At 70.6% G+C, this 207213-nt stretch carries 201 protein-coding genes and 1 riboswitch (1 of these 202 cut by a window edge); of the genes, 132 read left to right on the top strand and 69 right to left on the bottom strand.

What is annotated here, in order from left to right; genetic code table 11:
• Together DY262_RS04800 and DY262_RS04805 are read right to left on the bottom strand one after the other, a co-directional pair.
• Window positions 1–420: the 5' portion of a MotA/TolQ/ExbB proton channel family protein gene (locus tag DY262_RS04800; protein WP_116957827.1), read on the bottom strand. The gene continues 327 nt to the left of window position 1, outside the view; the window shows 420 of its 747 coding nt (coding positions 1–420); the start codon lies at window positions 418–420; the stop codon falls past the left edge of the window.
• Between the two features lie 33 nt (window positions 421–453).
• A complete protein-coding gene (locus DY262_RS04805; protein ID WP_116957828.1) occupies window positions 454–1176 on the bottom strand; it encodes an energy transducer TonB in 723 nt (240 codons plus the stop codon).
• Between the two features lie 327 nt (window positions 1177–1503).
• On the opposite strand from DY262_RS04805, the gene DY262_RS04810 reads away from it, so the two are divergent.
• The 6 genes from DY262_RS04810 to DY262_RS04835 are packed head-to-tail and all read left to right on the top strand — an operon-like array spanning window position 1504 to window position 6096.
• Window positions 1504–1842 carry a hypothetical protein gene (locus DY262_RS04810; RefSeq protein ID WP_116957829.1) on the top strand — a complete coding sequence of 113 codons (339 nt, stop codon included), beginning with the start codon at window positions 1504–1506 and terminating at the stop codon, window positions 1840–1842.
• 31 nt (window positions 1843–1873) lie between these two features.
• On the top strand, window positions 1874–2479 hold the full coding sequence (locus DY262_RS04815; RefSeq protein WP_116957830.1) for a DUF6162 family protein: 606 nt from the start codon (window positions 1874–1876) through the stop codon (window positions 2477–2479).
• Window positions 2480–2511: 32 nt separating this feature from the next.
• Complete coding sequence (locus DY262_RS04820; protein WP_220377552.1) at window positions 2512–3447, top strand: metal ABC transporter solute-binding protein, Zn/Mn family; 936 nt, start codon at window positions 2512–2514, stop codon at window positions 3445–3447.
• Entirely contained in the window at window positions 3444–4256 is an 813-nt protein-coding gene (locus DY262_RS04825; RefSeq protein WP_245980818.1) for a metal ABC transporter ATP-binding protein, read from the top strand. The genes DY262_RS04820 and DY262_RS04825 overlap by 4 nt, the downstream gene beginning before the upstream one ends.
• Window positions 4253–5158 (top strand): metal ABC transporter permease, encoded by a 906-nt coding sequence (locus DY262_RS04830; protein ID WP_116957831.1) that lies wholly within the window; start codon window positions 4253–4255, stop codon window positions 5156–5158. The genes DY262_RS04825 and DY262_RS04830 overlap by 4 nt, the downstream gene beginning before the upstream one ends.
• Window positions 5155–6096, top strand: a complete 942-nt coding sequence (locus tag DY262_RS04835; RefSeq protein WP_116957832.1) for a metal ABC transporter solute-binding protein, Zn/Mn family — start codon at window positions 5155–5157, stop codon at window positions 6094–6096. The genes DY262_RS04830 and DY262_RS04835 overlap by 4 nt, the downstream gene beginning before the upstream one ends.
• A gap of 4 nt (window positions 6097–6100) precedes the next feature.
• On the opposite strand, the gene DY262_RS04840 is transcribed toward DY262_RS04835, so the two are convergent.
• Both DY262_RS04840 and DY262_RS04845 read right to left on the bottom strand, forming a co-directional pair.
• Window positions 6101–6790 (bottom strand): response regulator, encoded by a 690-nt coding sequence (locus DY262_RS04840; RefSeq protein ID WP_116957833.1) that lies wholly within the window; start codon window positions 6788–6790, stop codon window positions 6101–6103.
• The gene (locus DY262_RS04845; RefSeq protein ID WP_116957834.1) at window positions 6783–8309 is read right to left on the bottom strand and encodes an ATP-binding protein; all 1527 of its coding nucleotides are present in this window, start codon (window positions 8307–8309) and stop codon (window positions 6783–6785) included. The genes DY262_RS04840 and DY262_RS04845 overlap by 8 nt, the downstream gene beginning before the upstream one ends.
• A 162-nt stretch (window positions 8310–8471) precedes the next feature.
• On the opposite strand from DY262_RS04845, the gene DY262_RS04850 reads away from it, so the two are divergent.
• The 9 genes from DY262_RS04850 (at window position 8472) to DY262_RS04890 (ending at window position 19045) form a co-directional block, all read left to right on the top strand.
• Window positions 8472–10016, top strand: a complete 1545-nt coding sequence (locus DY262_RS04850) for an efflux RND transporter periplasmic adaptor subunit (RefSeq protein WP_116957835.1) — start codon at window positions 8472–8474, stop codon at window positions 10014–10016.
• Window positions 10013–12019, top strand: a complete 2007-nt coding sequence (locus DY262_RS04855; RefSeq protein WP_116957836.1) for a MacB family efflux pump subunit — start codon at window positions 10013–10015, stop codon at window positions 12017–12019. The genes DY262_RS04850 and DY262_RS04855 overlap by 4 nt, the downstream gene beginning before the upstream one ends.
• Window positions 12020–12050: 31 nt before the next feature.
• On the top strand, window positions 12051–13454 hold the full coding sequence (locus DY262_RS04860; protein ID WP_116957837.1) for an efflux transporter outer membrane subunit: 1404 nt from the start codon (window positions 12051–12053) through the stop codon (window positions 13452–13454).
• A 124-nt stretch (window positions 13455–13578) separates the two neighbouring features.
• The gene (locus DY262_RS04865; RefSeq protein ID WP_116957838.1) at window positions 13579–14241 is read left to right on the top strand and encodes a PepSY-associated TM helix domain-containing protein; all 663 of its coding nucleotides are present in this window, start codon (window positions 13579–13581) and stop codon (window positions 14239–14241) included.
• Between the two features lie 22 nt (window positions 14242–14263).
• The gene (locus DY262_RS04870; RefSeq protein WP_116957839.1) at window positions 14264–14776 is read left to right on the top strand and encodes a DUF2271 domain-containing protein; all 513 of its coding nucleotides are present in this window, start codon (window positions 14264–14266) and stop codon (window positions 14774–14776) included.
• Window positions 14777–14804: 28 nt separating this feature from the next.
• Window positions 14805–15668 (top strand): DUF4198 domain-containing protein, encoded by an 864-nt coding sequence (locus tag DY262_RS04875; RefSeq protein WP_116957840.1) that lies wholly within the window; start codon window positions 14805–14807, stop codon window positions 15666–15668.
• Between the two features lie 130 nt (window positions 15669–15798).
• Window positions 15799–16818, top strand: coding sequence for an FAD:protein FMN transferase (locus DY262_RS04880; protein ID WP_116957841.1), 1020 nt, complete (start codon window positions 15799–15801; stop codon window positions 16816–16818).
• A gap of 35 nt (window positions 16819–16853) precedes the next feature.
• Window positions 16854–18266 (top strand): sulfite reductase subunit alpha, encoded by a 1413-nt coding sequence (locus DY262_RS04885; RefSeq protein WP_116957842.1) that lies wholly within the window; start codon window positions 16854–16856, stop codon window positions 18264–18266.
• 74 nt (window positions 18267–18340) lie between these two features.
• Window positions 18341–19045, top strand: a complete 705-nt coding sequence (locus DY262_RS04890) for an SDR family oxidoreductase (protein WP_116957843.1) — start codon at window positions 18341–18343, stop codon at window positions 19043–19045.
• Window positions 19046–19096: 51 nt separating this feature from the next.
• Here the strand turns inward: DY262_RS04890 and DY262_RS04895 are convergent, their stop codons facing one another.
• Window positions 19097–20146 (bottom strand): extracellular solute-binding protein, encoded by a 1050-nt coding sequence (locus tag DY262_RS04895; protein WP_116957844.1) that lies wholly within the window; start codon window positions 20144–20146, stop codon window positions 19097–19099.
• Between the two features lie 95 nt (window positions 20147–20241).
• On the opposite strand from DY262_RS04895, the gene DY262_RS04900 reads away from it, so the two are divergent.
• A complete protein-coding gene (locus DY262_RS04900) occupies window positions 20242–21198 on the top strand; it encodes a patatin-like phospholipase family protein (RefSeq protein ID WP_116957845.1) in 957 nt (318 codons plus the stop codon).
• On the opposite strand, the gene DY262_RS04905 is transcribed toward DY262_RS04900, so the two are convergent.
• Window positions 21164–21868 carry a phosphatase PAP2 family protein gene (locus DY262_RS04905; protein ID WP_245980820.1) on the bottom strand — a complete coding sequence of 235 codons (705 nt, stop codon included), beginning with the start codon at window positions 21866–21868 and terminating at the stop codon, window positions 21164–21166. The genes DY262_RS04900 and DY262_RS04905 overlap by 35 nt on opposite strands.
• A gap of 138 nt (window positions 21869–22006) precedes the next feature.
• On the opposite strand from DY262_RS04905, the gene DY262_RS04910 reads away from it, so the two are divergent.
• The 16 genes from DY262_RS04910 to fabG all read left to right on the top strand — a co-directional run bounded on the left by DY262_RS04910 (window position 22007) and on the right by fabG (window position 35690).
• Complete coding sequence (locus DY262_RS04910) at window positions 22007–22246, top strand: acyl carrier protein (RefSeq protein ID WP_116957846.1); 240 nt, start codon at window positions 22007–22009, stop codon at window positions 22244–22246.
• Between the two features lie 2 nt (window positions 22247–22248).
• The gene (locus DY262_RS04915; protein WP_116957847.1) at window positions 22249–23508 is read left to right on the top strand and encodes a beta-ketoacyl-[acyl-carrier-protein] synthase family protein; all 1260 of its coding nucleotides are present in this window, start codon (window positions 22249–22251) and stop codon (window positions 23506–23508) included.
• A gap of 27 nt (window positions 23509–23535) precedes the next feature.
• Entirely contained in the window at window positions 23536–23823 is a 288-nt protein-coding gene (locus DY262_RS04920; RefSeq protein ID WP_116957848.1) for a phosphopantetheine-binding protein, read from the top strand.
• Between the two features lie 67 nt (window positions 23824–23890).
• Complete coding sequence (locus DY262_RS21750; protein ID WP_181936418.1) at window positions 23891–24553, top strand: COG4648 family protein; 663 nt, start codon at window positions 23891–23893, stop codon at window positions 24551–24553.
• Entirely contained in the window at window positions 24550–25911 is a 1362-nt protein-coding gene (locus DY262_RS04930; protein WP_116957849.1) for an AMP-binding protein, read from the top strand. The genes DY262_RS21750 and DY262_RS04930 overlap by 4 nt, the downstream gene beginning before the upstream one ends.
• Entirely contained in the window at window positions 25898–26200 is a 303-nt protein-coding gene (locus tag DY262_RS04935; protein ID WP_116957850.1) for a 3-hydroxyacyl-ACP dehydratase FabZ family protein, read from the top strand. The genes DY262_RS04930 and DY262_RS04935 overlap by 14 nt, the downstream gene beginning before the upstream one ends.
• A gap of 46 nt (window positions 26201–26246) precedes the next feature.
• Window positions 26247–27164, top strand: coding sequence for a lysophospholipid acyltransferase family protein (locus DY262_RS04940; RefSeq protein ID WP_116957851.1), 918 nt, complete (start codon window positions 26247–26249; stop codon window positions 27162–27164).
• Between the two features lie 29 nt (window positions 27165–27193).
• Window positions 27194–27736 carry a LolA-related protein gene (locus DY262_RS04945; protein WP_116957852.1) on the top strand — a complete coding sequence of 181 codons (543 nt, stop codon included), beginning with the start codon at window positions 27194–27196 and terminating at the stop codon, window positions 27734–27736.
• Between the two features lie 181 nt (window positions 27737–27917).
• Window positions 27918–30254: an MMPL family transporter gene (locus DY262_RS04950; protein ID WP_116957853.1), complete on the top strand. Its 2337-nt coding sequence runs from the start codon at window positions 27918–27920 to the stop codon at window positions 30252–30254.
• A complete protein-coding gene (locus DY262_RS04955; RefSeq protein WP_116957854.1) occupies window positions 30251–30910 on the top strand; it encodes an alpha/beta hydrolase in 660 nt (219 codons plus the stop codon). The genes DY262_RS04950 and DY262_RS04955 overlap by 4 nt, the downstream gene beginning before the upstream one ends.
• Complete coding sequence (locus tag DY262_RS04960; protein WP_116957855.1) at window positions 30907–31725, top strand: polysaccharide deacetylase family protein; 819 nt, start codon at window positions 30907–30909, stop codon at window positions 31723–31725. The genes DY262_RS04955 and DY262_RS04960 overlap by 4 nt, the downstream gene beginning before the upstream one ends.
• 13 nt (window positions 31726–31738) lie before the next feature.
• The gene (locus DY262_RS04965) at window positions 31739–32458 is read left to right on the top strand and encodes a class I SAM-dependent methyltransferase (protein ID WP_116957856.1); all 720 of its coding nucleotides are present in this window, start codon (window positions 31739–31741) and stop codon (window positions 32456–32458) included.
• Between the two features lie 22 nt (window positions 32459–32480).
• Window positions 32481–33671: a beta-ketoacyl-[acyl-carrier-protein] synthase family protein gene (locus DY262_RS04970; protein ID WP_116957857.1), complete on the top strand. Its 1191-nt coding sequence runs from the start codon at window positions 32481–32483 to the stop codon at window positions 33669–33671.
• Window positions 33668–34486, top strand: coding sequence for a beta-ketoacyl synthase chain length factor (locus tag DY262_RS04975; RefSeq protein WP_116957858.1), 819 nt, complete (start codon window positions 33668–33670; stop codon window positions 34484–34486). Before DY262_RS04970 ends, DY262_RS04975 begins: the two co-directional genes overlap by 4 nt.
• On the top strand, window positions 34483–34965 hold the full coding sequence (locus DY262_RS04980) for a hotdog family protein (protein WP_116957859.1): 483 nt from the start codon (window positions 34483–34485) through the stop codon (window positions 34963–34965). The genes DY262_RS04975 and DY262_RS04980 overlap by 4 nt, the downstream gene beginning before the upstream one ends.
• On the top strand, window positions 34962–35690 hold the full coding sequence (gene fabG, locus DY262_RS04985; RefSeq protein ID WP_116957860.1) for a 3-oxoacyl-ACP reductase FabG: 729 nt from the start codon (window positions 34962–34964) through the stop codon (window positions 35688–35690). The genes DY262_RS04980 and fabG overlap by 4 nt, the downstream gene beginning before the upstream one ends.
• Here the strand turns inward: fabG and DY262_RS04990 are convergent.
• From DY262_RS04990 to DY262_RS05010, 5 genes are all read right to left on the bottom strand, one after another.
• Window positions 35671–36438 carry a glycosyltransferase family 2 protein gene (locus DY262_RS04990; RefSeq protein ID WP_116957861.1) on the bottom strand — a complete coding sequence of 256 codons (768 nt, stop codon included), beginning with the start codon at window positions 36436–36438 and terminating at the stop codon, window positions 35671–35673. The two genes, fabG and DY262_RS04990, sit on opposite strands and share 20 nt — an antisense overlap.
• Entirely contained in the window at window positions 36405–37214 is an 810-nt protein-coding gene (locus DY262_RS04995; protein ID WP_116957862.1) for a lysophospholipid acyltransferase family protein, read from the bottom strand. The genes DY262_RS04990 and DY262_RS04995 overlap by 34 nt, the downstream gene beginning before the upstream one ends.
• Complete coding sequence (locus DY262_RS05000; protein ID WP_220377553.1) at window positions 37214–38215, bottom strand: chorismate transformation FkbO/Hyg5 family protein; 1002 nt, start codon at window positions 38213–38215, stop codon at window positions 37214–37216. The genes DY262_RS04995 and DY262_RS05000 overlap by 1 nt, the downstream gene beginning before the upstream one ends.
• The gene (locus DY262_RS05005) at window positions 38212–39549 is read right to left on the bottom strand and encodes an NAD(P)/FAD-dependent oxidoreductase (RefSeq protein ID WP_116957863.1); all 1338 of its coding nucleotides are present in this window, start codon (window positions 39547–39549) and stop codon (window positions 38212–38214) included. Before DY262_RS05005 ends, DY262_RS05000 begins: the two co-directional genes overlap by 4 nt.
• A gap of 302 nt (window positions 39550–39851) precedes the next feature.
• Window positions 39852–40394, bottom strand: a complete 543-nt coding sequence (locus DY262_RS05010; RefSeq protein WP_116957864.1) for a phasin family protein — start codon at window positions 40392–40394, stop codon at window positions 39852–39854.
• A gap of 251 nt (window positions 40395–40645) precedes the next feature.
• Between DY262_RS05010 and DY262_RS05015 the strand changes: the two genes are divergently transcribed.
• The 8 genes from DY262_RS05015 to DY262_RS05050 are packed head-to-tail and all read left to right on the top strand — an operon-like array spanning window position 40646 to window position 48218.
• Complete coding sequence (locus DY262_RS05015) at window positions 40646–41632, top strand: histone deacetylase family protein (protein ID WP_116957865.1); 987 nt, start codon at window positions 40646–40648, stop codon at window positions 41630–41632.
• Window positions 41629–42072 (top strand): acyl-CoA thioesterase, encoded by a 444-nt coding sequence (locus DY262_RS05020; RefSeq protein WP_116957866.1) that lies wholly within the window; start codon window positions 41629–41631, stop codon window positions 42070–42072. The genes DY262_RS05015 and DY262_RS05020 overlap by 4 nt, the downstream gene beginning before the upstream one ends.
• Window positions 42069–42788 (top strand): nitroreductase, encoded by a 720-nt coding sequence (locus DY262_RS05025; protein WP_116957867.1) that lies wholly within the window; start codon window positions 42069–42071, stop codon window positions 42786–42788. The genes DY262_RS05020 and DY262_RS05025 overlap by 4 nt, the downstream gene beginning before the upstream one ends.
• Before the next feature lie 47 nt (window positions 42789–42835).
• Window positions 42836–43183, top strand: coding sequence for an FKBP-type peptidyl-prolyl cis-trans isomerase (locus DY262_RS05030; RefSeq protein WP_070397898.1), 348 nt, complete (start codon window positions 42836–42838; stop codon window positions 43181–43183).
• Between the two features lie 13 nt (window positions 43184–43196).
• A complete protein-coding gene (locus DY262_RS05035) occupies window positions 43197–44609 on the top strand; it encodes a sodium:proton antiporter (protein WP_116957868.1) in 1413 nt (470 codons plus the stop codon).
• A gap of 44 nt (window positions 44610–44653) precedes the next feature.
• The gene (locus tag DY262_RS05040) at window positions 44654–45652 is read left to right on the top strand and encodes a 2-hydroxyacid dehydrogenase (RefSeq protein WP_116957869.1); all 999 of its coding nucleotides are present in this window, start codon (window positions 44654–44656) and stop codon (window positions 45650–45652) included.
• Between the two features lie 2 nt (window positions 45653–45654).
• Window positions 45655–47043, top strand: a complete 1389-nt coding sequence (locus DY262_RS05045; RefSeq protein ID WP_116957870.1) for a DNA recombination protein RmuC — start codon at window positions 45655–45657, stop codon at window positions 47041–47043.
• Window positions 47040–48218 (top strand): MFS transporter, encoded by a 1179-nt coding sequence (locus DY262_RS05050; protein WP_425459284.1) that lies wholly within the window; start codon window positions 47040–47042, stop codon window positions 48216–48218. The genes DY262_RS05045 and DY262_RS05050 overlap by 4 nt, the downstream gene beginning before the upstream one ends.
• Here DY262_RS05050 and DY262_RS05055 read toward each other — a convergent pair.
• Complete coding sequence (locus DY262_RS05055; protein WP_116957872.1) at window positions 48119–48859, bottom strand: TetR family transcriptional regulator; 741 nt, start codon at window positions 48857–48859, stop codon at window positions 48119–48121. The genes DY262_RS05050 and DY262_RS05055 overlap by 100 nt on opposite strands.
• A 111-nt stretch (window positions 48860–48970) precedes the next feature.
• Between DY262_RS05055 and DY262_RS05060 the strand changes: the two genes are divergently transcribed.
• Genes DY262_RS05060 through DY262_RS05070 form a run of 3 tightly spaced genes read left to right on the top strand, consistent with a single transcriptional unit; the run spans window position 48971 to window position 54721 of the window.
• Complete coding sequence (locus tag DY262_RS05060) at window positions 48971–50179, top strand: efflux RND transporter periplasmic adaptor subunit (protein WP_116957873.1); 1209 nt, start codon at window positions 48971–48973, stop codon at window positions 50177–50179.
• Between the two features lie 11 nt (window positions 50180–50190).
• Window positions 50191–53349, top strand: coding sequence for an efflux RND transporter permease subunit (locus DY262_RS05065; protein WP_116957874.1), 3159 nt, complete (start codon window positions 50191–50193; stop codon window positions 53347–53349).
• Window positions 53339–54721, top strand: coding sequence for an efflux transporter outer membrane subunit (locus tag DY262_RS05070; protein ID WP_181936419.1), 1383 nt, complete (start codon window positions 53339–53341; stop codon window positions 54719–54721). The genes DY262_RS05065 and DY262_RS05070 overlap by 11 nt, the downstream gene beginning before the upstream one ends.
• Before the next feature lie 16 nt (window positions 54722–54737).
• On the opposite strand, the gene DY262_RS05075 is transcribed toward DY262_RS05070, so the two are convergent.
• The 4 genes from DY262_RS05075 to earP all read right to left on the bottom strand — a co-directional run bounded on the left by DY262_RS05075 (window position 54738) and on the right by earP (window position 58294).
• Window positions 54738–55631 (bottom strand): LOG family protein, encoded by an 894-nt coding sequence (locus DY262_RS05075; RefSeq protein WP_116957875.1) that lies wholly within the window; start codon window positions 55629–55631, stop codon window positions 54738–54740.
• 16 nt (window positions 55632–55647) lie between these two features.
• Window positions 55648–56526: an AEC family transporter gene (locus DY262_RS05080; RefSeq protein ID WP_116957876.1), complete on the bottom strand. Its 879-nt coding sequence runs from the start codon at window positions 56524–56526 to the stop codon at window positions 55648–55650.
• Between the two features lie 70 nt (window positions 56527–56596).
• Entirely contained in the window at window positions 56597–57151 is a 555-nt protein-coding gene (gene efp / locus DY262_RS05085) for an elongation factor P (protein WP_070397887.1), read from the bottom strand.
• Window positions 57152–57256: 105 nt separating this feature from the next.
• Window positions 57257–58294 (bottom strand): elongation factor P maturation arginine rhamnosyltransferase EarP, encoded by a 1038-nt coding sequence (gene earP, locus DY262_RS05090; protein ID WP_116958014.1) that lies wholly within the window; start codon window positions 58292–58294, stop codon window positions 57257–57259.
• 220 nt (window positions 58295–58514) lie between these two features.
• Here earP and DY262_RS05095 point away from each other — a divergent pair, with 220 nt between their 5' ends.
• From DY262_RS05095 to DY262_RS05105, 3 genes are read left to right on the top strand one after another with little or no spacing between them, the layout of a single operon-like run.
• Window positions 58515–59879, top strand: a complete 1365-nt coding sequence (locus tag DY262_RS05095) for an amidohydrolase family protein (RefSeq protein ID WP_116957877.1) — start codon at window positions 58515–58517, stop codon at window positions 59877–59879.
• Entirely contained in the window at window positions 59876–60736 is an 861-nt protein-coding gene (locus DY262_RS05100) for an NAD(P)-dependent oxidoreductase (RefSeq protein WP_116957878.1), read from the top strand. The genes DY262_RS05095 and DY262_RS05100 overlap by 4 nt, the downstream gene beginning before the upstream one ends.
• Window positions 60737–60759: 23 nt before the next feature.
• The gene (locus DY262_RS05105) at window positions 60760–61824 is read left to right on the top strand and encodes a maleylacetate reductase (protein ID WP_116957879.1); all 1065 of its coding nucleotides are present in this window, start codon (window positions 60760–60762) and stop codon (window positions 61822–61824) included.
• A 27-nt stretch (window positions 61825–61851) separates the two neighbouring features.
• Here DY262_RS05105 and DY262_RS05110 read toward each other — a convergent pair whose 3' ends face one another.
• The 4 genes from DY262_RS05110 to DY262_RS05125 all read right to left on the bottom strand — a co-directional run bounded on the left by DY262_RS05110 (window position 61852) and on the right by DY262_RS05125 (window position 66348).
• Window positions 61852–63174 carry a hemolysin family protein gene (locus tag DY262_RS05110; RefSeq protein WP_116957880.1) on the bottom strand — a complete coding sequence of 441 codons (1323 nt, stop codon included), beginning with the start codon at window positions 63172–63174 and terminating at the stop codon, window positions 61852–61854.
• Window positions 63175–63262: 88 nt separating this feature from the next.
• The gene (locus DY262_RS05115; protein WP_116957881.1) at window positions 63263–63592 is read right to left on the bottom strand and encodes a hypothetical protein; all 330 of its coding nucleotides are present in this window, start codon (window positions 63590–63592) and stop codon (window positions 63263–63265) included.
• A gap of 49 nt (window positions 63593–63641) precedes the next feature.
• Window positions 63642–65345 carry a cation:proton antiporter domain-containing protein gene (locus DY262_RS05120; protein WP_116957882.1) on the bottom strand — a complete coding sequence of 568 codons (1704 nt, stop codon included), beginning with the start codon at window positions 65343–65345 and terminating at the stop codon, window positions 63642–63644.
• Between the two features lie 85 nt (window positions 65346–65430).
• A complete protein-coding gene (locus tag DY262_RS05125; RefSeq protein ID WP_116957883.1) occupies window positions 65431–66348 on the bottom strand; it encodes a LysR family transcriptional regulator in 918 nt (305 codons plus the stop codon).
• A 97-nt stretch (window positions 66349–66445) separates the two neighbouring features.
• On the opposite strand from DY262_RS05125, the gene DY262_RS05130 reads away from it, so the two are divergent.
• Both DY262_RS05130 and ppk2 read left to right on the top strand, forming a co-directional pair.
• Complete coding sequence (locus tag DY262_RS05130) at window positions 66446–67627, top strand: MFS transporter (RefSeq protein ID WP_425459285.1); 1182 nt, start codon at window positions 66446–66448, stop codon at window positions 67625–67627.
• A 91-nt stretch (window positions 67628–67718) separates the two neighbouring features.
• Entirely contained in the window at window positions 67719–68630 is a 912-nt protein-coding gene (gene ppk2, locus DY262_RS05135) for a polyphosphate kinase 2 (protein WP_116957885.1), read from the top strand.
• Between the two features lie 78 nt (window positions 68631–68708).
• On the opposite strand, the gene DY262_RS05140 is transcribed toward ppk2, so the two are convergent.
• A complete protein-coding gene (locus tag DY262_RS05140; RefSeq protein WP_116957886.1) occupies window positions 68709–70889 on the bottom strand; it encodes a catecholate siderophore receptor Fiu in 2181 nt (726 codons plus the stop codon).
• Between the two features lie 386 nt (window positions 70890–71275).
• Here DY262_RS05140 and ahpC point away from each other — a divergent pair, with 386 nt between their 5' ends.
• Together ahpC and ahpF are read left to right on the top strand one after the other, a co-directional pair.
• Window positions 71276–71839, top strand: a complete 564-nt coding sequence (gene ahpC, locus DY262_RS05145) for an alkyl hydroperoxide reductase subunit C (RefSeq protein ID WP_116957887.1) — start codon at window positions 71276–71278, stop codon at window positions 71837–71839.
• 101 nt (window positions 71840–71940) lie between these two features.
• Window positions 71941–73521 (top strand): alkyl hydroperoxide reductase subunit F, encoded by a 1581-nt coding sequence (ahpF, locus tag DY262_RS05150; RefSeq protein ID WP_116957888.1) that lies wholly within the window; start codon window positions 71941–71943, stop codon window positions 73519–73521.
• A gap of 98 nt (window positions 73522–73619) precedes the next feature.
• On the opposite strand, the gene ppsR is transcribed toward ahpF, so the two are convergent.
• A complete protein-coding gene (gene ppsR, locus DY262_RS05155; RefSeq protein WP_070397875.1) occupies window positions 73620–74441 on the bottom strand; it encodes a posphoenolpyruvate synthetase regulatory kinase/phosphorylase PpsR in 822 nt (273 codons plus the stop codon).
• A 163-nt stretch (window positions 74442–74604) separates the two neighbouring features.
• On the opposite strand from ppsR, the gene ppsA reads away from it, so the two are divergent.
• From ppsA to DY262_RS05230, 15 genes are all read left to right on the top strand, one after another.
• Entirely contained in the window at window positions 74605–77010 is a 2406-nt protein-coding gene (gene ppsA / locus DY262_RS05160) for a phosphoenolpyruvate synthase (protein ID WP_116957889.1), read from the top strand.
• A gap of 63 nt (window positions 77011–77073) precedes the next feature.
• Window positions 77074–77358, top strand: a complete 285-nt coding sequence (locus DY262_RS05165) for a DUF4212 domain-containing protein (protein ID WP_116957890.1) — start codon at window positions 77074–77076, stop codon at window positions 77356–77358.
• Complete coding sequence (locus DY262_RS05170; protein ID WP_425459286.1) at window positions 77351–79414, top strand: VC_2705 family sodium/solute symporter; 2064 nt, start codon at window positions 77351–77353, stop codon at window positions 79412–79414. The genes DY262_RS05165 and DY262_RS05170 overlap by 8 nt, the downstream gene beginning before the upstream one ends.
• Before the next feature lie 237 nt (window positions 79415–79651).
• Window positions 79652–81322, top strand: a complete 1671-nt coding sequence (locus tag DY262_RS05175) for an MFS transporter (protein WP_116957891.1) — start codon at window positions 79652–79654, stop codon at window positions 81320–81322.
• 180 nt (window positions 81323–81502) lie between these two features.
• The gene (locus tag DY262_RS05180; protein ID WP_070397870.1) at window positions 81503–81802 is read left to right on the top strand and encodes a hypothetical protein; all 300 of its coding nucleotides are present in this window, start codon (window positions 81503–81505) and stop codon (window positions 81800–81802) included.
• Window positions 81799–82374, top strand: coding sequence for a tetratricopeptide repeat protein (locus tag DY262_RS05185; RefSeq protein ID WP_116957892.1), 576 nt, complete (start codon window positions 81799–81801; stop codon window positions 82372–82374). The genes DY262_RS05180 and DY262_RS05185 overlap by 4 nt, the downstream gene beginning before the upstream one ends.
• Before the next feature lie 146 nt (window positions 82375–82520).
• A complete protein-coding gene (locus tag DY262_RS05190; RefSeq protein ID WP_116958016.1) occupies window positions 82521–82781 on the top strand; it encodes a DUF4212 domain-containing protein in 261 nt (86 codons plus the stop codon).
• 3 nt (window positions 82782–82784) lie between these two features.
• A complete protein-coding gene (locus tag DY262_RS05195; protein WP_116957893.1) occupies window positions 82785–84899 on the top strand; it encodes a sodium:solute symporter family protein in 2115 nt (704 codons plus the stop codon).
• A 195-nt stretch (window positions 84900–85094) separates the two neighbouring features.
• On the top strand, window positions 85095–85466 hold the full coding sequence (gene rpsF, locus DY262_RS05200) for a 30S ribosomal protein S6 (RefSeq protein ID WP_070397866.1): 372 nt from the start codon (window positions 85095–85097) through the stop codon (window positions 85464–85466).
• 30 nt (window positions 85467–85496) lie between these two features.
• The gene (priB, locus tag DY262_RS05205) at window positions 85497–85784 is read left to right on the top strand and encodes a primosomal replication protein N (protein WP_116957894.1); all 288 of its coding nucleotides are present in this window, start codon (window positions 85497–85499) and stop codon (window positions 85782–85784) included.
• A gap of 12 nt (window positions 85785–85796) precedes the next feature.
• Window positions 85797–86078, top strand: a complete 282-nt coding sequence (gene rpsR, locus DY262_RS05210) for a 30S ribosomal protein S18 (protein WP_009520643.1) — start codon at window positions 85797–85799, stop codon at window positions 86076–86078.
• A gap of 14 nt (window positions 86079–86092) precedes the next feature.
• A complete protein-coding gene (gene rplI, locus DY262_RS05215) occupies window positions 86093–86548 on the top strand; it encodes a 50S ribosomal protein L9 (RefSeq protein ID WP_070397864.1) in 456 nt (151 codons plus the stop codon).
• A gap of 157 nt (window positions 86549–86705) precedes the next feature.
• On the top strand, window positions 86706–88127 hold the full coding sequence (gene dnaB / locus DY262_RS05220) for a replicative DNA helicase (RefSeq protein ID WP_116957895.1): 1422 nt from the start codon (window positions 86706–86708) through the stop codon (window positions 88125–88127).
• Between the two features lie 139 nt (window positions 88128–88266).
• Window positions 88267–89244 (top strand): hypothetical protein, encoded by a 978-nt coding sequence (locus tag DY262_RS05225; protein ID WP_147326179.1) that lies wholly within the window; start codon window positions 88267–88269, stop codon window positions 89242–89244.
• A gap of 80 nt (window positions 89245–89324) precedes the next feature.
• Complete coding sequence (locus DY262_RS05230) at window positions 89325–89699, top strand: hypothetical protein (RefSeq protein WP_116957897.1); 375 nt, start codon at window positions 89325–89327, stop codon at window positions 89697–89699.
• A 9-nt stretch (window positions 89700–89708) separates the two neighbouring features.
• Here DY262_RS05230 and DY262_RS05235 read toward each other — a convergent pair whose 3' ends face one another.
• From DY262_RS05235 to DY262_RS05245, 3 genes are all read right to left on the bottom strand, one after another.
• A complete protein-coding gene (locus DY262_RS05235; RefSeq protein ID WP_116957898.1) occupies window positions 89709–91448 on the bottom strand; it encodes a PhoH family protein in 1740 nt (579 codons plus the stop codon).
• 209 nt (window positions 91449–91657) lie between these two features.
• Window positions 91658–92134: a peroxiredoxin gene (locus DY262_RS05240; RefSeq protein ID WP_070397859.1), complete on the bottom strand. Its 477-nt coding sequence runs from the start codon at window positions 92132–92134 to the stop codon at window positions 91658–91660.
• A gap of 129 nt (window positions 92135–92263) precedes the next feature.
• A complete protein-coding gene (locus DY262_RS05245; RefSeq protein WP_116957899.1) occupies window positions 92264–92665 on the bottom strand; it encodes an Mth938-like domain-containing protein in 402 nt (133 codons plus the stop codon).
• A 116-nt stretch (window positions 92666–92781) separates the two neighbouring features.
• On the opposite strand from DY262_RS05245, the gene DY262_RS05250 reads away from it, so the two are divergent.
• The 9 genes from DY262_RS05250 (at window position 92782) to clpB (ending at window position 102890) form a co-directional block, all read left to right on the top strand.
• Window positions 92782–94008, top strand: coding sequence for a pyridoxal phosphate-dependent aminotransferase (locus DY262_RS05250; RefSeq protein ID WP_070397857.1), 1227 nt, complete (start codon window positions 92782–92784; stop codon window positions 94006–94008).
• A gap of 22 nt (window positions 94009–94030) precedes the next feature.
• On the top strand, window positions 94031–95353 hold the full coding sequence (locus tag DY262_RS05255; protein WP_116957900.1) for a homoserine dehydrogenase: 1323 nt from the start codon (window positions 94031–94033) through the stop codon (window positions 95351–95353).
• The gene (gene thrC, locus DY262_RS05260) at window positions 95353–96795 is read left to right on the top strand and encodes a threonine synthase (RefSeq protein ID WP_116957901.1); all 1443 of its coding nucleotides are present in this window, start codon (window positions 95353–95355) and stop codon (window positions 96793–96795) included. The genes DY262_RS05255 and thrC overlap by 1 nt, the downstream gene beginning before the upstream one ends.
• 61 nt (window positions 96796–96856) lie before the next feature.
• A complete protein-coding gene (mobB, locus tag DY262_RS05265) occupies window positions 96857–97390 on the top strand; it encodes a molybdopterin-guanine dinucleotide biosynthesis protein B (RefSeq protein WP_070398232.1) in 534 nt (177 codons plus the stop codon).
• Complete coding sequence (locus tag DY262_RS05270) at window positions 97387–98670, top strand: molybdopterin molybdotransferase MoeA (RefSeq protein WP_116957902.1); 1284 nt, start codon at window positions 97387–97389, stop codon at window positions 98668–98670. Before mobB ends, DY262_RS05270 begins: the two co-directional genes overlap by 4 nt.
• A complete protein-coding gene (locus DY262_RS05275) occupies window positions 98667–98921 on the top strand; it encodes a MoaD/ThiS family protein (RefSeq protein WP_070397853.1) in 255 nt (84 codons plus the stop codon). Before DY262_RS05270 ends, DY262_RS05275 begins: the two co-directional genes overlap by 4 nt.
• A gap of 2 nt (window positions 98922–98923) precedes the next feature.
• Complete coding sequence (locus DY262_RS05280) at window positions 98924–99397, top strand: molybdenum cofactor biosynthesis protein MoaE (RefSeq protein WP_116957903.1); 474 nt, start codon at window positions 98924–98926, stop codon at window positions 99395–99397.
• Between the two features lie 11 nt (window positions 99398–99408).
• The gene (locus DY262_RS05285; RefSeq protein ID WP_116957904.1) at window positions 99409–100161 is read left to right on the top strand and encodes a GNAT family N-acetyltransferase; all 753 of its coding nucleotides are present in this window, start codon (window positions 99409–99411) and stop codon (window positions 100159–100161) included.
• Between the two features lie 122 nt (window positions 100162–100283).
• Window positions 100284–102890: an ATP-dependent chaperone ClpB gene (gene clpB, locus DY262_RS05290; RefSeq protein WP_116957905.1), complete on the top strand. Its 2607-nt coding sequence runs from the start codon at window positions 100284–100286 to the stop codon at window positions 102888–102890.
• A gap of 29 nt (window positions 102891–102919) precedes the next feature.
• On the opposite strand, the gene DY262_RS05295 is transcribed toward clpB, so the two are convergent.
• The gene (locus tag DY262_RS05295; protein ID WP_116957906.1) at window positions 102920–103159 is read right to left on the bottom strand and encodes a hypothetical protein; all 240 of its coding nucleotides are present in this window, start codon (window positions 103157–103159) and stop codon (window positions 102920–102922) included.
• A 265-nt stretch (window positions 103160–103424) separates the two neighbouring features.
• Between DY262_RS05295 and DY262_RS05300 the strand changes: the two genes are divergently transcribed.
• The 5 genes from DY262_RS05300 (at window position 103425) to DY262_RS05320 (ending at window position 110348) form a co-directional block, all read left to right on the top strand.
• Window positions 103425–105839, top strand: a complete 2415-nt coding sequence (locus tag DY262_RS05300; protein WP_181936420.1) for a DUF1631 family protein — start codon at window positions 103425–103427, stop codon at window positions 105837–105839.
• A 93-nt stretch (window positions 105840–105932) separates the two neighbouring features.
• A complete protein-coding gene (locus DY262_RS05305; RefSeq protein ID WP_116957908.1) occupies window positions 105933–107180 on the top strand; it encodes an MFS transporter in 1248 nt (415 codons plus the stop codon).
• A complete protein-coding gene (locus tag DY262_RS05310; RefSeq protein WP_116957909.1) occupies window positions 107177–108883 on the top strand; it encodes a thiamine pyrophosphate-binding protein in 1707 nt (568 codons plus the stop codon). Before DY262_RS05305 ends, DY262_RS05310 begins: the two co-directional genes overlap by 4 nt.
• Window positions 108884–108997: 114 nt before the next feature.
• Window positions 108998–109687 (top strand): helix-turn-helix transcriptional regulator, encoded by a 690-nt coding sequence (locus DY262_RS05315; RefSeq protein ID WP_181936421.1) that lies wholly within the window; start codon window positions 108998–109000, stop codon window positions 109685–109687.
• Window positions 109688–109697: 10 nt separating this feature from the next.
• Window positions 109698–110348 carry a Crp/Fnr family transcriptional regulator gene (locus DY262_RS05320; RefSeq protein WP_070397844.1) on the top strand — a complete coding sequence of 217 codons (651 nt, stop codon included), beginning with the start codon at window positions 109698–109700 and terminating at the stop codon, window positions 110346–110348.
• Window positions 110349–110427: 79 nt separating this feature from the next.
• Here DY262_RS05320 and DY262_RS05325 read toward each other — a convergent pair whose 3' ends face one another.
• The 4 genes from DY262_RS05325 to DY262_RS05340 all read right to left on the bottom strand — a co-directional run bounded on the left by DY262_RS05325 (window position 110428) and on the right by DY262_RS05340 (window position 115941).
• On the bottom strand, window positions 110428–112368 hold the full coding sequence (locus DY262_RS05325; protein ID WP_116957911.1) for a S8/S53 family peptidase: 1941 nt from the start codon (window positions 112366–112368) through the stop codon (window positions 110428–110430).
• Window positions 112369–112429: 61 nt separating this feature from the next.
• The gene (locus DY262_RS05330; RefSeq protein ID WP_116957912.1) at window positions 112430–113503 is read right to left on the bottom strand and encodes a phosphatase PAP2 family protein; all 1074 of its coding nucleotides are present in this window, start codon (window positions 113501–113503) and stop codon (window positions 112430–112432) included.
• A 21-nt stretch (window positions 113504–113524) separates the two neighbouring features.
• Complete coding sequence (locus DY262_RS05335) at window positions 113525–115345, bottom strand: adenylate/guanylate cyclase domain-containing protein (protein ID WP_116957913.1); 1821 nt, start codon at window positions 115343–115345, stop codon at window positions 113525–113527.
• 143 nt (window positions 115346–115488) lie between these two features.
• Window positions 115489–115941 (bottom strand): SWIB/MDM2 domain-containing protein, encoded by a 453-nt coding sequence (locus DY262_RS05340; RefSeq protein ID WP_070397840.1) that lies wholly within the window; start codon window positions 115939–115941, stop codon window positions 115489–115491.
• Window positions 115942–116216: 275 nt separating this feature from the next.
• On the opposite strand from DY262_RS05340, the gene rraA reads away from it, so the two are divergent.
• Window positions 116217–116714 (top strand): ribonuclease E activity regulator RraA, encoded by a 498-nt coding sequence (gene rraA, locus DY262_RS05345; RefSeq protein ID WP_116957914.1) that lies wholly within the window; start codon window positions 116217–116219, stop codon window positions 116712–116714.
• On the opposite strand, the gene DY262_RS05350 is transcribed toward rraA, so the two are convergent.
• From DY262_RS05350 to DY262_RS05360, 3 genes are all read right to left on the bottom strand, one after another.
• Window positions 116711–117526, bottom strand: a complete 816-nt coding sequence (locus DY262_RS05350) for a sulfite exporter TauE/SafE family protein (protein WP_116957915.1) — start codon at window positions 117524–117526, stop codon at window positions 116711–116713. The two genes, rraA and DY262_RS05350, sit on opposite strands and share 4 nt — an antisense overlap.
• A 274-nt stretch (window positions 117527–117800) precedes the next feature.
• Window positions 117801–118211: a cell division protein ZapA gene (locus tag DY262_RS05355; protein WP_070397837.1), complete on the bottom strand. Its 411-nt coding sequence runs from the start codon at window positions 118209–118211 to the stop codon at window positions 117801–117803.
• On the bottom strand, window positions 118208–118435 hold the full coding sequence (locus tag DY262_RS05360) for a DUF904 domain-containing protein (RefSeq protein WP_070397836.1): 228 nt from the start codon (window positions 118433–118435) through the stop codon (window positions 118208–118210). The genes DY262_RS05355 and DY262_RS05360 overlap by 4 nt, the downstream gene beginning before the upstream one ends.
• Window positions 118436–118488: 53 nt before the next feature.
• Window positions 118489–118748: riboswitch (cobalamin riboswitch) on the top strand.
• Window positions 118749–118822: 74 nt separating this feature from the next.
• Here DY262_RS05360 and DY262_RS05365 point away from each other — a divergent pair.
• The 17 genes from DY262_RS05365 to DY262_RS05445 all read left to right on the top strand — a co-directional run bounded on the left by DY262_RS05365 (window position 118823) and on the right by DY262_RS05445 (window position 135139).
• Window positions 118823–120664 carry a TonB-dependent receptor domain-containing protein gene (locus DY262_RS05365; protein ID WP_116957916.1) on the top strand — a complete coding sequence of 614 codons (1842 nt, stop codon included), beginning with the start codon at window positions 118823–118825 and terminating at the stop codon, window positions 120662–120664.
• A complete protein-coding gene (locus DY262_RS05370; protein WP_116957917.1) occupies window positions 120661–121983 on the top strand; it encodes a cobyrinic acid a,c-diamide synthase CobB in 1323 nt (440 codons plus the stop codon). The genes DY262_RS05365 and DY262_RS05370 overlap by 4 nt, the downstream gene beginning before the upstream one ends.
• On the top strand, window positions 121980–122789 hold the full coding sequence (locus tag DY262_RS05375; protein ID WP_116957918.1) for an ABC transporter substrate-binding protein: 810 nt from the start codon (window positions 121980–121982) through the stop codon (window positions 122787–122789). Before DY262_RS05370 ends, DY262_RS05375 begins: the two co-directional genes overlap by 4 nt.
• Window positions 122782–123348: a bifunctional adenosylcobinamide kinase/adenosylcobinamide-phosphate guanylyltransferase gene (gene cobU / locus DY262_RS05380; protein ID WP_116957919.1), complete on the top strand. Its 567-nt coding sequence runs from the start codon at window positions 122782–122784 to the stop codon at window positions 123346–123348. The genes DY262_RS05375 and cobU overlap by 8 nt, the downstream gene beginning before the upstream one ends.
• The gene (locus tag DY262_RS05385) at window positions 123345–124226 is read left to right on the top strand and encodes an ABC transporter substrate-binding protein (RefSeq protein ID WP_116957920.1); all 882 of its coding nucleotides are present in this window, start codon (window positions 123345–123347) and stop codon (window positions 124224–124226) included. The genes cobU and DY262_RS05385 overlap by 4 nt, the downstream gene beginning before the upstream one ends.
• Entirely contained in the window at window positions 124223–125287 is a 1065-nt protein-coding gene (locus tag DY262_RS05390; RefSeq protein ID WP_245980823.1) for a FecCD family ABC transporter permease, read from the top strand. The genes DY262_RS05385 and DY262_RS05390 overlap by 4 nt, the downstream gene beginning before the upstream one ends.
• A gap of 80 nt (window positions 125288–125367) precedes the next feature.
• On the top strand, window positions 125368–126129 hold the full coding sequence (locus DY262_RS05395; RefSeq protein ID WP_116957921.1) for an ABC transporter ATP-binding protein: 762 nt from the start codon (window positions 125368–125370) through the stop codon (window positions 126127–126129).
• A gap of 15 nt (window positions 126130–126144) precedes the next feature.
• Window positions 126145–126714, top strand: a complete 570-nt coding sequence (gene cobO, locus DY262_RS05400; RefSeq protein ID WP_116957922.1) for a cob(I)yrinic acid a,c-diamide adenosyltransferase — start codon at window positions 126145–126147, stop codon at window positions 126712–126714.
• 13 nt (window positions 126715–126727) lie between these two features.
• Window positions 126728–127123 (top strand): DUF1636 family protein, encoded by a 396-nt coding sequence (locus tag DY262_RS05405; RefSeq protein ID WP_116957923.1) that lies wholly within the window; start codon window positions 126728–126730, stop codon window positions 127121–127123.
• Between the two features lie 25 nt (window positions 127124–127148).
• Window positions 127149–128108 carry an adenosylcobinamide-phosphate synthase CbiB gene (gene cbiB / locus DY262_RS05410; RefSeq protein WP_116957924.1) on the top strand — a complete coding sequence of 320 codons (960 nt, stop codon included), beginning with the start codon at window positions 127149–127151 and terminating at the stop codon, window positions 128106–128108.
• The gene (locus DY262_RS05415; protein WP_116958018.1) at window positions 128105–129124 is read left to right on the top strand and encodes an aminotransferase class I/II-fold pyridoxal phosphate-dependent enzyme; all 1020 of its coding nucleotides are present in this window, start codon (window positions 128105–128107) and stop codon (window positions 129122–129124) included. The genes cbiB and DY262_RS05415 overlap by 4 nt, the downstream gene beginning before the upstream one ends.
• Before the next feature lie 70 nt (window positions 129125–129194).
• Window positions 129195–130172, top strand: a complete 978-nt coding sequence (bioB, locus tag DY262_RS05420) for a biotin synthase BioB (RefSeq protein WP_116958019.1) — start codon at window positions 129195–129197, stop codon at window positions 130170–130172.
• Window positions 130173–130176: 4 nt separating this feature from the next.
• A complete protein-coding gene (locus tag DY262_RS05425) occupies window positions 130177–131640 on the top strand; it encodes a cobyric acid synthase (protein ID WP_116957925.1) in 1464 nt (487 codons plus the stop codon).
• Window positions 131641–131648: 8 nt separating this feature from the next.
• Complete coding sequence (gene cobT / locus DY262_RS05430; RefSeq protein ID WP_116958020.1) at window positions 131649–132776, top strand: nicotinate-nucleotide--dimethylbenzimidazole phosphoribosyltransferase; 1128 nt, start codon at window positions 131649–131651, stop codon at window positions 132774–132776.
• On the top strand, window positions 132773–133594 hold the full coding sequence (locus DY262_RS05435; protein ID WP_116957926.1) for an adenosylcobinamide-GDP ribazoletransferase: 822 nt from the start codon (window positions 132773–132775) through the stop codon (window positions 133592–133594). The genes cobT and DY262_RS05435 overlap by 4 nt, the downstream gene beginning before the upstream one ends.
• Window positions 133591–134145: a histidine phosphatase family protein gene (locus DY262_RS05440; RefSeq protein ID WP_116957927.1), complete on the top strand. Its 555-nt coding sequence runs from the start codon at window positions 133591–133593 to the stop codon at window positions 134143–134145. The genes DY262_RS05435 and DY262_RS05440 overlap by 4 nt, the downstream gene beginning before the upstream one ends.
• 649 nt (window positions 134146–134794) lie before the next feature.
• Complete coding sequence (locus tag DY262_RS05445; protein ID WP_116957928.1) at window positions 134795–135139, top strand: YbjQ family protein; 345 nt, start codon at window positions 134795–134797, stop codon at window positions 135137–135139.
• 10 nt (window positions 135140–135149) lie between these two features.
• Here the strand turns inward: DY262_RS05445 and DY262_RS05450 are convergent, their stop codons facing one another.
• The gene (locus DY262_RS05450; RefSeq protein WP_116957929.1) at window positions 135150–135752 is read right to left on the bottom strand and encodes a glutathione S-transferase family protein; all 603 of its coding nucleotides are present in this window, start codon (window positions 135750–135752) and stop codon (window positions 135150–135152) included.
• A gap of 119 nt (window positions 135753–135871) precedes the next feature.
• Between DY262_RS05450 and DY262_RS05455 the strand changes: the two genes are divergently transcribed.
• Entirely contained in the window at window positions 135872–136867 is a 996-nt protein-coding gene (locus tag DY262_RS05455; protein WP_116957930.1) for a helix-turn-helix transcriptional regulator, read from the top strand.
• Between the two features lie 39 nt (window positions 136868–136906).
• Here DY262_RS05455 and DY262_RS05460 read toward each other — a convergent pair whose 3' ends face one another.
• From DY262_RS05460 to grpE, 6 genes are all read right to left on the bottom strand, one after another.
• Entirely contained in the window at window positions 136907–138088 is a 1182-nt protein-coding gene (locus DY262_RS05460; protein ID WP_116958021.1) for a lytic murein transglycosylase, read from the bottom strand.
• A gap of 60 nt (window positions 138089–138148) precedes the next feature.
• Window positions 138149–139513 (bottom strand): MBL fold metallo-hydrolase, encoded by a 1365-nt coding sequence (locus DY262_RS05465; protein WP_116958022.1) that lies wholly within the window; start codon window positions 139511–139513, stop codon window positions 138149–138151.
• 35 nt (window positions 139514–139548) lie between these two features.
• Window positions 139549–140547: a ZIP family metal transporter gene (locus DY262_RS05470; protein WP_116957931.1), complete on the bottom strand. Its 999-nt coding sequence runs from the start codon at window positions 140545–140547 to the stop codon at window positions 139549–139551.
• A gap of 182 nt (window positions 140548–140729) precedes the next feature.
• Entirely contained in the window at window positions 140730–141866 is a 1137-nt protein-coding gene (gene dnaJ / locus DY262_RS05475) for a molecular chaperone DnaJ (protein WP_116957932.1), read from the bottom strand.
• Window positions 141867–141946: 80 nt separating this feature from the next.
• Window positions 141947–143884: a molecular chaperone DnaK gene (dnaK, locus tag DY262_RS05480; protein ID WP_116957933.1), complete on the bottom strand. Its 1938-nt coding sequence runs from the start codon at window positions 143882–143884 to the stop codon at window positions 141947–141949.
• 98 nt (window positions 143885–143982) lie between these two features.
• On the bottom strand, window positions 143983–144555 hold the full coding sequence (grpE, locus tag DY262_RS05485; protein WP_116957934.1) for a nucleotide exchange factor GrpE: 573 nt from the start codon (window positions 144553–144555) through the stop codon (window positions 143983–143985).
• Window positions 144556–144717: 162 nt separating this feature from the next.
• Between grpE and DY262_RS05490 the strand changes: the two genes are divergently transcribed.
• Window positions 144718–145569, top strand: a complete 852-nt coding sequence (locus DY262_RS05490; RefSeq protein ID WP_116957935.1) for a fumarylacetoacetate hydrolase family protein — start codon at window positions 144718–144720, stop codon at window positions 145567–145569.
• Between the two features lie 17 nt (window positions 145570–145586).
• Here DY262_RS05490 and otnI read toward each other — a convergent pair whose 3' ends face one another.
• The 11 genes from otnI to DY262_RS05545 form a co-directional block, all read right to left on the bottom strand.
• Window positions 145587–146408 carry a 2-oxo-tetronate isomerase gene (gene otnI, locus DY262_RS05495; RefSeq protein WP_116957936.1) on the bottom strand — a complete coding sequence of 274 codons (822 nt, stop codon included), beginning with the start codon at window positions 146406–146408 and terminating at the stop codon, window positions 145587–145589.
• Window positions 146409–146424: 16 nt separating this feature from the next.
• Window positions 146425–147732 (bottom strand): 3-oxo-tetronate kinase, encoded by a 1308-nt coding sequence (gene otnK, locus DY262_RS05500; protein WP_116957937.1) that lies wholly within the window; start codon window positions 147730–147732, stop codon window positions 146425–146427.
• Window positions 147729–148634, bottom strand: coding sequence for an L-threonate dehydrogenase (gene ltnD / locus DY262_RS05505; protein WP_342768992.1), 906 nt, complete (start codon window positions 148632–148634; stop codon window positions 147729–147731). Before ltnD ends, otnK begins: the two co-directional genes overlap by 4 nt.
• A gap of 5 nt (window positions 148635–148639) precedes the next feature.
• Window positions 148640–149353 carry an alpha/beta fold hydrolase gene (locus DY262_RS05510; RefSeq protein ID WP_116957938.1) on the bottom strand — a complete coding sequence of 238 codons (714 nt, stop codon included), beginning with the start codon at window positions 149351–149353 and terminating at the stop codon, window positions 148640–148642.
• A gap of 18 nt (window positions 149354–149371) precedes the next feature.
• On the bottom strand, window positions 149372–149965 hold the full coding sequence (locus DY262_RS05515; protein ID WP_116957939.1) for a cupin domain-containing protein: 594 nt from the start codon (window positions 149963–149965) through the stop codon (window positions 149372–149374).
• 24 nt (window positions 149966–149989) lie between these two features.
• Window positions 149990–150823: a carbohydrate ABC transporter permease gene (locus DY262_RS05520; protein WP_070397795.1), complete on the bottom strand. Its 834-nt coding sequence runs from the start codon at window positions 150821–150823 to the stop codon at window positions 149990–149992.
• Entirely contained in the window at window positions 150820–151710 is an 891-nt protein-coding gene (locus DY262_RS05525; RefSeq protein ID WP_116957940.1) for a carbohydrate ABC transporter permease, read from the bottom strand. Before DY262_RS05525 ends, DY262_RS05520 begins: the two co-directional genes overlap by 4 nt.
• Window positions 151711–151723: 13 nt before the next feature.
• Window positions 151724–153058, bottom strand: a complete 1335-nt coding sequence (locus tag DY262_RS05530) for an extracellular solute-binding protein (protein WP_116957941.1) — start codon at window positions 153056–153058, stop codon at window positions 151724–151726.
• A 34-nt stretch (window positions 153059–153092) separates the two neighbouring features.
• A complete protein-coding gene (locus DY262_RS05535) occupies window positions 153093–154193 on the bottom strand; it encodes an ABC transporter ATP-binding protein (RefSeq protein ID WP_116957942.1) in 1101 nt (366 codons plus the stop codon).
• Window positions 154193–154651, bottom strand: a complete 459-nt coding sequence (locus DY262_RS05540; protein ID WP_181936422.1) for a VOC family protein — start codon at window positions 154649–154651, stop codon at window positions 154193–154195. Before DY262_RS05540 ends, DY262_RS05535 begins: the two co-directional genes overlap by 1 nt.
• Window positions 154652–154715: 64 nt before the next feature.
• Window positions 154716–155504, bottom strand: a complete 789-nt coding sequence (locus DY262_RS05545) for a FadR/GntR family transcriptional regulator (protein WP_116957944.1) — start codon at window positions 155502–155504, stop codon at window positions 154716–154718.
• 37 nt (window positions 155505–155541) lie between these two features.
• Here DY262_RS05545 and DY262_RS05550 point away from each other — a divergent pair, with 37 nt between their 5' ends.
• The gene (locus tag DY262_RS05550) at window positions 155542–156498 is read left to right on the top strand and encodes an alpha/beta hydrolase (RefSeq protein WP_181936423.1); all 957 of its coding nucleotides are present in this window, start codon (window positions 155542–155544) and stop codon (window positions 156496–156498) included.
• Here the strand turns inward: DY262_RS05550 and DY262_RS05555 are convergent.
• Window positions 156488–157498 (bottom strand): bile acid:sodium symporter family protein, encoded by a 1011-nt coding sequence (locus DY262_RS05555; protein ID WP_116957945.1) that lies wholly within the window; start codon window positions 157496–157498, stop codon window positions 156488–156490. The genes DY262_RS05550 and DY262_RS05555 overlap by 11 nt on opposite strands.
• 102 nt (window positions 157499–157600) lie before the next feature.
• Between DY262_RS05555 and DY262_RS05560 the strand changes: the two genes are divergently transcribed.
• Complete coding sequence (locus DY262_RS05560) at window positions 157601–158500, top strand: LysR family transcriptional regulator (RefSeq protein ID WP_116957946.1); 900 nt, start codon at window positions 157601–157603, stop codon at window positions 158498–158500.
• Window positions 158501–158510: 10 nt separating this feature from the next.
• Here DY262_RS05560 and DY262_RS05565 read toward each other — a convergent pair whose 3' ends face one another.
• From DY262_RS05565 to DY262_RS05590, 6 genes are all read right to left on the bottom strand, one after another.
• Window positions 158511–158825: a winged helix-turn-helix transcriptional regulator gene (locus DY262_RS05565; protein WP_116957947.1), complete on the bottom strand. Its 315-nt coding sequence runs from the start codon at window positions 158823–158825 to the stop codon at window positions 158511–158513.
• Between the two features lie 160 nt (window positions 158826–158985).
• On the bottom strand, window positions 158986–159540 hold the full coding sequence (locus DY262_RS05570; protein ID WP_116957948.1) for a MarR family winged helix-turn-helix transcriptional regulator: 555 nt from the start codon (window positions 159538–159540) through the stop codon (window positions 158986–158988).
• An 18-nt stretch (window positions 159541–159558) separates the two neighbouring features.
• Window positions 159559–159978: an acyl-CoA thioesterase gene (locus DY262_RS05575; protein ID WP_070398706.1), complete on the bottom strand. Its 420-nt coding sequence runs from the start codon at window positions 159976–159978 to the stop codon at window positions 159559–159561.
• Complete coding sequence (locus DY262_RS05580; protein WP_116957949.1) at window positions 159975–160739, bottom strand: SDR family NAD(P)-dependent oxidoreductase; 765 nt, start codon at window positions 160737–160739, stop codon at window positions 159975–159977. Before DY262_RS05580 ends, DY262_RS05575 begins: the two co-directional genes overlap by 4 nt.
• On the bottom strand, window positions 160736–162679 hold the full coding sequence (locus DY262_RS05585; protein WP_116957950.1) for a feruloyl-CoA synthase: 1944 nt from the start codon (window positions 162677–162679) through the stop codon (window positions 160736–160738). The genes DY262_RS05580 and DY262_RS05585 overlap by 4 nt, the downstream gene beginning before the upstream one ends.
• Window positions 162676–163464, bottom strand: a complete 789-nt coding sequence (locus DY262_RS05590) for a crotonase/enoyl-CoA hydratase family protein (protein WP_181936424.1) — start codon at window positions 163462–163464, stop codon at window positions 162676–162678. The genes DY262_RS05585 and DY262_RS05590 overlap by 4 nt, the downstream gene beginning before the upstream one ends.
• Before the next feature lie 427 nt (window positions 163465–163891).
• Here DY262_RS05590 and DY262_RS05595 point away from each other — a divergent pair, with 427 nt between their 5' ends.
• Together DY262_RS05595 and DY262_RS05600 are read left to right on the top strand one after the other, a co-directional pair.
• A complete protein-coding gene (locus DY262_RS05595; RefSeq protein WP_116957951.1) occupies window positions 163892–164755 on the top strand; it encodes an amidohydrolase family protein in 864 nt (287 codons plus the stop codon).
• Complete coding sequence (locus DY262_RS05600) at window positions 164752–166596, top strand: AMP-binding protein (protein ID WP_116957952.1); 1845 nt, start codon at window positions 164752–164754, stop codon at window positions 166594–166596. The genes DY262_RS05595 and DY262_RS05600 overlap by 4 nt, the downstream gene beginning before the upstream one ends.
• A gap of 6 nt (window positions 166597–166602) precedes the next feature.
• Here the strand turns inward: DY262_RS05600 and DY262_RS05605 are convergent, their stop codons facing one another.
• On the bottom strand, window positions 166603–167193 hold the full coding sequence (locus DY262_RS05605; RefSeq protein ID WP_181936425.1) for a 2-hydroxychromene-2-carboxylate isomerase: 591 nt from the start codon (window positions 167191–167193) through the stop codon (window positions 166603–166605).
• Window positions 167194–167381: 188 nt separating this feature from the next.
• Here DY262_RS05605 and DY262_RS05610 point away from each other — a divergent pair, with 188 nt between their 5' ends.
• Window positions 167382–168422 (top strand): TRAP transporter substrate-binding protein, encoded by a 1041-nt coding sequence (locus DY262_RS05610; protein WP_116957954.1) that lies wholly within the window; start codon window positions 167382–167384, stop codon window positions 168420–168422.
• Between the two features lie 51 nt (window positions 168423–168473).
• On the opposite strand, the gene DY262_RS05615 is transcribed toward DY262_RS05610, so the two are convergent.
• Complete coding sequence (locus tag DY262_RS05615) at window positions 168474–169595, bottom strand: 5-methyltetrahydropteroyltriglutamate--homocysteine S-methyltransferase (protein ID WP_116957955.1); 1122 nt, start codon at window positions 169593–169595, stop codon at window positions 168474–168476.
• A gap of 161 nt (window positions 169596–169756) precedes the next feature.
• Between DY262_RS05615 and DY262_RS05620 the strand changes: the two genes are divergently transcribed.
• From DY262_RS05620 to DY262_RS05650, 7 genes are all read left to right on the top strand, one after another.
• Window positions 169757–170848 (top strand): aromatic ring-hydroxylating dioxygenase subunit alpha, encoded by a 1092-nt coding sequence (locus DY262_RS05620; protein ID WP_116957956.1) that lies wholly within the window; start codon window positions 169757–169759, stop codon window positions 170846–170848.
• A 4-nt stretch (window positions 170849–170852) separates the two neighbouring features.
• On the top strand, window positions 170853–171617 hold the full coding sequence (locus DY262_RS05625; protein ID WP_116957957.1) for a GntR family transcriptional regulator: 765 nt from the start codon (window positions 170853–170855) through the stop codon (window positions 171615–171617).
• A 4-nt stretch (window positions 171618–171621) separates the two neighbouring features.
• Complete coding sequence (locus DY262_RS05630) at window positions 171622–172614, top strand: PDR/VanB family oxidoreductase (protein ID WP_116957958.1); 993 nt, start codon at window positions 171622–171624, stop codon at window positions 172612–172614.
• 177 nt (window positions 172615–172791) lie between these two features.
• The gene (locus tag DY262_RS05635; protein ID WP_116957959.1) at window positions 172792–173826 is read left to right on the top strand and encodes a TRAP transporter substrate-binding protein; all 1035 of its coding nucleotides are present in this window, start codon (window positions 172792–172794) and stop codon (window positions 173824–173826) included.
• Between the two features lie 115 nt (window positions 173827–173941).
• Window positions 173942–174460 carry a TRAP transporter small permease gene (locus DY262_RS05640; RefSeq protein WP_116957960.1) on the top strand — a complete coding sequence of 173 codons (519 nt, stop codon included), beginning with the start codon at window positions 173942–173944 and terminating at the stop codon, window positions 174458–174460.
• Complete coding sequence (locus DY262_RS05645) at window positions 174460–175770, top strand: TRAP transporter large permease (protein ID WP_116957961.1); 1311 nt, start codon at window positions 174460–174462, stop codon at window positions 175768–175770. Before DY262_RS05640 ends, DY262_RS05645 begins: the two co-directional genes overlap by 1 nt.
• Window positions 175771–175781: 11 nt before the next feature.
• Window positions 175782–176744, top strand: a complete 963-nt coding sequence (locus DY262_RS05650) for a Bug family tripartite tricarboxylate transporter substrate binding protein (RefSeq protein ID WP_116958025.1) — start codon at window positions 175782–175784, stop codon at window positions 176742–176744.
• 49 nt (window positions 176745–176793) lie between these two features.
• Here the strand turns inward: DY262_RS05650 and DY262_RS05655 are convergent, their stop codons facing one another.
• From DY262_RS05655 to DY262_RS05670, 4 genes are all read right to left on the bottom strand, one after another.
• Window positions 176794–178686: a hypothetical protein gene (locus tag DY262_RS05655; RefSeq protein ID WP_116957962.1), complete on the bottom strand. Its 1893-nt coding sequence runs from the start codon at window positions 178684–178686 to the stop codon at window positions 176794–176796.
• A gap of 11 nt (window positions 178687–178697) precedes the next feature.
• Window positions 178698–179171 carry a CesT family type III secretion system chaperone gene (locus DY262_RS05660; protein WP_181936426.1) on the bottom strand — a complete coding sequence of 158 codons (474 nt, stop codon included), beginning with the start codon at window positions 179169–179171 and terminating at the stop codon, window positions 178698–178700.
• A gap of 164 nt (window positions 179172–179335) precedes the next feature.
• Window positions 179336–181570, bottom strand: a complete 2235-nt coding sequence (locus DY262_RS05665) for a PAS domain-containing hybrid sensor histidine kinase/response regulator (RefSeq protein ID WP_181936427.1) — start codon at window positions 181568–181570, stop codon at window positions 179336–179338.
• A 61-nt stretch (window positions 181571–181631) separates the two neighbouring features.
• Window positions 181632–183866 carry a hybrid sensor histidine kinase/response regulator gene (locus DY262_RS05670; protein WP_116957965.1) on the bottom strand — a complete coding sequence of 745 codons (2235 nt, stop codon included), beginning with the start codon at window positions 183864–183866 and terminating at the stop codon, window positions 181632–181634.
• Window positions 183867–184072: 206 nt separating this feature from the next.
• On the opposite strand from DY262_RS05670, the gene DY262_RS05675 reads away from it, so the two are divergent.
• The 4 genes from DY262_RS05675 to DY262_RS05690 are packed head-to-tail and all read left to right on the top strand — an operon-like array spanning window position 184073 to window position 186806.
• Complete coding sequence (locus tag DY262_RS05675; RefSeq protein WP_116957966.1) at window positions 184073–184705, top strand: response regulator; 633 nt, start codon at window positions 184073–184075, stop codon at window positions 184703–184705.
• Window positions 184706–184713: 8 nt separating this feature from the next.
• Window positions 184714–185328 (top strand): hypothetical protein, encoded by a 615-nt coding sequence (locus tag DY262_RS05680; protein WP_147326180.1) that lies wholly within the window; start codon window positions 184714–184716, stop codon window positions 185326–185328.
• Window positions 185325–186137: a hypothetical protein gene (locus DY262_RS05685; RefSeq protein WP_116957968.1), complete on the top strand. Its 813-nt coding sequence runs from the start codon at window positions 185325–185327 to the stop codon at window positions 186135–186137. Before DY262_RS05680 ends, DY262_RS05685 begins: the two co-directional genes overlap by 4 nt.
• A gap of 57 nt (window positions 186138–186194) precedes the next feature.
• Entirely contained in the window at window positions 186195–186806 is a 612-nt protein-coding gene (locus DY262_RS05690; RefSeq protein WP_116957969.1) for a LysE family translocator, read from the top strand.
• Between the two features lie 37 nt (window positions 186807–186843).
• On the opposite strand, the gene DY262_RS05695 is transcribed toward DY262_RS05690, so the two are convergent.
• Together DY262_RS05695 and DY262_RS05700 are read right to left on the bottom strand one after the other, a co-directional pair.
• The gene (locus tag DY262_RS05695) at window positions 186844–187596 is read right to left on the bottom strand and encodes a GntR family transcriptional regulator (RefSeq protein WP_116957970.1); all 753 of its coding nucleotides are present in this window, start codon (window positions 187594–187596) and stop codon (window positions 186844–186846) included.
• Complete coding sequence (locus DY262_RS05700) at window positions 187593–188849, bottom strand: iron-containing alcohol dehydrogenase (protein WP_116957971.1); 1257 nt, start codon at window positions 188847–188849, stop codon at window positions 187593–187595. Before DY262_RS05700 ends, DY262_RS05695 begins: the two co-directional genes overlap by 4 nt.
• A gap of 70 nt (window positions 188850–188919) precedes the next feature.
• On the opposite strand from DY262_RS05700, the gene DY262_RS05705 reads away from it, so the two are divergent.
• The 8 genes from DY262_RS05705 to DY262_RS05740 all read left to right on the top strand — a co-directional run bounded on the left by DY262_RS05705 (window position 188920) and on the right by DY262_RS05740 (window position 197447).
• Window positions 188920–189675: an alpha/beta fold hydrolase gene (locus DY262_RS05705; protein ID WP_116957972.1), complete on the top strand. Its 756-nt coding sequence runs from the start codon at window positions 188920–188922 to the stop codon at window positions 189673–189675.
• A gap of 65 nt (window positions 189676–189740) precedes the next feature.
• Complete coding sequence (locus DY262_RS05710) at window positions 189741–190553, top strand: sterol desaturase family protein (protein WP_116957973.1); 813 nt, start codon at window positions 189741–189743, stop codon at window positions 190551–190553.
• A 48-nt stretch (window positions 190554–190601) separates the two neighbouring features.
• Window positions 190602–191669, top strand: coding sequence for a TRAP transporter substrate-binding protein DctP (gene dctP / locus DY262_RS05715; RefSeq protein ID WP_070398680.1), 1068 nt, complete (start codon window positions 190602–190604; stop codon window positions 191667–191669).
• A gap of 83 nt (window positions 191670–191752) precedes the next feature.
• Entirely contained in the window at window positions 191753–192259 is a 507-nt protein-coding gene (locus tag DY262_RS05720) for a TRAP transporter small permease subunit (RefSeq protein WP_116957974.1), read from the top strand.
• On the top strand, window positions 192256–193578 hold the full coding sequence (locus tag DY262_RS05725) for a TRAP transporter large permease (RefSeq protein WP_116957975.1): 1323 nt from the start codon (window positions 192256–192258) through the stop codon (window positions 193576–193578). Before DY262_RS05720 ends, DY262_RS05725 begins: the two co-directional genes overlap by 4 nt.
• A gap of 13 nt (window positions 193579–193591) precedes the next feature.
• Window positions 193592–194914, top strand: a complete 1323-nt coding sequence (locus DY262_RS05730; RefSeq protein WP_116957976.1) for an FAD-dependent oxidoreductase — start codon at window positions 193592–193594, stop codon at window positions 194912–194914.
• Between the two features lie 18 nt (window positions 194915–194932).
• Window positions 194933–196612: a dihydroxy-acid dehydratase gene (gene ilvD / locus DY262_RS05735; RefSeq protein WP_116957977.1), complete on the top strand. Its 1680-nt coding sequence runs from the start codon at window positions 194933–194935 to the stop codon at window positions 196610–196612.
• A 16-nt stretch (window positions 196613–196628) separates the two neighbouring features.
• Window positions 196629–197447, top strand: a complete 819-nt coding sequence (locus DY262_RS05740) for an isocitrate lyase/PEP mutase family protein (RefSeq protein ID WP_116957978.1) — start codon at window positions 196629–196631, stop codon at window positions 197445–197447.
• A 59-nt stretch (window positions 197448–197506) separates the two neighbouring features.
• Here the strand turns inward: DY262_RS05740 and DY262_RS05745 are convergent, their stop codons facing one another.
• Entirely contained in the window at window positions 197507–197926 is a 420-nt protein-coding gene (locus DY262_RS05745) for a hypothetical protein (protein ID WP_070398675.1), read from the bottom strand.
• A 151-nt stretch (window positions 197927–198077) separates the two neighbouring features.
• A complete protein-coding gene (locus DY262_RS05750) occupies window positions 198078–199232 on the bottom strand; it encodes a helix-turn-helix transcriptional regulator (RefSeq protein ID WP_116957979.1) in 1155 nt (384 codons plus the stop codon).
• 124 nt (window positions 199233–199356) lie between these two features.
• Here DY262_RS05750 and DY262_RS05755 point away from each other — a divergent pair, with 124 nt between their 5' ends.
• The 6 genes from DY262_RS05755 to DY262_RS05780 are packed head-to-tail and all read left to right on the top strand — an operon-like array spanning window position 199357 to window position 205059.
• Window positions 199357–200997, top strand: coding sequence for an acyl-CoA synthetase (locus tag DY262_RS05755; RefSeq protein WP_116957980.1), 1641 nt, complete (start codon window positions 199357–199359; stop codon window positions 200995–200997).
• A 16-nt stretch (window positions 200998–201013) separates the two neighbouring features.
• Window positions 201014–201811 (top strand): enoyl-CoA hydratase, encoded by a 798-nt coding sequence (locus DY262_RS05760; protein ID WP_116957981.1) that lies wholly within the window; start codon window positions 201014–201016, stop codon window positions 201809–201811.
• 7 nt (window positions 201812–201818) lie between these two features.
• Window positions 201819–202823 carry an NADPH:quinone reductase gene (locus tag DY262_RS05765; RefSeq protein ID WP_116957982.1) on the top strand — a complete coding sequence of 335 codons (1005 nt, stop codon included), beginning with the start codon at window positions 201819–201821 and terminating at the stop codon, window positions 202821–202823.
• The gene (locus DY262_RS05770) at window positions 202820–203299 is read left to right on the top strand and encodes an SAM-dependent methyltransferase (protein WP_116957983.1); all 480 of its coding nucleotides are present in this window, start codon (window positions 202820–202822) and stop codon (window positions 203297–203299) included. The genes DY262_RS05765 and DY262_RS05770 overlap by 4 nt, the downstream gene beginning before the upstream one ends.
• A 13-nt stretch (window positions 203300–203312) precedes the next feature.
• Window positions 203313–203774, top strand: a complete 462-nt coding sequence (locus tag DY262_RS05775) for a CoA-binding protein (protein WP_116957984.1) — start codon at window positions 203313–203315, stop codon at window positions 203772–203774.
• 1 nt (window position 203775) lies between these two features.
• Window positions 203776–205059 carry an O-acetylhomoserine aminocarboxypropyltransferase/cysteine synthase family protein gene (locus DY262_RS05780; RefSeq protein ID WP_116957985.1) on the top strand — a complete coding sequence of 428 codons (1284 nt, stop codon included), beginning with the start codon at window positions 203776–203778 and terminating at the stop codon, window positions 205057–205059.
• A gap of 215 nt (window positions 205060–205274) precedes the next feature.
• Here DY262_RS05780 and DY262_RS05785 read toward each other — a convergent pair whose 3' ends face one another.
• Entirely contained in the window at window positions 205275–205898 is a 624-nt protein-coding gene (locus DY262_RS05785; RefSeq protein ID WP_116957986.1) for a tyrosine-type recombinase/integrase, read from the bottom strand.
• Window positions 205899–206098: 200 nt separating this feature from the next.
• Here DY262_RS05785 and DY262_RS05790 point away from each other — a divergent pair, with 200 nt between their 5' ends.
• The 3 genes from DY262_RS05790 to DY262_RS21565 all read left to right on the top strand — a co-directional run bounded on the left by DY262_RS05790 (window position 206099) and on the right by DY262_RS21565 (window position 207106).
• Complete coding sequence (locus tag DY262_RS05790) at window positions 206099–206446, top strand: KTSC domain-containing protein (protein WP_116958026.1); 348 nt, start codon at window positions 206099–206101, stop codon at window positions 206444–206446.
• A 40-nt stretch (window positions 206447–206486) separates the two neighbouring features.
• Window positions 206487–206735, top strand: coding sequence for a hypothetical protein (locus tag DY262_RS21560; RefSeq protein WP_147326181.1), 249 nt, complete (start codon window positions 206487–206489; stop codon window positions 206733–206735).
• 77 nt (window positions 206736–206812) lie between these two features.
• Window positions 206813–207106: a hypothetical protein gene (locus tag DY262_RS21565; RefSeq protein ID WP_147326182.1), complete on the top strand. Its 294-nt coding sequence runs from the start codon at window positions 206813–206815 to the stop codon at window positions 207104–207106.
• Window positions 207107–207213: the final 107 nt, after the last annotated feature.

Here is a 207213-nt window from a genome sequence, read left to right on the forward strand (position 1 = left end):
CACCGAGGCCAGCACCGACAGGCCACCCTGGGCGCGGATGGTGAAGTCGTCCACGCTCTTGCGCAGGGCGCGCTCGATCCAGTCGCTCACGTCCAGGTTGTCGTGCAGCTGCGGTCGGCTGGCGCCGTCCTGGTGGGTGATGTGGCGTGCGGCCTCGCGGCCCTCGATGGCGGCGGTGCGGAAGGGGTTGCCGTCGGCGTCGCCGAGTTTTTCCAGGCCTTCGGCGAAGTCGCTGCTGTGCCAGAAGCCTTCGACGCCGCGCGCCTGCGCGCGCTGGGCGCGCAGGTCCAGCGCCTTCCACAGGATGATGATCCACGAGGCCAGCGACATGGTCAGCAGCACCAGGGCGACGCTGCGGGTGACCCAGTCACCCTGGGTCCAAACGTGGGCGAGGCCGGATGAGACGAACGGCGAATCCATGAAAAGCGGGCTCCTGAGAAAAAGCGGTTGACTTCAGTTCGAAAAGTTCAGTTCGAAAACGATCGGCACCTCGACCCACATGGCCACGGGTTCGCCACCGCGCTTGCCGGGCACGAAGCGCCAGCGCAGCACGGTGTCGACGGCGGTCTTGTCCAGCCGCTCGAAGCCGCTGGAGCGGGCCACCTCGACCCGGCTGGGCATGCCCTTGGTGTCGACGAAGGCGCGCACCAGCACCCGTCCCTGTTCGCCCATGCGCTTGGACAGCGAGGGATAGGCGGGCTTGGGGTTGCTGAGGTAGTCCGCATCGCTGGAGGGGGGGATCACCACGGGCGCTGGCGCTGGCGGTGCAGGCGGTGCCGGCGCGGGCGCCGGCGCGGCCACCACGGGTGCCGGCGGCGCCGGCACCACGGGCTCGGGCGGCGCGGCCTGGATCGGCGCGGGGGCGGGCGAGGGCGTGGCCACCGGCAGCGGGCGCGGCGGCGGCGGGGCCGGGCGCGGCTTGGGCGGCGGCGGCCTGGGCGCGGGCGGCGCAGGCGCCGGGGCCGGCGGTTCGGGCGTCACCTGGGGCTGCGGCAGCTCGATGAGCTCGGCCATCACCTCCACGGGAATCACCAACTCCACCGCGCGGCGCAGCAAGCCGCTCTGCAGGGCCCAGACCGCCAGCACGTGAAAACCCACCACCGAGCCGACCACGGCGAGGCGGCGGTTCAGGCGCCGCGACGGGGCCGGTGCGGGGACGGTCGTGTCAAAGCTCATTCGCGTCGAAAGATCCAGTACAGCGCGATCAGCGTCAGCATGAGACTGGCAACGTGAACGACGAGGCCTGTGATCATGGAGGACATCCTTTCGCGACAGCGGCGCACACGGGGTGTGACAGGAAAGTGGAGGCATTCTAAACGAGAATGTTTCGCATTCTCATGGTTGGCGCAAAAAAATTCCGCCGACACACCGCCGAGTCCGATTGTGCGCTTCGGCGAGGGCTTGCCCGATCGATCCCGGCAGGCGAGTGAGGGTCTGTTTTGAGAGTAAAAACAATTCTCATTTATGATCCAAACCCATCGACGAACCCGCCTGATCACTCCCATGCCCCCTTTCCTGTCCCGTCCCGCCGCCCGGTGGGCCCCCGTCCTGCTCACGGGCGCGCTGGCCTGGCCCGGCCTGTCCAGCGCGCACAGCCTGCTGCTGGTCTGCCAGCCCGCCGCCGACAACATGGTGCAGTGCAAGGGCGAGTTCTCCGACGGCAGCGATGCGGCCGGCATGGCCGTGTCGGTGAAAGCCTACGACGAGCGCGTGCTGGCCAAAGGCACGCTGGGTGGCGACTCCACCTGGCGCTTCCACCCGCCCGAGGGCGAGTATTTCGTGCGCCTGGAAGACGGCGGCGAACACTCGGTAGAGGTGGACCACACCGACGTCAAGCCATGAGCGCCGCTGCGCGCCGCGGGGAGGTGTCCGCATGACCACCCAAGTGGTGCGGCCGGCCGGCGCCGGCCACGAAACCCTGTGGGTGCTGCTCGCCGCGGCGGGTGTGCTCGCCTTGGCGGCGCTGGTCGTCGGCGTGCGCTCACAGGCCCCGGCCGCCGCCGCCCTGGCCGCGCACCAGGTGGACGCGCGCACGCAGCTGAACGCGGCCGAGCAGGGCGTGCACGCCGACCTGCTGGTTGCCGCCGATGAGATCGCCGCGCTGCGCGACGAAGACCAGGCCATGCCCACGCTGGACCGCCTGCGCGAACTGGGCCTGCCGCCCTTCGCCCCCGGCCCCGAGGCGCGTGCCCGCGGTGCGCACGAGTGGCGCTCGAGCCCGCAGGGGCAGGACCTGGCCTTCGTCGGCCGCAGCGCCGAGCCGCAGGTGGCCGCGTCCCTGCTGCTGCGCGTGCCGGCCACGGCCGTCGCCGCCGCCGATGGGCACGCGCACCACCACGCGGTCGAGATCTGGATCCAGCGCGAAGGCCCCGTGGTCTGGCCCGAGGGCATCGACGGCCCGGCGCTGATGCGCCAGGGCTGGCGCCAGGTGGTCACGCGCTACGACGCCGGCGTGACGCGCAAGGACATCGCGCACTGAGCCCGGCGCCCACTTTCACCGAAGACATCACCATGCAAGACCTTCAGATGCCCTTGGCGCGCCGCCGCCTGCTCGCGGCCCTGGCCAGCACGCCCCTGGCGCTGGCCGCCACCGGCCTGCCCGCCTTCGCCCAGGCCAGGCGCCTGCGCGTGGGCGTGACCCTGCACCCCTACTACAGCTACGTTGCCAACATCGTGGGCGAGCGCGCCGAGGTGGTGCCCGTGATTCCCGCCGGCTTCAACCCGCACGCCTACGAGCCGCGCACCGAAGACATCAAGCGCATCGCTTCGCTCGACGCGATCGTGCTCAACGGCGTCGGCCACGACGACTTTGCGGGCCGCATGATCAAGGCCAGCGAGAAGCCCGACCTCAAGGTGATCGAGGCCAACGCCCAGGTGCCGCTGCTGGCGGCGGTGGGCGCGGGGCGCGGCACCTCGGGCAAGGTGGTGAACCCGCACACCTTCCTGTCGGTCACGGCCTCCATCTCGCAGGTCAACACCATCGCGCGCGCGCTCGGCCAGCTCGATCCCGCCAACGCCGCCGCCTACACCGCCAATGCCCGCGCCTACGCGCAAAAGCTGCGCAAGCTGCGCGCCGACGCGCTTGGCCAGCTGGTGAAAACGCCGGGTGCCGATTTCCGCATCGCCACCATCCACGGCGCCTACGACTACCTGTTGCGCGAGTTCGGCCTGGAGGTGGCGGCGGTGGTGGAGCCGGCGCACGGCATCGAGCCCAGCCCGGCGCAGCTCAAGGGCACCATCGATCAGATCCGTGCGCTCGACGTGAAGGTGATCTTCTCGGAGATGGACTTTCCCTCGGCCTACGTCGACACCATCCGCCGCGAGACCGGCGTGCGCCTGTACGCGCTCACGCACATCTCGCACGGGCCCTACACGGCCGAGAAGTTCGAGCAGGACATCGCGAAGAACCTCGCCACCGTGGTGCGCGCGATCCAGGAGGCGGCGTGAGCGCGGGGCGCCCCGGCGCGCCGCCGCGCGGGTCGTCGCCTCCCGGCGCCGACGGCCCGGCGGGCCGTGGCGGGCCCGCCCTGGCGTTCGACGGGGTCTCCCTCACCCTTGGCCAGACCGGGATCCTGCAAGGCGTGGACCTGCGCGTGGCCGCCGGTGGCGTGCATGCCCTGGTGGGGCCCAACGGCGGCGGCAAGAGTTCGCTGTTCAAGGCGCTCCTGGGCCAGGTCCCGCACCGCGGCCGCATCGCCCTGGAGTGGCCGGGCGAGCGGCCCGGCGTGGTGGGCTACGTGCCGCAGGCCCTGGCCTTCGACGCCGGCTTGCCGATGACGGTGCTGGACTTCATGGGGGCCATGTGCCAGCGCCGCCCGGTGCTGCTGGGCCTGTCGCGGCGCTGGCAGGCGCCGGTGGAGCAGGCCTTGCGTCGGGTGGGCATGTGGGACAAGGCGCGGCGCCGCATGGGGGCGCTGTCGGGTGGCGAGCGCCAGCGGGTGCTGCTGGCGCAGGCGCTGATCCCCGCGCCCGACCTGATCCTGCTCGACGAACCCATGTCCGCGCTCGACGAGGCCGGCATGCGCGTGTTCGAGGACCTGCTGGCGCACTGGCGCGAGCGGCGCACCACGGTGCTGTGGATCGAGCACGACCTGGACGCCGTCACGCGCCTGGCCGACCGGGTGACCGGCCTGAACCGCCAGGTGCTGTTCGACGGCGCGCCCACCGAGGCGCTGACGCCGCAGCGCGTGCTGGCGCTGTTCTCGCACCGCCCGCGGCACGAGGGCGCATCCGCCGCCGAGGAGGTGGCCGCATGACCGGTCTGATCGAGGCCTTGCGCCACGCCATCCAGCGCCTGGCCGAGCACGGCGCGCTGCCGAACTCGCTGAGCTATGGCTTCGTGGTCAACGCCGTGCTCGCGGGCTTGTGCATCGGCCCCGTGCTCGGTGGCCTGGGCACGCTGGTGGTGGTCAAGCGCCTGGCCTTTTTCTCCGAGGCCGTGGGCCACGCGGCGCTCACCGGCGTGGCCATCGGCATCCTGCTGGGCGAGCCCTACACCGGGCCCTACGGCAGCCTGTTCGCCTACTGCACGCTGTTCGGGCTGCTGCTGATGTACCTGCGCAACCGCACCGGCCTGTCGCCGGACACGCTGATCGGCGTCTTCCTAGCGGTCTCGCTCTCGCTGGGCGCCAGCCTGCTGCTGGTGCTGTCGGGCCGCGTGAACATCCACATCCTGGAGAACGTGCTGTTCGGCTCGGTGCTCACGGTGGACACCAGCGACCTGCTGGTGCTGCTGGTGGTGGCCACGCTGGTGGTGGCGCTCACGCTGCCGCTCTACAACCACTTCATGCTGGCCAGCTTCAACCCGCAACTGGCCAGCGTGCGCGGCGTGCGCGTGAAGCTGCTCGACTACCTGTTCGTGGTGCTGGTCACCCTGGTCACCGTGGCCTCGGTCAAGGTCATCGGTGCCATCCTGGTGGGCGCGCTGCTGATCATTCCGGCCGCGGCCGCGCGCCTGCTGAGCCTGTCGCTGCGCGGCTTCTTCTGGCTCAGCGTGCTCATGGCCACCCTCAGCACGCAGGTCGGCATCCTGGTGCCGATCGAACTCGAGCTGCCGGTGCCTTCGGGCGCGGCCATCATCCTCACCGCTGGCGCGCTGTTCGGGCTCGCCGCCATCGTTCGCGGCTTCACGCCCGCCCTCAAAGGACACGCCGGATGAACCCACGCTCCGTTTCCCGCCGCCTGGGCGGCGCCTGTCTGGCGGCGCTGCTGATCGCCACCGCGCCGCTGGCGGCGCACGCTCAGACCGCCGCCCCCGCCGCTCCGTCTGCCGCGACCCCTGCCGCGCCCGCGCGCCTGCTGGTGGCGCACCCGGTGGTGGCCTCGCTCACACAAGCGGTGGTGCAGGGCACCGGCATCGCGGTGCTGCGGCCCGTGCCCGAGACACTGCCGGCGAACCGCCAGCTCGCCTTCTTCGGCAGCCGCGGCGCGGCCGGCCTGGCCCAGGCCGCGCGCCAGGCCGACGCGGTGATCGCGCTGCGCTCCATCTGGCCCGACGACCCGCTGTTTCCGCTGGCGCGGCGCCAGAACATCCGCCTGATCGAGATCGACGCCGCGCGCCCGCTCGACGCCTCGCTGCCCGGCATCGCGCTGCGCGAGGGCGCGGACCCGGCAGCCGCGCTGCCCTGGCTCGACGCCGTGAACCTGGGCCGCATGGCCGACGTGATCGCGGCCGACGTGTCGCGCCTGGTGCCGCACGCCAGGCCGCGCCTGCAGGACAACGCGGCCGCGCTGCGCCAGCGCCTGCTGGCCGTCACCGCGCGGAGCGAGGCCCGCCTGGCGCGCGCGGCCAATCTCTCGGTGTTCAGCCTGTCCGACCGGCTGGACTACCTGGTGAGCGGATTCAACCTGGACCTGGTGGGTACCGATTCGCGTGAGGACGATGCGGCCTGGACACCCGAAGCCCTGGCGGCGCTGACACAGCGCCTGCGCGACGGCTCGGTGGCCGCCGCGCTGCACCACCGCGAGCCGCCGATCGCCGTGGCGCAGGCCGTGCAAGCCGCCGGCGCGCGGCTGATCGTGCTGCAGACCGAGGGCCGCGACCCGCTGGCCGATCTGCAGGCCAACGCCGAGCGCCTGGGCGCGCTGGCGCCGTGAGCCCTCAGGGCTCGTACTTGTAGCCCAGGCCGTACACCGAGTGGATGAGATCGCGGCCCGGCGCGGCGTCCTCGATCTTGCGCCGCAGCTTCTTGATGTGGCTGTCCACCGTGCGGTCGGAGACGATGCGCTCGTCGCGGTACATCGCGTCCATCAGCTGCTCGCGCGAAAAGATGCGGCCCGGCCGCGCGCTCAGCACCTTGAGCAGCTGGAACTCCACCACGGTCAGGCCCAGGTCATGGCCGTCGAGTGTGGCGCGCCAGGCGGCTTCGTCCAGTCGCAGGCCGCCCGGTGCGCTGGCGGGCGCGTGCCTGCCCCGGCGCAGCACCGCCTTCACGCGCGCCACCACCTCGCGCGGGCTAAAGGGCTTGCAGATGTAGTCATCGGCGCCCAGCTCCAGGCCCAGCAGGCGGTCGATTTCCTCCACGCGCGCCGTGACCATGACGATGGCCGGCGCCGGCCGGCCGGGCTGGCCGCTGCGCAGGGCCTTGCACACGTCCAGCCCGCTCTTGCCGGGCAGCATCAGGTCCAGCAGCACCAGGTCCACGGGGTGCTCGGCCAGCCAGCCCTCCACCTCGTCGCCGCGCGTGAGGTGGTGCGTCTCGAAGCCCGACTGCGCGAGGTAGTCGAGCAGCACGCCCGCGATCTTGTTCTCGTCCTCGACGATGAGGATGCGGCCCGCCGGTTCAACCATGCGCGACCTCCGTGTGCAGCGGCAGCCAGATGTCCCAGCGCAGGCCGCCCAGCGCGCTCGCCGCGGCGATCATGCGGCCGCCATGGCCTTCGATGATGGCGCGCGCGATGGCCAGGCCCAGGCCCGAGCCGCCGCTGGCGCTGGCACGCGATTCGTCCACGCGGTAGAGCCGGTCCGTCAGGCGTGGCAGGGCCTCGGCTGGCACGCCGGGCGCGGAGTCTTCCCAGCTCAGGCGCGCTTCCTGGCCCTCGCGCGTCAGGCACACGCGCAGCGTGGCCGGGTCCTTGGTGTAGCGCCGCGTGTTCTGCAGCAGGTTGGCCAGCACTTGGTCGAGCCGGTCGCCATCGGCGCGCACGCGCAGGCCGGCGGGCAGGTCGGTGTGCAGCTGCAGGCGCGGGCCCGGCCGCGCGGTGGCGTCGTGCAGGTAGTCGGCCACGAAGGGGCCCAGGTCCAGCGGCGCGAAGCGGTAGTCCAGCGCGCCCAGGTCGGACAGGGAGAGCAGGCGCAGGTCATCCACCAGGCGCGTGAGGCGGTTCACTTCCTGCGCAAGCGAGTCGAGGTTGGCTGCGTCGGGCCGGCGGATGCCGTCCTGCAGCGCTTCGATCTCGGCGCGCAGCGTGGCCAGTGGCGTGCGCAGCTCGTGGGCGATGTCGGCGATCCACTGCTGGCGCGCCTGGCGCGCGGCCTGCAGCGACTCGGCCATGCGGTTGAAGCCGTCGGCGAGCTGGGCCAGCTCGTCGTGGCCCTGGGCGTTCAGGCGCACCCCGTAGTCGCCCTGCGCGATGGCGGTGGTGCCAGCGCCCAGGGCGCGCAGGCGGCGCGACAGCCACTGCGCGATCAGCGCCGCGTTCAGCAGCACGGCCGCGAACAGGCCGAGCGCGATGGCCGCGTAGGTGCGCGCCTGCTGCGCCTGGAATACGCGCTCCAGCGAAGCCACCATCTGCAGGCGCGGCACATAGCCCAGGTAGCCGACCAGGCGCTCGTCCACCGTGATGGGCTTGAACACGGCCTGCTCGGCGCGCCACTCGGGGCCGATGAGCACGCGGCGCTCGGCGTCCAGCAGCAGCAGGCGCGGGTCGATGGTGAGCGCGGGCGGGTTGCCGGGCGGCGGCGCGTCGGTCGGTGGGCGCGAGGCCGATGGCGCGGGTGCGTTCGCGGGCGGCGGAGCGCCGGGCGGCTGGCCCTGTTCACCCGCGCGGCGCGGCACGCGCCCGGAGCCCAGCACCTCGCGCGAGAGTTCGAACCAGCGCTCGCGGTCGTTCACGATCCAGTCCCAGTGGCCCTGCTCGCGGTAGCCATTGGCCAGGCGCACCACCAGGGGCTGCAGACGCGTCTCGTCGGCCTTGTTCAGGTACTCGACCAGGCCCTTGTCGAAACTCCAGCTGTAGATGAGGTAAGCGGCCATCACCAGCACCACGTTGGCGCCTGCGATGGCCAGGAAGAGCTTCACGCGCAGCGAGTCGAAGCGCGAGAGCCAGGCGCGGGAGCGTGCGCGGGAAGGGGACGGGCCGGCGGACATGGGGCGAGCCTAAACCGGAATCGCGCAAACACTGTGCAAGGCCGGCGCCTGGCCGGGTCCCTTGTGTGAACCGGTCTTCGCATGCCGTGCGTTTTCTTTCCATATTTGCCCCGCACCATGCGCCCTCAAAGAACCGCCGAACGCGGCCGCGCGTACCCGACCATGAACCCGACCCAGAAGACTTCCTCTGTCCGCCGCCACCCCTGGCGCACCGCGCTCCTGATCCTGGCCGCCCTGGCCCTGCTGGGCGGTGGCGCGGCCTGGTGGTTCAAGTGGGGGCCCGGCGCCAAGACCGAGAGCACCTACATCACCGCCACCATCCAGCGCGGCGATATCGAGGACCAGGTGGCGGCCACGGGCTCGCTGCAGCCGCGCGACTACGTGGACGTGGGCGCCCAGGTTTCGGGCCAGTTGCGCAAGCTGCACGTGGAGGTGGGCACCGAGGTGAAGGAGGGCGACCTGCTCGCCGAGATCGACGCCGAGACCTCGCAGGCGCGGGTGGACGCCAGCCGCGCGCAGCTGCGTTCGCAGCAGGCCCAGATGGCCGAACGCGAACTCGCCCTGGTGAAGGCCGAGCGCGACCTGCAGCGCCAGAAGAACCTGATGGCCGAGGAGGCCACCACCGCCGAGACCCTGCAGAACGCCGAGACGGCGGCGCGCACCGCGCGCGCGCAGATCAACTCGCTGAAGGCGCAGATGGAGCAGGTGCAGGCCAGCATGCGCGTGGAAGAGGCCAACCTCAAATACACCAAGATCTACGCGCCCATGGCGGGCACCGTGGTCAGCATCACCGCTCGCCAGGGCCAGACGCTCAACACCAACCAGCAGGCGCCCACGCTGCTGCGCATCGCCGATCTGTCGGTGATGACGGTGCAGACCCAGGTCTCGGAGGCCGACGTGAGCAAGCTGCGCCAGGACATGCCGGTGTACTTCACCACCCTGGGTGGCCAGGGGCGGCGCTGGTACGGCGAGCTCAAGAAGATCGAGCCCACGCCCACGGTGACCAACAACGTGGTGCTCTACAACGCCTTGTTCGAGGTGCCGAACAGCAACCGCAGCCTGATGACGCAGATGACCGCGCAGGTGTTCTTCGTGGTGGCGGAGGCGCGCGACGTGCTGATGGTGCCGATGTCGGCGCTGACGATCCAGCGCGGCGCGCCGGGGGGGCGCGAGCGCGGAGCCGGGGCCGGTGGGCAGGGCGGTGTCGCGCCTGGACGCCAGTCCGGCACCGCACCGGTCGCGCCGCAGGCGCCGAGCACCGAGCGCCCGCGCGTCGACCGCGAGGCCTTCGAGAAGATGACGCCCGAGGAGCGCGAGCGCCTGCGCGAGCGGCGCCGCCAGGCGCGCGAACAAGGGCAGGGCGGTGCCGGCGCGCCCGCAACCTCACCCTCAGCGACGCCCAACGCAAGTCCCCAGGCCGCGGCCGGCCCTGGCGCCGCGCCGCGCGCCACGCGTGGCCCCCGCCAGGCCAAGGTCAAGGTCCTGCTCGCGGACGGCACGGTCGAGGAGCGCGAGGTCACCATCGGCATCGGCAACCGCGTGCATGCCGAGGTGCTGTCGGGCCTGAAGGAGGGCGATCGGGTCATCGCCGGCACGCGCGAGGCCGAACCGCGCAACAGCAGCCCGCAGGGTTCGGCCCTGGGTCAGCGGGGGCCGGGCGGTCCGGGCGGCATGCCGGCAGCCGCACCGGCCGGAGCGCGCCGATGAGCCAGTCGCCCGCCGCCCCCGGCGCCACCGTGCGGCCAGCGGCCGCGCCGGCCGAAGCGGACCTGCCGCTGATCGACCTGCGCGGCATCACCAAGACCTACCGCAATGGCGAGCTCGCGGTCGAGGTGCTGCACGGCATCGACCTGCAGATCTACCCCGGTGAACTGGTGGCCATCATGGGCGCCTCGGGCTCGGGCAAGTCCACGCTCATGAACATCCTGGGCTGCCTGGACAAGCCCACCACCGGCAGCTACCGCTTCATGGGTCGCGACGTCTCCGAGCTGGAGCGCGACGAGCTGGCCGAGCTGCGCCGCGACGCCTTCGGCTTCGTGTTCCAGAGCTACAACCTCATCGCCACCGGCACCGCCGCCGACAACGTGGAGGTGCCCGCCATCTACGCCGGCGTGCCGCCGGCCGAACGCCACGCGCGCGCGGCCGAGCTGCTCGCTTCCCTCGGCCTGGGCGAGCGCTCGCACCACCGGCCCAACCAGCTCTCGGGCGGCCAGCAGCAGCGCGTGTCGATCGCGCGCGCGCTCATGAACGGCGGGCGCGTGATCCTGGCGGACGAGCCCACCGGCGCACTGGACAGCAAGAGCGGCGCCGACGTGATGGCGCTGCTCAAGGACCTGTCGGCGCAGGGCCACACGGTGATCCTCATCACCCACGCGGCCGAGGTGGCCGCGCACGCGCAGCGCGTGATCGAGATCAAGGACGGCCACGTGGTGGCCGACCCCGGCCCGCAACCGCCGCAGGGCGAGGCCGCGCAGCTGGCGCGCGGCTGGGTGCCGCGGCGCGGCCGCATCTCCCACCTGGGCGACATGGCCGAGGCCGCCAAAACAGCCCTGCGCGCGCTGCGCGCCAACGTGTTTCGCGCCATCCTCACGCTGCTGGGCATCGTCATCGGCGTGGCCTCGGTGATCGCCATGCTGGCCATCGGCGACGGCGCCAAGCAGTCCGTCATCGACCGCATCAGCGCCATGGGCTCCAACCTGCTGCTGGTGCGCCCGGGTGCGCCCAACCAGCGTGGTTTCCAGAACATCGCCACCCTGGTGCTGGCCGATGTGCAGGCCATCGACAAGGAGGTGCCCAACGTGCTGGCCGCCGTGCCCGAGCAGACCAGCAGCGTCACGCTGCGCTTCGGCGAGTCGGACTACGCCAGCAGCGTGCGCGGCACCTCGTCCAAGTTCCCGCTGGCGCGGCAGTGGAAGGTCGAGCGCGGCACCTTCTTCTCCGAAGAAGACGAACAGGAGTACGCCACCGTGGCCGTGCTGGGCAAGACCGTGGCCAAGGCCTTGTTCCCCGGCGGGCAGGAGCCGCTGGGCCAGTACATCCTGGTGAACAACCTGATCTTCCAGGTGATCGGCGTGATGAGCACGCGCGGCGCCTCGCCCAACGGCGACGACCAGGACGACATCGTCATGGTGCCGTACGCGACCAGCCAGCTGCGCCTGTCGGGCCAGCGCTTCCTGCGCAACGTCACCGTGGCGGTGGACGACGTGACCCGCATCGACGAGACGCAGTCGGCGGTGGAGTCTCTGCTGGCCGAACGCCACGGCGTGATCGACTTCCAGATCCGCAACATGGCCTCCATCATCGACACCGCCACCGAGACGCAGAACACCATGACGGTGCTGCTCGGCTCCATCGCGGCGATCTCGCTGCTGGTGGGCGGCATCGGGGTGATGAACATCATGCTGGTGAGCGTGACCGAGCGCACCCGCGAGATCGGCATCCGCATGGCCACCGGGGCGCGCACGCGCAACATCCTGCAGCAGTTCCTGATCGAGGCCCTGGTGGTCTCGGCCCTGGGCGGTGTCATCGGCGTGGTCGTCGGCCTGGGCGTGGCCGCCGTGGTGGGCGCCTCGGGCACGGCCGTGCAGTTTTCCGTCGCCCCGGTGGTGCTGGCCTTCGGCTGTGCGTTCGCCACCGGCCTCATCTTCGGCTTCCTGCCAGCGCGCAAGGCCGCGCGGCTCGACCCTGTCGTGGCCTTGGCGTCCGAATGAACCCCCCCCCCGCCGCGCCTGGAGCAGTGGAATGAACCGTGGTCTTGTCTTGAAGTTGTCCCTGCTGAGCAGTGCATTGGCCTTGCAGGCCTGCGCGATCACGCAGGACCCGGCGCGCGACCCTGTGGTGGACATGCCCGCGCGGTGGGACGCCCCGGCCGCTGCGGCCGGCTCGCCCGCGCTCACCACCGACTGGTGGCAGGGCTTCGGTTCGCCCGCGCTGGTGCAGCTGCTGGACGAAGCCCAGGCCGGCAGCGCCGACCTGCGCATCGCCGTGGAGCGCATGCGCCAGGCCGACATCGCCCTGCAGCAGGCCGGCATCTCGCGCTTGCCCTCGGTGGGCGCCAGCCTGGGCACCAACGCCGGCCGCAACGACGCGCCCGACACACCGTCCACGTCGCGCGAATCCACCAGCGCCGGCCTGGCCGTCAGCTACGAGCTGGATCTGTGGGGCCGCATCGCCGCCGGCGTGCGCGCGGGCGAGGCCTCGTTCGAGTCCAGCCAGCACGACTGGCGCGCCGTCCGCCTGGGCCTGCTCGCGGACGTGGCTGGCAATTACTTCCTCTGGCTCAGCGCCGGCGAGCGCCTGGCGATCGCGCGCCAGAACCTGGAGACCGCCGAGCGCGTGCTGCGCATCGTCGAGGCGCGTCAGCGCAACGGCGTGGCCACGGCACTGGAGGTGTCTCAGCAGCGCGCCACGGTGCTCTCGGCGCGCACCGCGCTGATCCCGCTGGAGCTGCAGCAGCGCCAGACCGCCTCGGCCCTGGCCCTGCTGCTGGGCCGCGTGCCGCAGGGCTACACGCCGGCCGGCGGCGCGTTCTCGCAGCTGCGCGTGCCCGAACTCGCCCCCGGGCTGCCCACCGCGCTGCTCACGCGGCGGCCCGACCTGGCCTCCGCCGAGTCGCAGCTGGCCGCCGCCGACGCCAACGTCGCCGCCGCGCGCGCGGCGCTGCTGCCCAGCGTATCGCTCTCGGGCTCGCTGGGCCTGGGCACCTCGGCCCTGCTGAGCCTGGCCGACCCCACGCGCAGCGTCTCGCTGGGCCTGTCGCTGGCGCAATCCATCTTCGACGGTGGCCGCCAGCGCCTGCAGGTGCGCACCACCGAGTCACAGCGCGTGGTGCTGATCGAAAACTACGGCAAGGCCATCCGCACCGCCTTGAAGGAAGTCGACGACGGCCTGGGCAATCTCTCCCGCAGCGAGCGGCAGGAATCGCTGCAGCGCGAGCTGGTGGCGCAGGCGCAGCGTTCGCTGCAACTGGCCGAACTGCGCTACCGCGAGGGCAGCGGCGACCTGCTCTCGGTGCTGGACGCGCAGCGCACGCTGTTCTCGACGCAGGACGCGCTGGCCACGCAGAAGCTCTCGCGCTTGACGGCCGCGGTGGATCTTTACAAGGCCCTGGGCGGCGACTGGGTCGAGTCCCCGCCGCTGTCTTGAGCCCACCCCCGCCCGCGCTTCGCGCGATCCCCTTCACGCGTGCGCCACCTGCGGCCTGGCCAAGCCGGCCCTTCGGTACCTCTTGGCTTTTTTTGCAAATGAGAATAGTTATAATTTGCAAACTGTGAACACCCGGTCAATCACCTCCGCACAACCCCCTTCGGCCGCCCCGGCGGCGTCCAGCCGGGCCTATTGGCTCAAGACCCTGCACCAGTGGCACTGGATCAGCTCCGCGCTGTGCCTGATCGGCATGCTGCTGTTCGCCTTCACGGGCATCACGCTCAACCACGCCGCCGATATCCCCTCGACGCCCGTGGTGCAGAACAAGGTGCTGGAGCTGCCCGAGGACCTGCGCGCCGCGCTGGCGGTGAAGGACGACGAGCCCGGCAACGCCGCGCTGCCGCCCGCCGTGCATGCCTGGCTGTCGGCGGCGCTGGACCTGAGCCTGCCCGCCAGCGAGGCCGAGTGGTCGCCCGAGGACATCTACCTCTCGCTGCCGCGACCGGGTGGCGATGCCTGGCTGCGCATCGAGCGCGAGACCGGTGGCGTGGAATACGAGCGCACCGATCGCGGCTGGATCTCTTACCTCAACGACCTGCACAAAGGCCGCCACACCGGCCTGGCCTGGAAGTGGTTCCTCGACATCTTCTCGCTGGCCTGTCTGGTGTTCGCCATCACCGGCCTGTTCATCCTCAAGTTCCACGCCGCCGCGCGGCCCACCACCTGGCCCATGGTGGGCGCGGGGCTGGTGATCCCGCTGCTGCTCGTGATCCTGTTCATCCATTGACCCTCGAAGGAGCCGTTTTCCCATGACGACCATCCGTTACGCCGCCGCGCTCACCGCGGCCGGCCTCGCCTGGCCCGCCGTGGCCGCCGACATGGCGCTCAAGGTCGAGATCCCGCGCCTGTCGGTGGCGGAGTACCACCGCCCCTACGTGGCGATCTGGATCGAGAAGCCCGACCAGTCCTTCGTGGGCAACCTCGCGGTCTGGTACGACATCAAGCTGCGCAACAACGAGGGCACCAAGTGGCTCAAGGACATGCGGGCCTGGTGGCGCAAGAGCGGGCGCGAGCTGAGCATGCCCGTGGATGGCCTGAGCGGCGCCACGCGCGCGCCCGGCGAGCACAGCCTGCAGTTCGGCGACGCCGCCCTGGGCCAGCTGGCCCCCGGGGAATACGCCGTGGTGCTGGAGGCCGCGCGCGAGGTGGGCGGCCGCGAGCTTGTGAAGGTGCCGTTCGTGTGGCCGCCCAAGGGCGCCACCACCACGCAGGCCAGCGGCCAGCACGAACTCGGCGCGATCCGCGTCACCGTCAAACCCTGAAGCCCCGAAACCGACCGGAGACCTCTCGATGAAGAACATCCCGCTTCGCGCCCACGCGCTCGTTCTGGCCGCTGCCGCCACCCTGGCCCTGCCGCTGGCCGCACACGCGCACCGCGCCTGGCTGCTGCCCTCGGGCACCGTCTACTCGGGCCAACAGCCCTGGGTGAGCGTGGACGCCGCCATCTCCAACGACATCTTCTATTACGAGCACAACGCCGCCGGCCTGGACAACTTGGTTGTCATCGGCCCCAACGGACAGCCGGTGCAGCCCGAGAACCAGGCCAAGGGCCGCTACCGCAGCATGTTCGACGTGAAGCTCGAGCAGCAGGGCACCTACCGCATCGCGCTCGTCAACGACGGCCTGATCGCCAGCTTCAAGGTCGGCGGCGAGACCAAGCGCCTGCGCGGCTCGGCCGAGTCCCTGGCCAAGGACATCCCGGCCAACGCCACCGAGTTGCGCGTGAGCCAGAACAACAGCCGCGTGGAGACCTTCGTGACGCGCGGCAAGCCCAGCACCGACGCGCTCAAGCCCACGGGCGCGGGCATCGAACTGGTGGCGGTGACGCACCCGAACGATCTGGTCGAGGGCGACACGGCCACCTTCCGTTTCCTCGACAACGGCAAGCCCGCCGCGGGCTACTCGGCCACCGTCATCCTGGACGGCCTGCGCTACCGCAGCGAGCTTGGCGAGATCCGCCTTGACACCGACCAGAACGGCGAGATCCAGGTGAAGTGGCCGGCGGCCGGCATGTACTGGGTGAACGTGGCCCCGCCGAGGGCGCCGCGCGTGGAAGGCGCGCCGCCCGCGCCGCCCAGCGGCCCCGCCGGAACCCTGGCCGAGCCGGTGCGCCGCTCCAACTACAGCCTGACGCTGGAAGTGCTGCCGAAATAGGTTCACCCCCGCCGCGTGTCGCGCGACCCCTCAAGGGCGCGGCAGCGGCCCGGCGAAGCCGGTTCCGCGCAGCCCCCGGTGGCGCGGCCTCGGCCGCGGCGGATCGTGTGATGAGTGAGATCGCCCTGTCATGACGCGCGTGCTGGTGCCCGAGCACATCGCTGGCGCCGCGCCCCTGCTGGGCGCGCGCCTGCAGCGCTTGCATGGCGAGAGCATGGGCACCACCTGGCAGGTGCTCTGGGCCGAGCGCGACGCGGCGCGCCAGGGGCCGCTGCGCGCGGCCATCGAGGCCGAGCTGGACCTGGTGGTGGAGCAGATGAGCACATGGCGGCCCACGTCCGAGCTGTCGCGGTTCAACGCCGCGCCCGCCGGCGCGCGCCAGGTCCTGTCGGAGGCCTTCGCCGAGGTGCTGGCGGCGGCGCTCTGGCTGGCCGACAGCTCCTCGGGCGCCTTCAACCCGGCCTCGGGTGCGCTGGTCAACCTCTGGGGCTTTGGTCCCGCGCCGCGCTACACCGACCCCGGCTTCGCACCGCCTTCGGCCGAAGCCGTGCGGGCCGCGATGCCCGCCACCGACTGGCGCGCGCTGCGCTTCGACGCCGCCGCGCGCGAGGCCACGCAGCCCGGTGGCCTGCGGCTCGATCTTTCGGCCATCGCCAAGGGCCACGCGGTGGACCGTGTGGCGCGGCGGCTGCGGGCGATGGGCGTCTCGCACGCACTGGTGGAGCTGGGCGGCGAGCTGCGCGGCCAGGGCCTGCGGCCCGACGGCATGCCCTGGTGGGTCGACCTGGAAACGCCGCCCGTGCGCGCCGGCCAGGTCGCGCCGCGTGCCACGCGCGTGGCGCTGCACGGCCTGTCGGTCGCCACCTCGGGCGACTACCGCCGCGCCTACCTCGTGGACGGCCAGCGCCTGCCGCACAGCATCGACCCGCGCAGCGGCCGGCCCGTGGCGCATGGCCTGGCCTCGGTGAGCGTGCTGCACGCCGACTGCCTCTGGGCCGACGCCTGGTCCACCGCGCTCACCGTGGCCGGCCGCGAGCAGGGCCTGGCCCTGGCCGAGGCCCACGGCATCGCGGCCCTGTTCCTGCAGCGCGAGGCCGACGGCCGCCTCAGCGAAACCCTCACCAGCGCGATGGCGCGTCTTGCGGGCTGAACCGCGTCCGCCGTCCGCCGCGCCCACACCACCCGATGCCCCTCCCGGAAAAGATCACCTACGCCCTGGCCGTGCTGGTCCTGTACGCCCTGATGTGCGGCGCCTTCGCCTGGCAGCACCGGCGCCGCCAGGCCGAGGCGCGGCGCCGCGTGGCCGCGCTGCTGCCCGCCACGCCCGGCATGCCCGCCTGGTGGGTGGCCTACGCCAGCCAGACCGGGCAGGCCGAGGCACTGGCCCTGCAGACCGCGCAGGCCCTGCACACCGCCGGCGTGCCGGTGCGGCTGGCGTCCTTGGACGAGCTGGGCCTGGCCGAACTGCGGCAGGCCGATCGCCTGCTGTGCGTGGCCAGCACCTATGGTGAGGGCGATCCGCCCGACAGCGCCGCCCGGTTCGCGCGCCAGGTCATGGCTTCGGCCGACGTGAGCCTGTCGCACCTGCACGTGGGCCTGCTGGCCCTGGGCGACACCGCCTACGCCCACTACTGCGGCTTCGGCCGCGCGCTCGATGCCTGGCTGCGGGCGCGCGGCGCCTTGCCGCTGTTCGAACGCATCGACGTGGACAAGGGCGATCCCGAGGCGCTGCGCCAGTGGCGCCAGCACCTGGCCCACCTGGCCGGCACCAGCGACCTGCCCGATTGGGAGGCCCCGGCGCTGCAGCCCTGGCGGCTGCGCGCGCGCCGCCACCTCAACCCGGGCAGCGCGGGCGAACCGGTGCACCACCTGGAGCTGGTGCCCAGCACTGGCGCACTGCCCGACTGGCAGGCCGGCGACCTGGCGCAGGTCGAGGTGCCCGGGGCACCGGGTGCGCCGCGCGACTATTCCATTGCCTCGGTGCCGGCCGATGGCGCGCTGCACCTGCTGGTGCGCCGTTCGCGCCGCGCCGGCGGCCAGCCGGGTGTCGCCTCGGGCTGGCTCACCGAGGGCCTGGCGCTCGATGGCACCGTGATGCTGCGCGTGCGCGCGCACGCGGGCTTTCGCATCGCTGGCAATGCCGATCGCCCGCTGATCCTGATCGGCAACGGCACCGGCCTGGCCGGCCTGCGCGGGCACCTGCGCGGGCGCCTCGCCGCCGCGGGCCGTCTGCACGGTGCCGCGAACGCGCCGCGCCCGCCCGATGTGGCGCCGATGTGGCTGCTGTTCGGCGAACGCCAGTCGGCCCACGACGCGCACCACCGCGAGGAGATCGATGCCTGGGCGCGCCAGGGCTGGCTCAGCCGCGTGGACTGGGTGTTCTCGCGCGACCAGGCACAGCGCCGCTACGTGCAGCACGCGCTGGCCGACGCGGCCGGGGCCGTGCGCGACTGGGTGGGGCAGGGCGCCGCCCTCTATGTGTGCGGCAGCCTCGACGGCATGGCAGGCGAGGTCGACCGCACGCTGCGCGGGATCCTGGGCGACCGGGCCTTGGAAGACCTGGCCGCGCAAGGCCGCTACCGGCGCGACGTGTATTGAGGCCCCCGGCCCGCGCGCTTCGCGGTCCCCGGGTAGCATCCGCCGCTTCCCTCACTCATACGGAAGGCAAGGACATGGCGGCAGTCAAGGTGGCGATGGTCACGGCGGGTGGCAGCGGCATGGGCGCGGCCGTGGCGCGGCGGCTCGCGGCCGATGGGTACGGCGTGGGCGTGCTCTCGTCCTCGGGCAAGGGCGAGGCCCTGGCCAAGGAACTGGGCGGCGTGGGCGTGACGGGCTCGAACCAGTCCACCGACGACCTCAGGCGCCTGCTGGACGCGCTGCTGGAACGCTGGGGCCGCATCGACGTGCTGGTGAACAGCGCGGGCCACGGGCCGCGCGGCCCCATCCTCGACATCAGCGACGAGGACTGGCATCGCGGCATGGACACCTACCTGATGAACGTGATCCGCCCGACGCGGCTGGTGACGCCGCACATGCAACAGCAGAAGGGCGGGGCCATCATCAACATCTCCACCGCCTGGGCCTTCGAGCCGAGCGCCATGTTCCCCACCTCGGCGGTGTTTCGCGCGGGGCTGGCGTCCTTCACCAAGGTCTTCGCCGACACCTACGCGGCGGACAAGCTGCGCATGAACAACGTGCTGCCGGGCTGGATCGACAGCCTGCCGCCCACCGAGGCGCGCCGCGAGAGCGTGCCCATGAAGCGCTACGGCACGAGCGAGGAGATCGCGGCCACCGTCGCTTTCCTTGCCTCGGACGGCGCGGGCTACATCACGGGGCAGAACCTGCGGGTGGACGGCGGGCTGACGCGTTCGGTCTGAAAAGAAAAAGGCCGCGCGGTGGCGCGGCCTTTTTCACGGCGGCAACAAGCCTTACTTGTAGCCCACCCGGTCGAGCATCTGCTGCACCTTGGTCAGGTTCTTGGCCACGGCCGCCAGCGGCACGGTCTCGAGCTTGAAGTGCTCGCCGCCCATGGCCTGCAGCGCCGGGTTGTCCAGCTTCACGCCCTTGGCGGCGGCGAACTCGTTGTTGCCGTCGGCGAAGTACTTTTGCGCCGCCGGGCTGGCCAGGTACTCCATGAAGGCGATCGCGCTGTCGCGGTTCTTGGCGTGTTTGGCCACCGCCGCGCCGGCGATGTTCACGTGCGTGCCCGTGGTGCCCTGGTTCGGGAACACCACTTTCACCTTGGCGGCCACCGCCTTGTCCTCGGGCTTGTCCGACTTCAGGATGCGGGCCATGTAGTAGCTGTTGGCGATCGCCACGCCGCACTCGCCCGAGGCCACGCCGCGGATCTGGTCCGTGTCGCCGCCCTTGGGCGCGCGCGCCTGGTTGTCCACCAGGCCCTTGAGCCAGGCCTCGCCCTTCTGGTCGCCCAGCCGCTCCACCACCGTGGCGAACAGCGACATGTTGTACGGGTGCGAGCCCGAGCGCGTGCACAGCAGGCCCTTGAGCTTGGGGTCGGCGAGCTGCTCGTAGGTGGCCACGTCCTCGGCTTTCACGCGCGCCGGGTCGTAGATGACGATGCGCGCGCGGGTGGAGAAGCCGGTCCAGGTCACGCCATCGGCGGTGGGCGCGGCGCGCAGCGTGGCGGGGATGGTGTCGTCCAGCTTCTTCGACTTGATCGGCTGGAACAGGCCCTGCGCGTCGGCGGCGGCCATGCGGGCGGCGTCCACCATGAGCACGATGTCCGCCGGCGAAGCCGCGCCCTCGGCGCGCAGGCGCGAGACGATGCCCGCGTCGTCGGCTTCCACCCGGTTGATCTTGATGCCCGTGGCCTGGGTGAAGCCGCTGTACAGCGCCTCGTCCGTTTGGTAATGGCGGGCAGAGTAGATATTGAGCACCTTCTCCTGCGCCTGGGCGGCACCGAGGCTCAGCGTGGCGGCGGCCGCCAGGGCCGAGACGATGGTACGGGTGGTTTTCATGGTGGTCTCTTGGTTGCGAAAGAGGGTGCCGCCCGGCGCTTTGGGACAATCCCGCACCCGCCGGACAGCGGTGATAGATGCTAGCAGAGACGAGAATGATTCTTAAGCGCTTTCAATGGTTCCCCGGTGGCCGCGCGTGGGCGTGCGCGCTGGCCTTGCTGATCACGGGCTGTGCCCTCGTGCCCCCGCAGGCGCCCGACAGGCCGGTGCCCCCGGTGGTGGTCGAGCCCGTGGTGCCGCCCGTGACGCCACCCGTGACGCTCACGCGCCCGCCGCGCCTGGGCCTCGCGCTGGGCGGCGGCGCGGCGCGCGGCTTCGCGCACATCGGCGTCATCCAGGAGCTGGAGCGCGTGGGCATCCGGCCCGACCTGCTCGCCGGCACCTCGGCCGGCAGCCTGGTCGCCACCTTCTACGCCAGCGGCATGCCCGGCAAGGAACTGGAGCGCCTGGCGCTGCGCATGCAGGAGGCCGAGATCGCCGACTGGTCGCTGCCCATCCTGGGCCGGGGGCTGCTGCGCGGCGAGGCGCTCGCGCGTTACGTGCGCCGCACCATCGACGGCAAGCTGCTGGAGGACATGGCCTTGCCCGTGGGCGTGCTCGCCACCGACCTGCACACCGGCCGTGGCGTGCTGTTTCGCCGCGGCGACGCGGCGCTCGCGGTGCGGGCCTCCAGCGCCGTGCCGGGCGTGTTCGCGCCGGTGAAGATCGGCGGCACCGAGTACGTGGACGGCGGCCTCACCGCGCCGGTGCCGGTGCGCCAGGCGCGCGAGATGGGCGCCGAGATCGTGCTCGCGGTGGACATCTCCGCCACGCCCGAGACCAACGCCGCCACCGGCAACCTGGACGTGCTGCTGCAGACCTTCGCCATCATGGGGCAGAGCATCAACCGCCACGAACTCGCCACGGCCGACCTGGTGGTGCGTCCGGTGCTCAACGGCATGGGGGGCGCGGATTTTTCCTCGCGCGAGCGCGCCATCGAGGCCGGGCGCGAGGCCATGCGCGCGGCCTTGCCTCGGCTCAACGCGCTGCTGGCGCAGCGGCGGCCGCTGTAGCGGGGGGCCTGGCCTGGGCCGCGCGTTCCGAGCGGATCGACAGCCAGGCGAACAGCAGGCCCACGGCCGCGCCGGCCAGCACGTCGATGAACACATGCTGGCGGATCGCCATGGTGGACCACACGATGGCCACGCACTGCAAGGCGCTGACCCAGCGCGTCCAGGCCGGCGCGCCCAGCTCGCGCAGGTGCCAATGCAGCCAGCAGGCCGCGTGCAGCGCCGCTGCCACGTGCAGCGACGGGCAGGCGTTGCTGGACGCGTCGATGCCCTTGAGGAAGGCCAGGCGCGGGTAGGCCGACCAGTCGACGTCGAACACCGGTGTGCGCGTGGGCCAGAGCCAGAAGATCGCCAGGCACAGCGCGCACATGAGCGCCACCCAGGCGCCATAGCGCACCAGCGGACGCCAGCGGTCCAGCAGGCCCGGTGCCACCGACACGTAGACCCAGAGCCAACCGTAGGCATAGATGGCCCAGGGTTCGAACGTCACCCAGCGGTCCGGCGCCAGCAGGGGCAGCTCCAGCGATTCGCCTGAGGGGTTTTTCAGTACCCAGAAGTAGGCGTGGAAGAACAGCACCATGAAGGCGGTGGTGCCCACGGCCTTGAGCGGCCACAGGGCGAAGAAGCGGCGCGCGAGGGCGCGGGTCCAGGCCGGTGCGGGGGTGGCGGTCAAGGCGGCGGGCGCGGGTGCTGTGGTGGGGTAGAGCGGGGGCCACTGTACCCGAGGCGTGTGACATCCCCCGTCGGGGTGGTACACCCCAGGGCGGCCTGAGGGGCGCTCACTATAATTCCGCACTTTTTTCGGGCCCACATGAACGCCATCGAACTGATCCGCCAGTTTCTCGTCGATCGCCTGGGCGTGGCCGAGTCCGCCGTGGTGCCCGGGGCGGCCCTGGCCGAGCTGGGCGTCGATTCGCTGATGCTGGCCGAGCTCATGTTCGAGGCCGAAGACCGCCTGGGCATCGAGATCCCCTCCGATCAGACCCCGCCCAAAAGCGTGGCGGACATGGTGGCGGTCATCGAATCGCTCGTGCCCAGCAAGACGGAGTGAGCATGGCGCGGCACCGCGTCGCGATCACCGGCCTGGGCCTTGTGAGTCCCTACGGCGGCGATCTCGAAGATTTCTTTCAGCGCGTGTGGGCCGGCGAATCGGCCGTGCGGTGGATGGTCACCGAGGACGAGCCGCGCCCCCTGTGCCTGCCCTACGTGCGCTGCGAGGGCTTCGACGCCGAGCGCGAGCTGGGCAAGCCGCTGGCGTCCATGATGGAGCGCTTCTCGCAGCTGGGCATGGCCGCCGTCTTCAAGGCCTGGCGCCACGCGGGCCTGGCCCGGTCGGCCGCCGAGGACGGCAGCGACCGCGGCCAATGGGGGTGCCTGTGGGGCACCGCGCTGGGCGGCCTGGCGGCGCACGAGCGGGGCGCGCGCGAGCTCTGGCTCAAGGGCCGCGAACGGGTGTCGCCGTTGTCGGTGGTCATGGGCATGAACAACGCGGCCAACGCGCACATCTCCATCCAGCTGGGCCTGGGCGGCGTGAGCAGCAGCCACACCGCCGCCTGCGCCTCGGCCTCCATGGCCATCGGCGAGGCGTTTCGCCGCGTGCGCTCGGGCGAGGCCGAGCTGATGGTGACCGGCGGCTCCGACGTCTGCCAGTCCGTGAGCGTGGTGAAGGCCTGGGAGGCCATGCGCGTGCTCGCGCGTGGCGACGAGCACACCGCGCCCAGCGCCTGCCGGCCCTTCTCGAACGATCGCAATGGCCTGGTGCTGGGCGAGGGCGGGGCGGCGCTGGTGCTCGAGAACTGGGACCGCGCCGTGGCGCGCGGCGCGCGCATCCACGGCGAACTCATCGGCTTCGCCACCAACTGCGACCACACGCACCTGGTGCGGCCCGACCGCGCCGGCCAGGTGCGCGCCCTGCGCGCCGTGCTGGACGATGCCGGCCTGACCCCGCGCGAGGTGCACTACGTCAACGCCCACGGAACCGCCACGCCCGAAGGCGATCCGATCGAGGTGCAGGCCTTGCGCGAGGTGTTCGGCGAACAGGCCGAGCGCCTGCCCGTGAGTTCCACCAAATCGATGCACGGTCACTTGCTGGGCGCGGCCGGGGCCATCGAGGCCGTCGTCACGGCCATGGCCCTGCGCGAGCAAGCCATCCCCCCCACCGCCCATCTGGCGGGCCGCCTCGACCCGGCCTGCGAGGGCGTGGACCATGTGCCACAGGGCCGGCACGCGAACGGCCTGCGCGTGGCGCTGTCCAACTCCTTCGCCTTCGGCGGCAGCAACGTCGTGCTGGCGTTCGCGGCCCCCGCCCACTGATCACCTCACGCTCCCCAGGAGTTCGCCATGCAGGAAGACACCGTCAACGCCGAAGCCGTGGAGCAGCTGATTCCCGAACTCGTGCAGCTCATCATCGAGGCGCTCAACCTGGAGCTGAGCCCGGGTGAGGTCGACCCCGACGCGCCCCTGTACGGCGAGGGCATGGGCCTGGACTCGATCGACATGCTCGAGATCGCGCTCGTCATCTCCAAGCGCTACGGTTTCCCGATGCGCTCGGACAGCGAGAACAACCAGAAGATCTTCGCCAGCCCACGCGCGCTGGCGGCCCACATCACGCGCCAGCGCACCACATGAAAACCCGCACGCTCCACCGCGGCGCGGGTCGCAAGGCCTGGCCGGGGGCGGCCCGGCGCCGGATCGCATGAGCCCATCGGCCCCGCTGCGCGCCGCCGCGTCCGGCCTGCTGCTGCTGGGCTGGGTCGTGGCCTCGCACCTCGGCAGCACGGGCCGCGGGCCGGTGGACCTGCACGTGGCGGTGGCGGTGGCGCCCTTCGCCGCGGCGTTGGCCGTCGCCTTCGCGCGCCTGGCGCGGCCGGCGCTGCGCCGGCTTGCCTGGCTGGCGGTGGCGGCGCTGCTGTGGGGGCTGTGGCCCTGGCTGCGCGGCGAGGTGGCGCTGCTGTATTACCTGCAGCACCTGGGCATCCACCTCGCGCTGGCGGCGCTGTTCGGCGCCAGCCTGCTGGGGCCGGGCGACGCGCTGGTCACGCGGCTGGCGCGCCTGGTGCATGGCGCCGAACTCTCGCCGGGCCACCTGCGCTACACGCGCCAGGTCACGGCCGCCTGGGCCGCCTTCTTCGTGCTGAACGCGCTGGTATCCACCGCGCTGTTCCTGTTCGCGCCGCGCGAGCTCTGGTCGCTGCACGCCAACGTGCTCACGGGTCCCCTGGTGGGCCTGATGTTCCTGCTGGAAACCCTGTGGCGGCGGCTGGCGCTGCCGCCGCACGAGCGGCCCAGCCTGTCGGCCGTGCTGCGCGCCTGGCGGGCCGACAGCGAACGCCGCCAGTCGGCGCGGGGGCAGCCATGAGCCTTTCCCCGCTGATCAGCGCGCACGCCATCGACGGCGTGTTCGCCTGGTGCCCCGACGGCCCGGTGCGCGTGGGCGAATTCCTGGCCGACGCCGTGGCCTTCGCGCAAGCGCTGCCGCCCGAGGGCGATCTCATCAACCTCTGCGAGGACCGCTACCGCTTCGCCGTGGGCTTTGCCGCCGGCCTGCTGCGCGGGCGCGTGAGCCTGCAGCCGTCCTCGCTGGCGCCGCAGAGCCTGCGCCAGCTTGCGCAGGACTTCCCGGGCGCGCTGTGCCTGGTCGACGGCGCCGAGATGTCGCTCGCGGCCGAGGCCGCCGGGCTGCCCCGGCGCGAGGTGGCCGCGCGCCCCGGCGCCGGCCGCCCGCCGGTCGCCGAGATGCCCTGGATCGACGACGCCCGGCGGGCCGCCGTGCTGTTCACCTCGGGCTCCACCGGCCGGCCGCAGCCGCACCCCAAGCACTGGGGCCGCCTGGTGCGCAACGGCCAGGCCGAGGCCGCCGCGTTGGGGCTGGACCGCACGCCGCACGTGCTGGTGGGCACCGTGCCCATCCAGCACAGCTATGGTTTCGAATCCACCTTTCTGCTGGCGCTGCACGGCGGCTGCAGCTTCTGGTCGGGCAAGCCCTTCTTCCCGCAGGACATCAACGACGCCCTGGCCGCCGTGCCGGCGCCGCGCCTGCTGGTCACCACGCCCTTTCACCTGGCCAACTGGCTGGCCAGCGCCGCGTCGGGCGCCCTGCCACAGCGCCTGCTGTCGGCCACCGCGCCGCTGGCCGAGGGCCTGGCGCAGCAGGCCGAGGCCGCCTGCGGCGCCGAACTGCACGAGATCTACGGCTCCACCGAGTCCTCCGCGCTGGCCAGCCGGCGCACCGTGGCGGGCCCGGCCTGGACGCTGCTGCCCGGCGCGCGCCTGCGGTTTGCGGGCGACGTGGCCAGCGCCGAGGGCGGGCATGTCGAGGGGACCGTGCCGCTGGCCGACCTGATCGAGCCGCTGGCCGACGGCCGCTTCGTGCTGCACGGCCGGCACGCCGACCTCATCAACATCGCGGGCAAGCGCACGTCGCTGGCCTACCTGAACCGCCAGCTCGCGGGGCTCGAGGGCGTGCTCGACGCCGCCTTCTTCCTGCCCGAGGCGCCGGGCGGTGACGCCGCCGTCACGCGGCTGGTGGCCTTCGCGGTGGCGCCCGGCCGCCAGCCGGCGCCGCTGCTGGCCGAGCTGCGCGAGCGCGTCGACGCCATCTTCCTGCCGCGCCCGCTGGTGCTGCTGCCGGCGCTGCCGCGCAACGCCACCGGCAAGCTCACGCGCGAGGCGCTGGCTGCGCTGTACCGCCGCGAGGTGCTGCGTGAGCCTTCTTGAGCGCGTCTGGCGCGTGCCCCCGGACCACCCGGCCTTCGCGGGGCATTTCCCGGGTCAGCCCATCCTGCCGGGCGTGGTGCTGCTGGACGAGGCCCTGCGCGCGGCGCGCGAACTGGCGCCCGGCGCGCGCGGCTGGGGCCTGCCGCAAGCCAAGTTCCTGCAAGCCGTGCGGCCCGGCGACGAACTGCGGCTGAGCCTGAGTGCCTTGCCCCGCACGGGCTTCGCCTTCGTTTTCACGCGCGGTGGCGAGCCGGTGGCCACCGGCCAGCTGCGGCCGGTGGACGCATGAGCGCTGCCCGGCCGTTCCCCAGGCACCCAGCCCCGCGGTGCGCGGCATGGGGGGGCACCCGGTGAATGGGCGCGCGCTGCCCGAGTGGCGCCAGCGGCCCGAGCGTGGCCACCTGGGCTTGCTGCGCTTCATGGTGCGCCTGTCGCTGTGGGGGGGCCGACGGCTCAGCCGCGCGGTGCTGCACGGCGCCACGCTGTACTTCCTGCTGTTCGCGCCGCGCCCGCGCGCGGCCAGCCGCGACTACCTGCGCCGCGCCCTGGGCCGCCCGCCCACCTGGCGCGAGCGCTACCGCCACCTGCTGAGCTTCGCCACCACGGTGCACGACCGTGTCTACCTGCTCAACGGACGTGTCGACCTGTTCGACGTGGAGGTGCAGGGCGCCGAGGCGCTGCTGCGCGCCATGGACAGCGGTGGCGTGCTGCTGATGGGCGCGCACCTGGGCAGCTTCGAGGCCCTGCGCTGCGTGGGCCGCCAGCGGCCCGGCCTTCAGGTGAGCATGCTGATGTACGAGGACAACGCGCGCCAGATGCGCGCCGCGCTCGCCGCCATCAACCCTGAGGCCCGGCAGGACGTGGTGCCGCTGGGCCGGCCCGACTCCATGGTCGAGGCCGCGCAGCGGCTGGAGCAGGGCCACCTGGTGGGCATGCTGGTCGACCGCTCGCTGGACGCGGACGACCGCGCCCTGCACGATTTCCTGGGCGACCCCGCGGCCTTTCCGGTCGCGCCCTGGCGCGTGGCCGCCGTGCTGCGCCGGCCGGTCTTCTTCATGGCAGGCCTGTACCTGGGTGCGAACCGTTACCGGCTGGTGTTCGAACCGCTGGCCGACTTTGGTACGGTTGGCCGTGGCGCGGCCCGCGATGCCGCGATCCAGGCGGCCCGCGCCGCCTACGTGGAGCGCCTGCAGGCCGCTTGCCGGCAGGCGCCGTTCAACTGGTTCAACTTCTTCGACTTCTGGCAACGATGATCTCCCGCAGGCTCTGGCTACTGGCGCTGATGCTGCTGCCCCTGACGGCCGCGCGCGCGGCCGACGAACTCGAGCGCCTGATGGCCCTGCTCGCCGCGCACCCCGGCGGCACGGTGCGCTTCGTCGAGCGGCGCCACATGGCCATGCTCGACGCGCCCCTGGTCTCGCGCGGCGAGATGAGCTACCGCGCGCCCGACTGGCTGGAGCGGCGCACGCTCTCGCCCCGGCCCGAGCGCCTGCTGCTCGACAAGGACACGCTCACGCTGGAGCGCGACCAGCGTCGCATGAGCATGCCCGTGAGCCAGCGCCCCGAGGTCGAGGCCTTCGTGGCCAGCATCCGCAGCACCCTGCAGGGCGACCGCGCGGCGCTGGAGCGCCACTACCGCGTGGCCCTGCAGGGCCAGCCCGAGAAGCGCTGGACGCTCACGCTGGAGCCGCTGCAGGCGCGGCTGCGCGGCATCGTCACGCAGATCGTCATCTCGGGCGTGGGCGTCGCGGTGGACCGCATCGACTACAGCCAGTCCGACGGCGACCGCACCGAGATGCGACTGGAACCGGTGGGCAAGCCGTGAGCGCCGCCCGGCCGTCCGAAGGCGCTCGCACCGCAGCGCGCCGCGCGGAGGTGCTCCGGATGAGCGCCGCCCGGCCGTCCGAAGGCGCTCGCACCGCAGCGCGCCGCGCGGAGGTGTTCCGGATGCGCGCCGCCCGGCCGTCCGAAGGCGCTCGCACCGCAGCGCGCCCGGGGGGGCTCCGATGACCCGCCGTGCCGCGTGGATCGTGCTCGCCTGGGCCCTGGCCATGGCCCTGGGCGGCTGGCTGGCCTCGCGCACGCGCTTCACCACCGACCTGTCCTTCTTCCTGCCCTCCCACCCCAGCGCCGAGCAGCAGGTGCTGGTGGAGCAGTTGCGCGAGGGCGTGGTCTCGCGCCTGCTCATGGTGGCCATCGACGGCGGCGACAGCGCGGCGCGCGCCGAGGCTTCGCGCGCGCTGCGCCAGCGGCTCTCGGCCGACGGCGCCTTCGTCTCGGTGCAGAACGGCGAGCTGGAGGCCTTCGACCGCGAGTTCGCGCTGCTGCAGAAGCACCGCTACACGCTGAGCCCGGCCGTGGGACCGCAGCGCTTCACGCCCGAGGGCCTGCGCGAGGCCATCCTCAACGCCATCGACATCGTGTCCTCGCCGGCGGGGCTGCCGTTCAAGGCGCGGTTCCCGTCCGACCCCACGGGCGAGGCCTTCGAGGTGCTGATGGGCTGGCAGTCGCAGGGCCAGCCCAACATGGCCGAGGGCGTCTGGGTGTCGCGCGACGGCGCGCGCGCGATGTTGCTGCTGCAGACGCGCGCGGCGGGCGCGGACACCGACGGCCAGGCCGAGGCCGTGGCGCGCGTGCAGGCCGCCTTCGACGCGCTGCCGCCGGGCGCGCTGCGGTTGGAGGTGTCGGGGCCCGGCGTGTTCGCGGTGAAGACGCGCGCAGCCATCCAGGCCGACGTCGCGCGGCTGACCCTGTTCAGCGCCATCGGCATCAGTCTGCTGCTGTGGTGCATGTTCCGGCGCTGGCGCCCGCTGCTGCTGACCCTGGTGCCGGCGGTGAGCGGCTCGCTCGCGGGCCTGGTGGCGGTGGGGCAGGTGCACGGCTCGGTGTTCGCCATCACGGCCGGCTTCGGCGCCGCGCTGGTGGGCGAGGCGGTGGACTACGGCATCTACTACTTCGTGCAGACCGGGCGCGAGGACAGCGGCGAGGGCCGGCGCTGGCACGAGAACTTCTGGCCCACCATCCGCCTGGGCGTGGCCACCTCGGTGCTGGGCTTCGGCGCGCTGCTGTTCGCGGGTTTCCCGGGGCTCGCGCAGCTCGGCCTGTACGCCATGACGGGTGTGTTCGTCGCCGCCCTGACCACGCGGCTGGTGCTGCCCGCCATGGCCGGCGGCCAGGTGGCGCGCACGCCCGAGCTGCCGGCCTGGGTGACGCCGCGCGTGCTGGCGCTGCGGGCCTGGCGCTGGCCCGTGCTGGGCGCGGCGCTGCTGGCGCTGGCCTGGCTGGTGGTGCAGCGCGACACGCTGTGGGAGCCGAACCTGTCCGCCCTGTCCAGCGTGAGCCCGCAGGACGCCGAGCGCGACGCCCGCCTGCGCGGCGACCTGGGCGCGCCCGACGCGCGCTACATGGTGGTGGTGCGCGCCAGCGACCGCGAGGCCGCGCTGCGCGGCGCCGAGGCGGCCGCCGCGCGCCTGCAGCCGCTGGTGGCGCAGGGCCTGATCGGCGGCTACGACAGCCCCGCGCGCTTCCTGCCCAGCGAGGCCCTGCAACGTGAGCGTCAGCGCGCCTTGCCCGCGCCCGAGGCGCTGTCGCGCGACCTGAACCTGGCGTTGCAGGGGCAGCCCCTGTCGGCCGCGCGGCTCAAGCCCTTCGTGGACGCCGTGGCGCAGGCGCGCGCGGCCGCGCCGCTGCGGCGCGAGGACCTCGACGGCTCGGCCCTGGCCATCGCCGTGGACTCGCTGCTGCAGCCGCACGCCGATGGCTGGACCGCCCTGCTGCCGCTGCGCCCCGCGCCCGGCGCGGTCGGCGCCGACCTGCCGGCCGAGGTCTTGCGCGCGGCGCTGCAGGGCAGCGGTGCGCGCTTCGTCGACCTGAAGCAGGAATTCGAATCGCTCTACGGCAGCTACCTGCGCGAGGCCATCGCGCTGTCGCTGGCCGGGCTGGCGGGCATCGTGCTGGTGCTGGGCGCCTCGCTGCGCGGGCCGGGCCGCCTGTTGGGCGTGCTGCTGCCCATCGTGGCGGCGGTGCTGATCGTGATCGCCAGCCTGCACGCGCTGGGCGTGCGCCTGCACCTGCTGCACCTCATCGGCATGCTGCTCATCGTGGCCGTGGGTTCCAACTACTCGCTGTTCATCGAGCGCTGGCGGCGCGACCCGCACGCCGATCCGCGGGCCCTGCTGTCGGTGCTGGTGGCCTGCGCCACCACGGCCATCGGCTTCGGCGTGCTCTCGCTGTCCTCGGTGCCGGTGCTGCAGGCGGTGGGTGTGACGGTGGCGCCGGGCGCGGTGCTGGCGCTGCTGCTGTCGGCGGTGCTCACGCCGGCGCACAAGGACCCCGTCCCATGAAGGCCCAGCGCTTCGCGGGTTGGACCGGCGAGGCCCCCTGCCGCCTGGTCTGGCTGCCCGGCGCGGCCATGGGCGCCGCCGACGTGGCCGCGCAAGGCTGGGACGCCGAGGCCGCCGCCGCGGGCCAGGCCATCGACATGGTGGCGCTCGACCTGCAGGCACAGCGCTACGACGGCGCCGACGCCATCGAGGCCCTGGTCACCGAGTGGCTGCGGCCCGCACGCGAGGCGGGGCGCCGCGTCTGGCTGGGCGGTCTTTCGCTGGGCGGCTGGCAGGCCGTGCTGTGCGCGCGGCGCCACCCGGACCTGGTCGATGGCCTGTGCCTGCTGGCGCCCTACCCGGGCGATCGGCTGGCCTGGAACGCCATTCAACGCGCGGGCGGGCTGGACGCCTGGCCCGGCCCTGCGCCCGACGACAGCGACCCGGCCTTTGAGGTCTGGGCCTGGTGGAAGCAAGCACCACCGCGCCCCGTGGCCTGGATGGGCTATGGCCGCCAGGACCGCTTCGCCGACGGCATGGACCGCATGGCCGCGCGCCTGCCCGCCGAGCGCGTGCTGCGCATCGACGGCGGTCACGACTGGGCCTGCTGGCAGGCCCTGTGGTCCGCCCTGGTGGCGCGGCGGCCCTGGGCGGCGGACGGGGAGGGCGCGCCATGACGCCGGCCCGGCTGAACGGCCCGCGCTGGCGGCCCGCGCCGCTGCTGCAGGCCAGCGTGCTGCTGCACGGCGCTGCGCTGGGCGCGGGGCTGTGGCAGCCCGGCTGGTGGCCCTGGCTGGCGAGCGGTGTGGTGGCCAACCATGCGGCCGTGGTGGCCGCGGGCCTGTGGCCGCGCTCGCAATGGCTGGGCGAGAACTGGGTGCACCTGCCCGCGGCCGCGGCCGCGCGCGGCGCCTTTGCGATCACCATCGACGACGGTCCCGACCCCGAGATCACGCCGCGCGTGCTGGACCTGCTCGACGAACTCGGGGCCAAGGCCAGCTTCTTCTGCATCGGCCGCCGCGCGCAGGCGCAGCCGGCGCTGTGCCGCGCCATCGTGGCGCGTGGACACCGCGTGGAGAACCACGGCCAGTCGCATTCCAATGCCTTCTCGCTGTTCGGGCCCGGCCGCATGCGGCGCGACATCGCCGCCGCGCAGGCCGCGCTGAGCGACATCACCGGCCAGGCGCCGCGCTTCTTCCGGCCCACGGCCGGCCTGCGCAATCCCTTCCTCGACCCGGTGCTGCACGGTCTGGGCCTGCGGCACGCCAGCTGGACGCGCCGCGGCTTCGACACCCGCACCGGCGATCCGGCCACCGTGCAGCGCCGGCTGCTGCGCGGCTTCGCCGCCGGCGACATCCTGCTGCTGCACGACGGCCACGCCGCGCGCGCGCCCGACGGCCAGCCGGTGCTGCTGCACGCGCTGCCCGCCGTCATGGCCGAGGCGCGCCGCCTGGGGCTGCGGCCCGAGACCCTGTTCCAATCCCTTGAATGAGCCCGTCCCCCGCATGAGCCACGCCTTCGTCCACGAACTGGTCGACCACGCCAGCGAACGCTTCCGCGCCGGCGGCCGCTTCGCGTACCACTACGCGCGCGGCAAGCTCGGTTACGACACCATCTTTCACGACATCCTGCGCCGCGGCCTGCTGAGCGGCGCGCCGCGCGTGCTGGACCTGGGCAGCGGGCAGGGCAGCCTGTTTTCCTGGCTGCTGGCCGCGCAGCAGCTGGCGGCGCGGGGCCGCTGGCCCGCCGACTGGGCGCCGCCGCCCACCCCCCGCGCGCTGCGCGGCATCGAGCTGATGGACAAGGACGTGGACCGCGCGGCCCAGGCCTTCGGCGCCACGCACCCGGTGGTGCGCATCGAGCGCGGCGACATGACACGCACCGAGCTCGGCCGGCCCGACGCCATCACCATCCTGGACGCGCTGCACTACGTGGACCACCAGCGCCAGAGCGAGCTGCTGGCGCGCATCCGCGCCGCGCTGCCGGCGGGCGGCGTGTTCCTCACCCGCATCGGCGACGCCTCGGCCGGCTGGCGCTACCAGATGGGCCTGAACATCGACCGCGTGGTGACCTTCGCGCGCGGGCACCGGCTCTCGCGCCTGTACGCGCGGCCGCTGGCCGAGTGGCGCGCCGAGCTCGAATCGCTGGGCTTCGAGGTGGACAGCCGCGACATGAGCGGCAACAAGCCCCTGGCCAACGTCATGCTGTACTGCCGCGTGCGCTGAGCGCCGCGTCCCGGGTTTCCCCATGCAAGCCGTTTCCCTCACCGCCTACACCGCCACCTCCTGCCTGGGGCAGGGCCTGGCCGAGCACACGCGGGCGCTGCGCGAATCGCGCAGTGGCTTGACGCCCTGCCGCTTCGAAACCGTGGACCTGCCCACCTGGATCGGCGAGGTGCCTGGCGTCGACGCCGTGGCATTGCCGGCCGCGCTGAGCGCCTTCGACTGCCGCAACCACCGCCTGGCCTGGATGGGCCTGCAGCAGGATGGCTTCGCCGAGCGCGTGCGCGAGGCCGTGGCCCGCCACGGCACGGACCGCGTGGGCGTGTTCGTCGGCACCAGCACCTCGGGCATCCTGCAGACCGAACTGGCCTACCGCGAGCGCGACCCCGCCACGGGCGCGCTGCCCGATTGGTTCCACTACGACACCACGCACAACACCGGCTCGGTGAGCGCCTTCGTGCGCGCCGCCTTCGGGCTGCAGGGCGTGGCCATGGCGCTGTCCAGCGCCTGCTCGTCCAGCGCCAAGGTGTTCGCCGCCGCCGCGCGCCAGCTCGCGGCGGGGACCATCGACGCCGCCGTGGTGGGTGGCGTCGATTCGCTCTGCCTCACCACGCTGTACGGCTTCGCCTCGCTGCAACTCACCTCGGCCGAGCCCTGCCGGCCCAGCGATGCGCAGCGCGACGGCATCTCCATCGGCGAGGCGGCGGCTTTCGCGCTGCTGGAGCGCGACGGCGCACCGGCCGCCGTGCGGCTGCTGGGTGTGGGCGAGTCCAGCGACGCGCACCACATGTCGGCCCCGCACCCGCAGGGCCTGGGCGCGCGCCTGGCCATGCAGGCCGCGCTGCGCTCGGCTGGCCTGCGGGCGGACCAGATCGGCTACATCAACCTGCACGGCACCGCCACGCCGGCCAACGACGCGGCCGAGGGCCTGGCCGTGGCCGCGCTGTTCGGGCGCGGTGCGCCGTGCTCGTCCATCAAGGGCGCCACCGGCCACACGCTGGGCGCGGCCGGCGCGCTGGAGGCGGTGGCCTGCGCCATCGCGCTGCGCGAGGGCTGGATCCCCGGCAGCCCCGGCACGCGCGAACTCGATCCGGCGCTCGAACTGGACTACCGCCTCGACGGCGCGCCCGCGCCCGGGCTGCGGTACGCGCTCTCCAACTCCTTCGGCTTTGGCGGCAGCAATTGCAGCCTCGTGTTCGGTGGGGGCCAAGCATGAACCAGCGCCCCCACGCCGCACCGCACACCGCCGTCTGGCTGCACGGCGTCTCCATCATCGCCCCCGGCCTGGCCGACTGGCCCCAGGCCGCGGCCGTGCTGCGCGGCGAGCAGGCCTGGGCGCACGCGCCTTCGGTGCTGCCGCCGGCCCAGGCACTGCCGGCCGCCGAGCGCCGCCGCGCCAGCCGCGTGGTGCGCCTGGCGCTGGCGCTGGGCCAGCGCGCGCTGGACGGACAGGACCCGGCCGACATCGCCACGGTCTTCACCTCGTCCGGCGCCGACGGCCACAACTGCCACGCCCTGTGCGAACAGCTGGCGGGCGAGGACCGCGCCATCTCGCCCACGCGATTCCACAACTCGGTGCACAACGCGGCGGCCGGCTACTGGGGCATCGCCACGCGCTCCATGGCGCCGAGCCAGGTGCTGTGCGCCCACGACGCCAGCCTGGGTGCGGGCTGGATCGACGCCGTGGGCCAGTTGCTCGACGGCGCGCCCGAGGTGCTGCTGGTGGCCTACGACAGCGAGTACCCCGAGCCGCTGCACGCCTGCCGGCCCGTGCCCGATGCGGCGGGCATCGCGCTCTGGCTGGGCACCGCGCCGCGCGAGCGAAGCCTGGGCACGCTGCACGGCGCGCTCACGCGCGATCCGGTGAACACGCTGGCGGCGGCGCCGCTGGACGGCCTGCGCAGGGCCTTTCCCGCGCTGCGCGGTCTGCCCTTGCTCGAGCGCATCGCGCGCGGCGATGATCGCCCCGTGGTGCTGGACTACCTGGCGCCCCAGCACCTGCGGCTGCGCTTCACGCCCCGCCAACCATGACCGACCCGACCCCCCACGCCCCGCTCGACCGCGACGCGATCGCGCGCCGCATCCCCCACCAGCTCGACATGTGCCTGCTCGACGCCGTGCGGCACTGGTCGCCCGAGGCCATCCACTGCGAGGCGCGGCTCGACAGCCTGGCCACACACCCGCTGCGCGGCGCCGATGGCGCCCTGGGCGCGGTGCACGCCATCGAATACGCGGCCCAGGCCATGGCCGTGCACGGCGCCCTGGTCGCCGGCCTGCACGAGGCGCCGCGCGCGGGCTACCTGGCCAGCGTGCGGGGGGTGAACCTGCACACGCTGAGCATCGAAGCCGCCGACGCGCCGCTGCGCGTGCGCGCCGAGCGCCTGTCGGGTGATGCGCGAAACGTGCTCTACGGCTTCAGCGTCGAGGGCGCCCGCGGCGCCCTGGCCGATGGCCGCGCGGCGGTGGTGCTCGATGCCGCGGGCCTCGCCAGCGACGGGGGGGCGGCATGACGGCCCCGAAACGGGCCCTGGTCACGGGCGGCAGCGGCGGCCTGGGCGCGGCCATCGCGCAGCGCCTGGCGCAGGACGGCCTGGAGGTGCTGGTGCACGCCAACCAGGGCATGGAACGCGCGCAGGCCGTGGTCGACCGCATCCTGGCCGCCGGTGGCCGGGCGAGCGCCTGCCGATTCGACGTGACCGACCGCGCGGCCTGCGCGGCGGCCCTGGCTGGCCTGCTTGAGCAGGGCCCGGTGCAGGTGCTCGTGAACAACGCCGGCGTGCACGACGACGCCGTCTTTCCCGGCATGACGGGCGAGCAATGGGACCGCGTGCTCGACGTGTCGCTCAACGGCTTCTTCAACATCACGCAGCCGCTCATGCTGCCCATGATCCGCACGCGCTGGGGCCGGGTCATCAACATCACCTCGGTGTCCGGCGTGGTGGGCAACCGCGGGCAGGTGAACTACTCGGCGGCCAAGGCCGCGCTGCACGCGGCGGGGCGCTCGTTGGCGCTGGAGGTGGCCGCGCGCGGCATCACCGTCAATGCCGTGGCGCCCGGCATCATCGACAGCGGCATGGCCGACGGCGTGTTCGACGCCGCCACGGTGAAGCAGCTGGTGCCCATGCAGCGCGCGGGCCGCGCCGAGGAGGTGGCCGATCTCGTGGCCTTCCTGGCCTCCGAGCGGGCCGGCTACATCAGCGGGCAGGTGATCGGCATCAACGGGGCGATGGCCTGAGCCGCTGCCACAACAGCCGGGGCAGCCGCAGCACGAAACCCGCGAACAGCCGGCTGTGCATCCAGGAGAGCAGCAGGTTGTCGCGCAGGTACTTGAAGTGCGACACGCCGCCTTCCTCGGGGGCGAGGTAGCGCACCGGCGCGTCCACGTTGATCGGGCGCACGCCGGCCCAGCACAGGCGCACCACGGCCTCGGGGTCGAAGTCGAAGCGGCGCATGAAGCGCGTGGAACGCATCACGTCGATGAGCGCGCGCACCGGGTAGACCCGAAAGCCGTAGAGCGAATCGCCGACGCCCATGCCCAGGGTTTCCATGTTGGCCCAGGCGTTGGAAATGCGCCGCCCCTGCACGCGCAGCGCGGGCGCCTCGGGACCGAAGACCGGCTTGCCCAGCACCATGGCCTCGGGCTGGGACAGCGAGGTGGCCATGAAGCGGGGGATCAGTTCGCCCGGGTGCTGGCCGTCGGCGTCCATGGTCAGCGCGTGCGTGAAGCCCGCCCGCGCGGCGCCCTGCAGGCCCGCCAGCACCGCCGCCCCCTTGCCTTGGTTGCGGGGCAGCACGATCACGCGCAGCTGGGGGTCCTGCGCGGCCAAGGCCTGCACCTCGGCGGTGGAGCCGTCGGTGCTGCCGTCGACCACCACCCACACCGGTGCCCACTGCGCGCGCGCCGCGCGCACCGTGCGCGCGAGCAACTCGCCCGGGTTGTAGGCGGGGATCAGGACGAGGTGGGTGGTGGACGGCTGGGGCATGGGTTCGCGGACGCGACCTGGGCGTTCTTGAGCGCCTGGTCGAAGTGGCTTTGCAGTTCGTCGGTGAAGGCGCGGGCGTCGCTGGGCGGCTCGAAGCGCCGCCCCAGGCGCGCGCTCACCCGCAGCGGCAGCTCGGGGCGGCGCCACAACGGCCAGGCCTTGCCCAGGTAAGGGCTGGAGAAATCGAGCAGCACCGTCTGCACCGGCACCTGCGAGCGCACCGCCAGCAGGCCGATGGAGGCGGGCACGCGGTTCATGGGCCAGTCGGTGGTGCGCGTGCCTTCGGGAAAGACGATGACCTGGGTGCCTTTGCGCAGTTCGCTGCGGCATTGCAGGATCACGTGCAGCAGGTTGTCGTTGCGCACATAGCCCGCGAGCTGGGCACCCGCGCCGAACAGCGGGTTGTCCATCAGGCCGGCCTTCATGATGCAGACCGCGTTGGGCAGGCGCGAGACCAACAGCAGGGCGTCGAGCAGGCTGGGGTGGTTGGCCACCACGATCATCGGGCCTTGCCCGGCCAGGCCATCGAGCGCGTCCAGATCGAAGCGGCAGCCGCAGGCCGCGCGCAGCGCGCCCAGGTAGAAGCGGAAGCAGGCCGTGGCCACACGCCGGCCCACGGCCTGCCCCCAGCGCCGCGGCAGCGCGTGGTGCAGCACCAGGGCGATCGGCGACCAGCTCAGGCACAGCGTGGCGAGCAGGCCCAGGCCCAGCACCATGGCCAGGTGCTCGCGCAGCGCCTGCAGCCACTGGGTGGGGCGGGACAGGGTGAGCCGCATCAGCGCAGGACGGCACCGTGGGCCAGGGACTCCACCTCGACCAGCAGGTCCTGGCGGCAGATGTCGGCCTGCATCAGCGTGAGGCCGGCGCCGCCCAGGCAGCGCTCGAGCGTGCGGCGCACGACGGGGAAATCGGCCGCGTGGCGCACGTACACGCGGTGGCTGAGTGCCTCGGCGCGATGCCCGCTGGTGCGCGTGGCGCGGTTGGCCTCGTCCAGCACGGCCCGCAGGTTGCGCGCGGTTTCCTCGCATTGCGCGACCACGTCGCCCGGGTGCACGGTCTGGTGGCCGACGATGCTCGCGGTGCCGGAGACCAGAAGCCACTCGCCGGCGCCCGAGTCGGCCAGCACCGCGCGCGCGAACAGCGGCGGGCGCGGGCCGTAGTCGCCCGGGTAGTGAAAGGCGCTCACCTGGCGCGGGTTCTCGATCGGGCGCGGGGCCCGGCGCCCGGCGAGGAAGGCGATCGACAGCGGCCCGTGGCCCGCCCAGCCCAGGGCGCTGGCCGCCGGCATCTGGGCGGCGGCGGTGGCGCCCAGGGCCTGGTAGGCGTCGTGGCGGCCCAGGTTGAACCAGCGGTAGCGCTCCAGGCCCTGCTCATCGCTGTTGATGCCGGCCATGTAGTTCCACACGCGCCACAGGTGCGGCGTGCCGCGCGCCCCGAGCAGGGCGAACAGGCGCAGGTAGGCCTCGCGGGTGCGTTCGCGCAGGCACGCGCCGCGCTCGGGCGCGTCGGGCGTGGGCTCGTCGAGTTCGATCAGGCCGTACAGCCAGTCGCCGTCGCCGCGCCAGCGCAGGCCGCCGTCCTGGCCCTGCTGCAGCGGGCCGTCGCTGGCCCAGGCCTCGCGCCAGGCGGCCGCGGCGCCGCGCTCGCCCGGCATGCGCAGGCGCTGCTCGGGCCAGGCGGGCGTGCCGCACGCGCCGTCCAGGGCGGCCCCGCCCAACACGCCGGACGGGGCAAGAGCGTCGACGACGCGCGGCGTGAGCAATCGCAGGCCGCTCATGCGCTGGAGGAGGCACTGGCCGAAGCGGCGGGCCGGATGTTGCGCCGGCGCTGCCGCCAGGCCCGCCAACTGCGCAGCGGGTTGCCCAGATTGACCGCCAGGTACAGGCCTTTGAAGGCCCACAGCGACGGCCAGATCGGCGTGCGGCCGAACAGATCGCCCGCCAGCACCGACAGCAGCGCCTCCTTCATGCGCAGGGGGTTGTGCGGCTCCATGAAGAAGCCGCGCATGGTCGGGTTGGTCATGCGGTAGATGAACCAGGAAAACTCGCGCGGGCCATGGCGCATGTGGCGGTCGAAGCGGCGCAGGGCCTGGGCCGCGCGCGCCGGCTCGCGCAGGCAGGTGTCCACGGTGCGCGCGCCGATTTCCGCGCTGCTCATGGCCAGCCACACGCCCGAGGAGAACACCGGGTCGACGAAGGCATAGGCATCGCCCAGCAGCAGGAAGCCGGCGCCGTGGCTGAGGGTGGAGCGGTAGGAGTAGTTGCCGGTGGCCTCGGCGGGCGTTGAGGGCTGCGCGCCGGCCAGGCGCTCGGCCAGTGCCGGGCAATGGCGGATGTTGTCCAGCAGGAAGTCCATCAGCTCGCGCCCGCCGCGGGTCTTCATGTGGTACGGCCAGGTGACCATGCCGACGCTGGTGGCGCCGTCGCTCAGCGGGATGAACCAGAACCAGCCGTGCTCGAACCAGAAGATGGTGATGTTGCCGGCGTCCTGGCCCTCGTGGCGACGCGCGCCGCGGAAGTGGGCGTAGACGGCGGCGCTGTTGTGGTCGGGGTTCTTCTGTTTGGTCTTGAGCCGGCCCGCGAGGAAGGTGTCGCGGCCCGAGGCGTCGACCAGGAAGCGCGGTCGCCATTCGGTGCTGCGCCCCTGTGCGTCGGTGGAGACGACCGATGCCACACGCTGGCCGTCGGCGGCCCAGCGCAGTTCGCGGGCCAGCGTGCCCTCGTGCACCTCCACACCCTGTTCGGCGGCGTTGCGCAGCAACAGGTGGTCGAAGTCGGCCCGCTTGACCTGGTAGGCCGTCGGCATGGACTTGTCCCAGGCGTCGGCGAAGTAATAGGTCTGCGTGTGGCTGTGCTGCGGCGAGACGAATTCGGCGCCGGGCTTGAGCATGCCGATGGCCCGCACGGCTTCGCCCACGCCCAGCCGATCGAGCAGGGGCAGGTTAGCCGGCAGCAGCGACTCGCCGATGTGAAAGCGCGGGTGGTGGTCCTTGTCGAGCAGCACCACGCGGTGGCCCTGGCGCGCCAGCAAGGTGGAGACCGTGGAGCCCGCCGGCCCGCCGCCGATCACCAGAACGTCGCAGTCGCGCGGCGCGGTGTCTGTCGCTTGCATGAAACCTCGCTGATCACTGGGCGCTGCCTTGGGAGGCGGCGCGGAAATCCAGGGATTCTAGGAGGCCCACTCGGCACCAGAGTGGGGGGGCATGTAACCAAAAAAAGAAGCCCTCACCGAAGGGTGAGGGCTGTGAAGGGTCCGATGAAACCGAATTTCGAAAAGGACCCGAGGAGACAACCAGAAAAAACCGATGACAGCAAACCTTGGGTGTTCAGACTAAGGCCTGCGATACGCTGTCAATTGTGGGCGGGCGACGGAAAGTCAAGTCCCGCGATCAACGGCAGCGTTCTTGTGCTATTTCAGCGCTTCTTGGCGGCGGTCTTGGAGGCGTTCACGGCGGTGGCGGCCACGGTATTGAAGTTGGATTCGGCCATTTCGGTGGCCTGCTTGACGGCCTTCTGCACCGACTCGATGGCGTTGTTGGCGGCGGACACGGCGCTCTTCATCACGGCGACGGCGGTTTCGGAACCGGCCGGGGCGTTCTTGGCGGCGTTGTCCACGACGGCCATGAACTTCTTCTGGGCGTCGGCGGCGGTGGCTTCGGCGGCCTTGCCGAACTCGGCGCCGGTGCCGGAGGCGATGTCGTACAGGTGGCGGCTGTAGGCCACGGACTTCTCGGCCAGGGGCTGCATCAGGCTGGCTTGCAGGTTCAGCAGTTCCTGGGCGTCCTTGACGCTGAGCAGGGCCTGGGCGTTGTTGGCGGACTCGGACAGTGCGGCCTTGGTGGCTTGCAGGTTGAGCTCAACCAGCTTCTCGACGCCTTCGAAAGCCTTCTGGGTCAGGCCAAAGAGGGTGTCCATCTGGGACTTCTGGGCGGCGATGATTTGTTCGGCGGTCAGCATGAAGATTCTCCTGAGGGGTGGATGGGGGACAACAGAGGCTGCGGCGTGGAGGCGGGTGGCCTCGGCTCGAACGGTGGTCTCGTTCGTTATGCTGCGCTGCAACATGGATCGAATTATTCAGGAGCTGTGCCAGGGATGCAAGCCCTTTTTGCTGCATTGCAACAATTTAGGGGGCGCTTTCTAAACCCGGGGCCCGCGCTGCGGCTTCGCGCCGCGCCCACAATGCGCCGCCGCCGTTTCGCCCGCGCCCCGTGCACGCCTACTACGCCGACCACTTCGTGCTGCCCCTGCCCAGCGGGCACCGCTTTCCCATGGCCAAGTACGGCCGTCTGCGCGAACGCCTGGCGCGCGAACTGCCCGAGGTGGATCTGCACGAGGCGCTGCCCGCCAGCGACGGGGAGTTGGCCCTGGTGCACGCGCCGGCCTACATCGCCGCGGTGGCGGACGGCTCCTTGAGCCCTGCGATGCAGCGTGAGATCGGGTTCCCCTGGAGCCCGGCGATGGCCGAGCGCGCGCGCCGTTCGGTGGGCGCGACGCTGCAGGCCGCGCGCCGCGTGATGGGGCAGGGCGGCGGCCTGGCGGCCAATCTGGCGGGCGGCACGCACCACGCCTACGCCGACAAGGGGGGTGGCTTTTGCGTCTTCAACGACTTCGCGGTCGCCGCGCGGCTGATGCAGGCCGAACACGCCCGCCGCCACCGCCAGCCGCTGCGCGTGGCCATCGTCGACCTTGACGTGCACCAGGGCAATGGCACGGCACGCCTCTTCGCGGCCGACCCCAGCGTGTTCACGCTCTCGCTGCACGGCGCCAAGAATTTTCCCTTCCGCAAGGAGCCGAGTGACCTGGACGTGGAGCTGCCCGACGGCTGCGGCGACGACGACTACCTGCACGCCCTGGACCTGGCGCTCGACGAGCTGGCGCGCCGCTTCGAGCCCGGACTGGTGCTCTACCTGGCGGGCGCCGACCCGCACGAGGGCGATCGCCTGGGACGCCTCAAGCTCAGCTTCGACGGCCTCGAAGCGCGCGACCGCCGCGTGATGGACTGGGCCTGGTCGCGCCGGCTGCCGCTGGTTTTCGCCATGGGCGGCGGCTACGGCCACGACCTGGAGGCCACGGTGCAGGTGCAGATCAACACCTACCGCACGGCGCTGGCCTTCGAGCGCCGCTGGCTGGCAAGGCCGCCGGCGCTGGCGGCTGGAACCCCCTCCGGTACGCACTGGCACAATCCTGCGCCATGACCGCACCGGCTTCCCGTCCCCAGGCCCGGCCCCGCAGCGACTTCCGCGTCTTTCGCGCCATCGGCACCCGCTGGGCCGACAACGACGTCTACGGCCACGTCAACAATGTCGTCTACTACAGCTGGTTCGACACCGCGGTCAACGCGCACCTGATCGAATCCGGCGCGCTCGACATCCACGCGGGCGGCGTCATCGGCCTGGTGGTGGAGACGCAGTGCCACTATTTCGAGCCGCTGAGCTTTCCCCAGACCGTGTGGGCCGGCCTGCGCGTGGCGCACCTGGGCACGTCCAGCGTGCGCTACGAGGTGGGCCTGTTCGCCGACGGCGCGGACCGCACGGCGGCGCACGGCCATTTCGTGCACGTCTACGTGGACCGGACCAGCCGCCGACCCGTGTCCTTGCCCGACGCCTTGAAGAAGACCCTGGAGACCCTGAGATGAACCTCGCCGAGCCCGTCGCGATCGACCCCGCGAGCGTCGACGCCGCCATCACCAGCCGCATGTCGGTGCGCGCCTTCCTGCCCACGCCGGTGCCGCGCGAGACCATCGAACACATCCTGGACGTGGCCAGCCGCGCCCCGTCGGGCACCAACACCCAGCCCTGGCGCGTGTACGTGCTGCAGCATGCGGCGCGCGACGAACTCGTGGCCAAGGTCTGCGCCGCCCACGACGCCATCTACGCCAACCCCGCGCTGGCCGCCGAGTACCGTGAGGAGTACGACTACTACCCCGAGAAATGGGTCAGCCCCTACATCGACCGCCGGCGCGAGAACGGCTGGGGTCTGTACGGTCTGCTGGGCATCAACAAGGGCGAGAAGGACAAGATGCATGCGCAGCACCACCGCAACTTCCGCTTCTTCGACGCGCCCGTGGGCCTGATGTTCACGCTCGATCGCGTGATGGGCCGCGGCTCGCTGGTGGACTACGGCATGTTCCTGCAGAACATCATGGTGGCCGCGCGCGGCCAGGGCCTGCACACCTGCCCGCAGGCGGCCTGGAACGGTTTCGCGAAAATCATCCTCCCGCACATCGGCGCCGGCCCCGACGAAATGGTGGTCTGCGGCATGGCGCTGGGCTACGCGAACCCCGACGAGCCCGTCAACGGTTTTCACACGCCGCGCGAACCGGTCCGGTCGTTCACCCACTGGTTGGGTTGAGGCCACCTGCTCTTTCCGTTTTCCCTTTTCTTCTTCAGGAGACAGACATGATCACCACCCCCAGCGGCCTGCAATACGAAGACACCGTGGTCGGGCAGGGCGAGGAAGCCCAGGCAGGCCGACCGGTGCAGGTGCACTACACAGGCTGGCTGTACGTCAACGGCGCCGCCGGCAGCAAGTTCGATTCGAGCAAGGACCGCGGCCAACCCTTCGAATTCCCGCTGGGCATGGGCCACGTCATCCGCGGTTGGGACGAGGGCGTTCAGGGCATGAAGGTCGGTGGCACGCGCCGCCTGGTGATCCCGGCCGAGCTGGGCTACGGCGCGCGCGGCGCGGGCGGTGTGATCCCGCCCAACGCCACGCTGCTGTTTGAAGTCGACCTGCTGGCCGTCTGAACGGGAGCGCGTCGTGAGCTCCCTTTCGCTCAGGGCCCTGGCCCTGTCGTGCCTGTTGTTGCCCGGCCTGGCCGGCGCCGCCGAGCTCGACGGCAGCCAGCTGTCCGCCTGGTGGGGCCTGCCCTTCGCCGGCGTGCTGCTGTCCATTGCCGTCATGCCGCTGCTGGCGCCCATGTTCTGGCACCACCATTTCGGCAAGGTGTCGGCAGCCTGGGCACTGGTCTTCCTGGTGCCCTTCGCCCTCACGTTCGGCGCTGGCGCCACGGGCGCCGCGGTGGTGCACGCGGCGCTGGCCGAGTACATCCCCTTCATCATCCTGCTCACGGCGCTGTTCACCGTGGCCGGCGGGATCTTCGTGCGCGGCAACCTGCACGGCAGCCCGGGGCTGAACACGGGCATTCTGGCCATCGGCGCGGTGCTCGCCAGTTTCATGGGTACCACCGGCGCCTCCATGCTGCTGATCCGCCCGCTGATCCGCGCCAACGACAACCGCCGGCACCAGGTGCATGTGGTGGTCTTCTTCATCTTCATCGTGTCCAACGCCGGTGGTGCCCTCACGCCGCTGGGCGATCCGCCGCTGTTCCTGGGCTTCCTCAAGGGCGTGGGCTTCTTCTGGACGCTCGAGCATCTGTGGGCCAAGACCGGTTTCATCATCGGCGTGCTGCTGGTGCTGTTCTATCTGATCGACTCGTACTACTACCGCCGCCGCGAGGAGGTCCGCGCGCCCGATCCCACGCCCGACACGCCGCGCCTGGGCTTCGACGGCGCCATCAATTTCGCGCTGTTGGGCGTGGTGGTGGTGCTGGTGTTGATGAGCGGCCTGTGGAAGTCCGCTGTGGTGTTCAACGTGGCCGGCACCGAGGTCGGCCTGCCCGGCATCGTGCGCGACGTCGGTCTGATCATCGTTACGCTGGTCTCGCTGCGCATCACGCCGGAGAGCGCGCATGAGGGCAACCAGTTCAACTGGGCTCCCATGCAGGAAGTGGCCAAGCTGTTCGCGGCGATCTTCCTGACCATCATCCCGGTCATCGCCATGCTCAAGGCGGGCGTGGACGGACCCTTCGCGGCCGTGATCCGCGCGGTCACGCACGCCGACGGTTCGCCGAACAACGCCATGTACTTCTGGGCCACGGGCGCGCTGAGCTCCTTCCTGGACAACGCGCCCACCTACCTGGTGTTTTTCAACACGGCTGGTGGCGATCCGCAGGTGCTGATGACCACGCTGGCGCCCACGCTGATCGCCATCTCGGCCGGCGCGGTGTTCATGGGCGCCAACACCTACATCGGCAATGCGCCCAACCTCATGGTCAAGGCCATCGCCGAGGACCGTGGCGTGAAGATGCCCAGCTTCTTCGGCTACATGGCCTGGTCGGTGGTCATTCTGGTGCCGCTGTTCCTGGTCGTCACCTGGATCTGGTTCCTCTGACCTGCCCCGTTTCCCGACAACACCACCCCAAGGAGACCCGCCGCATGGCCGCCAAGCCCGCCATCCTCATCAGCCGCAAGATCTTCCCCGAGGTCGTCGAGCACCTGCGCCAGCACTTCGAGGTCGATCACAACGACGCCGATGGCGTGCTCGCGCCGGCCCAGCTCATCGCGCGCCTGCAGGGCAAGGTGGGCGCCCTGACGACCGGCAGCGAGCGCATCGACGGCGCCATCGTCCAGGCCGTGCCCTCGCTGCGCATCGTGGCCAACATCGCGGTGGGCTACAACAACTTCGACGTGCCCGCGCTCAGCGCGGCCGGCGTGCTGGCCACCAACACGCCCGACGTGCTCACCGAAACCACGGCCGACTTCGGCTTCGCGCTGCTCATGGCCACCGCGCGCCGACTCACCGAGAGCGAGCATTTCCTGCGCGCCGGCCAGTGGAACCGATGGGCGCTCGACATGTTCGCCGGTGCCGAGGTGCATGGCAGTACCCTGGGCATCCTGGGCATGGGCCGCATCGGCCAGGCCATCGCGCGCCGCGGCGCCCTGGGCTTCGGCATGAAGGTGATTTACCACAACCGCTCGCGCCTGGATCCGTCCACCGAAGCCGAATGCCAGGCCCGCTACGTGGACAAGGCCACGCTGCTGCGCGAGGCCGACCACCTGATCCTGGTGCTGCCCTACAGCAAGGAAAGCCACCACGCCATCGGCGCGGCCGAGATCGCTCAGATGAAGCCCAGCGCCACGCTGGTCAACATCGCGCGCGGTGGCATCGTGGACGACGCGGCGCTGGCGAAGGCGCTGAAGGAGCGGCGCATCGCCGCCGCCGGCCTGGACGTGTTCGAAGGCGAACCCCAGGTGCACCCCGATCTGCTCACCGTGCCCAACGTGGTGCTCACGCCGCACATCGCCAGCGCCACCATCCAGACGCGGCGCGCCATGGCCATGCTGGCGGCCGACAACGTGATCGACTACCTCACCACCGGCCAGCCGCGCACGCCGCTCAACGCCGAGATCATCGGGAAAGGCGCGCGCGCCTGACCATGGACACCTGGTTGCTGATCGCGCTGCTGGCGCTGGCCTTCGTGGGCGTGGCGCTGCAGCTCCTGCTGTGGCGCCGCCGGCCCGAACCTCCCCCGGTGTCGCCGGAGGACATCGCCCACCGCCAGGCGGTGCTGGCGCAGCTCCAACAGATCGCCCAGCGCGTGGAGCATGTGGAAGGCGAGCTGCGGCGCGAGGTGAGCGACAACGCCCGCAACGCACGACAGGAGCAGCAGGAGAGCCTGAGCCGCTTCCAGGAATCCATCACCGCGCAGTCGGCTGAAACCACGCGCACGCAGAACGCGCAGCTCGACGGCTTCGCCCAGCAGCTGGTGCAGCTGCGCGGCGCGCTGGGCGACGCGCTGACGCGCCAGCTGCAGGACATGAGCGAGGCCAACGCGCGCCGCCTGGCCGAGATCCGCACCACGCTGGACGCTCAGCTCACGCAGCTGCAGCAAGGCAACGCCGCGAAGCTCGACGAGATGCGTGCCGTGGTCGACGAGAAGCTGCAGAGCACGCTGCAGGCGCGCCTGGGCGAGAGCTTCAAGCAGGTGGCCGACCGCCTGGAGCAGGTGCACAAGGGCCTGGGCGAGATGCAGACGCTGGCGCAAGGCGTGGGCGATCTCAAGCACCTGCTCACCAACGTGAAGACGCGTGGCATGTTTGGTGAGGCCCAGCTGGCGGCGCTGCTGGAGCAGGTGTTCGCGCCCGACCAGTACGCGGCCCAGGTGGTCACGCGCCCCGGCACGCGCAACCCGGTCGATTTCGCGGTGCGCCTGCCGGGCCGTGGCGACGACGGCGCGCCCTGCTGGCTGCCGATCGACGCCAAGTTCCCGAACGAAGACTACGAGCGCCTGCTCGACGCCCAGCAGCGCGCCGACGGGGACGGCGCCGAGGCCGCGGGCCGTGCACTGGAGCAGCGCATCCGCCTGGAGGCCAAGTCCATGGCGGACAAGTACCTCGAGCCGCCGCACACCACCGACTTCGCCATCCTGTTCCTGCCCACCGAGGGCCTGTACGCCGAGGTGCTGCGCCGCCCCGGCCTGATGGAGTTGCTGCAGCGCGAGCACCGCGTCACCCTGGCCGGCCCGACCACGCTGATGGCCATGCTCAACTCGTTGCAGATGGGCTTTCGCACGCTGGCGCTGGAAAAGCGCAGCAGCGAGGTCTGGCAGGTGCTGGGCGCGGTCAAGACCGAGTTCGGCAAGTTCGGCGACGTGCTGGCGCGCGTGAAGAGCCAGACCCAGACGGTGCTCAACACCCTGGACCAGGCCGAGGTGCGCAGCCGCGCCATGGGCCGTGCGCTCAAGACCGTGGAAGCGCTGCCGCAGGACCGCAGCAGCGCGCTGCTGCCGCTGGACAGCGACCCCTCCGACCCCGAGGCCCCTTGAACCCCCGCTTGCGCGTGGATCTCGCGCGGCTGATCGCTTCGCAGATCAGCGTGCACGCCTGCATGACCGGCTTTCGCATGGCGGCGCCCCTGATGGCGCTGCGCGAAGGCCACAGCGCCTGGTCGGTGGGCGTGCTGCTGGCGCTGTTTGCGCTGGCGCCGGTGTTCCTGGCGCTGCCGGCCGGCCGCTTCGCCGACCGGCACGGCCTGCAGCGCCCGGTGCGCCTGGCCGTGACCGTGGCCAGCCTGGGCGGGTTGGCGGCCGTGGCCTGGCCCACGTTCTGGGTGCTGTGCCTGTCGGCCACCACCTGTGGCGCCGCCAGTGGCCTGGCCATGATCGCGCTGCAGCGCCACGTGGGCCGGCTCGCGCACGACGCGACCGAGCTGCGCCAGGTGTTCAGCTGGATGGCGGTGGGGCCGTCGATCTCCAACTTCCTGGGACCGGTGCTGGCCGGCTTCGTCATCGACCACGCGGGGTTCCGCTGGGCCTACCTGGTGCTCGCGCTGCTGCCCTGGCTGGCCTGGTGGTGGGTGCGGCGCACGCAGGAACTGCCGCGCGAGTCCGCGCCCGAAGGCGCCCGCAAACGTTCGTCCTGGGACCTGCTGCGCCAGCCCGATTTCCGCCGCTTGATGGCCCTGAACTGGATGCTGTCGTCCTGCTGGGACGTGCACACCTTCCTGGTGCCCGTGCTGGGCTACGAGCGCGGCCTGAGCGCCACCGCCATCGGCGCCATCCTGGGCGGCTTCGCGCTCGCGGCCACGGCCATCCGCGTGCTCATGCCCTGGATCGCCGCGCGCCTGCGCGAATCGGCGGTGATCGCCGCGGCCATGTTCGCCACCGCCACGCTGTTCGCCCTCTACCCCTTCGCGCACGCGGCCTGGGCCATGGCCACGCTGTCGGTGCTGCTGGGTTTCGCGCTGGGCTCGGTGCAGCCCATGATCATGAGCATGCTGCACCAGATGACCCCGCCGCACCGCCACGGCGAGGCCCTGGGCCTGCGCGCCATGGCCATCAACGGATCGAGCGTCGCGATGCCCCTGCTGTTCGGCTCGGCCGGCGCGGCGGTGGGCGTGGCCTACGTGTTCTGGGCCGTGGGGGGCGTGGTGGGCATGGCCTCGCCCATGGCCTGGCGCTTGCGGCCGGCGGTCGCGCCGCCGGAACGCTCTCGGCCCTGAGGACCGTCGGCCGCTGGCTCCCGAAAGCCCAGGCCGGTGAGGTAGATGTCCATGGTCTGGCGTCCGCGCGTGACCAGGTCGAAGGCCTTGGGGTCGAGCAGCCAGTTCTGAATCAGGCCGTCGATCATCACGTGCAGGCCCAGCGCCGCCGCCGACAGGGGAATGGGCAGGCTCAGGCCCTGGCGCTGCGCGGCCAGCTGCAGGGTATCGCGGGTCACCGCCATGCACTCGTTGCGCACCCGCAGGTGGCGATCGCGCACGGCCTGCATCTCGTCGGTGTATTCCACTTTGTGCGTGGCCACCTCGAACACGCGCCGCGTGCGCTCGTCGCGTGCCGTCTGGCGCAAGGCGCTGCCCATGGTGTCGCGCAGGGAGCGCAGGGGATCGTCCTCGGCGGCGGCCGCACGGCCCGCCTCGGCGAGTGAGGTCTCCAGCGGCAGGGTCACGCGCTCCATCATGGCGTTGAACAGGTCGGCCTTGTCCTTGAAGTGGTGGTAGACCGCGCCGCGCGTGGCGCCCGCGGCGGTGGCGATGTCGTTCAGCGTGGTGCCCGACACGCCCTTGGTCTGGAACAGGCGCTCGGCGGCGTCGAGCAGCCGGTTGCGCGTTTCCTGTGCTTCGGCTTTGGTGCGGCGGGCCATGAATGGACTTTGGTAAAAGAGGGGCTTTGCGGAAAAAAGCCGAATATACATACATTCACGTATGTATACTCGCGCGTTTCCCGAGCCCACCCGCGCGCCGAGGTCTATTCCATGCCCAGTTCCTTCCCGCTGCCGCGCTCCCGCGCGGCCAAAACCGTTGTTGCCATCGCCCTGGTCACCCTGGTGGCCGCCTGCGGCAAGCAGGGCGCCCCGGCCCAGGCCGGCGGCGGCGCGCCGCCGCCGCCCGAGGTGGGCGTGATCACCGTGGCCCTGGGCGACGTGGGCCTGGTCAACGAACTCCCGGGTCGCCTGGAGGCTTCGCGCGTGTCCGAGGTGCGGGCGCGCGCCGCCGGGATCCTCCAGCAGCGCCTGTTCCGCGAGGGCAGCGAGGTCAAGGCCGGCCAACGCCTGTTCCAGATCGACTCCGCGCCGTACCAAGCCACGCTGCAGAGCGCGCGCGCCACGCTGGCCCGCGCCGAGGCCAACCTGAGCCAGGCCAAGGCCCTGGCCGACCGCTATGGACCGCTGGTGAAGGAAAACGCCATCAGCCAGCAGGAATACGCCAACGCCCAGGCCGCGCAGAAGCAGGCCGAGGCCGACGTGGCCGCCGGCCGCGCCGCGGTGCAGACCGCCAGCATCAACCTCGGCTACGCCAACGTCACCGCGCCCATCAGCGGGCGCATCGGCCGCGCGCTGGTGACCGAGGGCGCGCTGGTGGGGCAGGGCGAGCCCACGCCGCTGGCCGTGATCCAGCAGATCAACCCCATGTACGTGAACTTCACGCAGTCGGCCTCCGAGGTCTACCGCCTGCGGCGCGCCTTGCAGAGCGGATCGCTCAAGGGCGCGGGCGATCAGGTCGCTCGCGTGAAGATCGTGCTGGAGGACGGCTCGGTCTATGGCCGCGACGGCCGCCTGCTGTTCTCCGATCTCACCGTGGACAGCGCCACCGGCCAGGTGACGCTGCGCGCCGAGGTGCCCAACCCCGACGGGGTTCTGCTGCCCGGCCTGTACGTGCGCGTGCGCATCGAGCAGGCCACGGCGGGCAATGCGTTGCTGCTGCCCCAGCAGGCCGTCACGCGCACGGCGCAGGGTGATTCGGTGATGGTGGTCGACGGCGAAGGCAAGGTCGCGCCGCGCAACATCACCGTGCGGGGCCAGCAAGAGGGCCAGTGGGTCGTGACCGAGGGCCTCAAGTCCGGCGACCAGGTCATGGTCGACGGCTTTCAGAAACTGCATCCGGGCGGCACCGTCAAGCCCGTGCCCTGGAAGAAGCCGGGTGAGCAGAATCCCAATGGGGCCGCGCCTTCCAAGGCCAGCTGAGGCAAGCACACATGGCGAAGTTCTTCATCGACCGGCCCATCTTCGCGTGGGTGATCGCGTTGTTCGTGATCGTGATGGGCGCGGTCTCCATCACGCAGCTCCCCATCGCGCAGTACCCGCCGGTGGCGCCGCCCTCCATCACGATCAACGCCACCTACCCCGGCGCGTCCGCCAAGACGCTCGAGGATTCGGTGCTGTCCATCATCGAGCAGGAAATGAACGGCTCGCCCGGCCTGATCTATATGGAGTCGGTGGCGCAGGCCAACGGCACCGGCTCGATCACGCTGAGCTTCCAGCCCGGCACCAACCCGGCGCTGGCGCAGGTGGACGTGCAAAACCGGCTGTCGCGCGCGTCGCCGCGCCTGCCGGCGGCCGTGACGCAGCAGGGGGTGCGCGTGGACCAGGCGCGCAGCAACTTCCTGCTCTTCACCATCCTCACCAGCGACGACCCCAAATGGGATCCGGTGGCGCTGGGCGACTACGCCGCGCGCAGCGTGCTGCCCGAAATCCAGCGCGTGCCCGGCGTGGGCCAGGCCCAGCTGTTCGGCACCGAGCGCGCCATGCGTATCTGGATCGACCCGGCCAAGCTGCTCGGCTTCAACCTGAGCGCGGCCGACGTGAACGCGGCCATCCGCGCGCAGAACGCACAGGTCTCGGCGGGTGAAATCGGCGCGCTGCCCAACGTGGCGGGGCAGGGCATCTCGGCCACCGTGGTGGTCAACGGCCAGCTCGGCACGGTCGAGCAATTCGGCAACATCGTGCTGCGCGCCTCCCCCGGCGGTGCCACCGTGCGCCTGAAGGACGTGGCGCGCATCGAACTTGGCGCACAGGCCTACGCCACCTCCGCCCGGCTGAACGGCAAGCCCTCCACCGGCATCGGCGTGCAGCTGTCGGCCAGCGGCAATGCGCTGGCCACGGCCGACGCGGTGCGCGCCAAGCTCACCGAGCTGGAGCGCTTCTTCCCCGAAGGCATGAGCTGGACCATTCCCTACGACAGCTCGCGCTTCGTGAAGATCTCCATCCAGCAGGTGGCGCAGACGCTGCTGGAGGCGGTGGCGCTGGTGTTCCTGGTGATGTTCCTGTTCCTGCAGAACTTCCGCTACACCATCATCCCGACCATCGTGGTGCCGGTGGCGCTGTTGGGCACCTTCGCCGTGCTGCTGGCCATGGGCTTCTCGATCAACGTGCTCACCATGTTCGGCATGGTGCTGGTGATCGGCATCGTGGTGGACGACGCCATCGTGGTGGTGGAAAACGTCGAGCGCATCATGAGCGAGGAAGGCTTGCCACCCTTGCAGGCCACGCGCAAGGCCATGGGTCAGATCTCGGGCGCCATCATCGGCGTGACCGTGGTGCTGATCTCGGTGTTCGTGCCGCTGGCCTTCTTCAGCGGTTCGGTGGGCAACATCTACCGCCAGTTCGCGGCGGTGATGGGCGTGTCCATCGCCTTCTCGGCCTTCATGGCGCTGTCGCTCACGCCCGCGCTGTGCGCCACGCTGCTCAAGCCCGTGCCCAAGGGGCACCACGTCGAGAAGAAGGGCTTCTTCGGCTGGTTCAACCGCGGCTTCGCGCGCACCACCGGCGGCTACTCGCGCACGGTGAGCGCGCTGCTGCCGCGGGCTGGCCGCATGCTCATCGTCTACCTGGCCATCGGCGCGGCGGCGGCCTGGGTGTACGTGAACCTGCCCACCTCCTTCCTGCCCAACGAAGACCAGGGCACCATGCTCGTGAACGTGCAGCTGCCCCCGGGCGCCACGCAGGAGCGCACCCTGGAGGTGATGGAGCAGGTCGAGGGCTACATGCTCAAGCAGCCCGAGGTGCAGAGCATGGTCAGCGTGCTGGGCTTCAGCTTCTCGGGGCAGGGCCAGAACGCCGCCTTGGCCTTCATCACGCTCAAGGACTGGGCCGAGCGCCACGCGCCCGGCAGCTCGGCCGAGGCCGTGGCGGGCCGCGCCTTTGGCGCGCTCATGGGCATCCGCGACGCCTTCATCTACCCGCTGAGCCCGCCGCCGATTCCGGAGCTGGGCGCGTCTTCGGGCTTCAGCTTCCGCCTGCAGGACCGGGGCGGCCTTGGCCGCGAGGCCTTGACCCAGGCGCGCGGGCAACTGCTGCAGCTGGCCGCGCAAAGCCCGGTGCTCACCCAGGTCCGTCCCGACGGCCTGGAGGACGCGCCGCAGCTGCAGCTCGACATCGACCGCGACCGCGCGCAGGCGCTGGGCGTGGGCTTCGACGCCATCAACGCCGCCATCGGCACCGCGCTGGGCTCCAGCTACGTGAACGACTTCCCGAACAGCGGGCGGCTGCAGCGCGTGGTGGTGCAGGCCGAGGCCGCGGCGCGCATGCAGCCCGATGACCTGCTGCGGCTGAACGTGGTGAACAACCGCGGCCAGGCCGTGCCGCTGTCGGCCTTCGCGTCCACGAAATGGATCACCGGACCCATGCAGACGGTGCGCTACAACGGCTACCCCACCATGCGCATCAGCGGCATGGCGGCGCCGGGCTACAGCACGGGCGCGGCGCTCAACGAGATGGAGCGCCTGGCCACGCAGCTGCCCCAGGGCATCGGCTACGAATGGACCGGCACCTCGCGCGAGGAGAAGCTCGCCGGCGCGCAGGCCATGGTGCTCTATGGCTTCGCCATCCTCGCGGTGTTCCTGTGCCTGGCCGCGCTGTACGAAAGCTGGACCATCCCGCTGTCGGTGATCCTGGTGGTGCCGCTGGGGGTGGTCGGGGTGCTGCTGGCCACGCTCTTGCGCGGCTACCAGAACGACGTGTACTTCCAGGTCGGCCTGATCACCATCATCGGCCTGTCGGCGAAGAACGCCATCCTGATCATCGAATTCGCGAAGGACGTGCAGGCCCAGGGCAAGAGCGCCATGGAGGCGGCACTGGCCGCGGCCCGCCTGCGTTTCCGGCCCATCATCATGACCTCGATGGCCTTCACGCTGGGTGTGGTGCCGCTGTTCATCGCGTCGGGCGCAGGCTCGGCCAGCCAGCGCGCCATCGGCACCGGCGTGATCGGCGGCATGATCTCCGGCACCTTGCTGGCCGTGTTCTTCGTGCCGCTGTTCTTCGTGGTGGTGCGCCGCTTCTTCAAGGGCAGCGAGCGCCAACACCAGCGCGACCGCGAGAGCGCGCGCGCACATGGAGTCGACAACGATGAATCCTGATTTCACTACCCGCCTTGGCCCGCTGGCGGCGGCGCTGCTGCTGGCCGGCTGCTCGATGATCCCCACCTACGAGCGCCCCGCCGCGCCCGTGCCGCAGACCTATCCGCAAGCGGCCGACACCGCGGGCGTGCGCAGCGCGGCGGACACCGCTTGGCGCGACTTCGTGCAGGACGCGCGCCTGCGCGAGCTCGTGCAGCGCGCGCTCGACAACAACCGCGACCTGCGGGTCGCCACGCTCAACATCGAACGCGTGCGCGCGCAGTACCAGATCCAGCGCGCCAACCAGTTCCCCACCATCGGCGTGGCCGCCAGCGGCAACCGCCAGCCGAACGGCAGCGGCGGCATCCAGAGCACCTACAGCGTGGGCCTGGCCCTGAGCACCTGGGAGATCGACTTCTTCGGCCGCCTGGGCGCGCTCAAGGAGGCCGCGCTGGCCGACTACCTGGCCAGCGAACAGGCGCGCAACGCCGCGCAGACCAGCCTGGTCTCGGCGGTGATCAGCAGCTGGCTGAGCCTGCAGACCAACGAGGCGCTGCTGGCCATCACGCGCCAGACTCAGGCCACGCGCGAGGACTCGCTGCGCCTGACCAAGCTGCGCTTCGACAACGGCGCCGCCTCGGCGCTGGACCTGCGCCAGGCCGAGTCGCTCGCGGCCACGGCCCGCGCGGCGCTGGCGCAGCAGCAGCGGGCGCGTGCGCTCGACGTGAACGCGTTGAACCTGCTGGTGGGCGAGCCGGTGCCGGCCGAGCTGCTGCAAGTGGCCGAGGGCGACGCCGCCTTGCTGGCGGACGTGCCGGCCGGCCTGCCCTCGGACCTGCTCACGCGGCGCGCGGACATCCGCCAGGCCGAACAGACCCTGATCGCGGCCAACGCCAACATCGGTGCGGCGCGCGCGGCTTTCTTTCCACGCATCACCTTGACCGCCAGCGCGGGCACGGCGAGCAGCGACCTGTCGGGCCTGTTCAAGGACGGCAGCTGGGGCTTCACGCTGAACCCGGTGGCGCTGCTGCCGATCTTTGACGCGGGCCGCAACCGCGCGGGCCTGCAATCGGCCGAGGTCTCGCGCGACATCGCCGTGGCGCAGTACGAAAAAGCGATCCAGACGGCGTTCCGCGAGGTGGCCGACGCGCTGGCCGGGCGCGCGACGCTGGCCGACCAGCTGCAGGCGCAGCGCGACCAGGTGACGGCGGAGGAGGACCGCTTCCGCCTGGCCGACCTGCGCTACCGCAACGGTGTGGCGAGCTTCCTCGACGTACTGGACGCGCAGCGCGCGCTGTTCGCGGCGCAGCAGGCCGAGGCGCAGACGCGCCTGGCCCTGCAGCAGAACCGCGTGGCGCTGTACGCGGCGCTGGGCGGGGGCTGGCTGGAGTGAGCCCGGGCCGGTGGGCTCAGCCCGCCGGCAACTGGTAGAACTTCACGATCGCCTCCCAGGCCACCTGGGGGTCGTCCACGTACTGGAAGAGCTGCAGATCTTCGGGCGAGATCGTGCCTTCCTCCACGAGCAGCTCCAGGTCCAGCAGGCGCTTCCAGTAGTCGCTGCCGTACAGCAGGATGGGCACCGGCTTGGACTTCTTGCACTGCACGAGCGTGATCACCTCGAACAGCTCGTCCAGCGTGCCGAAGCCGCCCGGGAAGGCCAGCAGTGCCTTCGCGCGCATCATGAAGTGCATCTTGCGCAGCGCGAAGTAGTGGAACTTGAAGCTCAGCCGCGGTGAGATGTAGGGGTTGGCCGACTGCTCGTGCGGCAGCGCGATGTTCAGTCCCACGTTGAGCGCGCCCTCGTCGTGCGCGCCCCGGCTGGCCGCTTCCATGATGCCCGGCCCGCCGCCGGTGCAGATGAAGAGCTTCTCGTGCGGCAGGCAGTGCGCGCTGTACTGGGCCACGATGCGACCGAACTCGCGCGCCCGGTCGTAGTAATGCGCGTTGCGCACCATGGCGCGGGCCTTGGCGATGGCGCGCGGTTCGCCCGAGGCCTCGGCCGCGCGCAGGCTGGCCTCGGCCTCGCTCTGTTCGCGAAAGCGCGCGCTGCCGAACACCACGATGGTGCTCTCGATGCCCAGCTGTTGCTGCGCCAGGTCGGGCTTGAGCAACTCCAGCTGCATGCGGATGCCGCGCGTCTCGCGCCGCAGCAGGAACTCGGGGTCGGCGAAAGCCAGGCGGTAGGCGTCGGCCGCCAGCGGGTTGCCGCTGTCCGAATGGGCCTGCAGTTCGGCCCAGGCGTCGGCCAGGCGGCGTTCGGTGATGTCGTGCGTGGCAGGGGGGGCGGTGTGGGGGTCGGTCATGTTCTTCACTCCGGGGTCACAGCCCGAGGGCCAGCGCCAGCGGCACGAAGACCACCGCCAGCGCATTGCCCACCATGATGGAGGCGGCCACTTTCTCGGGCTCCTGATGGTATCGGTCGGCCAGCATGAACTGGATGACGGCGGGCGGCAAGGCGGCGAACAGCAGCAGCTGGCCGCGCGCCGCGCCCTCCAGGCCCATGGCCCAGGCCAGCGGGATGCCGATGGCCAGGCCGATCAGGGGGCGCGCCAGCGCGCCCAGCAGGCCCAGGGCCAGGCCCTGGCGCGTCAGGCCGGTCAGCCGCACGCCCAGGGCGAACAGCATCAGGGGCAGCGCGGCGTCGCCCAGCAGCTTCAGGCCCGACAGCAGCACCGGCGGTGGGCGCAGTTCGGTGAAGGCGCTGAAGAAGCCCAGCATGGTGGCGACCATCAATGGGCTGAGCAGCAGGTCGCGCGTGCGCGCGGCGGCGCTGGTGACGCGCGCGCCCAGCGAGAAGTGCAGCAGGTTGCTGACCGAGAACAGCGCCACCGCGGCGCCGAAGTTCGCGGGTCCGAAGGCCAGCAGGGCCAGTGGCAGGCCCATGTTGCCGCAGTTGTTGAACATGACCACCGGCACCAGGGTGCGGGGCTGCGCGCCGAAGGCCTTGGCCAGCGGCCAGGCCAGCAGGCCGCTGCCCAGGATCAGCGCCGTGCCGCCGATGAGCAGTGGCACGTGCTCGCCGATGGCGAAGTCGCGCGAGGCCAGGGCCGAGTACACCAGCAAGGGCGCCAGCACGTCGAGCGAGATGCGGTTGAAGCTGCTGAGGTCCGGCGGGCGGCGGCGCGCGTAGCCATAGCCAATGGCCACGATCAGGAAGACCGGGATGATGATGTCGGCGATGCGGGTGATCAGGTCCATGGCGCTCGGGCGTGGCGTTCCAAACAGAAGGGCTCCCTGTGGAGCCCTTCGTATCACGCAATGGAAGCGGTCAGACGCGCTTGCGGTATTCGCCCGTGCGCGTGTCGATCTCGATGCGATCGCCCTGGCTCACGAACAGCGGCACGGGGATCTCGAAGCCGGTGGCGATCTTGGCCGGCTTGAGTACCTTGCCCGAGGTGTCGCCCTTGACGGCGGGTTCGGTCCAGGTGATCTCGCGCTCCACGCTGGTGGGCAGTTCCACCGAGATGGCCTTGCCTTCGTAGAACACCACCTCGACGGCCATGCCGTCTTCCAGGTAGTTGAGGGCGTCGCCCATGTTCTCGGCCTCCACCTCGTACTGGTTGTAGTCGGTGTCCATGAACACGTACATGGGGTCGGCGAAGTAGGAGTAGGTGCACTCCTTGTGGTCCAGGATGATCTGGTCCATCTTGTCGTCGGCCTTGAAGACGACTTCGGTGCCGATGTTGCCGAGCAGGCCCTTGAGTTTCATGCGCACGGTGGCGGCGCCGCGGCCGCCGCGGGCGTATTCGGTGCGCAGGACGATCATCGGGTCCTTGCCGTGCATGATCACGTTGCCGGCGCGGATTTCTTGGGCGATTTTCATGAGGGAGTTCCGTTGAAGGGATCGCCCGGCGGTTCGGGCGAGGGGCCGGCATCGGCGGTGGATGGACCGGGCCCGGGTTGCGGGTTTGTCGCGAAACCCACTATTTTACCGTTTTCGCCCCACCGCCTCGGCCAACTGAGTGGCGAGGTCGGGCTGGGCGAGCAGGCGCTGGCGCGCGGCCTGCACCACCTCGCGCCAACCGTCTACCTCGGCCCAGCCGGGCCAGGCCGCTTCGGCGGGCGCGCCCGGCAGGCCGTTCCAGTGGTGGTGGAAGGCGCGCAGGCTGGCCGGCGCGTCCAGCCAGTCCAGGAAGGCCTGCAGCTTGGCGTGGTGCGCGCCGTCGTGCTGCGGGTAGATCTGCCAGACGAAGGGTTGGCCGGCCCAGAGCGCGCGCACCAGGGAGTCCTCGCCGCGCACGAGGTTGAGGTCGGCGCTCCAGAGCAACTCGTCGAAGCCACGCTGGCTCAGCCAGGGCAGGGCATGGCGCGTGGCGCCCGGCGCCAGCGGCAGGTCCATCGCGGCGGCGGCGGCGCGGCCCCGCGTGACCAGCCAGTGCGCCTCGGCCTGCGCCATCATGGCCGGCAGGCTCGGCGGTTCGTAGCAAAAGAGCGCGATGCGCCGACCCTGGGCGGGCAGGCCCTGCGCCGTGAGCCAGGCCCCGCGGTCGAATGCCGCCTGGCGGCTGGCCAGGTCGTCTTCGCGCAGCAGCCCGCCGGTGCGCGCCGTGAAGCCGGGGTAGAAGAAGCGCTTGGTGAGGCCCCGGCCCGGGCCGCTCATCACGGGGGAGGGCAGGCCGTGGCAGCGCTCGACCCAGGCCTCGGCGCTCAGGTACTCCAGGTTGATCCAGACCGGCTCGCCGGTGCGCGCGGCGACGAAGGACTCGGGCAGCTCGCAGCCGAAGGCCTCGATCCAGACCTCGCCGGGCACCAGGCCCTGCGCGTCGAAGGGCTCGCGCCAGGGACGCACGCTCACGCCGGACGCGCCCTCGGGCGCCATCCAGGCCAGCGGCGCGGGGTCGTCGATCCACAGCCGCACGGCCTGGCCGCGCGCGCCCAGCTGCGCGGCCAGGCGCCAGCAGACGCCGGCGTCGCCGTGGTTGTCGATCACGCGGCAGAAGATGTCCCAGGTGCGCGGGGTGCTCATGCGGGCGATCATGCCCGCATCCGACGCGGGGCCGGCCGGCCCTGGAAAACTGATTTCCGCGCGCCGGGTTGTCGCGGGGGGGTGTGCGTGGACACACTCGCCGCCCTGAACCGCCGATAAAGAGGAGACACGCACGTGAGCCAAGCAGCCGAGTGGACGGAAGCGGGCATGGCGCCGCCGAACGCGGGCGCGATCGGCGGCCCGCGGGGCTGAGCCGGACATGGCGCAGCGCACCCTCATCCGCGGCGCGTCCATCGTCACCATGGACGCGCAGGGCGACCTGCCCGCCGGCGATCTGCTGGTGGTGGACGACACCATCGAGGCCATCGCGCCGCGGCTGTCGGTGGACGGCGCGCGGGTGGTCGACGCCACCGGCTGCATCCTGGTGCCGGGCTTCGTCAACGCGCACATGCACACCTGGCAGACCGCGCTGCGCGGCGTCGCCGCCAACTGGACGCTGCTGCAGTACTTCAGGCACATGCACGCCGGCCTGGCCACGGTGTTCGGTCCCGAGGACCTGCGCATCGCCACGCTGGCGGGGGCGCTCAACCAGCTCAACTGCGGCACCACCACGTTGGTGGACTGGTGCCACAACAACCCCACGCCGGCGCACAGCGACGCGGCCGTCGACGCGTTGCTGGCCTCGGGCATTCGCGCGGCCTTCTTCCATGGCACGCCCAAGCCCGACCCCCAGCCGGGCCAGGTGCCGTTCTGGGAGGTGCCCCACCCGCGCGCCGAGGTCGAGCGCCTGCTCAAGGCCCACCAGGGCCGGCCGCTGCTCAGCGTGCACGCCGCCGTGCTGGGCCCGCACTACAGCACGCTGGAGGTGGCGGTGCACGACTTCCGCATGGCCCGCGACCTCGGCCTCATCGCCTCGCTTCACCAGGGCGGCGGTGCGCCGCGCACGCCCGAGGGTTGGGCGCACCTGGAAGCGCTGGGCTTGCTGGGCGAGCAGATCAACATCGTGCACGGCCACGCGCTGAGCGACGAGCAGCTCAAGCGCTTCTGTGGCCTGGGCATGAGCTTTTCGGCCGCGGCCGAGAACGAGATGACCCAGGGCCACGGCCACCCGCTCACGGGCCGGCTGCGCGCGCTGGGCCACGCGCCCTCGTTGGGCGTGGACCTGGAAAGCGTGCTGGGCGGCGACATGATCGGCCAGGCGCGCATCGCGCTGGGCATGCAGCGCAGCCTGGACAACGAGGCCCACCGCGCCGCTCACGGCGGCATCCCGGACACCACCAGCATCACCACGCGAGAGGCGCTGGCCTGGATCACGGTCGAGGGCGCGCGCATGCTGCGCCAGCTGCACCGCATCGGCACCCTGGCCCCGGGCAAGCAGGCCGACCTGGTGCTGATCCGCGCGGACGGCTTGAACATGCAGCCCGTGCACGACCCGGTGAGCGCGGTGGTGTTCCAGGCCACGCTGGCCAACATCGATTCGGTCATGGTCGCGGGGCAATGGCGCAAGCGCGCCGGCCAGCTCGTCGGCGTGGACCTGCCCCCCCTGCTCGCTGCGCTGCGCGCGTCGGGCGAGAAGATCATCCGCGCCATGGGCATGGGCGCATCGAATGGAGTTTTTGCATGAAGGTTCACTTCATTGGCGTCGGCAAGATGGGCTTGCCCATGGCGCGCCACCTGCTCGCCGCCGGCCACGGTGTCACGGTGGAGGACCCGGCGTCGGACCGACTGGCGCTGGCGCGCGAGGCCGGCCTGGCGGTCGCCGATGGCCTGGCCCAGGCCGAGCTCATCGTTTCGTCGTTGCCGCACGACGGGGCGCTGCTCGCCGTGGGCGAGCGCGTGGCCGCGCACGCGTCGAAAGGCGCGGCCTGGGTGGACACCAGCACGGTGTCGCCCGAGGCCTCGGCCCGCGCGGCCGAGGCCTGCGCGCGCGCCGGGGTGCAGGTGCTGCGTTGCACCGTCTCGGGCAACAACCACATGGCCGAGGCCGCGCAGCTCACGGTGATGGCGTCGGGCCCGAAGGCGCTGCATGAGCGCCTGCTGCCCCTGCTGAGCCGCTGGGGGCCGACGCAGTTCTGGCTTGGCGAGGCCGAACAGGCGCGCCTGATGAAGCTGGTGGTGAACCTCATGATCGCGCAGACCAGCGCCATGCTGGCCGAGGCGCTGAGCCTGGGGCAGAAGGGCGGCCTGGCCTGGCAGGACATGTGGCGGGTCATCGGCGCCAGCGCCGTCGCCTCGCCCATCGTGAAGGCCAAGGGCGTGCAGCTGAGCCAGCGCGACTACACACCCACTTTCACCGTGGGACAGATGAACAAGGACATCGACCTCATCCTGGGCGAGGGCGCCCGCCTGCGGGTGCCCTTGACGCAGACGGCGGCCACGCGCCAGCTCATGTCGGCCGCGCAGGCCCAGGGCGACGAAGCCTTGGACTATGCGGCCATCATCCGCGTGGCGCAGCGGGCCGCCGGCCTGGACACCGATTGACGCGACAGACAGAAAGGCAGCGCATGCGATCGTTCGTTTATCAAGGCTTGCCCAGCCGCGTGGTGTTTGGCGCGGGTGCGCTGGCCCAGCTGCCGCAGGCCATCGAGGCCATGGGCGCGCGGCGCGCGCTGGTGCTGTGCACGCCGGAGCAGCGCGCCAGCGCCGAGCGCGTGGCGCAGTTGCTGGGCGACAGGGCCGCCGGCATCTTCGACCGCGCGGTGATGCATGTGCCGATCGAGACCGCGCGCGAGGCGCGCGAGGTGGCGCAGCGGCTCGGCGCGGACTGTGCCGTGGCCATCGGCGGTGGTTCCACCACCGGCCTGGGCAAGGCCATCGCGCTCGACTCGGGCCTGCCCATCCTGGCCATTCCCACCACCTACGCGGGCTCGGAGATGACGCCGATCTACGGCATCACCGAGGCCGGCCTGAAGAAGACCGGCAAGGACCTGAAGGTGCTGCCGCGCAGCGTGATCTACGACCCCGAGCTCACGCTGACGCTGCCCGTGGGCCTGAGCGTGACCAGCGGCCTCAACGCCATCGCGCACGCGGCCGAGGGGCTGTACTCGGCGGAGGGCAATCCGGTGATCGACCTGATGGCGGAGGAGGGGATCGCCGCCATCGGTCGCGCGCTGCCGCGCATCCGCGCGAGCGCCGGCGACGTGGAGGCGCGCGGCGACGCGCTGTACGGCGCCTGGCTGTGCGGCATCGTGCTGGGCTCGGTGGGCATGGCGCTGCACCACAAGCTGTGCCACACCCTCGGCGGCAGCTTCAACCTGCCGCACGCCGAGACGCACACCGTGGTGCTACCGCACGCGCTGGCCTACAACGCGGCCGCGGCGCCGCAGGCCATGCGGCGCATCGCGCGGGCCCTGGGGCGCGACGACGGGCAGGCCGCGCGGGCGGTGTTCGACCTGGCGAAGGACAACGGCGCGCCGGTGGCGCTGCGCGACCTCGGCATGAAGGCCGAGGACCTGGACCGCGCGGGCGAGATCGCCTTGCAGAACCAGTACCCGAACCCGCGCCCCCTGGAGGGGCGGGCCATCCGAGCGCTCTTGCAGGCGGCCTGGGAGGGCGCGCCGCCGGCCTGAATGGCCGGGGCCGCCCCCGTGCGGCCGTCAGCTGTCCGAGCGCTCGCCCTCGGGCGCGGGCGGATCGATGGGCAGCTGGGTGGCCAGCACCTTGTCGATGGTTCGCCCGTCCATGTCCACGATCTCCAGGCGCCAGCCTTCCCAGGTGGCGCAGTCGCCGACGCGCGGCAGGCGGCCCGTCAGCAGCATCAGCATGCCGCTGAGGGTGTGGTAGCGGCCGCGCTCTTCGTCGGGCACGCTGAGCAGCCCCAGCCGGTCTTTCAGCTCGGGCACGGGGATGTGGCCGTCGAGCAGCCAGGAGCCGTCCTCGCGCTGCATGGCCCAGGCGGTTTCCGGGTCGCGCGGTTGGAACTCGCCCGTGATCGCTTCGATGAGGTCCTGCAGCGTGACGATGCCCTGCAGCTCGCCGTACTCGTCGATCACGAAGGCCATCTGCACGTCGGAGAGGCGGAAGTTGTCCAGCAGCTCCATGCCCGTGATGGTCTCGGGCACGTACAGGGGCGTTTGCAGCGGCTGCTCGGCCAGTTCGCGCGCCGTGCCGCGGATGGCCTGCGCCAGCCATTGGCGCGCGTTGAGCACGCCCTGCAGCTGGCCCAGGTTGCCCTTGACCACCGGAAAGCGCGAATGGTTGCTGCTTTCCACGCGCGCCATGTTGACCTCGAAGGGCTCCTCCAGGTCGAGCACCACCACATCGCTGCGCGGCACCATCAGCGAGCCGATCTGGCGATCGTCGAGCCGGAACACGTTGCGCACCATGGCGTGCTCGTGCGATTCGATCACGCCCGCGCTGGTGCCCTCGGCCAGCATGGCGTGGATTTCCTCCTCGGTGACGGCGTTGGCGTTGCCTTCTTTGACGCCCAGCAGGCGCAGCAGCGCGCGCGTGGACACCGACAGCAGGATCACGAACGGCTTGGTGGCCTTGGACAGCCAGTCGATGGGCCGCGCCACCAGACGCGCCAGCGATTCGGGGTAGGTCTGACCCAAGCGCTTGGGCACCAGCTCGCCCACCACGATGGAGAAGTAGGTGATGACCACCACCACCAGCGCGGTGGCTCCGAACTGGCTGGCCTGTTCGGGCGCGCCCAGGCTTTGCAGCCAGATGGCCAGCGGCCCGGCCAGGGCGGCCTCGCCGACGATGCCGTTGAGCACGCCGATGGAGGTGATGCCGATCTGGATGGTGGAGAGGAAGCGGTTCGGGTCTTCCCCGAGCTTGACGGCCGCGGCGGCCGCGCCGTCGCCTTCGTCGATGAGTTTCTGCAGTCGCGCCTTGCGCGCGGTGACGAGCGCCAGCTCCGACATGGCGAAGACGCCGTTGAGGAGGATGAGCGCGATCAGTAAGGCAATTTCCATGGGGGTGTGTCAAGCAAGTGCCGGGCCGTCCGCGGTGGCGCGCGGGTGGCGCCACGTCGGGGCGGACGGAGCAGGAAAGGGGCGTGGCTCAGGCGCGCCGGGGCGGGCGGAACGGTCCGTCCAGCAGGGGCGCCGGCGGCGGACCCAGGTCGGCCGGCGCCTGGGCCGGGGTCATCACGTGGGACAGCGGTGGCGCGGCGCGCCGCTGCAGCGTGTCGGGCAGGTCGGGGAGCTCGTCGCCCAGCGCGTGTTCCAGGTCGGCCAGGCCTTTCTGGCTTTTGGCGAGCGGGTGGTTCGCGTTGGCGTCGATCAGCGCGTCGGCCGCGCGCGGCACGTCGACGATGTGGTCGGGGATGCCGAAGCCCACCACCCCGAGCAGGAAATGGCAGGCGAACAGCGCAATGAGCCAGCGGCGCATAAGAGCGGCGATTTTACGAAACCGTCCCGCGGGACCTTGGCAGGCCCCGTCAATGCGCCTTTTCCAGCGGCGGTGGCGCCAGCACGTGGCGCGCCATGGCGTGCGCCAGTTCGGCCTCGCCCAGGAACACCGTGCCCACGCCCGCGGCCTTCATGCGCTCGGCCTCGTCCTCGTTGTGCGAGCGCACCACGATCTGTATCTCGGGGTTGAGCGTGCGCGCGGTCTCGATCATCTGGTGCAGCGACAGCGTGTCCTGGGTGGCGATGACCAGCATGCGGGCCTGCGCAATGTGGGCCTGGATCAGCACCTCGGGATCGCCCGCGTTGCCCACCACGGCGGCCATCCCCTTGGCGCGCAGGGCTTCCACCCGCTCGCGGTTCTGGTCGGCCACCACGAAGGGCTGCCCCGCCGCCTTGAGCGCCTGCGCGATGCGCCGGCCCACGCGGCCGTAGCCCACCAGCACCACCTGGCGCGACAGGTACTTGGCCTCGGTGCTGCGCGGCAGCTCGGCCAGCGGGTCGTCGCGCGCCTCCAGGCGGCGGACCAGCAAGGAGTGCTCGCGCAGCAGCTGGCGCAGCGGCTCGATGGCCTTGAACAGCAGGGGGTTGAGGGCGATGGAGATCAACGCGCCTGCCAGCACCAGGCTGTGGCCCTCGTCGGGCATGAGCCCCAGCTGGGCGCCCAGTCCCACCAGGATGAAGGAGAACTCGCCGATCTGCGCCAGGCTGGCCGAGATGGTGAGCGCGGTGTGCAGCGGGTAGCGCATCAGCAGCACCAGGGCCACCGCCGCCAGCGACTTGCCCACCACGATGATGGCCACCACGCCGAGCACGTGGACCGGCTCCTCGATCAGCACGTAGGGATCGAACAGCATGCCCACCGAAACGAAGAACAGCACCGCGAAGGCGTCGCGCAGCGGCAGCGATTCTTCGGCTGCGCGGTGGCTGAACTCGGATTCGCGCAGCACCATGCCGGCGAAGAAGGCGCCCAGAGCGAAGGACACGCCGAACAGCTCGGCCGAGGCGAAGGCGATGCCCAGGGCCGCGGCCACCACGCACAGCGTGAACAGCTCGCGCGAGCCGGTGCGCGTGACCTGCCACAGCAGCCAGGGGAAGAGCTTGCGCCCCACCAGCAGCATGAGGGCGACGAAGCCGCCCACGCGCAGCAGCGTCAAGCCCAGGGCGGTGCCCACGGACTCGGCGCCGCTGCTGTCGGGCGGGTGGCCGCCCAGGAAGCCGGCCAGCGGCGGCAGCAGCACCAGCACGAGAACCATGGCCAGGTCTTCCACCACCAGCCAGCCGACCGCGATGCGTCCCGTGATGGAGCCCAGGATGCCCAGGCTTTCCAGCGCGCGCAGCAGCACCACCGTGCTGGCCACCGACAGCGAGATGCCCAGCACCAGCGCGGGGCCGATGGCCCAGCCCCACCAGCTCGCCATGGCCATGCCCATCAGCGTGGCCACCACCATCTGCACCACGGCACCGGGCAGGGCGATCTTGCGCACCGAGAGCAGGTCGTCGAGCGAGAAGTGCAGGCCCACGCCGAACATCAGCAGCATCACGCCGATCTCGGCGAGTTGCGAGGCGATCTCGGTGTCGGCCACGAAACCGGGTGTGTAGGGGCCGATGATCACGCCCGCCAGCAGGTAGCCCACCAGGGCCGGCAGCTTCACGCGCGCACAGATGAACCCCAGGATCAGCGCCAGCCCGAGTCCGGCGGCGATCGTGTTGATCAACGTGAGGTTGGTGTGCATGCGGCGGCTGGGGCGGTGGGTGGCGCGGGGACAGAGGCACCCGAGTGTCGCGCAATTTCGCGCCTGGCCCGGGCGCTGGCATTTCTCATTGGGCGAGCGACTGGCCGTGAGCCTTCACGATCTCCAGGAAGCGCCGCAACCGCGCGGTCTGGAAGCGCGCCGGCGGGTACACGAGCTGCACCGGCAGTGGCTCGGCGCGCCAGTCGGGCACCAGATGCACCAGCCGACCCTCGCGCAGGTCCTCCGCCACCAGCCAGGCCGACACCACGGCCACGCCCAGTCCGGCCAGCACCGCGCTGCGCAGCGCATACAGGCTGTCGGTGCGCAGGCGAGGGCGGATGTCGAAGCGCAGCGCGGCGCCACCGCCCACGGGGTTGAGCACCACGCGGTCGCGGTAGTAGGTCTGCAGCGCCAGCCAGGGCAGTTCGCGCAGTTGCTCGGGCGCGCGCGGCGCCTTGTGCAGGTCCAGCAGCGCGGGCGCGCCGATCACGATGCGCGGCAGCTCGAACAGCGGCACGGCCACCAGGTTGGGGTCGCGCACCTTGCCGACCTGGATCGCGCAGTCGATGCCCTCGGCGACGAAATCGGCCTCGCGGTCGGCGAGCAGCCACTCCACGCGCACCTCGGGGTGGGCGCGCAGGTACTGCGCCAGCGGGGCCACCAGTTGCTCCTGCCCCAGCGCATGCGGCACCAGCACCTTCAGGGTGCCACTGGCCGAGCGCCGCGAGCCGCGCAGCTCCTCCTGCATGGCGTCCCATTCGTCGATCAGCGAGCGCGCCATGGCCAGGCAGCGCTCGCCGTCGGGCGTGAGCGTGGCCGCATGGGTGGAGCGGCGCAGCAGGCGCACGCCGAAGTGGCGCTCCAGCGCCTGCAGGCGGCGGCTCACGGTGGGCTGCGTGGTGTCCAGGCGCTGGGCCGCCGCCGAGAGGCTGCCGCTCTCCACGATGCGCACGAAGGTCTGCAGCAGTTCGATGCGGTCGAGGGCGAGAGGGGCTTCTTTCATGCGTTGAGCGTATGAAGTTAGTTCACGGGACAGTCTATCCCGGGCGCTGATATAAGGGAAAAATCCGCGCTATTCCGTTTTTTGCTCAGGAGTTCTCGTGTCTTCCATTCATATGACGCATGACCAGAAGGAGGGCCGTGCCGCGCCCGCCGGCCTGCCCGCGCTGCTCGCGGCTGGCGCCGGCTTCAGCGTCGCCTCGATCTACTACAGCCAGCCCATGCTGCCCGAGCTGGCGCGAGGCCTGCAGGCCGGCGAGGGCGCCATCGGGGCAGTGCCCATGCTCACGCAGCTCGGCTACGCCGCCGGCATCCTGCTGCTGGCGCCGCTGGGCGACCGCTACGACCGCCGCCGCGTGATGCTGGTGAAGGCGGGTCTGCTCGCGCTGGCACTGCTGGCCAGCGCATTCGCGCCGGGTGTCGCCGTGTTGCTGGCTGCGAGCCTGTTCGTGGGCGTCACCGCTTCGCTCGCGCAGGACTTCGTGCCCGCGGCCGTCTCGATCGCGCCAGAACACAGCCGCGGCCGGGCCGTGGGTGCGGTGATGACGGGGCTGCTGTCGCGCGTGGTCAGTGGCCTGGTCACGCAGGCGCTGGGTTGGCGCGCGATGTTCGGCCTGGCCGCCGCGAGCGTGGTGCTGCTGGCGCTGGTGGTGTTCTGGCGTGTTCCCGCTTTCCCCCCGGCCACGCGGCTGGGCTATGGCGAGCTGTTGGCCTCCCTCGCCAGCCTGTGGCGCCGGCACCCGCCGCTGCGCCGCGCCGCGTGGGCGCAGGCCTTGCTGGGCGTGGGCTTCAGCGCCTTCTGGTCCACGCTGGCCGTGATGCTGCACGCACGATTCGGCCTGGGCAGCGGCGCGGCGGGGGCCTTCGGGCTCGCCGGCGCGGCGGGGGCGCTGGCCGCGCCGCTCGCCGGCCGCCTGGCCGATCGGCACGGCCCGCGCCGCGTGGCCTTGTTGGGCGCCGGCGTGGCGGCGCTGGCCTACGCGCTGATGCTGGGCATGGAGGTGCTGCCGGCGCCGGCACAGTTGCTGCTGCTGGTGCTCGGCGCCATCGGCCTCGACTTCGGCTTCCAGGCCGCGCTCATCGCGCACCAGAGCACGGTCTACGGCCTGGACGCGGCCGCGCGCAGCCGGCTCAACGCCATGCTCATCACGGCCATGTTCGTGGGCATGGCCAGCGGCTCGGTGGTGGGGGCACTGGCGTTCGCGCATGGCGGCTGGCCGGCCGTCGCCGCCATCGGCGTGGCGAGCGCGGCCCTGGCCCTGCTGTGGCGCTGGCGGGCATAGCGCAGCCCGGTGCACGGGCTTCGTGTGACTGTCATGTGAATGTCACGCATCGAGGCAATACTGGGTGGTTCAGTAGGGAAAGGACCGCCCCATGCTTCTGAACGGCAACGACGACCTGATGCGCCGCCTGAGTGACGACCTCATGGATGGCTACGACGAAGAACTCGAGATGGAGATCGAGGACCGCGGCCTGGACGACGGCGCGGACCCGCAGGCCGCCGCTCAGCGCAAGGAGGCGCGCCGGGTCTACTTTCGCGAGCTGTTCCGCCTGCAGGCGGAGCTGGTGAAGCTGCAGGACTGGGTGGTGAGCACCGGCCACAAGCTGGTGGTGGTGTTCGAGGGCCGCGACGCGGCCGGCAAGGGCGGGGTGATCAAGCGCATCACGCAGCGCCTGAACCCGCGCGTGTGCCGCGTGGTGGCGCTGCCGGCCCCCAACGACCGCGAGCGCACGCAGTGGTACTTCCAGCGCTACGTGACGCACCTGCCTGCGGGCGGCGAGATCGTTCTGTTCGATCGCAGCTGGTACAACCGCGCGGGCGTCGAACGCGTCATGGGTTTCTGTGACGACGAGCAGCTGGAGTCGTTCTTCCGCACCGTGCCCGAGTTCGAGAAGATGCTGGTGCATTCGGGCATCCAGCTGGTGAAGTACTGGTTCTCCATCTCCGACGAGGAGCAGGAGGCGCGCTTCCTCGGCCGCATCCACGACCCGCTCAAGCAGTGGAAGCTCAGCCCCATGGACCTGGAGAGCCGCCGCCGCTGGGAGCTCTACACCAAGGCCAAGGAAGAGATGCTGGCGCGCACGAACATCCCCGAATCGCCATGGTGGGTGGTGCCGGCCGACGACAAGAAAACGGCTCGGCTGAACTGCATCCACCACCTGCTCTCGCTGATCCCATACCACGAGGTCGAGCGCCCCGGCATCACGCTGCCCGAGCGCATTCGCCACGAGGGCTATCGCCGCCACCAGGTGCCGGGTGAAATCTACGTGCCGCAGATCTACTGATTCCGCCCCGCCGCCAGGGCAAAAAAGGAAAAACGCCAGGCCGAAGCCTGGCGTTTTTCTTGGGTTCTGCGGGGCCGTTCAGAACTTGTAGTTGGCGGTGAACGTCGCCGAGCGGGGCGCGCCCAGGGCCAGTCGGCCGCCGCCGTTGTTCAAGGTCATCAGGTACTCCTCGTCGAACAGGTTGTAGATGTTCAGTTGCAGGCTGAGCTTGGGGTTCACCTGGTACTTGGCCATGGCGTCGGCCACCCAGTAGGAGGGCACGTTGGGCATGTTGCCCTGGGCGCCGCTGGTGTTGACGAAGCGCTTGGCCTCCGACACGTAGCGCGCGCCCAGGCCCATCGTCAGCTTGTCCCACTGGTACGAGGTCCACAGCGTGGCGCTGAGGTCCGGCGACCAGCGCACGCGGTCGGTGCCCACGCCGGAGGCGTTGCGCACGTCGATCTGCTTGGTGCTGGTCTTGGCCAGGCCGGCGGTGATCTGCCAGAAGGGGGTGATCTGGCCCGTGGCCGACAGCTCGATGCCCTGTACCTGGGTCTTGCCTTCCTGCACGGTGGCCAAGGTGACCTGGTCGACCGTGGTCTGGTTGTCGTTGACCGTGCGGAAGACCGCGGCCGCGACGTTGAGGCGCTTATTGAGCAGGTCCCACTTGGTGCCCAGCTCGACCGTGTTGGTCTTCTGCGGGTCGAACGCGGGGTTGTTGATGCTGGTGGCGCTGGTGCTCAACTGCGTAAAGGCGCCGGGCGGGGTGGCCGAGGTCGCATAGGACGCGTAGACGCTGCCGTTCTCCGCCGGCTTGTAGACGCCGCCGACGCTCCAGCTCACCAGGCTGCGCGAGTCCTCGAGCGGGGTGGCCCCGACGGCGGCGCTCGAGCTCAGCTTGTAGACGTCCACGCGCGCGCCGCCGTTGATGGACCAGCGCTCGTTGATGTTGGCGTTGTCGAAGGCGTAGACGCTGATGGTGTTGGTGGTGGTGCCCGACTCGTCGCCCGTGCGCGGGCCGAAGTTGACCATGGCCCGGTACGGGTCCGGGTTGTACAGATTGGCTGGCGAGGTACCCGTCGCGGTTCCATGGCTGAAGTTCGTCTGCTTCTCGTGCAGCAACTCCACGCCGGCGGCCAGCGAGTGCCGCATGCCACCCGCGTCGAACTCGGTGTTCAGGCTGGTCTGGTTGGCCAGGATGCTGTTTTCCTGATCGACGCGCTGGCGCGAGAGGTTCACGGTCCAGGTCGAGAGCGGTCCGCCCGTGTTGCCGATGCCCGCGCCGCCGGTGTTCATGCCGGTGAGCGTGCGGTCCATGTGCGTCTTGCCGTAGCGCGTGACGTTGCGGATCGTCGTGGCCTCGCCGAGGTCGTGCTCGACCTTCACGGTGAACATGTCGGCGTCGACCTTCTCTCGGTCGTTCACGCTGCCGTAGAAGTTCTCTCGGCGCACCTTGGGGCCGATGACGGAGGTGTAGCCCTCATAGCCGATGGCGGGAATGCCGCCGTCGGGCACGTTGTCCTGGCGCAGGTGCTGGCTGAACAGGTGTACGCGGGTGGGCGTGCCCAGGCCGGCCACATACGACAGGCCCACGCCGTAGCCCTTGTTCTCCACGAAGTCGCGGCCGTCGACGCCGCTGTCCTGCACCATCGCGTTGAGGCGCAGGGCCGAGGTCTCGCTGAGCTGGCGGTTCAGGTCGACCGTGGCGCGGCGGCGGTCGCCCGTGCCCACGGTGCCGGAAACGCTGCTCTCATCGCCCAGGTGCGCCTGCTTGGAAATCAGGTTGATGAAGCCGGCGCTCGCGCCGCGGCCGGTCTCGGCGCCGGCGGCGCCCTTCACGACCTCGACCTGCTCGAGGTTGAAGGTGTCGCGCGTGACCGCGCCCAGGTCGCGGATGCCGTCGACGAAGGTGGATTGCTGCAGCGAGAAGCCGCGCAGTTGAAAGGTGTCGCCGGCCGAGGTGTTGCCGTTCTCGCCCATCTGCATGGTGATGCCGGGGGTGTTTCGCAGGGCTTCCATCAAGGTGACGGCGCCTTGCTCCTCGATCACTTCCTTCTTGATGATCTGCACCGTCTTGGGCGTGTCGAGCAGGGGGGCGGTGAACTTGTCGTTGGCCGACTTCTCGGCCTTGTACGGCACCTCGGGCGCTTCTTTCACCGTGACGGTCGGCAGGGTGGTGGCGGGCGCGGTTTGCGCCATGCCCGCGGCGGGCAGGGCGGCGGCCAGCAGGGCCAGGAGTTGGGTGGATGGGCGGGCGGTGCGGCGGCGGTAGCGAGCCATGGGCGGTCCTTGAGGCTGTTGTGGTGAGTCGGCTGGCTGGCTTCCTCGTCACGGCGCTCAGGTGCCGGGGCACGGATGGGGGAGGCGCTGGGTCGGTGGCTGGCTGTCGCCTATTATTGCTAATGAAAACGGTTCTCATTAACAATTCGTGCAGAATTTCTTCACACGGTGTTGTGTGGGTGCATCAGCGGGTGATGGGCGCGCGGTTTGCCCCGAGAACAACCGGCCGCCGGCATGTGCCCAGCACAAAATTCCCTATGAGTCGGATAAATACTATTAATCCGAACAATTCATAGTCATCGACTATGATTGCCCCTGTCGCGCTGAACAGCGTTCGGCGCCGCCTCCGTTATCCCCTTTTCCTTCAACCGCAACCAGGAGTTCCCATGTCCCTGATCAACACCACCGTTCAACCCTTCTCCACCACGGCCTTCCACAACGGCAAGTTCGTGCCCGTGAGCGACGCAAGCCTGCGTGGCGAGTGGTCGGTGCTGGTGTTCATGCCGGCGGCCTTCACCTTCAACTGCCCGACCGAGGTGGAAGACGCGGCCGACAACTACGCCGAGTTCCAGAAGCTGGGCGCCGAGGTCTACATCGTCACCACCGACACCCATTTCTCGCACAAGGTGTGGCACGAGACCTCGCCCGCCGTGGGCAAGGCCAAGTTCCCCCTGGTGGGCGACCCCACGCACCAGCTGACCAACGCCTTCGGCGTGCACATCCCCGAAGAAGGCCTGGCGCTGCGCGGCACCTTCATCATCAACCCCGAGGGCGTGATCAAGACCGCTGAGATCCACGACAACGCCATCGCCCGCGACATGAAGGAAACCCTGCGCAAGCTCAAGGCCGCCCAGTTCGTGGCCAAGAACCCGGGCCAGGTGTGCCCCGCCAAATGGAACGACGGCGCCAAGACCCTGACGCCCTCGCTGGACCTCGTCGGCAAGATCTGATCGCCGCGATCCGCTGAAAACCCGTTGAGGGTTTTGCGTTGAACCTTGGGCGCCAGGCGCCCAGGGTTCCTCGCAAAACGCTGAATCGAAAGGAGTCCCCCATGCTCGACGACACCCTCAAGGCCCAGTTGCAGGCCTACCTGGGCAAGCTGCAGCGGCCCATCCGCCTCATCGCCTCGCTCGACGGTTCCGCCGCGTCGCAGGAGCTGCGCGAATTGCTGCAGACCATCGCCGGCCTGTCGGACCAGGTGAGCTACGACGACAGCGGCACGGACGCGCGCAAGCCCTCGTTCGTGATCGCCCGCGAAGGCGAGACCACGGGCGTGCGCTTCGCCGCCATTCCCCTGGGCCACGAGTTCACCTCGCTGGTGCTGGCTCTGCTGTGGACCGGCGGGCACCCGCCCAAGGCCGAGCAGGAAACGCTGGACGCCATCGCCACGCTGCAGGGCGACCTGCGCTTCGAGGTCTACATGAGCCTGAGCTGCCACAACTGCCCGGACGTGGTGCAGGCGCTGTCGCTGATGGCCATCCGCAACCCGGCGGTGCAGGTCACGGTGATCGATGGCGGCCTGTTCCAGGCCGAGGTGGAGCAGCGCCAGGTGATGGCGGTGCCCATGGTCTTCCTCAATGGCGAGGAGTTCGGCGGTGGCCGCATGTCGCTGGAGGAGATCGTCGCCAAGCTCGACGTGAACGCCGACGCCCGCGAGGCGGCCAAGCTGGACGCCAAGGACCCGTTCGACGTGCTGATCGTCGGTGGCGGCCCCGCCGGCGCCGCGGCGGCCGTGTACGCGGCGCGCAAGGGCATCCGCGTGGGCGTGGCGGCCGAGCGCTTCGGCGGCCAGGTGAACGACACGCTGGCGATCGAGAACTACATCAGCGTGCTGGAAACCGACGGTCCGAAGTTCGCCGCCGCGCTGGAGGCCCAGGTGCGCCACTACGGCGTGGACATCATGAACCTGCAGCGCGCCGAGAAGCTGGTGCCCGCCAGTGAGCCGGGCGGTCCCGTGCAGGTGGTCATGGCCAATGGCGCCACCCTGAAAGCGCGCAGCGTGATCCTGTCGACCGGCGCGCGCTGGCGCAACGTGAACGTGCCTGGCGAGGCCGAGTACCGCAACAAGGGCGTGGCCTACTGCCCGCACTGCGACGGCCCCCTGTTCAAGGGCAAGCGCGTGGCGGTGATCGGCGGTGGCAACTCGGGCGTGGAGGCCGCGATCGACCTGGCCGGCATCGTCGAGCACGTGACGCTGATCGAGTTCGCCGACGCGCTCAAGGCCGACGCGGTGCTGGTCACCAAGCTCAAGAGCCTGCCCAACGTGGCGATCCACACCAACGCGCAGACCACCGAGATCACCGGCGCCAACGGCACGGTGAACGGCCTGAGCTACAAGGATCGCGCCAGCGGCGAGCAGCACCACGTCGAACTGGAAGGCGTGTTCGTCCAGATCGGCCTGGTGCCCAACACCGAATGGCTCAAGGGCACGGTGGAGCTCAGCCGCTTTGGCGAGATCGTGATCGACGCCAAGGGCCACACCAACGTGGACGGCGTGTTCGCGGCCGGCGACTGCACCACGGTGCCGTACAAGCAAATCGTGATCGCCGCCGGCGCAGGATCGACCGCCGCCCTGAGCGCCTTCGACTACCTGATCCGTCAGCCGCTGGTCGAAGCGGCCACCACCGCCTGAGGTCGCCCCCCCGGGGAAGCGCGGAACCGGTTTGGCCGGGCCGCCGCTGCCGCCGCTCGAGGGGGCGCGCGCAGCGCGGCGGGGCGCGGCGGGGCGGGTCAATATTCCAGGCGTTCGGGCCGCACCTCCTGCAGGATGGTGGTCGCAATCTCCTCGATCGACTTGGTGGTGGTGGAGAGCCAGCGGATGCCCTCGCGGCGCATCATGGCCTCCGCCTCGGCCACCTCCATACGGCAGTTCTCCAGGTCGGCGTAGCGCGAGTTGGGGCGGCGCTCGTTTCGGATCTCGCTCAGGCGATCCGGCGCGATGGTCAGGCCGAACAGCTTCTTGCGGTGCGTCGCCAGGGCGGGTGGCAGCTTGCGGCGCTCGAAGTCCTCGGGAATCAGCGGGTAATTGGAGGCCTTCAGGCCGTACTGCATGGCCAGGTACAGCGAGGTCGGCGTCTTGCCGCTGCGGCTCACGCCGACCAGGATCACGTCGGCGCTTTCCAGGTCCTTGTCGCTCTGGCCGTCGTCGTGCGCCAGCGAGTAGTTGATGGCCTCGATGCGGTCGTGGTAGGCCTTGCTCTTGGACGCGTCGGAGAAACGCCCCACGCGGTGGTTGCTCTTGATTCCCAGCTCTTCCTCCAGCGGCTGCACGAAGGTGCCGAACATGTCGAGCAGCATGCCGCGGCAGTGGTGCTGGAAGACGTCGAGCACCTCGGCATTGACGACGGTGGTGAACACCAGCGGGCGGCGGCCCTCCACCTCGGCGGTGTGGTTGATCTGGCGCGCCGCCTGGTGGGCTTTGTCCACGCTGTCCAGGAAGGGCAGGCGCACGCGGCGCACCGTGGCCTCGAACTGGGCGAGGATGGCGTTGCCGAAGGTTTCGGCGGTGATGCCGGTGCCGTCGGAGACGAAAAAGACCGTTCGGTGGGACATGGGAGGGGCGTCCTTACAATCCGCTGCTGTTGCGTGGCGGGCCATTATCCGGGCCCGTGGCGCTTCCCCGATTTCCGCCTTGCCCGGTGGCCGACCCACAACACAACCACAGGTCACACGCTGGTGCATGGAACCCCGGTTTTTCAACCTTAGGAGTTTTTCCATGTCCAACCTGTTCGAGGCGACCGCTTTGGTCGTGCCTTTCGAGAAGCTGCGGATGAGCGACGTCGAGTCGGTCGGCGGCAAGAACGCCAGCCTGGGCGAGATGATTTCTCAGTTGCCCAGCGGCGTGAAGGTGCCCACCGGCTTCGCCACCACGGCGCACGCCTTCCGCGAATTCCTCAAGCACGGCGGCCTGGCCGAGCGCATCAACCAGCGGCTGGCCACGCTCGACACAGAGGACGTGCGCGCCCTGGCCGCCGCCGGCGCCGAGATCCGCGCCTGGGTCGAGGCCCAGCCCTTTCCGGCCGACCTGGAAAAGGCCATCCGCGAGGCCTTCGCCGCCCTGAGCGAGGGCAACGCCAAGGCCTCCTTCGCCGTGCGCTCCTCCGCCACCGCCGAAGACCTGCCCGACGCATCCTTCGCGGGCCAGCAGGAAACCTTCCTCAACGTGGTCGGCATCGAGGAGGTGCTGCACAAAATGAAGGAGGTGTTCGCCAGCCTCTACAACGACCGCGCCATCAGCTACCGCGTGCACAAGGGCTTCGCCCACGCCGACGTGGCCTTGTCGGCCGGCGTGCAGCGCATGGTGCGCTCCGACCTGGGCGCGGCCGGCGTGATGTTCACCATCGACACCGAGAGCGGCTTTTCCGACGTCGTCTTCATCACCAGCAGCTACGGCCTGGGCGAGACGGTGGTGCAGGGCGCGGTGAACCCCGACGAGTTCTATGTGCACAAGCCCATGCTCAAGGCCGGCAAACGCGCGCTCATCCGCCGCAACCTGGGCAGCAAGCTGATCCAGATGGTGTTCAGCACGGCCGAGGAGAAGGCCGCCGACGGCCCGCTGAAAGGCAAGCTGGTGAAGACCGTGGACGTGCCCGTGGAGCAGCGCAACCGCTACAGCCTGAGCGACGCCGACGTGGCGCAGCTGGCCCAGTACGCGCTGGTGATCGAGCAACACTACGGCCGTCCCATGGACATCGAGTGGGGCAAGGACGGCACCGACGGCCAGCTCTACATCCTGCAGGCGCGCCCCGAAACGGTGAAAAGCCAGAGCGCCGGCAAGACCGAGGTGCGCTACAAGCTCAAGGGCAAGGGCTCGGTGCTGGCCAGCGGCCGTGCCATCGGCCAGAAGGTGGGCACCGGCCCCGTGCGCCTGGTGCACAGCATCGGCGAGATGGACAAGGTGCAGCCGGGCGACGTGCTGGTCACTGACATGACCGACCCCAACTGGGAGCCCGTGATGAAGCGCGCCAGCGCCATCGTCACCAACCGCGGCGGACGCACCTGCCACGCGGCCATCATCGCGCGCGAACTCGGCATCCCGGCCGTGGTGGGCTGCGGCGACGCCACCGAGCGGCTCAAGGACGGCACCCTGGTCACCGTGAGCTGCGCCGAGGGCGACACCGGCAACATCTACGACGGCCTGCTCGAGACCGAGATCAGCGAAGTCAAGCGCGGCGAGATGCCCGACCTCGACGTGAAGATCATGATGAACGTGGGCAACCCGCAGCTGGCCTTCGACTTCGCCCAGATCCCCAACGGCGGCGTGGGCCTGGCGCGGCTGGAGTTCATCATCAACAACAACATCGGCGTGCACCCCAAGGCCATCCTCGACTACCCCAACGTCGACGCCGACCTGAAGAAGGCGGTGGAGTCGGTGGCGCGCGGCCACGCCTCGCCGCGCGCGTTCTACGTCGACAAGGTTGCCGAGGGCGTGGCCACCATCGCCGCGGCCTTCTGGCCCAAGCCGGTGATCGTTCGCCTGTCGGACTTCAAGAGCAACGAGTACCGCAAGCTGGTGGGCGGCTCGCGCTACGAACCCGACGAAGAAAACCCCATGCTGGGTTTCCGCGGCGCGGCGCGCTACATCAGCCACGACTTCGCCGAGGCCTTTGCCATGGAGTGCGAGGCGCTCAAGCGCGTGCGCGAGGACATGGGCCTGAGCAACGTGCAGGTGATGGTGCCCTTCGTGCGCACGCTGGCGCAGGCGCGGCGCGTGACCGAGCTGCTGGCGGCCAAGGGCCTCAAGCGCGGCGAGAACGGCCTGCAGCTCATCATGATGTGCGAGATCCCCAGCAACGCCGTGCTGGCCAAGGACTTCCTGCAGTACTTCGACGGCTTCTCCATCGGCTCGAACGACCTGACGCAGCTCACGCTCGGCCTCGACCGCGACTCCGGTCTGGAGCTGCTCGCGCACGATTTCGACGAGCGCGACCCGGCCGTGCGCGCGCTGCTCAAGCTGGCCATCGGCGCCTGCAAGGCCGAGGGCAAGTACGTCGGCATCTGCGGCCAGGGCCCCAGCGACCACCCCGACTTCGCGCAGTGGCTGCGCGACGAGGGCATCAGCTCCATCTCGCTCAACCCCGACACGGTGATCGACACCTGGCAGCTGCTGGCGCGGGGCTGAGCGCGCGCGGCAGCCCGCGCAAACACCTAGGCGGGGGCGCGCGCGCAATGCGATGATCCCGCGATGCCCCCCGCGCCCGCCACGAACCCGCGCCACGACCGCCGCGCACTGGCCTTGAAGGCCGTGTTGCTGGCGGTGCTGGTGCTGGTGTCCTTCGGTACGTGCTTCTTCGCCCGAGAGCTCAGCTTCTCCGTGATGGGCTGGCCCCTGCATTTCTGGATCGCCTCCCAAGGCGCGGTGCTGGTGTTCATCGCCATCCTGGCGGTCTACACCTGGGCCATGAACCGCCTGGAGGCGCGCGACGGCGAGGGCGGCGGGGACGGGCCGGACGGGGACGGCGGTGGCTGAGGGCCCCGTGTACGCCGCCTACCAGCGCCGCCTGCACCGCATCCTGGCGCTCTATGTGCTGGCGCTGATCGCTTTCCTGCTGCTGATGGCCTGGGCCGAGCAGAGCGGCCTGTCGCGCCGCTGGCTGGGGCCGATCATGTTGTTCGCCACCGTGATGATGTACGGCGGCATCGGCGTCTATGGCCGCACCGCCGACCCCGAGGAGTACTACGTGGCGGGCCGGCGCATTCCGCCGGTCTACAACGGCATGGCTGCGGCCGCCGACTGGATGAGCGCGGCGTCCTTCATCAGCCTGGCCGGCGGTCTTTACCTGCAGGGCTTCGGCGGCACCGACGTGCATGCGGGGGGACTGGCTTTCGTGCTGGGCTGGACCGGCGGCTTCTGCCTCGTGGGCCTGCTGATTGCGCCGCACCTGCGTCAGCTCAACCTCTACACGGTGCCCGAGTACTTCATGCACCGCTTTGGCGGCCGGTGGCCGCGCCGTCTGGCGGCGTTCTCGGCGATCTTGTGTTCCTTCACCTACGTGGTGGCGCAGATCTATGGCATCGGTCTGGTGGCTTCGCGCCTGACCGGGGTGCATTTCGAGATCGGCATCATGCTGGGCCTGGGCGGGGTGGTGCTGTGTTCCTTCCTGGGCGGCATGCGGGCCATCACCTGGACCCAGGTCGCGCAGTACGTGATTCTGCTGCTGGCCTTCCTGGTCCCTGTGTCCTGGCTGGCCTACCAGCAGTTGGGCAACCCCCTGGCGCCGCTGGCCTACGGCAAGCAGCTCGAGAAGATTGCCGCGCTCGAGAAGAAGCTGCAGGCCTCGCCGCAGGAGCAGGAGGTGCAGGCCGAGTTCCAGGCGCGCGCCCGCCAGTACCAGCGCTGGCTCCAGGACGTGGAGGGCTCGCTGCGGGAGCAGCGCACCCTGGCCCAGGAGCGCGTGCGCGAGCTGGTGGCCCAGAACGCCCCCGTCGAGCGCGTCGTGGCCGCGCGTCGGGCGCTGTCGGCCTTGCCCAGGGACTCGGCCGAGGCGCGCGAGCAGTGGGCGCGCGCCATGAAGGACAGCCAGGACCGTTCCCGTGTCCTGGGCGGGCTGCCGCCGCACACGCAGGCCTATGTCGGCGATCCGAACGGCAGCGAGGCTGAGCGTCAGGCCTTTCAGTCGTCCCGCGCGAACTTCCTGGCGCTCATGTTCTGCCTCATGGTGGGCACCGCCGGGCTGCCCCATCTGCTGACGCGCTACTACACCACGCCGTCCGTGGCCACCGCGCGGGCCTCCGTGGCCTGGTCGCTGTTCTTTATTGCGCTGCTGTACCTGAGTGCGCCCGCGCTGGCGACACTGGTGAAGTACGAGCTGATGCAGAACGTCGTGGGCAGCCACTTCAACGCGCTGCCGTCGTGGATCGCGCAATGGTCCCACTACGACGATTCGCTGCTCTCGGTGCGCGACATCAATGGCGATGGCATCCTGCAGTTCGGCGAGATCCGGCTGGGGGCCGACCTGATCATGCTCGCCACGCCCGAACTGGGCGGCATGCCCTACGTGGTGTCCGGCCTGGTGGCCGCGGGTGGTCTGGCCGCCGCGCTGTCCACGGCCGATGGCCTGTTGCTGACCATCAGCAACTCGCTGGTGCGCGACACCTACTTGCAGGAGTTCGGGCGCCATGTGGCCCCCGAGCAGCGCGTGATCCTCTCCAAGTTCGCGCTGTTGAGTGTGGCCACGGTCGCGGCCTTCGTGGCATCGCTCAGGCCGGCGGAGATCCTGCCGCTGGTGGCCTCATCGTTCTCGCTGGCGGCCTCAGCCCTGGTGCCGGCCATGGTCATGGGCATCTTCTGGTCGCGCACCACGGGCGCGGCGGCGGTGGCCGGCATGCTCGCGGGCCTGAGCGTGACGGTGGGCTACATGGTGCTCAACGCCCCGGCGGTGCGGGCCGTGCTGCGGTTGCCGGCCGGCCAGTCGCTCTGGTTCGACATCCAGCCGGTGTCCGCGGCGGTGTTCGGCGTGCCGCTGGGTTTTGCGGTCATCCTTGTCCTGAGTGTGCTGACGCGCCGCCGCGTGGCGGGGGCGTAGTCGCGTCGGCCTCGGGCCGGTCGCGCACCGGCATCGGTGCCGCTTTAAGTTCTTCTTCAGCCTCGGGTCAGTTTGAAGTCAGTTCCGGGTCAGGGGCTGGTAAGCGCGCGTCTCTACAAATCGGCTCCGGAAGCCATCGGGCCTTCCAGCCCATTGAATGAGGAGACGCATGTGAACAGGAACACCGCAGCCATGGCGGCTGGCGCAAGCAGTGCGCCGGACCCCCGAAAACGTCCCATGACCCGCGAAGAGAAGCGGGTCATCCTGGCCTCATCGGCCGGCACCATCTTCGAGTGGTACGACTTCTATCTCTACGGCTCGCTCGCCGCGATCATCGGCGCGCAGTTTTTCTCCTCCTTTCCCGAGGCCACGCGCAACGTGTTTGCCTTGCTGGCCTTCGCGGCGGGCTTCCTGGTGCGGCCCTTCGGTGCGCTGGTGTTCGGCCGCCTCGGTGACCTGGTGGGCCGCAAGTACACCTTCCTGATCACGATCCTGATCATGGGCATCTCGACCTTCGTCGTCGGCCTGCTGCCCAGCTACGACTCCATTGGCTGGGCCGCGCCCGTGCTGCTGATCGCGCTGCGCATGCTGCAGGGTCTGGCGCTCGGTGGCGAGTACGGCGGTGCCGTGGTCTACGTGGCCGAGCACGCGCCGCACGGCCGCCGTGGCTTCTTCACGAGCTGGATCCAGACCACCGCGACGCTGGGCCTGCTGCTCTCGCTCATGGTGATCCTGGTGGTGCGTTCGGCGGTGGGTGAACAGGCCTTCACCACCTGGGGCTGGCGCATTCCTTTCCTGCTGTCGATCTTCCTGCTCGGGGTCTCGCTGTGGATTCGTCTGCAGATGGAAGAGTCTCCCGCCTTCAAGAAGATGAAAGCCGAAGGCGCCCAATCGAAGGCCCCGATCTCCGAGGCCTTCGGCAACTGGAAAAACGGCAAGTACGCCTTGCTGGCCTTGCTGGGCCTGGTGGCCGGCCAGGCGGTGGTCTGGTACACGGGCCAGTTCTATGCGCTGTTCTTCATCCAGACCATCCTGCGCGTGGACATGTTCACCGCCAACATGCTGATTGCCTGGGCGCTGATCTTGGGCACCGGTGGGTTCGTGGTGTTCGGCTCGCTCTCCGACACGATCGGGCGCAAGAAGATCATCCTGGCGGGCTGCCTGCTGGCCGCGCTGACCTACTTTCCTGTCTTCAACGCGATCACGCGACTGGCCAACCCCGCGCTGCACGCGGCCCAGCAGAACACCACCGTGACGATCATCGCCGACCGGTCCGATTGCTCGTTCCAGTTCAACCCCACCGGCACGGCCAAGTTCACCAGCTCCTGTGACGTGACCAAGGCGCTGCTGGCGCGCAACTCGGTGAGCTACTCGGTGCAGTACCAGGCCGGCGCCGTGCCCGCGAAGGTGCAGATCGGCAGCACGGAGATCACCGCCTACGAGGCCGCCAAGCTCAGCGGCGACGACGCCAAGGCCGTGCCTGCCGCGTTCACGAAGAGCGTGAACGCGGCGCTCGCCGCGGCCGGCTACCCCGCGGCCGACAAGCCCGCGCCCGGCATCGTGAAGGTGGACGGCTTCTTCGGCGTGTTCAACGCACAGGCTTTTCCGCTGGTGATCATCCTTGCCTACCTCGTGGTCCTGGTGACCATGGTGTACGGCCCGATCGCCGCGGCGCTGGTCGAGCTGTTCCCCACCCGCATCCGCTACACCGGCATGTCCCTGCCGTACCACATCGGCAACGGCTGGTTCGGCGGCCTGATGCCGGCCACAGCCTTCGCCATGATTGCCCACACCGGCGATCCGTACTACGGCCTCTGGTACCCCATCGTCATCGCCTTGGCCACGGTGCTCATCGGCGCGGTGTTCGTGCCCGACAACCACAAGAAGGACATCTTCGCCGCCGACTGAATTCGGCGTCACCGGACCGTCCCGGTCAGGCAAAGGGCTCTTCGGAGCCCTTTCTTGTGTCTGCGATCTAGGGATAACCCTCACAGGGATCACCCGCTGTGGGGCGCCTGGCGTGAGGAATCGTAAGTAAACCGTAAGGGGCAGCGAAAGAATGGCGGCAACCCCAGGTGTCACTTACGCATGTTGCTTTTCCTGTCCATTGCCAAGCTGATCTGCGAGATCGCGCTCATGTCGCTGTTCGGCCAGTGGGTGTTGGGCCTGCTGGCGGGCGCCAAGCGCGACACCAACTTTTTCTATCAGCTGCTGGCGCAGATCGGCCGCCCCTTCGTGGTGATGGCGCGCTTCATCACGCCGCGCAGCATCGTGCTGGACCGCCATGTGCCGCTGGTGGCTTTCCTGGTGCTGGCCTTCGCCTGGATCGTGGTGACGGCGCTGCGCATCCAGCATTGCCTGCGCATCGGTGTGGAGCTGTGCAAATGAACGCCTCGATGCAACTGCGCTTCCTGCGCTGGCAGATCAAGCTGTTGCTGGCCCTCGGCCGGCGTGCGGCGGCGCTCGAGCGTGTGGAGCGCATGCTGGCCATCGATCCCGACGAGGCCTACGCCTGGGCGACGCTCGCCCATCTTCGGGCGGAGCAGGGCGACAAGGCCGGCGCGGTGGCGGCGCTCGAGCGCGTGGTCGCCGTGCGGCCGCAGCAGGCGGCGGGCTGGTTCAACCTGGGTTTCCTGCGCGAGGAACTGGGTCTGCTGGAAGACGCCGAGGCGGCGTTTCGCCAGGCCATCGCCCTTGAAGAAAAAATGGACCGGGCCTGGTACGGCCTGGCCCTGTGCCTGATCCGCCAGCGGCGCTTCGACGACGCCGTGGTCGCGCTCAAGCGCAACACCCAACTGCAGCCCATGAGTCCGTACGGCTGGTATCAGCTCGCGCGGGTTCATGTCGATCGGCAAGAGCCCGAAGAGGCGGCGAAGATCATTCGCCACCTCAAACGGTTCGAGCCCAAGGTGGCCGCCCAGCTGGAGCGCGAGACAGGGCTGGTTCAAGAACCGACCTGAGGCGCGCTGCCGCCGAGCGGCCGCAAAAAAGGGGCACCGCCCGCAAGGCGGTGCCGACAACATGGACTTGGCGTGCAGGTCACCCATGAGGAGACGGGTGGTGTCCGTGACGTGCCCGTGAGGGTTTGTTGATGGAGGTCGATGCAATGCAATTGACAGAGAAGCACCGCCAGTACTGGCGGAAGAACCTCAACATCACGGCCATATTGCTTGCAATCTGGTTCGTCGTGACGTTCGTGGTGGGCTACTTCGCCCGGGATCTGCACTTCAACTTCTTCGGTTGGCCGTTCAGCTTCTGGGTGGGGGCGCAGGGGGCGCTGGTGGTCTATGTGGCCATCATTGCCTACTACGCCTGGTACATGAACAAGCTCGACATCGAACACGGTGTCGACGAGGCCGAGGAGTAAACCATGGCAGGCATGTTTGAAACAGGCGGCGCCGCTGGCGCCGGCTCCAACGCTGCGTTCAAGCAGCAGCTCAACAAGGTCTACAAGTGGTACACGGGGGGCTTCTTTGTCTTCGTGATTGCACTGGCCATCTTCGAGCAGCTCGGGCTGTCGCGCGAGTGGATTGGGTTCATCTTCCTGATCGCGACGATCGCGCTCTACGCCGGCATCGGCATCATGAGCCGCACCACCGACGCGGCCGAGTACTACGTGGCCGGACGCCGCGTGCCGGCCGTGTACAACGGCATGGCCACCGGCGCGGACTGGATGTCGGCCGCGTCCTTCATCGGCATGGCGGGCACGCTCTACCTCACGGGCTATGGGGGCCTGGCCTTCATCATGGGCTGGACCGGTGGCTACTGCCTGGTGGCGCTGTTCCTGGCGCCCTACCTGCGCAAGTTCGGCCAGTTCACCATTCCCGACTTCCTGGGTGAGCGCTACGGCGGCAACCTGCCGCGTTTCCTGGGCATCCTCGCGGCCATCCTCTGTTCCTTCACCTACGTGGTGGCGCAGATCTACGGCGTGGGCATCATCACGGCGCGCCTGACCGGCGTGGCCTTCGAACTCGGGATCTTCCTGGGCCTCGGCGGCATCCTGGTGTGCTCGTTCCTGGGGGGCATGCGCGCGGTGACCTGGACGCAAGTCGCCCAGTACATCATCCTGATCATTGCCTACATGATCCCGGTGGTCTGGCTGTCGGTGAAGCAGACCAACGTGCCCGTGCCGCAGCTCATCTACGGGCAGCAACTGGTCAAGGTGACCGAAGCCGAGACGCGGCTGATCAACGATCCCAAGGAGATCGAGGTCCGCAACGTGTTCAAGCAGCGCTCGGACGCCCTGGCCGAGAAGCTGAAGGACCCGGTCGCCGCGCTGGCCGCCGACAAGGCCGCTGCCGACAAGAAGCTGGCCGACCTGCGCGCCGCCAATGCGCCCAGCGCCGAGATCGCGGTGGCCGAGAAGGCCGTCGCGGATCTGCCGAAGGACGAGGCCGCCGCCAAGGCTGCCTGGACGCGCGCCAAAGCCGCCGCGGACGCGAAGACCAAGCCGCTCAACGGCATGCCGCGCCACGCCGCGCAGTACGCGGGCGACCCGAACGGCGACGCGGCCGCGAAGAAGACCTTCGACGAATCGCGGCGCAACTTCCTCGCGCTGATCTTCTGCCTGATGGTGGGCACCGCCGCGCTGCCGCACATCCTGATGCGCTACTACACGGTACCCAGCGTGAAGGAGGCGCGGGCCTCGGTCACGTGGTCGCTGTTCTTCATCTTCCTGCTGTACTTCACCGCGCCTGCCCTGGCCGTGCTGGTCAAGTTCGAGGTGTTCAACGTCCTGGTGGGCACACCGTTCAACAACCTGCCGGAGTGGATAGCGGCATGGAACCGCGTCGACCCGACCCTGCTGTCGGTGACCGACGTGAACAAGGACGGCATCCTGCAGCTCAACGAGATGAGCATCGGTGGCGACATCATCGTGCTGGCAACCCCCGCCATCGGCGGCCTGCCGTACGTGATCTCGGGCCTGGTGGCGGCCGGCGGCCTGGCCGCGGCGCTGTCCACGGCCGACGGCCTGCTGCTGACGATCGCCAACGCGCTGTCGCACGACCTGTACTACAAGATGATCGACCCCAACGCCTCGACGGCCCGCCGCGTCACGATCTCCAAGACGCTGCTGCTGGTCGTGGCCCTGGCCGCCGCCTATGTGGCATCCCAGAAGCCGGCCGACATCCTGTTCCTGGTCTCCGCGGCGTTCTCGTTCGCTGCCTCGGCGTTCTTCCCGGCGCTGGTGCTCGGCATCTTCTGGAAGCGCGCCACCGGCATCGCCGCTTCGCTGGGCATGATCGCGGGCCTGGGTATCACCTTCTACTACATGGCCACCACGCAGCCTTGGCTGCGTGGCATCTTCGGCGTCACCTCGCCGATCGAGCTGTGGTGGGGCATCCAGCCGATCTCGGCCGGCGTGTTCGGCGTGCCGCTGGGCATGGCGGTGATCGTCCTGGTCAGCCTGGTGACCCCGGCACCGAACAAGAAGATCCAGGAGCTGGTGGAGCATGTGCGCTACCCCAACCTGAAGGCCGCCTGAACGGCGCCCGATAGGCCCTCGCCCGCCGCGCCGGCGGGCGATTCCAGGCCCGGACCACCGGCAGGTGGCCCGGGCTTTTCACTTTTGTATAATCGCGGGCTTGCCTTGCTGCACCCCTGCTGACGCCTGGGGGCGGCTGTCAAACTCCCAGGCCAGGGTTTTCCGATCGGCCGGGGGCATCCACAAGGAGAGTCCATGCGTCACTATGAGATCGTCTTGCTGATCCATCCGGATCAGAGCGAACAGGTTCCGGCCATGCTGGAGCGCTACAAGGGCATGATCACCGCCGGTGGCGGCAAGATCCACCGCGTTGAAGACTGGGGCCGCCGCCAGCTGGCCTACCAGATCAACAAGCTGTCCAAGGCCCACTACCTCTGCGTCAACATCGAGGCCGACCAGGCCGTGATGAACGAGCTGGAGCACGCCTTCCGCTTCAACGATGCGGTGCTGCGCCACCTGAGCGTGCAGCGCAAGAAGGCCGACACCGGCCCGTCGTCCATGATGAAGACGGTCGAGCGCGAAGAGGCCCGCAAGGCCCAGCAGCAATCGCAGGAGCAATCCGCCTGACGCCCCTGGCGTGAGGTTCGCGGGAATCGGGTGAACCGTCTCCAGTTGCAGGCCGCGGTGGTGCAGGTGCAGAACCTGCGTTACACACCGGCAGGCATCCCGGTGCTCAATCTCGTGCTCGAACACGAGTCACAGCAGACCGAACTGGACACACCCCGCACCGTCGCCCTCCAGATCCGTGCCGTGGCCTTCGGGGCCCTGGCCGAGACCCTGCAGAAGCAGGCGCTCAACGAACTGGCGGACTTCGACGGGTTCCTCGCGAATGCGCGCAACGGCAAAGGCGTGGTCTTCCACATCCAGGCATTCAGCAAGACATAGGAGAGGCCCATCATGGCTGCACCCAAGCGTTTCAACAAAGACAAGCGCCCCAAGCGCAACACCCAGTCGCTGCTCTTCAAGCGCAAGCGCTTCTGCCGCTTCACCGTCGCCAAGGTCGAAGAGGTGGATTACAAGGACATCGACGTCCTTCGCGATTTCATCTCTGAAAACGGCAAGATCATCCCGGCGCGCCTGACCGGCACCCGCGCGATCTACCAGCGCCAGGTCACCACCGCCATCAAGCGCGCGCGCTTCCTGGCCATGCTGCCCTACAGCGATCAGCACCGCGTCTGATTGAGGAGCCCGACATGCAAGTGATTCTTCTCGAAAAAGTCCACAACCTCGGCGCCCTCGGCGATGTCGTCAAGGTCAAGGACGGCTACGCCCGCAACTTCCTGATCCCGACCGGCCAGGCCCGCCGCGCCACCAAGGACGCCCTGGCGGCCTTCGAGGCCCGCCGCGCCGAACTGGAGAAGGCCGCCGCCGCCAAGCTGGCCGCCGCCCAGGCCGTGGGTGAGAAGCTGGCCGCCACCACCCTCAAGCTCACGCAGAAGGCTGGCGTGGATGGCCGTCTGTTCGGCTCCGTCACCAACCACGACGTGGCCGACGAGCTGCACAAGCAAGGCTTCAAGGACGTGGTCAAGTCGCAGGTGCGCATGCCCAATGGCCCGCTCAAGGCCGTGGGCGACTACACCGTGCAGATCAACCTGCACACCGACGTCACGGTCGACGTGGCCGTCTCGGTGCTGGGCGAAACCGCCTGATCGCCCGCGGGCTCCGGTCCGCCAGAAAGCCGCTGTCTTCGGGCAGCGGCTTTTTCTTTTCACCGGGGATGCACCGCATTCCCACCGGTTCTCCACAGGGTTGTCCCCTGACGAGGGCTACCCGGGGGCGTACCATGCCCCTTTGCCCTGACGCCGCATGTCCACCGCCTTCTCCAGCCCATTTCCTGACCTTGGCAGCGGCCTCGACGAGACCGGTGACCGCCAGGTCGCGCAGCTCCGCGTTCCGCCGCACTCCATCGAAGCCGAGTCCAGCGTGCTCGGCGGCCTGTTGCTGGACAACGGGGCTTGGGACCGCGTGGCGGACCTGCTCAACGACTCCGACTTCTACCGCTACGAGCACCGCCTGACGTACTCGGCCATAGCTGCGCTGGTGAACGCCTCCAAGCCGGCCGACGTGGTGACCGTGTTCGAGCACCTGCAGAATTTGGGCAAGGCCGACGAGGCGGGCGGGTTGGCCTACCTCAACTCGCTCGCGCAGTACGTGCCCAGCGCGGCCAACATCCGCCGCTACGCCGAGATCGTGCGCGAGCGCGCCGTGCTGCGAAAGCTCGTGGCCGCCAGCGACGAAATCGCCACCTCCGCCTTCAACCCGCAGGGCAAGCCGGTCGCCAAGATCCTCGACGAGGCCGAGCAGAAGATCTTCAAGATCGGCGAAGAAGGCTCGCGCATGAAGGAGGGCTTCCAGTCGATGGACCGGCTGGTGGTCGACCTGCTCGATCGTGTGCAGGAGATGGCCGACAACCCGCAGGACGTGACCGGCGTGCCCACCGGCTTCATCGATCTCGACCGCATGACCGCGGGCCTGCAGGGGGGCGATCTGATCGTGCTGGCGGCGCGTCCGTCGATGGGCAAGACCGCCTTCGCCATCAACATCGCCGAGCATGTGGCGCTGAACGAAGGCCTGCCCGTCGCCGTGTTCTCCATGGAAATGGGCGCGGCCCAGCTCGCGGTGCGTATCGTGGGCTCCATCGGACGCATCAACCAGGGCCACCTGCGCACCGGCAAGCTGACCGACGACGAATGGCCGCGCCTGACCGAGGCCATCGAGAAGCTGCGCAATGTCTCGCTGCACATCGACGAGACGCCCGGCCTCACGCCCAGCGAGCTGCGCGCCAACGCACGTCGCCTGGCGCGCACCTGCGGCAAGCTCGGTCTGATCGTGGTGGACTACCTGCAGCTCATGAGCGGCTCCAGCAGCGATGGCGGCGACAACCGGGCCACCGAGCTCGGCGAGATCTCGCGTGGCCTGAAGATGCTGGCCAAGGAGCTGCAATGCCCGGTGATCGCGCTGTCCCAGCTCAACCGTTCGGTCGAACAGCGCACCGACAAGCGCCCGATGATGAGCGACCTGCGCGAATCGGGCGCCATCGAGCAGGACGCGGACATCATCATGTTCATCTACCGCGACGAGTACTACACCAAGGACGCCTGCAAAGAGCCGGGCGTTGCGGAGATCATCATCGGCAAGCAGCGAAACGGCCCCACGGGAACGGTCAAGCTGGCCTTCTTGAATATGTTGACCCGTTTCGAATCGCTCGTGGGCGGCGGCGACTACTGACCCCTTCGCGCCGGGAAAGCGCGGGCGTTCCCACCCCAACGCCCTGAGTTCTCACCATCTGCTGTTCTCTAAGGTCCGACCACACCAGTACCGGTAGGGGGACGCACATAGTTCGCGCCTCTTGATGCAGGGAGGACGCATGATCAGCCAGTCGCCACCATGGGATGTGCCGGCCGTGGTGCCACCAAGCCCCGCCAATCGGCGGGGCCACCCAGGCCCTGAGGGCGTGACGATCGGATCGCTGGCCCTGCCGGCCCAGGACACCACCATCCTGCGGGCGCTGGTGCGCTGGCTGGACGGGGCGCTCGGGATGGGGCTTCGGTACAGCGAGGACGTCGCCGGTTGCCATGTGGTCTTTGCCTCGCCGGCGGCACTGAGCACCTGCCCGGGCCGCACCACCGTCGTGGTCACCGACGCCGCCACCGTGCCGTTCGGGTGGGGTGGCCCGATCACCGTCAGTTCTCCCTTGCGCATGAGCGGCGTCATCACGGCCTTGCAACAGGCCATGCCCCGGCGGCGGTCTTCGAACCCCCTGCATCGCCAGCGGTGGTTGTCCTTTCTGTTCGAGCGGCTGCGGGCGGCGCTTCGGACCTGTGGCCACAGCGTATTGCCGATCGGCGGAGGGCAGTTGCTCCGCCTCGATGCGGTGTCGCAGTCCATGCAGGCCAGCGTTCCGGTTGAGCAACTGCTTTCGCACGCCCATGACCTGGGTGCGCTGCGCCCGTGCACGGCGGCCGACGAAGACGTGCTGCAAGGCGCCGAGACGCATTCGCTGAGCGCGTTCCTGTGGCGCCTGAGCGCGACCATGGTGGAGGCGCGCGCCCCCCATCCGCCTTTGCGCGGTGCCTGGCGCCTGCGGCGCTGGCCTCAGGCCATGGGGCTCATGGCGCCGGGCCATCCGCACCTGGCGGCCTTGCTGTGGCGCCGGCCATACACCGCCCTGGAATTGGCCGAGCGTGCGGGTCTGCCGCTGCCGGTGGTGCGCGCCTTTGTGCTCACGGGGGACGCGTTGGGCCTTGGCCAACTGGAAGAGACCACCCGTCCCCTGGGGGCGGTCCGCGACGCCACGGTGTCGGCGCGGTTCAAGCCCTTGCGCGAGAAGTGGCGCTTGTGGTGACCCCCGCCACGACACCTGCCGAATTCAAGGTTGTCATCACCGGGCCCAGGGGTGCTGGCAAGGCCACCGCCAGCCGATCCATGGGTGAGGGCATCGCCGTGCCCATGAGCCTCGACGGAAGTGGTGGAGCACTGAATGGCAAGCCCCCCGCCGCCGCTGGCGCGTGGGGCCTGATCGTGCTGGCCGACAACAGCCAAACCGACCCCATTGCCCAGGTGGAGCGGCACCTGCGAGTGCTGGCCGGGCCCATCGGGCCCCTGCCGACGGTGGTGGGCGTGGGGCGGCTGGAGACGCATCCCTCGCCCGGCGTCGAGGCCTACTGCGCCGGCCTGGAGGCGGCGGGCTGGCGCGTGCCGGTCATCGACGTGGACGTGCGCCGTGAGGCCGATGTCCGGCTGTTGCTCTCCGTTCTGGTGGGCCTGGCCGAGGCCGACGGCGGCGCGCCACCCGAATGAAGGCGGGCCTTAGAGCACCTCGGAGGCGAAGTCGGCGAGCCTTGAGCGTTCGCCACGCGCCAGCGTGATGTGCCCGCCGTGCGGCCAGCCCTTGAAGCGGTCCACCGCGTAGGTCAGGCCCGAGGAGCCTTCGGTGAGGTAGGGCGTGTCGATCTGCGCCAGATTGCCCATGCAGATCATCTTGGTGCCTGGGCCCGCGCGTGTGATCAGCGTCTTCATCTGCTTGGGCGTCAGGTTCTGCGCCTCATCGATGATCACGTACTTGTTCATGAAGGTCCGGCCGCGCATGAAATTCATGCTTTTGACCTTGATGCGGCTGCGGATGAGTTCATTGGTGGCTGCGCGGCCCCATTCGCCCGCATTGCCGCCGTCGCCCTTGGCCAGGAACTCCAGGTTGTCGTCCAGCGCGCCCATCCAGGGGCCCATCTTTTCTTCCTCGGTACCGGGCAGGAATCCGATGTCTTCGCCCACGCTGACGGTGGCCCGGGTCATGATGATCTCGGTGTAGCGCCGGTCGTCCAGCACCTGCGTGAGGCCGGAGGCCAGCGCCATCAGCGTCTTGCCCGTGCCGGCGGTGCCGGCGAGCGTCACAAAGTCGATCTCGGGGTCCATCAACAGGTTGAGCGCGAAGTTCTGCTCGCGGTTGCGGCTGGTCACGCCCCAGACGGCGTTCTTGAGGTGGGTGTAGTCCTTGAGCGTCTTGAGCACCGCGGTCTTGTCGCGGATCTCGGTCACGCGCGCATACAGCGAGGGCTCGCCCGGCGCTTCGAAGTAGACGAACTGGTTGATGTGGAACTGGCCCACCGCCGGGCCGCTCACGCGGTAGAAGGTGTGGCTGCCGCTCTGCCAGCTTTCGATGGTCTTGCTCTGGCGCGTCCAGAAGTCCTGCGGAAGGGCCAGCGAGCCCGGGTACAGCAGCTCGCCGTCGTCCAGGGTCTTGTCGTTCTCGTAGTCCTCCGCGGCCAGACCCAGTGCGCGCGCCTTCACGCGCATGTTGATGTCCTTGGACACCAGGATCACTTCACGATCGGCGTGGCGCTGGCGCAGCGCAGCCACCACGCCGAGGATCTGGTTGTCGGCCTTGCCCTGGGGCAGAGACGGGGGCAACTCGCTCAGCAGCGGCTCGGTCTGGAAGAACAGCAGGCCGCGCGCGGATTGGTGGCCGGTGGCGGAGAGCTTCAGGCCCTTGGTCATGTCTCCACCGGCCTGGGCCGCCAGGGCATCGAGCGTGCGACTGGTCTGGCGGCCGTTGCGGGCGACCTCGGTCATGCCCTTTTTGTGGCCGTCCAGCTCTTCCAGCACGATCATCGGCAGGTAGATGTCGTGTTCCTCGAAGCGGAAGAGGCTCATCGGATCGTGCAGCAGCACGTTCGTGTCGAGCACGAAGAGGCGGGCGGGGCCGCCGCTGGCCAGCTTGCCGCCAGCGCGGCGCCGCGGGGCGGCCACGGGCGAGGAGGGCGCGAGGCTGGTGGAGGCGGGCGCGGCCGGCTCGGGGCGCTCGGTGCGGTCCTTGAGTTCCAGGGCGGGGGGGGGTGCGCGGCGGGCCTTGGCGGCCGGCGCGGGGCGCGCTTTTCGCGGGGCGGGTGCGTCGACCGGCTCGGGCGCCGCCAGCGTGTCGTCGTCCGGGAGGATGTTCAGGCCGCCGGCGCGCTCGTCGTAATCTTCGAGGTTGGCGTTGGAGGCCTTGAGGGTGTAGGCGTCGGGGGCGAGGAGGGCGGCGCGTTTGGAGGGGGCGGGGGGCAGGGGCATGTGGGCTTGGCGTTCAGCGCGCGGGCTCGAAAAAACAAAAAGCCGCCGGGAAAACCGGGCGGCTTTGCGTGCGTCGGAGGGGGCGGAAACAGCGGTGGACAGGGAAGATGCCCGAAGACATGCGAATCACTATACACCTTCCGCATGTCACCGAAAGCGCGGTGACGCGGTCGGGCAGCGGGGTGTCGCTGCGCCGCACCACCGGGCGTTCAGGCGGCCTTCTTGAGTGCCTTGACGGCCTTGAGCACTTCCTCGACGTGGCCGGGAACCTTCAGGCCGCGCCACTCTTGGCGCAGCACGCCGTCGGGCCCGATCAGGAAGGTGCTGCGCTCGATGCCCTTGACCTTCTTGCCGTACATGATCTTGTTCTTGACCACGCCGAACATGTGGCACATCTTTTCCTCGGTGTCGGCGATGAGCTCGAAGGGCAGCTCCAGCTTGGCCTTGAAGTCGTCGTGCGATTTCATGTTGTCGCGCGAGACGCCGAACACCTGGGCGCCGGCCTTGACGAAATCCTTGTACTTGTCGCGAAACTGCATGGCCTCGGTGGTGCAGCCAGGCGTATTGTCCTTGGGGTAGAAATACAGCACGAGCGTCTGACCGAGGTGGCTCTGGTGGCTGACCTTGACGCCGCCGGTGGCCAGGGATTCGAACTCGGGGATGGGTTTGTTGACAACGACGGCCATGCTGTGGAGACCCCTGACGTAAGTGGATGGTGTTGCGTTGGCTGCCCGAGTGGCCGGACCGACGCTGCGCATGCATACGGAAGGTCTGACCGGGCAACAACCCAGTATTTTACCTCTTTGAGGGCCCGATTACCCGGATACGGGCTGGGATCCACCTTCTTGTAGGAGGGCCGCCGCGACGCGGCGCCCTTCGCCGGCCAGGATGTTGTAGGTCCGGCAGGCGGCCGCGGTGTCCATGGTTTCCACGCCAATGCCGCGTTCCAGCAGGGCGCGCAGCAGCCGGGGTGCCACGAAGCGCAGCCGCGCGCCGCTGCCGAAGACCACCAATTCCGGCGTCACGCCGGCCGGGTCCAGCAGTTCCTCGAAGTGCCCGGGGCCCAGGTCCTCGAAACGCTCGCAGTTCCAGGGGCGCAGTTGCCCACCGGCCGTGAGCACCACACTGGCCGTGTGGCGCTCACCGTTGATCGCGATCCAGCCCTCGCCGAGGGCGGTAATGGCGAGCTGGTGGGGCGTGTCGGCGTGCAGTTTCATGGGGCGTTCGCGCCCTGGGCGGGCTGGAGAACTGTGGTCAAATCGCAAGTTTGCTCGTGACCGGCGCGGCACCCATCTTAGCCTTACCGCGCCAGGCTTCCGCCCTCGGAGGGACTTTGAAGACCATCCAGAAATCCGCCAAGCTCGCCAACGTCTGCTACGACATCCGCGGTCCCATCATGGACGCGGCGCGGCAGATGGAGGAAGAGGGCCACAAGATCATCAAGCTCAACATCGGCAATCTGGCGGTGTTCGGTTTCGATGCGCCCGAGGAGATCCAGCAGGACATGATCCGGAACCTGCCGAATTCGGCGGGTTACTCCGACAGCAAGGGCATCTTCGCGGCGCGCAAGGCGGTGATGCACGAGACCCAGCTGCAAGGCATCCAGGGTGTCACGCTGGAGGACATCTACCTCGGCAACGGCGCCAGCGAGCTGATCGTGATGGCGACCAACGCATTGCTCGACGACGGCGACGAGCTGCTGCTGCCGGCCCCCGACTACCCCCTGTGGACGGCGGCGGCCAGTCTCTCGGGCGGCACGCCCGTGCACTACATGTGCGACGAGTCCAAGGGCTGGATGCCCGACATCGAGGACATCCGCCGCAAGATCACGCCGGCCACCAAGGGCATCGTGGTCATCAACCCGAACAACCCCACGGGCGCGCTGTACCCCAAGGAGCTGCTGCAGCAGATCGTGGGCCTGGCGCGCCAGCACGGCCTGGTGATCTTCGCCGACGAGGTCTACGACAAGGTGCTGTACGACGACGTCAAGCACGTGCCGATCGGCAGCCTGTCGAACGACGTGCTCACGCTCACCTTCAACTCGCTGTCCAAGAGCTACCGCTCCTGCGGCTACCGCGCGGGCTGGCTGGTGGTGTCGGGCGACAAGAAGCCCGCCAAGGACTACATCGAGGGCCTGAACATGCTCTCGAACATGCGCTTGTGTGCCAACGTGCCGGGCCAGTGGGCGATCCAGACCGCCCTGGGCGGCTACCAGAGCATCAACGACCTGGTTCAGGAGGGCGGGCGCCTGCGCCGCCAGCGCGACCTGGCCTACGAACTCATCACGGCGATCCCGGGGGTGAGCTGCGTCAAGCCGCAGGCGGCGCTCTACATGTTTCCGAAGCTCGATCCGGCGATGTACCCCGTGCAGGACGACCAGCAGCTGTTCCTGGAACTGCTGCAGGAAACGCGCGTGATGCTGGTGCAGGGATCGGGTTTCAACTACCCCGACAACCAGCACTTCCGCATCGTCTTCCTGCCGCACGAGGACGACCTGCGCGAGGCCATCGGCCGCGTCGCGCGCTTCCTCGAACACTGGCGAAAACGCCACGGCAACTGAGTTTTTCCTTTCCGATCGACCGATGAAACCGATTCAAGTGGGCCTGCTGGGCATTGGCACCGTGGGCAGCGGCACCTTCAACGTGCTGCAACGCAACCAGGAAGAGATCCGCCGCCGCGCCGGCCGCGGCATCCAGATCACCATGGTGGCCGACCTCGACGTGGCGCGTGCCAGGGCCGTGGTGGGCGAGGGCGTCACCGTCGTGGGCGACGCGCGCGAGGTGATCGCCAATCCCGACATCGACATCGTGATCGAGCTCATCGGCGGCTATGGCATCGCCAAGGCCCTGGTGATGGAGGCCATCTCGGCGGGCAAGCACGTGGTCACGGCCAACAAGGCCCTGCTCGCGGTGCACGGCACCGAGATCTTCGCGGCGGCCTCGGCGCGCGGCGTGATCGTGGCCTTCGAGGCCGCCGTGGCCGGTGGCATCCCGATCATCAAGGCGCTGCGCGAGGGCCTCTCGGCCAACCACATCGAGTGGATCGCCGGCATCATCAACGGCACCACCAACTTCATCCTCTCGGAGATGCGCGACAAGGGGCTCGACTTCGAGGTCGTGCTCAAGGAGGCGCAGCGCCTGGGCTATGCCGAAGCCGACCCGACCTTCGACATCGAGGGCGTGGACGCGGCGCACAAGGCGACCATCATGAGCGCCATCGCTTTCGGCATCCCGGTGCAGTTTCACAAGGCCTACGTCGAGGGCATCACCCGGCTGTCGGCCACCGACATCCGCTACGCCGAGCAGCTGGGCTACCGCATCAAGCTGCTGGGCATCACCAAGCGCGCGCCGCGCGGCATCGAGCTGCGTGTGCACCCCAGCCTGGTGCCGGCCAAGCGCCTGCTGGCCAACGTCGAGGGGGCGATGAACGCGGTGGTGGTGCACGGCGACGCCGTGGGCACCACGCTGTACTACGGCAAGGGCGCGGGCAGCGAGCCCACGGCCAGCGCCGTGATCGCCGACCTGGTGGACGTGACGCGCCTGCACACGGCCGACCCGCACCACCGCGTGCCGCACCTGGCCTTCCAGCCCGACGCCCTGAGCGACCTGCCGGTGCTGCCCATGAGCGAGGTGGTCACCAGCTACTACCTGCGCCTGCGCGTGGCCGACGAGGCCGGCGTGCTCGCCAAGGTCACGGGCGTGCTCGCGCTCAACGGCATCAGCATCGACGCCGTGCTGCAGCGCGAGGCCGACGAGGTGGGCGGCGAGGGCGCCACCAGCACCGACCTCATCATCCTCACGCACGACACGCGCGAAGGCACCATGGACAAGGTGCTGGCCGAGCTGCAGGCCCTGCCCACGGTGCTTTCGCCCATCGTGCGCATCCGCAAGGAAGAGCTCCGCTGATGCGTTACCTGTCCACGCGCGGCCACGCCGAACGCAAGCGCTTCTGCGAGATCCTGCTGGAAGGCCTGGCACCCGACGGTGGCCTGTACCTGCCCGAGCGCTACCCGCAGGTGGACGCCGCCGCGCTGCAGCGCCTGCGCGCGGTCTTCAACGAAGGCAAGCCTGGCGGCTACGCGGCGCTGGCCTTCGAGATCCTGTCGCTCTACATCGACGACATCCCCGCGGCCGACCTGCGCGCCCTCTGCGAGCGCACCTATACGGAGGCGGTGTTCGGCAACCCGGCCATCGTGCCGCTCAAGCAGCTCGGGGACGGTTTCTACCTCGAGGCCCTGTCCAACGGCCCCACGCTGGCCTTCAAGGACATGGCCATGCAACTGCTGGGGCAGCTGTTCGAGTACGAGCTGGGCCGCCGCGGCGAGTCGCTCAACATCCTGGGCGCCACCAGCGGCGACACCGGCAGCGCGGCCGAGCACGCCATGAAGGGCAAGCGCGGCGTGCGCGTCTTCATGCTCAGCCCGCACGGCCGCATGAGCCCCTTCCAGCAGGCGCAGATGTTCAGCCTGACGGACCCGAACATCCACAACATCGCCATCGAGGGCGTGTTCGACGACTGCCAGGACATCGTCAAGGCCGTCAGCAACGACCTCGACTTCAAGCGCCGCCACAAGATCGGCACGGTCAACTCCATCAACTGGGCGCGGCTGCTGGCCCAGGTGGTCTATTACTTCGCCGGCTACTTCCAGGCCACGGGGCACAACGGCGAGCGCGTGAGCTTCACCGTGCCCAGCGGCAACTTCGGCAACGTCTGCGCGGGTCACGTGGCGCGGCAGATGGGCCTGCCGATCCACCGGCTGGTGGTGGCCACGAATGAGAACGACGTGCTCGACGAGTTCTTCCGCACCGGCGTCTACCGCGTGCGCGGCAGCGCCGACACGCACGAGACCTCCAGCCCCTCGATGGACATTTCCAAGGCGAGCAACTTCGAGCGCTTCGTCTTCGACCTCGTGGGCCGCGACCCGGCGCGCTGCAAGGCGCTGTTCGCCGACGCGCTGTCGAGCGAAGGCCGCTTCGACCTGAGCGGCGATGCCGTTTTCGCCGACGCCGCCGCGCACTACGGCTTCCTAAGCGGGCGCAGCACCCACGCCGACCGCCTGGCCACCATCCGCGAGGTCGACCGACGCCATGCCGTGGTGATCGACACCCACACCGCCGATGGCGTCAAGGTGGCGCGCGAGCACCTCGAGCCGGGCGTGCCCATGGTGGTGCTGGAAACCGCCCTGCCGATCAAGTTCGCCGAGACCATCGTGGAGGCCCTGGGCCACGAGCCCGAGCGCCCGGCCGCCTACGTGGGCATCGAGTCGCTGCCCAAGCGCGTGACCGTGATGCCGGCCGACGTCGACCGGGTCAAGGCCTACATCGCCCAGCGCACCGCGGCCGCATGAGCGTCGCCGGGCCGTTCCCCAGGCGATCAGCCCCGCCAGGCGCGGCGCGGAGGGTGCTCCGGTGAACGTCGTCGGCTTCGCGGGATTCTCGGGTTCGGGCAAGACCACGCTGGTCGAACAGCTCATTCCCGCCCTGCGCCTGCGCGGCCACCGCGTCTCGGTCATCAAGCACGCGCACCACAGCTTCGACATCGACCACCCCGGCAAGGACACCTGGCGCCACCGCGAGGCCGGCGCCGTGGAGATCGTGGCCGCGTCGCCCCGGCGGGTGGTCTTCATGCGCGAGCTGGAGACCGAGGCCACGCACGACGTGCACGCGCTCATCGCACGGCTCAGCGCCGAGGTGGACTGGGTGCTGGTCGAGGGTTTCAAGGGCAGCAGCCTGCCCAAGATCGAGGTCTGGCGCCAGGCCAGTGGCCAGCCCGTGATCTACCCGGCGCAGCCCCGGGTCCTGGCCGTGGCCACCGACAGCCCGGCGGCCCTGCCCGAGCCGCCCGCACGCCCGGTGCTGGATTTGAACGCGCCCGATGACGTGGCCGCGTGGCTGGTCGACAATGCCAGCCGGTTCCACTACAGACCCCCCGACGCCCCATGAACGCTCCGGCCCGCGCGCCCCTGATGGCCCTGGACGACGCCCTGGCCGCTTTGCTCGGCCGCGTCATGCCCCTTGCCGACACCGACACGGTGCCCACCATCGACGCCGTGGGCCGCGTGCTGGCGCAGGACCTGGTGAGCGCCCTGCAGGTGCCGCCGCAGGACAACTCCTCCATGGACGGCTACGCCGTGCGCTGCGCCGACGTGACCGACAAAGGCGTGGTGCTGCCCATCAGCCAGCGCATCCCGGCCGGTCACTCGGGCGGGCCGCTGCAGCCCAGCACCTGCGCGCGCATCTTCACCGGCGCGCCCATGCCCGAAGGCGCCGACGCGGTGGTCATGCAGGAAGACACGCGCGAGGTCGGCGGCGACCTGCACGCGGTGCACATCGACACCATTCCCGAACCTGGCCAGTGGGTGCGCCGCTCGGGCGAGGACGTGACGCGCGGCGCCACCGTGCTGACGCGCGGCCAGCGCCTGGACGAGGGCGCCCTGGGCCTGGCGGCCAGCCTGGGCCTGCCCCATCTGCGGGTGGTGCGCCGCCCGCGCGTGGCCCTGTTCTCCACCGGCGACGAGCTCGTGATGCCCGGCGAGGTGCCGCCCGAGGCCATGAAGCCCGGCGCCATCTACAACTCCAACCGCTTTTTCCTGCGCGCGCTGCTGCAGCGCTTCGGCTGCGAGGTGAGCGACCTCGGCATCGTGCCGGACCAGCGCGAGTCCACGCTGGCCGCGCTCAAGACGGCGGCCGACCACCATGACCTGATCCTCACCAGCGGCGGCGTGTCGGTGGGCGAGGAAGACCACATCAAACCCTCGGTGCAGCAGTTGGGCGGGCTCGATCTCTGGCAGATCGCCATGAAGCCCGGCAAGCCCTTCGCCTATGGCCATGTGCGGCGCGACGCGGGCGCGGGGCAGGGCGTGGGCAGCCATTGCCACTTCATCGGCCTGCCGGGCAACCCGGTGTCCAGCTACATCACCTTCCTGCTGCTCGTGCGTCCCTTCCTGCTGCAGCTGCAGGGCGTTGCCGATCCCCACGCCCTGCGCCTGCCCGCGGCACTGCCGCTGCGCGCCGACTTCAGCCTGCCGCGCGCCGACAGGCGCCGCGAATTCCTGCGCGCGCGCCGCAACGCCAGCGGCGGCGTCGAGCTGTTCCCGAACCAGAGTTCGGGCGTGCTCACCTCCGTGGTCTGGGCCGACGGCCTGGTCGACAACCCCTCGGGCACCACCATCGCGCCGGGCGACACCGTGCGCTTCATCGCCCTGTCGGACCTGCTCGCATGAACACCATCCAGTTGCGCTACTTCGCCTCCATCCGCGAGGCCATCGGCACCGGCGCCGAGCGCCTGAGCACGGCCGCGCCCACGCTGGCGGCGCTGCGCGACGAACTCATCGCGCGCGGCGGCGCGCATGCGCAGGCGCTGGCGCGCGGCAAGGCCGTTCGCGTCTCGCTGAACCAGGCCATGGCCGACGAAAGCGCCGCGCTTGCCGACGGTGCGGAGGTGGCCTTCTTCCCGCCGGTGACCGGCGGTTGAACATGGTCGCGCGCGTTTCCATCCAGACCGCCGACTTCGACCTCAGCACCGAGGTCGCGCTGCTGCGCCTGCAGGACAAGGGCGTGGGTGCGGTCTGCAGTTTCATCGGCACCGTGCGCGACCGCAACGACGGCCTCGCCGTCAGCGCGATGGAGCTGGAGCATTACCCCGGCATGACCGAAAAGGCCATCGAGTCCATGATCGACGAGGCCTTCCGGCGCTTCGACATCCTCGGTGCGCGGGTCATCCACCGCGTGGGGCCGCTGCAGCCACTGGACCAGATCGTGCTCGTGGTGGTCAGCGCCGCCCACCGGGGCCAGAGCTTCCAGGCCTGTGAGTTCCTGATGGACTACCTCAAGACCCAGGCGCCGTTCTGGAAGAAGGAGCAAACGCCCGAGGGCGCGCGCTGGGTCGACGCGCGCGTGAGTGACGACGCCGCGCTGGCCCGCTGGGGCCTGCCCGCGAGCAACGCCTGAGGACCGAGGGCATGGACAGCCGCACCGTCGAGGCGATCGAACGCAACACGGTGCAGGCCGTGGCGCCCGAGCAGCTCGACGATGGCCTGCCGGGCTGGCTGCTGCCCATGGACCGGGGCACCGTGGGACGCGCGCAGTGCGCCGTTCCGCTGTCGCACGCGGCCCCCGATCCCGCCCTCATCGACGCCATCGCGGAGCGCTACGGCGCGCGCGGCTTCCCCGTGGCCTGGCGCCTGCCCGAACGGCCCGACTGGGCGGCCTTCACCCAGGCCCTGGGCGAACGCGGCTTCCGGCGGGCCCAGCCCACGCAGACCCACATCGCCGAAACGGCCGAGCTGCTGCGCCGCCTGCCCGACCCGCCGCACGGCGTCGAGCTGCGCCTGGCCGATGCCCCGGACGCCGCCTGGCTCGCCATGTTCCTCGGCGAGGGCCTCGACCCGGTGGATGGCGCGAGCCGCTCGCGCGCGCTCTCGCGCGCCCAGGGCACGCGCTTCGCCAGCCTGAGCGAGGTGGGGCAGACCCTGGCCTGCGGCGCCGCCAGCGTCGGCCACGGCTGGCTGGGCGTGCATGGCATGCGCACGGCCGCCCGCCAGCGCGGGCGAGGGCTGGCGGGCATGGTGCTGCGCGCCATGGCCGGCGAGGCGCTGCGCCGCGGCATTCCTCGCGTATTCCTGCAGGTGGACGCGGGCAACGCACCGGCGCTGGCGCTGTACCAGCGCGCGGGCTTCCAGCTGGCCTGGCCCTACGCCTACTGGCGCCGCTGAGGCAGGCCAGGCCGGCTTGACCTGGATCAAGCGCGGGCGTTGGCAGGCAGGCCGGGCCGGCTTGAAAATGGCTCCATTGCCGCCATGTGCCTGGCAATCCACATTTTCGGAGCGCCCCTCCCATGCGTCTCGACAAACTCACCACCAAATTCCAGGAAGCCCTGGCCGACGCCCAGTCCCTCGCGCTGGGCAATGACCACGCCTACATCGAACCCGTGCACCTGCTGCTGGCCATGCTGCGCCAGACCGACGGGCCGGTGTCCATCCTGCAGCGCGCCGGCGTGAACGTGCCCGGCCTCGTGCAGGCGGCCGAGGCGGCTGTCAAGCGGCTGCCCCAGGTGCAGGGCCAGGAGCAGGTGCAGGTCGGCCCCGAACTGGCCAAGCTGCTCCAGGCCACCGAAAAGGACGGCATCAAGCGCGGCGACGCCTTCATCGCCAGTGAGCTCTTCCTGCTCGCCGTGGCCGACGCCAAGGGCGAGCTGGGCCGCATCGCCAACGAGAACGGGCTGTCGCGCAAGAGCCTGGAGGCGGCCATCGCCGCCGTGCGTGGCGGCCAGCAGGTCAACAGCCCCGAGGCCGAGGGCCAGCGCGAGGCGCTCAAGAAATACACCATGGACCTGACCGAGCGCGCCCGCGCGGGCAAGCTCGACCCGGTGATCGGCCGCGACGACGAGATCCGCCGCGCCATCCAGGTGCTGCAGCGGCGCAGCAAAAACAACCCGGTGCTGATCGGTGAACCCGGCGTGGGCAAGACCGCCATCGTCGAGGGCCTGGCGCAGCGCATCGTGGCCGGCGAGGTGCCCGACAGCCTCAAAGGCAAGCGCGTGCTCAGCCTGGACATGGCCGCGCTGCTGGCCGGCGCCAAGTACCGCGGCGAGTTCGAGGAGCGCCTCAAGAGCGTGCTCAACGAACTGGCCAAGGACGAGGGCCAGACCATCGTCTTCATCGACGAGCTGCACACCATGGTCGGTGCCGGCAAGGCCGAAGGCGCCATGGACGCGGGCAACATGCTCAAGCCCGCGCTGGCGCGTGGCGAGTTGCACTGCGTGGGCGCCACCACGCTGGACGAGTACCGCAAGTACATCGAGAAGGACGCCGCGCTGGAGCGCCGCTTCCAGAAGATCCTGGTGGACGAGCCGTCGGTGGAAGCCACCATCGCCATCCTGCGCGGCCTGCAGGAAAAGTACGAGGTGCACCACGGCGTGGAGATCACCGATCCGGCCATCGTGGCCGCGGCCGAGCTGAGCCACCGCTACATCACCGACCGCTTCCTGCCCGACAAGGCCATCGACCTGATCGACGAGGCCGCGGCCAAGATCAAGATCGAGATCGACTCCAAGCCCGAGGCCATGGACCGGCTGGACCGCCGGCTCATCCAGCTGCAGATCGAGCGCGAGGCCATCAGGAAAGAAACCGACGAGGCCTCGCAGAAGCGCCTGGGCCTGATCGACGAAGAGATCGAGCGCCTCAAGCGTGAGCTGGCCGACCTGGAGGAGATCTGGAAGGCCGAAAAGGCCCAGGCCCAGGGCTCGGCCCAGGTGAAGGAAGAGATCGACAAGCTGCGCCACCAGATCGAAGAATTCACCCGCAAGGGTGACTTCAACAAGGTCGCCGAGCTGCAATACGGCAAGCTGCCCGAACTGGAAAAACGCCTGAAGGACGCCCAGGCGGCCGAGACCGGCAAGAAGGCGGGCGGCCGCCCGCAGCTGCTGCGCACCCAGGTCGGCGCCGAGGAGATCGCCGAGGTGGTGGCGCGCGCCACCGGCATTCCGGTGAGCAAGCTCATGCAGGGCGAGCGCGACAAGTTGCTGCAGATGGAGGACCGCCTGCACCAACGCGTGGTGGGCCAGGACGAGGCCATCAGTGCGGTGGCCAACGCCATCCGCCGCTCGCGCTCGGGCCTGTCCGACCCGAACCGGCCCACCGGTTCCTTCCTGTTCCTGGGCCCCACCGGCGTGGGCAAGACCGAGCTGTGCAAGGCGCTGGCGGGCTTCCTGTTCGACAGCGAAGACCACCTCGTGCGCATCGACATGAGCGAGTTCATGGAGAAGCACTCGGTCGCGCGCCTGATCGGTGCGCCGCCCGGCTACGTGGGCTACGAGGAGGGTGGCTACCTCACCGAAGCGGTGCGCCGCAAGCCCTACTCGGTGCTGCTGCTCGACGAGGTGGAGAAGGCCCACCCCGACGTCTTCAACGTGCTGCTGCAGGTGCTCGACGACGGTCGCCTCACCGACGGCCAGGGCCGCACCGTGGACTTCAAGAACACCGTGATCGTGATGACCAGCAACATCGGCTCGCACATGATCCAGTCCATGGTCGGCCAGCCCTACGACGAGGTGAAGGAAGCCGTGTGGGGCGAGCTCAAGGGCTATTTCCGCCCCGAGTTCCTCAACCGCATCGACGAGACCGTGGTGTTCCACGCACTCGACGCCAAGAACATCGAGGCGATCGCCGCCATCCAGCTGCAGGCGCTGCAGGCGCGGCTGCAGAAGATGGACCTCAAGCTCGAGGTCTCGCCGGCGGCGCTGGGCGAGCTGGCCAAGGTCGGCTTCGATCCGGTGTTCGGTGCGCGCCCGCTCAAGCGCGCGATCCAGCAGCGCATCGAGAACCCGCTGTCCAAGCTGCTGCTGGAGGGCCGCTACCCGCCCAAGTCGGCCATTCCGGTCGGTGTGGACCCGGTGCGCAACCCGGGCGTGTTCGAGTTCGGCGAGCCGCTGCCCATGGCCTGATCGGCCGCCGCGCGTGGCGCGGCCGGCCCTCAGGCCGCCTCGTCGTCCACGTCGGCCAGTACCGGCGTCTGGTTGTCCAGCAGATAGCCCTGCGCGGCCAGGCGGCGGGCCAGTTCGTGCACGTCCTCGTCCAGCAGGCGCGAGAGTTCGCGCAGGCTGCGCCGGCCGTTGGCCATCAGCAGCAGGGTGTGCGCCCGGCGGTCCAGCCCGTCGGGGCGGGCCAGCGCCTCCCAGGCGCGGGGCGTCTTCGTGTAGAGGTGGCCTTCCATGTCCCTGAAGCGTGCATCGGCGGCGTGACTTCACCGTGAAACCGCGCCCGATGCCCGGGCATACAAGTTCCGGGCCAGCCGCGGGCGCGCGCCTGCGGGGCCGTCCGGCAGCCCCGGGCGACCGATTGGAGCCCCAGGGGCTACCCCTGTCCGGAAATCGGCCGATCACCACTTCGTTCACACCTCGGGCGGCTATAACCGTGACCTGCATCACGTGATGCTTTCATCACCTGGTGACCGCCGCTCCCCTGGCCCCTTTGCCGACATGACCGTTCCTTCTCCCTTGCTGGAGCAGTGCTTCGAGGAAGCCGTCCGCCACGCCGCGCCCATGCTGGGGCGCTGCATCGACGTGGGCGTGTCCTCCCTGCAGGCCGAGGAAAAGGACCTGCGCGAGGTGGCCGCGCGCGACCGCGCGGCGCGGTCCTGGTTCGCGCTGCTCAAGCACCGCAATGGCTGGGGCCCCAATTTCGCGCAGCGCCTGAAGGCGGCTTTTCACACCGGGTACAACGAAGGCAATACCTCCAGCCTGGCCTTGCTGTCCAACACCGAGCTGCTGGCGCTGGTGGACGACAACGCGGTGGCCGAATCGATCGAGTCCGCCAAGCTGCTGCAGAACCTGCTGCCCGAGGTGGAGCAGGCCCTGGCCGTGCTCGACGCGCGCATGAGCTCGCTCATCGGCCTGGACACCGTGCACGCCGAGAAAAACCCGCTGCGCCCCTCGGTCTACGTGCGGGTGCTGCGCGAGATGCTGACCGCCAGCGAAAGCGACGCCGAGGTGCGCACGCTCTGGATGCGTCACCTGGCCCCGGTGCTGGGCCGCGAACTGCGCGGCCTGTACGAAAACCTGGCGCTGATGCTGCAGCGCGCGAACGTGCAGGAGGCCAGCTACCGCGTTCGGCTGGTGGCCGATCCGCAGGCGACGCGGCCCGCACAGCCCAAGCGCGACCTGCTCGATTTCGGCTTCACCCCCAGCGGCGTGGCCACCGAGGCCGCGCCGGCCCGGCCCGAGCCGGTCCATCCCTTCATGCCGGCCATGGGCGACCTGGCCCGCGCCCACCCCACGCTCGACCACGACGTGATGCAGCAGTTCCTGCAGCAGGGCGGCGAAGAGTATGCGCAGGCGCTGAACGAGCAGTATTTCCGCCAGCTCGACCGCGAAATGGCCGCGATGCAGGCCGAGGCCGCGCTGCCCGTGCTCGACGACGCGGTGCTCGAAGAGGAGCGCACGCGCTTTCGCGACCTGCCCGTGGTGGACCGCCCGGCGCGCGGCGTCAGCATCGGCTCCCAGCTCAAGGCCGAGGCCTGGGGCGATTTCGCCAGCGCGGTTGCGCGCACGCGCGCGCTGCTCGACCTCAAGCGCCAGGCCCGCTCGGTGGGCCAGGCCATCGGCCTGGACGTGGTGCGCAAGCTGGTCAACCAGGTGGCGCGCGACCCGCTGCTGCTGGCGCCGGTGCGCGAGGCCGTGGTGGCGCTGGAGCCCGCGCTGCTCAGCCAGGCGCTGACCGAGCCGCGCTACTTCAACGAAGACGCCCACCCCGCGCGCCGCCTGGTGGAAAGCGTGGCGCAGCGCAGCTTCCGCTACAACGACGAGTTCAGCGAGGAGTTCGAATCCTTCTTCGGGCCGGTGCGCGATGCCTTTCGCCAGCTCAACGAGCGCGCCAGCAAGGAGCCCAAGGCCTTCGGCGAGGCCCTGGACAAGCTGCGCGGCCACTGGCGCTCGCAGGACGACCGCGAACAGCAGCTGCAGAACGACCGCCTGCACGCCCTGCGCCACGCCGAGGAGCGCCAGGCCCTGGCCGATCGCACCGCCTGGGACCTGAGCCAGCGCCCCGACGTGGAGAACGCGCCGGGCTTTATCCTGGATTTCATCTACGGCAGCTGGGCCCTGGTGCTGGCGCAGGCCGAAATGGGCCTGCCCGACAGCCAGGCCGAGCTCAACGCCTACCGCAAGGCGGTCACCGACCTGCTGTGGAGCATCCGCAAGGAAGTGACCTTGCGCCGTCCGGCCGACCTGTTCCGCATCGTGCCCGGCCTCATCAAGACCCTGCACCAGGGGCTGGACGCCCTGGGCAAGACGCGCGAGGAGACCCAGCCGTTCTTCGACGCCCTGATGCGACTGCATGAGCCCGTGCTGGGCCTGCGCCGCGCCAAGGTGCGCAGCGATTCGGGCCATTCCGACCCGATCCCGCTGGAGCCCGCGTTCGACCCCACCCGGCTCGACGAATTCGCGCCGGCCACGCCCGAGCAGCGCCTGCCCAAGGCGGCAGCGCAGCCCTGGCTGGGCCAGCAAGAGCTGGCCAACGCAGGCTTCGAGGACACCCTGGCCTCCGACCTCGGCAGCCTGCACGGCGAGGGGGATTCCGACCACGCGCCGCTGGAGGCGCCGGCCATGGACGCCGAGCAGCTGCTGATGTCGCTGCGCGAAGGCACCTGGGTCGACATGTACTCTCACGGCGAGTGGCTGCGCGCCCAGCTCATCTGGGCCAGCACGCGCGGCACGCTGTTCATGTTCACCAGCCGAGGCGGCCGGGCGCACTCCATGACCAAGCGCGTCTGCGTGCGCCTCATCCGCAACCGCTGGCTGCGCCCGGTGGAGGCCCGTCCGGTGGTGCAGACGGCGCTGGACACGGTGCTGGCCTCGGGCGCACCGCCGGTGCTCGAGCCGGTCAGCGTGCAATAAGGGCCCGCCCCCGCCGCGCCGCGCCGCGCGCCACCTTTCGGTGAAAACCCGTGAGCGCCCGGGGCGGGTGCCGCCTGGGTACCATCTCGGCCCATGACTTCCGCCGCCACCGCGCTGGGCACGCTGCCGCCCGCGAACCCCGTTCCGCTCAGGCAAGACGCCGCCGTCATCGGGCTGGTCGGCCTGGCGCACGGCACCTCCCACTTCTCCCACATGCTGCTGGCGCCGCTGTTCCCGTTGTTCATCCGCGACTTCGGCCTGGGCTTCGCCGACGTGGGCCTGCTCATGACGGTGTTCTTCATCATCTCGGGTGTGGGCCAGGCGCTGTCGGGTTTCCTGGTCGACCGCGTGGGCGCCCGCCCGGTGCTGTTCGCCGCCATCGGCTGCTTCCTGCTGGCCTCGCTGGTCGCCTCGCAGGCCACCGGCTACTGGGGCCTGATGGCCACGGCCGTGCTCGCGGGTCTGGGCAACGCGCCGTTCCACCCCTGTGACTTCACCATCCTCAACCAGCGCGTGTCCACCGCCCGCCTGGGCCATGCCTTCAGCGTGCACGGCGTGACGGGCAGCCTGGGCTGGGCGCTGGCGCCGGTCTTCCTGGTCGGCATCACCAGCCTGAGCGACTGGCGCACGGCCTATTACTCGGCCGCCCTGCTCTACACGGGCGTGCTGGCGCTGCTCTGGTGGCAGCGCGACAAGCTGCGCACCGAGGTGGTGGTGCGCGCCCCCGCGGCGCACGCCGGCAGGGCACACGACCTGGCCTTCCTGAAGCTGCCCGTGGTGTGGTGGTGCTTCGCCTTCTTCCTGCTCTCCACCATGACCTTGGCCGTGGTGCAGAGCTTCGTGCCCTCCATCCTGCAGGCGCTGTACGGCACCTCGATGGAGGCGGCCACGCTGACCGTCAGCGCCTACATGCTGTGCTCGGCCTTCGGCATGTTCGTCGGCGGCTTCGTCACCGTCTATGGCCAGCGGCACCAGATCTCCAGCGACACGGTGCTGGCCTGGGGCATGGGCCTGGGCGCGCTGCTGATGCTGGTGTGCGCCACCGGCTGGTTCGGCGAATTCGGCACCATGGCCGTGCTGGCCATCACGGGCTTCGCCCTCGGCGTGGCCGGGCCGAGCCGCGACATGCTCATCAAACGCGCCACGCCCAAGGGCGCCACCGGCCGGGTGTACGGCACGGTCTACTCGGGCCTGGACGTGGGCTTCGCGCTCGCGCCGCTGGTGTTCGGCGTGCTTATGGACCACGGCTGGTACGCGGCCACGCTGGCGGGCGGCGCGGTGGTGCTGGCCCTGTCCGCCTACGCCGCGCTGGGCGTGGGCAAGCGGGTGGCGGTGGCATGACCGCGTCCACCAAGCTCGCGGGTCACCTGCTGGTCGAGTGCCTGATCGAGCAGGGCGTGACGCACGCCTTCGGCGTGCCGGGCGAGAGCTTCCTGGCCGTGCTGGACGGCTTTCACGCGCACGCGAAGCGCATCCGCTTCGTCACCAACCGGCAGGAGGGCGGTGCCGCCTTCATGGCCGAGGCCCAGGGCAAGCTCACGGGCCGGCCCGGCGTCTGCTTCGTCACGCGCGGTCCAGGCGCCACCAACGCCTCCATCGGCGTGCACACGGCCTTCCAGGACAGCACGCCGATGGTGCTGTTCGTGGGCGACGTGGCCAGCGACGCGCGCGACCGCGAGGCCTTCCAGGAAGTGGACTTCGCCGCCTTCTTCGGCCCGTCCACCAAGGGTATGGCCAAGCGCGTGGAGCGCATCGACGACGCCCGCCGCATTCCCGAGTACGTGGCGCGCGCCTTCGCCACCGCCATGAACGGCCGCCCCGGCCCCGTTGTGCTGGTGCTGCCCGAGGACATGCTCACGCAGCGCGTGGACAGCGCGCCGCTGCCGCGCGTGGAGCCGGTGCAGGCCTGGAGCGACCCGGGCGCGCTGCGCGAGCTGCGCACGCTGTTGCTGGCGGCCGAGCGGCCCCTCGTCATCGCCGGTGGCGGTGGCTGGACGCCGCAGAGCGCCGCCGCCCTGCAGCGCTTCGCCGAGGCCTGGCGCCTGCCGGTGGCCAACGCCTTCCGCTTCCAGGACACCTTCGACAACCACCACCCGCAGTACGCGGGCGACGTGGGTTTGGGCATCAACCCCGCGCTGGCGCGCCGCGTGCGCGAGAGCGACCTGCTCATCGCCCTCGGCCCGCGCCTCGGCGAAAGCACCACCGGCGGCTACACGCTGATCGAGGCGCCGCTGCCCCGCCAGAAGCTGGTGCACATCCACGCCAGCGCCGAAGAGCTGAACCGGGTGTACCAGCCCGCGCTGGCCATCCAGGCCAGCATGAACGCCGCCGCGCGCAGCCTGGAGGTGCTGAGTCCGCCGCCCAGCCTGCCCTGGGCCGCCTGGACCGCGGCCTGCCACGCCGACTACCTGGCCAACATCGACCCCGCCAACGGCGGCGTGCAACTGCCCGGGCCGATCGACATGCCGGCCATCGTGCACACGCTGCAGCGCCTGCTGCCGGCCGACGCCGTGCTCACCAACGGCGCGGGCAACTTCGCCAGCTGGCTGCACCGCTTCTACCGCTACCCGGGCCTGGCGCGTGGCCACAAGACGCAACTGGCGCCCACCAACGGCGCCATGGGCTATGGCGTGCCGGCCGGCATCGCGGCGTCCCTCCTCACCGGGCGCACCGCCTTCACCATCGCGGGCGACGGCGATTTCCTCATGAACGGTCAGGAGCTGGCCACCGCCGTGCAGCACGGCGCGCGCAGCATCGTGCTGCTGCTGGACAACGGCAGCTACGGCACCATCCGCATGCACCAGGAGCGCGAGTACCCGGCACGGGTGAGTGGCTCGAACCTGAACAACCCCGATTTCGCGGCCCTGGCGCGCGCCTACGGTTATGCCGGCGAGCGCGTGGAGCGCACCGCCGACTTCGAACCGGCGTTGCGGCGCGCGCTCGCGCAGCCTGGCGGAACGCTCATCGTGCTGCCGCTGTCGCCCGAGGTGATCACCACCCGGGGCACGCTGAGCGCGATCCGCGAGACCGCGCTGAAGCGCTGATTCGCTTCCGCTGGCGGGGGGCGGAATGTGAATGCATCACAGGTTTAGGCCCCACCACGGCACAGCAATCCCGCCCCGTCGATGAAAAACTGCCGGTCATACGGAGGTATTCATATGCGACAGGCAACGGAAACGGTTTGGGGTAACAGCACGCAGTACGCCACGGGCGAGGTCCGGGCGCTGAGTCAGGCGCACCTGCTGAGGGTGTTCGACGAGGTGGACTACGGCATGCTGCTCCTCGACCCGCAGGGACGCATCCTCCACGCCAACCACCTGGCGCGCCACGAACTGGCACAGCGGCGCGTGCTGCGCGCCTGCAGCGGCAGCCTCATGGGCAGCAGCGCCGAGCACAGCGAGCGCATCCAGCAGGCACTGGACGCGGCCAGTCGGGGCCAGCGCCGCCTGCTGCTGATGCGCGAAGGCGAGCGCGACCTGTCCATGGCCTTCACGCCGCTGTCGCACCCGCTGGAAGACGACTCGCCCACCGTGCTGGTGCTGCTGTCGCGCCAGAGCGCCAGCGACAACCTGGCCGTGCGCATGTTCGCCCGCGCCCTGAGCCTGAGCCCCACCGAAGAGGTGGTGATGCTGGCCCTGTGCCGCGGCCTGGACGTGCAGGAGATCGCCGCCGAGAACGGCGTGGCCATCTCCACCGTGCGCAGCCAGGTCAAAACCCTGCGCGAGAAGGCCGGCGCCAGCAGCGTGCGCCGCTTGCTGCAGCGCGTGAACAGCCTGCCACCCGTGGTGCCTGCCTTGCGCATCATCACGCCGGTCGCGCACAATCCGGCGGGTTACTCCCACCCCTAGACCCCACCGGATGCCCCCCGCCAGCGCTTCGACTCTCTCTTCGCAGAACACGCAGCACATCGAAGCACTGGCCGCGCAAGGCATCCAACGCCGCTACCGGCGCGGCGCCCTGCTGATTCAGGAAGGCGAAACCGGGGACACCCTCTACATCGTGCTGCAGGGCCGCCTGCGCGCCTACGTGGCCGACGCCTCCGGCCGCGAACTCACCCTGGGCCTGTACGGCCCGCTGGAATACGTGGGCGAGATGTCGCTCGACGGCGGCCCGCGCTCGGCCAATGTGGAGGCGGCCGAGGCCAGCACCTGCTCGGTCATCACGCGCGAGCGCCTGCTGGCCTACATCGCCGAGCACCCGGAATTCGCCTTCGAGCTCATGGCGCGCCTGATCCGGCGCGCCCGCCTGGCCACCGAAAGCGCGCGCAGCGTGGCGCTGATCGACGTCTACGGCCGTCTGGTGAAGCTGCTCAACGGCTGGGCGTTGGCGCCGCAGGACGACGGCGCGCGCCCGCTGCGCGAGCGGCTGACACACCAGCAGATCGCCCAGCACCTGGCCTGCTCGCGCGAGATGGTGAGCCGGCTGCTGAAGGACCTGGAGAACGGCGGCTACGTCGCCGTGCGCGAGCGGCGCCTCTGGTTGCTGAAGAACCTGCCGGCGCGCTGGTGAGCCGGCAGGGGGCAGAGGCCCCACGCCACGCCGCCGCGCGGGCCGCGGCCGCCGAGGGCGCGGCCCGGCGCGACTGGCCTCAACCCAGGCCGTTGAGCAGGCGGCGCGCTTCCTTCGGGGCCGACGAGCTGGTCCCTGCGAGCCGCACCGTGCTCCCGCTCAGGCTGCCCACGCCGCGCACGCCCCACAAGGCGGTGTTGCTGTCGCAGGCCGCCAGGGTTTCTGGCGTGATCTTCACGCCCGGGCGCTGCGCCCGGGCGGGGCCGGGGTCGGGCCGCTGCGGCGAGTAGCGCGCAAAACGCGCCAGCTCCTGCGCTCCACTGTCGGTCGCGCGCGTGCCGCCCACGCTGATCGTGTGCTGCCCCGTGGACAGGCTGTTGAACACGCCGCTGCGGCGGATGGCCGTGGGATTGCCGGGCTGGTCGACCCAGCCGTTCAGGTTGCCCTGGGTGTCGTAGTGCGCGTCTTCCAGGTAGGACTGCCGCGCGCCCGTGTTCACGCCCAGGGCCACGTCGTCGCGCTCCACGTAGGCGTCGAATACCACGGGGGTGCGTCCCCGGTTGCGCAGGGTCACCGTCCACACGCCGCAGGGCGCGAGCGGGTGCTCAGGGTCGTGGCTGGCCGTGCATTCCAGCACCAGCAGGGCACAGGTGCCCCGGCCCAGCGCGGTGCTCGACGGGTAGATCAGCGACCAGATGGGCAGGCCTTGCGCGTTGGCCCACATGCCCGACTGGCCCTGGGTGAGCGTCACCGCCTGATCCGGTCGGTCCGGTGGCGCGACCGACAGGCTCAGGCCTTCGGCGCCGTCGGGCAGCCAGATCTCCAGGAAGCTCTGCGTGTGGTCGTCGGGCTGCACGCGCCAGTGCAGCGCCTGCGATTCGCCGGGCGCCAGCGCGGCGTTGGCGTGCGTGCGGCTCTGGTAGCCGTTGCCCCCAGGCAGGGTGATGCGCAGGCGCCCGCCGAGCTTGTCCACCAGCTCGTCCATGGCCGCTTCGAGCAGCGAGCTGCCGTCGTGCGGCCCGGCCAGGGTGCCCCAGCTGACGTTGACCACGATGTCCGCGTCGGCCGCGCAACGCGAGACGATGTAGAGCAGGCCGTCGAGCACGCTCACGTTCATCGCGCCGCCCGAGGTATCGAGCACGTTGGCCCAGTCGAGCTGCACGGCGACGATGGCGCTGCGGCTGGCGGCGTCGTTGAGGCCGGGGTCGAGCGGTCCGCCGGGCGCGGTGGCCAGGCCGGTGACGTGCGTGCCGTGGTTGACGGGGCGCGCCAGGTCCCAGAGCTGGAAGTACCGGTACACCGCGTCCTCGTCCACCTGGCCGTCGCGCGCGTACTCCGCCCTCACGCGGTCGATGGTCTCGCGGTCGAGCTCGTGGCCGTAGCCCAGGTCGGGCGGCCGGGGGCCGGCGCGGCGCGGGTCCAGCGGCACGCGGCGGTTGTCGGGCGAGCCGGGCCAGCGGCCGCCATAGAAGTTGTCCTGCCGCCAGAAGTGGCGCACGCGCGTGCGGCCCCGGTGATCGAGGAAGGCCGCGTTGGCGATGGCCAGGCCGCCGTCGATGACGCCCAGCACCGGCCCGCGCACGCGCTGGCGCGGCGGTTGCGGGCGGCAATGGGGGGTGCAGAACTCGGTCAGGCCCAAGGGAAGCTGTTCGACCGGCAGGCCCAGCTCGAAGCGCTCGATGAGCGCGCGCAGAGCCGGGTCTTGGCGCCAGTGGCGGAAGAACTCGCGCGAGACGCGCGCGCTGCAGTGGCGCAGGCCCGGCACCAGCAGGTAAGCCAGGGGCACGCGCAGCCAGCGGGTGGCGGTGGCGTTCACCAGCTGGCGCACGTCAACGCCTTCGTGCAGGCCGATGACGATGGGCAGCCACTTGAGTTTTTCCGGCTCGCGGCCATGGACGTGGTAGCCCATGAAACCGTCGGCCTCGGCCCAGGCCAGGTAGGGGTCCATGCCATCGATGGCGCCAGGGGCGGACCAATCGATTCCGGTGAACTCGCCCTTGGGCAGGGGCTTCCAACTCATGGCAGCGCCTCCGCGCCAGGCGCTGCGGCGCGAGGAGCGCCTTCGGGCAGCCGTGCGGCGTTCATGGCCATTCCTTCACGGCTTCCTGCCACAGCCAGGCCAGCAGCGGCGCCTCGCCCACGGCGCGGGCGCGCGGGTCGCGGGTGTAGGGGTAGCCGCTGGCGTGGTCCATGGGGTCGTTCAGGCTGAAGTCCTTGGGCGCGCCGTCGGGCTCGTGGAACAGCGCGGAGTTGAAGCCGCGCGCGTGCACCTTGCCGCTGGTGGCGCGCGCCACGATGAACTCGGCCAGCGCGGTGCCCAGCAGGCGGCCGGCGGCGCTGTCCACCGGGTAGTGCACGCCGGCCACGGTGCGGTTGACGGCGATGCGCGCGGCCAGGCGCTGCAGCTGCTCGCGGCTTTCCTGGCCATTGCCGGGGTGGCGGGCGGTGGCGGGCATGCCGGCGTCCAGCAGGGCCTGCAGCAGGTTCGCGGCCAGGAAGGCCTCGGTGGCGTGTCCGCTGGGCCAGGCGCCGTGCCCCGGGGTGGGGATCATGGGTTGGATCTGCGGCGAGAACTCCACCGGGCGGGTGGTGGAGAACATGAACTTGAAGCGCTGGATGACGCTGGACGTGAGGTTCAAACCGACCTCCAGCAACTGCAGCGTGTACTTGTGCCGGTGCGCGGTGAGGCCCACGACCGAGCCCCAGAACGGGATGGGATAGCCCATCTGCTCGGTGATCTCCAGCGAGCGGTCGCTGCGCAGGTCGGCGTAGGCGGCGACGAGCGAGAGCTGCTTCTTCAGCAGGGCTTCGTCCGGCCCTTTGAGCGTCACCAGCGGCTGCGGGCGGCCCTGGCGGGCGTATGTCAGTTCGGCGCGGTACTGGCGCGCATTCGTATCGAAGCTCAAGCCCTCCATGAGCTCCGAGCCGATGGCTTGCACGCGTGGGCCGTTGTCCCAGCGCTTGAGGTTGGCCGGGTCGTTGAACGCCGGCCATTTGATGCGCAGCACCGGGCCTTCGTAGGGGCCGACGATGGCGGCGCGCGAGAGGGTGAGGGCGTCGGCGGACGCCAGGGCGCCTGGGGCGTTGCCCCCGAAGCCGCCGCTGAACCCGCCGCTGAACCCTCCGCTAAAGCCGCCGCTGAATCCTCCACTCATTGCTTCTCTCCTTCCTGCTGGTTAATTGAGGCCTAAGGCTGACAAAACTTTTGCCGTGCGCTGACGAGTCGGGCTCACAGTTCCCGTCTGCAGATACGTGGCCAGCGTGAGCGACGGCTGAAGCTGTTTGACCAGCCCGAACATCTCGCGCGCCCGCTCGATCTGGCCCAATTCGTAGTGCGCGGTCATCAGCGTACGAATGGTCGGCAGGTGGTATCTGTTCTTCTTCAGCGAGCGTTCGCCATGCTGGATGGACTTCTCCAGCTCTCCCGCGCCCAGGTGGCTGGCGGCCAGCATCATTTCGAAGTAGTAGCGCTGTGGGTCCAGTGGAGACAACTCCAACGCCCGGGAGGCCTCGGGAATGGCATCCGCCGTATTGCCCCACATCGTTGACCAGACGCACCGGTACAGCCAGGCCATGGGGTCGTTGGGATTGGCGTCTGTGGCGGAGAAGAGCAATCGCTGGGATTCGCCTATGTTTTCGCCCAGGTGACACAGCGCGTGGCCCTTGATGGCCATGGCCAGCGAGCTGTGCGGTTCCAGATCGAGTGCGCGGTCGGCCACGCTGACCGCCTCGCGAAAGGCATGGGCGGGCTCCGCCGTCAGGCCCTGCACCACCTGCATGATGTGCCACTTGGACAGCCAGGCCCAGGGCGTGGCCACGCGCTTGTGGCGGTCCACCACGGCCTCCAGCAACTGCTGGCTGCGCTGCAGGTCGCGCGGCGTGGAGCGGTGCATCAGCGTGATGCCGCCCAGCATCAGCGCGTTGCTGTCGAGCTGCGGCACCGGCAGCACCAGGGTGCGCTGCACCATGTGGTGCAGCAAGGCCTCGGAGCAGGCCTCACTCAGCTGGTGGATCAGTTGGCTCTCGGTCTGCAGCAGGTCCATCACCTCGCCGGCCAGGCGATCGGCCCAGACCACCTCGCCGCGGCGGTTGTCGCAGAGCTCGGCGTTGATCACCACCTTGTCGCCGTAGCTCACGTAGCTGCCGCTGAGCGTGTACGCCGCCTCCAGGCGCTGGCCGACCTCGGTCGCGCTGGCCTGGCGGCCGCGGAAGGCGCTGGTGGACAGGCGCGAGATGACGCGCAGGTCGGGGCTGCGCGAGAGCTGGGTGATCACGCCGTCGGCCAGCAGGTCGCCGATGACGAACTGTTCCTGCGAATGGCTGCGCGTCTCGAAGGGCACCACGGCGATGCTGGGACGGAAGTCGCTGGTGGCGGCCTCGGGCGCGGGCATGCGCGGCACCGCGCCCTGGGCGGACACGGGCGTCACCGTCCAGGTGCGCACCGGCTCGGGCCAGTGCTTGAGGTAGCTCTCGCCGCGGTCCTGCACGTCGGCGTCGATGCCGACCACGATGGCGTCGTACACGCTGGCGGTGACCACGGTCTCGCCGGGCATGGCCAGGTCGGCCACACGCGCCGCCAGGTTCACGCCCTGGCCGTAGATGTCGTTGTCGTCGATGTAGAGCTGGGTGGCGTTGAGGCCGGCGCGCAGGTGCAGCTGCTGGGCCGCCGGCAGGTTCCGGTTGGTGTTGTCGAAATGGCGGTGCAGCGCCATCGCGGCGCGCACGGCCTGGGCCGGGTGCTCGAACTCCGCCAGCAGGCCGTCGCCCAGGCTCTTGACCAGGCGGCCCCCATGCGCGGGGAACACCTCGGTGGTGGCGTGGTGCACGAAGCCGCGCCACATCCGCACCACCTGCTCCTCGTTTTGCGCCATCAGCCGCACCGATTCCACCAGGTCGATGACGAGCACCGTCTTGTGTTGCACCGGCGGCAGCTCGACGGCCTGGCCATGGGCTGGCGAGGCAGGCTCGGGGGAGGAGGGCGCGGGTGAGGGGACCATGCAAGCGGATGTGACAAACAATTCAGTTTCGCACAATCGAATTCGTGCGATGGAGCCAATGCCCGATGAACGAGCAGAAACGACAAAGCCGACGGGACGTCGGCTTTGTCGGGTTCACCGCCGTGCTACGGGCGGCAGGGGGATCACTTGAGGTGATCGTTGACCAGCTTGGTCATCTCGAACATGGAGGCCTGGGCCTTCTTGAAGATCTCCTTCAGCTTGGCGTCGGCGTTGATCATGCGCTTGTTCACCGAGTCCTGGAGCTTGTTCTTCTTGATGTAGTCCCAGACCTTCTTGGTCACTTCGGTGCGCGGCAGCGGGTTGGCGCCCACGATGGCGGCCAGGGCGGCGCTGGGGGTCAGGGCTTTCATGAAGGCGGCGTTGGGGGTGCGCTTCTTGGCGGGAGCCTTCTTCGCCGGGGCCTTCTTGGCAGGAGCGGCCTTCTTCGCCGGAGCGGCTTTCTTGGCCGGGGCGGCCTTCTTCGCCGGGGCGGCTTTCTTGGCCGGAGCGGCCTTCTTCGCCGGGGCGGCTTTCTTGGCCGGAGCGGCCTTCTTCGCCGGTGCCTTCTTCGCGGCGGCTTTCTTCGCAGTTGCCATGGTGGATGTCCTTCTAGAAGTTGATGTGTTCGCTTGCGGAAAACGCGCTCTCACACAAGCGACATGATGCTAATGGAGTTGCACGCGGCTTCCAAGGAGGAAGACGCGGTTTTGCGAGGGGTGTCCAGGGGGAAACCGCGCTTTTTGGCGCGGAAAACAACACTCCTCGGGGTGTGCGGCCCGTGGGCCGTTCCTGCGGGGGCACCCGGGCGCGCGCCGGGCGGGTTTGTCTCGACAATGCGCGCGAGTCGAAACCCCTCTCTGCGGAGCCCGCCATGAACACGCCTTCCCCCGCCACCTGCGATCTTTGCGACGCGCACAAGTCGGACGACAGCGGTGCCTTTCGGGTGCTGCCGCCGGTGTGGCGGCACTTTGGTGCGCGCCGCCGCTTCCACGGGCCGGTGAGCACGGTGCAGTGCTTCGAGGACAACTCGCGGGTGAAGGAGGCGGTGGAAAGCGCGGGCGAGGGGCGGGTGCTGGTGGTGGACGGCGGCGGCTCGCTGCGCCGTGCGCTGCTGGGCGGCAACCTCGGCGCGGCGGCGGCGCGCAATGGCTGGGCGGGGGTGGTGATCGACGGCTGCGTGCGCGACGTGGCCGAGCTGGCCGGCAGCGAGGTGGGCATCTGCGCGCTGGCGCCGGTGCCGCTGCCGACGCAGCGGCGGGGCGAGGGGCAACGCGACGTCGCCGTGCGCGTGCAGGGCGTGTGGGTGCGCCCGGGGGACTGGCTCTACGCGGACGAGGACGGGATCGTGGTGGCCGCGACCGCGCTTTAAGCGGCCAGGCCCTTCCAGAGCATGTACGCCGCGAGCGCGTACAGGATGCCCGCGAACACCCGCCGCAGCGTGGCGATGGGCAGCGCGTGCGCCGCGCGCACGCCCAGCGGCGCCATCAGCACGCTGGCACTGGCGATGACCACCAGGGCTGGCACGTAGATGTAGCCCACCGAGCCGGCTGGCAGCCCGCTCACGCCCTGGCCCGAGACCACGTAGCCCAGCGCGTTGGCCAGCGCGATTGGAAAGCCCAGCGCGGCGCTCGTGGCCACCGCGTTGTGGATGGGCACGTTGCACCAGGTCATGAAGGGCACCGAGACGAAGCCACCGCCCGCGCCCACCAGGCCGGACAGAAAACCGATGACGCCGCCCGCACCCAGCTGGCCGGCCGTGCCCGGCATGGTGCGCGTCGGCTGGGGCTTGCGGTCCAGCAGCATCTGTGTGGCCGAGAAGCCCACGAAGAGCGAGAAGAACAGCGCCAGCCAGGAGCCCTTGAGCAGCGCGAACACGCCCAGGCTGGCGAGCGCCGCGCCCAGCACGATGCCCGGTGCCAGCCGCTTCACGATGTCCCATCGCACGGCGCCGCGCTTGTGGTGTGCGCGCACGCTGGAGATGCTGGTGAAGATGATGGTCGCCATCGAGGTGGCGATGGCCATCTTGACGGCCAGGTCGGGCGCGACGCCGCGGCCGTTGAGGATGAGGGTGATGAACGGGACCATCAGCATTCCGCCGCCGATGCCGAGCAGGCCCGCGAGGAATCCGGTTCCCACGCCGAGCAGCGCGAGCTCGGCGATCAACAGGGGTTCAAGTGGCATGAAAAGGTGTCTGCAAGTGAGCGCCGGGTCGTTGGCCTGAACCGGGGTTCAGGTGGGCAAGGGCAGCGCGGCGTCGGGTTCGTCTGACGCGAGACGCTCGCACCAGCCGCGCAATGTACCAAGCCCGGGCTCAATGAGCATTGGTTCAAGGACATGAGAACCCGGCACACACTGCAGACGGGGTTGATTCTAGAAGCACCGGGAAAGCCCTGCGGACCATCGGTCGGTGTGGCCGCGCGCGCTGATGGGCGGCGGCCGTTTCAAGCGGCTCTCGTCAGAGCAGCCGGCCGTCCTTGTCGAGCGTTTGATCGAGCCGGCGCATGAGGTCTTCGACGCGCGAGAGCGTCTGCGGATCGATGGCGTCCTGCTCGAAGCTGCCACCGGCCTCGGCGAAGGCGCTGCCCTCGGCCTGCGCGAAGGACGAGGCCTGGAACTGCTGCTGTTCGGCCTCGCGCTCGGCTTCCTTGCGCTCCAGTTGCGACAGCTCGAACGCCAGGTTCAGCGAAGCCAGCACGGCGATGCGGTCGCGCGCCTTGACCTTGCCCGCGTCGCGGATGCGGCACATGGCGGTGTCCACGCGCTCCACGGCGTCGAGCAGCGCGGTCTCTCCGCCGTCGGGGCAGGACAGCAGGTAGCTCTGTCCCATGATCTGCACCTCGATCTGCTTGAAGCCGGGCCGGTTCATGTGCGCTCCTTGCGTTCTTCGGCGCTGGCGCCGGGCAGCCGCTCCAGCAGCGCGTCGATGCGCGCGCGCGCCGCCATCAGGCGCGACTTGAGCGAGTCGCGCTCGGCCTGCAGCGCGTGCACCTGCTCGACGAGCAGTGCGTTGGTGCGTTGCAGCTCCTCGTGGCGCAGCAAAAGCCGCTCCACCTTGTCGGTGATCTGGTCGATGGGCGAGGGCGCGGCCATGGTCTTTGCGTGGCGAAGGGCGTGGGGCATTGTAGGCGTCACCAAAGGCTTTGCTTAGAATCACGGGCGTTGGTGCTCGCGGCGTGGTTCACGCGCCGCGGTTAAACGGGAAGCAGGAGGGCGCGCTGCCAGCGGCGGCGAACCTAACCTGCGCTGCCCCCGCAACGGTAAGCAGACGAGATGGCCGGCGGCCCCAAGCCGCCGGATGCTCTGCCACCCTCACACCGCCACTGGCCGGCGCCCCGCGCGCCGGCTGGGAAGGCGAGGGTGGTTGGTCTGCCAGCCCGGATACCGGCCAGCGAGGTGGCGGTGCGTCTTCGGGCGCGCCGCCGTGATGCCCATGCACCGTCGGGGAAGGCGGTGAGGGCTTGCCACCGCTTGTTCACAATGAAAATCCCCGCCCCGCGCGCGCCCCAGGTCGCGCTCCCGCTGGCCCTTCTGGCCGCCTTCGGCGTGTCCGCGTCCCACGCCCAGTCCGCTGCCGACGCCACCCTCAAGGAAACCGTGGTCACCGCCACGAGGGTCGAGACCCGCAGCGATGAGCTGCTCAGCGACGTTGTCGTCATCGACGCCCAGGCCCTCGAGCAGGCCGCCGGCCGCACGCTGTCCGAGGTACTGGTGCGCCAGGCCGGCCTGCAGATGAGCGCCAACGGCGGCCGCGGCAAGCAGACCGGCCTGTTCGTGCGCGGCACCGAAACGCGCCACGTGCTGCTGCTGGTCGACGGCGTGCGCTACGGCTCGTCCACGTCCGGTACGCCCAACTGGGACAACATCCCGCTCGGTCTGATCGACCGCATCGAGGTGCTCAAGGGCCCGGCCTCGGCGCTCTACGGCAGCGACGCCGTGGGTGGCGTGGTGCAGATCTTCACCAAGCGCGGCGTGCAGGGCTTCCACCCCGACGCGCGGATCACTGTCGGCAGCGAAGGGCACCGCGAGCTGGCCGCCGGCCTGCGCGGCGGTACCGACAGCTTCACCTACAGCCTGGGCCTGAGTTCGCTGAGCGAAGACGGCTTCTCCTCCACCAACCCGCGCATCGGCGCCAACTACAACCCCGACCGCGATGGCGTGAAGCAGGACAGCGTCTCGGGCTCGCTGCGCTGGCGCCTCGGCGAAGGCTGGTCCACCGACCTGAACTTCACCCAGGCCGACGGCGTCAGCCGCTTCGACCAGGGGCCGGGCACCTTCGATGCCCGCTCCAAGGCGACGACGCGGGTGCTCGGCTGGGGCCTGGAACGCCAATGGTCCACCGACTCGCGCACGCGCCTGAACGTCTCGCGCAGCGACGACGACACCGACAGCTTCGGTGCCCCCGGCGCGCCCTCGGTGTTCGACACCTCGCAGACCCAGGTCACGCTGCAGCACGACTGGAACACCCGCCTCGGCAAGCTGCTCGTGGGCGCGGAGTCGATCAAGGAGGCCGTGTCGGGCACGCAGGCCTACGCGGTGAACTCGCGCACCACCGATGCCGCTTTCGTGGGCCTGACCGGTGGCCTCGGCCAGCACCTGTGGCAGGCCAACCTGCGGCGCGATCAGAACTCGCAGTTCGGTGGCGCCACCACCGGCTTCGCCAGCTACGGCTACCAGCTCACGCCGAACTGGCGCCCGCACATCGCCTACGGCACGTCCTTCAAGATGCCGTCGTTCAACACGCTGTACTACGTGTCGCCGTTCTTCACCGGCAACCCCACCACGCAGCCCGAGCGCGGCAAGAACAGCGAGATCGGCCTGACCTACACCCAGGGCCTGCACGAGGTGAAGCTGACCCGCTTCGACAACCGCGTGCGCGGCTTCATCACCCTGCAGCCGGCGGTGGCCAACGTGCCGCAGGCGCGCATGGAGGGCTGGTCGCTGGGCTACAGCGGCGAGGCCGGCGCGTGGTCCTGGTTCGCGCAGCTGGAGCTGCTCGACGCCCGCAACGTCCGCACGCGCCAGAAGCTGCAGCGCCGCGCCGACGAAACCCTCAGCGCCGGCCTGGACCACCGCCTCGGCGCCTGGAGCTGGGGCGCCTCGCTGCAGTTGGTGGGTGAGCGGTTCGAGAACGCCGCCAACACCATCCGCCTGCCCGGCTTCGGCACGCTGGACCTGTACACGCGCTACGCCATCAACAAGGACTGGTCGCTCGCCCTGCGCCTGAACAACGTGGGCGACAAGGACTACCAGACCGCCAACGGCTACAACCAGCCGGGCCGCGCGGCCTACCTCACCCTGCAGTGGGCGCCCCAGCGATGAGGCACCAGGCGGCGGCCGTTCTCGTGGCGGCCCCGGCCTCGGGCCAGGGCAAGACCACCGTGGCCGCCGCCCTGGCGCGGCTGCACGCGCGCGCCGGGCGGCGCGTGCGCGCCTTCAAGTGCGGGCCCGATTTCCTGGACCCGCACTGGCTCGCGCTGGCCAGCGGCCAGCCGGTGCACAACCTGGACCTCTGGATGACCGGCGAGGACGACGCCCGCGCCCGCCTGCACGAGGCGGCCGGGCAGGCCGATCTGATCGTGGTCGAGGGCGTGATGGGCCTGTTCGACGGCGAGCCCAGCGCGGCCGAGCTCGCGCGGCGCTTCGGCCTGCCGGTGCTGGCGGTGATCGACGCCTCGGCCATGGCCGGCACGTTCGGTGCGCTGGCCTTCGGCCTGCGTCACTTTCGCGCCGGCCTGCCCTGGGCCGGCGTGCTGGCCAACCGCGTGGCGGGCGAGCGCCATGCCCAGCTGCTGCAGGACGCCCTGGGGGAGGACCGCGACAGCTGGCTGGGCGCGGTGAACCGCGACGCCGCCTTCTCGCTGCCCGAGCGCCACCTGGGCCTGACCGTCGCGTCCGAACTGCCCGACGCCCTGGCCCGGCTCGACGCCGCCGCCGACGCGCTGGCGGCCACGCCCCTGGGCGGCATGGACCGCGCCGCGCTGGCGCGCTGGACCGTCTCCTTCGAGGCCCCCGCGCCGCGCCCCGACCCGGGCCGCCCGCTGGCCGGCCGCACCGTCGCCGTCGCGCGCGACGCGGCGTTCTGCTTCATCTACCCGGCCAACCTGGACACGCTGCGCGCGCTGGGCGCCGAGCTGGCCTTCTTCTCGCCGCTGGCCGACGAGCCCTTGCCGCCCTGCGACGCCGTCTGGCTGCCCGGCGGCTACCCCGAACTGCACGCGACCGAACTGGCCGCGAGCCAGCGCTGCCGCGCCGGCCTGGCCGCGCACCTGCAGGCGGGCCTGCCGGTGTGGGCGGAATGCGGTGGCATGCTGTTGCTCATGGACGGACTGCGCACGCACGAGGGCGGCGCCCATGCGATGTGGGGCCTGCTGCCCGGACAGGCCGCGATGCAGCCGCGCCTGGTCGCGCTCGGGCCGCAGCGGCTGGACCTGCCGGCCGGCTCGCTGCGCGGCCACACCTTCCACCACTCGCGCACCGAATCGCCGCTCGCGCCGATCGGCCGCACGGTGCCCCAGCGCGGCGGCGCGGGCGAGGCCCTGTACCAGGCCGGCGGCCTGCGCGCAAGCTACTTCCACGCCTGGTTCCCCTCCAGCCCGGCGGCCACCGCCTCGCTGTTCCTGCCGGAGGCCTCTGCATGAACACCGCCACGCTCGGCCCGCAGCGCATCGTCTGCCTCACCGAAGAAACCACCGAATGGCTCTACCTGCTGGGGCAGGAGGCGCGCATCGTGGGCATCTCGGGCTACACCGTGCGCCCGCGCCGCGCGCGCGAGGACAAGCCCAAGGTCAGCGCCTTCCTGAACGCCAAGATCGACAAGATCCTGGCGCTGGAGCCCGACTGCGTCTTCGGCTTCTCCGACCTGCAGGCCGACATCGCCTCGGCGCTGATCCGCGCGGGCGTGCAGGTCACCGTCTTCAACCAGCGCAGCGTGGCGCAGATCTTCGACATGCTGTACCAGGTGGCCGCGGTGGTGGGCCAGGCCGAGCAGGGCCTGGCCTGGATCGCGCGCACCCGGGCGCGGCTGGCGGCCATGGCCGAGGCGGGGCGCGCCCTGCCGCGCCGCCCGCGCGTGTACTTCGAGGAGTGGGACGAGCCCTGCATCAGCGGCATCCGCTGGGTGTCGGAGCTGGTGGGCATCGCCGGCGGCGACGACTGCTTTCCCGAACTGGCCCTCATGCCGCTGGGCAAGGACCGCATCATCGGCGAGCCCCAGCGCATCGTCGATCGCGCGCCCGACATGGTCGTCGGCTCCTGGTGCGGCAAGAAGTTCCGGCCCGAGCGCGTGGCCGCGCGGCCCGGCTGGCAGGCCGTGCCCGCCGTGCGCGACGGCGAACTGCACGAGATCAAGTCGGCCGACATCCTGCAGCCCGGCCCGGCGGCGCTCACCGATGGCGTGGAGCGGCTGCACCGCCTCGTGATGGACTGGAGCGCGCGCCATGGCTGAGACCATCGCCCGCAGCGAATTCATCCTCGGCGGCCAGCGCAGCGGCAAGTCGCGCCGCGCCGAATCGCTGGCGCGCCGGTGGCTGGACGCCGGCGCCAGCCGCCGCGCCGTGCTGATCGCCACCGGCCAGCCCTGGGACGAGGAGATGCGCGCGCGCATTGCCCAGCACCAGCGCGACCGCGCCGAACGCGTGCCCGGCATGGCCACGGTGGAGGCGCCACTGGCGCTGGCCGAGGCGCTGGGTGAACACGCCTCGCCCGACACCCTGGTGGTGGTGGACTGCCTCACCCTGTGGCTGACCAACCTGCTGATGCCGGCCGAGGGCGGGGCCGCTGACCCCCAGGCGCCCACGCAGGCCCTGCTGGACGCCATCGCTGGCGCGCGCGGCCCGGTGGTGCTGGTGGGCAACGAGATCGGCCTGGGCGTGATCCCCCTGGGCCGCGAGACCCGCGCCTTCGTGGACGCACTGGGCCGCCTGAACCAGGCCGTGGCCGGCGCCTGCGAACGCGTGACCCTGATGGCGGCGGGCCTGCCGCTGACCTTGAAAGCCCCGCGATGAAACGCCCCGCCTTTGCCTGGCTGCTGGGCCTGTGGCTGGCCCTGGCCAGCGCCGCCGCCCCGGCGCACGCCGGTGAGATCCGGGTCGTCGACGACCGCGGCGTGGCCGTGAGCCTGCCGCGTTCGCCGCAGCGCATCGTCTCGCTGCTGCCCTCGCTCACCGAAACCGTGTGCGAGCTGGGGCAATGCCACCGCCTGGTGGGCGTGGACCGCTACTCCAACTACCCGGCCTCGGTGCGCGCGCTGCCGCAAACGGGGGGCGGCATCGACCCGAACATCGAGGCCATCGTCGCGCTGCGCCCCGACCTGGTGCTGGCGGCCACGTCCTCGCGCGGTGTGCCGCGTCTCGAGTCCTTCGGCCTCAAGGTGCTGGCGCTGGAGCCGCGCACCGCGGCCGGCGCGCAGCGCGTGATGGGCGTGCTGGGCCAGGTGCTGGAGGTGCGCGACGCCGAGCGCGTCTGGCGCGCCATCGAGGCCGGCGTGTCGGCCGCGGCGTCTTCGCTGCCGCCGCCGGCGCGTGGCCTGCGCGTGTACTACGAGGTCAGCACCGGCGGCTACGCGGCCGGGCCGGGTTCCTTCATCGGCGAGCTCATGGACCGCCTGGGCGCGCGCAACATCGTGGGGCGCGAGCTGGGCCCGTTCCCGCGCATCAACCCCGAGTACGTGGTGCGCGCCGACCCGGACCTGATCATGATCGGCCAGCGCAACGTCGCCGGTCTGGCGCAGCGGCCCGGCTGGCAGGGCATGCGCGCCTTGCGCGAAGGCCGCGTCTGCGTGTTCAGCGCCGACGAGTCCGACGTGCTGGTGCGTCCCGGGCCACGCATGGCCGAGGCCGCGCGCATCATGGCGCGCTGCCTGTCGGACAAGGGGCGGAAATGATCCACCCCCGCCACGCTTCGCTCGACCCCCTCAAGGGGGCGACACCAGCGGCCCGGCAGAGCCGGTTCCGCGGTGTCATTGGATTGGGGGTGGCGCTGCTGCTGGCCGGGCTGCTGCTGTTGCTGCTGGGCGCGGGCGTGGGCAGCACCGGCTTCGACAGCGTGCTCAACGCGCGCCACGACGCGGTGGCCTGGCAGATCCTGTGGGACATCCGCTTGCCGCGCACCCTGGGCGCCTGGGTCGCGGGCGCGCTGCTGGGCCTGGCGGGCGCGGTGGCGCAGGGCCTGTTCCGCAACCCGCTGGCCGACCCGTACCTGCTGGGCAGCGCCTCGGGCGCCGCGCTGGGCGTGGCCATCGCGCTGGCGCTGTTCGGCGCCTCCACCCTGGCCACGCAGTGGCTGGTGCGCCTGGGCCTCACCGGCGCGGCCTTCCTGGGCGCGGTGCTGGGCGTGGCGCTCACGCTCCTGCTGGCCAAAGGCGTGCAGCAGACCCTGCGCCTGCTGCTGGCCGGTGTCATCGTGGGCGTGGTGCTGGGCGCGGCGCGCGACCTCATCACCATCGCCGAGCCCGACGTGCTGCAGGCCATGCAGGGCTTCATGCTGGGCAGCACGGGCTTCGTGGGCTGGCCGGCCTGCGGCGTGATGGCGGCCATGCTGCTGGTGGCGCTGGGGGTGTCCGCCGCGCTGGGCCGCGTGCTGGACGGCCTGGCCCTGGGCGAGGCCACGGCCTTGAGCCTGGGCCTGCCCCTGGGCGCCGTGCGCGTGGTGCTGGTGGCGGTGCTGGCCCTGGCCACCGGCGCGGCCGTGGCGCAGACCGGCCTGATCGCCTTCGTGGGCCTGGCCGCGCCGCACCTGGTGCGCTCGCTGGTCAAAACCACGCACGCGCGGCTGGTGGTGCTGAGCGCCTTCATGGGCGGGCTGCTGCTGATGGCGGCCGACGTGCTCGCGCGCTGGGTCATCGCGCCGCAGGAACTGCCCGTGGGCGTGCTCACCGCGGTGCTGGGCGGCAGCTACCTGCTGTGGCTGATGCACCGGCGCCGCCGGCCGGGGGGTGGGCTGTGAGCCCCCACGCTCCACCGCTGCGCGGGTCGCTGCGCCCCGAGGGGGCTGATCCGGCTTGGGGCGGCCCGGCGCCGGATCGTGTGAGCGCCGCGCTGCAAGCCAAAAACATCGGCGTGTCGCTGGGCGGCGTCGAGGTCCTGCATGGCATTGAGCTGAGCCTGCCCGCCGGGCGCTGGACCAGCGTGGTCGGCCCCAACGGCGCGGGCAAATCGACCCTGCTCAAGGCCCTGGCCGGGCTGCTGCCGCACAGCGGCCAGGCCGAGCTGCTGGGGCGGCCTTTCGCCAGCTGGCGCGGCCGCGAACGCGCGCGCCGCCTGGCCTGGCTGGGGCAGGGCGAAACCGGCGCCGAGGACCTGAGCGTGTGGGACGTGGCCATGCTCGGCCGCCTGCCGCACCAGCCCTGGCTGGCCCCGCCGTCCGAGGCCGACCGCGCCGCCGTGGAGCAGGCCCTGCGCGCCACCCAGGCCTGGGACTGGCGCGAGCGCGCCCTCGGCGCGCTGTCCGGCGGCGAGCGCCAGCGCGTGCTGCTGGCGCGCCTGCTGGCGGTGAACGCCGACGTTCTGCTCATGGACGAGCCCCTGGCCAACCTGGACCCGCCGCACCAGGCCGACTGGATGCAGCTCGTGCGCGGTCTCGTGGCCCAGGGCAAGACCGTGGTGAGCGTGCTGCACGAAATCGGCGTGGCCCTGCACGCCGATCAGATGGTGATCGTGGCCGCTGGCTGCGTGCGTCACCAGGGCGCCTGCGAAGCCGCCGCCACCCACCGCGCGCTGGAAGCCGTGTTCGACCAGCGCATCGCCATCCACCCGCTGGGCGACCAATGGGTTGCCTTGCCCCGTTGATTCTCAGGAGCCGCCATGCAGATCGAAGCACCCCCCGTCGACCGCGACACCCCCAAGCCGCAAGGCGAACGCCGGGGCCTGGTCATCGTGCACACCGGCAACGGCAAGGGCAAGAGCACGGCCGCCTTCGGCCTGGCACTGCGCGCGCACGGGCGCGGCAAGGCGGTGAAGGTGTACCAGTTCATGAAGGTGCCGTCGGCGCGCTTTGGCGAACACCGGCTGTTCGAGCAGCTGGGCATTCCCATCGAAGGCCTGGGCGACGGTTTCAGCTGGAAGAGCCGCGACCTGGACCACTCGGCCGAACTCGCGCGCGCGGGCTGGGCCAAGGCCGAGGCCAGCATCCGCTCGGGCGATCACTTCATGGTGGTGCTCGACGAAATCATGTACCCGCTGCGCTACGGCTGGGTCCCGCTGGACGCGGTGCTGGCCTGCCTGCGCGAGCGCCCGGCCGCGGTGCACGTGGTGCTGACCGGGCGCGGCGCGCCGGCCGAGCTGGTGGAGCTGGCCGACACGGTGACCGAGATGGCGCTGGTCAAGCACCACTTCCAGGCCGGCGTGCCGGCGCAGCGTGGCATCGAGGACTGATGAAACGCGCCGCATGACCACCACCACCGAACTCATCGTCTGCACCACCTGCCGCCCGCCCGGCGCGCCGCGCGAGGGGCTCGCCGCGGGCGAAGAACTGCTGGACGCCGTGCGCTGGGCCCAGGCGGACGGCCCCGCGAGCGCCATGGCCAGCGTGCGCGTGCGCGGCGTGGCCTGTCTCGGCGGCTGCTCGCGCGCCTGCACCGTGGCGCTGCAGGCCCCCGGCAAGGCGAGCTACCTGTTCGGCGATCTGGGGCCCGACGCCGAGACCGCGCGCCAGGTGCTGCAGTGCGCCGCCCTGCACGCCGCCTGCGCCGACGGTCAACTGCCCCGCCAGGCCCGGCCCGAGCGGCTGCGTGGCGGCTTGCTGGCGCGGCTGCCCGCCCCGCTGGCGGCGAGCGAGGCATGAGGGCGCGCGCGGGAGGCGCCGATTGATGGAGGTGTTCGGCCCGTTGTCCGCGCCGGTCATTCCCCTGGCGCTGCTGCTGGCGCTGGCGCTGGACCGCGCGCTGGGCGAGCCGCCCGCGCGCTGGCACCCGGTGGTGGCCATGGGGCACTACCTCGGCTTCATGGGCCGGCGCGTGGCGCCGCGGGTGGGCGCGCCGCCCCGGCCGGCGCGGGCCTTCATCGGCGGCGCGCTGGCCTGGGGCCTGGGCGCGCTGGGGGTACTGGCCCTGGCGGTCGCGCTGAACCGGCTGGTGGCTGGCTGGGCGCTCGGGGCGCAGGCGCTGGCGCTGGGCGCGCTGCTCAAACCCCTGCTGTCGTGGCGCATGCTGCGCGACGAGGTGGCGGCGGTGGAGGGCGCCCTGGGCGAATCGCTGGCCGCCGGTCGCGCGCGCCTGGCCTGGCTGGTGAGCCGCGACGTCACCACGCTCGACGCCTCTCAGGTGCGCGAAAGCGCCATCGAATCGCTGGCCGAGAACCTGAACGACTCGGTGGTGGCGCCGCTGTTCTGGTTCGCGCTGGCGGGCCTGCCGGGCGCCGCGCTCTACCGCTTCGCCAACACCGCCGACGCCATGTGGGGCTACCGCGGCGAGCGCCAGGGCCGCGACTGGACTTGGGCCGGCAAGTGGGCCGCGCGCGCGGACGACGCGCTGTCCTGGCTGCCGGCGCGCCTCACGGCCCTGCTGCTGAGCCCGCTGCGGCTGTGGCCCGCGCTGGCGGGCGAGGCCGCCCGCACGTCCTCGCCCAACAGCGGCTGGCCCATGGCGGCCATGGCGCTGGCCTTGGGCGTGCGCCTGCGCAAGCCCGGCGTGTACGCGCTCAACGCCGACGGGCGCGCGCCCGAGGCCGCCGACACCCGGCGCGCGCTGCGCCGCGCCGGCCGCGCGCTGGCCGGGCTGGTGGCGCTCGCGCTGCTGTGGGCCTGGTTCGAATGGAGCCCCTGGACATGAGCTTCCCGACCCCCGCCGCGCATGGCGGCCCCGACGCGCTGGGCGCGCCTGCGCACGACTTCTCCACCAACGCCAACGCCCTTGGGCCCTGTCCCATGGCGCTGCTGGCCATCGCGCGGGCCGATGCCTCGCGCTACCCCGATCCCGCCAGCACGCGCCTGAAGGCCGCGCTGGCCGACTTCCACGGCGTGGCCCCCGAGCGCTTGCTGCTGCTGGCCAGCGCGAGCGAGGGCATCCAGCGCTTCTCGGCCTGGGCCGCGCGAACGGCGGGCGCCTGCGTGTGGCTGCCGCCGCACCACTACGGCGATCTGTCGCGCGCCGCCGGGGCCTGGGGACTCGTGCGAACGGACGACCCGGGCCGTGCGCGCCTGCTCTGGGCCTGCGAGCCCTCGTCGCCGCTGGGCCAGGCCGAGGCCGGCCTCGCCGAGCGCGTGGTCGGCCTGCGCCCGGACCAGGCCCTGGTGCTCGATCAGGCCTACGCGCCGCTGCGCCTGAGCGGCGCGCCTTCGCTGGACGGCGCCGCGCTGGACCGCGTGTGGCGCCTGGTCTCGCCCAACAAGGCCCTAGGCCTCACCGGCGTGCGCGGCGCCTACGCCATCGCGCCGCTGGCCGCGCGCCAGGCCATGGCCGAGCTGGAGGCGCTGGCGCCGTCCTGGCCGCTGGGCGCGCACGCCGAGGCCATGCTCATGGCCTGGACCGCGCCCGACACCCAGCGATGGCTGGGCGACGGCCTGGACACCTTGCGCGAATGGAAGGCCGCCCAGGCCGCGCTCTGCGAATCGCTGGGCTGGACCGTGCTGCCCAGCGAGGCCAACTATTTCGTCGCGCGCCTGTCCGAGGCGAGCGACATCGAGTCGCTGCCCGGCTTGCGCCGCGACCATGGCGTGAAGCTGCGCGACGCCGCCTCCTTCGGCCTGCCGGGCCAGGTACGACTGGGCGTGCGTTCACCCGAGGATCAAGCCGCCCTGCGCGCGGCCTGGCCCCGCGCGCGCGGCGGCGACAATTCCGCGCGGTGACGGCCCCCGCCGCCGCCTTGAGAGAGAAAGACCCCCCATGCAAGACACCGCCGAACAGACCATCCGCCTCATGCCGCGCGCCAGCGCGGCACCGTGCGCGCCGTCCACCGACCGCTGGAGCGTCGAGGCCATCGAGGCCCTGTTCGATCTGCCCTTCGCCGACCTCATCCACCGCGCCCAGACCGTGCACCGCGAGCACCACGACCCGCACGAGGTGGAACTGGCCACGCTGCTGTCCGTCAAGACCGGCGGCTGCCCCGAGGACTGCGGCTACTGCCCGCAGTCGGTGCACTTCGACACCGGCGTGCAGGCCGGCAAGCTGATGGCCGTGGACGCCGTGCGCGAGGCCGCGCAGCGCGCCAAGGCCGCGGGCGCCACGCGCTTTTGCATGGGCGCGGCCTGGCGCGCGCCGAAAGACCGCGACGTGCAGGCCGTGGCCGAGCTGGTGCGCGCCGTCAAGGCCGAGGGCCTGGAGGCCTGCGCCACCCTGGGCATGCTGGACGAGGGCCACGCCGAGCAGCTGCGCGACGCGGGCCTGGACTACTACAACCACAACCTCGACAGCGACCCCGACTTCTACGGCGACATCATCTCCACGCGCGACTACCAGGACCGCCTGGACACGCTGGCGCGCGTGCGCGGCGCGGGCGTGAAGGTCTGCTGCGGCGGCATCGTGGGCCTGGGCGAGTCGCGCCGCCAGCGCGCCGGCCTGGTCGCGCAGCTCGCCAACCTGTCGCCCGACTACCCCGAGTCGGTGCCCATCAACCACCTGGTGAAGGTGGCCGGCACGCCGCTGGCCGACCAGCCCGACCTCGACCCCCTGGAGTTCGTGCGCACCATCGCGGTGGCGCGCATCACCATGCCGCGCGCGCGCGTGCGCCTGTCGGCCGGGCGCCAGCAGATGGGCGAGGCCGTGCAGGCCCTGTGTTTCCTGGCCGGGGCCAACAGCATCTTCTACGGCGACAAGCTGCTCACCACCGGCAACCCCGACGTGGCGGCCGACCAGGCGCTGCTGGACAAGCTGGGCCTGCGCGCCCGGCGGGGCTGACGCCATGGCCGCGGTTTGCGTGATGGTGCTGGGCACCAGCAGCGGGGCGGGCAAGAGCTGGATCGCCACCGCCCTGTGCCGCCACTACGCGCGCCAGGGCCTCAAGGTGGCGCCGTTCAAGTCGCAGAACATGAGCAACAACGCGCGCGTGGTGGCCGGGCCCGGCGGCGCCTGGGGCGAGATCGGCAGCGCGCAGTACTTCCAGGCCCTGGCCGCGCGTGCCGAGCCCGACGTGCGCATGAACCCGGTGCTGCTCAAGCCCGAGGCCGACACCCACAGCCAGTTCGTGCTCCTGGGCCGCGTCGACGAGGCCATCACGCGCCTGCCCTGGCCGCAGCGCGGCGCCAAGGCCTGGCCGGCGGTGGCCGAGTCGCTGCGCGCGCTGCGCGCCGAGAACGACGTGGTGGTGATCGAGGGCGCGGGCTCGCCGGCCGAGATCAACCTCATGCGCCATGACATCGTGAACCTGCGCATCGCGCGCGAGGCCGAGGCGCGCTGCTGGCTGGTCACCGACATCGACCGCGGCGGCGCCTTCGCGCACCTCTACGGCACCTGGGCGCTGCTGCCGCGCGCCGACCGCGCGCGCCTGCGCGGCTTCGTGCTCAACAAGTTCCGCGGCGACGAATCCCTGCTCGATCCCGCGCCGCGGCGGCTGCAGACGCTCACCGGCGTGCCCACCGTTGGCGTGATTCCCATGCAGTGGCACCACGGCCTGCCCGAGGAGGACGGCGTCTTCGACGACCGCTCGCACGCGGCCGGCGCGGTGCACACCAGCATCGCCGTGGTCGCCTGGCCGCGCATCAGCAACCTCGACGAGTTCCAGCCGCTGAAGAACCTGCCTGGCGTGCGCCTGCGTTGGGTGCGCTCGCCGGCCGAGGGCGCCGGGGCCGACGTGATCGTGCTGCCCGGCAGCAAGGCCACGGCCGCCGACCTGGCCTGGCTGCGCGCGCAGGGCCTGGACCGCTGGGTGGCCGAGCACGCCGCGCGCGGCGGCCGCGTGCTCGGCGTGTGCGGCGGCCTGCAGGTGCTGGGCGAGGCGCTCATCGACACCGAAGGCATCGACGGCAACGCGCCCGGCCTGGGCCTGCTGCCGCTGGTCACCACCTTCGAGCGCGACAAGACCGTGCGCCGCACCGAGGCGCGTTTCGGTACCGTGCACGGGCCCTGGTCTGCGCTGTCGGGCGTGCCGGTGCGCGGCTACGAAATCCACCACGGCCAGACCGCGCCGCACCCGGCCCTGCAGGCGGCCGGACAGACGGCGCACGAGGCCATGCCCGGCCTGGCCTGGCAAAACCGCGACGGCAACGTGCTGGGCCTGTACCTGCACGGCCTGTTCGAGGACGATCGCGTGCTTCAGGCCCTGTTCGGTGCCCGCGTGCCCACGCTGGAGACAGTGTTCGAGCGCCTGGCCGACACCCTGCAGGCCCACGTGGCCCCGGGCGCGCTGGACGCGCTCATCGCTTCATGAGCAACACCATGCCCCACACCACCCCTTCTCCTTTCCGCGTGCCGGAGATCGCCGACCTGCACGACGCCGCGCTGGCCGCCGCGCTGCAGGCCGCCATCGACGGCAAGACCAAGCCCCTGGGTTCGCTCGGGCGCATCGAATGGTTGGCGCAGCGCGTCGGCGCCGTGCTGGGCACGGCCACGCCCGAGCTGCGCGAGCCGCAGATGCTGGTGTGCGCGGCCGACCACGGCCTGGCCGCGCGTGGTGTGTCGGCCTACCCGAGCGAGGTCACGCACCAGATGGTGCGCAATTTCGTCGCCGGCGGCGCGGCGGTGAGCGTGCTGGCGCGCCAGCACGGCATCGCCCTCACCGTGGTGGACTGCGGCGTGCGAGAGGCCGTGCCCGAGCAGCCCGGCCTGCTGTCGCGCCGCCTGGGCCCGGGCACGCAGGACGCACTGGAAGGCCCGGCCATGAGCGCCGAGCAGTGCGAGCAGGCCCTGGCCCACGGCGCCGACGTGGTGCGCGGCCTGCCCGGCAACGCGCTGCTGCTCGGCGAAATGGGCATCGGCAACACCTCGGCCGCTTCGCTGCTGCTGGCGCGCCTGGGCGGCTTCGAGGTGAGCGACGTCACCGGTGCCGGCACCGGCCTGGACGCCGATGCCGTGCTGCGCAAGATCGGCGTGCTGCGCGCCGTGCTGCAGCGCCACGCGCAGGCGCGCGAACCCCTGGCCGCGCTGGCGGCCTTCGGCGGCTTCGAGATCGCCACGCTCGCGGGCGCGGCGCTGCAGGCCGCCGCCGAGCGGCGCGTCATCCTGGTCGACGGCTTCATCGCCAGCAGCGCGGTGCTGGTGGCCAGCAAGCTGCGCCCGCACCTGCTGCAGCGCTGCGTGTTCGCGCACCGCTCGGGCGAGCGCGGGCACGCGCTCATGCTGGCCCACCTGCGGGCCGACCCCTTGCTCGACCTCGGCCTTCGCCTGGGCGAAGGCTCGGGCGCGGCCCTGGCGTGGCCGCTGCTGCAAAGCGCCTGCGCGCTGCTCAACCAGATGGCCAGCTTCGCCAGCGCGGGCGTGTCGCAGTCGGCCATCGACGCGGCGCCCACCGCGCGGGCCGAGCCCGAGCTCACGGCGGCCGACGCCTCGCGCAAGCCCGCTCGATGAGCCGCTTCCTCAGGCACTACCTGCTGGCCCTGCAGTTCTTCACGCGCGTGCCCGTCACCGGCCGCCTGGCCGCCTGGGTGGGCTACAGCCCGGCCATGCTGCGCGCCAGCGCGGCGCATTTTCCTGGGGTGGGCTGGCTGGTGGGCCTGTGGGTGGCGGCGGTGTTCGCCGCCTTGCTGTGGGCCTTGCCCGCGCTGCCCGCCGCGCCCTGGGTGGCGGCGCTGGGCGCCACCGTGGCTGGCGTGCTCATGACCGGCGCCTTCCACGAGGACGGGCTGGCGGACCTGGCCGACGGCCTGGGCGGCAGCGCGGACCGCGCGCGGGCGCTGGACATCATGAAGGACTCGCGCATCGGCAGCTTCGGCGCCGTCGCGCTGGTGCTGGCGCTGTTGGGCAAGGTGGCCTTGCTCGCGCTGCTGGCGCAGGGGGAACCGGCGCGCGCGGTGGCGGCGCTGTTCCTGGCGCAGGTGGTGTCGCGCGCGGCGCCGCTGGCGGTCATCTACACGCAGCCGCACGTGGGCGACGTGGCGGGCTCCAAGAGCAAGCCGCTGGCCGATGGCCTGACGCTGGCCGCGCTCCTGGCCGGCCTGTCGTGGATGGCGCTGGCGCTGCTGGTGGTGGTGGCGCGCTTTCCCGGCATGGGCTGGTGGGCCGGCGTGCTGGGCGCGGCGCTGGGCACCGCCTGGATGGCGCGCCTGCTGTGGCGCCGCCTGCGGGGCTTCACCGGCGACGGCCTGGGCGCCACGCAGCAGGTGGCCGAGCTGCTGTTCTACCTGGGCCTGGCCGTCGCCTGGTCTGTCGAAGGACCCACCGCATGAAGCTCTGGTTGATCCGCCATGCCGCCGTGGCCTTGCCGCCGGGCCTGTGCTACGGCATCACCGACGCGCCCGCGCGCGCCGACGCCACGCGGCAGGCCGCCGAGGCCGTGGCCGCCCGGCTGCCGCGGCATGTGCCGCTGTGGGTGTCGGGCCTGGTCCGCGCGCAGCAGCTGGCGGCCGCGCTGCAGCACCTGCGGCCCGACCTGGGCGCCGCGCGCGTGGAGCCGCGCCTGAACGAGATGGACTTCGGCCGCTGGGAGATGCGGGCCTGGGAGGCCATCCCGCGCGCGGCCTTCGACGACTGGATGGCCGACTTCTCGCACCACCGCTTCGGCGGCGAGGAAAGCACGCAGCAGGTGATCGACCGCGTGGCCGAGGTCGTGCTGGCCTTGCATGCGGCCGGTATCCGCGAGGCGGCCTGGGTCACGCACGCGGGGGTGGTCCGTGCGGCGCTGTACCTGCGCGAGCACGGTCCGCGCACCATCGCGGGCGCGCACGAATGGCCCGAGCGGGTGATCGAGCCGGGGGGCTGCGTGGAGCTGGTGTTCTGAGGAGCGTTGGGGGCGGCGCGTTTCGCAGGGCGCTGCTGTGTGTCTCTGCTTTTGGCCGCTGCTTCGCGTCTCTGCTTTTCGCCGCTGCTTCGCGTCTCTGCTTTGAGCCGCTGCTTCGCGAGGGCCGCCGGTGTGGGTGCCCGTTCTCCGGCCCACGCTCGCGGGCGTCGGCCCGGGTAGGCCCACGTTGTTTCACGAACACCGGGCTGGCGCTCAGCCTCTGTGGCAGCCGCGAATGGGGCCTGCGCCCGGGCACCCACACCGCCGTCCCCAGTGGCGTGCAGGCAAGCCAAAAGAAGAAGGAAGCCCGCGGGCAGGAAGACGGAAAACCGGGAAGTAGGGAAACCGGGCTTTCCTTGCGGTGTGCTGGGGTGCGGGTGGGACGGATGGTGGGGTCCGCGGGCGCAGGCCCCATTCGCGGTTGCCACAGAGGCTGAGCGCCGACCCGGTGTTCACGAAACAACGCTGGCTTACCCGGGCCGACGCCCGCGAGCGTGGGCCGGAGAACGCGGACCACGCCAGCCGTCCGCGCGAGGTCGTGGAGCGAAGAGCGAAGAGCAAAGAGCGAAGAGCGAACGGGCCCCACGCTGCGCTAAGCTGCCCCTTCACCCGACCCGGGTAGGCCATTCAAAACAAACGGAGCGTACGCATGGGCTGGTTTTCCAAGGCACCCACCGGTTTCTTCCTCAGCACCACCACACCGCCCGGCGTGGAACGCGACCAGATGCTGGGCGTGGTGCATGGCGAGGCCATCATCGGCGCCAACATCTTCCGCGACATGTTCTCCTCCATCCGCGACGTCGTCGGCGGGCGCGCCGGTGGCTACGAGCGCGCGCTGTCCGGCGCGCGCGACGCAGCGGTGGAAGACCTCGTCGAATCGGCCCGCGAACTCGGCGCCAACGGCGTCATCGGCATCGACTTCGACTACGAGGTACTGGGCGAGGCCAACGGCATGATGATGGTCGCCGTGAGCGGGACGGCGGTGAAGCTCTGAGCCCCCTGGCTCAGGCCTCGATCTGCATCGCCGGGCGGGCCTGCACCCGCGCCAGCCAGTCCCGCACGTTCGGGTGCTGGTCCACCGGCGCGCCGATGTAGGCGCTGTAGCCGATCACCGAGCCCACCGACAGGTCCACCAGCGAGTAGGCCTCGCCCAGCATCCAGGGCCGCTTGGCCAGGTGCGCGTCGAGCAGGGCCAGCAGCTGGTCCATGCCTTCGCGGCCCGCGCGGCCGTGCGCATCGTCGGGTGTGCCCATGTCGCGCGCGGCCTGCAGGCGCACCAGCTGCGCGCCGTAGGTGACGTAGGCCCAGGTGCACCAGGAGAAGGCCTGCAGCTGCGCGGGCGTGCCGGGCGCCGGCCACAGGCCGCGCTCGACGCCATAGCGCTCGCCCAGCCACAGCTCCATGGCCAGGGCCTCGAACATGGGCGCGCCGTCCACCGTCAGGGTGGGCACCTTGCCATTGGGGTTGAGCGCCAGGAACGCGGGGCGGCGCTGCTCGCCGGTGGTGATGTCGACCTTCACACGCTCGTGCGGCAGGCCCAGTTCGGCGAGGGCGCAGGCGATGGGGGTGGCGCTGGACATGGGGTGCCAGTAGAGGACGAGGGACATGGCGGGCTCCTGAATGAATTGAGGGGTGAAACCGGTCCGGCACCGCGCCGATCCGTGCCACGCACTGTCGCAGCCATTGCGGACAGATTCCGCCCTTGATAAGGGATAGAGTGCGGCCCATGCTCAGTTCCTCCTCACGGCTGCTGCGGGTGCTGTCGCTGCTGCAGGCGCGCCGCCACTGGGCGGGCGCCGAGCTGGCCGAGCGCCTGGGCGTGCACCCGCGCACGCTGCGCCGCGACATCGATCGCCTGCGCGAGCTGGGCTACCCCATCCACGCCAGCAGCGGCGTGGCCGGCGGCTACGCCTTTCGGGCCGGGCAGGCCCTGCCACCGCTGCTGCTCGACGACGAGGAGGCGCAGGCCGTGGCCATCGCCCTGCAGACCGCCGCCGCCGGCACCGTGAGCGGGGTGGAGGAGGGCTCGCTGCGCGCCCTGGTGAAACTGGAACAGGTGATGCCCGCGCGCCTGCGCCGGCGCATCGATGCCTTGCGCTCGGCCATCCTGCCGCTGGAGAGCCTGCGGCCGACGGTGGATGCGGGCGTGCTGGCCAGCCTGGCCCTGGCCTGCCGCGACCAGTTGCGCCTGGCCTTCGCCTACCGCGACAGCCGAGGACAGGGCACGGCTCGTTCGGTGGAGCCGCAGGGCCTGGTGCACACCGGCAGCCGCTGGTACCTGGTGGCCTGGGACATGGCGCGCGTCGACTGGCGCACATTCCGACTGGACCGCATCGACGGCGCGCCCACCCTGGGCGGGCATTTCGCGCCGCGCGCCGGCCCCGAGGGCGGGGACCTGCGCGCCTATGTGTCGCGCTCGATCGGCGTCTCGGCCTACAACGAGCAGGCGCGCGTGGTGCTGCACCAGCCGCTGGAGGCGATGGCCCGGCGGATCCCGCCCACGGTGGCGCGACTCGAAGCCTGGGACGGCGGGCGCTGCGTGATGCACAGCGGCGCCCACCACCTGGAGTCGCTGGCCTACTGGCTGCTGGCGCTGGATGTGGAGTTCGAGGTGCTGGAGCCGCCCACGCTCACCGCCTTGCTGCAAAAGGCGAATGCGCGCGTGGCGCGGGCGCTGGCGCGCTCGGGCGGTGGCGAAGGCGGGCCGGCCGCTGGCGCCTGACGGCGGCGTGCCCCGGCGCGGGGCGGCGGGCTCGGTGTCTCAGCCCCCGCGCAGCGCTCTCAGCAGTTTCTGCCCGGCGCGGCCATTGGCCTCCCAGCCCAGGCGCGTTTGCTCGGCGCGCACGGCGCTGCGGGTCTTCTCGCCGAGCAGACCGTCAACTTCGCCGATGTCGTGGCCGCGCGCCAGCAACAGGGTCTGCAGCTCGCGGCGTTCGGCGCGCGTGAGGCCCAGGTCGTCGGTGGGCCAGGGCGTCGCGAAGGGGCCGCCGCCGCGCAGGCGGTCGGCCAGGTGGGCGATGGCCAGGCCGTAGCTTTCGGCCGCGTTGTAGCTGTAGATGGCGTCGAAGTTGCGCGTGACGAGGAAGGCCGGACCCTGCGCACCGGCCGGCGCCAGCAGGCCCAGGCTCATGTCTGCCGGCACCGGCGTGCCGTCGACGCGCTGGACGCCGCGCGCGGTCCATTCGCTGCCGGGGCGTTTGGTGCGCCGGCCTTCGCCGAGCACGGAAAAGCCCTCGGGCAGCTTCACCTCGAAACCCCAGGGCAGTTCCTGGCGCCAGCCGGCACGCTGCAGGAAGTTGGCGGTGGAGGCCAGCGCGTCGGGCACGCTGTCGATGAGGTCGGCGCGGCCGTCGCCGTCGAAGTCCACCGCCAGGCGCTCGTAGGTGCTGGGCATGAACTGCGTGTGGCCGAAGGCGCCGGCCCAGGAGCCCTGCAGCCGCTCGGCGGGGAAGTGCCCGGCCTGCAGCAGGCGCAGCGCGGAATAGAACTCGGTGCGGAAGTAGGCCTGGCGCCGGCCATAGCACGACAGCGTGGCCAGCGACTGCACGATGGGCGTCTTGCCGAAGCCCTGGCCGTAGTTGCTCTCCACGCCCCACACCGCGACCACCGTGGCCGGGTCCACGCCAAAGCGCTGCTGCACGCGCTGCAGCAGCTCGGCGTTCTGCTGCAGGCGCTGCGCGCCTTCCTCCACGCGCTGGGGGTCGACCAGCACCGTGAGGTAGTCCCAGATCGGGGTCTTGAACTCGGGCTGCGCGTCCAGGTTGCCGATGACCGACATCAGCGGCTGCAGGCTGTCGGTGTGGGCGCGGAAGGTCGTTTCGTTCACGCCGTTGGCGCGGGCCGTGGGGCGCAGGCCGTCCAGGCACTGGTGGAAGCTGGCGTCCTGGGCGAGGGCGGGAGCGGCGAGCGTGGCCGCGAGGCAGAGGGAGCTGAGTCGTTGCATGGCCATGGGGTCGCCGGGGGGCGGAAAAGTTCAGGCCGGACCGCCGCGGGGCGGGCCGGTTCAGGCGAGCCAGGTGCTGCCGTGCTCCGGCACCAGCGCGGGCCAGCCCAGTTCGTTTTCGATGCGCAGGCGCAGCGCGTCGGCGGCGTCCATGTCGCCGTGGGTCACGAAGGTGCGCCGCGGCGCCTTGGGCAGGCCGCGCAGCCAGGCCATGAGCTGCTCGGCGTCGGCGTGCGCCGAGCCGGCGGTGAGTTGCACCACCTCGGCGCGAACGGGCCACTGCTGGCCGAAGATGCGCAGGCTGGCCTGGCCGGCGGCCAGTTGCGCGCCGCGCGTGCCCGGCGCCTGGTAGCCGGCCAGCACGACCATGGCCCGGTGGTCGCCGAGGTGGTGGGTGAGGTGGTGCAGCACGCGCCCGCCCGTGGCCATGCCACTGGCCGACAGGATGACCTTGGGCCCATGCCGCTGCGCGATGGCCTTGGACTCGTCCACGCTGGTGACCATCTGCGCGGTGCGCTCCATTTCGCGGCACTGGGCGGCGTCGAGGCGGTGTTGCCCCAGGTGGCGTTCGTACAGCTCGGTGGTCGCCACGGCCATGGGGCTGTCCAGGTACACGGGCAGGGCGCGCGGCAGCTCGCCCCGCGCCTTGAGCCGCGCGATGGCCAGCAGCACGGCCTGCGCGCGGCCCACCGCGAACACCGGCACCACCACCGTGCCGCCGCGCGCGGCGGCGCGAGACAGGGCGGCGCCCAGTTCGGCGAGCAGGTCTTCCTTGGGGTGCAGGCGGTTGCCGTAGGTGGACTCGCACAGCACCACGTCGGCCGCGGGCGGTGGCTCGGGCGGCAGCATGAGCGCGTCGTCCGGGCGGCCCAGGTCGCCCGAGAACAGCAGGCGCCGGCCCCCCACTTCCAGCAGCACGCTGGCCGCGCCGAGGATGTGGCCGGCGCCGCTGAAGCTCGCGCTCCAGCCGGGCAGGGGCTCGAAGCGCTCGTGCAGGCGCGCCGTGTGCAGGCGCTTGAGGCAACGGCGCGCGTCTTCCACGGTGTAGAGGGGCAGGGCGGGCTGGTGCTTGCCGAAGCCCTTGCGGTTGGCGTACTCGGCCTCTTCCTCCTGCAGGTGGCCGCTGTCGGGCAGCATCACGTGCAGCAGGTCGCGCGTGGCAGGGGTGCACCAGGCGCGGCCGGTGAAGCCCTCGCGCGCCAGCAAGGGGAAGTAGCCGCTGTGGTCGATGTGCGCGTGCGTGAACAGCACCGCGCCGATCTGGTCGGGCGCCACGGGCAGTGGCTCGCGGTTGCGCAGGCGCAGCTGCTTGTAGCCCTGGAACAGGCCGCAGTCCACCAGCAGCCGCTGGCCACCGTGTTCGATGAGGTACTTGGAGCCGGTGACGGTACCGGTGCCGCCGAGGAAACGGATGCTGACGCCCATGCGGGCCATCTTAGCCGTGCGCGGGTGCGGCCCGATCAGGCCAGGGCGCTGTCCAGCCAGATCATGAAGACGAAGCCCGCCAGCAGCGTGGCGCTGGCCGCGCCTTCGAAGCCATCGCGGTGCGTCTGCGGAATGATCTCGTGGCTCACCACGAAGACCATGGCGCCGGCGGCCAGGGCCAGGCCCAGCGGGTAGAACACCGGGGCGCTGCCCAGCACCAGCACGCCCAGCAGGGCGCCCAGGGGCTCGGCCAGGCCGGTGAGGGCGGCCACGCCCCAGGCCCGGCCGGCGCCCAGGCCCAGGGTGCGCAGGGCCATGGCCACGATCAGGCCCTCGGGCATGTTCTGCAGCCCGATGGCCAGGGCGACAGCGGCGCCGTCGTGCACCGCGTCCTCGCCCGACGGGCCGGCGTAGGCCGCGCCCACGGCCAGACCTTCGGGCAGGTTGTGGATCATCAGCGCCAGCACCATCAGCCAGGCGCGCTGCGCGGACGGCCCGCGCGGCGGCCATGCGCTGGCGTGGGTGGGCGCGGCCGGCGGCAACACGGCGTGTTCGTGCGGCAGGGCGCGGTCGATGGCCAACATCAGCCCCATGCCCAGCGCCAGTCCGGCGCCCGAGAGCAGGGCGCTGGCGCCGCCGTCGCCCACCAGGTCGCGGCTGGCCTCCAGCGAGGGGAGCAGCAGCGCGAACACGGCGGCCGCCAGCATCACCCCGGCCGCGAACGCCATGAAGGCCGACTCCTGCCGCTTGCTCACGCGCTGCACCAGGAACACCGGCAAGGCGCCCACGGCGGTGGCGATGGCCGCCAGCAGCGAGGCCTGCACGCCCGCGACGAGGGCGCTGCCCCCTTCCACGGCCAGCCACCAGGCGCGGGTGGGTGCCCAGAAGGTGGAACCGGCGGCGATGCCCGCCATGGCCAGCACGCCCGCGGCCAGCGCCAGCAAGGCCTTGCGCAGGGCGTGGGCGGGGACGGGCCACTCCAGCCGCTGAAGCTGGGCCCAGGCGGGTGGGATCTGGCGAAGGAGGGTGGACATGGTTTGGCTGCTATCGATGTTGCTCCGTAGTTTGGGGAAAGCTATTAAAAAAGGCCAATCGATACCGCTGATGGTGGCGATAGGCACACCGGTGGCGGCGGACGCGCCCGGCACCGAGGGACCGCGAAGGCCCAAAAAAAAAGCGACGCCGTGGCGTCGCTTTTTTGGGGGGAGGGGCAGGCTCAGCTGAAGAAGTCCTTCGCCTTCTCGAACCAGCCCTTGTCGTTCGGGCTGTGCTTGTGGCCGCCTTTTTTGAACGACTCGTCCAGCTCCTTGAGCAGCTTGCGCTGGTGCTCGGTGAGCTTCACCGGCGTTTCCACCGCGACGTGGCAGTACAGGTCGCCCGGGTAGCTGGAGCGCACGCCCTTGATGCCCTTGCCGCGCAGGCGGAAGGTCTTGCCGCTCTGCGTGCCCTCGGGCAGGTCGATGGTGGCCTTGCCCTGCAGCGTGGGCACGTCGATCTCGCCGCCCAGGGCGGCGGTGGTCATGCTCACCGGCACCTGGCAGTGCAGGTCGTCGCCGTCGCGCTCGAAGATGTCGTGCTTGCGCAGGCGGATCTCGATGTAGAGGTCGCCCGCCGGGCCGCCGTTCTGGCCGGGCTCGCCGTTGCCGGTGGAGCGGATGCGCTGGCCGTCGTCGATGCCGGCCGGGATCTTGATCTCCAGCGTCTTCTGGCGCTTGATCTTGCCCTGGCCGTGGCAGGTGGTGCAGGGCTCGGGGATGACCTTGCCGCGGCCCTGGCAGGTGGGGCAGGTCTGCTGCACGCTGAAGAAGCCCTGGCGCATCTGGACCACGCCCTGACCGTGGCAGGTGCCGCAGGTCTTGGCGCTGGTGCCGGGCTTGGCGCCGCTGCCGTGGCAGGTGTCGCAGTCGTCCCAGCTGGGGATGCGGATCTGCGTTTCCTTGCCGCTGGCGGCTTCCTCCAGCGTGATCTCCATGGCGTAGGACAGGTCCGCGCCGCGGTACACCTGCCGCCCGCCGCCCGCGCCGCGGCGCGCGCCGCCGAAGATGTCGCCAAAGATGTCGCCGAAGGCGTCGCCGAAGCCGCCGAAGCCTTCGGCGCCGCCCGGGCCGCCGCGCATGTTCGGGTCCACGCCGGCGTGGCCGTACTGGTCGTAGGCGGCCTTCTTCTGCGCGTCGGAGAGCATCTCGTAGGCCTCCTTGGCCTCCTTGAATTTCTCTTCGGCACCCTTGGCCGCATCGCCCTGGTTGCGGTCGGGGTGGTACTTCATCGCGAGCTTGCGGTACGCCTTCTTGATCTCCTCGTCGGAGGCGTTCTTCGGCACGCCGAGCACTTCGTAAAAGTCGCGTTTGGCCATGGTTTCTCAGGCTGGTGTTTGAACACGAACGCCGCGTCAGGTTGCCCGGACGCGGCGGTGTGGCGGACGTCGCGGCGCGATCAGCCCTTCTTGACTTCCTTCACCTCGGCGTCGACGACGTCGTCGTCGGCCGCCTTGGACGCTTGCTGCGGCTGGGCGTCGGCGGCCCCCGCCTCGGCACCGGCCTGATCGGCCTGCTGCGCGGCGTAGACCTTCTCGCCCAGCTTCTGGCTGGCGGTCATGAGCTCGGTGGTCTTGGCCTCGATCGCGTCCTTGTCCTCGCCCTTGGCGGCTTCTTCCAGGGACTTGATCGCGTCCTCGATGGCCGATTTCTCGCCCGCCTCCAGCTTGTCGCCGTGCTCGCCCAGGCTCTTCTTCACGCTGTGCACCATGGCCTCGGCCTGGTTGCGCGCCTGCACGAGCTCGACCTTCTTCTTGTCCTCGGCCGCGTTGAGTTCGGCGTCCTTCACCATCTGCTGGATCTCGGCCTCGGACAGACCCGAGTTCGCCTTGATGGTGATCTTGTTTTCCTTGCCGGTGCCCTTGTCCTTGGCGCCCACGTGCAGGATGCCGTTGGCGTCGATGTCGAAGGTCACCTCGATCTGCGGCAGGCCGCGCGGCGCGGCGGGAATGCCTTCCAGGTTGAACTCGCCCAGCAGCTTGTTGCCCGCGGCGATCTCGCGCTCGCCCTGGAACACCTTGATGGTCACGGCCGGCTGGTTGTCGTCGGCGGTGGAGAACACCTGCGAGAACTTGGTCGGGATGGTGGTGTTCTTGGCGATCATCTTGGTCATGACGCCGCCCATGGTCTCGATGCCGAGCGACAGCGGGGTCACGTCCAGCAGCAGCACGTCCTTGCGGTCGCCCGAGAGCACCTGGCCCTGGATGGCGGCGCCGACGGCCACGGCCTCGTCGGGGTTGACGTCCTTGCGCGGCTCCTTGCCGAAGAACTCCTTGACCTTCTCCTGCACCTTGGGCATGCGGGTCATGCCGCCGACCAGGATCACGTCGTGGATGTCGCCCACGCTCACGCCGGCGTCCTTGATGGCGGTGCGGCAGGGCGCGATGGTGCGCTCGATCAGCTCTTCCACCAGGGCCTCGAGCTTGGCGCGCGTGAGCTTGATGTTCAGGTGCTTGGGACCCGAGGCATCGGCCGTGATGTAGGGCAGGTTGATGTCGGTGGCGGCCGAGGACGACAGCTCGATCTTGGCCTTCTCGGCCGCTTCCTTCAGGCGCTGCAGGGCCAGCACGTCCTTGCTCAGGTCGACGCCCTGGTCCTTTTTGAACTCGGAAATGATGTAGTCGATGATGCGCTGGTCGAAGTCTTCGCCGCCCAGGAAGGTGTCGCCGTTGGTGGACAGCACCTCGAACTGCTTCTCGCCGTCGACATCGGCGATCTCGATGATGGACACGTCGAAGGTGCCGCCGCCGAGGTCGTACACGGCGATCTTGCGGTCGCCCTTGTCCTGCTTGTCCAGGCCGAAGGCCAGGGCCGCGGCGGTGGGCTCGTTGATGATGCGCTTGACGTCGAGGCCGGCGATGCGGCCGGCGTCCTTGGTGGCCTGGCGCTGCGCGTCGTTGAAGTACGCGGGCACGGTGATGACGGCCTCGGTCACGGGCTCGCCCAGGTAGTCCTCGGCGGTTTTCTTCATCTTGCGCAGGATGTCGGCCGAGACCTGCTGGGCCGAGATTTTCTTGCCGCGCACCTCCACCCAGGCGTCGCCGTTGTCGGCGGCCACGATGGAGTAGGGCATGAGGTCGATGTCCTTCTGGACTTCCTTCTCACTGAACTTGCGGCCGATCAATCGCTTGATCGCGTACAGCGTGTTCTTGGGGTTGGTGACGGCCTGGCGCTTGGCCGAGGCGCCGACCAGCACCTCGCCGTCTTCCTGGTAGGCCACGATCGACGGCGTGGTGCGCGCACCCTCGCTGTTCTCGATCACCTTGGTGTTGTTGCCTTCCATGACGGACACGCACGAGTTCGTGGTGCCGAGGTCGATGCCGATGATGCGTCCCATGTGAGTGACTCCGAGGATGTGGTTAAAACTGTTGAAGAAGTGTGGATAAGCCTGGGGAATTCAAGGGGAGGGCGTGTGCGCAAGTCCCTTGGCGGCCCTTACTTGGGGGCGGACACCGTGACCAGGGCCGGGCGCAACACGCGCTCGGCGATGAGGTAGCCCTTCTGGAGCACGGTCACCACGGTGTTGGGTTCCTGCTCGGCCGGCACCATGCTGATGGCCTGGTGCTGGTGGGGGTCGAATTTGGTGCCGGCGGGCGGTGCGATCTGCACGACCTTGTGGCGCTCCAGCGCGCTCAGCAGCTGCTTGAGCGTGGCCTCGGTGCCCTCGCGCAGCTGTTCGCGCGTGGCCTCCTGCACGGCCAGGCCGGCCTCCAGGCTGTCGGCCACGGCCAGCAGGCTCTCGGCGAAGCTTTCCACCGCGAACTTGCGGGCCTTGGACATTTCCTCCTCGGCGCGGCGGCGGGCGTTTTCGGCCTCGGCCTTGGCCCGCAGGAACTGGTCGGCCAGGTCGGTGTTCTGGGCTTTCAGGGTGGCCAGTTCGGCCTGCAGGGAGGCCTGGGCCTCGGCCTCGCCGGCCGCCCGGGCGGCTTCGGCCTCTTCGGGGCTCACGGGCGCCGGGGGCGCGGTGTTGTCCTGGGGCGGCGGGGCGTTGGGGGGCGTCTGGCTCATCGTGGCGAGTCTGTGGATAAGGTGAAACGGAGGCGGAGGCGGAAGTCGGCTTGCCCGACAAGTCGGGCAGCTGGGGCCGCCGCGGCGGATTTCAAGGGCCGGCCGGGACCGGATGGCCCCAGGCGGCAGAATCGGCGGTTTTCACCACCACCGAAGCCCAGCATGAAACTGATTCGCCACGGCCTGCCCGGCGCCGAACAACCCGGTCTGATCGACGCCAGCGGCACGCCGCGTGACCTCTCGGGGGTGCTGGCCGACATCGCGCCGGCCACGCTGGGCCCGGATTCTATGGCGCGCCTGGCCGCGCTCGACCCCCTGACGCTGCCGCCCGTGCCCAGCGGCACCCGCCTGGGCCCCTGCGTGGGCGAGGTGGGCAACGTCATCGGCATCGGCCTGAACTACGCCGACCACGCCGCCGAGGCCGGCCTGAAGGTGCCGGGCCAACCCATCGTGTTCAACAAGCACGTCAGCGCCATCAACGGACCGAACGACGAGGTCTGGCTGCCGCCGGGCTCGCAAAAGCTCGACTGGGAGGTGGAGCTGGGCGTGGTGATCGGCCAGCGCGCCTTCCACGTGGGCGAGGACCAGGCCCTGTCGCACGTGGCCGGCTACTGCCTGCTCAACGACGTGTCCGAGCGCGCCCACCAGATCGAATATGAAGGCCAGTGGGTCAAAGGCAAGAGCTACCCCACGCACTGCCCCCTGGGCCCCTGGCTGGTGACGCCCGACGAGCTGGGCGATCCGCAAGACGTCGCGCTGTGGCTGGAGGTGAACGGCCAGCGCCGCCAGAACGGCAGCACGCGCACCATGGTGTTCGGCGTCGCCACGCTGGTGAGCTACCTCAGCCGCTTCATGGCCCTGCAGCCGGGCGACGTGATTGCCACCGGCACGCCGCCTGGCGTGGGCATGGGCCACCAGCCGCCGCTGTACCTGAAAGCGGGCGACGTGATGACCCTGGGCGGGCGCGGCCTGGGCGAGCAGCGCCAGCTGGTGGTGGACAGCCCGGCGGGCTGAGGCCGCGGGGAGCGGCGTCAGGCGGTTGCGGCCTGGGCGGCCCGCAGCCAGCCCAGCCCGGCCGAGGTGCCCCCGGGCACCGCGCCGCGGCTGGGGCGGTACTCGCAGCCGATCCAGCCGTCCCACTGGCCGGTGGCCATGAGCTCGTCGATCACGCCGAACAGGTAGGGGTGGTTCAGCTCGCCCAGGTCGGGCTCGTGGCGCTGCGGCACGCCGGCGATCTGCAGGTGACCGACGCGCCCCGTGGGCAGGTACCGCCGCAGCTTGGTGGCGACGTCGCCCTCGACGATCTGGCAGTGGTACAGGTCCATCTGCACCTTCAGGTTGGGCGCGCCGACCGCGTCGAGGACCTGGTGCGCGTGGTCCTGCCGGTTGAGGAAGAAGCCGGGAATGTCGCGCGGGTTGATCGGCTCGATGAGGATGTCGCGCCCGGCGCGGGCGGCCTGTTCGGCGGCCCAACGCAGGTTGTCCAGGTAGGTGGCCTGCATGTCCTCGCGCCGCAGGCCCGGGGCCACCAGGCCGGCCATGGCGTGCAGGCGGGGGCAGTCCAGGGCGTCGGCGTAGCGCAGGGCCAGCTGAACCGCCTCGCGGAACTCTGCCTCGCGGCCGGGCAGGGCGGTCAGGCCGCGCTCGCCGTCGTCCCATTGGCCGGGCGGCAGGTTGAACAGCACCTGGCGCAGGCCGTTGGCCTGGAGGCGGGCGGCGAGCTCGTGCGCCGGGTAGGCGTAGGGAAAGAGGAATTCGACGGCCTCGAAGCCGTCGCGCGCGGCGGCCTCGAAACGGTCCAGGAAGTCGAGCTCGGGATAGAGCATCGACAGGTTGGCGGCAAAACGGGGCATGGCAGGGGTCCGGTGGTCAGTGCGCGGCCGCGGGGCGGTGCGCGCCGTCTGGGGGCGGGGTGGTCAGCGAGAAGGCCCGGGTGAAGAAGTCTTCGCCGCCGAAATTGCCCGATTTGAGCGCCAGCCAGAGCGGCGCGCCAGCGGCGGCGGCGGCCGTGGCGTGGCACCAGGGCACGCCGGGGTCGATCTGCGGGCCGATCTGCAGCCGGGCGATGCCCAGCGCCTGCACACAGGCGCCCGAGGTCTCGCCGCCGGCCACGATGAGCCGGCGCACGCCGGCCCGCACCAGGCCGCTGGCGATGGCGGCGATGCAGCGCTCCACCAGTTCGCCCGCCTGCGCGCCGCCCAATTGCGTCTGCGCGGCGCTGACCGCCTGCGGCGGCGCGGTGGAGTACAGCAGCACGGGCCCGCTGCCCAGGTGCGGCGCCGCCCAGGCCAGGGCCTCGCCGACCACGTCCTCGCCGGCGGCAATGCGCAGCGGGTCGAGCTGGAACGCCGGTCGGCCGCTGGCGATGAAGTGCGCCACCTGCTGGTTGGTGGCCTGCGAGCAACTGCCCGAGACGATGGCCTGCGCGCCCGCCACCGGTGGCAGCGCGCTGGCCCGCGCCGAGGGCACCAGGCCGGCGTTGGCCGGCAGCGCGATGGCCACGCCGGAGCCGGCCGTGAGCAGCGGCAGGTCGGCCAGGGCCGGGCCCAGGCGCAGCAGGTCGTCATTGGACAGCGCGTCGACCACGGCGATGCCCACGCCCTGCTGCCGCAGCGCCTGGATGCGTTCGCGCACGGCCGCGGCGCCCGCGGCCACCACGCGGTAGTCGATCAGCCCCACGCGGCGGCGGCACTGGGCCTGCAGCACGCGCACCAGGTTGGCGTCGGTCATGGGCGTGAGCGGGTGGTCCTTCATACCGCTTTCGTTGAGCGGCACGTCGCCCACGAACAGGTGGCCCTTGAAGACGGTGCGGCCGTTGTCCGGGAAGGCCGGCGTGGCGATGGTGAAGTCGATGCCCATGGCGTCCATGAGCGCCTCGGTCACCGGGCCGATGTTGCCGGCGGGCGTGCTGTCGAAGGTCGAGCAGTACTTGAAGTAGATCTGGCGCGCGCCCTGCTCGCGCAGCCAGCGCCAGGCGGCCAGCGATTGCTCGACGGCCTCGGCCGCCGGGACGGTGCGCGACTTGAGCGCGACCACCACCGCGTCGATGCCCGCCTCGACGGGCTCGCGCGGCACGCCGATGGTCTGCACCACCCGCATGCCGGCGCGCACCAGGTTGTTCGCCAGGTCGGTGGCGCCCGTGAAGTCGTCGGCGATGGCGCCCAGCAGGAGGCTCATGGCAGGGGCCTCGGCAGCTCGATGCCGGGGAAGATCTTGATCACGGCGCTGTCGTCTTCTTTGGCGAAGCCCGCGGTGGAGGCCTGCATGAACATCTGGTGCGCGGTGGACGACAGCGGCAGCGGAAACTTGCTGGCGCGGGCCATGTCCAGCACCAGGCCCAGGTCCTTGACGAAGATGTCGACCGCCGACAGCGGGGTGTAGTCGCCCGCGAGCACGTGGGCCATGCGGTTCTCGAACATCCAGCTGTTGCCCGCGCTGTGGGTGATGACTTCGTACAGCGCGGCCGGGTCCACGCCTTCGCGCAGGCCCAGTGCCATGGCCTCGGCCGCCGCGGCGATGTGCACCCCGGCCAGCAGCTGGTTGATGACCTTGACCTTGCTGCCCGCGCCGGCCCGATCGCCCAGGCGGTAGACCTTGCCGGCCATGGCCTCGAGCACGGCCTCGGCCTTGGCGTAGGCCTCGGGCCGGGCGGCGGTCATCATGGTCATCTCGCCGCTGGCGGCCTTGGCCGCGCCGCCGGAGATCGGCGCGTCGATGTAGAGGATGCCAAGGCGCGCCAGCCGCTCCTCGAAACCGATGGACACGCCCGGGTCCACCGTGGAGCACATGACGAAGACGCTGCCGGGCGCCATGGCCGCGGCCAGGCCGCCTTCGCCGAACAGCACGCTCTCGGTCTGCGCGGCGTTGACCACCACGCTGACCACCACCTCGCTGCCCGCGCCCAGCTCGGCCAGGCTGGCGCAGGCCTGGCCGCCATCGCGAGCGAAGGCCTGCGCCACGTCGGTGCGCAGATCGAACACCCGCGGCGCGAAGCCCGCCCGGCGCAGCGATGTCGCCATGCCCAGGCCCATGGCGCCCAGGCCCACCACTCCCACTCGGCTCATATTGGTTTCTTCCACAACTCTCAACTCAGGAAATCGACGACGGCGTCGCTGTTCGTCAGCATCATCAGGTGGCCGCCGGGCGCCTCGGCGACCGGCCAGCCGGCCTCGCGCGCGATGGCGGCGTAGCGCAGGTAGGGCTGCGGCGAGCGGTCGCTGGCCAGCAGGTAGCGGCCCGGGAAGCCGCGCACCTCGGCCTGCGGCGCGGTGACGGGTTCGGCGAAGCTGCGCAGCGGCTGCGGCGTGAGCTGGCGGGCCACGGCCTGCGCCATCTCGTCCGAGGGCAGCTGGAACTGCGCCACGTCGGGCGGGGGCATCCACCAGCCTTCGCCGCGCGAGGCGGCTTGCGCCACGTAGCGCGCAGCGGCCTCGGGCGTGGTGAGCTCCAGCATGCGCTGGCCAGGCGAGGGGATCACCGCTTCCAGCCAGGCGATCTCCACCAGGCGCTCGCGCAGGCGGTGCAGCAGGGCCGGGCCGAGCAGGCCGGCGTAGGAGTGCAACACCAGGGTTACGCCGCGCAGGTCGAGCGCCTCGATCAGCGAGGCGACGTCGTCCACATGGGTGTCGGCGCTGGTCTCCCGGCTCAGCCCGGCGCGGCGGTGCGCCAGGCCGCTCAGCGTGGGCGCGTAGCAGCGCCGGCCCTGGCGTTCGAGCTTGTCGGCCACCTCGCGCCAGCACCAGCCGCCATGCCAGGCGCCGTGCACCAGCACCAGCGGTCCGTGGTTCTTCGGTTCCATGGGCGGGGCGATTCGTGTTCAGCCGTGGCTGGCCTGGGCGGCCATGCCGTTGGCGTCGAAGCCGGCACCCACGGCCTTGGCTTTTTCGGCCAGCGCGGCGTCCCATTTCACGCGGCCCGGCGTCTTGCCGCCCAGGATGGACACCAGCATGCCGCCGCTGGCCGGGTCCTCGCCGTCCAGGCTGCGGAAGGCGCGGTGCACGAAGGGTGGCACGCTGATCGTGTCGCGCGGCCCCAGGGTGACGGTGTGGGTCTGGCCGGTGGCGCCGTCGATCCAGTCGAACTCCCAGCGCCCGGCCTGCACCACGAAGACCTCTTCGCTGTCGTGCCAGTGCAGGGCCGCGCCGCAGCCTTTGGGCGCGACGATGTAGTCGACGTGGAAGTTCTCGGCCGCGGCGATGCTGGGCTTGAAGTTCGGGTCGTCGGTGACGCCGGAGCCGATCACGCTGTAGAGCGTGCGCTCATGGCCCTTGACGTAGGTATCAACGAAGGCGCGCGGGCTGGCGGGGATGGCGCCCCAGCGCGCCACGCGCCGGGCCATGTCGTCGGGCGAGCAGGGCTGCGACGGCGCGACGTAGTCGTTCCAGGAGTCGATCAGTGCTTGTTTGTCCATGGTGGGTCCTCGAAGGTGGCGGGCTCAGCCCTTGACCGCGCCCGCGGTCAGGCCGGTGATGATCTGTTTGGCGGCGACGAAGGTGAAGATCAGCGGCGGCAGCGCGATCAGCACGCCGGCGGCCATGATCTTTCCCCACTCCACGCCGGTGTCGGTGATGTAGTTGGAGATGGAGGCGGGAAGGGTGCGCGTGATGCGGTTCGTCAGGATGAAGCCCAGGATGAACTCGTTCCAGGCCAGCCGGAAGGTGAAGATGGCGGCCGCGGCCAGGCCGGGCTTGAGCAGCGGCAGCACGATCTTGTAGAACACCCGGAAGGGGCCGCAGCCGTCGATGGCGGCGGCTTCCTCCAGCTCGATCGGCAGCTGGTCGATGAAGCCGTAGAGCAGCCAGATGGTGAAGGGCAGGTTCAGCGCCACGTACACCAGCACCACGCCCGACAGCGTGTCGCCGATGCCCCAGGCCGACCAGATGACGAACACCGGCACGGCCAACACCGCGGGTGGCAGCGTGCGCAGGATCAGGGTCGAGTAGCTCAGCGGCTCGCGGCCGAGGAAGCGAAAGCGCGCCATGGCGTAGGCGCACATGGTGCCCAGCATCAGGGTGATGAGCGTGGCCGCCAGCGAGACCTTCAGGCTGTTGAGCATGTAGCGCTCGATGTGGTTTTCCTCCACCACCGCGCGGTAGTTGTCCAGCGTGGGCGCGAACAGCCAGGACCACTGGGTGTCGAAGATCTGCGCCTCGGTCTTGAGCGAAGTCATGGTCATGATGACCAGCGGCAGCAGGCAGGCCGTGGCCAGCAGCGCGAGCATCAGGTAGTGCAGCGGCGAGCCGCGCGGCACCGAGGTGGGATGGCTCATCGGCGGGCCTTGGCTTTGAGGGGGTTGGAGATCAGCAGGATCGCGAGCGACAGCGCCGAGACGATGACCAGCAGCAGGATGGACAGTGCCGAGGAGTAGCCCAGCTTCTGGCTGATGAAGGCCGCCTTGAAGATGTGCAGCGAGAACAGTTCGGTGCTCAGGCCCGGGCCGCCGAAGGTCATGACGTAGATCACCTCCAGGCCGCGGAAGCCGTCGATCATGCGCGCCAGCAGCGTCACGATCAGGATGGGCTTGAGAATGGGCAGCTTGACCCGCACGATCTGCTGCCAGGCGCTGGCGCCGTCGATGCGGGCGGCTTCGATGACGCTTTCGTCCAGGCCCTGCAGGCCGGCCAGCACCATGATGAGCACGAAGGGCGTCCACTGCCAGATGTCGGTGATCACCATGGCGCTGAAGGCCAGGACCGGGTCGGCCAGCCAGGCCTGGGGCGACAGCCCCAGCCAGGCGCTCAGGTGGTTGATCGGGCCGAAGTTGGCGTCGAACAGGTAGCGCCAGATCAGGCCCACGCAGATCGGCGCGACCATCATGGGCAGCACGAAGACCGTGCGGAAGAAGCGCATGCCGCGCACGGGCTTTTCCAGGAACAGCGCGAGCGCGATTCCCAGCACCAGTTCGGCCGACACGGCGATCAGCACGAAGGCGACGGTGATGCCCATGGAGGTCCACACCTGCGTGGACGCCAGCATCTCGGCGAAGGCCTGGAAACCGACGAAGCGCGCGCTGTCGAAGTCGGTGCCCAGGGGCCAGTCGTAGAAGCCGAGCCGCACGGCGCTCAGGATGGGGTACACCAGCCCGACCAGCATGACCAGCACGGCCGGCAGGATATAGACGTACGGCGTCAGGCGCGCCAGGCGGGCGGAAGGCATCGGGGCGCGGTCCTCAGGCCTTGAGCCAGCCGCCCTGGCGGACGACGTCCTCGGCGGCCTTCACCACCGCGTCCAGCGCCTGCTTGGCCGGCTTGCCGCCGGTGATCACGTCGGGCAGCGCCTGGCCGAGGATCTGCTGGCTGATGTGGTCCCACTCGGGGATCAGCGGGCGCCAGTCGGGGTTGGCGATCTTGAGCGACTCGCGCAGCGCCGGCAACTCGATGGGGTACTTCCTGGCGACGTCGGCGTTGTCCAGCGTGCTCCAGCGGTTGATGTTGCCGCCCGCCAGCGCGATCTTCAGGTCGGCTTGCTTGCTGGTCATCCACTGCATGAAGAGGAAGGCGGCGTCCTTGTTGCGCGCGTTCTTCGGGATGGCCATGGCGAAGCCGCCGCTCTGCGCCGAATGCTTGCTGCCCTTGGGGTGCACCGCGTAGGCGATCTTGCCCGCGACGCGGCTCTTGGCCGGGTCCTGCGCCGGGCCGAAGATGGACACGGAGTCGAGGTACATCGCGGCCTGGCCCTGCAGGAAAGCGTTCTGCATCTCGCCAAAGCCGTAGCTGGGAATGCCGGCGGGGCCGGTGTCCACGATTTCCTTCAGGATCTCGGCGGCGCGCACGCCCTGGGCGTTGTTGAAGGCCGCGCGCCACTGGCTGTCGAACACCTCGCCACCATTGGGGGTGAGGTGCAGCAGCCAGGCGGCCGTGACCTGGTGGCCGGTCTGCCCGCGCGAGGTCAGGCCGCCGATGCCTTCCTTGTCCTTCATCAGCCGGCACGCGGCCAGCAGCTCGTCGTAGGTCTTGGGCGCGGCGAGCTTGTGCTTGGCGAACAGGTCGGTGCGGTAGGCCAGCACACCGGTCTCGGCGCCGAAGGGAATGCCGTAGGGCCGCGCGCCGGGGCCGGGCAGGTACATCTTGGGGCCACCCACCAGGGCGTTCGTCTCCCAGTAGCGGTCGATGATGTCCTTCTGGTCCCAGGCGGGATCGGCCAGGGCGCTGTTGGCGAAGTAGCCGTCCAGGGGCTGCAGCAGGTCCTTCTTGACGTACTCGGTCTTCCACATCACCACGTAGACCACCACGTCGTAGTCGCCGTTGCCGCGCTTGCCCATCTCCAGCACCTGCTTGTCCTTCATGCGCAGGTACTGCATCTTGTCGCGCTCGACCTTGATACCGGTCTCGGCCGTGAACTCGGCGAACAGCTTCTCGGCCTGGTCGTAGTGCGGATGGGCCGGGTAGTTGACGACGATGGTCTGGCCCTTGTACTTGGCGTAGCGGTCCTGGGCCAGGGTGTGCACCCAGGGGCCCAGGGCGGCGCCCGCGGCGGCGCCTTGAAGCAGTTGGCGGCGTTTCATGCTGTGTCTCCTGTTGTGGGTGGGGCGGATCGGATCAGAGGCCGAGCGAGCGGCCGTGCTCGCCCGGTTCGAAGGCATGGAGGCTGTCGAGCGGCGCGTGCACCGCGACGGTCTGGTTGATGAGGCCGGTGTGGTTGCCCGGCGCGCTGAGGGTGAGTTCGCCGGCCTCGCCCGGCAGCGAGCCGCTGAGCACGCTCTCCGTACCCAGGTACTCGCAGACCTTGACCTGCAGCCGCAGGCCCAGGCCGTGTTCGCTGGCGCCCAGGCGCAGGGCCTGCGGGCGAACGCCCAGCACCACCGGGCGGCCGGTGAAGCGCCGCGCGTGCGGCGCCATGGCGGCGGGCACCTCGCAGGCGAAGTCGCGGCCCACGAAGCGCAGGGGCCCGCCGCCGTCGTGGACCTCGGCGTCCAGGAAGTTCATGGTCGGGCTGCCGATGAAGCCGGCAACGAAGCGGTTGAGCGGACGGTTGAAGACCTCGTCCGGGCTGCCCATCTGCTGGATGCGGCCCTGGTCCATCACCACGATGCGGTCGGCCAGCGTCATCGCCTCGACCTGGTCGTGCGTGACGTACACCGTGGTCTTGCCAAGCCGGCGGTGCAGCAGCGCGATCTCGATGCGCATGTGGCCGCGCAGCTTGGCGTCCAGGTTGGACAGCGGCTCGTCGAACAGGAAGACCTTGGGCTCGCGCACGATGGCGCGGCCCATGGCCACGCGCTGGCGCTGCCCGCCCGAGAGCTCGCGCGGCTTGCGCTCCAGCAGGTGCTGGATGTTGAGCACCTGGGCCGCGGCCTGCACGCGCTCGGCGATCACCGCCTTGGGCGTGCGCGCCAGCTCGAGCGCGAAGCTCATGTTCTGCGCCACGTTCATGTGCGGGTACAGGGCGTAGTTCTGGAACACCATGGCGATGTCGCGGTCGGCGGGCGTGGCCGCCGTCACGTCGCGGCCGTCGATCACGATGTGGCCCGAACTGGGCGATTCCAGGCCGGCGATCATGCGCAGCGTGGTCGACTTGCCGCAGCCCGAGGCGCCCACCAGCACGATGAACTCGCCAGCCTCGGCGCTCAGGTCCATCGCCTGGACCACCTGGACATCGCCGAAGCGCTTGGCGACTTTCTGGAGTTGCAAATAGGACATCAGTACGCCAGGGCTTTGGTGGAAGGGCCGGCCTCATGCAGCTCGGCGGCATCGAAGGTCAGTTCGATCGTCAGACCGACGGGGTCGATCAGGAAGATCTGGTGCAGCGGGGCGCCGGGCACGGGCGCCTCGCGCCAGTCCAAGCCCTGCGCCTGCAGGTGCTCGCGCGTGGCCTTCAGGCCGGTGGCGCGCAGCGAGACGTGGTTGAACTTGCCCGTGGGCAGGGCGGCGGGCGCGGCGGGCTCGCCGACCGGCTCGTTGCCCGCCAGGTGCACCAGGGCCTGGCCCTGCGCGTACAGCCAGTGGCCGGGGAAGTCGAAGGCCGGGCGATCGCCCTCGCGCAGGCCCAGCACGCGCGTGTAGAAGTCCAGCAGCTCGGGCAGGCGGGCCGCGGCCACGCGCAGGGTGAAGTGGTCTATGTGTTCGAGCCGCATGTCGCTTGATTGATCCGGTGACATGGTCATCATATGACTTGGTTTCAGCCATCGGCATCGGGAAATCCCTAGGTGGGAGCGGCCGGGCTCAGCGCGGCGCGTCGGGCGCCCGGTCCACCATGAGCGCGCGCGCCAGCACCGCGCCTTCCTGGCGCCAGAAGGCCGGGTCGGCCTCTTCGATGCGGCGGATGGCGTTGTTCATGTGGTTGAAGGCGGCGGCGCGGGCGGCGGCCGAGTCCTGGTCCTCGATGGCGGCCAGGATGGCCTCGTGCTCGTCGCGCACCTGGCGCGCGAAGTCGCCGCGCCGCGCCTCGTTGGCCCGCGTCACGCGCGTGGCGCCGTGCAGGAAGCGGCTGAGGTACTGCAGGGTGCTCAGCAGGAAGGGGTTCTTGGCCGCCTCGGCGATGGCGCGGTGGAAGGCCACGTCCTCGCGCACGCCGTCGCCACCGGCCTGCACGGCCTGGTCGAGCGTGGCGATGGCGTCGCGGATGGCCTGCACGTCGGCCGCGGTGCGGCGCTGCGCGGCCAGGCCGGCGACTTCGGCCTCCAGGGCGCGGCGCACCTCCACCATCTGGATCACCGCCTCCTTGGACACCGCGTAGCTGGCGTCGAAGCTCAGGGGGGGGATGCTGGCCTCCAGAACGTAGACGCCGCTGCCCTGGCGCGACTCGACCAGTCCGATCGATTTCAGGCGCGAGACCGCCTCGCGGACCACGGTGCGGCTGACCGAGAACTGCTCGGCCAGCTCGGGCTCGGTCGGCAGCTTGTCGCCGGGGCGCAGGCGGCCCGAGCGGATCTCCGCGCTCAGGGTGTCCGCGACCCGCTCCGACAGCCGCGCGCCCGGGGCGATGGCGGGAAAGGGCGATGAACCCGACATAATGGCCTCTCCTGAATTCATCCTACGACTTTATCGCATGAGCCCCGCCTTGCCCACGTTCCTCGTCGACGCCCTGGCGCACTGGGGTCCGCGCTGGCACCAGGACATCACGGCCGGCCGCGACGCCATGTTCGAGGCCTGGGCGCCGCTGCTGGCGGCCTCGGCGCTGGCCCCGACGGCGCGGGACCTGCCGTATGGCGAGGACCCGCGGCAGGTGCTCGACGTCTACGCCCCCCAGGTCGAGTGTTCAGGCGGCGGGCCGGGCGTGCCCATCCTGGTGTTCGTGCACGGCGGCGCCTTCGTGCGCGGCGACAAGGAGCAGACGCCCTGGATCTACGCCAACGTGCCGGCGGAATTTTCCCGCCATGGCTACCTGGCGTTCAACGTGGAGTACCGGCTGGCGCCCCAGTCGCCCTGGCCGGGCGGCGCCGAGGACGTGCGCGAGGCCTTGCGCTGGGTGGTGCGCCACGCCGCGCGCTGGGGCGGCGACCCCTCGCGCCTGTTCCTGATGGGGCATTCCGCGGCCTGCGCCCATTGCGCCAGTGCGCTCTGGGACGCGCGGGTGCGCCCCGACGGCGGCCTGCCCGTGGCCGGCCTGGTGCTGGTGAGCCCGCGCGTGGTGGCCGACACCCGCGCCGACAACCCCAACGCGCACGGCGTGCGCGCCTACTATGGCGAGGATGAGGCCCTGTACGCCGGGCGCGAACCCCTGGGGCAGGCGCGCGCCGACGCCCCGCCCACCTTCATCGCCCTGGCCCAGTACGAAAACCCCTTGCTGGACTTCTATGCGCTCGCGCTGGCGCAGCGCCTGGCGGTGGTGGCGGACCGGGACAAGGGGCCCATGCCGCGTGTCGTGCAACTGATGGACCACAACCACGTGAGCATCGTGGCGCAGTTCAACACCCCCTTCAACGCACTGGGCGGGCCGATCCGCGACTGGTTCGCACGCGTGCTGGCCGGCCAGTACGCCGGCGCGCCGGCCCTCAGCGCCTGAGCGCGGGCGCGGCGCCCGTCACCTCGGCCGCCGGTGCGTCGGCACGGCGCGCGTAGCGCTGCGCCAGCACGGCGCAGACCATGAGCTGCATCTGGTGGAACACCATCAGCGGCAGCACGATCGCGCCGGCCACGCTGGCCGAGAACAGCACGTTGGCCATGGGCACGCCGGTGATCAGGCTCTTGGTCGAGCCGCAGAAGACGATGGCGATCTCGTCCTCCTTGGCGAAGCCCAGCCGGCGGCTGCCCCAGGCGGTGAGCACCAGCACCACGGCCAGCAGCAGCGCGCACACCGCCAGCAGGCCGGCCATCGCCGACAGCGGCAGCTGCGACCACAGGCCGTCGACGACGGCGTGGCTGAAGGCGGCGTAGACCACCAGCAGGATGGAGCCCTGGTCCACCACCTTCATGACCACGGCGCGGCGCTGCAGGAAGCCGGCGATCCAGGGGCGCATCAGGTGGCCGACGACGAAGGGCAGCAGCAGCTGCAGGCTGATGCGGCCCACGGCCTCCAGCGGATCGCCCATGGCGGCGTCCTGCGTGAGCATCAGGCTCAGGGCCACGGGCGTCAGGAACACGCCCAGCAGCGTCGAGGCCGAGGCGGCGCAGACCGCCGCCGGCACGTTGCCGCGCGCCATGGAGACGAAGGCGATGGCCGATTGCACGGTGGCGGGCAGGGCACACAGGTAAATGACCCCGGTGTAGAGGTCCGGCGTCACCAAGGGGCGCAGCACGGGCGCCAGCGCCCAGCCGAACAGCGGGAACAGGGCGAAGGTGGTGGCCACCACCATCAGCTGCAGCCGCCAGTGCCCGATGCCGGCAAAGATGGCCGGGCGCGAGAGCTTGGCCCCGTGCAGGAAGAACAGCAGGCTCACGGCCGCCTTGGTGGCCCAGGCCAGCGCGTCGGCGAACACGCCCTGGGCCGGGAACAGGCTGGCCAGGATGACGGTGGCGATCAGGTAGAGCGTGAAGTTGTCGGGCAGCAGGCGGGAGCGGGCCATGGGAGAGCGCGGGCAGCGTGGTGGGCGATGAAGCGCGTGATTGGACCCGAGCGGTCAGCCAAAGAGAAATGAATTTGTGTGATCCATATATGATTCGGAATCATGAATGTGAGCTTGCGCCAATTGCGGGTGTTCCAGGCCGTGGCCGCGCATGGCAACTTCACCAAGGCCGGCGAGCACCTGGGGCTGACGCAGCCGGCCGTGAGCCGCTGCGTCACCGAGCTGGAGCACCAGCTGGGGCTCAAGCTGCTCGACCGCACCACGCGCGAGGTGGCGCTCACCGCCGCTGGCCGCAGCCTGGCGGCCCGCCTGGAGCGGGCGCTCGATGAGCTGGACGCCGTGCTGCTGGACGTGCGCGGCCTGGCCACGCAGCGCCAGGGCCGGGTGCGCGTGGCCAGCAGCCCCACGCTGTCGGCCCACCTGCTGCCCGAGTGCATCGCGCGCTGCCAGCGCGAGCACCCCGGCCTGGACCTGGTGCTGCTGGACCGCATGCAGAACGACGCGCTGGCCAGCGTGCTGTCGGGCGAGGTGGACTTCGGCGTCGTGATCGACCCCGGACCGCACGAGGACCTGCACGCCGAGGCCATCCTGTCGGAGCCCTTCTGCTTCGTCGGTCCGTCCGGGCACCGGCTGGTCCGCCGGCGCACGGTGCGCTGGGCCGACCTGGCCGGCGAGCCGCTGGTGCTGCTGGACCACGCCTCGGGCAGCCGGCGGCTCATCGACGAGGCCTTGCGCGCACACGGCGTGCAGGCGCAACTGGCGCAGGAGGTGGGCCACGTCACCACCATCTACCGCATGCTGGACGCCGGCCTGGGCGTGTCGGTGGTGCCCACGCTGGCCCTGCCGCCCAGCGGCCTGCCGGGCCTGCAGGCCCGGCCCCTGTCGCCGCGCGTGGAGCGGCGCATCCTGCTGGTGCGACGGGCGCGGCGCGTGCTGGCCCCGGTGGCCGAGCTGGCCTGGCAACTGGTGGCGCGCGTCGCGGCCGAGCGCGCCGCGGCCTAGGCGCGATCGGCTACCGACCGTTGGCGCGGGCGGCGGCGCGCTGCTGCCAGCGGCTGGCGAAGCCGCGCATCTCGGCCAGCCGGCGCGCCAGGTCGGCGCCTTGTGGGGTGAGCCGGTAGCCGCTGCCGTTGTGGTCGATCAGGCGCGCGGCACGCAGCTCCTTGATGCGGGTATTGAGCGTGTTGGGTGTGATGCCGCCCACGCTGTCCTGCAACAGGCGAAAGGTCTGCGGGTGGCCGTCGGACAGGGCCCAGAGCACGCGCATGGCGTAACGCGATTCCAGCAGTTCGAACAGCTGGGTCACGGCTTGCTGGTCCTTGCTCATCGGCGGTCTCCTGGCGCGGCCTGGACTGGGCTCTTCGCGCGTGTCTCGGATGAGCACTATAGGCAGCAAGCCGCCCGCTACCAAGTTGCTAGCTGTGTGCGGTGCAGCAATGTCGCGCCGCCGTCACCCGGGTTTGCCCCGATGGGCGCGGCGCGGGGCTTCAGATGGCGTCGTCGCCCAGGCCCTGCGCGGGGCCGCGGCGGTACACCTTGCGCAGCAGGCCAATGAGGGTCTGCACCTCGTCGGGCGTGAGCGCGCCGGTGGCTTCCGTCTCGAGTTCGGTGGCCGTCGCCTGGGCCTGGCGGTGCAGTTTCTGGCCGGCGGGCGTGAGGTGCAGGCCCTGGGCCCGGCGATCGCTGGGGTGGGGCTTGCGCACCACCAGGCCGCGCGCGTGCAAGGCCTTGACCATGCCCACCAGGTTGGGCGGCAGGATGTCCAGCGCGGCGCAGATCTGGCGCGAGGTGACGCCCGGGTTGTGCGCGATCACGGTGAGCACGGAGAAGTCCACCGGCCGCAGGCCATAGGGCGCCATGCGGCGCAGGAACACCGCGATGACGGTGAGGGCCGCGCGCCGCGCGTTGTAGCCCACCAGGGTTTCCAGGAAGTGGGTGTCGGGCAGGCCGTCGCCCGCGCCGCCGGCGTCATCGCCCGGCGGGCTGCCTTTGCGCGCGCCGCGGGGGCGGCGCATGGCGTTGGCGATGGAGACGTCGCTCATGCGGAGCTCGAGCGGGGCTCAGTGGCACAAGGCCTTGATGTCCTCGGGCACGGGGATGGCGCGGATGCGCGAGGCGTCGGCCGGGTCGCGCTCGCAGAAGGCGCGCACTTCGGTGCCTTCGCACAGCAGGGTGTCGCCACGCATCACGCGGTGCTGGTGTTTGAAGACCTTGGCGCCCCATTCGATGACGCTGGTGTGCACCTGCAGGCGCTCGCCGTAGGTGGCGGGCTTCATGAACTTGGTGTGGATCTCCAGCAGCGGCGTGCCGATGATGCCGCGCGTCTTGACCAGTTCGCGCCAGGGCTGCACGCCGCACTTGACGAAGAAGTTCAGCGAGGACGCGTCCATCCACTTGCTGAAATTGGGAAAGAAAACGATGCCGGCGGGGTCGCAGTCGCCGAACATGACTTCCACTTCATAGATCTGGGTTTTGCTCATCGGGGGGCCATGCGAAGCGCGCCGTCGAGACGGATCACTTCGCCATTCAGGTGCGTATTGGTGACGATGTGCGCGGCCAGGGCGGCGAACTCCTCGGGCTTGCCCAGGCGCGGCGGGAAGGGGATGCTCGCCGCCAGCGAGGCCTGCACCGCGTCGGGCAGCTGGCGCATCAGCGGCGTGGAGAACAACCCGGGCGCGATGGTACACACGCGGATGCCGTGCTGCGCGAGGTCGCGCGCCATGGGCAGCGTCATGCCGACCAGCCCGCCCTTGGAGGCGCTGTACGCCTGCTGGCCCACCTGGCCGTCGAAGGCGGCCACGCTGGCGGTGAACAGCATCACGCCGCGTTCGCCGTCCTCCAGCGCATCGAGCTTCGCGCAGGCGGCGGCGAACAGGCGGCTGGCGTTGTAGGTGCCGATGAGGTTGACCTGGATCACCTTGGCGAAGTCGTCCAACGGCGCGGCGCTGCCGTCCTTTTGCACCACGCGCTTGGCGGTGCCGATGCCGGCGATGTTCATGAGCAAACGCGCCGGGCCGTGCGCGGCGGCGGCCGTGTCCAGCGCCGCCTGCACGCTGGCGGTGTCGGTCACATCGCACTTCACCGCGATGCCGCCGATGTCCTGGGCCACGCGCTGCGCGCCTTCCAGGTTGACGTCGAGCACGGCGACCTTGGCGCCCAGGCGGGCGAGCTCGCGCGCGGTGGCTTCGCCCAGGCCCGAGCCGCCGCCGGTCACGAGCGCGGCCTGTCCTTCGATCTTCATGCGTGTCTCCTCTGTTCGGTGGTGGGAAGCAGGGTGTTGGCCGCCGCGCCCGCGTGCAGGGCAGCGACGAGTTCGGCGCGGTGCTTGAGCACGGCGCGCTGGTTGATGGAGCCCTTGTCGGTGACCTCGCCCTTGTCGATGCTGGGCGGTTCGGCCAGCAGGATCAGGCGCGCCACGCGCGTGGCGCTGCCGGTGGCCGTGGCCGCCAGGTCATTGAGCACCTGCTGGAAGTGCCCGAGCACCTTGGGGTGCGCCAGCACCTCGGCCAGCGGGGCCTCGGGCCCCAGGCCGGCCAGGCCGCGCACCGCACCGGTGGGGAACAGCATGGCGCCCACTTCGCGCTCGTTCAGGCCGGTGATGACCGCGTCCTGCACGAAGGGCGCGCCGGCCGCGATGATCTTCGCGCGCAGCGGGCCCACGCTGACGAAGGTGCCGGTGGCGAGCTTGAAATCCTCGGCGATGCGGCCGTCGAAGCGCAGGCCCAGGTTCGGCCGCGCGGGATCGATCCAGGCCACCGCGTCGCCGGTGCAGAAGAAGCCTTCCTCGTCGAAGGCCTCGGCCGTGGCCTCGGGGCTGCGCCAGTAGCCGGGCGTGATGTTGGGGCCGCGGTAGCGCACCTCGGTCTTGTCGCCACTGGGCACCAGCTTGAGCTGCAGCCCGGCCGCGGGCAGGCCCAGGTCGCCCGAGCGCACCTCGGGCCGCGTGATGTACAGGCCGAAGGGACCGGACTCGGTCATCCCCAGACCGGTGCCCATCACCACACGCTCGCCGATGGCCTGCTCCTGCACGCTGTGCAGCGTGTCCCACACGGGCTGCGCGAGCGCGGCGCCGGCGTAGAAGAACAGGCGCACGCGGCTCAGCAGGTTCGTGCGCAGCACCTCGTCGGTCTTCATCGCATTGGCGATGGCCTCGAAGCCGGTGGGTACGTTGAAGTAGACGGTGGGCGCGATCTCGCGCAGGTTGCGCAGGGTTTCGCCGATCAGCGCGGGCGTGGGCTTGCCGTCGTCGATGTAGAGCGTGCCGCCGTGCATGAGCGTGAGGCCCACGTTGTGGTTGCCGCCGAAGGTGTGGTTCCAGGGCAGCCAGTCCACCAGCACCGGGGGCGTGTGCGGGTCGGCCAGCACGGGCATGCTCTGCGCCATCTGCTGCTGGTTGGCGCACCACATGCGCTGGGTGTTGATGACGGCCTTGGGCAGCTTGGTGGAGCCCGAGGTGAAGAGGAACTTGGCGATGGTGTCGGGGCCGGTGGCGCGCATGGCCGCGTCCACGGCCGGCGTGGGAGCGGTGGCGCGCAGCGCCGCGAAGCTGGTGGTGGCGCGGCCGGGCACGCTGCCGCTGGCGGTGACGATCTCCACGTCCTCGCCGAGGGTGGCGAGCAGGGCGCGTTCGTAGCGCGGCGCGTCGGCGGCGAACACCAGGCCGGGCGTGAGCGTGTTCACCAGGTGGCGCAGCTTGTCGTAGTCCTGGCTCACCAGCGAGTAGGCGGGCGAGGCCGGCGCCCAGGGAATGCCCGCGTACAGGCAACCCAGCGCGATCTGCGCATGCTCCAGGTCGTTCTCGCTCACGATGAGCACGGGGCGTTCGGCGCTCAGGCCGCGGTCGAGCAGGGCCTGGCCGATGCAGCGCGCGGCGTCCAGGGCCTGGGCGTAGCTGAGCCGGACCCAGTCGCCTGTGCTGCCGTCGGCGTTCTTCGCGCGGCGCGCCATGAAGGTGCGCTCGGGCGCGGCGCTGGCCCAGTGCACCAGGCGGTCGGTCAGGCGGTGGGGAAAGGCGTGCAGCGGCTGGCGGGCCTGGAGGTAGGCGGTGCCGTCGGCCGTGTGGCGCAGTTCGGCTTCGGTGATGCCGAAGTCCAGCGCCCGGTAGCGGGGCGCTGCGCCGTCGCAAGCCTGTGCGCTGCGCGCTGCGGCGCGAGCGCCTTCGGGCGGCCGGGTGGCGCTCATTGCTTCTTGACCTTCGGGCCGCGGCCTTCCAGGAACTCGCGCACGCGGGCCTTGGCCTCGGGGGCGTCCTGGACGATGGCGGAGATCAGGGCCTCGGTGAAGAAGCCATGGTCGGCCGTTTGGTCGGCGATGCGCGGCAGCGCCTGCATCAGCGCGTAGTTGGTGAGCGGCGCGTTGCTGGCGATGCGCGTGGCCAGCTCCAGCGCCTTGTCCAGGGCCGTGCCCTGGGGCACCAGGTACTGCGCCAGGCCGGCGCGCTCGCCTTCCTCGGCGTTGAGCACGCGGCCGGTGAACATCATGTCGGCCATGCGCGCGGTGCCGATCAGGCGCGGGATGCGCACCGAGCCGCCGCCGCCGACGAAGATGCCACGCGAGCCTTCGGGCAGCGCGAAGAAGCTGGAGGTGTCGGCCACGCGCAGGTGGCAGGCGCTGGCCAGTTCCAGGCCGCCGCCCACCACGGCGCCGTGCAGCGCGGCCACCACGGGAACGGGGCCACGCTCCACCTGGTCCAGGGCGTGGTGCCACATGCGCGAGTGGTGCAGGCCGGCGGCGGCGTCGCGCTCGCTCAGCTCGGACAGGTCCAGGCCGGCGCAGAAGTGTTCGCCATGGCCATGGATGACGGCGGCACGCACGCTGTGCGGCATGCCCTGGAAGACGTCGCGGATGGCAAGCACCAGGCCGTCGTTGAGTGCGTTGCGCTTGCTGGGGCGGTTGAGGGTGATGAGGGCGATCTGCTGCTGGTCTCCGCGCAGTTCGATCGTCAGGTCGTTGGTCTGGATGGGCATGGGAAAGGGCCGCTGCGGCTTCTTGTGAAGGTGTCGGATTATTGTTATAAACGATAACCAAATTCAACCGTTTCCCTCGGAAAGAGGATGCGGGTTTTCCCTTACGTGGAGACGTGCTCTTGGCTGCGATGGCTGGGTGCTTTGTTCGCTTGGGTGGTGGGCTTCAGGTCTTGTTGGCGCCGACGGGGTTGGCGGGCCGAGGGCTTGGGCTGTGCCGCCGAGAGTTCCGATGCGCAGCCCTTCGCTGCGCGAAGGGTGCCCTGCGGTGCTCGGGTGGCCGGCCCCGCGGCATCACTCACCGCACGCCTCGGCTGCGCATAGGCGCCCCCAGCGGGACACCGCCCTGACACCACCAGCCAACCTGGCGCGAGATTCCCGCGTCCGCCAACCGGAAAAAGCCAAAAGCCGAGAAGACAAAAGAGACCCCATGGACCACCAGAACCTCATCGCCATCGACATCCACACCCACGCCGAAGTGAGCTGCTGGAACCCCTTCGACAACTACGGCGAGGAATACGACCGCGCGGCCGACAAGTACTTCGGCAGCAACCGCCGCCCCAGCATCGCCGAGACCATCGCCTACTACCGCGAGCGAAAGATCGGCCTGGTGATGTTCACCGTGGACAGCGAATCGAAACTGGGCCGCCGCCGCATCCCGAACGAGGAGATCGCCCAGGCCGCGCGCGAGAACAGCGACATGATGGTGGCCTTCGCCAGCATCGACCCGCACAAGGGCAAGATGGGCGCGCGCGAGGCCGAGCGCCTCATCCGGGAGGAAGGCGTCAAGGGCTTCAAGTTCCACCCCACGGTGCAGGGCTACCACCCCTACGACAGGATGGCCTGGCCCATCTACGAGGTGATCAACGCCCACAAGCTGCCGGCCATCTTCCACACCGGGCACAGCGGCATCGGCAGCGGCATGCGCTGCGGCGGCGGCCTGCGGCTGGAGTACAGCAACCCCATGCACCTGGACGACGTCGCCATCGACTTCCCCGACATGCAGATCGTGATGGCCCACCCCAGCTTCCCCTGGCAGGACGAGGCCCTGTCGGTGGCCACGCACAAGCCCAACGTCTGGATCGACCTGAGCGGCTGGAGCCCCAAGTACTTTCCCAAGCAGCTGGTGCAGTACGCCAACACCCTGCTCAAGGATCGCATCCTCTTCGGCAGCGACTACCCGCTGATCACGCCCGAGCGCTGGATGAAGGACTTCGAGGTCGCCGGCTTCAAGCCCGAGGTCATGCCCGGCATCCTCAAGGGCAACGCCGTGCGCCTGCTGGGCCTGGCATGAGGGCCTTCACCTCGCTCGCCGACATCGAGGCGCTGGAGCGCCGCCCGCTGGCCGAGGTGGCACCGCTGCGCACGCCCTATGGCCTGATCCGCGCCGCCGCCGAGCGCTTCCCCGAGCGCGAGGCCTTCACCTTCCTGCCCGACGCCGACCTGGCGCGCGCGCCGCGCCGCGTGAGCTACCGCGAGCTGCTGGCCATGGTGCACCGCGCGGCCAACGCCTTGCGTGCATTGGGTGTGGGCCCCGACGACAGCGTGGCCCTGCTCGCGCCCAACACGCCCGAGGCGCACGCCGTGCTGTGGGGCGCGCAACTGGCCGGCCGCGTCTGCCCCATCAACACGCTGCTGCAGCCGGACCACATCGCCTCGCTCATGCAGGCCGCGAACACCAAGGTGCTGGTCGCCCTGGGGCCCAACGCCGAGCTGGCGGTCTGGCCCACGGCGCTGAAGGCGCAGGCGCTGCACCCCTGCGCGCTGGTGCCGATCGCGGTCGACGAGGCCGTGCCGGGCCTGGCCTCGCTGCAGGAGCTGATGGCCGCGCAGCCCGACACGCTCGGCTTCGAGCCCGACCTGAACGCCGACCGGGTGGTCGCGCTGTTCCACACCGGCGGCACCACCGGCGCACCCAAGCTGGCACAGCACACCGCCGGCAACGAGGCGCACACCGCCTGGTTCGCGCACGCCTTCTACGGCTGCGACGAACACAGCGTCGAGGTGAATGGCTTTCCGCTGTTCCATGTGGCCGGCGCCTTCGTCTACGGCCTGGCGCTGCTGGCCATCGGCGCGCGCCAGGTGCTGCCCACGCTCAGCGGCATGCGCAACACCGGCTTCGTGCAGCGCTACTGGCGCTTCTGCGAGCGCGAGGGCGTGACGCACCTGGCCTGCGTGCCCACGGTGCTGGCCAGCCTGCTGGGCGTGCCCATCGATGCCGACCTCTCGCGCGTGCGCGCGGCCTACACGGGTGGCTCGCCACTGCCCGGCGAGCTCGCGCAGCGTTTCGAGGCCACCACCGGCATCGCGGTGCGCAACATCCTGGGCATGACGGAGTGCGCGGGCCTGGTCAGCATCGAGCCCCTGCTGGCGCCGCGCGTGGCCGGCTCGGCCGGCTGGCGCCTGCCGTTCACCGAGGTGCGCGCCGTGCCCTGGCGCGACGGCGAGGCCCGGCTGGACGAGCGCTGCGCGCCCGGCGAAACCGGCGTGGTGGTGCTGCGTGGGCCGCACATGAGCCCGGGCTACCTCGACGCGGCGCGCAACGCCGGCCTGTTCGAGCGGGGCTGGATCGTCTCGGGCGACCTCGGCCACCTCGACGCCGACGGCCGCGTGCACCTCACCGGCCGCGCCAAGGACGTGATCATCCGCGGCTCGCACAACATCGACCCCGGTCTGGTGGAAGACGCCTTCCTCGCCCACCCGGCCGTGGCGCAGTGCGCCGTGGTGGCCGAACCCGACGCCTACGCGGGCGAGGTGCCCGCGGCCTTCGTGGTCTTGCGCGAGGGCGCCAGCGCCGAGGCCGATGCCTTGCTGCGCGAGGTGGCGCCGCGGGTGTACGAGCGCCCCGCCGTGCCCAAGCGGGTGGTGGTCGTGCCGGCCCTGCCGCTCACCGCCATCGGCAAGGTGTTCAAGCCCGCGCTGCGGCTGCGAGCGATCGAACTCAAGCTGGCCGATCTGGCGCGCGAGCTGGCGCCAGACCGGGAGGCGGAGGTGAGCGCGGTGGACGAGGGCGGGCGCCAGCGCGCCACGGTGCGCTTCGCCGGCGCGGCCGACGCGGCGCTGGCCGAGGGCTTGCGGGCCGCCCTGGCGGCGATCGCGGTGCCGACGGCGGTGGAGTTCAGCGGGGTGGGCTGAGCGGCCTCACCAGCCGCCGCGCGCCAGCCAGCGCTCCAGCTGCTCCAGCTTGTCCACGCCCCAGAAGGGTTCGCCGTCCACCACCACCGTGGGCGAGCCGAACACACCTTGCGCCAGCGAGGCGTCGACCTCGGCGCGCAGCAGCGCGGCCGCTTCCTCGCCGGCGGCCGCGCGCGCCAGCGCCTCGCCCAGCACGGGCGCCAGCGCGTCGGGCGTGGACAGGTCCAGTCCCTGGCCCCAATAGGCACCGTAGACCGCGTGCACCACCGCGCTGGCGCGTTCGGGCTCGTGGCGATTGGTCCAGGCCAGGGCGCGGGCGCAGGCCAGCGGGTTCATCACCGCGTCGCGCGGCTGGCGCTTCATGGGCACGCCGCGCTCGCGCGCATAGCGGCGCACGTCGCGCTCCACGTAGTCGCCCTTGAGCGGCGTGTCCATCAGGGGCTTCAAGCCCATCACCTTCATCACCGCCACGCCCAGCAGCATGGGGTGCCAGGCGACCGAGCGGCCATGCCGGGCGGCGATGGCTTCCAGTCGCAGCGAGGCGAAGTAGCCATAAGGGGAGATGAAGTCGAGGTGGCAGTGCAGGGGCGCGGGCATGGGGTCGGGAGGCGGTATCGGGGCGATGGTTTCATACCATAACGGCATATCAGCCAGTCCCGAAACCGGCTTGTGCCGCCCCGCCGGCGCCTGCACAGTGGAGGCCTTGTGTCTGACGTGGCACATGCCTTCGGCGCGCCCTGGGTGGGCGCCGCCCGTCGATTGTTTTCTTCAGCCAGGTTCTTCCCATGACCCTTCTCCGTCGCCGCAGCGCGATCGTGGCCGCCGCCGCATTGGGCGCCACCTCGATCGCCGGCAAGGCTTTCGCCCAGCAGACCGTGACCCTGCGCCTGCACCAGTTCCTGCCGCCGCAGGCCACCATCCCGGCCCGTGCCATCGTGCCCTGGGCCAAGAAGGTGGAAAGCGAATCGGGCGGCCGCATCAAGGTGCAGTTGTTCCACTCGATGTCCATGGGCGGCTCGCCGCCGCAGCTGTTCGACCAGGCGCGCGACGGCGTCGCCGACATCGTCTGGACCGTGCTCGGCTACACCCCGGGCCGCTTCAACAAGGCCGAGGTGTTCGAGCTGCCCTTCATGAGCGGCAAGGCCGAGCCGGCCTCGCGCGCCTTCCACGAGTACGTGCAGCAGCACGCCGCCGACGAGTTCCGCCAGGTGCACCTGCTGGCCGCGCACACGCACGGCCCGGGCCTGTTCCACAGCAAGTCGGCCATCACCGGCCTGGACAGCCTGCGTGGCCTGAAGGTGCGCGGCGGCTCGCGCATCATCAACAACATGCTCACCAAGCTGGGCGCCGCCCCGGTGGGCATGCCGGTGCCGGCCGTGACGGAGGCGCTGTCCAAGTCGGTGATCGACGCCACCACCATTCCCTGGGAGGTGACGCCTTCGCTCAAGATCGCCGAGCTGGTGAAGCACCACACCTCGTTCTCGGGCCCCACGGGGCTGTTCACCCAGACCTTTGCGCTGGTGATGAACCGCGGCAGCTACCAGAAGCTGCCGGCCGATCTGAAGGCCATCATCGACAAGAACTCGGGCGTCGAGACGGCGGCCCTGTTCGGCCGCGCCATGGACGACGGCGACAAGGACGGCCTGGCGGTGGCGCAGAAGGCCGGCAACAGCATCGTCACCCTGGACGCCGCCGAAACCCAGCGCTGGAAAACCACCGCTGCCGCGGTGGAGGCCGACTGGGTGAAGGAGATGCAGGGCAAGAAGCTCGATGGCGCCAAGCTGGTCGCCGACGCGCGCGCGCTGATCGCCAAGCACAGCAAGTAAGCGGGTCAGCCCCGCGCGAACACAGGGCGGCCGCTGGCCGCCCTGTGTGTTTCAGCCCCAGACCTCGCGCGCCGTCTCCACCACCAGCGCCAGCTTCTTGCGCTGGTCTTCCACCGCGATGTTGTTGCCGTGCACCGTGCTGGAGAAGCCGCACTGCGGCGACAGGCAGAGCTGCTCCAGCGGGGCGTACTTCGCGGCTTCGGCGATGCGGCGCTTCAACTCGTCCTTGCTTTCCAGCTGGCCGAACTTGGTGGTCACCAGGCCCAGCACCACGGTCTTGCCGGGCTTGAGGTAGCGCAGCGGGCGGAAGTCGCCCGAGCGGTCGTCGTCGTACTCCATGAAGTAGGCGTCCAGGTGCATCTCGGTGAGCAGGGCCTCGGCCACGGGCTCGTAGTTGCCGGCCGCCGCGTGCGTGCTCTTGAAGTTGCCACGGCACAGGTGCATGGCCAGGGTCATGCCCTTGGGCTTCTTCGCCACCACCTTGTTGATGAAGGCGGCGTAGCGGTGCGGCAGCTCGTTCGGATCGTCGCCGCGCTGGCGCGCGGCCTCGCGCATCTTCTCGTCGCACAGGTAGGCCATGTTGGTGTCGTCCATCTGCACGTAGGTGCAGCCGGCGTCGGCCAGGCTCTGCAGCTCGTCCGCGTAGGCCTGGGCCACGTCGTCGTAGAACACCGGATCCAGCTCGGGGTAGGCGTCCTTGCTGATGCCGGCGCGCCCGCCGCGAAAGTGCAGCATGGTGGGGGAGGGGATGGTCACCTTGGGCATGAGGCCCGGCAGGCCCAGCGCCTTGACCTGCGCCTGCAGGTACTGGAAGTCGGCGAGCTGGATGTTCTTGGCGTGGCGCACCTTGTCGATCACGCGGATCACGGGCGGGGCCAGCTCTTCCGTGCCGTCGGGCTTGCGGATGGTGACGGGGATGTCGGTCTTCACGCCACCCAGCTGCTCCAGGAAGTCGATGTGGAAATAGGTGCGGCGGAACTCGCCGTCGGTGATGGACTGCAGGCCCACGTCGGCCTGGAACTTCACGATCTCGGTGATCGCGCGGTCTTCCACCGCGCGCAGCTGGGCCGCCGTGATCTCGCCCTTGGCTTTCTGTTCGCGCGCCTGCAGCAGGTAGGCCGGACGCAGAAAGCTGCCGACGTGGTCGGCGCGAAAGGGGGGATTCAGGCTCATGGGGTCTCCTCGGGGTTGCGGAAATGGACGGCGCCGACGGTAGCCCAAGCCCCGTTGGGCGGCAAGATCGGCGTTTTCAATGGATACATAAAAGCCAGAATCCGAGCTTGATTGAAGGATTTCATGGGGAAAACGGCGATTCGTGTATACATTGCGTATCCATGAATACCGATCCAGCCCACTTCCCGCTCAACGCCTGGTACGCCGCCGCCTACGACGTTGAGGTGGGACGGGCCCTGTTCCCCCGCACCGTCTGCCAGCAGAAGCTGGTGCTCTACCGCCAGACCGACGGCCGCGTGGCCGCCCTGGAGGACGCCTGCTGGCACCGGCTGCTGCCGCTGTCCATGGGCCGGCTGGAGGGCGACGAAGTGGTCTGCGGCTACCACGGCCTGGTGTTCAACGCCGAGGGGCGCTGCACCCACATGCCCAGCCAGGAAACCCTCAACCCCTCGGCCTGCGTGCGCCGCTTCCCGGTGGCGGAGCGGCACCGCTTCATCTGGGTCTGGCCGGGCGATCCGGCGCTGGCCGACGAATCGCTGATCCCCGACCTGCACTGGAACCACGACCCGGCCTGGGCGGGCGACGGCAAGATGATCCGCGTGCAGTGCGACTACCGCCTGGTCATCGACAACCTGATGGACCTCACGCACGAAACCTTCGTGCACGGCAGCAGCATCGGCAACCGCGCCGTGGCCGAGGCGCCTTTCGTGGCCACGCACGGCGAACGCACGGCCACGGTCACGCGCTGGATGGAGAACATCGAGGCGCCGCCGTTCTGGGCCGGGCAGCTGCGGCAGGCGCGCGGCCACCAGGGCCCGGTGGACCGCTGGCAGATCATCCGCTTCGAGGCGCCGTGCACCGTGGCCATCGACGTGGGCGTGGCGCCCACCGGCACCGGCGCTCCGCAGGGCGACCGCAGCCAGGGCGTCAACGGCATGGTGCTCAACACCATCACGCCCGAAAACGGCAACAGCTGTCTCTACTTCTGGGCCTTCGCGCGCAACTACTGCCTGGACGAACAGCGCCTGACGCACCAGCTGCGCGAGGGCGTGGCCGGCATCTTCCGCGAGGACGAGCTGGTGCTCGAAGCGCAGCAGAAGGCGATCGAGCAGCACCCCGACCACAAGTTCTACAACCTCAACATCGACGCCGGTGCCATGTGGGCGCGGCGCCTGATCGACAAGATGGTGGATGCCGAGCGCGGCACGCCCGGGGCGGGCTCCAGCGTCATTCCCATCCGCCGCGCCGGCTGATCCCATGGCCACCAGCACCTCCAACCCCATGCCCGACACCGCGCCCGAAAGCGCGCAGGTGCGCACGCTGCTGCAGCTGCGCGAACTCATCCTCTCGGGTGAGCTGCCCGGCGGCTCGCGCATCGCCGAGCTCGCCATCGTCGAGCGCCTGGGCGTGTCGCGCACGCCGGTGCGCGCCGCGCTGCTGCGCCTGGAGCAGGAAGGCCTGCTGCGCGCGCTGCCCGGCGGCGGCCACGTGGTGCAGACCTTCACCGAGCGCGACATCGCCGACGCCATCGAACTGCGCGGCACGCTCGAAGGCCTGCTGGCGCGCCTGGCGGCCGAGCGCGGCGCGCCGGCCGCCGTGCTGACCGAGGCGCGCGGCGTGCTGGAGCGCATCGACGCCGTGCTGGCCGCGCCCGCGCTGGACGCCGAGGCCTTCTCCGAGTACGTGGCGCTCAACAGCCGCCTGCACGAGTTGCTGGCCGAAATGGCCGACAGCCCCACGGTGGAGCGCCAGCTGGAGCGCGTGTGCGCGCTGCCGTTCGCCTCGCCTTCGGGCTTCGTGCTGGCCGAGGCCGGCTCGCCAGCGGCGCGCGACATGCTGGTGGTGGCGCAGGACCAGCACCGCCAGGTGCTGGACGCCATCGAACGCCGCGAGGGCGCGCGCGCCGAGGCCATCCTGCGCGAGCACTCGCGCCTGGCCCAGCGCAACCTGCGCGCCGTGCTCGCGGGCCACAGCAACAGCCCGACCCACGCGCCCGCGCTCAAACTCATCCGCCGCCGCTGACCCCATGAAAAGCAACCCGATCTGGCAGAACGCGCGCGTGGCCGCGCTGCGCGACCTCACCCCCAGCGTGCGCGAGTTCGTGCTGCAGCCGCTCGACGGCGCGGCCATCGCCTGGCCGCCCGGCGCGCACCTGCAGGTGCGCCTGCGCGTGGCCGGGCGCGAGCAGACCCGCTCGTACTCGCTGGTGGGCCAGCCGGCCGACACGCCCGGCGGCTACCGCATCGCCGTCAAACGGCTGGACGACGGGCGGGGCGGCTCGCGCGCGATGTGGTCGCTGGCCGAGGGCGACGCGCTGAGCCTGAGCGCACCGCAGAACCACTTCCCGCTGGACCTCGACGCGCCCGCCAGCCTGCTGGTGGCGGGCGGCATCGGCATCACGCCGATGGTGGCCATGGCCCAGGCCCTGGCGCGGCGCGGCCGTGCGGTGCGCCTGCTGTACGCCGCGCGCCACGCCGGCGAACTGGCCTATGCCGAGCGCCTGCGCGACACCCTGGGCGACCAGCTGGTGACGGCCGTGTCGGGGCAGGGCCAGCGCCTGGACCTGGCGGGCGAGCTGGCGGCCCTGCCGCCTGGCGCGCCGTGCTACGTCTGCGGTCCCAGCGGCCTGCTGGCGTCGCTGCGCTCGCTCTGGGCCCAGGCGGGGCGCCCCGCCAGCGGCCTGCGCTTCGAAACCTTCGGCAGCGGCGGCCAACGGCCCAGCCAGGCCTTCGCCCTGACCGTGCCCCGTCATGGGGCATCGCTCACCGTGTCGGCCGACGAGTCGCTGCTCGACGCCCTGGAGGCCGCCGGCATCGAGGTGATGAGCGACTGCCGGCGCGGCGAATGTGGCCTGTGCGCGATGGACGTGCTGGCCGTGGAGGGCGAGATCGACCACCGCGACGTCTTCCTCAGCGAGCACGAAAAGCAGGGCAATCGGCGCATCTGCGCCTGTGTCTCGCGCGTGGTGGGGCGCATCACCCTGGACAGCGCCTGGCGCGCCGACGCGGCGCACCACTGACAAACCCTGTGAGGGTTCCTACTGGTTTCATAACATAACGGCATAGCTGAAAGTCCTTCCCCGGACTGGCTGCTGTGCCAAGCCGCATGCACAGTGTGGGTGTTCAGTTCCCCCATCGCCCGTGCCAATGAGCACCCCCACCGAAGAGGGCCGGGCGCAACCCGAACGGAGACAAGGATGAAACCGATGAAGCGACGCGCCGCGCTGGCGCTGCTGGGTGCCTCGGCCACGCTGGCGCTGCCGGCCCTGGCGCAGCAGACGGTCACGCTGCGCCTGCACCAGATGCTGCCGCCGCAGGCCACCATTCCGGCGCGCGCCCTCACGCCCTGGGCGCAGAAGGTGGAAGCCGAATCGGGCGGCCGCATCAAGGTCCAGCTGTTCCACGCCATGCAGCTCGGCGGCGCGCCGCCGCAGCTCTACGACCAGGCCAAGGACGGCGTGGTCGACCTGACCTGGACGGTGCTGGGCTACACGCCCGGGCGCTTTCCCAAGACCGAGGTGTTCGAGCTGCCCTTCATGAGCGGCAACGCCGAATCGTCCTCGCGGGCGCTGCAGGAGTATGTCGAGAAGTTCGCGCCCGAGGAGTTCAAGGACGTCAAGCTCATCGCGGTGCACACGCACGGCCCCGGCCTGTTCCACACCAAGACGCCCGTCACCGGACTGGAAAGCCTGCGCGGCATGAAGATCCGCGGCGGCTCGCGCATCATCAACAACATGCTCACCAAGCTGGGCGCCACGCCCGTGGGCATGCCGGTGCCGGCGGTGACCGAGGCGCTGTCGAAGGGCGTGATCGACGGCACCACCATTCCCTGGGAGGTGACGCCCTCGCTGAAGGTGACCGAGCTGGTGAAGAACCACACCACCTTCGCCGGCAAGGAAGGCCTGTACACCCAGACCTTCGCCTTCTCCATGAACAAGGCCGCCTACGACAAGCTGCCCGCCGACCTGAAGGCCGTGATCGACAAGAACTCGGGCATCGAGACCGCCGCCATGTTCGGCCGCGCGATGGACGAGGGCGACAAGGCCGGCCGCGACATCGCCGTCAAGGCCGGCAACAACATCGTCGCGCTGGACGTGCAGGAGACGCAGCGCTGGCGGCGCACCGCCGCCTCGGTGGAGACCGACTGGGTCAATGAAATGAAAGCCAAGAACATCGACGGAGCCAAGCTGGCCGCGGAGGCCAGGGCGCTGATCGCCAAGTACAGCAAGTGATCCGTCCCTGCGGGATCAACGGCCGTCCTCGCCAGAGGGCGGCCTTTTTGTTGAGGGGGCGTGCGGCCGATGTTGGACAATCGCGCCTCTCAGTCTTTCGTAGAAAGCCATTCGCATGATTGCATTCATCTACCGGCTGTCCCAATGGGCGGCCATCATCGGCGGCTTGGCGCTGGTCGCGCTGACGCTGATGATCGTGGCCAGCGTGAGCGGCCGCGCGATGCTCGGGCTCGGCCTGGGCCCTGTTCCCGGTGACTTCGAACTCGTTGAAGTCGGCACCGCCATCGCGGTGTTTTTCTTCCTGCCCTGGACCTACCTCAAGGGCGGCCACGCCACGGTGGACCTGCTCTACATGCATCTGCCCGCCTGGGCGCAGAAGTCCATCGTTCTGGTGTGCGACCTGGTCATGCTGGTCGTGTGGCTGGTGCTCACCTGGAAGCTCTACGAAGGCATGATTGAAAAGAAGGACTACTTCGAGACCACCTTCATCCTGCAAATGCCGATCTGGTGGGCCTACGCGGCCTGCCTGGTGGGCGCGCTGGTCGGTTGCCTGGCCTACCTCGCCAAGACGGCGACCATGCTCGGCCTGGGCAAGGAGCCCGAAGGCTGGACCACCGAAGCGGGAGCGCACTGATGTCTGGCGTCGAACTCGCGGCCTGGTCCTTCCCGATCCTGCTGCTGCTCATCTTCGTGCGCGTGCCCATCGGGCTGGCGATGCTGGTCTGCGGCATGGCCGGGGCCTGGATGATCTACGGCACCGCCGATCCCATCCTGAACCAGCTCAAGCAGCTGACCTACAGCACCTTTTCCAACTACAACCTCTCGGTGATCCCGCTGTTCCTGCTGATGGGGCAGTTCGCGGCGCTGGGGGGCCTGTCGCAGGCCCTGTTCAAGGCGGCCGAGGCCTGGATCGGCCACCGCAAGGGCGGCGTGGCCATGGCCGCCGTCGGCGCCTGCGCCGGCTTCGGCGCCATCTGCGGTTCCTCGCTGGCAACCGCGGCCACCATGGGCCAGGTGGCGCTGCCCGAGCTCAAGCGCGCGGGCTACGCTGGCGGCATCTCCACCGCCACGCTGGCGGCGGGCGGCACGCTGGGCATTCTGATCCCGCCTTCGGTGGTGCTGGTGATCTACGCCATCCTGACCGAGCAGAACATCGCCAAGCTGTTCCTGGCCGCCTTCGTGCCCGGCGTGCTGGCCGCCATCGGCTACGTCATCGTCATTGCCGTTTACGCCCGCCTGAAGCCCGAGGAGGTGGGTTCCATGGCGCCGGTGCCCATGGCCCAGCGCTGGAAGGCCACCGTGAAGGTCTGGCCCGTGCTCACCATCTTCCTGGTGGTGGTCGGCGGCATCTACCTGGGTTACTTCACCCCCACCGAAGGCGCGGCCGTGGGCGCCTTCGGCACCGGCCTGGCGGCCTGGGCGGCCGGTGGCCTGAACCGCAAGACGCTGGTCGCGGCCGTCCTGGGCACGGCCGTGGCCACCGGCATGATCTTCATGATCGTGCTCGGCGCGGGGGTCTACAACACCTTCCTGGCCCTGTCGCAGCTGCCGCAGGAGGCCGCCTCGCTGGTGTCGGGCTCGGGCCTGAGTCCCATGGTGGTGCTGGTCGCCATCCTGGTCATCTACGTGATCCTGGGCTGCTTCATGGATTCCCTGTCCATGATCCTGCTGACCATTCCGGTGTTCTTCCCCGTGGTGACGGCGCTGGACTTCGGCATGCCGCCCGAGCACTTCGCCATCTGGTTCGGCATCCTGGTGCTGATCGTGGTGGAGGTGGGCCTGATCACGCCGCCGGTGGGCATGAACCTCTTCGTCATCAACAGCATGGCGAAGGACGTGCCCATTCTGGCGACCTACAAGGGCGTGCTGCCCTTCGTGTTCAGCGATTTCATCCGCACGGCGATCCTGGTGGCGTTCCCGGTGATCGTCACCTTCGTGCTGTAGCGGTGGCGGGCATGCGTCGCCGCCGCTTGATCGCCCTGGCCGCCGCGGCGCTGCCGCTGGCGGCCGTCAGGGCGCAGACATTCCCGTCGAAGAACCTGCGCCTGGTCGTGCCCTTCGCGGCCGGCGGCGTGGGCGACCTGACGGCGCGCATCGTCGCCGGGCGGCTGGCCGAGGGCCTGGGCCGTTCCGTGGTGATCGAGAACCGCCCCGGCGCCGGTGGCGTGGTGGCCGCCGAGACGGTGGCGCGCGCCGAGCCCGACGGCCACACGCTGTTCCTCATGTCCAACGGCACGGCGGTCACCGCCGGCCTGTTCAAGTCGCTGCCCTTCGACACCGTCAAGGACTTCGCGCCGGTCTCCACGCTGGGCTTCTTCGACATCGCCGTCGTGGCCCACCCCGAGGCGCCGTTCAAGAGCCTGCCCGAGCTGCTGGCCTTCGCGAAGGCGAACCCCGGCAAGCTCAACATCGGCAGCATCAACATCGGCAGCACGCAGCACCTGGCGGCCGAGCTGTTCAAGAGCAGCGCCGGCATCGACGCGCAGACCGTGCCGTTCAACGGCACGCCCAACCTCATCGGTGCCCTGCGCGGGCGGCAGGTGGACGTGGGCGTGGAAATCCTCGCGCCGGTGCTCGCGCAGATCCGCGGCGGGGCGCTCAAGGCCCTGGCCGTGGCGGGCGAGAAGCGCTCGCCCGTGCTGCCCGAGGTGCCGACCGCGGTGGAGTCGGGCGTGGCGGGGTTCGTGGCCTCGTCGTGGAACGCCATCGCCGCGCCGGCGAAGACGCCGCGCCCGGTCATCGAGCGACTGCAGCGGGAGATCGCCGCGGCCGTGGCCGACGCCGAGGTGCAGAAGAAACTGCGCGAGCTCAACATCGACCCGCGCTCGTCCACGCCCGAGCAGGCGACGGCGCTGCTGGTGAACGACATCAAGCGCTGGAGCGCGGTGATCGAGCGCGCGGGCATTCCGAAGCAGTGAGGCCTGGCGCGGGCCGGTGGGCCCGCCCGCGCCAGCGCGCTCTTTCGGGCTACTCGTTGGACGGCGTGACGCCCTCCATGAGCCCATCAATCACCGTCACCGAGCTGGGTGGGTGCGCACAGGCCTGCGCCGACACGCTCTCGTCGGCGGTCTCGCCATCGACCACGACCTCTACGGGCTCGGGTGAGACCCGGTCGCCGGGAGAGGGGGGCCGGTAACTGGGTGGCGGCGGGCCGTCGCTGTGCTCGTCGTCGTCGCTCGCCGATGGCGCGCCGCTCTCGCATGGGACCGCCGGGCGGCCCATCCACACCACGGCGGCGTACAACAGGTTCAGCAGCAGCTCGGCGCCGGGGATCGTCGCGGCCCGCAGCGAGAAGGCCGCGATGAGGATCCAGCCAGCCCCGGTCGAGTAGCGCTGGGTGTCCTCGGGGACCCCGAACCAGGCCTGGGTGCCATTGAGGAAGCCCGCGTCGCTCGTGTGGGCCCAGGAATCGCTGCCGTTGATCGCGGCGCCGAAGGGCACCGATGCCGCGGTATCCGTGAAAGGCATGGTGCTGGCGAACAGGGTGTACAGATAGAACAGCGAATACACCTGGACGAGCATCGCAAGCATGTTGCCCACCACCTCGCCGGTGGTGCGCAGGCGGATCGCGGCCGGCGAGCGGTTGATGAGCCTGTGCGGTGTCTTGCCCGCGCCTTCGAAGACGATGGCGCCCGTCTTGTTGCGGGCGATCTGATCGCGGCCCTGCGTGGTTTCCATGAGCGCGCTGCGCTGCTGGTACTTCCTGTGCACCCGCTGCAGCCGCTCGATCGCGGGATCGAGCAGGGGCAGCACCAGGGCCTCGAAGCGCGCCAGCCGCAGGCGCTTCTCGGCCGGGCTCAGGGAACTCTCGAGAATGCTCGCCTCGATGGCGCTGCGGGTGTTGACCAGCTCGAGCAGCGAGGGCGTGACCGCCAGGCACTTCTTCAGCGCCACGGGTTGTTCCTGCTTCCAGGTCTGGTGCAGGCCCGGCTTGTCGGCGCCGTGCTGGATCCAGGCATTGCCCAGCATGTGCAGGCTCATGGTGGAGATGCCGGCGAGCTGGCCCATGGCGGCCGACGCCAGGAAGTCCGACAGCGCGAACAGCCCGGCCTTCTGGGCGACGGTGGCGGGCAGTCGCTCGATCCACAAGCGCAGGTGCGGCGCCAGGCTGCCCGAGAACAGGTACACCACCGAATAGCTGAAGAAGGCCAGGTGGAAGTGGCCGTTGCGCAGCCAGCCGCCGAGCAGGGGGTGTTCACGGAAATCGAAGCGCAGGGGCGTGCCCTTGTCCTGCTCGGCCTGGGCACGGGCGATCACGCCGTCCACCAGTTCCTGCAGGGCGGCGGCGATCTCATCGGCGTGCGGCCCATCGCCCCGCGCCGAGGCCACGTACCACATGCCCAGCAGGGTGACGTAGTTGTCGAAGGCCGCCTTGTCCGGGGCCTGGGGGCCGCCGTAGTTGGCGCCGGGTCCGAAGGCCACGGTCTTGGCCACCGTGGCGTGCAGGAACGAGGCGATCAGGTCGAACCCCGCCGCGCCCACGAGGAAGAAGAGGCGCGGATCGCTCTTGGACAGCGTGGGCAGGAACCCCCACAGCGAGGTCCAGGCCTTGGCCAGCATGAAGGACACGCTGAACCCCAGGCTGCCGGCGCCGCAGACGGCCCTGGCCTTGTCCCGGGTCGAGACCTGCGCCGCGCTGGCGGGCGCGGGCACGGCGGCCACCTGCTCCAGGGCGGTGCTCAGCAGGTGGTTGACGTACGCCTGCGGGTCCTGGCGCCATTGGCGTGTCCGCTTGCGGCTCAGCCCGGTGTAGGCGGCGAAATCCGCGGGTGTCTCGGGGCGTTTGTCGGGGTTGTTGACGATGCGCTGGTTGTAGTCGGGGCTGAACTTGCGGTGCTTGGCGTTCGTCTGGGGCTGCATGCGGCGCTCCTTCAGGCCAGCGTGGTGCGGGGCCCATGGGCGCCATCGCGGGTTTGCGGGCCGGCGCGGGCCCCGTCCCACACGAACATGCCCGCCAGCAGGGTGGCGCGCCATTGCTTCACCTGGGCCGCCATGCCGCGCAAGGCCTGGGCCAGCCAGGGGCCGGTCATGTCCTCGCGCAGCGGCACGCCGAGCATCAGCACCACCGCGTCGCCGCCCTCGTCGTAGCCGAAGCGGATGCCAGGCTGGTGCCAGGTGAGCAGTTGAAGGGCCAGCAACTGCCGGTAGACCTGCGCGGGATCCTCGGCCGTGATGCGGCCAAGTTCCGCGAGCACCAGCATCGAGGCGCTGGATTCGTGGTGCGTCACCTCCAGGCTGACGCCATCGATCTCGACGGTCTCCTCCTGGCCCATGCCCTCGGTGTTGTCCAGGCGCAGCTCCCGGCTGGCGTGGCGGCACAGGTCGTCAAAAAAAGCGGCGGTCACAAAGGGGCTCCTCTTCATCGGGGTTCCACGCGGCTTGCGTGTGGCCCTGTGTCGGGAGCGCACCAATATGGTTCCAAAGGCCGTCGGCCCTATGGCCGATGGTCATCACAATGTCATCGATCTGACGGCCGCCTCTCTGCGGCTGGCGGCCTGGCCCGCCGCCGCTAGCCCGCCGCGCACAGGAACCTCCGCAAGGCCTCGGCGCTCACCGGCTTGTGCAGCAGCGTGAAGCCGTGGCGGTTCGCCTGCTCGATGCGCTCGGCCGACATGTCGCCCGTGACCATGCAGACGGGCAGCGGACCGAGGTGCCGCGCGCGCAGCCCCAGCAGCAGCTCCAGCCCGTCCATGGAGGGGTCGAGCATGTAGTCGCAGATCACCGTGTCGATGCGCGCCGGCTGCGCCTCGCACAGCCGCATGGCCTCGCCGGCGTTGGCCGCGCTGAGCACCTGGTGGCCCCACGACGTGAGCAGGTGCGTGGTGGCAAGCAGCACCTGTTCGTCGTCGTCGATCAGCAGGATGTGCCGGCCGGCGCCCGCGGGCGATGGTTCGTCGGGGGCCGGCGCGTGCTCCTGCCGCTGGGGTTCGCATGGCGGCAGCCGCACGGAGAACATCGAGCCCTTGCCGGGCATCGAGCGCACGTCGAGCCGCGCGCCCAGCTGGGCGGCCGCGCGCCGCACGATCGACAGGCCCAGGCCTTCCGAGCGGCCGTCGCGCGTGGGCGCGGTGTCGACGCGGAAGAACGCCTGGAAGATGGCGTCGATTTTTTCGGGCGGGATGCCAATGCCCGTGTCCCACACCTGCACCTCGACGCTGGTGCCGCGCTGGCGCGCGCCCAGCACGATGCGCCCTTGCTGCGTGTAGCGCACGGCGTTGGACACCAGGTTGGCCAGGATGCGGCGCAGCACCGTGGGGTCGGCCAGCACCCAGGCGCGGCTGGGCACCGCGTGCAGGCTCAGGCCCTTGCGCGCCGCCATGGCCGCGAACTCCGACATCAGGTCGTCGAACGTCGCTTGCAGCGGCGTGGGGCGTGGATGGATCGGCTTTTGCCCGGTGCCGTGCAGGGAGGCGCCGAGCAGCATGTTGAGCAGCTCCATCAGGCTGTCCAGCGAGGCGCGCATGCGCTGCACGATGGGCACGAAAGGCTTGCTGGGCAAGGGCGAGGACGCGTGGCTGAGGCTGCGGATGGTGGTGAGGAACAGGCCGAGCGCGTGGATGGGCTGGCGCAGGTCGTGGCTGGCCGAGGCCAGGAAGACGGACTTGCCACGATCGGCCGCCTCCGCGCGTTCGGTCTGCCAGCGCAGGTCGACGAGCAGGCGGTCGATGCGGCGCTGGGCCTGGTAGCGGTAGCTCACGTCCTGGATCAATACGGCCTGGCAGGGACTGTCCCCGTCCATGAAGGTGATGGCCTGGATCTGCATGGGGGGCTTGTCGTGCGCGCCGGGGAGCAGGGACAGGCTCAGGTCGATGGACGGGCCGCCGCCCGCCCAGGCCTCGGGTGGCACGCCCAGCCGGTCCAGCGCCTGCGCCAGCGACAGGCCGACCAGCTGCTGCCGTTCAAGGCCAGTGTGGCGGCTGGCGATCGGGTTGGCGTCCGTGATGACGCCCCGGTCGCACAGCAGGATGCCTTCGATGCCGGCCTCGAACAGGGCGTTGAGCCGCTCCAGCGTCTGGCGCAGGGCCTGCATGCCGCGGTGGCGCAGCGTGACGTCGCGGGTGAGCGTGGCCATGCGGTTCACCTGCCCGGGCCCGCCCGGTATCGGCCACAGCAGCACATCCATCACGCGGTCCTCGCCCTCGCCGCTGACCAGCGGGCGTTCGTAGCGCACGGGCCGCAGGGTGCGAAACAGCTTGGCCCGGAACGGCGCGGTCATGGCGTGGTTCTCTTCCCCCATCACGGCAAGCACCGAGCGGCCTTCGGCCTGATCCGGCGTGGTGCTGTAGAAGCGCGCGAACGACACGTTGGTGAAGAGCATGGTCTCGCCCTCGGTCACCATGGACATCAGTTCCTGCAACTGGTCCAGGGTGTGCCGAAGGTGCCGCAGCGTCAGCGCGCGGCGGCCGCGCCGTTCCTCGACGTCCGTCAGGTCGACGGCCGTGCACAGCCAGTCTCCGTTGCCCAGGGGCGCCAGGTCGAGGTGCAGCAGGCGCGCGCCGTGGCCGTCGGCGGCGGGTTCAAGGCGCAGGCGCCCGTGAAACGGCTGGCCACGCCGCAGGGGGGCGGACAACTCGCCGCCAGCGGTTAAGGCCCGCCGCCATGCGGCCGCTGCGTGCCCCTCCGCGCCCAGCAGCCCCTGCAGGGCCGCATTGGGCGTGAAGCGCCAGGGGCTGGGCCGCAGCACGGCGGCCAGGCCTTCTATCTGCTCGATCCAATCGGGTGAAACCGTCGCACCGTGGTTCATGGGATGGAGGTCGCTCGGCATCGCTGTCGGTGCCCATCGGCGCAGCGTGCGATGCTCGCATTCATCCCTGTTCCAGCACTTGTCGCAGTAGATCGTGCTGCACCGGCTTGTGCAGCAGCGATAACCCCAAGGCCCGGACGTTCTGGGCCACGGGCATCGAGGTATCGGCCGTGAAAACGTGCACGGGCACCGGCCGCACCAGACAGGCGCGAACGGTGCCGATGAACTGCGCCGCGTCGACCTGCCCGCCCAGGTGGTAGTCCGAGAGCACCAGGTCGATTTCGTCCGCGTGCATGATGGCCAGCATGACCGCCTGGTCCTGGTCGGCCGCGCACCAGACCTGGTGGCCCCAGGCCTGCAGCAGCTGCTGCATGGCCTGCAGCACCATGGCGTCGTCGTCGATGACCAGCACCCGCCTCGGGGCGCTGCGGGCCCTTCGTTTCGGGGCGGGCGAGGGCGGCGGCGCCAGCGGGGCCGGAGCGGGTGTGCCGCGGGGCACGGTGATGGAGAACATGGAGCCGCGCCCGGGCGCCGAGCGCACGTTCAGCCGGGCGTCGAGCAGCTTGGCCGAACGCTTCACGATCGACAGCCCCAGGCCGAGGCCGCGCAGGCCGCTGTCGGTCGCGCTGGCCGGGCTGACCTGGTAGAACTCGCCGAAGATGGCGTCGAGCTGGTCGGCCGCGATGCCGATGCCGCTGTCCCAGACCTGTATTTCCACGCACGCGCCGCGGGGCCGAGCGCCCACCAGGACCCGGCCCTTCTGGGTGTAGCGGATGGCGTTGGAGACCAGGTTGTCCACGATGCGGCGCAGCACCACCGGGTCGGTGAACACCCAGGCGCGGGTGGGCACCACGTCCAGGCGCAGGCCCTTGCCGCTGGCCGCATCACCGAGATCGGCCGCCAGCTCGGCGAACAGGGGGGCGAGGGGCGCCGCGATCGGGTGCACCACCACCGCGTTGGCGTCCAGGCGCGAGACGTCGAGCAGCGAGTTGAGCAGGCGGCCCAGCGCGTCCAGCGAAGCGCCCATGCGCCGCGTCACTTCCTCCAGCGCCGGCAGCGGCAGGTGCCGCGACTGGACGAGGGTTTCCAGGCTGGTGAGGAACAGGCCCAGCGCGTGGATGGGCTGGCGCAGGTCGTGGCTGGCCGCGGAGAGGAAGAGCGACTTGGCGCGGTCGGCCGCTTCGGCCCGGTCCCGCTGGGCGCTCAGGTGGCTGATGAGCTCGTGGATGCGCGCCTGCGCCTCGCGCCGGTCGCGCACGTCGCGAACGATGGCCATGCGCATGCGCTGGCCCTTGCGCTGCAGGGTGCGCCCGATCAGCTCGACCGCGATGCGCGTGCCGTGCCGGTCGACCAGGTGGCATTCCTGCGCCTCGTGCGAGGCCGCGTCGGCGTGGGCCAGGCTGGCCGCCTGGTCCTCCGCGGCGATCAGGTCCAGGAAACGCTGCTCGCGCAGCGCTTCGGCCGAGCTGGAGAGCAGGCGGCAGGCGGCGGGGTTGGCATCGACGATGCGCTCGTCGATGTGCACGACGATGGCGTCGCTGCTCGCGATGACGAAGCGGCGCAGGCGCTCTTCGGAGGCGGTCAGCGCGGACATGGTGGCGTGGTAGGCCGTGGTTTCCAGGGAATCGAGCAGGTGGCCGCTGGGGCGGCCCTGGCCGTCGATGAGGGTGCGCAGCGTGCCTTCCAGCACGCGCAGCTGCCCCTGGTCGTCGTGCGCGCGCCAGATGAAAGGCCGCGCGCCGCCGGCCGGCTGGATGGCCTGAATCTCCTGGCTCAGGTGCGCGAACAGCGCCGGGCCGAACAGGCCGAGCGCCGCCTGGCCCACGGGGTTCTGCCGGTACGGAACCAGCAGCCGCAGCAGGCTCCCGGCCGCGAAGGCGCAGCGCAATTCGGGGCTGGTGTCGAGCTGAATCACCAGCAGCGGCAGGCTGTCGACCATGTCCTGCAGCTGCAGCAGGGCGCGGTCGGTGGTGTCGTGGGCCGTCTGCAGGTCGCTGATGTCGGCGAGCTGGCAGAGGTGGGCCTGGCGCGCGGCCTGCCAATGGCCTTCGCAGCGCACGTGCACGGGCTGGCCGTGGGCGTCGTCGAGCAGGCGCAGGCTCAAGGCGAAGGGCCGCGCCTGGCGCAGCGCCGCGAGCAGGGCGGCGCGGGCGGCGGGCGCGACGATGGACCAGTCCGACCAGTGGCCCGGCAGGCGCGCCTCCAGCGCCCGGCTGGCCGCGCTCAACGCCGTGGGGGTGCCGCCGAACGGCACGGTGAACCGGGCCCCGGGCAGATCAGGGGCCTGGACGTTCATTGACCACGCATCCACGACAGTGCCAATCGGCGTTGAAGTTTGATGGGATTCTGACCACGCAACCCCGCTTTGGGAAGCTGGCCCGGCGGCGCCGGCACCGGGATGGTGCGACGCCAAGGCAGGCGATGGCGCCGGTGGGGATTTGCTTCGTCGCCCAAGCGCACTAGCATGGCCGCACCGGCCGGGTGCCGCGTCAGGAGCCGTCCATGAGCGATGCGTCGAACCTGTGGGTGGAGTTGATCAAGGTGTCGCCCAGCCTGCTGATGGCCCTGGTGGCCATCGTGCTGCTCATCGCCAACGCCGATGCCATCGCGCGCCTGCTGAAGAAGGCGACCAAGGTCAGCGCGCTGGGGATCGAAATCGAGGCCTCGGCGGCGTCCCTGGACAAGGCGGTCGAGCTGCGGGGCCTGGACAAGGTGGTGAGCCACCGGGCCCGCATGGCCGTGCTGCGCCGCCTCTCGGCCCATGCGGCCCTGTTGCGGGGCACGCGCCTGCTGTGGGTGGACGACCAGCCGCCCAACAACCGCAACGAGCGGGCGCTGCTCGAGGCGCTGGAGGTGCGCATCGACCTCGCCACCACCAGCGCCGCCGCCGAGCAGTTCCTGCGCAACCACCAGTACCTGCTCATGCTCACCGACGTGCGGCGCGAAGGGATCGCCGACGAAGGCATCCGCTTCGTGCAGGGCCTGGCGGCGAAGGGCTTGCTGCTGCCCGCCATCGGCTACGTCGGCACGGACCAGGGCGGTCTGGCGCGGCCGGCGTTCTTCTTCGGCATGACGAACCGCCCCGACGAGCTGCTGCAGCTGGTGTGCGACGTGGCGCAGCGCGAGGGGGTCTGAGCGTGTTCGTGCAGCGCTGCATCAAGGGGATCTGGGGGGGACCGGGCGGGCTGGCCGGCGAGAACGACGCCGATGCCGAGCGCATCACGCAGGGCGGCGAGGGCATTCGCTGCAACTGGTGGCGCCACCTGGGCCAGCCCGCGCCCGAGCAGGTGGAGGAGCGGCTGCGCGCGCACGAACTGCACGACCACATTCACCAGTACGCCAGCGCCGGGCCGCGCACGCCCTTCATCTCGCTCACCGCGGGCAGCGTCGAGCGCGACCGCGTGGCGAGCATCAACCGGCTGCTCACGGCCGAGGAAGTCGCTCTGCGCTTCGCCACCGACTGGGGCCGGCGCCCGGGCTACCTGTTCCACTGCTGGGTGCTGGTCGGCCTGAACCCGGCGGTGGAGGTGCAGGCCGTTGCCGAAGAGGTGCGTGAGCTGCACACCTACACGCGGTGGTCCGACTTCCAGCTCGAAGGCGAGATCACCGCCAAGCTGCTGGTGCCCTCGCACCAGATCGAACGCTGGGCGTACTGGGACGTTTCCATTGACCCCGCGGCGCCGCTGCGGCAACGCAGCAATCCGCGCTACCGGCCCCCCGAGCGCGTGTCCAACCTGCGCGAGGCCCTGGCCCGATGACGCTGCTGCAAGCCATCACCCGGCAGGCGCCACCGGACGAAACGCAGGAGCTGCGCTCCACGCTGCAGGCCCGGCTGCGCTATCTCATCGCACGGGCCGAGGGCCTGCCAATGGCGGGGCGCGCGCCGGACATGGCCATTGCCACGCTCTGGCTCGACGCCTGCGAAACGGCCAGCTTCCTGGGCGACGACGGGGCCGCGCGCCGGGCCTTGCGCGGCGCCGCGCGCGCGCTCACGCTGGCCGGCAATCCGTTTGGCGAGACCCTGAGCGCCGCGTTTCTCGGCCGCTCGCCGCCGCTGTTCGTGGCCTTGGAAGGCGTGGACGAGATCGCGCCCGTACAGGGTGCCGAACGGGCCTGGGCCGTCTTCAACAGCGCGCAGCGCCAGCCCTGGAACGCCGAGGCCCTGGCGGCGCAGCGGGGCGGCTTCGCCGGTGCCGAGCGGTTCGGCCGCCTGGGCTGGACCCAGGACGAGCTGCTGTCGGTGGTCACCGAGGGCCGCGAGCAGCGCCAGGCCTTTGTCGCCACCCACCTGCTGGCGCAGTACCACGCCTTGCGCGCGGCCCAGCGCAACACCGACCTCTGGCGGCGCCAGCTGGCGCCCGTGGCGCTGTTCGACATGGAACTGGCCGTGCTGATTCGCCATGGCCTGGCCGAGCGCTGGGGCGAGGTGAGCACCCATTGGACGGCGCAGACCGTGGAGGACCCCGAGCGGCGCGACTTCATGCGGGCCTATCTCGACAGCGTGTCCCGCCTGATCGAACCCGAACCGGGCGGCGAGCTGCCGCTCCGGGTGGAGCAGCCGGTCTGAGCCCGCCGCGCGGCGGCGGCCATTGACGCCCGGCGGCCTCGCGGCGAGCATCGCCCCATGTCGCTCGATACCTGGCTCATCTACCTGGCCGCCGCCATCGGCCTGTCGCTGTCGCCCGGCCCCAACGGCCTGCTCGCGCTCACGCACGGCGCCCTGCACGGGCGCCGGCTCACGCTCTACACCATCGCCGGCGGGGCACTGGGCTTCGTGCTGGTCATCGCGCTGTCCATGTTCGGCATCGGCGCGCTGCTCAAGACCTCGCTGGTCTGGCTCACGGTGTTGAAGTGGGTGGGCGGCGCTTACCTGGTGTGGCTGGGCATCCAGGTGTGGCGCTCGCCGCCGCTGGGCGAGGGCATGGCGCAGGCCGCGGCGCCGCGCAGCGGGGCCTCGCTGTTTCGCCAGGGGCTGCTGTCGGCGGTGAGCAATCCCAAGGCCGTGCTGTTCTTCGCGGCCTTCCTGCCGCAGTTCATCGACCCGGCGCGCGGCCTCGTGATGCAGTTCGTGCTGATGGCGGGCACCTTCGCGCTGGTGGAGATCCTCACCGAGCTGTTCATCGCCAGCGCCGCGAACCGCATCCGCCCTTGGCTGCAGCGCACGGGCAAGGCGTTCAACCGGGCCTGTGGCGGCGTGTTCGTGGCCATCGGCCTGGCCTTGCCGCTGCGCGGCTGAGGGCGCGTGCCGGCCTGGCCGGCGCGCGGCGGGGCCTTCAGAAGTCGGTGTTCACCGTAGAGCGGGTGAAGGCCTCGTTGTGGTCGATGAGTTCGTCCAGGGCCTTCGCGGCCAGGGCTTCGTCGCCGTCGGCGATGGCCTGCGAGATGCGGGCGTGCAGCACCGCGATGGGCTGCGTGTCGTCGGCCTGGCGGTGGTGCATGAACCAGAAGCGCCGCGACAGGCCATGCATGAGGCCCATGGCGCCGCTGGCGAACTCGTTGCGCGCGGCGCGCAGCGACAGGTCGTTGAAGGCCTTGTCGGCGCGCATGAAGCGCGTCTGGTCCTTGGCCTTGGCGGCGGCATTGAATTCTTTGGCCAGTTCGGCGAACTGCTGACGCTCCTGGTCCGTGGCGCGGCGCGCGGCGCAGCGCGCCACCAGGCGCTCGACCTCCCGGCGCGTTTCGAGCAGCCGCAGCTGGCGCTTGATGTCCAGCGCCGACACCAGCACGCCGCGCTGCGGCAGGATCTGCACCAGGTGTTCGCGGGCCAGGCGCTGCAGCGCCTCGCGCACCGGTGTGCGCCCGATGCCCAGGCGGGCCGACAGCTCGGCCTCGCTGAGCGCGGTGCCGGGCAGCAGTTCGAGCTGGACGATCAGCGCCTCGATGCGCTCATAGGCCTGGGTGGTCAGGCTGCTGGGCCGCGCTGCGGGCGCGTCGGCCGGGGAAGTGGCCTTGCTGCCGGCCTTCTTCGCGGTGGCCCGCGTGGTGCTGGGGGTCCCTGGTGTTTTTTTCGCCGTCGCTTTTCTCATGGGCGCGATTCTCCGGAAAGTTCTCCGTGGTAGGCATGGTGCACGATGCGGGCATAGGCCTCGCTGGCCGGCCCCCCTGGCCAGGCCTTGGTCAGCCGCGTCACCGCCAGGCCGTCCGACACCAGCTGGGCCAGTTGTGATGGCCCGACGCCGAAACTTATCAGATCGCCGGCCAGGCCCAGCCGGCGCACCAGCGCGCGCGTGAGCACCGGCGCCTGCCGGGCCAGGGTCAGCGGGTCGTCGCCCGTGGCGCCCGCCAGGCGCGCGATCTCGGCGAGTTCGTCGCGCCGTGTCTCGACCAGCGCGTCCATCACGTAGGGCAGCATCACCGCGTTGGTGCTGCCGTGGCTGGCGTGCGTCAGTCCGGCCAGGGCATAGGCCAGGCCGTGCACCGCGTTCAGGCCCGCGGTGGCGTAGGACATGGCCGCGTACAGGCTGGCGCGCGCCATGGCGTTGCGGGCGGCGCGGTCGTTCGGCCGCTCGAAGGCCGTGGCCAGGTGGGTGAAGGCCAGCGCCGTGGCCTGGCGCGCGAACTGCACGGTCAGTTCGTTGCGGCCGCTGTAGCCCGGGTCGGGGTCGTCACCGTTGTCGAAGAGCGCCGCGTCCAGGGTCAGCCAGGACTCGATGGCGTGCGTCAGGGCGTCCAGGCCCGCGTCGGCCGTGACGCGCGGCGGGCAGGTCCAGGTCAGCTCCGGGTCGATCAGCGCGATCGCGGGCCGCAGCGCGTTGGCCATCAGCGCCACTTTGGTGGCGCTGCCGGGCTGCACCAGGATGGCGCCGGGCGTGATCTCCGAGCCGGTGCCGGCCGTGGTGGGCACGGCCACCAGCGGCAGCGGCGCCGCCGGCCAGTTCGCGCGGTCCATCAGCTCGGCCACGGGCCGGCCGCTGGGCAGGGCGACGCTGAGCGCCTTGGCCAGGTCGATGTTGCTGCCACCGCCCCAGGCGATCAGGTGGTCGGGCCGCGCGCCCTGTTCGCGCACCCAGGCGCTGGCGCGGTCGGCCAGGGTGGTGGACGGGTCGGGCTCGCCGCCGTCGAACACGCGCACCGCGATGCCCTGCGCGCGCAGCGCCGACAGCACCTCGGCCAGGGCGGGGCTGTTCTGCTGGAACCAGGCGTCGGTGACGACGAGGGCCTCGCGCCAGCCCAGGCTTTTGCAGAGCGGCGCGAGGCGGTGGCGGGCGCCGTCGGCGCAGATGACGCGGGGTGGCGTGCACAGGGTGACGGGCTGATCGGAGAGGGGAAGGTGGGACATCAGGGTCAAAACGGATAGGCGTTGCGGAAGGTCTGTGAAACCATTGAAACACTATTGATATGTTACTTGTATGGCAAATCCTTCCATCGACCGATCGGCACAAACCCTCGAATGCAGGCTGGTGGGGCAGGGCGCTCCCTTGCTGTTGCTGCACGGCATCCAGGGCACGTCCGAGGCCTGGGCGCCTGTGCTGCCCGCGCTGCTGGCGCGCCGCTGCGTCCTGCCCAACCTGCCCGGGCGTGGGCTGTCGCCTCGCTGGCGCGCGGACCAGCCCTTGGCGCACGCGAGCTACTACCACCTGGACCACTACGCCGACCTGGTGCACGCGCTGGTGACCGAGCTGGCGCAGCGCACCGGTTCGCCGGTGGCCGTGGCTGGCTGGAGCATGGGCGTGAGCGTCATCCTGAACCTGCTGGCGCGCCACGGCGATGCCGCGCTGGAGCGCCTGGTGCTCGTGTCGGGCACCGCCTGCGCCACGCCGGGCGCGGTGTGGTTTCGCGGCGAGACGCCCGAGGCCCTGGAACGCGAGGCCCACGAGCGCGCCGAGCGCCTGCAGCTGAAAGCCGTGGCCGATGCCGACGCGGTGGCCGCCAGCTGGGCCTCGGTGCGCGGCGCCGACCTGCGCGCGGTGGCGCGTGGCATCCGCCGCCCGACCCTGGTGGTGCATGGCGACCGCGACGGCGACTGCCCGTTCGAGCACGGCCGCTGGCTGGCCGATCACGTGCCCGGCGCGGCCTGGCTGCCCTTGCCCGGGGTGGGGCACTCCGTCATGGCCCAGGCGGGCGAGGCCCTAGGGTCTTCCATGAGTGCCTTCTTCGCTTCTTGACATGCCTATGATCGACTTCTACTATTCGACTAGTATGTTAGTTGGATTGCACAGGAGACGAAGCCATGATGACTGAAAAGCAGCGCCGATTCCGAGAGAAGTACAAGGGCGGCATCAGCCCCTTCTACAACGGCATCGTGCACACCAGCGTGATGTTTGCCGCCGGCATCGCGGCGCTCTGGTATTGCGCGCAGCGGCTCGACAACCCGACCTGGGAATGGCTGCTGGTGCTGCCCGTGTTCCTGGCGGGCAACTTCATCGAGTGGTTCATGCACAAGTACGTGATGCACCGCCGCATCGACGTTTTCGCGCTGCGCGCCATCTATGAGCGCCACACGCGCGAGCACCACCAGTACTTCACCGACAACGACATCACCATCGACACGACGCGCGAGTTCCGCATCGTGTTCTTTCCCTGGCGCGTGCTCATCGTGCTGGGCGTCTTCGGCACCGGCCTGGGCTGGATCGCGGCGCAGATCTTCAACCCCAACGCGGGCTACATCCTGTTCATGACCATGGTCTGCCACTACCTGGTCTATGAGGTGTTCCACCTGTGCTGCCACGTGCACGAGAACTGGTTCGTGCGGAACATGCCCTTCATCAACACCATCCGCCGCCACCACACCGCGCACCACAACCAGGGGATCATGATGCACAAGAACATGAACCTCAGCTTTCCCATCTTCGACTGGATCATGGGAACCAGCGACCTGGACCGCGGCCTGATCGGCACGCTGTTCAACGGCTACGACGAGCGCTACATCAAGCCCGAGTTGAAGCCCATCGTCGCGCGCTTTCGCAACAACGAAACGCAGGAGCAGCGCGTCACGCTCGACGGCCCCGAGCTGACCGCCGAGGAAAAGCAGGCCCTGGCCTGAACACACGGGCCACGGTCTGAACACATACCCACACGCAGGAGACAACAGATGAAGCGACGTCAACTCATCGGCACCGGCCTGGCCGGCGCCGGCCTGCTGGCCAGCGCCAGCGCCAACGCCCAGTCCGGCCCCACCTACAACTGGAAGATGGCCACCGGCTGGGCGGGCGGTCCCTTGATGGACATCGGCGCCAAGGCCTTCGCCGAGCGCATGAACCAGCTCTCGGGCGGGCGCTTCAAGATCCAGACCTTCCCGGGCGGCGGTCTGGGCAATGCGCTGAAGGTGCCCGAGACGGTGAAGAACGGCCTGGCCGAATGCGGCCACACCTGGATCGGCTACGACTGGGGCAAGGACGTCACCACCGCGCTGTTCGGCGGCTACGCCGGCAGCTTCGACGCCGAGCGCATGCTGCACTGGCTCTACGAGGGCGGCGGCGTGGAGCTGCAGCGCGAGTTCCGCGAAGGCGCCGACGGCGTCATCTCCTTCCCGCTGTTCATGCGCACCGCCGAGGTCTTCGTGCACTCGCGCAAGCCGGTGAAGACGCTGGAAGACCTCAAGGGCCTGAAGCTTCGCACCGCTGGCGCCTGGCTGGAAATGTCCAAGGAACTGGGCGCGGCGCCGGTGACCACGGCCGGCGGCGACATCTTTCCCATGCTGGAGCGCGGCGCGATCGACGCGGTGGAGTGGGGCACGCCGTGGGAGAACGTCTCCTCGGGCTTCTACAAGGTGGCGCGCTACCTGAGCTACCCGGGCGTGCACCAGCCCTGCGCCCCGTTCGAGCTGGTGCTCAACAAGGGCGTGTGGGACAAGATGCCCGAGGCCGACCGCAAGCTGGTCGAGGTGGTGGCCAAGCTGGTCACCTTCGAGAGCTGGGCCCGCATCGGCGCGGAGGATGCCAAGGCCTTCGAGTTCTACAAGAAGAACGGCGTCACCCTGATCGAGCTGGACGACGAGGTGCAGTTCGCCACCCGCAAGATCGGCCTGGACTGGGCCGACAGGACCGCCAAGGAAGGCAAGTCGAAGTGGTTCGCCAAGGTGCACGAAAGCCAGAAGGCGTTCGATGCCGCCTGGCGCGACGCCGACGACTGGCGCAAGGTGAAAGTCAAGCGCACCTGATGCGAATGGGCGGCGCGCACCGTTCCCGGTGCGCGTCCGCGAACGGCGGCCGCGCGCCGCCGCCTTTTTGATTGGGGTTTTCCTTGAATCGACTGATTGACCTCGCCGAGCGCTGGGTCGTGGGCGTTGGCGTGCTCGCGGCCTTGTTGCTGGTGCCCCTGGTGCTGGCCACCACCTGGGAGGTGGTGTCGCGCTACGCGCTGCACGCGCCCACCATCTGGGCCTACGAGATCGGCTACACGCTGACCGGCGCCCACTTCCTGCTGGCCCTGGCCTACACCCTGCGCCAGGGCGAGCACATCCGCATCGACGTGCTCAGCGTGTTCCTGTCGGCGCGCGCGCGCCGCCGCATCGACACCGTGGTGTATGCGCTGCTGCTGCCCATCCTGGTCTGGGTCTCCTGGACGCTGTGGCACTACATGGCCGAGGGCTTCGCGCGCGGCGAGACCTCGGGCCAGTCGGCCCTGAACCTGCCGGTGTGGCCCTTCCGCGCGGTCTTCACGCTGGCCTTCGCCACACTGGCGCTGCAGGTGCTGTGCGAACTGCTCAAGTCCTTCGTCCGCCGCGACACGGAGGCGCAAGGGTCATGATGGAATACCTGCCCTTCTTCATGCTGCCCGTCACCTTCGGGCTGATGTTCCTCGGTGTGCAGGTGGCGTTCGCGATGCTGCTCACCGCCACCATGTTCGGCCTGATCACCTTCGGTCCGGCCGTGGCGCACCAGTTCGTCGAGAAGATCGACGACCTCGCCTCCAACTTCGTCTTCGCCGCCATTCCGCTGTTCGTCTTCATGGGCGCGGTGCTGGAGAAGTCGGGCATCGCCGACCGGCTGTTCGAGGCCATCCACATCTGGACGCGGCGCCTGCCGGGTGGCCTGGCCATCGCCACGGTGCTGATGTGCATCGTGTTCGCCGCTTCCAGCGGCGTCATCGGGGCCACCGAATCCGTGGTGGGCCTGCTGACCATCCCCATCATGCTGCGCTACGGCTACGACAAGCGCCTGATCAGCGGGGTCATCTGCGCCGGCGGCTCGCTGGGCACCATCATCCCGCCGTCGGTGGTGGTGGTGGTGATGGGGCCGCTGGCCGACGTGTCGGTGGGCGACCTCATGTACGGCATGGTGTTCCCCGGCCTGCTGATGGCCGGCCTGTACCTGGTCTACATCCTGGTGCTGTGCATCGTGAAGCCCGAGCACGGCCCGCGCATTCCGCGCGAGCCCGGCGAGCCGGGCTTCGCCGAGAAGCTGGGCATCACCCTGCGCAACCTGGTGCCGCCGCTGCTGATGATCGTCGCGGTGCTGGGCTCCATCCTGGGCGGCCTGGCCTCGCCCACCGAGGCCGCGGCCATCGGCTGCGTGTGCGCGGTGCTGCTGACCATGCTCTACCGCCGCTTCACCTGGGCGGGCCTGTACGACTCGCTGCTGAAAACCGTGCGCGTCACCGCCATGATCATGGCGGTGCTGCTGGGCGGCACGCTGTTCACCGGCGTGTTCGTCGGCGGCGGCGGCATCAGCCTGGCCAGCACGGTGATCGAGCAGTTCCAGCTCGGCCCCTGGGGACTGGTCTTCCTGCTGCTGCTGATCCTGTTCATCGCCGGCTTCTTCCTGGACTGGATCTCGATCGTGCTGATCTTCCTGCCGATCTTCACGCCGCTGGTGACGGCCGCGGGCTTCGACCCGGTGTGGTTCTGCATCCTGTTCCTGATCATGATCCAGACCAGCTACCTCACGCCGCCGCTGGCGCCCGCGATCTTCTACCTGCGCGCCGTGGCGCCGCCCGAGATCACCATGCGCCACATGTACGCGGGCATGGTGCCGTTCATCCTGCTGCAGGTCGTGGTGCTGGTGGTGACGATGGTCTGGCCCCAGATGGTGACCTGGCTGCCCGGCTGGGCCATGCAACTGCGCTGAAGGAGAAACGACCATGGACCAACGACCTGTCGAGCGCGTGCGCACCGACGTGCTGGTCATCGGCGGCGGCGCCACCGGCGTGGCCGCGGCCTGCACGGCGGCGCGCGCCGGCCTGTCGGTGCTGCTGGTGGAGCGCTACGGCTTCTGCGGCGGCGGGGCGGTGGCGGGCCTGTCCGGCACCATCTGCGGCCTGTACGAGGCCAGCGACACGCCGGTGACGCCGCGCCAGCTGGTGCACGGTTTCGTCGACGACTTCATCGCGCAGATGGAGTCGCGCGGCGGGCTCACCGAGCCCATGCTCTACGGCAAGACCTTCACGCGCGTGCATGAGCCGCTGGCCTGGCGCGAAAGCGCCGACGCCCTGCTGGCCCAGGCCGGCGTGCGCGTGCTGTACCACGCGCTGGCCACCGGCGTGCACCGCGACGGCGACCTGGTGGGTGGCGCGGCCATCTGGACCAAGTCGGGCCTGCTCGACGTGCGCGCGCCCATCACCATCGACGCCAGTGGCGACGCCGATCTGCTGGCCATGGCGGGTTTTCGCACCTGGTGCGGGGCCGACGGCGTGGTGCAGAACCCCACCATGATCTTTCGCCTGCAGGGCGTGGACACGGCGCGCTTCATTGCCGAATACGGGCACGACACCATCATGCCGGCGGCCGTGAGCGAGCGCATCCTGGCGGCGCAGAAGGGCGGCCTGGACCTGCCGCGCGCCAAGATCTGGCTCTTCACCACCACGCGACCCGGCGAGCTGCTGTGCAACTGCACCCGCGTGCGCGGCGCCGACGGCCGCGAGCTCAACGCGGCCATCGCCGCCGACCTGAGCGAGGCCGAGCCCCAGGGCCGCGCGCAGGTGCGCGCCTATGAGCGCTTCTTCCGCGAGAACCTGGCCGGCTGCGAGAACGCCTGGGTCAACGACACCGGCGTGCAGGTGGGCGTGCGCCAGACGCGCCAGGGCGCGGGCACCGCGGTGCTGCGCAACAGCGACGTGGTGGCCGGCAGCAAGTTCGCCGACGGCGTGGCGCGCTCGCCCTGGCCGATCGAGCTGCACGCCGGCAGCAAGCCGCGCGTGGAATGGCTGCTGGGCGACTTCTACGAAGTGCCTTACGGCTGCTTCGTGCCCGAGGTGGGCGAGGGCCTGCTGTTCGGCGGACGCTGCCTGTCGGCCGAGCACGAGGCCGTCGCCTCGGCGCGCGTCACGGCGCAGTGCTTCTCCTACGGCCAGGCGCTCGGCGTGGCGGCCACGCTGGCCGTGCGCGAACGGCGCCAGCCCCGGGCCATCGACGGGCGCGAGGTGCGCACCGAACTCAACCGCCAGGGCGCGCGGCTGGACGACTGAACCCTTTCCAGGACACCAATGACCTATCGCAGCAACTTCGAACGCGGCTCCACCCGCTGGGCCGTGCGCATGGCGCAATGGACGGCCATGGGCATTCCCGAGAGCGACTTCGACAAACCGAAGATCGCCGTGGTCAACACCTCCAGCGGCCTGTCGGTGTGCTTCTCGCACCTGGACCGCATCTCGAAGATGGTGCAGGACGCCATCCGCGCCGCCGGCGGGCTGCCGTTCGAGATCCGCACCGCCGCGCCCTCGGACTTCATCACCAGCGCCGGGCGCCAGGGCCGCTACCTCATGCCCACGCGCGACCTCATCGTCAACGACATCGAGGTGCAGGTCGAGGGCGCGGAACTCGACGGCATGCTGCTGCTGTCCAGCTGCGACAAGACCACGCCGGCCCACCTGATGGCCGCCGGCCGCCTGGACGTGCCCAGCCTGGTGCTGGCCTGCGGCTACCAGCTGGGTCGCCAGTGCGGCGAGCACCACGTCGACATCGAGGAGGTCTACAAGGCCGTGGGCACGGTGAAGGCGGGCCAGCTCTCGCTCGACGGCCTGGAGGGCATGTGCCGCGCCGCCATCGACGGCCCGGGCGTGTGCGCCGGCCTGGCCACGGCCAACTCCATGCACTGCCTGGCCGAGGCCCTGGGCCTGGCGCTGCCGGGCAACGCGCCGATCCGCGCCGACGGCCCGCGCCTGCACGCCCTGGCCGCCGAGGCCGGCGCGCGCATCGTCGAGCTGGTGCGCGAAGGCCTGCGGCCGCGCCAGATCCTCACGCCCGCCGCGCTGCGCAACGCCGTTCGCACCGCGGTGGCCATGGGCTGCTCGGTGAACGTCATGCGCCACCTCATCGCCATCGCCACCGAGGCCGAATGCCCGGTCGACGTCATCGCCGAGTTCGAGGCCTGCGCCGACACCGTGCCCATGCTCACGCAGATCCGCCCCAACGGCCCCGACCGCATCGAGGACCTGGACGCCGCCGGCGGCGTGCGCGCGGTGATGCAGCGCATGGGCCCGCTGGTGGACGGCGGCGCGCTGAGCGTGTCCGGGCGCACGGTGGGCGAGGTGCTGGCCGAGCCGCTGGCCATCGACGACCAGGTCATCCGCACGCTGGACGAGCCCTTCGCGCGCGAGCCCGGCCTGATGGTGATCCGTGGCTCGCTCGCGCCCGACGGCGCGCTGGTCAAGCTGGCCGCCGTGCCCGCCGGCATCCGCCGCTTCGTGGGCACCGCCAAGGTCTTCGAGGACGAGTCCCTGGCCATCGACGGCCTGCGCACCGGCGCCGTGCAGCCGGGTCAGGTGATCGTGCTGCGCATGCTGGGGCCGCGCGGCGGCCCGGGCACGGTGTTCGCGGCCAGCTTCATGGCGGCCCTGGTGGGGGCGGGGCGCGGCGCCGACGTGGCCGTGGTCACCGATGGCGAGCTCTCCGGCCTCAACAGCGGCATCACCATCGGCCAGGTCATGCCCGAGGCCGCCGAGGGCGGTCCGCTGGCCGCCGTGCGCGACGGCGACACGGTCGAGATCGACCTGAACGCGCGCCGCATCGAACTGGCCGTGCCGGCCGAGGAGATCGCCGCGCGCCTGCGCGACTTCAAGCCGCCGGTGCCGCAGGGCCGCTTCGGCTGGCTGCACCTGTACGGGCAGCTGGTACAACCGCTGTCCAAGGGCGCGGTGCTGGGCGAGCGCGCGCCGCTGAAGTGACACGAAAGGGCATCCGATGACCGCCATGGCCGAACGCGCCGAGCGCTTTGTCGAGCTGCACCGCCGGGGCTGCTTCATCGTGCCCAACCCCTGGGACCGCGGCTCGGCCGTGCTGCTGGCGGGGCAGGGCTTCCAGGCCCTGGCCAGCAGCAGCGCCGGCCACGCCTTCGCCCTCGGCCTGCCCGACGGCGGGCTGGGCCGCGAGCGCACCATCGCCCATGTGCGCGACCTGGCCCAGGCCACGGCGCTGCCCCTCACGGCCGACCTGGAGAACGGCTTCGGCGACGACCCGCAGGACTGCGCCGACACCGTCCGTGCCGCCGCCGAGGCGGGCGTGGTGGGTGGCTCCATCGAAGACGCCACCGGCCGCGCCGACGACCCGATCTACCCCTTCGACGCCGCCGTGGCGCGCGTGCGCGCGGCGGTGCGGGCGGCGCGTGCGCTGCCCCATCCCTTCGTGCTCACCGCGCGGGCCGAGAACCTGCTGTGGGGCCGGCCCGACCTGGACGACACCATCCGCCGCCTGCAGGCCTTCGCCGAGGCCGGTGCCGACGTGCTCTACGCCCCCGGCCTGAAGACCGCCGAGCAGGTGGAGCGCGTGGTGCGCGCGGTGGCGCCCCGCCCGGTGAACGTGGTGATGGGCCTGGCCGGCGGCACGCTCACCCGCGCCGAGCTGGAGCGCCTGGGCGTGCGCCGCATCAGCGTGGGCTCCTCGCTGGCGCGCGCCGCCTACGCGGCGCTGCTCAAGGCCGGCGAGGAAATGAACGGCCCGGGCAGCTTCGGCTACGCGGCGGGCCTGCCCGGGCTGGGCGCGTTCAACCAGATGTTCCGCTAGGCCGCCGCGCCCGTGTCCGCGTCCGTGCCCGCGCCGGGCCGGGCGCGGCGGGCCGTGCCTCAGGCCCGCAGAAGCCGGGCCGCCTGCGTGTGCGTCCAGGCCTCGAACAGGGTCCAGGCGCCGGCGCCGATGAACAGCACCCCCACCAGCACCAGCAGCAGCGGCAGCCCCACCAGCACCAGCAGCGCGCCGAACACATAGGCCATGGTGGTGGGCATGCCGTAGATGGCGCGCGTCTGGTCGTTGCGCATGGCCAGGGCGCGGAAGCTGCCGTTCTTCATGCGCCCGGCCAGGGTCACGCGCTCGCCGTCCTGCACGTCGGGCATGTTCATGAGCTTGATTTCGGCGGGCTGCCCGTCCACGCGGAAGGCGATCACCTGCTTGGTGTGTACGTTGCCGCCGTTCTTGCCGATGTGGCCCGAGGTTTCCGAGGAATGGCGGATGCCGCTGACGGTGCCGGACAGGGTGATGAGGGACATGGTCGCGAAGCCTGCGTGGATGGACTGGACGCGACGATAGGCCGGCGCGCGCCGCGCGGCACCTCCCAAATGGGAGGTGCGGATGGGAGGTGCGGATGGGAGGTGCGGATGGGAGGTGCGGCTGGCGAGCGCGGATCGCGCGGCGCCGGGGTCACCCCGGACCGAGGGGGCGCGGCAGGTCGCGGCGGATGCGCTCGACCAGCGCGGCCTGGCGGTGCGTGCCCGTCTTGCCGAACACCGCCTTGAGCCGCGTGCGCGCCGTGCCGTAGGTGATGCGCAGGGCCTCGGCCGCCTCGCGCAGGCTCAGGCCTTCGCACAGCGCATGGGCCAGGCGCGCCTCGGCCGGCGTGAGGTGGTACAGGCCCTGCAGCACCTCGGTGGGTGGGCCGTCGCGCGGGGCGCCCGCCGGTCCCAGCGACACCAGCACGCAGCGCCGCGGGCTGTGCCAGGAGGACAGCGGCAGCGTCCAGCCGGAGGCGCGCAAGGCCAGCGGCAGGCGGCTGGCGCCGCGCGCCAGGGTCAGCGTGTCGGGCACCGAGGCCGCGCGCAGCGAGCCCGCCGCATGCGCCTTGAGCCAGGCGGTGAAGCGCGGGCGCTGGCCGGGGTGCAAGGGCTCGACGCCGCCGTGGCGCAGCTGCAGGCCGTCGCGGCGCGCCAGCCAGTCCAGCGCGGCCCGGTTGCCGTGCAGCAGCCGGCCGCCGTCGTCCAGCAGGAGCAGGGCGTCGCCCAGGCCGTCGAGCATCGCGGCCAGGCCGTCCCGCGTGGCGCGCAGGGCGTCGAGGTGCTGGCGCACGCGCAGCGCCCGCACGAAATGCACGCTGAGCTGCTCGAACAGGCGAACCTCGGCGGCGTTGAAGCGCGGCAGGTCGGGCGCGCGCAAGAGCGTCACGTTGGCGATGGCGCGGCGGTCGCTGGTGAGCGTGTTGCCAATGCTGTGGTGAAAGCCCTGCGGCACCATCCACTCGTGGTAGTAGCTGGAGCGAAAGAGCGCGCCGCGCTGGCGGGTGAAGGCGTCGAGGCGCTCGTTGGTGCGCACCATGCCCTGGCGGTGCAGGGCGGTGGAGTGCACGTTCCAGGGGTTGTCGGGCGCGAAGTAGAAGCGGTTGAAGTGGCCCACCCAATAGGGCGACACGCCGGCCAGGTGGGCCTCGCCGATCTCGCGCGTGGCGAAGTCGAGCACGTAGAAGGTCTCGGCCTCGGTGCGGAACGCGGTCTTGAGCCGGCGCAGCACCGCAGGCCAGTGCGCGGCGTCCAGCGCGGCGTCGTAGATGGCCTCGGTCAGGGCGTGGGTGGCGGGCGCGTCCATGAGCGCATGGCTTGTAGCATCCGCGGCCCTGGCGCACAAGGTGTCGGCGCGGCGACATTCGCCCCGAGGCCCATCGGGTAAGCCCCGCTGGTCACCCCCGGTCCGCGCTGCCTACGATGCCGCCATGAGCATCTACGACCAGCACCTGGACCGCACCCCGGCCAATTTCGTGGCCCTCTCGCCCGTGAGCTTCGTCGAGCGAACGGCCGAGGTCTTTGGCGACATGCCCGCCGTGGTGCACGGCGCGCGGCGCCTCAACTGGGCCCAGGTGCGCGAGCGCGCCGCCCGCCTGGCCGCCGCGCTGCGCGCCCTGGGCATCGGCCCCGGCGACACGGTCAGCACCCTGCTGCCCAACACGCCCGAGATGGTGGAAGCGCACTACGCCATTCCCGCGCTGGGCGCTGTCATCAACACCCTCAACACGCGCCTGGACGCCGCCCTGCTGGCCTGGCAGATGAACCACTGCGAGGCCAAGGTGCTGATCACCGACCGCGAGTTCGCGCCGGTGGTGGCCCAGGCCCTGGCCGCCCTGGGCCGGGGCATCGTGGTCATCGACGTCTGCGACAGCGAATACAGCGGCCCGGGTGAGCGCCTGGGCGCCCACGAGTACGAGGCCCTGCTGGCCGCGCACGCGCCGCTGCCGCGCCTGGACGGCCCCGCCGACGAGTGGGACGCCATCGCCGTGAGCTACACCAGCGGCACCACCGGCGACCCCAAGGGCGTGGTCACGCACCACCGGGGGGCCTACCTCAATGCCGTCAGCAACGTGGTCACCTGGACCATGCCGCAGTTTCCGCGTTACCTGTGGACCCTGCCCATGTTCCATTGCAACGGCTGGTGCTTCCCCTGGACGGTGGCGCTGCAGGCCGGCGTGCACGTCTGCCTGCGCCGCGTGGAGCCGGGTGCCATCCTGGCCGCCATGCGCGAGCACGGCGTGGACCACTACTGCGCCGCGCCCATCGTGCACAACGGCATCCTCTCCGCCGTGGGCGCCGACCCGGCGCTCAAGCACGGCATCGGCGCCGTGCGTGGCATGGTGGCGGGCGCCGCGCCGCCGGCCGCCATGATCGAAGGCATGGCGCGCCTGGGCTTCCAGATCACCCACGTCTATGGCCTCACCGAGGTCTACGGCCCGGCCTCGGTGGCCGTGGCGCGGCCCGGCTGGGCCAGCGCCGAACTCGGCGAGCAGGTGCGCCTGAACGGCCGCCAGGGCGTGCGCTACCCGCTGCAGGAAGGCATGACCGTGATGGCGCCCGAGACCCTGCAGGAGGTGCCCGCCGACGGCCAGACCATGGGCGAGATCATGTTCCGCGGCAACATCGTCATGAAGGGCTACCTGAAGAACCCCGCGTCCACCGCCAAGGCCTTCGAAGGCGGCTGGTTCCACACCGGCGACCTGGCCGTGCTGGAGCCCGACCGCTACGTGAAGATCAAGGACCGCAGCAAGGACGTGATCATCAGCGGCGGCGAGAACATCAGCTCCATCGAGGTGGAAGACGCCCTGTACCGCCACCCCGCCGTGATGGCCTGCGCCGTGGTGGCCAAGCCCGACCCGAAGTGGGGGGAATCGCCGCTGGCCTTCGTGGAGCTGCGCCCCGGCGCGCAGACTACGGAAGCCGAACTCATCGCCCACTGCCGCACGCTGCTGGCCGGCTACAAGGTGCCCAAGGCCGTGCGCTTCGAGGCCATCCCCAAAACCAGCACCGGCAAGATCCAGAAGTTCGAGCTGCGCGAGCGCGCCAAGAGTTCGAGCGCCATCGAATGACCGAGCGAGACAGACCATGAACGACCGGCTTGACCCCTCCATCGCCCACGAACCCCTGCGCTACGAGCGCGACCCGCGCGGCGTGGTCACGCTCACGCTGAACCGCCCGCAGTCCTTCAACGCCCTGAGCGAGGGCATGCTGGCCGCGCTGCAGGCCGCCGTGGACCGCGTGGCCGCCGACGAGGGCGCGCGCGTGGTGGTCATCGCCGCCGAGGGCAAGGCCTTCTGCGCCGGGCACGACCTGAAAGAGATGCGCGCCGAACCCTCGCTGGACTACTACAACCGCCTGTTCGCCCAGTGCGGGCGCTTCATGATGGCCGTGCAGCAGCTGCCCGTGCCCGTCATCGCACAGGTGCAGGGCATCGCCACGGCGGCGGGCTGCCAGCTGGTGGCCATGTGCGACCTGGCCGTGGCCGTGCGCGAGGCGCGCTTTGCCGTCAGCGGCATCAACGTGGGCCTGTTCTGCAGCACGCCCAGCGTGGCACTGAGCCGCAACCTGGGCCGCAAGGCCGCCTTCGAGATGCTGGTGACGGGCGACTTCATCGGCGCCGAGGAGGCGAAGGCCAAGGGCCTGATCAACCGCGTGGTGGACGCCGCCGACCTGGCGGCCGAGGTGGCCAGGCTGGTGGACAGCATCCTCGCCAAGCCGCGGATGGCCATCGCCGCCGGCAAGGGCCTGTTCTACCGCCAGCTGGAAACCGGCATCGCCGCCGCCTACGACGACGCGGCCCGCACCATGGCCTGCAACATGATGGACCCGAGCGCGCTGGAAGGCGTGCAGGCCTTCATCGACAAGCGCAAGCCCAACTGGTGAGCGGCCCATGAAAGCCGCGTTCTACGAAGCCGTGGGCCCGGCCCACGAGGTGCTGCAGCTCGCCGACATCCCCGAACCGCAACCCGCCCCCGGCGAGGTTCGCGTGCGGGTGGCCTGGTCGGGTGTGAACCCCTCGGACGTGAAGTCCCGCGCCGGCCTGCGCAGCCAGACGCTGCCGTTCCCGCGCATCGTGCCGCACAGCGACGGCAGCGGCGTCATCGACGCGGTGGGCGAGGGCGTGAGCCGCGCGCGCATCGGCGAGCGCGTGTGGCTGTGGAACGCCGCCTGGGGCCGCGCGCACGGCACCGCCTGCGAAGCCCTGTGCCTGCCGCAGCGGCAGGCCGTGCGCCTGCCCGACGCCGCCAGCGGTGAGGCCGGCGCCTGCCTGGGCATTCCCGCGCTCACCGCGCTGCACGCGGTGCTGATGGACGGCGGCGTGGCCGGCAAGACCGTGCTGGTGGCCGGTGGCGCGGGCGCCGTGGGCCACTGCGCGGTGCAGCTGGCCAGCCAGTTCGGCGCGGCGCGGGTCATCGCCACCGTGAGCTCCGACGACAAGGCGCGCATCGCGCGCGAGGCCGGCGCCGACGCGGTGGTGATCTACAAGACCGAGCCCCTGGCCGAGCGCATGGCCGAGCTCACGCAAGGGCAGGGCGTGGACCGCATCATCGAAACCGACATGGCCGCCAACGCCGCCGCCAACCTGGACATGCTCAGGCCCGGCGGCGAGGTGGTGGCCTACGGCAGTGGCGCCTCGCCCCTGGCCATTCCCTTCTACCCGCTGATCGTGAAGAACCTGCAGCTCAAGTTCTTCATGGTCTACCACCTGAGCGAGTCCGACCGCGCGCGCGCCACCGGCACGCTCAACCGCCTGCTGGAGCGCGGCGCGCTGCGCTTCCCGATCGCCGAGCGCCTGCCGCTGGAGCGCATCGCCGACGCGCACCAGCGGGTGGAAAGCGGTCGCGCCGTGGGCAACGTGGTGCTGCGCGTGGGCGCTACCGGAGACACCCCATGACCACCCCACCCACCAAAGGCCACCTCTACACCCCCATCGCCCACGTGCGCGGCGGCCGCGCCGAGGCCACCAAGGACGGCTGGGGCCCGAACCGCTCGCGCATCGAACTGTGCGACCCGCGCCTGGGCCCCGACAGCCTGCTCGGCCTGGACCAGGTCTCGCACATCGAGGTGGTGTTCCACTTCCATGTGGACGAACAGGAGCCCGTTGAAACCGGCGCCCGCCACCCGCGCCACCGCGCCGACTGGCCGCGCGTGGGCATCTTCGCGCAGCGCGCGCGCATGCGGCCCAACCGCATCGGCCTGAGCATCTGCCGCGTGCTGGGCGTGAGCGGCACCACCATCGAGGTGGAGGGCCTGGACGCCGTGGACGGCACGCCCGTGCTCGACATCAAACCCGTGTGGAGCGCCACGCTGCCGCGCGGCGAGCTGCGCGAACCCGCCTGGGCCCAGGCCCTGATGGCGAACTACTGGTGACACCCCCCCAGCCATGCAAGACGACATCCCCACCCTGAGGCGCGTGCTCAAGGACTGCCGCACCATCGCCGTGGTCGGCCTCTCGGCCGAATGGCACCGGCCCAGCTACTTCGCGGCCAAGTACATGCAGGAACACGGCTACCGCATCGTGCCGGTGAACCCCAAGTACCCCGACATACTGGGCGAGACCAGCTATGCGCGGCTGGAGGACATCCCCTTCCCCGTGGACATGGTCGACGTGTTCCGCAAGGAGCAAGACATTCCGCCCATTGCGAAGAGCGCCGTTGCCATCGGCGCCAAGTGCCTGTGGCAGCAGCTGGGCCTGCGCAATGAAGAGGCCGACCGCATCGCCACCGAGGCCGGTCTGGACAGCGTGTGGGACCGCTGCGTGAAGATCGAACACGCGCGCCTGTTCGGCGGCCTGAACTGGGCCGGCGTGAACACCCAGGTCATCTCCGCAAAAAGGCCGGTGTGACATGGCCGACCGACAGTTCCACCCCGAGACCCTGGCCATCCACGCCGGGCAGATCCCCGACAGCAGCACCGGCTCGCGCGCGCTGCCCATCTACCAGACCACCAGCTTTGTCTTCGACAGCGCCGAACACGCCGCCAGCCTGTTCAACCTGCAGACCTTCGGCAACGTCTACTCGCGCCTGAGCAACCCCACCGTGTGTGCGCTGGAAGAGCGCGTGGCCGCGCTGGAAGGCGCCCGCGCCGCCGTGGCCTGCGCCAGTGGCATGGCCGCCGAAACCCTGGCCCTGACCACCCTGCTGCAAAGCGGCGACCACGTGGTGGCCGCCGGCGCCCTGTACGGCGGCAGCGTGACCATGCTGGCCGTGAGCCTGCGCAAGTTCGGCATCGAAACCACCTTCGTCGACGCCACCGACCCCGACGCCTTTGCCGCCGCCATGCGGCCCAACACCCGCGCCGTGTACGCCGAGACCCTGGGCAACCCCAGCATGGTGGTGCTGGATATCGGGGCAATAGCCGACGTGGCCCACGCGCACGGCGTGCCCCTGATCGTGGACAACACCGTGCCCAGCCCCTTCCTGTGCAACCCGGTGAAGCTGGGCGCGGACATCGTCATCCACAGCGCGACCAAGTACCTGGCCGGCCACGGCACCACCCTGGGCGGCGTGGTGGTGGAGGGCGGCAAATTCCCCTGGGACAACGGCAAATTCCCCGGCATGACCGAGCCATCGCCCGGCTACCACGGCGTGAAGTTCTACGAAACCTTTGGCGACTTTGGCTTCAGCATGCGCTGCCGCATGGAAGGCCTGCGCGTCTACGGCGCCTCACTGGCGCCCACCAGCGCCTGGCAGATATTGCAGGGCGTGGAAACCCTGCCGCTGCGCATGGAGCGCCACTGCGCGAACGCGCTGGCCCTGGCGAAATTCTTGAAGGACGACCCGCGCGTGAGCTGGGTGAACTACCCCGGCCTGGAAGACCACCCGCAGCACGCGCTGATGAAGCGGCAGATGCGCGGCGCATCCGGCCTGCTGGCCTTTGGCGTGAAGGGCGGCATGGAGGCCGGCGTGCGCTTCATCGAAAGCGCGCAGTTCATGAGCCACCTGGTGAACATCGGGGATACGCGGACCTTGATCTCGCACCCGGCGAGCACGACGCACCGGCAGCTGGATGAGGCTCAGCAACGCGCCGCCGGTGTGCTGCCGGACATGATCCGGATATCGGTGGGGCTGGAGCACATCGAGGACATTCTTTGGGATGTGGGGCAGGGGTTGGGGAGGGCGGTGGGGTAGGGGAGTCGTTGGGGCAGGTTGGGCGGTTTACCTTGATTTGTGCAGGGGTGGCTTTAGACTGATCTCGGTCTCTCGGACTTCGCGCGGTGAGTGTCTGCTGTATCCGATACCGGCCACCCGCCGACCTGCAACCTGATCGTTGGCCCCGGCATTTCTCTAGTGCCCGCCATGCAACGCATAGGGCGATGGCGGGCATGATCGCTAAAGAGCGAAGATCAGATCTCTGTCTGCTCCGAGATCTCAAGCGCATCGTCGACCTCAATGCCGAGGTATCTGACCGTCGATTCCAGCTTCGAGTGGCCAAGAAGCAACTGCACTGCGCGCAGATTCTTGGTCCGCTTGTAGATCAAGGTCGCCTTGGTTCTGCGCATTGAATGAGTCCCATAGTCGGCTCGGTCAAGTGCCAGTTCATCGACCCATCGCCCCAGAATCCGTGCGTACTGGCGTGTCCCAAGGTGAGGGGAATCGTGAATACGACTGGGGAACAGGTAGTCCTCATGTCGGAGGGCAGCCTTCTTGATCCACATCTGCAAGGCCTCCCGAGTCGCGGAAGTGATCTCGAACTGAACTGGTCGCTGGGTTTTGTGCTGAAGGACGATCGCACGCGTTGCCACCTGATCGCCATGGCATACATCCCGCACCCTAAGGGCAACCAGGTCGCAGCCTCGCAGCTTGCTGTCTATGCCCAGATTGAAAAGGGCAAGTTCTCGTACCCTGCCCTCCATCTGAAGTCGCACGCGCAACGCCCAGATATCCTTTAGCTTGAACGGAGCCTTTTGCCCGACGATCTTGCCCTTGTTCCACGGCTCACGGTGAATAGCCGATGAAGCTGCTTCCATGATGGTCTCCCATCGAGTTGAGGGGCTAGCAGCATGAACCGACTCGGCGCGTGCATCCCAACAAGTTGCATTATTGAAGGTTCATACTGAGCTAGCATGCCTGCTATCGGCAATGCGCGGACATACGACCGCAGATGTTTGCTCAGTTCGACCGGTAAACGGTATGGTTGCTCAATGTCGTTGAAGGGATGGGAGCCCTCATGAGATTCTTAGCTCTTGCTGCGATTGCTGCGCTCTACCAGGTCGCAGCCGCGGAAACCGTCCAAGTCAAGTATCACGGGGCAGTGTCACTGGATTCTTTCGCCTGCTCGGATGTCAGAGAGAACAGCGACGTCTCCCGAATCTGCTACGACAAAGCTGAGCGCTACATGGTCATCCAGCTGAAGGCAACGAACTACCACTATTGCGAAATCGACGCCGCTACCGTCCAGGCACTCCTTAGTTCGAGCTCGAAACGTCAGTTCTTTCAGAGCCGCATTCGCGGTAGTGGTTCGGACGGCCCTTTCGACTGCCGGACACACCCAATACCGAAGAAGTACCGGCAGTGAGAATCAGCGGCACCGATCGGCCAGAGGCGGGTTTCACACCATGGCATCTGAAGGCAGCAACTTAGCCGGCGCTCTTCTTGAAATCATCGAGTTTCGGGTCCGTATGCAGGACGCGGGGGCCATCAACCCGCGGCCTTCAGTGCGTGAAGGTTCCCGACAACTTGTGAATCATCTTCGGTCGATTCCTGCAGATGAATGGATCGACTTCTCGCTTGAAAGAGGCTCCAACCTAGTTCAGTACGTTCGACGGGCAACCGGCGAAGTGCTGGTGGAGATGTTTCTTGAGTGAACGTCTGCTCCTTGCCTGCCCAGCCTGAGCTAGCATGGCGGTCATCGGCCAGAAGCGGACATTGCGAAGAGGTATTGGTGACTACCCACGAACTCGTTCTACCTGAGAATTTCTGTGAATACGCCAGCGAGGTCGAGTCGAAGGGCTGGTTTCCCGGCGCAGTGTTGGTTCATCTAAACAAGCGCTACCACCTAACGTTCTACGCACCGGTCAGGCTGGGACAGACCATTGAGGATGAACTGCAAAAACGCCCCTGCTTCGCCGAGCCGAATCTGCTCGTTGTTGGTTCCGTGACCGAGGGCGCAATGCGGGCAGCTGCCGACTACGCAGTCACTTCTGGCCTTGTGGAGACGTTCGTTTCTGAGAAATAGAGAATGCCCGCTTCGGGCCCAGAGCGGACTTCGATTCCTACCGCTTCTTCCGGTAGAGGAAGCCAAATCGTTTCTCGTCGGCTACCGCCACAGCGCGAGCATTCGGC

The sequence above is a fragment of the Hydrogenophaga borbori genome (assembly GCF_003417535.1).
GTDB classification, from domain to species: domain Bacteria; phylum Pseudomonadota; class Gammaproteobacteria; order Burkholderiales; family Burkholderiaceae_C; genus Hydrogenophaga; species Hydrogenophaga borbori.

Bases quoted from the DNA above. Each gene is read 5' to 3' on its own strand.
- DY262_RS04805 (WP_116957828.1), bottom strand. From the start codon at position 1,176: ATGAGCTTTGACACGACCGTCCCCGCACCGGCCCCGTCGCGGCGCCTG.
- DY262_RS04810 (WP_116957829.1), top strand. From the start codon at position 1,504: ATGCCCCCTTTCCTGTCCCGTCCCGCCGCCCGGTGGGCCCCCGTCCTG.
- DY262_RS04815 (WP_116957830.1), top strand. From the start codon at position 1,874: ATGACCACCCAAGTGGTGCGGCCGGCCGGCGCCGGCCACGAAACCCTG.
- DY262_RS04820 (WP_220377552.1), top strand. From the start codon at position 2,512: ATGCAAGACCTTCAGATGCCCTTGGCGCGCCGCCGCCTGCTCGCGGCC.
- DY262_RS04830 (WP_116957831.1), top strand. From the start codon at position 4,253: ATGACCGGTCTGATCGAGGCCTTGCGCCACGCCATCCAGCGCCTGGCC.
- DY262_RS04835 (WP_116957832.1), top strand. From the start codon at position 5,155: ATGAACCCACGCTCCGTTTCCCGCCGCCTGGGCGGCGCCTGTCTGGCG.
- DY262_RS04840 (WP_116957833.1), bottom strand. From the start codon at position 6,790: ATGGTTGAACCGGCGGGCCGCATCCTCATCGTCGAGGACGAGAACAAG.
- DY262_RS04845 (WP_116957834.1), bottom strand. From the start codon at position 8,309: ATGTCCGCCGGCCCGTCCCCTTCCCGCGCACGCTCCCGCGCCTGGCTC.
- DY262_RS04850 (WP_116957835.1), top strand. From the start codon at position 8,472: ATGAACCCGACCCAGAAGACTTCCTCTGTCCGCCGCCACCCCTGGCGC.
- DY262_RS04855 (WP_116957836.1), top strand. From the start codon at position 10,013: ATGAGCCAGTCGCCCGCCGCCCCCGGCGCCACCGTGCGGCCAGCGGCC.
- DY262_RS04860 (WP_116957837.1), top strand. From the start codon at position 12,051: ATGAACCGTGGTCTTGTCTTGAAGTTGTCCCTGCTGAGCAGTGCATTG.
- DY262_RS04870 (WP_116957839.1), top strand. From the start codon at position 14,264: ATGACGACCATCCGTTACGCCGCCGCGCTCACCGCGGCCGGCCTCGCC.
- DY262_RS04875 (WP_116957840.1), top strand. From the start codon at position 14,805: ATGAAGAACATCCCGCTTCGCGCCCACGCGCTCGTTCTGGCCGCTGCC.
- DY262_RS04880 (WP_116957841.1), top strand. From the start codon at position 15,799: ATGACGCGCGTGCTGGTGCCCGAGCACATCGCTGGCGCCGCGCCCCTG.
- DY262_RS04885 (WP_116957842.1), top strand. From the start codon at position 16,854: ATGCCCCTCCCGGAAAAGATCACCTACGCCCTGGCCGTGCTGGTCCTG.
- DY262_RS04890 (WP_116957843.1), top strand. From the start codon at position 18,341: ATGGCGGCAGTCAAGGTGGCGATGGTCACGGCGGGTGGCAGCGGCATG.
- DY262_RS04895 (WP_116957844.1), bottom strand. From the start codon at position 20,146: ATGAAAACCACCCGTACCATCGTCTCGGCCCTGGCGGCCGCCGCCACG.
- DY262_RS04900 (WP_116957845.1), top strand. From the start codon at position 20,242: ATGATTCTTAAGCGCTTTCAATGGTTCCCCGGTGGCCGCGCGTGGGCG.
- DY262_RS04910 (WP_116957846.1), top strand. From the start codon at position 22,007: ATGAACGCCATCGAACTGATCCGCCAGTTTCTCGTCGATCGCCTGGGC.
- DY262_RS04915 (WP_116957847.1), top strand. From the start codon at position 22,249: ATGGCGCGGCACCGCGTCGCGATCACCGGCCTGGGCCTTGTGAGTCCC.
- DY262_RS04920 (WP_116957848.1), top strand. From the start codon at position 23,536: ATGCAGGAAGACACCGTCAACGCCGAAGCCGTGGAGCAGCTGATTCCC.
- DY262_RS21750 (WP_181936418.1), top strand. From the start codon at position 23,891: ATGAGCCCATCGGCCCCGCTGCGCGCCGCCGCGTCCGGCCTGCTGCTG.
- DY262_RS04930 (WP_116957849.1), top strand. From the start codon at position 24,550: ATGAGCCTTTCCCCGCTGATCAGCGCGCACGCCATCGACGGCGTGTTC.
- DY262_RS04940 (WP_116957851.1), top strand. From the start codon at position 26,247: ATGGGGGGGCACCCGGTGAATGGGCGCGCGCTGCCCGAGTGGCGCCAG.
- DY262_RS04945 (WP_116957852.1), top strand. From the start codon at position 27,194: ATGCTGCTGCCCCTGACGGCCGCGCGCGCGGCCGACGAACTCGAGCGC.
- DY262_RS04950 (WP_116957853.1), top strand. From the start codon at position 27,918: ATGACCCGCCGTGCCGCGTGGATCGTGCTCGCCTGGGCCCTGGCCATG.
- DY262_RS04955 (WP_116957854.1), top strand. From the start codon at position 30,251: ATGAAGGCCCAGCGCTTCGCGGGTTGGACCGGCGAGGCCCCCTGCCGC.
- DY262_RS04960 (WP_116957855.1), top strand. From the start codon at position 30,907: ATGACGCCGGCCCGGCTGAACGGCCCGCGCTGGCGGCCCGCGCCGCTG.
- DY262_RS04965 (WP_116957856.1), top strand. From the start codon at position 31,739: ATGAGCCACGCCTTCGTCCACGAACTGGTCGACCACGCCAGCGAACGC.
- DY262_RS04970 (WP_116957857.1), top strand. From the start codon at position 32,481: ATGCAAGCCGTTTCCCTCACCGCCTACACCGCCACCTCCTGCCTGGGG.
- DY262_RS04975 (WP_116957858.1), top strand. From the start codon at position 33,668: ATGAACCAGCGCCCCCACGCCGCACCGCACACCGCCGTCTGGCTGCAC.
- DY262_RS04980 (WP_116957859.1), top strand. From the start codon at position 34,483: ATGACCGACCCGACCCCCCACGCCCCGCTCGACCGCGACGCGATCGCG.
- fabG (WP_116957860.1), top strand. From the start codon at position 34,962: ATGACGGCCCCGAAACGGGCCCTGGTCACGGGCGGCAGCGGCGGCCTG.
- DY262_RS04990 (WP_116957861.1), bottom strand. From the start codon at position 36,438: ATGCCCCAGCCGTCCACCACCCACCTCGTCCTGATCCCCGCCTACAAC.
- DY262_RS04995 (WP_116957862.1), bottom strand. From the start codon at position 37,214: ATGCGGCTCACCCTGTCCCGCCCCACCCAGTGGCTGCAGGCGCTGCGC.
- DY262_RS05000 (WP_220377553.1), bottom strand. From the start codon at position 38,215: ATGAGCGGCCTGCGATTGCTCACGCCGCGCGTCGTCGACGCTCTTGCC.
- DY262_RS05005 (WP_116957863.1), bottom strand. From the start codon at position 39,549: ATGCAAGCGACAGACACCGCGCCGCGCGACTGCGACGTTCTGGTGATC.
- DY262_RS05010 (WP_116957864.1), bottom strand. From the start codon at position 40,394: ATGCTGACCGCCGAACAAATCATCGCCGCCCAGAAGTCCCAGATGGAC.
- DY262_RS05020 (WP_116957866.1), top strand. From the start codon at position 41,629: ATGACCGCACCGGCTTCCCGTCCCCAGGCCCGGCCCCGCAGCGACTTC.
- DY262_RS05025 (WP_116957867.1), top strand. From the start codon at position 42,069: ATGAACCTCGCCGAGCCCGTCGCGATCGACCCCGCGAGCGTCGACGCC.
- DY262_RS05030 (WP_070397898.1), top strand. From the start codon at position 42,836: ATGATCACCACCCCCAGCGGCCTGCAATACGAAGACACCGTGGTCGGG.
- DY262_RS05040 (WP_116957869.1), top strand. From the start codon at position 44,654: ATGGCCGCCAAGCCCGCCATCCTCATCAGCCGCAAGATCTTCCCCGAG.
- DY262_RS05045 (WP_116957870.1), top strand. From the start codon at position 45,655: ATGGACACCTGGTTGCTGATCGCGCTGCTGGCGCTGGCCTTCGTGGGC.
- DY262_RS05055 (WP_116957872.1), bottom strand. From the start codon at position 48,859: ATGGCCCGCCGCACCAAAGCCGAAGCACAGGAAACGCGCAACCGGCTG.
- DY262_RS05060 (WP_116957873.1), top strand. From the start codon at position 48,971: ATGCCCAGTTCCTTCCCGCTGCCGCGCTCCCGCGCGGCCAAAACCGTT.
- DY262_RS05065 (WP_116957874.1), top strand. From the start codon at position 50,191: ATGGCGAAGTTCTTCATCGACCGGCCCATCTTCGCGTGGGTGATCGCG.
- DY262_RS05070 (WP_181936419.1), top strand. From the start codon at position 53,339: ATGAATCCTGATTTCACTACCCGCCTTGGCCCGCTGGCGGCGGCGCTG.
- DY262_RS05075 (WP_116957875.1), bottom strand. From the start codon at position 55,631: ATGACCGACCCCCACACCGCCCCCCCTGCCACGCACGACATCACCGAA.
- DY262_RS05080 (WP_116957876.1), bottom strand. From the start codon at position 56,526: ATGGACCTGATCACCCGCATCGCCGACATCATCATCCCGGTCTTCCTG.
- efp (WP_070397887.1), bottom strand. From the start codon at position 57,151: ATGAAAATCGCCCAAGAAATCCGCGCCGGCAACGTGATCATGCACGGC.
- earP (WP_116958014.1), bottom strand. From the start codon at position 58,294: ATGAGCACCCCGCGCACCTGGGACATCTTCTGCCGCGTGATCGACAAC.
- DY262_RS05095 (WP_116957877.1), top strand. From the start codon at position 58,515: ATGGCGCAGCGCACCCTCATCCGCGGCGCGTCCATCGTCACCATGGAC.
- DY262_RS05100 (WP_116957878.1), top strand. From the start codon at position 59,876: ATGAAGGTTCACTTCATTGGCGTCGGCAAGATGGGCTTGCCCATGGCG.
- DY262_RS05105 (WP_116957879.1), top strand. From the start codon at position 60,760: ATGCGATCGTTCGTTTATCAAGGCTTGCCCAGCCGCGTGGTGTTTGGC.
- DY262_RS05110 (WP_116957880.1), bottom strand. From the start codon at position 63,174: ATGGAAATTGCCTTACTGATCGCGCTCATCCTCCTCAACGGCGTCTTC.
- DY262_RS05115 (WP_116957881.1), bottom strand. From the start codon at position 63,592: ATGCGCCGCTGGCTCATTGCGCTGTTCGCCTGCCATTTCCTGCTCGGG.
- DY262_RS05120 (WP_116957882.1), bottom strand. From the start codon at position 65,345: ATGCACACCAACCTCACGTTGATCAACACGATCGCCGCCGGACTCGGG.
- DY262_RS05125 (WP_116957883.1), bottom strand. From the start codon at position 66,348: ATGAAAGAAGCCCCTCTCGCCCTCGACCGCATCGAACTGCTGCAGACC.
- ppk2 (WP_116957885.1), top strand. From the start codon at position 67,719: ATGCTTCTGAACGGCAACGACGACCTGATGCGCCGCCTGAGTGACGAC.
- DY262_RS05140 (WP_116957886.1), bottom strand. From the start codon at position 70,889: ATGGCTCGCTACCGCCGCCGCACCGCCCGCCCATCCACCCAACTCCTG.
- ahpC (WP_116957887.1), top strand. From the start codon at position 71,276: ATGTCCCTGATCAACACCACCGTTCAACCCTTCTCCACCACGGCCTTC.
- ahpF (WP_116957888.1), top strand. From the start codon at position 71,941: ATGCTCGACGACACCCTCAAGGCCCAGTTGCAGGCCTACCTGGGCAAG.
- ppsR (WP_070397875.1), bottom strand. From the start codon at position 74,441: ATGTCCCACCGAACGGTCTTTTTCGTCTCCGACGGCACCGGCATCACC.
- ppsA (WP_116957889.1), top strand. From the start codon at position 74,605: ATGTCCAACCTGTTCGAGGCGACCGCTTTGGTCGTGCCTTTCGAGAAG.
- DY262_RS05165 (WP_116957890.1), top strand. From the start codon at position 77,074: ATGCCCCCCGCGCCCGCCACGAACCCGCGCCACGACCGCCGCGCACTG.
- DY262_RS05175 (WP_116957891.1), top strand. From the start codon at position 79,652: ATGACCCGCGAAGAGAAGCGGGTCATCCTGGCCTCATCGGCCGGCACC.
- DY262_RS05180 (WP_070397870.1), top strand. From the start codon at position 81,503: ATGTTGCTTTTCCTGTCCATTGCCAAGCTGATCTGCGAGATCGCGCTC.
- DY262_RS05185 (WP_116957892.1), top strand. From the start codon at position 81,799: ATGAACGCCTCGATGCAACTGCGCTTCCTGCGCTGGCAGATCAAGCTG.
- DY262_RS05190 (WP_116958016.1), top strand. From the start codon at position 82,521: ATGCAATTGACAGAGAAGCACCGCCAGTACTGGCGGAAGAACCTCAAC.
- DY262_RS05195 (WP_116957893.1), top strand. From the start codon at position 82,785: ATGGCAGGCATGTTTGAAACAGGCGGCGCCGCTGGCGCCGGCTCCAAC.
- rpsF (WP_070397866.1), top strand. From the start codon at position 85,095: ATGCGTCACTATGAGATCGTCTTGCTGATCCATCCGGATCAGAGCGAA.
- rpsR (WP_009520643.1), top strand. From the start codon at position 85,797: ATGGCTGCACCCAAGCGTTTCAACAAAGACAAGCGCCCCAAGCGCAAC.
- rplI (WP_070397864.1), top strand. From the start codon at position 86,093: ATGCAAGTGATTCTTCTCGAAAAAGTCCACAACCTCGGCGCCCTCGGC.
- dnaB (WP_116957895.1), top strand. From the start codon at position 86,706: ATGTCCACCGCCTTCTCCAGCCCATTTCCTGACCTTGGCAGCGGCCTC.
- DY262_RS05225 (WP_147326179.1), top strand. From the start codon at position 88,267: ATGATCAGCCAGTCGCCACCATGGGATGTGCCGGCCGTGGTGCCACCA.
- DY262_RS05230 (WP_116957897.1), top strand. From the start codon at position 89,325: ATGGGTGAGGGCATCGCCGTGCCCATGAGCCTCGACGGAAGTGGTGGA.
- DY262_RS05235 (WP_116957898.1), bottom strand. From the start codon at position 91,448: ATGCCCCTGCCCCCCGCCCCCTCCAAACGCGCCGCCCTCCTCGCCCCC.
- DY262_RS05240 (WP_070397859.1), bottom strand. From the start codon at position 92,134: ATGGCCGTCGTTGTCAACAAACCCATCCCCGAGTTCGAATCCCTGGCC.
- DY262_RS05245 (WP_116957899.1), bottom strand. From the start codon at position 92,665: ATGAAACTGCACGCCGACACGCCCCACCAGCTCGCCATTACCGCCCTC.
- DY262_RS05255 (WP_116957900.1), top strand. From the start codon at position 94,031: ATGAAACCGATTCAAGTGGGCCTGCTGGGCATTGGCACCGTGGGCAGC.
- thrC (WP_116957901.1), top strand. From the start codon at position 95,353: ATGCGTTACCTGTCCACGCGCGGCCACGCCGAACGCAAGCGCTTCTGC.
- DY262_RS05270 (WP_116957902.1), top strand. From the start codon at position 97,387: ATGAACGCTCCGGCCCGCGCGCCCCTGATGGCCCTGGACGACGCCCTG.
- DY262_RS05275 (WP_070397853.1), top strand. From the start codon at position 98,667: ATGAACACCATCCAGTTGCGCTACTTCGCCTCCATCCGCGAGGCCATC.
- DY262_RS05280 (WP_116957903.1), top strand. From the start codon at position 98,924: ATGGTCGCGCGCGTTTCCATCCAGACCGCCGACTTCGACCTCAGCACC.
- DY262_RS05285 (WP_116957904.1), top strand. From the start codon at position 99,409: ATGGACAGCCGCACCGTCGAGGCGATCGAACGCAACACGGTGCAGGCC.
- clpB (WP_116957905.1), top strand. From the start codon at position 100,284: ATGCGTCTCGACAAACTCACCACCAAATTCCAGGAAGCCCTGGCCGAC.
- DY262_RS05295 (WP_116957906.1), bottom strand. From the start codon at position 103,159: ATGGAAGGCCACCTCTACACGAAGACGCCCCGCGCCTGGGAGGCGCTG.
- DY262_RS05300 (WP_181936420.1), top strand. From the start codon at position 103,425: ATGACCGTTCCTTCTCCCTTGCTGGAGCAGTGCTTCGAGGAAGCCGTC.
- DY262_RS05305 (WP_116957908.1), top strand. From the start codon at position 105,933: ATGACTTCCGCCGCCACCGCGCTGGGCACGCTGCCGCCCGCGAACCCC.
- DY262_RS05310 (WP_116957909.1), top strand. From the start codon at position 107,177: ATGACCGCGTCCACCAAGCTCGCGGGTCACCTGCTGGTCGAGTGCCTG.
- DY262_RS05315 (WP_181936421.1), top strand. From the start codon at position 108,998: ATGCGACAGGCAACGGAAACGGTTTGGGGTAACAGCACGCAGTACGCC.
- DY262_RS05320 (WP_070397844.1), top strand. From the start codon at position 109,698: ATGCCCCCCGCCAGCGCTTCGACTCTCTCTTCGCAGAACACGCAGCAC.
- DY262_RS05325 (WP_116957911.1), bottom strand. From the start codon at position 112,368: ATGAGTTGGAAGCCCCTGCCCAAGGGCGAGTTCACCGGAATCGATTGG.
- DY262_RS05330 (WP_116957912.1), bottom strand. From the start codon at position 113,503: ATGAGTGGAGGATTCAGCGGCGGCTTTAGCGGAGGGTTCAGCGGCGGG.
- DY262_RS05335 (WP_116957913.1), bottom strand. From the start codon at position 115,345: ATGGTCCCCTCACCCGCGCCCTCCTCCCCCGAGCCTGCCTCGCCAGCC.
- DY262_RS05340 (WP_070397840.1), bottom strand. From the start codon at position 115,941: ATGGCAACTGCGAAGAAAGCCGCCGCGAAGAAGGCACCGGCGAAGAAG.
- rraA (WP_116957914.1), top strand. From the start codon at position 116,217: ATGAACACGCCTTCCCCCGCCACCTGCGATCTTTGCGACGCGCACAAG.
- DY262_RS05350 (WP_116957915.1), bottom strand. From the start codon at position 117,526: ATGCCACTTGAACCCCTGTTGATCGCCGAGCTCGCGCTGCTCGGCGTG.
- DY262_RS05355 (WP_070397837.1), bottom strand. From the start codon at position 118,211: ATGAACCGGCCCGGCTTCAAGCAGATCGAGGTGCAGATCATGGGACAG.
- DY262_RS05360 (WP_070397836.1), bottom strand. From the start codon at position 118,435: ATGGCCGCGCCCTCGCCCATCGACCAGATCACCGACAAGGTGGAGCGG.
- DY262_RS05365 (WP_116957916.1), top strand. From the start codon at position 118,823: ATGAAAATCCCCGCCCCGCGCGCGCCCCAGGTCGCGCTCCCGCTGGCC.
- DY262_RS05370 (WP_116957917.1), top strand. From the start codon at position 120,661: ATGAGGCACCAGGCGGCGGCCGTTCTCGTGGCGGCCCCGGCCTCGGGC.
- DY262_RS05375 (WP_116957918.1), top strand. From the start codon at position 121,980: ATGAACACCGCCACGCTCGGCCCGCAGCGCATCGTCTGCCTCACCGAA.
- cobU (WP_116957919.1), top strand. From the start codon at position 122,782: ATGGCTGAGACCATCGCCCGCAGCGAATTCATCCTCGGCGGCCAGCGC.
- DY262_RS05385 (WP_116957920.1), top strand. From the start codon at position 123,345: ATGAAACGCCCCGCCTTTGCCTGGCTGCTGGGCCTGTGGCTGGCCCTG.
- DY262_RS05390 (WP_245980823.1), top strand. From the start codon at position 124,223: ATGATCCACCCCCGCCACGCTTCGCTCGACCCCCTCAAGGGGGCGACA.
- cobO (WP_116957922.1), top strand. From the start codon at position 126,145: ATGCAGATCGAAGCACCCCCCGTCGACCGCGACACCCCCAAGCCGCAA.
- DY262_RS05405 (WP_116957923.1), top strand. From the start codon at position 126,728: ATGACCACCACCACCGAACTCATCGTCTGCACCACCTGCCGCCCGCCC.
- cbiB (WP_116957924.1), top strand. From the start codon at position 127,149: ATGGAGGTGTTCGGCCCGTTGTCCGCGCCGGTCATTCCCCTGGCGCTG.
- DY262_RS05415 (WP_116958018.1), top strand. From the start codon at position 128,105: ATGAGCTTCCCGACCCCCGCCGCGCATGGCGGCCCCGACGCGCTGGGC.
- bioB (WP_116958019.1), top strand. From the start codon at position 129,195: ATGCCGCGCGCCAGCGCGGCACCGTGCGCGCCGTCCACCGACCGCTGG.
- DY262_RS05425 (WP_116957925.1), top strand. From the start codon at position 130,177: ATGGCCGCGGTTTGCGTGATGGTGCTGGGCACCAGCAGCGGGGCGGGC.
- cobT (WP_116958020.1), top strand. From the start codon at position 131,649: ATGCCCCACACCACCCCTTCTCCTTTCCGCGTGCCGGAGATCGCCGAC.
- DY262_RS05435 (WP_116957926.1), top strand. From the start codon at position 132,773: ATGAGCCGCTTCCTCAGGCACTACCTGCTGGCCCTGCAGTTCTTCACG.
- DY262_RS05440 (WP_116957927.1), top strand. From the start codon at position 133,591: ATGAAGCTCTGGTTGATCCGCCATGCCGCCGTGGCCTTGCCGCCGGGC.
- DY262_RS05445 (WP_116957928.1), top strand. From the start codon at position 134,795: ATGGGCTGGTTTTCCAAGGCACCCACCGGTTTCTTCCTCAGCACCACC.
- DY262_RS05450 (WP_116957929.1), bottom strand. From the start codon at position 135,752: ATGTCCCTCGTCCTCTACTGGCACCCCATGTCCAGCGCCACCCCCATC.
- DY262_RS05455 (WP_116957930.1), top strand. From the start codon at position 135,872: ATGCTCAGTTCCTCCTCACGGCTGCTGCGGGTGCTGTCGCTGCTGCAG.
- DY262_RS05460 (WP_116958021.1), bottom strand. From the start codon at position 138,088: ATGCAACGACTCAGCTCCCTCTGCCTCGCGGCCACGCTCGCCGCTCCC.
- DY262_RS05465 (WP_116958022.1), bottom strand. From the start codon at position 139,513: ATGGGCGTCAGCATCCGTTTCCTCGGCGGCACCGGTACCGTCACCGGC.
- DY262_RS05470 (WP_116957931.1), bottom strand. From the start codon at position 140,547: ATGTCCACCCTCCTTCGCCAGATCCCACCCGCCTGGGCCCAGCTTCAG.
- dnaJ (WP_116957932.1), bottom strand. From the start codon at position 141,866: ATGGCCAAACGCGACTTTTACGAAGTGCTCGGCGTGCCGAAGAACGCC.
- dnaK (WP_116957933.1), bottom strand. From the start codon at position 143,884: ATGGGACGCATCATCGGCATCGACCTCGGCACCACGAACTCGTGCGTG.
- grpE (WP_116957934.1), bottom strand. From the start codon at position 144,555: ATGAGCCAGACGCCCCCCAACGCCCCGCCGCCCCAGGACAACACCGCG.
- DY262_RS05490 (WP_116957935.1), top strand. From the start codon at position 144,718: ATGAAACTGATTCGCCACGGCCTGCCCGGCGCCGAACAACCCGGTCTG.
- otnI (WP_116957936.1), bottom strand. From the start codon at position 146,408: ATGCCCCGTTTTGCCGCCAACCTGTCGATGCTCTATCCCGAGCTCGAC.
- otnK (WP_116957937.1), bottom strand. From the start codon at position 147,732: ATGAGCCTCCTGCTGGGCGCCATCGCCGACGACTTCACGGGCGCCACC.
- DY262_RS05510 (WP_116957938.1), bottom strand. From the start codon at position 149,353: ATGGAACCGAAGAACCACGGACCGCTGGTGCTGGTGCACGGCGCCTGG.
- DY262_RS05515 (WP_116957939.1), bottom strand. From the start codon at position 149,965: ATGGACAAACAAGCACTGATCGACTCCTGGAACGACTACGTCGCGCCG.
- DY262_RS05520 (WP_070397795.1), bottom strand. From the start codon at position 150,823: ATGAGCCATCCCACCTCGGTGCCGCGCGGCTCGCCGCTGCACTACCTG.
- DY262_RS05525 (WP_116957940.1), bottom strand. From the start codon at position 151,710: ATGCCTTCCGCCCGCCTGGCGCGCCTGACGCCGTACGTCTATATCCTG.
- DY262_RS05530 (WP_116957941.1), bottom strand. From the start codon at position 153,058: ATGAAACGCCGCCAACTGCTTCAAGGCGCCGCCGCGGGCGCCGCCCTG.
- DY262_RS05535 (WP_116957942.1), bottom strand. From the start codon at position 154,193: ATGTCCTATTTGCAACTCCAGAAAGTCGCCAAGCGCTTCGGCGATGTC.
- DY262_RS05540 (WP_181936422.1), bottom strand. From the start codon at position 154,651: ATGTCACCGGATCAATCAAGCGACATGCGGCTCGAACACATAGACCAC.
- DY262_RS05545 (WP_116957944.1), bottom strand. From the start codon at position 155,504: ATGTCGGGTTCATCGCCCTTTCCCGCCATCGCCCCGGGCGCGCGGCTG.
- DY262_RS05550 (WP_181936423.1), top strand. From the start codon at position 155,542: ATGAGCCCCGCCTTGCCCACGTTCCTCGTCGACGCCCTGGCGCACTGG.
- DY262_RS05555 (WP_116957945.1), bottom strand. From the start codon at position 157,498: ATGGCCCGCTCCCGCCTGCTGCCCGACAACTTCACGCTCTACCTGATC.
- DY262_RS05560 (WP_116957946.1), top strand. From the start codon at position 157,601: ATGAATGTGAGCTTGCGCCAATTGCGGGTGTTCCAGGCCGTGGCCGCG.
- DY262_RS05565 (WP_116957947.1), bottom strand. From the start codon at position 158,825: ATGAGCAAGGACCAGCAAGCCGTGACCCAGCTGTTCGAACTGCTGGAA.
- DY262_RS05570 (WP_116957948.1), bottom strand. From the start codon at position 159,540: ATGAGCGACGTCTCCATCGCCAACGCCATGCGCCGCCCCCGCGGCGCG.
- DY262_RS05575 (WP_070398706.1), bottom strand. From the start codon at position 159,978: ATGAGCAAAACCCAGATCTATGAAGTGGAAGTCATGTTCGGCGACTGC.
- DY262_RS05580 (WP_116957949.1), bottom strand. From the start codon at position 160,739: ATGAAGATCGAAGGACAGGCCGCGCTCGTGACCGGCGGCGGCTCGGGC.
- DY262_RS05585 (WP_116957950.1), bottom strand. From the start codon at position 162,679: ATGAGCGCCACCCGGCCGCCCGAAGGCGCTCGCGCCGCAGCGCGCAGC.
- DY262_RS05590 (WP_181936424.1), bottom strand. From the start codon at position 163,464: ATGCCCATCCAGACCAACGACCTGACGATCGAACTGCGCGGAGACCAG.
- DY262_RS05595 (WP_116957951.1), top strand. From the start codon at position 163,892: ATGGACCACCAGAACCTCATCGCCATCGACATCCACACCCACGCCGAA.
- DY262_RS05600 (WP_116957952.1), top strand. From the start codon at position 164,752: ATGAGGGCCTTCACCTCGCTCGCCGACATCGAGGCGCTGGAGCGCCGC.
- DY262_RS05605 (WP_181936425.1), bottom strand. From the start codon at position 167,193: ATGCCCGCGCCCCTGCACTGCCACCTCGACTTCATCTCCCCTTATGGC.
- DY262_RS05610 (WP_116957954.1), top strand. From the start codon at position 167,382: ATGACCCTTCTCCGTCGCCGCAGCGCGATCGTGGCCGCCGCCGCATTG.
- DY262_RS05615 (WP_116957955.1), bottom strand. From the start codon at position 169,595: ATGAGCCTGAATCCCCCCTTTCGCGCCGACCACGTCGGCAGCTTTCTG.
- DY262_RS05620 (WP_116957956.1), top strand. From the start codon at position 169,757: ATGAATACCGATCCAGCCCACTTCCCGCTCAACGCCTGGTACGCCGCC.
- DY262_RS05625 (WP_116957957.1), top strand. From the start codon at position 170,853: ATGGCCACCAGCACCTCCAACCCCATGCCCGACACCGCGCCCGAAAGC.
- DY262_RS05630 (WP_116957958.1), top strand. From the start codon at position 171,622: ATGAAAAGCAACCCGATCTGGCAGAACGCGCGCGTGGCCGCGCTGCGC.
- DY262_RS05635 (WP_116957959.1), top strand. From the start codon at position 172,792: ATGAAACCGATGAAGCGACGCGCCGCGCTGGCGCTGCTGGGTGCCTCG.
- DY262_RS05640 (WP_116957960.1), top strand. From the start codon at position 173,942: ATGATTGCATTCATCTACCGGCTGTCCCAATGGGCGGCCATCATCGGC.
- DY262_RS05645 (WP_116957961.1), top strand. From the start codon at position 174,460: ATGTCTGGCGTCGAACTCGCGGCCTGGTCCTTCCCGATCCTGCTGCTG.
- DY262_RS05650 (WP_116958025.1), top strand. From the start codon at position 175,782: ATGCGTCGCCGCCGCTTGATCGCCCTGGCCGCCGCGGCGCTGCCGCTG.
- DY262_RS05655 (WP_116957962.1), bottom strand. From the start codon at position 178,686: ATGCAGCCCCAGACGAACGCCAAGCACCGCAAGTTCAGCCCCGACTAC.
- DY262_RS05665 (WP_181936427.1), bottom strand. From the start codon at position 181,570: ATGAACCACGGTGCGACGGTTTCACCCGATTGGATCGAGCAGATAGAA.
- DY262_RS05670 (WP_116957965.1), bottom strand. From the start codon at position 183,866: ATGAACGTCCAGGCCCCTGATCTGCCCGGGGCCCGGTTCACCGTGCCG.
- DY262_RS05675 (WP_116957966.1), top strand. From the start codon at position 184,073: ATGAGCGATGCGTCGAACCTGTGGGTGGAGTTGATCAAGGTGTCGCCC.
- DY262_RS05685 (WP_116957968.1), top strand. From the start codon at position 185,325: ATGACGCTGCTGCAAGCCATCACCCGGCAGGCGCCACCGGACGAAACG.
- DY262_RS05690 (WP_116957969.1), top strand. From the start codon at position 186,195: ATGTCGCTCGATACCTGGCTCATCTACCTGGCCGCCGCCATCGGCCTG.
- DY262_RS05695 (WP_116957970.1), bottom strand. From the start codon at position 187,596: ATGAGAAAAGCGACGGCGAAAAAAACACCAGGGACCCCCAGCACCACG.
- DY262_RS05700 (WP_116957971.1), bottom strand. From the start codon at position 188,849: ATGTCCCACCTTCCCCTCTCCGATCAGCCCGTCACCCTGTGCACGCCA.
- DY262_RS05705 (WP_116957972.1), top strand. From the start codon at position 188,920: ATGGCAAATCCTTCCATCGACCGATCGGCACAAACCCTCGAATGCAGG.
- DY262_RS05710 (WP_116957973.1), top strand. From the start codon at position 189,741: ATGATGACTGAAAAGCAGCGCCGATTCCGAGAGAAGTACAAGGGCGGC.
- dctP (WP_070398680.1), top strand. From the start codon at position 190,602: ATGAAGCGACGTCAACTCATCGGCACCGGCCTGGCCGGCGCCGGCCTG.
- DY262_RS05725 (WP_116957975.1), top strand. From the start codon at position 192,256: ATGATGGAATACCTGCCCTTCTTCATGCTGCCCGTCACCTTCGGGCTG.
- DY262_RS05730 (WP_116957976.1), top strand. From the start codon at position 193,592: ATGGACCAACGACCTGTCGAGCGCGTGCGCACCGACGTGCTGGTCATC.
- ilvD (WP_116957977.1), top strand. From the start codon at position 194,933: ATGACCTATCGCAGCAACTTCGAACGCGGCTCCACCCGCTGGGCCGTG.
- DY262_RS05740 (WP_116957978.1), top strand. From the start codon at position 196,629: ATGACCGCCATGGCCGAACGCGCCGAGCGCTTTGTCGAGCTGCACCGC.
- DY262_RS05745 (WP_070398675.1), bottom strand. From the start codon at position 197,926: ATGTCCCTCATCACCCTGTCCGGCACCGTCAGCGGCATCCGCCATTCC.
- DY262_RS05750 (WP_116957979.1), bottom strand. From the start codon at position 199,232: ATGGACGCGCCCGCCACCCACGCCCTGACCGAGGCCATCTACGACGCC.
- DY262_RS05755 (WP_116957980.1), top strand. From the start codon at position 199,357: ATGAGCATCTACGACCAGCACCTGGACCGCACCCCGGCCAATTTCGTG.
- DY262_RS05760 (WP_116957981.1), top strand. From the start codon at position 201,014: ATGAACGACCGGCTTGACCCCTCCATCGCCCACGAACCCCTGCGCTAC.
- DY262_RS05765 (WP_116957982.1), top strand. From the start codon at position 201,819: ATGAAAGCCGCGTTCTACGAAGCCGTGGGCCCGGCCCACGAGGTGCTG.
- DY262_RS05770 (WP_116957983.1), top strand. From the start codon at position 202,820: ATGACCACCCCACCCACCAAAGGCCACCTCTACACCCCCATCGCCCAC.
- DY262_RS05775 (WP_116957984.1), top strand. From the start codon at position 203,313: ATGCAAGACGACATCCCCACCCTGAGGCGCGTGCTCAAGGACTGCCGC.
- DY262_RS05780 (WP_116957985.1), top strand. From the start codon at position 203,776: ATGGCCGACCGACAGTTCCACCCCGAGACCCTGGCCATCCACGCCGGG.
- DY262_RS05785 (WP_116957986.1), bottom strand. From the start codon at position 205,898: ATGGAAGCAGCTTCATCGGCTATTCACCGTGAGCCGTGGAACAAGGGC.
- DY262_RS05790 (WP_116958026.1), top strand. From the start codon at position 206,099: ATGAGATTCTTAGCTCTTGCTGCGATTGCTGCGCTCTACCAGGTCGCA.
- DY262_RS21560 (WP_147326181.1), top strand. From the start codon at position 206,487: ATGGCATCTGAAGGCAGCAACTTAGCCGGCGCTCTTCTTGAAATCATC.